The sequence below is a fragment of the Rathayibacter sp. AY1H2 genome (assembly GCF_002931985.1).
Classification (GTDB): Bacteria; Actinomycetota; Actinomycetes; order Actinomycetales; family Microbacteriaceae; genus Rathayibacter.
In genome coordinates this window covers 1-170,350 of record NZ_PSUV01000004.1, presented here as the reverse complement: position 1 = coordinate 170,350, position 170,350 = coordinate 1, and the positions used below count along the sequence as shown (strand labels likewise).

Below are 170,350 nucleotides of genomic sequence, written 5' to 3'. Positions count from 1 at the left end.
GCGTCGGCCTCGAGAAGCAGCAGTCGGCCCTCCTCGCCGAGAAGATCGACGAGATCCTCGACCAGCTGATGACCGCCCAGGGCAACCCGGTCAGCGTCCCCGCCGGCACTCCCCCGGAGCTCGTCGACAACGACCCGCTCGACCAGCCCGTGGACCCCGAGTTCCGCGTCGGCGGGCTCAGCCTCGGCTGGGACCCGTCCACCGCGCAGATCGTGATCGAGGCCTACCCGCTGACCGAGGCGGAGGACGACTCCGAGGAGGAGCCCGAGCCCACCGAGATGCTGCAGGTGAAGATCCCGGTCGGGACGGCGCGCGCCTTCGCGAAGCGCACCCTCGAGGTCGTCGGCGCCGGACGTCCGCTCTGCCCCCGCTGCGGCGAGCCGATGGATCCCGACGGGCACGACTGCCCGCTCGCATGAGCGACCCGGGCGGGCTCGACGGCGAGCTGGAGCTGGCCGGCCGGATCACGATCGCCTCGAACGCGACGTTCCTCGCGCAGCTCGGCGAGACGTCCGTCGTCTACAAGCCGATCTCGGGCGAGAAGCCGCTGTGGGACTTCCCGGACGGCGTGCTCGCGGGCCGCGAGGTCGCCGCTTACCTCGTCTCGGAGGCGCTCGGCTGGAACGTGGTGCCGCGCACGTGGCTCCGCGACGGTCCGCTCGGGCCGGGCATGGTCCAGCTCTGGCAGGACATCGATCCGGACCAGGACGCGGTCGACCTGGTGCCCGCCGACGCCGTGCCCGACGGATGGCGGCACGTCCTCGACGGCAGCGACGAGGAGGACCGCGACATCTCCCTCGTGCACGAGGACTCGACGGCGCTGCGCCGGATGGCCGTGTTCGACGTGGTCGCCAACAACGCGGACCGGAAGGGCGGGCACGTGCTCGCGCTGCCCGACGGCCACCGCTACGGGGTCGACCACGGCCTCACCTTCCACTCCGAGCACAAGCTGCGCACGGTCCTCTGGGGCTGGATCGGCGAACCGCTGCTCGAGGAGGAGCTGACGGCGCTGGCGCTCCTGCGCGCGCAGATCGACGGACCGCTCGGCGAGGCGCTCTCGGAGCTGCTCACCGAGGACGAGGTCGCCGCGTTCGCGAAGCGCTGCGAGCGGCTCGGCTCCTTCGGCCGCTTCCCGGGCCCGCGGGGCGGGATGCCCGCGGTGCCCTGGCCGCTGTTCTGAGCCGGGCGCGGTCGGAACTCAGGACGAACGCCTCCGGAGCGGCGGAGACGCGCTGATCCTCAGGCGCGGGAGCGGATCCCTCCTGCATCCTGAACGGCTCAGAAGCTCCAGCCGCGGCCGAACAGCTCCTCGCCGGGCGCTCCGCCGCCTCCCGGACCCGCGCCGCGAGCGCCGAGGTAGGAGGAGACGACGGCCGCTCCCAGGTCCTCCGCCTCCGGGTTCACCACCGAGCCGCCGACCCGGCGGGCGAGCGAGTCGATGAAGCGCGCGAGGCCCGGGTCGTCGCCCAGGCGGAAGAACGTGGTGTGCGCGCCGAGGCGGAGCGACGCGTCGAGCTCGCGGACCGAGACGGCGACCGTCAGCGGGTCCGGCGGGTAGTCGAAGAAGACGCCGCCGTCGGGCTCGAGGTGCGCGGTCGGCTCGCCGTCGGTGACGATGAGCAGCACGGGCTGCGCGTTCGGGTGCTTGCGGAAGTGCCGGTTGGCCAGCAGCAGCGCGTGGTGCAGGTTCGTGCCCTTGTCCCACTCCGCGTCCAGGCCCACCAGCTGCTCGACGTCCATCACCTCGGCGCGTCGGCCGAAGGCGACGAGCTGCAGCGCGTCTCCGCGGAACCGGCTGCTGATCAGGGTGTGCAGGGCGAGGGCGGTGCGCTTCATCGGCACCCAGCGGCCGTCCATCGCCATCGAGAACGACGTGTCGACGAGGAGCGCGACACAGGCCTGCGTGCGCGCCTCCGTCTCCTGCACCTCGACGTCGTCGATCAGGATGCGCACCCCCGAGCCGACCGGCCGGCCCTCGCCGGCGGTGCGGGTGAGGGCGTTGGTCACCGTGCGGGGGATGTCCCAGGCCTCGGTGTCGCCGAACTCCCACGAGCGCGTCGCTCCGGAGCGCTCGCCCGCCGCGCCCGCGCGCCGGACGTCGCGGGCGCCCTGACGGCCGGAGACGGTCTCGGCGATGTCGCGCAGGAGCGCTTTGCCGAGCTGGCGCATGGCCTTCGGGCTGAGGGCGAGGCGGCCGTCGGAGCCGCGGCGCAAAGTCCCGGAGTCGCGCAGGGCCCGCTCCAGGCGCTTCAGCGTCTGCGCGTCGACGGAGGCGTCCTCGCCGAGGCGCTTCGCCAGCAGGTCGAGGTCGAGGTCGTCGAGGGAGGAGCGGTCCGTCTGCGCGAGCTGGTCGGCGAGGGCGTCGAGGTCGGCCAGCTCCTGGAACACGCCCGTCCCGTCGCCGAGGCCGAGCCCCTGCTCGCCGTCCATCCGCTCGGAGCCGCCCCAGTCCTCGCCGGGACGGAGCCCCCGCAGGGTCTCGTCGAGGCGGCCGAGGGACTGCATGAGCTCCGGCGTGCCGAAGGCCTCCTGGGCGAGGGCGTCGAGCTCGGCGCGCTGCTCGGCGGTCATCGAGTTGCGCATCCGCTGAGCCGCCGCCGCGCGGGCGGCGAGCGCGTCGATCAGCTCGTCCACCGACTCCGGGCCCTCGGGGAAGTACTCGCCGTGCTGCTCCATGAAGGCGTCGAACTGCTCGGTGGTGTCCTCCCCGCGCGCGTGCGCCTCGAGCAGCTCGTTCAGGTCGCGGAGCATCGCGTCGATCGCGGCGCGGTCCTCGTCGCTCGCGTTCTCGAGGGCCTGCTTCATCCCCTCGAAGCGCTGATCGAGCATCTCGCGGCCCAGGAGCTCGCGGATCCGCTCGAAGTCGGCGCGCGCCTCGGGGCTCTGCCAGCGGTAGTCGCGGAGCTCCGAGACGGCCGCGGCCGGCGAGGGCGGGAGGCTGTCGAGCTGGATCTCTGCGAGCGCGCGGTCGCCGTCGTCCATCTGCGTGTCGCGGGCGAGCTGCTTGCGCTCGGCGAGGACGGCCTTGTCGAGGAGCTCGCGGATCTCGCGGAGCGTGCCGTCGAGGTTGTTCCTCTGCGTGAGCTCGCGACGCCGCTCGGCGACGCGGGCGGCCAGGTCGTCCAGGCCCTCGCGGTCGCGGGTGCCCCGGCGGAGGAACTCGCGCAGGGCGCGCTCGGGCGAGGTGCCGCCCATCACGTCCTCGCCGATCGCGTCGAGGGCCTCCTTCAGGTCGACCGGAGGAGCGAGCGGATCGGGTCCCCCGTTGTACTTCGCGTAGCGCGCGTCGCGCTTCAGCCGCCGGTTGCCGCGCGGAGCATCAGCCATAGACGGCCTCGCCCCCGCCCGTCTCCTTGCTCAGCTTGCGCGAGAGGTAGAGGCCCTCGAGGGCGAGCTCGACCGCTCCGGCGCGGCGCCCCTCCCCCACGGCGTCGAGGCGCTCGGCGACCTCGTCGTACACGCGGGCCTCGCCCAGCAACGGCAGGCCGGCCAGGAACTCGCGGGCGGTCACCTGCTCGCCGGTCGTGATCATCGCGCCGTTCTCGACCGCCTCGACGAGCGGCCCGAGGTCGACGCCGCGCAGGTGGGCGCGGACGGTCTCGGCGGTGGCCTGACGGAGCAGGTGGTCGAGGATCTCGTCCTCGCGGCCCTCCTCCCCCGACTCGAACTCGATCTTGCCGCCGAGCACGTCGACGGCGGTCTCGAGGTCGATGGGGCGGGCGACCGCCTCCTCCTCGCCGCGGCGGGTGGCGCGGTGCAGGGCGGCGGCGGCGATCGTCTCGGCGCCGGCGATGGCGAAGCGGGCGCTGACGCCGCTGCGCTGGTCGACGGAGCTCGACTCGCGCAGGGCCCGCGTGAAGCGGGCGAGGATCTCGATGAGCGCATCGGGCACGGTCGCGACGAGGTCCGCCTCCTGCCGGATGACGGCGACCTCGTCGACGAGAGCCGTCGGGTAGTGGGTGCGGATCTCGGCGCCGAAGCGGTCCTTCAGCGGCGTGATGATCCGGCCGCGGTTCGTGTAGTCCTCCGGGTTCGCGCTCGCGACGACGAGGACGTCGAGGGGGAGGCGGAGGACGTAGCCGCGGATCTGGATGTCGCGCTCCTCCATCACGTTGAGCATGGCGACCTGGATCCGCTCGGCCAGGTCCGGCAGCTCGTTGATCGCGACGATGCCGCGGTGGCTGCGCGGGATGAGGCCGAAGTGGATGGTCTCCGGGTCGCCCAGGCTGCGGCCCTCGGCCACCTTCATCGGGTCGACGTCGCCGATGAGGTCGGCGACGCTGGTGTCGGGGGTGGCCAGCTTCTCGACGTAGCGCTCCTCGCGGGGCTTCCACGCGACGGGCAGGTCCTCGCCCAGCTCCTCCGCGCGGCGGCGGCTCTCCGTGGTGATCGGCTCGTAGGGGTGCTCGCCGAGCTCGGACCCCTCGATGACGGGCGTCCACTCGTCGAGCAGGCCGACGAGGGTGCGCAGGAGGCGGGTCTTGCCCTGGCCGCGCTCGCCCAGCAGGACGATGTCGTGGCCGGCGATGACGGCGCGCTCGACCTGCGGGATGACCGTCTCGGCGAAGCCGTGCAGGCCCGGCCAGGGGTCGCGGCCCTCGCGCAGGGCGTCGAGCAGGTTGTCGCGGATCTCGGTGCGGAGGCTCTTCTGCACGTGCCCGGAGGCACGGAGCTGGCCGAGGGTCTGGGTCGTCGGGCGCATCACCTCGGCAACGCTACGCCGCAGGTCCGACACGTGGTGGAGGTGCGGCGGATTCGCGGCGCGGGCTTGCGCGGGGGGCGCGCCGCGGACGGCTCAGCGCTCGAGGCGCGGGGCGGCGGCGAGCAGGCGGCGCGTGTACTCCTCCTGCGGCGCGGCGAGGAGCGACGCGGCCGGCCCCGCCTCGACGATCCGACCCTCGCGCATCACGGCGATGCGATCGCTCATGTGGGCGATCACGCCGAGGTCGTGCGAGATGAGGAGGAGGGCGAGGCCGTGATGGCGCTGCAGGTCGTCGAGCAGGTCGAGGATCTGCGCCTGCACCGACACGTCGAGGGCCGAGACGGGCTCGTCGCAGATCAGCACGTCGGGGCGCGTCGCCAGCGCCCGGGCGATCGAGACGCGCTGGCGCTGACCGCCGGAGAGGGTCCGCGGCGAGCGCCGCTCCAGGGCGGGGTCGAGCCCCACGCTCTCGAGCAGCGCGGGCACGGAGGCGGCGCCGGCGTCGCGGAGGAGGCGGCCGACGTTCCAGCGCGGGTCGAACGAGGAGAGGCTGTCCTGGTAGACGGCGCCGATCCGCGGGCGGCGGGGACGGCGGGAGCGCTCGGTCGCTGCCGACCACGGCTCGCCGAACAGCTCGACGGCGCCCGCGTCCGGACGCCGCAGCGCCAGCACGAGCCGGGCCACCGTGCTCTTGCCCGACCCGGACTCGCCGACGAGCCCGACGGTCTCGCCGCGCCGCAGCCGGAGGTCGACGTCGTCGACCGCGACCCGCACTCCTCCGCCGGGCAGCGGGAAGCGGGCGGCGAGTCCGCGGGCCGCGACCACGACCTCGCCGGGGGTCTCGGGCGGGGTCGCCGGTGCGGTCGGGTCGGTGAGCCGGGAGCCGCGCGGGCGCCCGGCGGGGACAGCGGCCACGAGCGCGCGGGCCTCGGGGCTGCGGGGCGCGCGCAGCACCTCGGCCGCGGTCCCCTCCTCCACCACGCGGCCGTCGGCCAGCACGAGGATGCGGTCGGCGAGGCCCGCCACCACCGCGAGGTCGTGCGAGACCAGGACGAGCGCCCGGCCGCGCGCCTTCTGCTCGGCGAAGAGCTCGAGCACGCGGGCCTGGACGGTGACGTCGAGCGCGGTGGTCGGCTCGTCGGCGACGAGCAGCGGCGGATCGAGCGCCACGGCCGCCGCGAGGAGGGCGCGCTGGCGGAGCCCGCCGGAGAGGTCGCCGGAGCGCTCCCGCATCCGCTCGGCCGGCTCCGGCATGCCGACGCTCGCCAGGGCCTCGACCGTCCGCTGCGCGCGCTCGGCCGCGGGGAGGCGGCCGTGGAGTCGGAGCACGTCGCCGATCTCGCGGCCGATCGGGCGCAGCGGGTCGAGCGAGAGCAGCGCGTCCTGCGGGACGAAGCCGACGGATCCGCCGCGCAGCCGCCGCAGCTCCCGCTCGCCCGCTCCGACCACCTCGGTCCCGCCGACGCGGACGCTCCCGGTCACGGCGCCTCCGCTCAGCCCCAGCAGCGCTCGCGCGGTGACGCTCTTGCCCGACCCGGACTCGCCGACGATCGCGACGCACTCCCCCGGCTCCACGCGGAACGAGACCCCGTGCACCACCTCGATTCCGTCGAAGGCGACCCGGAGCCCCTCGACGACGACCGCGCTCACCGCGCACCCCTCAGACGACCGCCGAGGACCGTCGTCGCGATCGTGGTCAGCACGATCGCCAGTCCCGGGAACACGGTCAGCCACCACGCGCTCGCGAGGTAGGTGCGGCCCGCGGAGAGCATCGCGCCCCACTCCGGCGCGGGCGGCTCGGCGCCCAGGCCCAGGTAGCTGAGGGCCGAGGCCCAGACGATCGCCTGGCCGACGCCGAGGGTCGCCAGCACGGCGAGCGGCCCGAAGGTGTTGGGGAGGACGTGCCGGACGAGGATGCGGACGGGTCCGTGCCCCAGCACGCGCGCCGCCTCGACGTAGCCGGAGTCGCGGATGCCGAGCAGCTGCGTGCGCAGGATGCGGGCGTACCCCGGCGCGGTCGAGAGGCCGACCGCGATGGTGGCGGGGACGACTCCGGGACCCGTGACCACGATCACGAGCAGCGCGAGCAGGAGCGCGGGGAAGGCGAAGAGCACCTCGAGCACGCGGCCGATCACGCCGTCGACGACGCGGCCGCCGAACGCCGCGACCACCCCGAGCACCGCGCCGAGGACGAGGCCGATCGCGGTGGCGCTGGCGCCGATCAGGAGGGACGCGCCGGCCCCCGCGATGAGGCGGCTGAGGACGTCCCGACCGGACTCGTCGGTGCCGAGCAGGTGCGCGGCACCCGGTGGGGTGAAGGCGTCGCGCGGGGCGACGGCGAGCGGATCGGAGGGGGCGAGCAGCCCGGGCGCGACGGCGGCGAGCAGGAGCAGCACGACGAAGACCGCGGCCAGCACCTCGCCGGCGCGGAGGCGGGAGGGACCTCGGCGGAGCGGGCGGGCGGCGCGCAGCTCGAGCTCGCTCACGCGACCGCCTCCCGCCGAGCCGGCCGCGGGTCGATCACGCGCGTCAGCAGATCGGTGGCGAGGGTCACGACGATGTACGCCAGCGCCGTGACCAGCACGACACCCGTCACCACCGGCACGTCACGGACGGTCACCGCCGCGAGCAGAGTCCGGCCGAGCCCCGGCCTCGCGAAGATCGTCTCGACCACCACGGCCCCGCCGATCAGGTAGCCGAACGCCCAGCCCGAGAGCGAGACCCCTGGCAGCACCGCGTGGCGCAGGGCGTGGCGGGCGCGGACGCCGAACTCGCCCTCGCCGCGCGCCCGAGCGGCGAGCACGAACGGCGACTCCAGCGCGTCGAGGAGGGAGCGGCGCATCACCTGGCCGAGGAAGCCCGCCAGCGGGATCGCGAGGGTGAGCGTCGGCAGCACCAGCCCGGCGGGCGACCCGGTGCTGACCGGGGGCAGCCAGCGCAGCGCGGTCGCGAAGACGGCGATCAGCACGGTCGCCAGCCAGAAGTGCGGGAGCGCGGCCGCCGTGAGCTCGAGGCCGGACCCGACCGCGGCGGCGAGGCGGCCGCCCCGGGTCGACCAGAGGGCGGTCGCGAGCGCGAGGATCCATGCGGCGGTGAGCGCGAGCACGGCGAGCAGGAGGGTGCCGGGCAGCTGCTCGCCGAGGATCTGCGCGACGGGAGTGCGCAGGGAGTAGGAGGTGCCGAGGTCGCCGCGCGCGAGCCTGCCGAGCTGCACCAGGTACTGCACGAGGAGCGGCTGGTCGAGGCCGTACTGCTCCCGCACCGCGGCGAGCGCCTCGGGCGACGCCTGCGAGCCCGGACCGCCGAGGATCGCCTGCGCCGGATCGCCGGGGACGAGGCGGATGAGGACGAAGACGGCGGTCGCGACGGCCCACAGCACCACGAGGGCGCCGCCGAGGCGGAGGAGCACGCGGCGGATCATGCGGGCGGGCGTCCTCTCTGGTCGGGGCGATGGAGGGGCGGGGCTTCGTCGAGGTCCGCTCCCTCCGGAGCACGGGGTCTCGATGCGCGACCGTCGGCGGCTACTCGACCAGCATGGAGGACGGATCCCTGCTGATCGAGCAGCCCGCGGAGCGGGCGCATCGAGATCCGCCCGTCCCGATCGCGGGGTCTCGATGCGCCACCGCGGCGACTACTCGACCGGCACGCGTCCGCTCATCGATCGGTGCAGGCGGCTCGCCGGGGCCGGGTCAGACCCAGGCGTCGGCGAACCAGGGGGTCGACACGGTGTCGAGGGCGACGAGGCCCTGGACGGCCGCCCGGTGCAGGTAGTGGTTCTGCTGGTCGTAGAGCGGCAGGATCCAGTAGCCCTCGAGGACGATCCGCTGCGCCTGCTCGTACAGGTCGGCGCGGGCGTCCTCGTCGGTCGTGGCGCTCGCCTGCTCGAGCAGCGAGTCGAGCGCGGGGTCGGCGATCTGCGCGTGGTTGGCGAAGTAGCCGCTCGGCGCGGGGGTGATGCCCGAGGAGGAGTAGAGGATCCGCAGCACGTCGGGTCCGACCTTCGTGTACGGGGCGCTCACCAGCTCGTACTCGTTCGACGCGAGCGCGGTGTACCAGCTCGACAGGTCGAGCAGGCTGATCCGCACGTCGAAGCCGAGGGTCTTCGCCGAGGCCTGGATCTGCTCGAACAGCGACTGCTCAGCCGGGATCGACTGGTTGGTGCTGACGGGGAAGCGCAGCGTCAGCGGCGTGCCGTCCTTCTCGCGGATGCCGTCGCCGTCCGAGTCCACCCAGCCGGCCTTCTCGAGCAGGTCCTCGGCGGCGGCCGTCTCGGAGTCGGACCCGGCGTCCTCGAAGAGCGACGGGTCGGAGTACGCGGTCGCCTCGCGGCTGGACAGCGGGGAATAGGAGCGCTCGGCGGTGCCGAAGAAGAGGGAGTCGATCGCGTCGTTCACGCCGACGCCGCGGACGAACGCCTCGCGGACGGACTCGTCGTCGAACGGCGCCTGGCCGGAGTTGAGCTCGAGGCGGTTGACCGAGCCGGGCCGGGGCGCGTCGAGCTCGACGAGGTCGGTGGCTCCGGTCGCGGCCTTCAGTGTGTCGGGCTGGGCGTTGTCGAGCACGTCGACCTCGCCCGACTGCAGCGCCGCGTAGCGGGTGGCGGAGTCGGGGATGAAGCGCCAGGTGATGCTCGCCAGGTGCGCGGGGCCCTCGTGGCCGTCCCCGGTCGGGCCGGTCGACGCGTCGTAGGCCTCGTTGCGGGTGAGGGTCACGTGGTCCTGCTTGACCCACTCCGAGACGGTGAAGGGGCCGGTGCCGACGGGCGCCTCGCAGTTCGCCTCCTCGCCGCGGGCGATGCCGGCGGGCGACTCGATCGCGGTCCACGGCTGCGCGAGCGACTCGAGCAGCGCACTGTCCGGCGCGGTCAGGGTGAAGCGGGCGACGGTCGGCGAGACCGCGGTGACGGAGGCGACCTTCGCCACGGCGAGGTAGCCGGTGGAGGACTTGGTCGCCGGGTCCTGCAGGTGCGCGATGTTCGCGGCGACCGCCTCCGCGTCGAGGGCGGTGCCGTCGGTGAAGGTCGCGCCCTCGCGCAGGGTGAAGTCGTAGCTGAGCGCGTCGTCCGAGACGGTCCACGACTCGGCCAGCCACGGCGTGATGGTGCCGTCGGCGTCGCGCGAGACGAGCGACTCGAGCACCTGCGTCGCGAGGAGCGCCTGCGGGTAGTTGCCGCCGACGTGCGGGTCGAGGCAGGTGGGCTCGGCGTCGCCGGACGCGTAGGTCAGCGTCCCGCCGTCGACGGGGGTGCTGGAGGCGTCCGGCGTCTCGGCGGTGCAGCCGCTGAGCAGGAGCGCGGCGGCCGCGACGGCGGCGGGGAGGGCGAGGAGGCGGGAGCGCAGCGGCATGACGTCTTTCGTGGAGGGGTCGGGGGTGCACGCGTTTCTTGGACGCGACCCAGGAAACGCTAGCAGGGCGTGGAGGCGGCGGACGGGGATCGCTCGGATCCGTGGAGGAGCGCCCGGATCCCGCGCTGGGGAGGGACGAACCGCGCTGTCAGAGGCCCCTGATGCGCCGGGCGGTCGAGAAGGGCCTCCGCTCTCCTACTGTCGACGCATGACCTCCGCCGTGCTCGCCCTCCTGTTCGGCTCCGCCGTCGCCCTCGTGGGCCTCGTGCCCTGGGCCGCCCTGCAGTACCGGCGGCGCGGCGTCCTCGGGATCGGCAACGCGGTGCTGGCCTTCGCCGCCGTGGTCTACGCGCTCGCCCTCGTCACCTACACGCTCCTCCCCCTGCCCGACGAGGCGACGGTCGCCGCCGCCTGCCGCACCGGATCGGGTCCGCAGCTGCGCCTGTTCGCCTTCGTCGGGGACATCGCGAAGGAGGGCGGGATCGACGGGCCCCGCGCGCTGCTGACGAACCCCGCGTCCGCGCAGGTGCTCCTGAACGTGGTCTTCTTCGTCCCCCTCGGGATGCTCGTCCGCCACCTCGCTCTCCGCGGGCGCCTCGTCGCCGGGATGATCGGCGGCACCGCCGTCGGCTTCGCCGTCTCGCTCCTCATCGAGGTCACGCAGCTCACGGGCGACTGGTTCCTCTACCCGTGCGCCTACCGGCTCTTCGACGTCGACGACCTGCTGGCCAACACGGCCGGCGCCCTGCTCGGCACCCTCCTCTCCCCCGTCCTCCTCCTCTTCACCCGCCGGACCGAGGGCGCGGTGCCGGAGCTGGCCCGCCCGGTCACGATCCGCCGCCGCGCCTTCGGCATGTTCTGCGACGTGCTCGCGCTGAGCCTCATCACGGGCGCGCTCGTCTCGATCACCGGGGTCGGCCTCGTGCTCGCGGGGGTGGACACGCGCTCGAGCCCCGGGGACGTGGTTCTCGGAGCCCTGCCGTTCGTCGCTCCGCTGCTCCAGCTGGTGATCGTGCTGCGGTCCGGGCGGACCCTCGGCGAGACGGTGGTGCGCCTGCGTCCCGAGCCGCGACCGTTCCTCTGGCAGCGGCTCGTGCGCTGGGCGGCGGGATCGGGCGGCTGGTCGACCCTGCTCGCCGTCGAGGGCGGGTTCTGGTCGCTGCTCGCCTTCGTCCTCGCGGCGGCCGCGATGATCGGCCTGGTCGCGACGCGGGGCCGCCGGGGGACGGCGAACGCGCTGGCTCGCCTCGACGTCGTGGACGAGCGGGCGGAGGCGCCGTCCGCCGTCCGGAAGACGGACTGAGAGGAGCCTGCCGGACGCCCGGGCGAGCCTCCGATCAGACCGCCGCGCGGAGCCCCTCGACCAGGTCGTGCTGCGCCTCGCGGCCGGCCCGCGTGGGCACGAGCGGGTACACGTGGACCTGCCCGACGGCCTCGTGGAGCTCGAACGGGACCCCGGCGGCCGCCGCCCGCTCGGCCAGCACGTGGGCGTCCGGATTGAGGACGTCACGCGTGCCCGTGAAGACGGTGAGGGGGCCGAGGCCCGCCAGGTCGCCGAACAGCGGGCTGACCACGGGATCGAGCAGGTCGAGGGCGCCGCGCCAGCTCTCGGCGAGGACGCGACCGCCCGGGGTGCCGAGCCAGGGATCGGTCGGCTGCACCTCGGGGATCCGCGGGTTGCTCCAGGAGAGGTCGAGCGCGGGCGAGACGAGGGTCGTGCGCGGCAGGACCACCCCCTCGTCGCGCAGGGCGAGGGCCGTCGAGAGGGCGATCTGGCCGCCCGCAGAGTCGCCGGCGAGGCAGGTCGCCCCGTGCCGCTCAAGACTCCGCAGCACCAGGGCGCGGACACCGTCGCGCGCCTCGAGCGCCGTGCCGAAGGGCACGAGCGGGTAGATCGGGAGGGTCACCGCGACCAAGGCCTCGTCGGCGATGCGGGCGGCGAGCCACCAGTGCTGGGGCGCGATCTCGTTCACCCAGCCGCCGCCGTGGACGTAGACGACGCCGCCGCGGATCACCCGCGGGCGGATCGTGTAGACCGGCCAGGAGCCGACCTGCTCCACGTCGACGCGCACGCCGGGCCGGAGGCGGGGCGGCGGGCCGTAGGAGGCGGGACGGAGCGCGCGCTCCCGGATGCGGCGACGGGCTCCCTCCGCGCTGACGAAGGTGCGGTTCGCACGGGCGAGCCGGAGCGCGAGCGGGACGAGGGCATCGGGGACGACGAGCGGCATCGCCCGAGCATCGCGCACCCCGGTGCGCGGCGGCTGGGCGGCGACGGACTGCGCGGCTGCGGACTCTGCGGCGACGGCCTCGGCAGCCACCGACGCGACAGTCACGGACTCCGCCGCTGATCCGCGGAGGTCGGAGGACGCGGCGCGGGCTCCGCGGACGGAGCGTCGGCACCCGCGGACGCAGCGTCGGAGACCGCGGACGACGCCCGGGCACCCCGCGGACAGCACGACGGCCCGGCCCGTGGAGGGAGCCGGGCCGGGGCCGCCGGTCAGCGTGGTGCCTGCACGCCCGCGGAGCGCGGGTCGGCAGCCACCTCGCTGTCGCCGTGCGCTGCGGGTCAGCGGCGCGCGGCGGAGCGGCCGGCGAAGCGGGTGTAGACGAGCAGGACGATGATCGCTCCGATGATCGAGCCGATGATGCCGGCGGGCTGGAAGAAGCCGTCCATCGGGTCGTGCTGGAAGATCAGGAAGCCGAGGAAGCCGCCGACGAACGAGCCGACGATGCCGAGCACGATGGTCATGCCGATGCTGATGCTCTGCTTCCCGGGGACGATGAGGCGGGCCAGCGCTCCTGCGATGAGTCCGACGACGATGAGGCTGATGATGAGACCGAGCATGGCGGTCGTCCTTCCGTTGTGCGGGCGGGGGCCCGCTGATCGGTTCCGCGGTTGCGGGACCGGTGGCTACGCAACCACCCCGGAGGAGGCGGCGGTACACCCCTGGGGGTGTGCTCGCCCCGACGGGCCGTGCGGTAGCGTCCGACCATGACCCGCCGTGCGCCCCTCACCGTCGCGCTCGTCGACGACTACGACGTCGTCCTCACGGGCCTCGCGCACATGTTCGACCACTACCGCGACCGGGTGGTCGTCGCCGAGATCGACGCGAACGCCTCCCTCTCCGATCGGATCGACGTCGTCCTCTACGACTCGTTCGCCCAGCCGGAGTCGGACCACCACGAGATCGCGGAGCTGGTGCGCAACGAGCGGGCCGAGCACGTGGTCGTCTACACCTGGAACTTCGCGCCGACGCTCATCGCGGACGCCCTCGAGCAGGGCGTCCACGGCTACCTCTCCAAGACCCTGCCGGCGCGGGAGCTGGTGGCCGCGCTCGAGCGGGTGGCGGCGGGCGAGGTCGTCGTCAGCGATCCTCCGCGGCGGGCGGGCAGCGCACCGGGCCTCGACTGGCCGGGCCGCCACGAGGGCATCACCGACCGGGAGTCGGAGATCCTCGCGCTCATCACGCAGGGCAAGAGCAACGCCGACGTCGCCGCGCTCACCTACCTCAGCCCCAACACGGTGAAGTCCTACATCCGCAGCGTCTACGGCAAGATCGGCGCGACCAGCCGCACGCAGGCCGTCCTCTGGGGCGTCGACCACGGCTTCACCCCCGACCACCACCGCATCGACCACTGGCTCGGCGGCCCCTGACCCGCGCCCGCGGGACGCCGCACCGGTACGCGACCCGCCGACGAACGCGCACCCGGGAGGCGTCTCGCGGGAGGGGGGGGCGGGGGCGCACGCACCGCTACGGTGTGGCCATGCCCCTCGACCGCGCGCCGACCATCCGCGACGTCGCGGTGCGGGCCGGAGTGTCGTACCAGACGGTCTCGCGGGTGCTCAACGACAGCCCCCAGCTGCGGCCGCGCACCCGGGAGCGCGTGCTCGCCGCGATCGAGGACCTCGGCTTCCGCCCCAGCGCCGCCGCCCGCGCCCTGGCGACGAGCCGCTCCGGCCTGATCGGGATCCTCGCCGCCGAGAGCCACAGCTTCTACGGCACCGCCACCGCGATGGCCGCGATCGAGCAGGCGGCGCGCGACGCGGGCTACCGGGTCCCGGTCGTGAACGCGGCGCCGGACGCGGAGTCGCTGGCCGACGGTCTCGCCCACCTGCAGCGGGAGTCGGTGGAGGCGATCGTGGTCCTCGCCCCGCAGGAGCGCGCGCTGGAGGCGATCGAGAGCCTCGCGATCGGCGTCCCCTCGGTGACGCTCGGCGCGACGGACCGCGGCGCCGACTCCCTGCTCCTCGTCGACCAGGCGGCCGGAGCGCGACTGGCGACCGAGCACCTCGTCGGCCTCGGCCACACCCGCATCGCGCACCTCGCCGGTCCGCAGCACTGGGTGGAGGCGCAGGCGCGGCTCGAGGGCTTCGGCGCCGGGATGAGCGCGGCCGGCCTCGACCCCGTCGCCGTCGTGGAGGGCGACTGGAGCGCCGAGTCCGGCTACCGCGCCGGCCTCCGCCTCCTCGGAGCCGCGCTTCTGCCGACCGCGGTGTTCGTCGGCAACGACCAGATGGCCCTCGGACTCCTGCACGCCTGCACCGAGCGGGGACTGCGCGTGCCCGAGGACCTCAGCGTCGTCGGCTTCGACGACGTCCCCGAGGCGGCGCACTACCAGCCGCCGCTGACCACCATCCGCCAGGACTTCGCGGAAGTCGGCCGCCGCACGATCGGCGTCGTGCTCGCGGAGCTGCGCGGCGAGGAGCCCGCCGTCGGCCGCCCGGTGCCGCCGGTGCTGGTGGAGCGGGCGTCGACGACTCAGGCCTGAGCAGCACCGGCCCCCGCCTCACCCCGCGTGCGGCAGCAGCACCTCCACGCGCCCCTCGCGCACCCGAGTCTGGAACCGCGGCTGCGGCGAGGTGGCCGGCCCCCGCAGCACCTCGCCGGTCTCGAGCGAGAAGGCGCTGCCGTGCCACGGGCAGGCGACGCACGCCTCCCCCGAGCCGTCCGCCGAGACCTCGCCCTCGTCGAGCGGGCCCGAGAGGTGGCTGCAGACGTTCGAGAGCACGTCGATCCGCTCGCCCCGCCGGAAGGCGAGCAGGGGGAGGCCCGCGACCTCCCTCCTCACCGGCGTGCGCTCCGGCAGGTCCGCCAGGGCGCCGAGCTCCTGCCAGCCCGAGGGGAAGCGGTGCGGCACGTCCTCCGCGTGGTTCGCCCCCGCCGCCTGCCGGTAGCTGAGGTGGCCGCCCAGGTAGCCGCCTCCCGAGACGACGGCGAGCCCGAGCATCCCGAGCACCTTCCCGCTCGTGGTGCGCCCGCGGCGGCGCTGCACCCACGACGCGGCGTAGAGGCCCGTCGCGACCACGTTGGCCGCCGAGTGCACCAGCCCGACGCGGGTCTGCTGCTCGTGCAGCTCCGACCAGTCGGTGAAGCCGGAGGCGGCGGTCGGCAGGACGCTGATCACGCCGACGCCGACGAGGGTCCTCGCCGCCCGCTGGTTCCCCGGCAGCAGGTCGAGCACCGCCGCCGACACCCAGGCGCCGGTGGGAACGAGGACGAGCAGCGGATGGACGGGGTGGCCGACCGGGACGCCGTGCAGCACGTCCCGCACCGGCTGCGGCCGGACCACCGCGTTCACGGCCCGCTTCACCCGGCCGACGAGCGGATCGAGGGCGGCGGCGTTCTCGAGGCGGGTGACGAGTCTGACGAGTCTGATCTCACGCATGCCTCATGCGACCAAGCGGGCGGCCCCGGCGGAAGGGGCTTGCGGCGGAGGAGGAGCAGTCGGACCCCGTCGGGCGGCCCCTCGCTTGCCGACCCCGAGCCGTTTCGCCTACGCTGACCCGGGGCTTTGTGAACGGTCACATCGCCCGAGCGAGGAGCATGATGGACCAGCGCAGGCCCACCCCCGCCGACGTGATCACGAGCGGCGCCACCGCCCTCGGCATCGAGCTCGGCTCCACCCGGATCAAGGCGTGCCTGGTCGACGCGGCCGACCCGTCCGTGGTCCTCGCCGTCGGCAGCCACGAGTGGGAGAACCAGTTCGTCGACCGCCGCTGGACCTACTCCCTCGACGCCGTCCACGCGGGCCTCCAGGCCGCCTACGCGGACCTCGTCGCCGACGCCTCGTCGCGCCACGGCGTGCAGCTCTCCTCCGTCGGGGCGCTCGGCGTCTCGGCGATGATGCACGGCTACCTCCCCTTCGATGCGGACGGCGGGCTGCTCGTCCCCTTCCGCACCTGGCGCAACACCAGCACCGGCCCCGCGTCGGCCGAGCTCACCGAGCTGTTCGGCGCCAACATCCCGCTGCGCTGGTCGCTCGCGCACCTGCACCAGGCGGTCCTCGACTCCGAGCCGCACGTCGAGCGGATCGACTTCCTCACCACCCTCGCCGGCTACGTGCACTGGCGCCTCACCGGCGAGAAGGTCCTCGGAGTCGGCGACGCCTCCGGGATGGTCCCGACCGACCCGGCGACCCGCGACTACGACCAGCGCGTCGTCGACCTCTACGACGAGCGCGCGGCCGGCGCCGTGAAGCCGCTGCGCGAGCTGCTGCCCGCCGTGCTCCCCGCGGGCGCCGACGCCGGCTCGCTCACCGCCGAGGGCGCGCTCCTGCTCGACCCCACCGGCTCCCTCCGACCCGGCGCCCCCGCCTGCCCGCCCGAGGGCGACGCCGGCACCGGCATGGTGGCGACCAACTCCGTCGCCCCGCGCACCGGCAACGTCAGCGCCGGCACCAGCATCTTCGCCATGGTCGTCCTCGAGGGCCCACTGGAGAGCGTGCACCACGAGCTCGACCTCGTCGCGACCCCCGCCGGCGACCTCGTCGCGATGGTCCACTGCAACAACGGAGCCAGCGAGCTCGCCGGCTGGGTCGGCCTGTTCTCGCGGTTCGCCGCCGCGTCCGGCGGACCCTCCGACAGCGACGCCGTCTACGGCACCCTCTTCGCCGAGGCGCTCGAGGGCGAGGCGGACGCGGGCGGACTGCTCGCCTACAACCACCTCGCGGGCGAGCCGATCGCCGGCCTGGTCGAGGGCCGCCCGCTCGTCGTGCGCACCCCCGACTCGCGCCTCACGCTCGCCAACTTCATGCGCGCGCAGCTCTACGGCGTGTTCGGCACCCTGGCGCTGGGCATGCGCGTCCTCGCAGGCGAGGGCGTGCGGATCGACGAGATGTTCGCGCACGGAGGCATGTTCCGCACCGCCGGGGTCGCCCAGCGCTTCCTCGCCGGCGCGCTCGACGCCCCCGTCTCGGTCGCCGCGACCGCCTCCGAGGGCGGCCCGTGGGGCATGGCGGTGCTCGCCGCCTACCGCCTGCAGAGCGGAGTCGCGCTCGACGCGTACCTCACCGATCAGGTCTTCGGCGACTCCGGCTTCGAGACCGTCGCCCCCGACGCGGACGACGTCGCCGGCTTCTCCGCCTACCTCGAGCGCTACCGCGCCGGCCTCGCCGTCGAGCAGACCGCCGTCGAGACCCTCACCGACCCGCAGAACCAGGGAGCCACCGCATGACCACCCAGACCCCCGCCGTCGAGGAGGCGATCGCCCGCGTCCGCGAGGACGTCGCGCGGCTGCACTCCGAGCTCGTCCGCTACGGCCTCGTCATCTGGACCGGCGGCAACATCTCGGGCCGCGTGCCCGGCGCCGACCTCTTCGTGATCAAGCCCAGCGGCGTCTCCTACGACGACCTCGCGCCCGAGAACATGATCCTCTGCGACCTCGACGGGAACGTCGTCCCCGGCACCCCCGGCAGCGACCGCAGCCCCTCCAGCGACACCGCGGCCCACGCCTACGTGTACCGCGAGATGCCCGAGGTCGGCGGAGTCGTGCACACGCACTCCACCTACGCGACCGCGTGGGCGGCCCGCGCCGAGTCGATCCCCTGCGTCATCACCGCGATGGCCGACGAGTTCGGCGGGGAGATCCCCATCGGCCCGTTCGCGATCATCGGCGACGACTCCATCGGCCGCGGCATCGTCGCGACCCTCAGCGGCCACCGCTCGCGCGCGGTCCTGATGCAGAACCACGGCGTCTTCACCATCGGCAAGGACGCGAAGGACGCCGTCAAGGCGGCCGTCATGGCCGAGGACGTCGCCCGCACCGTGCACCTCGCGCGCCAGGGCGGCGAGCTCGTCCCCATCCCGCAGGAGTCGATCGACGCCCTGTTCGACCGCTACCAGAACGTCTACGGACAGAACCCCACCGGAGCCATCGCATGAGCGTGTACCAGAGCATCATCCCCGACCTCGCCACCCGCACCGTCTGGTTCCTGACCGGCAGCCAGGACCTCTACGGCGAGGACACCCTCCGCCAGGTCGCCGAGCAGTCGCAGGCCGTCGTCGCGCAGCTCAACGAGGCGAGCGCGATCCCCGTGACCGTCGAGTGGAAGCCGGTGCTGAAGAGCTCCGACGCCATCCGCCGCACCATGATCGAGGCGAACTCCGACGACTCCGTGGTGGGCGTCATCACCTGGATGCACACCTTCAGCCCCTCGAAGATGTGGATCCACGGCTTCGACGCGCTCGCCAAGCCGCTGCTGCACTTCCACACCCAGGCGAACGTCGCCCTGCCGTGGCAGGACATCGACTTCGACTTCATGAACCTCAACCAGGCCGCGCACGGCGACCGCGAGCACGGCTACATCCTCAGCCGGATGAGCGTGCCCCGGAAGACCGTCGTCGGCCACGCGAGCGACGCTCGCGTCACCGAGGCCATCGGCACCTGGTCGCGCGCGGCCGCAGGCTGGTCCGCCTCGCAGAGCATGAAGGTCGCCCGCTTCGGCGACAACATGCGCAACGTCGCCGTCACCGAGGGCGACAAGACCGAGGCCGAGATCCGCCTCGGCGTCAGCGTCAACACCTGGGGCGTGAACGAGCTCGTCGAGCGCGTCGACGCCGCCACCTCCGAGCAGATCGACGCCCTCGTCGCGGAGTACGTCGAGAGCTACGACGTGGTCCCCGAGCTGCTCCCCGGCGGCGAGCGCCACGAGTCGCTCCGCTACGGCGCCGCGGTCGAGATCGGCCTGCGCTCGTTCCTGGAGGAGGGCGGCTTCGAGGCGTTCACCGACAGCTTCGAGGACCTCGGCGGGCTCCGCCAGCTCCCCGGACTCGCCGTGCAGCGCCTCATGGCGGACGGCTACGGCTTCGGCGGCGAGGGCGACTGGAAGACGGCCGTCCTCATCCGAATCGCCGCCGTCATGGGCGCCGGCCTCCCCGGCGGCACCAGCCTGATGGAGGACTACACCTACGACATGACGCCCGGCGAGGAGCTCATCCTCGGCGCGCACATGCTCGAGGTGTCGCCGTCCCTGTCGTCGAAGCGCGCCTCGCTCGAGATCCACCCGCTGGGCATCGGCGGCCGCGAGGACCCGGTGCGCCTGGTCTTCACCGCCGACGCCGGACCCGCCGTGGTGGTCGCCCTGAGCGACGTCCGCGAGCGCTTCCGCCTGGTCGCGAACAAGGTCCAGAACGTCGAGCCGCCCCAGACGCTCCCGCACCTGCCCGTCGGCCGAGCCGTCTGGCAGCCCGCCCCGGACTTCGGCACCAGCGCCGCCGCCTGGATCACCGCCGGTGCCGCGCACCACACGGTCATGACGACGCAGATCGGCCTGGAGGCGTGGGAGGACTTCGCCCGCATCGCCGGCGTCGAGCTCCTGGTGATCGACGAGTCGACCACCCTCCGCGGCTTCGAGTCCGACATCCGCTCGAACGCGGCGTACTACCGCCTCTCCCAGGGCCTGTAGATCCTGCGAGGCCGGACGGCCGGCTCCCTGCGGGGGGCCGGCCGTCCGTCGTTCCCGGCGAGCCGCCGGGTCGGGGCGGGGGCCCGCCGCCGAGACCGGCCTGGATCGCGTCCGCGATCGAGGGCGGATCGCCCTCTCCGGCCCGTTCGGCGCCCGCTGCAGCGTCCCGGCCCCGGTTGCGGACGCGCTCGCAGCACGACGGAGGCAGGGAGGCCCGGACGGCCCTCGCGGGCAGTCGGTCCTTCCGGCCTCCGGGATGCAGGCGTACGGCGGGCGGTCAGTCGCGCGAGGTCGAGAACGCCGCGTCGAAGGCGTCGGCCGGCGGCGTGATCGCGTTGAGCTTCCGCACGAAGGCCAGGGCCTCGGGGGCGCCGTCGAGGCGGTCCATGCCGGCGTCCTCCCACTCGACGCTGGTCGGGCCGGTGTAGCCGATCGCGTTGAGCGCGCGGAACACCGGCTCCCACGGAACGGCGCCGTGCCCGGTCGAGACGAAGGTCCACCCGCGGCGCGGGTTCGCCCACGGCAGGTGCGAGCCGAGGACGCCGTTGCGGCCGTCGAGGTTGGTGACCGACTCCTTCACGTGCACGTGGAAGATGTGGTCGGCGAAGTCGAGCACGAACGCGACGCTGTCGAGCTGCTGCCAGACGAAGTGCGACGGGTCGAAGTTGAAGCCGAACGAGGCGCGGTGGCCGATCGCCTCGAGGGTGCGCTTGGCGGTCCAGTAGTCGTAGGCGATCTCGCTCGGGTGCACCTCGAGCGCGTAGCGGACGCCGACCTCCTCGAAGACGTCGAGGATCGGGTTCCAGCGGTCGGCGAAGTCCTGGTAGCCGGCGGCGATCCACTCGTCGGAGGCGGGCGGGAACATGGCCACGCCCTTCCAGATCGACGAGCCGGAGAAGCCGTTGACCTGCGTCACGCCGAGCGCGGCGGCGAAGCGGGCGGTGTCCTTGAGGTCCTGGGCGGCGCGCTGCCGGACGCCCTCGGGGTCGCCGTCGCCCCAGACGCGGTCGCTGAGGATGTCGCGGTGGCGCTCGTCGATCGGGTCGTCGCAGACCGCCTGGCCGGTGAGGTGGTTCGAGATGGCGAAGACCTGGAGGCCGTTGCGCTCGAGGATGTCCTTGCGGCTCTGCACGTACTCCGCGTCGTCCCAGCGCGCCACGTCGATGTGGTCGCCCCAGCAGGCGATCTCGAGGCCGTCGTAGCCCCACTCCCCCGCGAGGCGCGCCACCTCCTCGAACGGGAGGTCGGCCCACTGGCCGGTGAAGAGGGTGATCGGTCGCGTCATCGCGGATTCCTAACTCTCGACTCCCGCGCGCCGTCGCACCGGGAGAGGTAATTTGAGGGTTCACGCAACATATCAGGCACTCCCGCGAGCCCGAAAGGAACCGATCATCGCCCCGATCGCCGGCGCACTGTCGCGCACGCCCACCCTCGTCACCGCCACTGCGGCCCCGACCTGGGAGGAGGGCCTGATCGTCGGCAGCGGCCGCGTCGGCGCCGTGGTGCACGGCCCGGCCGACGCGCTCACCGTCTCGCTGGCGCACGAGCGCTACTTCCTCCCCGTCAACGCGCGGCCCGCCGCCCCGGACCTCGCCCCGGTGCGGGACGAGCTGCGGAGTGCCCTGCTGGCCGGGGACGCCGACGCGGCGAGCGACCTGCTCGAGCGCGGGGCGCGGGCGAGCGGCTACGACGGCGGCCTGATCTGGACCGATCCGCTCGGGCTGTGCGCGACGCTGTCGATCCGCACGGCCGGCGGGGTCGCGTCGAGCCGGCGCCTGCTCGACCCGCTGCTGGGCGAGGTCGCGGTCGAGTGGACCGACCTCGACGGCGGGCGGCACGCGGTGCGGCTGATCGCTCCGCACGGGGGCGAGAGCGTCCGGCTGCGGGTGGAGTCGGAGCGCGACGGCGAGAGCACGGTCGAGCTCGGGCTGGGCGCCGGGGACGCGACCTCCTTCGACACGGGCGTGCCGGACGCGTCGGCCGTGGTCGAGGCGACGGTCGAGGGCGGTGCGGTCGGGCGACTGCTGGCCGTCGCCGGGACCGGGAGCGCCGAGACCGGGGGCGAGCGGATCCGCGCGACGGTCACCGCGGCGACCGGGGCGCCGTGGGACGTGGAGGGCGTCGTGACCCGCTCGACGGTGCCGGTCGCGGCCGGGGCGGGCGCGCTCCTCCGCGTCGATCTGTCGATGGCGGGCGGCGAGCCGACGGGCCGGGAGCGTGCGGGCGGCGAGCCGACGAGCGGCGACGCCTCGTGGGCGGAGCTGCGCGAGGCCCAGCGCCACGGGCACGGCCGGCTGGTCGGCGCCTCCTCCCTCGATCTCGCCGGAGCCTCCTCCGCGGTGCTCACCGAGGACCTCTGGGAGGAGGCCCGCGCCGGCGACGAGGGCGCGCGCCGCCGCGTCGTCGAGCTCGCGTACCTCAGCGGCCGGGCCAACATCGTCGCGTCGACCGGCGAGCTGCCGCCGACGCTGCAGGGCGTCTGGCAGGGCACCTGGCGGCCGGCCTGGTCGGCCGACTACACGCTGAACGGCAACGTGCAGAACGGCGCGATGGCGGGGATGATCCCGACCGGCACGCCCGAGCTGGCGCTGTCGATCCTGGAGCTGGTGCTGCCGCACCTCGACGACTACCGCGAGAACGCGCGCCTCGTCTACGGGGCGGAGGGGATGCTCCTGCCGTCGCGGATGTCGACCCACGGCCGCGCCGACCACTTCGCGGCGAGCTACCCGCACCTCTTCTGGACGGGCTGCGGCGGCTGGGTGCTGCGCCTCGCCGCCGACGCCGTCGCGGCCACGGGAGACCGCGGCATCGTCGACGACCGGCTGTGGGAGCTGGCCGAGGGCGTGCTGCGCTTCGCCGAGACCGGGACGACCGTGGTCGACGGGGTGCGCCGAATCGTCCCCTCCTATTCCCCCGAGAACACACCGGGTGGTGCGCGCTCGCCGATCGCGGTCGACGCGACGACCGACGTCGCCGTGCTGCGGGACGCCGCGCGGGCGACGGCGCTGCTCGGCCGGGCCCGCGGCGACGACTCGCTCGACGAGCGCTGGGCGCGGGTGGTGGCGGAGCTGCCGGAGTACCGGGTCGCCGAGGACGGCACGCTGGCGGAGTGGATCGACCCGCGGTTCGCGGAGGAGATCGCGCACCGGCACGCGTCGCAGCTGTACCCGCTCTGGTACGCGGGCGACGCGGCCTTCGAGGGCCCCGGCGCCTCCGCGGTGCGGCTGCGGGCCGCCGCGGCGGCGACGGTGGCGGCGAAGATCGCGTGGCGGGCCGAGGCGCCGACCGCTCCTCCCGGGCGGATGGAGATGGCGTTCGGGCTGGTGCAGGTGGGCGTCGCGGCGGCGGCGCTGGGTGACGGGGAGGCGGCGCTGACCTGCGCGGAGTGGCTCGCGGTCGAGCACTGGTCACCGACGCTGACGACCCGGCACGACGCGGGGCGGATCTTCAACCTCGACGCCAGCGGCGGACTGCCGGGGCTCGTGGCGGCGATGCTGCTGGGATCGGATGACGAGACGCTGACGGTGCTGCCGGCACTGCCGTCCGCGTGGGCGCGGGGTGCCGTGACGGGGCTGCGCGCACGCGGCGGGGTGGTCGTGGACCGGCTGGAGTGGTCGCCGGGGCGGGCGTCGCTGTGGGTGCGGCGGGTGCCGGGCGCGGAGTGGCTGGCACCGGCGGGCGGGACGCGGGTGCGCACGCTGCGCGACGCGGTGCTGCGGGTCGACGGGCGCGAGGTGTCGAGCGGGCTGGAGCTCGGTGCGGAGGCGGTGCGCGTGGACGTGGAGTGGCGCGGCTGAGGGCACTGCGGAGGGTACGGCTGCAGCACGCGGAACGGGCTCCGGTACGCCGACGGAGGCGGAGCAGCGCACCGGGTGTCGTCCCGGCCGGCCGCCGGACCCGCCGTGCGGCTACGTCGACGTGAGGACGAGACGCGAGCCGGATGCGGTGGGTGGGGTCGGGTCAGCTCCGCGAGTGCCCGTAGCGGTCGTAGACGCGGTTGCGGGCCGCCCGCTCGGCGGCGGGCAGGCGCTGCGCGTCGCCGATCTCGTAGACGCCGAAGGTGTCGCGCAGGCGCGAGGCCGGGTCGACCTCGACGAAGGTGCACCAGGGCAGCCAGTGGTGGTGGCTGCGCAGGGTCTGGGTCGCGAAGTCGCCGCTCTCGTGGCCGAGGCCGGGCATCGCGTAGCCGATGCTGCCGTCGACGTCGGTCGACTGGCGGGTGTTGCGGTGCAGGAACTCGGCGAAATCGAGGTAGTGCTCGTCGCCCGTGATCAGGTGCAGTCGGTAGTAGCTGTACGAGCAGGCCGCCATGTAGACGTCGGCGCCGCCGCCGAGGGTGATGATGCTCTGTCCGCTGATCGAGTACCGGTTGAAGGGATGCGCCCAGGGCGCGCGGACCGGGAAGGACCACGCGTAGGTCCAGGTCTCCGTGTAGTCGGCGGCGCGGACGGCGCCCTCCAGCCAGCGCGGCTCCTCCGTCAGGTCGTACAGCGCGAGGAAGCCGAACAGCCCGTAGATGCCCGCCTCCTTGTCCTGGATGTCGGCGTTGTCGCAGGTGCCGCCGCGGTACTCCAGCGTGCGGTGGATGTTCGCGAACGACCACTCGCCGGCGCGCACGGCGGACGCGCGGTAGCGCCCCTCCCCCGTCACGAGGTGCAGCTGCACGAGGAAGCGGATCACGCTCGGGGTGTTCGAGCGCGAGTCCATCCGCACCGAGCCGTCGGCGTTGTAGGCGCGGTGGAAGCTGCCGTCGGCGTCCTGCACGACGAGCAGCCAGTCGGCGGTCCGCCGGCAGAACTCGAGCCAGAGCGGGCGCTCGTCGCCGAGGTCGCGCAGGTGCAGGTAGGCGTCGAGGATCGCCTCGACGCCGTCGGCGAGCATCCGCAGGTAGTGCGGGTACGGCTCGAAGCCGCCGAGCGAGGGGTTGAAGCACATCCGCGGCGGGCCCGACTCGGGCAGCGCGGTCCGCGCCCAGAAGTCGACGATGCCGACGCCCTGCTCGAACGCCTCCGGCACGCCCTCGCGGTCGCCGTAGCGCAGCAGCTGGTAGCCGATGCCGGGCTGCTGTCCGACGAAGCCGAACTGGAAGGAGACGCTCGAGACGTCGAGATCCGGCAGCTGGCAGGCGAACGGCAGGCCCCAGGAGTCGCCGTAGCGGCGGGTGAGGCGCTGGAGGATCGCCATGCCGTGGTGGAAGTGCCGCTCGTTGTCGACCTCGAACAGGTCGTCGCGCAGGCGCGCGTAGGCGCTGCGCCAGGTGGCGCGCATCATCGTCGCGAAGTCGTCGTGGCGGCCGAGGTCGACGGCCACGGCGTAGCGCTGGCGGAAGCCGACCTCGACCGGGTGGTTCACCCGCTGCAGGGCCTTCGGGGCGGCGTCGTAGTCGAGGCCGGAGTAGGGGTTGTCGATCGGGCGCTCGCCGTCGGCGCCCGGGTGGACGTAGTCGATCGACAGGCCCGCGGGCGGCACGTCGAGCGGGGTCCGCACGCCGAAGCCGTAGTAGAGGTAGTTCAGCGTCGTGCCCTGCGGGCGGCTCAGGCCGATCGAGCCGACGGTGCACTCCGGGTCGGTGAAGTTCTCCGAGCGGACCACGTCCAGGCGCGGCCGCGTCGCGTCGGCCGCCCAGCGCGAGAGCGCCACGGTCTCGCCGGTCGCGAGGCTCTGCGCGGCGAACAGCGGCAGCGCGTAGTGCGTCTCGGTACGCCAGAAGTACTCGCTGCCGGGGTCGCGGCCCATCGCGTCGGCGGGCCCGAAGGCGTTGTCGCGGTACCAGGCGCCGGGGGCGAAGCACTCGTAGTCGCGGAGGTCGTCGGACCCGGTCAGCCCGAGCGAGACGGCGGTGGAGAAGCCGAGGTCACCACCGGCCGCCAGCACCTCGACGTCGCGGTGCACGGAGAAGCCGTCGCCCGCGACGCGCCAGACGTCGGTGACGGCGAAGGACGACCCGGAGCGGACGGTGATCGTCCCGCTCGCGGTGATCGCCCCCTCCGACAGCGAGACGTCGTCGTAGGGCGCGCCGGAGTACTCGCTGATCGCGGCGACGGTCTTGACCGTGACGCGCAGCGGCCGGTCGTTCGCGTAGAGGACGCGCTCGCCCTTGAGCACCTCGAGGCCGCCCGCCTCGACGCGGAGGGTGTAGTCGCCGGAGCGCAGTTCCACGGTGATTCCTTCCCGGAGGGTCATCTCAGCTCTTCTCGTCGTGCGCGCGGGGGCCGGCCGATCGGGCGGCCCCGGCCGGCTCGTCCTCGAGCCGCTGCGCCCCGGGATCGAAGCGCCGCGAGCCCGGCCGGAACAGCAGCGCCACGCCGCCCTCGACCAGGCCCGCGAGCAGCAGCAGGATCGCGAACGGGATCAGCGAGATCTCGGCCCACGCGCCCATCACCGGCATCACCAGTCCGGCCGCCGTGAAGCTGACCGTGCCGAGGATCGCCGTGACGCTGCCCGCCTCGCTCGACGGGCCCTGCAGCGAGAGGTACTGCACCGGGGCGAAGCCGAGCGAGCGGCCGGCCAGCGCGAACGTCAGCGCGCCGACGACGACGAGCAGCGGCTGCGTGCCGGTGAGCGCGAGCACCGCGACCACGACGGCGCCGAGCGCCGTGACGATCGCCGAGGCGAACATCGCGAACCGGGGTCCGAACCGCGGCACGATCACCCGTCCCGTCGTCTGCCCGACCGCGATCGTCACGAGCGAGGTGACCAGGAACAGCAGCCCGTACAGGTCGGGACCGACCGCGTAGACGTTCGTGTAGAGGAAGGGAGCGGTCGCGAGATACGCGAAGCCGACCGACCAGCCCGCGGCCGAGGCGGCGGCGAGCGCCAGCACGCGCGGCCGGCGGAGCATCCCGAAGGAGTTGCGCAGCGACGGGCCGAGCCCGCCCTGGTGCCGCCGCTCGCGGGGCAGCGTCTCGGGCAGCACCAGGAGCGCGATCACGGTCGCGAGCGCTCCCCAGGCGGCGACCGCGAGGAAGGAGCCGCGCCAGTCGATCACCTTGGTCAGCTGCGCGCCGACGGAGGGCACCAGGATCGGGAAGACCGAGACGATCACGGCGAGGTTCGCGAGCATCGTGACGAGCCGCTTGCCGCTGTAGAGGTCGCGGACGATGGCGGTGACGACGACGCCCGCGGCGGTGCAGGCGGCGCCCTGGACGAAGCGGGCCGAGAGCAGCACGGCGGTGTCGGAGGTCATCGCCGCGACGAGGCTCGCCGCGATGTGCAGCGCCGCCGAGACGCCGAGCGGCCACTTGCGGCCGACCGCGTCGCTGAGCGGTCCGGAGATGAGCTGGCCGGCCGCGAAGCCGAAGGTGGCGCCGGTGACGACCAGCTGGGCGGTCGCCACCGAGACGCCGAGATCGTCCTGCAGCGTCGGCAGGAACGGCAGCACCAGGTCGATGGTGAGCGGCCCGAAGCCGACGAGCATCGCGAAGATCGGCAGCAGGAGGCGGCCGCGGGGCATCGCTTGGACGGCGGGGGAGGCGGTGGAGGCGGTCATGAGCGCGGAGCGCAGGTCACGGAGGAGATCCTGTCCATCAGCTCCCGGCCGAGACCGGGAAGTAGAGCGAGAAGGGTTCGTCGACGACCTCGTGCAGAGGCCGGAAGCGGACGGCGGCGGGCTGGCCGACGGCGCGGTAGCCGCGCAGCCACTGGGTCCACTGCCGCTCGTTGTCGGGGGCGAGCAGGGCGGGGGCGTCCTCGAGGCGCCCCCGCAGCGCGATCTCGCGGTCGACGAGGCCGGCCAGCACGATCGGGCCCTCGACGAAGGCGACCGTGCCCGGCTCGTCCGGGATCGGCACGGCACGGATCTCGGTGCCGAAGGCGAGGTCGACGCTCGTGCGGCCGCCGGGGTGCCCGATCAGGAGCGCGCCGTCGCCCGCCCGGACGCGCTCGGCGTCGCCCGCGACCCCCGGCTCGCCGACGGTCCACTCCGGCACCCGCAGCCGCACGTGCAGCGCGACCCCCTCCTCCGAGACGATCTCGACCCGGATCCGCGAGGCGGTGGGGCGGTGCACGTCGCCCGCGGCACCCGCGTTGGCGTCCGGGCCGACGTAGCCGGCGGTGTCGAGCACCTCGACCCGCACCGCCGCGTCGCCGGCGGCGGTCGGCAGGCGCAGGCTCGCGTCGACGTGCTGCGCGATCGTCAGCTCGGCGTCGCCGCCGCGGTAGAAGACGAGCCCGGAGTGGCGCGTGTGCGCCTGCACCAGCGTGCCGTGGCAGCACCAGAAGTCCTCGGTCGGGCTGCCCCAGTCCTTGCGGGCGCCGCCCTCGAGCGGCAGGAAGTAGGCGACCATCCCGGTCCGCGGGTTCTGCTGGGCGAGGAGGCCGTTCCAGAGGTTCCGCTCGATGTAGTCGGCGTAGGCGAGGTCGCCGGTCCAGCGCAGCAGCACGTCGGCCAGCCGGATCATGTTGTAGACGACGCAGTGCTCCTGCGTCTTCTCGCCGCGGCGAGCGGCGAACGCGAAGGGCGGCGTCCAGATCTCGCCGGAGGTCTGACCGCCCGTGCAGAAGGTGCCGCGGAGGGTGACCGCCTGCTCCCAGTAGGCCTCGACGATCCTCCGCCAGCGCTCGTCGCCGGTGACCTCGTAGGCGCGGGCGGCGCCGAGGACCTCGGGGATCGTGGTGTTGGCGTGCATGTTGGTCAGCACGTCGCGGCCCTCGAGCAGGCCCTCGAAGAGGGAGCGGCGGTCGTAGCGGCCGAGCAGCTCGGTGTAGACGGGGTCGCCGGTGATCGCGAGGAGGTCGGCCCAGACCTCGAGCATGCCGCCGGTCTCGACCTCGAGGATCTCCTGGAACGCGGCGTCGTCGAATCCGCGGACCCACTCCAGCAGCGGGACCGTGGCGGCCCGCGCCATCCGCAGCGCCCGCTCGTCGCCGAGGTCGAGGTGCAGGTCGACGAGGCCCATCAGCAGCTTGTGCATCGCGTACTGCGGCGCCCAGATGGGGCGGCCGGTCGCGAGGCGGTCGAGGTAGCCGCGCGGGATCGCCCAGATCCAGCCGCCGCCGTTCTCCTCCTGGCAGCGCTCGAGTCCGTCGAGCACGGAGTCGATCCGGACGCGCAGCAGCGGGTCGCCGGTGACCGCGACCTCGCGGGCCGCGGCGGAGAGCCAGTGGCCGAGGAAGTGCCCGCGCAGCTGCGAGCCCGGCGTCTCCCAGCCCCAGTGCCGGTCTAGGCCGCGGGCCTCGCGCGAGTCCTGCGAGGGGTGGAGGTGCCAGCCCTGGTCGCCGATCCCGGCCTCGATCAGGAAGTTCTGCAGCAGCCCCTCGTCGGTGAGCGAGAGGAGGTAGTCGCGGTTGAGCCGCCGCCGCGCGTCGAGCACCCCGCGCTCCAGGCGGGTCTCGTGCGGGGCCGGGTGGGTCAGCGGCATGGGTGCTCCTCGTCGAGGCGGTGGGTGGTGGGGATGAGCGGCGCGAGCGGTGGTCGATCGGCGCGGGTCGATCCGCGCGGTGGTCCATCCGACCGAGGGTCGAGATCGATCTCTCGCTGTACTCAGACCAGGATCGACGATAGGAATGGGGACATGCAATCCCCGAGAGTGATCCATCTCGTCGCCGATGACGTGTCCGCCCTCCTCACTCAGTCGGGAGGCGACCTGCCCGTGCTGCTGCACTGGGGTCCGCGACTCGACGCGAGCGACGACGATCTCGCAGCTTTCGCAAGAACTCCCGTGCGGACGGGGATCGAGGGCTCCTCCGACGTCCCCTACGAGCCCGGGATCCTGCCCGAGCACACCTTCGGCTGGGCCGGCCTGCCGGGTCTCCGGGTGCACCGGGAGGGCGCCGGCTGGTCGCCGAGGCTGACCGTGGACACCGTCTCGGTGGACGGGGAGGCCCTCGCGGAGGGCGCGGTCGCGCAGGCCGGCAGCGCCGCCGTGACCGTCGAGGCGCACGACGCGCAGGCCCGGATCGGGGTCGTCCTAGAGATCGTTCTCTCTCCTGCCGGACTGCTCAGGACCCGCGTCTCGGTCCGCAACGACGGCGCCGGGCACCTCGAGGTGATCGGCGTCGACCCCGCCCTCCGGATCCCGACCGAGGCCCGCGAGATCCTGGACTTCTCCGGCCGCTGGGGCACCGAGAAGATCCCCCAGCGCCACCCCGTCGTCACCGGCACCCACTCCCGCTCCTCGCGGCGCGGCCGCACCGGCCTGGACGCGACGACGGTCGTCGCGGTCGGCACCCCCGGCTTCGACTCCGCCGACGGCCGGGTCTGGCTCTGCCACGTCGGCATCGGCGGCAACCACGAGCACGCGGTGGAGCGCGGCGACGGCTGGCTCGCCTTCCGCGGCGGCGAGCTGCTCCTGCCCGGCGAGGTGCGCCTCGCGAGCGGCGAGAGCTACTCCTCCCCCTGGATCTCCGGCAGCTTCGGCCGCGGCCTCGACGCTGCGGCCGCCCGCTTCCACGCCCACCTCCGCGGGGTCTCCCGCTCCTCGCGCCGGCCGCGCCCGGTGACGCTCAACGTCTGGGAGGCGGTCTACTTCGACCAGGACCTCGCCGTCCTCGCCGAGCTGGCCGACCGAGCCGCCGCCCTCGGGGTCGAGCGCTACGTGCTCGACGACGGCTGGTTCCTCGGCCGCAGTGACGACCGCGCCGGCCTCGGCGACTGGACGCCCGACCCCGTCGCCTGGCCCGACGGCCTCCTCCCCCTCGCCGAGCACGTCCGCGGCCTGGGCATGGAGTTCGGCCTCTGGGTCGAGCCCGAGATGATCAACGAGGACTCCGACCTCGCCCGCGCGCACCCCGACTGGATCCTGCGGGCCCGCGAGGAGCTGCCGCCGCGGTTCCGCTTCCAGCAGGTGCTCGACCTGACGAACCCCGACGCGTTCGCGCACATCCTCGGCGTGCTCGACGGCCTGGTCGCCGACCTCGGCGTCGCGTACCTCAAGTGGGATCACAACCGCGACCTGATCGACGCGGGCCACCCCGCCACCGGGACGGCCGCGGTGCACGAGCAGACGCTCGCGCTGTACCGGCTGATCGACGAGCTGCGCGCCCGGCACCCGGAGCTCGAGATCGAGAGCTGCGCCTCCGGCGGCGGCCGGGTCGACCTGGGGATCCTCGAGCGCACCGACCGCGTGCACACCTCCGACAACCAGGACCCGCTGGACCGCTCGCGGATGCTGCGCTGGACCGGGCTGCTCGTGCCGCCGGAGATGCTCGGCTCGCACGTCGCCTCGCCGGTCAACTCCGTCACCGGTCGCACCAGCGACCTGCACACCCGCTGCGCGATCGCCTTCCTCGGCCACTTCGGGATCGAGTGGGACCTCCGCGAGCTGGACGCGGAGGAGGAGCCCGTGCTGGCGGGCTGGATCGCGGCGTACCGCGAGCACCGCGGCCTGATCGCGACCGGCCGGGTCGTCGGAGGCGACGACTCCGACCCCGACGCGCCGTCGCTGCGCGGCGTCGTCGCGCCGGACGGCTCGGAGGCGCTGTACACGCTGGTCACGCCTGCGCTGACCGCGGACTCGCGCCGCCGCGTCCGCCTCCCGGGCCTGGATCCGCGGGCGCGCTACCGGATCGAGACCGCGCGCCCCGGCTCGCTCGGCCCGCCCTGGCAGAGCCCGCACTGGCTGGAGTCGACGGTGCCGCTGGACTCCGACGCCCCGGCCCCCGCCTACTCGGGGAGCCTGCTGGGCGAGGCGGGCCTGGACCTGCCGACCTTCCACGCCGACCGCGCGATCGTCCTGCGGCTCGTCCGCAAGACCGCGTGAGCACCGCCGCCGACCCCGGCGTCCTCGACACCGCCGGCACCGCCGCCGACCCGTCCGCCACCATCCTGGAGCACCCCGTGAACAGCACCGTCACCGTCGACCTCGACCGCCCCGGCGCCACCATCAGCCGCCACCTCTACGGCCATTTCGCCGAACACCTCGGCCGGTGCATCTACGACGGCTTCTGGGTCGGCGAGGACTCGCCCGTCCCGAACGAGGGCGGGATCCGCCTGGACGTCGTCGAGGCCCTCCGCGCCCTCGACATCCCCAACCTCCGCTGGCCCGGCGGCTGCTTCGCCGACCGCTACCACTGGACCAACGGCATCGGCCCGCGCGAGGAGCGCCCCGGCCTGATCAACACCCAGTGGGGCGGAGTCGCGGAGGACAACTCCTTCGGCACCCACGAGTTCATGGCGCTCTGCGGGCTGCTCGGCGCCGACGCCTACATCTCGGGCAACATCGGCTCCGGCACCGTGCAGGAGATGGCGGACTGGGCCGAGTACCTCACCGGCGCGGGCAAGTCGCCGATGGCCGACCTGCGCCGCTCCCACGGCCGGGAGGAGCCGTGGACCGTCCGCTTCTGGGGGCTCGGCAACGAGACCTGGGGCTGCGGCGGCAACATGCGCGCCGGCGCCTACGCCGACCTGGCGCGGCAGTTCGGGACCTTCGTGCAGAGCGGCAACGACACTCCGCTCTACCGCGTGGCGGCCGGAGCCGACGGCGCCGACACCCACTGGACGCAGACGCTGATGGAGGTGATCCCCGAGATCGAGGGGCACCCCTTCTCCTCCGTGCCGTGGGAGTCGGTCTCGGTGCACTACTACACGATCGGCGGCAGCTGGCACGCGAAGGGCAGCGCGACCGACTTCGACGCCGACACCTACTGGAGCACGATCGTGGCCGCGCAGGGGATCGAGGAGCTGCTCCGCTCGCACGCCGCGGTGATGGACGTCCACGACCCCGAGAAGAAGTACGGGATGGTGCTCGACGAGTGGGGCACCTGGTGGGACGTGGAGCCGGGGACCCACCCGGGCTTCCTCTTCCAGCAGAACACGATCCGCGACGCGATGGTCGCGGCCTGGCACTTCGACGTCTTCCACGGCTTCGCCGACCGCCTGACGATGGCGAACATCGCGCAGACGGTGAACGTGCTGCAGGCGATGCTGCTGACCGACCCGGACGGCGGCGAGATGGTCCGCACGCCGACGTACCACGTGTTCGAGATGAACAAGGGGCACCACGACGCGACGGTTCTGCCGACCACGGTCGCCGGCCCGACGCACGCGGTCGACGGCCGCGAGATACCCGTCGCCTCCGCCTCCGCCTCCACGAAGGACGGCCGCGTCCTGGTCTCGCTGACCAACGTCGACCTGGAGGAGCCGCTCGAGGTCTCCCTCGACTTCCGCGGTGGGACCGTGACCGGCGCGACCGGCCGCCTCCTCACCGCCGACCGCCCCGACGCGCACAACCGGCCCGGCGCCGCCGACGAGGTGAGCCCCGTCGCCCTCGAGGGCATCGAGACCACGGCCACAGGCCTGCGGGTCACGCTGCCCCCGCACTCCTTCGCGACCGTGACGCTGGAGCTGTCGTGATCGCCGCGCGCACGGAGGCCGCCCGCCGCCCGCCGATGGGCTGGAACAGCTGGGACTGCTTCGGCGCCTCGGTGACGGAGGAGGAGGTGCTCGCGAACGCCGAGTACCTCGCCGAGCACCTCCTGCCGCACGGCTGGGACACGGTCGTCGTCGACATCCAGTGGTACGAGCCCGATCCCGGCACGAGCGGCTACCAGGAGGTGTCGGAGCCGGTGCTCGACGACTGGGGCCGCCCGCAGCCCGCCGTCGGACGCTTCCCCTCCGCGGCGACGGGCGGGTTCACGGCGCTGGCCGCGCGCGTGCACGCCCTCGGCCTCCGCTTCGGGGTGCACCTGATGCGCGGCGTCCCCCGCCGAGCGGCCGAGCTCGGCCTGCCGGTGCTCGGGGCGGAGGCGACCTGCGCCGACATCGCCGACCGCGGGAACGTCTGCCCGTGGAACCCGGACAACTACGGCGTCGACATGAGCGCGCCCGGCGCGCAGCAGTACTGCGACTCCGTGATGGCGCAGCTGGCCTCGTGGGGCGTCGACTTCGTGAAGCTCGACGACGTGCTCTACCCGCCGATCCAGGCGGAGGAGATCGCCGCACTCTCCCGCGCGATCGACGCGACCGGCCGTCCGATGGTGCTGAGCCTCTCCCCCGGCAAGCAGCTCTCGCTCGAGAACCTCGAGCTGCTGCGGTCGACCGCGCAGATGTGGCGGATCTCGGACGACTTCTGGGACGACTGGGCCCACCTGCACGAGCAGTTCCAGCGGGCGGCGCGCTGGGCTCCGCACCAGCGTCCCGGCGCCTGGGCCGACGCCGACATGCTGCCGCTGGGGCGGATCGGCGTGCGCGCGCACGTGGGCGAGGACCGGCTCTCGCGGTTCACGCCCGCGGAGCAGCGGACGCTCGTGACGCTGTGGTGCCTGCTCCGCTCGCCGCTGATGATGGGCGGGCACCTCCCGGACACGCCCGCCGACACTCTGGCGTTGCTGACGAACGACGACGTCCTCGCGCTGCTCGGCAGCGACGGCAGCCGCGAGATCGTCCGCGACGGCGACCTGGTGGTGTGGTCGGCGTGGCGCGGCGACGAGCAGTGGCGCGGAGTGTTCTGGCTGGGCTCATCGGCGCGGACCTACTCCGCGCACCTGGCCGACCTGGGCTGCTCCGGCGCGACCTCGGCCGTCGACGTGTGGAGCGGCGCCGAGCTGCCGATCGTCGGCGGCGCCGTCGAGCTCGAGCTCGAGCCGCACGGCTGCCGCCTGCTGCGCCTGGCCTGACGCCCGCCCGCCCCGGCTCGCCTCGGCGAGAAGCCAGGAGTCGTCGCACTCGAGACCGACCGCGACAACTCCTGCACACTCGCGGAACCGCGGTCCGGATGAGCCCGACGAGAAGCCAGGAGTTGTCGCACTCGAGACCGACCGCGACAACTCCTGCGCACTCGCGACCGGCCTCGGGACGCCGGACGCCCGTCGCTCCTGTGCCGAGCACCCCGAGACTCCAGGAGTTGTCGCACTCGAGACCGACTGCGACAACTCCTGCACACTCGCGGAACCGCGATCGGAGGAGTCCGGCGAGAAGCCAGGACTTGTCGCACTCGACGTCGAGTGCGACGACTCCTGCGCACTCGCGAGCGGAGGCGGCGGCCGATGCGCCGAGACGACGGAGGCCGCCGCGCTCGAGCTCGAGTGCGACGGCCTCCGGACCGTCAGGAGCGGGCGCCCGCGGATCAGGACTCCGTGTCGACGAGCGAGTCGAGGTGCGCGAGGTCCTCGGACGAGATCTCGAAGTCGACGTCGGCGTTCTCGACGATGCGCGAGGGCGTCGTCGACTTCGGCAGCGGCAGCACGTCCTTCTCGAGCAGGTAGCGGATGCAGAGCTGCGCCACCGACTTGTCGTACTTCGCGGCGATCTCGCCGATGTCGGAGTTGTCGAGCAGGCCGCCCGTCGCGAGCGGCGAGTACCCCTCGACGAGGATGCCGTGCTCCTTGCAGTACGCGGTCGTCTCGTCCTGGGTGTTGCCGACGAACCAGCGGATCTGGTTGGCGTGCGGCACCACGTCGGTCGCCGCGATCAGCGACTCCAGATCGGCGACCTGGAAGTTCGAGACGCCGATGGCGCGCGAGCGACCGGCCTCGAGGATCTCCTCCATCGCCTTCCACGCCGCGATGTTGCCCTCGCGGTGGTCGGAGCCCATGTCCTGCCAGGGCCACGGGGCGTGGATGAGGTACAAGTCGACGTGGTCGAGCTCGAGCGCCGCCATGGTGGTCTCGAAGCTCGCCTTCGCGCCCTCGTAGTCCTTCACCTCGGCCGGGAGCTTGGTGGTGATGAACACCTCGTCGCGCGGGACGCCGCTGTCGCGCAGGGCCCGGGCGACACTCGCCTCGTTGCCGTAGGCGCGGGCGGTGTCGATGTGGCGGTAGCCGGCCTCGAGCGCGGCGGTCGTCGCGTCGTAGGCCTCGGGGCCGTCGGGGATCTGCCAGGTGCCGAACCCGATCTTCGGGATGGCGACTCCGTTGGACAGCGTGAACGTGTCGGTCAGGGCGGGCATGACTCTCCTCTGCATCGGTCTTCTCCGCGGGCCGCCACCGGCGGCGCCGCTCCTTCCACGCTAGGCCGAGCCCCCGGCTCGCGCGGGCCCCTTGCGCTGTGCGCCTGCGGTGCTACGCGGCCGTCGCGCTCCGGGCCGACGACCCCGCAGAAGTCGCAGGACTCGCGCGCGAGTACCGCGACTTCCGCGGGGTCGCGAGCCGGCACCGCCGGCCCGCCCCCCGCGAGCGGCCGGCGCCTCCCCCCTGAGGCGCCGACCGCTCAGCCTCGCGCCACCGACCAGGGGGTCCGCAGCGCCCGCTCGGCGAGCAGCCGCCGCTCCCCCGTGATCGACACCTCCGCCGTCACCGCCGCGTCCGCCGCCGAGGCGCCGGCCGTCAGCCGCAGCGGCCCCGGGTCCACGGCGAGCCGGCCGTCCTCCCCCGTCACCGCGAGCCGGGCCGCGTCGACGTGGAAGTGCACCGTCATCGTCTCGCCCGCCGCGATCGGCACGCGCGCGAAGCCGATGAGCTGCGCGACCGGCCGCACCACCGCCGAGGTCGGGTAGCCCGCGTAGAGCTGCACCACCTCGACCGTGTCGGCGCCGTCGTTCCGGAGCGATACCGCCACGTCGAGCGATCCGCCGACCGGCAGCTCCGCCGCCGTCGCCAGCTCCGTGTACGTCACCGCGCCGCGGGTCAGCCCGTAGCCGAACGGGTAGAGCGGAGTCGCGTCCAGCGCCGTGATCCCGGGGTTCGAGAGCCCGAGCGACGGCTGCAGGTACGTGGTCGACGCGGACGGGAGCCGCGGGATCTGCACGGGCAGCCGCCCGGTCGGAGCCACGCGGCCCGAGAGCACGCCGGCGACCGCGGCCGCCCCGTCCGCTCCCGGGAAGAACGCCTGCACGAGTCCGCGCGCCGCTCCGAACGCCCCGAGCGCGTAGGGCCGGCCCGAGAGGACGACCACCACGGTGGGCACGCCGGTCTCGAGCACGGCCGTCACCAGCGGCTCCTGCGCTCCGGGGAGGCGGAGGTCGGCCGCGTCGCAGCCCTCGCCCGAGGTGCCGTCGCCGAAGAGCCCGGCGATGTCGCCGACCACGACGACCGCCGCATCGGAGCCGCGGACGAGGTCCACCGCCTCCTGCACGCCGTCGGTCGACGCGGAGGTGATCGAGCCGCCCTCCGCGAAGCGCACGCGCGACGCTCCGAACTCCTCCTGCAGCGCCGTCAGCACCGTCGGGATCGACAGGCCGAGGTCGTGCCCGGGGTGCTTGGAGAGCACGTGGTTGGGGAACGCGTAGCAGCCCACCAGGCTGCGGAACTGGTCCGCGGCCGGTCCCACGACGGCGAGCGAGCCGGAGGACAGCAGCCCCGCGACGTCCTCGTCGCGCAGCAGCACGACCGACTCCTCCGCGATCCGCGACGAGATCGCGCGGTTGCGAGCGCTGTCGAGGTCGACCTCCTCGGCCCCGTCGGGCACCAGCGGGCCGCCGTCGAGCAGGCCCGCCTCGAACTTGTGGCGGAGGTGCCTGGCGACGGAGCGGTCGAGGTCGGCCTCGTCGACGACGCCCTCGCGGATCAGACGCGGCAGCTCGCCGTACGCCGCCGTCTGCGGCAGCTCGACGTCGACCCCCGCGTGCAGCGCCAGGCGCCCCGCGTCGGCCGCGTCGACCGCCACGTGGTGCATGGCCTGGAGGAACGGCACCGCCCAGTAGTCGGCGACGACCGTGCCCTCGAAGCCCCAGCGGTCGCGGAGCAGCGTCGTCAGCAGGTGCCGGCTGGCGCTGCTGGGCACGCCGTCGATGTCGGTGTACGAGGTCATCACACTGCGGGCACCGCCGTGCCGCAGGGCGGCCTCGAACGGAGGCAGCACCGTGTCGGCGAGCTCGCGCGGCCCCATGCTCACCGGGCCGTGGTTGCGGGCGCCGCGGGAGGCGGCGTACCCGGCGAAGTGCTTCAGCGTCGCGACGACGCCGGTCCCCTCCAGCCCCGCGACGTAGGCGGCGCCGAGCTGCGAGACCAGGTACGGGTCCTCGCCGAGGGTCTCCTCGACGCGGCCCCAGCGGTAGTCCTTCACGACGTCGACGACCGGGGCGAGGCCCTGGTGGATGCCGAGGGCGCGCATGTCCGAGCCGATCGCCTCCGCCATCTCGCCCACGAGCTCCTCGTGGAAGGTGGCCGCCCAGGCGAGCGGAGTGGGGAACGCGGTCGCGCCGTACGCGGCCAGGCCGGTGAGGCACTCCTCGTGCGCGATGGCCGGGATGCCGAGGCGGCTGCCGGCGACCACGCGCTCCTGCAGCTCGCGGAGCCGGCGGACGCCCTCCGGGACGGTGACCGGCTCGGTGCCGAACACGCGGGTCAGCTGGCCGAGGCCGCCGGTGAAGAGGTCGTCGCCCGCGGCGGGCCCGTCGTCGAGCTTCGGGGCGAAGTCGTCGGCGGAGTCGGTGAGCCAGACGGAGCCGAGCTGCGCCGCCTTCTCCTCGAGGGTGAGTTCCTGGGTCAGGAGGCGGGCGCGCTCGGCCGGAGGCAGAGCGCGGTCCCGCCAGTCCCGCCCGGGAGGACGCGCGGCGTGCGTCCCGGGCAGTGCTGGGGAAGCGTCGTGCATCAGCCCTTGAACGCCCCGTCCATGATCCCGGACACCATCCGGCGGCCGACGAAGAAGAACGCGATCAGCAGCGGGAGGGTGGCCATGAACGATCCGCCCATCGCCAGGGCGACGTCGATCGAGCGGTTGGCCTGCAGCTGCTTCAGCGCGATCTGCACCGTGAACAGCTCCGGCGACTTGAGGACGATGAACGGCCACATGAAGTCGTTCCAGACCGCGGTGAACGTGATCAGTCCGAGGACGAACGCCGCGGGGCGGACCACCGGGAAGGCGATGCGCCAGAACAGCTGCCACGAGTTGGCGCCGTCGATGCGGGCCGCCTGGATCAGCTCGTCGCTGACCGTCGTGGACATGTGCTGCCGCATCCAGAAGATGCCGAAGGCGCTGGCCAGGCCCGGCACGATGATCGCCTGGAGGGTGTCGACCCAGTCGAGCGCCGAGACGATCAGGTACTGCGGGATGATGCTCAGCTGCGCCGGCACCGTCATCGTCAGCAGCACGATCAGGAACAGCACGTTGCGGCCCGGGAACTGCAGCTTCGCGAAGGCGAAGCCGGCCATCGCGCAGAGGATCGCCGAGATGACGGCGATGCTCAGCGACACGATGAGGCTGTTCAGCATCGAGGCGATGAACGGGACGGTGTCGAACACCTTCTCGGCGATCGCCATGAAGTTCGTGCCCGGGTACAGGCGCGGCGGGATCGACGTGACGGCGGTCGCTCCGACCGACGCGACCACGAACATGTAGTAGAGCGGGAAGATCGAGACGAGCACCGCGATCACGAGGAAGACGTAGGTCGGCCAGCCGACTCCGCCGCCCTTCCCGCGCCGCTTCGGCAGCTGTGCCTTCTGGACCGTGGGGGCCAGCGTCTGCGGGACGGCCTGGTCGATCACATCCGACATCAGACGGCCTCCTTCCGGGTGCGGGTGGAGAGGTAGAAGTTGAGGAGGGAGACGAGGACCACGATCACGAACAGCACGACGCCGATGGCGGATCCGTAGCCGAACTTGAACTGGCCGAAGCCCTGCTCGTAGAGGAAGAGCGCCAGCGTCTGGCACTGCCGGCCGGCGCCGCAGGTGAGGCCCGATTCGGGAGCCACCAGGAGCGCCTCCGTGAAGATCTGCAGACCGCCGATGGTCGACATGATCACGGTGAAGACGATGATCGGGCGCAGCGCCGGGATCGTCAGGTGGCGGAACTGCTGCCAGCTGGACGCGCCGTCGACGGAGGCCGCCTCGAACATCTCGCGGGGCAGCGACTGCAGGCCCGCCAGGTAGAGGAGCGTGTTGTAGCCGAACCAGCGCCAGAAGACCATCGTCGAGATGACGATCCAGGAGCCGTAGTTCGTGGCGAGGAAGTTGATCGACGGCAGTCCGAAGATGCCGAGGAACCAGTTGATCAGGCCGAAGTTCTTGTCGAAGATCTGCGCGAACACGATCGCGGTCGCCGCGACGGAGGTGATGTACGGCACCAGCAGCGCCATGCGGAAGAAGTTCGCCCAGCGGAGGCGGGCGTGGTTCAACAGGTGCGCGAGGAAGAGGGCGAACAGCAGCTGGGGCACCGTCGAGATGATGAAGATGCCGAAGGTGTTGACCAGCGCGTTCCAGAACCGGGAGTCGGCGAAGAGCTGCTGGAAGTTCGCGATGCCGACGAAGGTCTGCTCGCCGATCGGGTTCCAGTCGAAGAGCGAGACGTAGAACGTGAACAGGAGCGGGAAGAGCCCGAAGACGATGAAGATGATGAAGAAGGGCGCGACGTACGCGTAGGGGGCGATCCGCTCCGAGAGGGAGTTGCGGATCCGCGCGGCCTTCTGGACCGGCGCGCTGGGCTGCTTGCGCTGCTTGCGGGGTGGTGCTGCTGTCACCGTTGACACGGGAGTACCTCCGTCGAGAAAGGGGGGAGGGGCCCGGCGCGCGAGGCGCCGGGCCGCTCGGGTGGGTGGGGCGATCAGCCGCCGATGGCCTGCTTGGCCGTGTCGAGTGCGGTCGACCACGCCTTGTCGGAGGTCACGTTGCCGGCCTCCAGCTCGACGAGGGTGTTGAGGAGCGCCCCGTTGATCGGGGTGGTATCCGGTCCGTTGTAGAAGGACGGGAACTGCTCGACGGAGGTCGCCATGACCTCGCCGATCTTCGAGTCGCCGAAGAACGGGTCGGTGTACGACTGGACCTCGTCGCTGGCGACCGCCTCGGTGGCGGCGGGCAGCGTGCCCGAGGCCTTGAAGTGGTCGGTCTGGCCCTCGGCCGACATCATCGTCTTGATGTACTGCCAGGCGGCCTCGGGGTGCTCGGCGCGGGCGGGGATGGCGATGACGCTGCCGCCCCAGTTGCCGCCGATGCCGGGGACGCTGGTGACGCGCCAGTTGCCGGCGGTGTCGGGGGCGTCGGTCTTGATGCCGGCGAGGATCCACGAGGGGGCGATCGTCACGGCGAAGGCGCCGTTCGCGCGGCCCGGGGCCCAGCCCGAGGACCAGGCGGCGATGCCGGCGCTGATGCCGGCGTCCTTGGTGTCCACGGCGACCTGGAACGCGTCCTTCACCTGCGGGTTGGTGTCGTAGACCAGCTCGCCGTCGGGCGAGTAGTACTTCTCCGAGACCTGGTTGACGGTCGAGAAGAAGACGCTGGTCTCGATGTTGTCGACGAACGGCTTGCCGGTCGCCTCGGTGTACTTCTTGCCGGTCTCGATGAAGGACGGCCAGTCCTTCCAGAGCTCGGCGACCTGGTCGGGCTCGGTCGGCAGGCCGGCCTGCTCGAAGAGGTCGGCGCGGTAGGCGAAGCCCAGTCCGCCGACGTCGGTCGGGACGCCCACGACGGAGCCGTCGTCGGCGGTCGCGGCGGAGGCGGCCCACGGGAGGTAGGTGGAGGCGACGTCGTCGCCGCCGAGGGTGCGCAGGTCGAGGAAGTTCGAGCTGTTGGCGACGAACTGGGGCAGGTCGTCGTTCTGGATCATGACCAGGTCGGGCACCTTGCCGCCGGCGAGGGCCGCGGTGAGGGCGGTGGCGGTCTCGGTCGTGCTGCCGACCTCGGAGAGCTTGATCTTCGCGTCGGGCATCTTCGCGAGGTACTCGTCGACGCTGTCCTTGGCGTTGATGCCGGTGAAGGACCAGAAGGTGGCTTCGGCGTTCGGGTCGTCCGAGGCGCCTCCTCCCCCTCCGGACGAGCACCCGGTCAGGGTGAGCGCGACTACTGCTGCTGCGGCGGCTACGGCCGTCAGGCTTCTTTTCACGACAATTCCTCTTCGTTGGGGATTCGCAGGGTTTCGGTGAGGGCGGGCCTCAGAGAACGATCTCTTGGCGGCCAACCTAACCCGCCCTCGAGCACGATGCAAGCGAGAACCGGTCTCCGCGAGATAACGATCTCCGCCTAGTATCAAAGGGAAGTTTCGCAAATCGAGCAGTTCCGGACGGCCGCCCGCCGCCCCGTGCGAGTCTTCACTCCGACGTTCTCCCCACCGTGCTCCGCGGGGAGGCACGGAAGCCGGACCCTCCCCTCGCAGAAGGAAGCAGCATGACTCGACCCACGCTGGTGGACGTCGCCCAGGCCGCGGGCGTCTCGCGCGCCACCGCCGCCCGGGTGCTCGCAGGCGGCACCAATGTCGACGTCCGGATGACCGCCGCGGTCGAGCGCGCCGCGAAGTCCCTCGGCTACGAGGCGAACAGCGCCGCCCGGATGCTCCGCGGCGGGCGGGCCGGGGCCATCGCCCTGATCGTCGCCTTCAACGAGCTCGACAGCCTCACCGGGACGTTCTTCACCTCGGTGCTGAAGGGCGCCGCGAAGGGCCTCTACGCCGGCGAGGTGCAGCCCGTGCTGCTGCCCGCCGACCACGACGACAGCGACCGCATCCCCCGCTTCCTCCGCTCGCGGGCCGTCGACGGCGCGATCGTGATCCTCCAGCACGAGATCACCCACCTCGCGCAGGCGCTGGCCGACTCCCCCGTGCCGATCGCCTGGGTCGGCCGCCCGCGCGTCGCCCTGCCCGAGGGCGCGATCGTCATCGACTCCGACAACTACGGAGGCGGCCGCCTCGCCGCCCGCGCGCTCGCCGACTCCGGCCGCCGGCGCCTGGGCATCATCGCCGGCCCGCACGACATGGAGCCCGCCCGCGACCGCATCCGCGGCTGGCGCGACGAGCTCACCGAGCTCGGTCTCGACTCCAGCCCGATCGTGCACGGCGCCTTCACCCTCGAGAGCGGTTCCGCCGCGATGGCGCGCCTCCTGCAGCGCCACCCCGACCTCGACGGCGTCTTCGCCTCCTCCGACCTGATGGCCAACGGCGCGATCCGCGTGCTCCAGGCGTCCGGCCGCCGCGTCCCCGCCGACGTCTCCGTGATCGGCTTCGACGACGTCGTCATCGCGACCACCTCGGATCCGACCCTCACGACCATCCGGCAGCCCCTGGAGGACATGGGCCGCGTCGCCGCCGAGACCGTCGTCGCCGTCGTGCAGGGCCGCCCGGTCGACCGGCAGCCGATCCTCGCGACGACCCTCGTGCAGCGCGAGTCCGCATGACCCCGCCTCCCCCGCACCGCCTGATCGTCAGCACCGACGCCGCGAACGAGGCCGACGACCAGTTCGCGATCGTCCAGGCGCTGCTGACCGACACCCTCGACGTCCGCGGTCTGGTGGCGGCGCACTTCGGCCGGCCGGGGAGCATGCCGGAGTCGCGCGCCGAGATCGACCGCATCGTGGAGTTGGCGGGATCGACGGTGACCGTCGTCGACGGCGCCGAGTCGGCCCTGCCCGCCGAGGCGTCGGACGGCGCCCGCCTGATCGTGGCCGAGGCGCTGCGCGACGAGGGCCGCCTGTGGATCGCCGTGCTCGGGCCGCTGACCGACGTCGCCGCCGCCCTGCTGCTCGAGCCGTCGATCGCCTCCCGCGACATCGTGGTCGTCTGGGTCGGCGGCCCGCCCTACGACGAGATCCCCGCCTACAGCCCCGAGTTCAACCTGATCAACGACGTCGACGCCGCGAACCGCGTCCTCGAGTCGGGCATCGCCCTCTGGCAGATCCCGATGCCCGTCTACTCCGGAGTCGGAGTCGGGCACGCCGAGCTGCGGACGCGCCTGCGCGGAACCAGCCCCCTCGGCGACTACCTGGTGGACCAGCTGATCGCGTTCAACGACACCATCCCGTACGGGCCGCTCGACTTCCGGTCGCTGGGCGACAGCCCGGCCATCGGCGCCGTGATGAACCCCGCCGGCGGACGCTGGCGGGAGCGCCGCGCACCGCGGTTCTCCGCGGACGGCGAGCTCCTGCCCGACGCAGGACCGCACACGATCCGGGTCTGCGAGGCGTTCGACACCCGCTGGCTGATCGAGGACCTGTTCGCGAAGCTCGTGGAGTTCGGGGAGCGGTCGGGCGGCGAGCGCTGATGGTCCCTCGTGGCGAGGCATCCGATGCGTGCGCTCGCTGAACAAACGAAGGCCTTCTGCGATGCGAGCGGACACCGCGGGTTGCTCGCACGATCCCGAGATCAGGTGTAAAGACGCAGCTCGGCTTCGAGAAGCGACTCAGCCCTGAGTTCCTTTATGAGTTCTTGAAGAGCTTCCACCGCGACGGTCTCGGCGCTCTCCGAGTCGGTCGCCTTGTGCGCAGCTCTCAGTACCGCTTGATGTCTATCGTAGATCGGATGCTCTGCATAAACAGCCTCGAGCACATCCGCGAAATCGACGAAATACCGGTAGAGAGTGCCGATGCCGACGCTGGCGCGAGCCGCCACCTTGGCGGTTGTCGCCCGATCTCTACCCACCTCGATGACGACTTCGCGTGCCGCCGCGACGATCGCGGCTCGCGTTCGATGAGCTCGATCTTGGAGTGGTTTCACTGGTGTGCTGCGATTTTTCGCTCCTGTCATACCTTTCATCCTCTCACCACACGCCTGGAACGTGACACATACTCATATGGTCGATCGGAGTGTGCTGCCAACGAGAGTCGCATTGCGGGCGGCCCCCGAAGTGATCTCACCAGCGCGCTGGCCGCCACCCTTCCGGCCACGCCAACCGAGGGCGCTGAAGCAAGCGAAAGCGGAGGAGAGAAAGAAGTAGAGCCGAATTCACGAAGATCCGAGTAAGACTCCTCGCTCACGAACGCGCCACTTATCCCGCCACTTGAAGCTCCGCTCTTGACCGTTCCTGACTTCGCTGCAAGCCTTCTTCAAACGCGGAGATCAATCCGCATCTGAAAAAACGCTACAGATGAAAGGCCGTTCGATATGCCATTGAGGGAATTCAGAAGTGCCAATGAGAGTAGAGACAAGAAGCTAAAGGTGGATCGCATGAAGCGTTTCCGTTCCTTCGCTGCAAGCCTGCTTATTGCGGGCATCGCAGCCACCGGAATCGGACTGGTCTCTACGGGACCGGTGATGGCAGCACAACCGCCCGCCGGCTACCCCAGTACAGACACCTTCGCGACGGTGTCGAGCAGTACGCATGGGAGTTTCCCGATCCGGCGCGGCTTCTACGATGCAGACATCGAGCGCGGGTGGGGCCTCGACAAGGTTTTCCACAAGCACAACATCTGGAGCACCAACGCAATGAAGAAGGTGATGGCTTCCACGAACAGCACGCTGCAGGGGAACGGCAATTACAATCTCAAGGCCTACGCGGGCAACTACGACTGCGTCGACGGCAGGTGCGTGCTCCGCGAGCAGGTCGAGTTGCTGGGCATCTACAATCCCCGGTCGTACGACCTGTACTACGGATGGCCCGTCGGCGGAAAGATGGGCATGCAGACCCTCTACTGCAAGCAGGGCGGCGAAGCTCGCTGCGCCGACTGGGTGACGTACTCGATTGACTACCCAGGTGTCGACAACCCGTTTAGCCGGTCGAGCACGCCTGCGGAGGAAGGGCTCACGGCGGACCAACAAGCGAAGCAGGCCGAGATCCTCGCGTCGCCGGAGATCGAGGAGCTGAAGGCAGAGATCGCAAGCGACGTGACCGAGGTCGCGTTCGACTACGCGCCCCTGCCGGAGATCATGTTCACGGAGTAAGTTCGGTCAGTAGCAGAGGAGAAGAAATCTACTCTTCTCCTCTGCTACTGTCGATTAGGAGGAGTTGGGCAATGACACAGGCGGAACATACAGCCGACGCCTTCCTGCGAGGAGTGCGTGTCTTCCTAAAGCAAGATCGTGCTGGTGATATCGAACTTATTCACTGCTGGGCACAGGAACCTAATGACGCCTTCATCCTCTATAGATATCGAAGAGGACCCTCCAACGTTTTCGGGTGGCATGAACAGCTTCTCACGTCCGAAGGAGTGGAAGCCGCACTACTTCATGGTATGGATACAGCCCAAGAGCTTTCGGAACCCGTTGGAACCGCGTCTATCAAGGCTGATGAGAATGGCATCAAATGGGTCGGGCAAGCAATTCATACCAGCCAGCCGAAACTTACCTTCGAGGCAGTGACTTTATTGCGTTCCGCTATGGAACGCTAGAAGAGGTAACGCGGGGCTTCGCAGGCCCGGCGGCGTGGCCCTGTGGCCGGGAAGGGTGGCCGACGGGCATGGGGCTGGGCGTTTACATACCCGCGAGCCCCTGTGGTACCTCCTAGTTGGGTGTGACGGCGGAGGGAGGAGGGAGCGAGCCTTTGCTCGAGCGGTGCGTGTGAGCGCATCGCGTCACTCAGCTCCGAGCACCGTGCTGTCAAGGGGTCGGTTCAGGGTCCTGCGCATGGTGTCCGACCTGATCGGCACCTACGACCGGGAGACGACCTCCGCGAGCATGAACAAGGGTGTGCGCTCGACCACGAGCGCGTTGAAGCGCGAACTGATCCTCGACGTCGCGGAGCTGGCGAACCTCCCCACACCGCGGAAGGGCCGCAAGATCGGGCGCGCGGTGATGATGCCCTCCGGTAACCGTGCCGCGATCCTGCGCACCGTCCCGTGGCTCGACGGACCCAAGGCGCTGGTGGAGTCGATCAACGCCTCCATCGCGAACCACAAAGCGGGCAAGCCCGCACCGACCACGCCGCCCCTCGTCACTACCGCCGCTATGGAGAAAGCATGACCGCAGACGACTTCGACCCGTTCGGCGGTGAGGACTCCGCACCCGCCTCGGAGCACGCTCCGGCGCAAGACGAGGAGGCAGTGACGACGCACTACGGGTCCGCGGATGAGTTCGTGCGCAAGCAGCTCATCAGCACCTACCGGCGCCGGGTGATCGCCTACGGCTCCGGGGGCGGCATGCGCTGGAAAGCGGCCTGGTGGGAGAGCAAGGAGGCAGTGCAGCGCATCGAAGCCCTGTGGCGGGCGTGGGAGGCCGCACGACGAGACGAGACGGACGGGCCGAGCACCTGGTGGGTCAACCACTGCGACCCGCACATGAACGTGCTCCTGTCGATGGATGGGCCGTTCGCGGACTCTCGCGACGAGAACGACGGCGGTGATCCGCTGCCCTACACGCCGCCACCGGTCGGCATGTTCGAGGACGACAACCAGCCTCCGCTCTACACCGAAGTGGTGGCAGCGCGAGACGGCGCCGTACGCTGACCCCAACCACCAGAAACAAGCGCCCTTTTCATCAAAATTGACCTTATGTCAGTTCTCGGCCCATGCCGTCTCGTGATGCATGTCGTGGCGGAATTGGACGCTCAGCGTCCCGCCGATCGATCCCCATTCGGGATGGCACTCAGCCCGGAAAGGCCCTGTGTCATGGGTCGGTGAGAAGCTGGCGCGGTGAGCACGCATTCGGGCCCCGTGCCGCGCAAAGCGCGGCTTAGCGGCAGAGATCGAACGGGATCTCCTCACGGGCGACCGGTCGAGGACGTCCTGCGCAGGCTGCCTGTGGATAACTTCCTCAGCAAGCATTCAGCTTTGACTTTCAGCCGTGTAATTCGTGACCGAAGCGTGACCCAGCTCGAAAAGCAGTCCGTTTCGGCCCCTGACGGCCCCCTGGCGGCTCAAGATCCTGTGGATAAACCAGGAGGTGTTTACCACATTTCCGCTGCGACAGAGGCGCAGAGCGGACCACTGAGTTACAGTTGTGAATGTAAACAGCCCCGATCTGCTCCTGAGCAGATTCGGTGCTCATAGGCAGATCGGGGCCGAGGGTGTCTGTGGAAGGACTCCTTGACCTTAGAGGTTCCATGGCCTCTGCGTGAAGCGGGCTCCGGCCCGTTGACGCGACGCTGCCTCCCTCATATAGAGAAGTGGAGCACGTGATGTCGAAGTCGTCACGGTCGGCCAAGCCCTCGAAGGCTGCCCTGTCGAAGGCGGGAAGGACCCTCGCGTCCGACTCGTCCGGCAAGGCCGCCAAGTCGAAGGCCGGCTCGACCCTCGGAAAGGGCTAGCCCCTAAGGTCCGTGGCTCCTCCCGGAGCCACGGACCCTCGTCGACGTCTCGATGCACGGCACGCTTCCCCAACGCCCGTTCGGGCAGGGAGCTCACACATCACCATGTCATTCACGTTCAACGAAGCAGCGCTTCGCCGCGAATTGCAGCAGCAGGTCCAGTCGACCCTCGACGATGTCGCCCGCAAGCGGAGCCGCGCGCTCGCGGCTCTGCACGGCCGCTATGCCGGTCGACCGGTCAGCGAGATCAAGCCCGCGCTTCAGCGCATCTTCCGCCAGGACGGCGGTGACCTCACCGATCCGGAGCTGAGCCAGTACGCGGAGGCGATCAGCTCCGGGACCAGGATCACCTTCACGGCCGAGAAGGTGCGGTGGTAGTGATGGTGCGCAGAGTCACTCCCTCCCAGCTTCGCAGCATGGTTCGCCAGGCCGAGCAGAAGCAGCGGCAGGCCATCAGTAACTACAACCGGGAAGTCCGCAACTACAACAACAAGGTGCGCCAAGCGGTCAGCACGTACAACCGCGAGGCGTCCGCCCACAACTCGCGTGTCCGCGCCAACCGCCAGCGGCTCGAGCGGGAACTCAGCAAGCTGCGGTCCCAGACGCACTCGTCGACGCGCTATGTCACCTACACCCGATCGGTGTCGACGTTGCAGCGATCCTTCGCCGACGTGGAGTCGGCAGCCACCGAAGGCGCCTGGTCAGACTCGCGCAACTTCCTCGACCTGGCAGAGGGCGAAGCCGCCAACAGCGTCGCAACCCTCAATGCACTGTTGGCTCCGTCAACCGATGACGAGGATCAAGAACCGGAGCTTCGGGTGACGTCGCTCACCAACGAACTCGCGAGCATCGACCCGGAGTTGCAGGACCGGTGGAACGGCGCACTGTTCGCCTTGAGCCCGCAGAACCCGGACGCAGCCCGGCACTTCTGCACGAGCGCCCGCGAGATCCTCGCGAGCATTCTCGATCGAGAAGCGCCCGACTCTGCTGTGAAGCAGGCAAACCCTGAGTACGTACGAACCCCGAACGGAGGCGTGTCCCGCCGCGCGAAGATCCAGTTCTTCCTCGCTCGCACCGGAAACTACGTCGCCGCGCTCGCTCAGTTCGTGGAAGACGACATCGACAGTGTCATCTCGCTCTTCACCGACTTCAACGCCGCAACGCACGGGGGAGCGGGACGATTCGATCTGCCGCAGCTTCAGGTGATCAAGACGCGCGTCGAGCACGCCATTCAGTTCCTGCACCGCTTGGTCCGGTGACACCCGCGGCTCGGGCCACGGGCTGAGACGTCCAATGGTCCGCGCTTGAACTCAGCGAGGCCCAGCACGACTCCCGCGTGCTGGGCCTCGCTGCGTTCACTCTGCAGTGAGGAGAACGGGGGCGAGATCGTCGCGGCGGATTCCCGAGAGCGTACGGAGGTGCCCGGTGACCCTTTCCGCGAACTGCGGGCACTCGGCCCCGCGGAGAGCGTCAGCGAGGGGTCTGCCATCCCTGTCTCGCCAGTAAATCCGCTGCTTGTCCGTCACACGCTGCACGTGTGAGGGCGCTCCGTCATCGATGAGGATGAAGAAGTCATCCGCGCGGTAGACCTCGTAGAGCTCGTCCTCGCTGTCCGAGAATCCGCCGTCGTTGGTCAGCAAGATATCCGCGCCGGCCGCGAGCGCAGCAGCGTGGACGTGGCGATCGTGAGGATCGGTGCCGTTGTACGGAACGGTGGCGTCGAAGTCACCAAGGACCTCATCGACACATTCGACGATCTTCGCCCGCTTTTGAACGATCAGCCGGCCGGGCGCCTCGGGGTGCAGGCGTCGCAACGAGTACTCAACCTCCGCCAGGACGTCCTCACTCGTCACGATCGAGAACATCCGACCGGTCTCCGCGCGAAGCATGAACAACCAGTCCATCAGCGTGCGCGACATGAGAATGTTCGCGTCAACGAAGATGCGCTGGGTCATGGCGCGAGCTTACTGGGCGGCGTGAAGCTCCAGCTCGTCGTCGATCTGACGCAGCTCCTTAAACGCTGCTGCTCTCGCTTCGCTTCGCGCGCGAAGGAACTCTTCGATGTCCGCCGACTTGAAACGAGTGTGAGTGCCAACTCTGATCGACGGGACGAGTCCCTCCCGCGCCATCTTCATGAGCGTGGGGCGAGATACTCCGACGAGATCGGCAGCGACCGTCGATGTGAGCTCCTCGGGCCGTGACGCGATCGAGAACGATGCGCCTTCCGCGGCCTGCTCGAGTATGAACCGGAGGAAGCTCGACACGTTCTCCTGGAGAGGAATCGTGCGGTCGCCGACCTGCACGGAGAAAGTTGTGATCTGCTCATCGCACGCGTCGCGAACGACCGCAGCGGCTTCATTTCGCACGGCCCGGGTGTTTGCTGGTGCCGTGATCGCAAGCGTTCTAGACATGTCCTTCATCCTCCATCACGCGTCTCAACTGATCTGCGCAGGTCCACGTTACGGCGTTTCAGTTGTAACTGCAAAATTTTTCCGCGGTGATCAGAAGTCGCACAACACACGATCGTGCGTCGGTCCATCCCATCAACGACAACTAGTCGACGGCCCTTCGCCCCGAGCAGCAACCTGCGCTGACCTGCGCGGGCGCCAAATCACCCGTGGGCACAAAACGAGGCTGCGGTCGAAGCGACCGGCGTGCAGTTGGAGCAACCGGTTTCGCTAGAGCAAACCGCTCCGCCGCGCGACCTCCGATAATCGACGTTATGTCAGTTTGTTCGCACACACCCCGCTCGACGGGCTCCGAGGTGTGGTTGCACACGAGCTTCGGAACCCGTCGGAGTCCCGCCGGCTAGGCGCCGGGTGCGAGGCCGAGCTGCGTGAGGATGCCGAGCTCGTCGCTGCTTCCCCAGCGCTCGGCGAGTTTGCCGTCGACGAAGGTGCTGATCTGCATGCCGCGGATCTTCACGGACTTGCCCGTCGGCGCGTGGCCCTGGAACACACCGGTCTGCGTGCCGGTCAGCGTGTAGGCGAACGCGACGCTGTCGTCGTCCGCGACGAGCTTCTCGACCTCGAGTGCCATGTCGGGGAACGCGGTCCGCAGGTCGCCGAAGAACGCGGCGTATCCCTCTGGACCGGGTGCCTGGCCGGGCGCCGGGTCGTGATCGACCGAGTCGGGCGCGACGAGTGCGTCGAACGCGGCGAAGTCGCCGGCGTTGACCGCCTCACCGAAGGCCTGCTGGGAGGCGATGTTCTGCTCGCGAGTCATGTGCTGTCACCTGTTCTGCACCGGTCCGGTGCCTCGAGGAGTGGTGCGGGTCGTCAGCGACGGTACGCAAGCCCGTCGAAGGCGGTATAGGGCTTGCGCGCTCCCCCGGGCGCTTCCCACTGCCGCTTCTCATAAGCGAGATTATGTCAGCTTGCTGAGGTTCAGCTAGTCATAGCCGGCCCTCCAACCGGCCGCCCGAAGAGGGAGGCGCGGCAATGGCAGCACCGGCACCTCTACGCCACACATGATCAAACCTCGCAGCCACCACTGCACGCGCACCAGCCGCTGCTCATTCGGACAGGCTCTCGCCCAAACCACCCCTTCACATCACATACATCGGTTTGTGGATACTCACGTCTAAGTGAAGTACATCCCACCTCACAGGTCGCACCCTAATTGGCGAACTGGCTAGCGACTAAAGCGCGGGCTGGTCCTCCGAGATCAGCCGCGCAATAGGCGCTTGCCGGGCTTTGACCTCTCTTATTGTTTTTGTGTCTCCTCGCGACGGTCGCGACGGCGCGAATCTCCCCAAGCAACAAGACTGGCCGCAAAACCTCCCGCAAGACCGAGCAGCACACCGAACATCAGCGTGCGAGTGTTCTGATTTGCGCGCTCCGGCATTGAATCTTCGTACTCAATCACGTACGGAACAAAGTCCGAGGAATGGCCGGACGGTGAGGGGTTGCGTGTTTCACACTCTTGACCTGCGAACTCTGTCGCTTCGGCCTCGGAACGCAGCTGCTGGTCGAGCTCGTCGAGCGCCTCGGCTCGGGTGCGCAGCATTGCCTTCTGATCCACCGTTCCAGTGTCCCGATAGCCGCCCCGTCACCGGGCATTTCATCGGGCGGGTCTTACGGGACACTGCCGCCCGCGCCGACGCGCGGCACATGTCAGTTCTCGAGGTCCTCTGCACAGATCTTCAAGGTCGTCTGCACAACCATCGGAGCCGTCTTTCGGAGCCTACGCCGGCGTCGGAGAGCTGCGTATCTAGGTGCTCTTGCGTCCGAGGACGCGGAGGCCGTCTGGTCGCACCTCACCCGTGGGCGAGACGTGTCGGTAGAGCGTCTGGCGGGAGATGCCGAGTTCTTTGCAGAGGGCACCGATGTTCGTTTCCGGCTTGCCCATCGACGCCATAGCGAGTCGCACCTTGGCGGGCGTCATGGTGAACGGGCGCCCGCCGACCCGACCGCGTGCTCGAGCGGACGCGAGGCCCGCCATCGTGCGTTCGGAGATGAGCTCGCGCTCGAACTCGGCGAGGGCAGCGAAGATCCCGAAGACCAGCTTGCCGGCAGCGGTGGTCGTGTCGATCGCCGCCCCCTGACCCGTCAGCACCTTCAACCCGATGCCGCGCGCGGTGAGGTCATGGACCGTGTTCACCAGGTGGTGCAGGTCGCGCCCGAGCCGGTCCAGCTTCCACACCACGAGCGTGTCCCCCTCGCGCAGTGCCTTCAGGCATGACAGCAGACCCGGCCGATCATCCTTCCGGCCGGACGCGAGGTCGGAGTACAGTTGCGCGTCCTCGACGCCGGCCGCGAGCAGCGCATCGCGCTGCGGATCGGTGGTCTGCGTTCCATCGGTCTTCGAGACGCGCATGTACCCAACGAGCATCACGGACCCCTGTCACTTATACGGCCGAATACGTGACACGGTGCTGATGGGATGGCGCGCCGAGCGAAGGCGTCACGTAACTTGTCACTCATTCTAGGTGTCGTGAACGGCCGAAATCAGGTTCCGTGACGGCGGGTAGTCGCGTACGCGGCCTGGGCGCACCGGCCAGAGCGTCGTACGTTGGGCGCATGCACGCGCGACCCGACTCTGGCCGTGAAAGGCGACTCCTCTGGCGGGGTCTGCTCGCTCTTGCAGCCGCCGTGATCCCGCTCTCCGGTTGTGCCGCTGACATTCCTGGGCCGTCACCAACCTCGCCCATTGTCGCTGCAGCACGGCAGGACACGCGTCCGCTGTTTGACGAGGCGATGGCGGTGGACGCCGTGCCTGGCGTGCGAGAGGTGGCACGGGCGACGGAGGACTGGTGCTTCGGAGAGGGAGGATCCGATCAGATCGGCGAGTCAGGGTCAGTTATCACGACGGTCTGCCGACTCGACGGAGGAATCGTCTACGCGGTGGACGGCGCCGATCAGCTCGTAGCGGCCGAAGCCGTCGACAGATTCCTCGCGACCAACGGAATCCACGGCACAGGAGTGAGAGTCGTTGATTCTCTGGTCGGCGTCGACCTACTGCAAAGCGGCGACATCTCCGGTGGTGGTGGTCGTGGGCTTCCCGGTGGAGGTGCCAACGGGACGGCTACCGTCCGGTGGACTCTCGTCGCCGCCTCCCGATTGCAGGTCGATGGCCTCCCGCTCCCTCAGGGCTTCAACCGTCAGTCCTACGAAGGGTCGATCACCGAGTCGACTCCAGCGGATGTGCGCGCAACGGATGCCTCTTTCGCCCTGACTGTCGATTTCGGTTGGCGATATTTCGCGGGTACCGGTGACGGGTCCCTTTCCTCGCCCTGACGGCTAAGCGATTCCCATGCGAGACGGACCGCAGAAGGTCGGTCTTGCGCGATGCTTCGATGGCCTAGAGGCTGGATCCGCGACCGTTCGACCAGCGTCGCCTTGGCTCGACAGCAAAGGAGATCGCTCTGACTGAGGACGCGGTGATCCTGGTTCCCACCTACTACGACGTCGCATGGATCGTCTTCTCGATCCTCAGCGTCGCTCTTCCCATCGTCTCGATCGTGACTCTCATCACGACGAAGACCCTCACCAACGCTGCGCGCGTCGGGTGGACCGTCGTGGTCGTGCTCCTGCCGATCTTGGGCTCGGTGGCGTGGCTCATCACCCTGTGGGCGAGCCGTCGGTTCCGTGTTGCTGATCAACAGGTACTCGATCACCTGTAACAGCAGCTCGGCTGGCGACATGTCCCAGGTATGAGCCCACCACAGTCCGACCGCGAGGCGAGCTTCTCCGAGCTGTACGAGCGCGAGTACGTCAGCGTCGTCCGGTTCCTGAGGCGTCGCACTGACCCCGAGCGCGCCGCAGACCTCGCGCACGAGGCATTCCTGATCGCCTGGCGCCGACACGACACCGCGCCATCGGAAGACGAGCCCACGCGTGCGTGGCTGTTCACCATCGCCCGCAACTGCCTCCTCAACGACCTCCGCAGTCAGCACCGCACCGCCGCCCTCGCGATCCGGGTCGCCGCTCACACCGACGCGGCCGCGCGGTCGCCGGAGGACGCGATCGCGACCCGGCTCGACCTCTACCAGTCCTGGCAGCAGCTCACACCGCAGCACCAGGAAGCGATCGCGCTGACGGCCTGGGAAGGGCTCGACTCTCCCTCCGCGGCCGGAGTGCTCGGCATCACCGCTGTCGCCTTCCGACTCCGACTTCACCGAGCACGCACCGCGCTGCGGGCGTTACTCGATCCCCCCTCACGCCAGCACCACGCCGACTCGCCCGCCTTGGAGGCATCATGACCACGCCCGAACTCCTCGCCACGAAAGACCTCGACCCGGCCGCTCAGTACGAGCTCGACGGCCCGGCTCGCGAGGCCGCCGCTGCGCGGCTCCAGATGATCCTCCACAGCGACCCGGTGACCGCTCGAGAGCCCGCCGCTCGGCGCCCTCGGGGATGGCAATTCGTCCTTCCCGCCGGGGTCGGGGCGGCAGCGCTAGGAGTCGCTCTCGCCGTCCTGCCGTCCGGTGTCGACTCCCGCGCGTACGCCTCCTGGACCTCCACATCGGACATTGCCAGCGCCTCCGACCTGGCCACCGCCGGCGAGGCCTGTGCGTCAGGTGACGCGGAGCAGCTCGGTCAGCCGGCGATCGGGGAGCGGCGCGGCAACTGGGTGATGGTCTCCTACACGACGCCCAGTCAGCGAGCGTGCCTCATCGAGATTCCGGTAGGGACGAGCACTGCGGGAAGGGCACTCGTCAGTTCCACTGGAAGCGAGGGCGGCTTCGCGCCGCTCGCTGAGGAATACACGCAGGGAGGCATCAGTCAGTTCGCGGGCGAGAACCTCCCGCCCGCCGTCTTCACCCGCGGCGACGTCGGCTCGGACGTGACCGGGCTCACCATCCGCACCGGCGACGGCACGAGCGTCATCGCCACGATTGCAGACGGCCACTGGGCAGCGTGGTGGCCGGGAACCGGCCTCACCGAGGGAGGCGAGACTGGCCGCGGCGGACCGGAGCCCACCTTCACAGTCACGCTCACCCTCCGCGACGGAAGCACCATCACCGACGCCAGAGAATCCTTCAACCAGCCCTAGTCGGCTCGTGAATCTTCGCGGCCGACGTTAAGAACGAGCCTCGGCCGGACACGTCGACAGTGACGAGCAATCACCGAGGGGGAACCGGCATGGACGATCTGGTGCGACGAGCTGCGCCGCTGGCGCTGGGCGAGGATCCGGCGGCCGCCGAAGCCGCGCGTGGCATTGCCCGGGCAGTGGCCGAGAGCCGTCCGCCGCGACGCGCGTGGTTCCGCTCCGGAGTCGGAGTGACGGTTCTGGCGATCGGGTTGGTCGGAGTCGGGACCACGGCCGCCGTCGCGGGGCCGTCGCTGCTGCAGTGGGTGGGATGGACTCCTGACGTCGCTGTGCAGCGCACGTTCGAGCTCGCTGAGGGTGCCGACATCGGAACGTGCGCGGTCGTCGCCCGGATCCAACCGGAGTACGGCGGCGGGCTCTCTATTGAGGAGACCGACGAGCTGACCGAGAGGGCCCGCGAGTTCCTCGCGCAGCACGACTGGGATCCGGTGATCGCCCGTGTCACTCCGGAGGACATCGAGGCGGCCCTGGCATCGAATCAGGCGGGGATCGATGAAGCGAACGTCGCGGCGGAAGCCGCCGGCCGGCCGGCAGACATCCCCGACGCGACCCCCGGGGTGATCGCCAGCTCCCTCATGGGCGACGAGATCCGGGAGGTGCTCGAGGAGGCCGGTTACTTCACGACCAGCACCTCCATCGAGATGGCGGGCCAGTGCGACAGCGAGTCCCTCGGAACCGACGAGTGATCGCGCGACGACGCCGGTCCGACCAGGATGCAGCACTCGAAAGCCTTCACGCCGCGAACGCAGCTGACCTACTCAGCTACTTCGGCCGACGAGTCGCCGTTCCCGCTGATGCCGCTGACCTTCTCAGTGAGACCTTCATCGTCGCGTGGCGACGCATCGAGCAATTGCCCGCCGACCCCGAGCGGGCACGCATGTGGCTCTTCGGCGTCGCCCGCCGAGTCCACTCGAACGCCGCACGAGGAGCCATCCGACACGACGATCTCACACAGAAACTCCGCCAGCACTTCGACAACCACCCAACCGATCCCGTCAACGCAGACACCCTCGACATCCGCGCAGCCCTGAACTCCCTTCCGGAAAACCAGTCCGAACTGATCCGGCTTATCCTCTGGGACGGCTTCACCCTCCCCGAAGCCGCAACAATCCTCGGAGTGAGCGAATCGACCGCACGCGGCCGACACCAACGAGCCAAACTCCGACTTCAAACTCTCCTCCGACTAGGCGAACCCCATCGAGGTTCCACCAACAAGGACCTCCGATCATGACCAGCGCTCCCGCTTCGGCAACTCCGACGACCTCGACCGCCGCACCCGAAGCCTCACTGGACACCTTCATCACCTGCTCCGGAGTCGGATTCACCACCGCGATCGCAGCCCTCGTTCTCATGCTCAGCAGCTTCATGGTCGCCACGGGCGTGACCGATTCGGACCCCTCTGAAGGAGTTTTCGGTATCGCGTTCGGTGCGGTCGGCGTCGGAACGTGGATCGCCCTCGCCGGCGTCGCCGCTCACATTGCGGTGCGGAGACATCCGCGTCAGCGCGTCCCGGTCGCCTCAACTCCTGCCGTAGTGAGCCTCGCCTGGTGTGGACTGGCCATCTCCCTGTTCTCCTTCTTGATAACGGACGTCCTCGGCCCTCTGTCGATGACCTGGTTGTCCTCCATCGACTACCTCCTACTCGCGCTCCACGCCGTCCTTCTGACCGCAGGCACCATTCCGGCAGGGCTCGGGTTCCTGGCGACCGGCATCGTTCTCCGAAGGATCCGTTCCCGCCGCAAGCGGGCTGCGCTCGAGCTCGAGCCATCCCGGTGAACGACCCCCTACCGGACGCCAGCTAGACCATCGCTGACCGGGCGTCGTTAGGACGGATTCTGCTTCGGTGACGGGAGCGGGAGCTACAAGTCAGTCGCACCGAGCGGCGTGTCCGTCAGCCGGCGTGTGAGCGCGTCCCGCGCGGCCGTGAGCGAGGCGATCGTGGGACGGTCCAGGCGAGGGCCCGTGATGTCGCTGAACGGACTCTCGGTGTCGGTGCGCGCGGAGACGAGAGCCGCGTACTTGGTCGCAGCGCTCTTGACGACGGCGGCGGCGCTCTCGATGCGGCCGCGTCGGCTCTTCTTCCCGGAGGCGAGCTCGGCGTGCTTCTTCAGCGCGTCAACGAGCTTGCGGTGGGCGGATTCGATCTTCTTCGACATGGCCCCATGCTCGCGCGGCGATACCGGCCGCTCAACGAGCAGGGGTCCGTTAGGAGATCCTCGTACGGGGCAGTCCCGAGTCGGCTCGTTCATGGCCTCGCGTCGGAGACGCAGTAGCCCGAAAGTCCTGATGGCGAGCGTCAGTCGGGAAGGCTTTGCCAGACGATCGACTCGACGGGTTCGCCACCCGGAGCACACTCGTCTGGCACACCGTCCAGCGCGAGGTAGCCGCCTCCGCCTTCGACGAGCTCACCCGAACTCACCGAGCCGAAACCAGGGACGTCGATCATCTGGCCGTCGTCGCTGAGACGCGAACCAGCCGGGAACTTCAACGGGAACGTCGTCTCTCCCACACTCACCGCCAGGCAGCCCTGATCGGTCGTCGTGAGCGTCCCAGTGAAACTCGCCTCCATCACGGCACTCGGGGTCGCGGCAGAGACCATCGCCGTGACGCCCTGTGCCCTCTGCACCGAGATCCCAGAGCTGGAGCAGGCCGCAAGAGTCGCGGCCGAGACTGCGCACACCAGCACCGTGACGATCCTTCTCACGGCAGAAGCCTCCCACTCGGGCGCTCTCCGTGCTACCTCGCTGCTCACTAGCCGTACTGGCCAGACTGTGCCGGTGGCCGGTCCCCATACGGAACGGCGAAGCGGCGCCCCGGTCGTGTGTGCAGGGGACCTTGAACATCTGAATACCCACGGTCGTCTGCACGAGCGCCGCGTTGACGCGAAGAACCGTGCAGACGAGCGCGAGAATCGACACACGTCGAGACGCCATCTTCGGCGGCCGGACGACGACCCCCTAACGGACAGCACCGGAGTAAGGCAGCGTGAATGAGCGACGACTCCTTGGCACGATCACGGACACTGGCTTGGATGAGCACATGCAGACGCTCATCCCCCTGTCAGGCCGCGAGCTGTGGACCACGACTCATGGCGCCGGCACCGATGAAGACACGACGATCGCGATCGATCGCGGACTGCACGTCGCGCGCTGCTCGGTCCGCACCATGGTGCGCCCCGGGACTCGCGTCGGACCCCGCGGTCACGTACACGGGATGGTGACCGACCCCGTGACGATCGCCTCCCTCGCCGCCGACTGTCTCCTCCTCGGCACGCTCCCCACAGACTCCCGAAAGCGCGATGGGGTCGCCGTGATCGAGGAAGTCGAAGCTCGTTCGCTCGCTCTCGCCCAAGACCGAGACGGATGGACCGTCTCGGTACTCCCTGTCGAGGGGATCGACTACGCCCTCTTCTCGCGCACCATCCCGGAGGGCACGATCGCACATGCCGACCTCGGATGGGCCGTCATCGCCATGTGGAGCACCGGCAGCGTCTACGACGGACCTCTACGACGAGCGGACATCAATCCGGAGGATCACCTGCCCGACCGGTAACCCATCCCCTTACGGGACACCGCAGGTGGCATCCACGCAGGACTTCAGTCCTCGGAGATGTAGCCGGTTTCGGGATCGATCTGCGAGAGGAAGCTGTCGATCATCGGGCGGATTTGCGCATCTGTCGGCGGAGAGTCCCCTGACCAGCTGGATCCGAAACCGTACCCAGGGTTGGGGCCACTAGCCCATGAGAAGTGGATCCCATCAGGCCTGGCCGTGACCTCGAACGTCTCGCCATCCACGACAACAACACGCGAGCTGGTCGACATGCGGCCATGGTTGCACGAGACCGAAGCACTGAGCGATCCTCTTTCGGACACCACCCGACGCCCGAACTTGCGACAGATGGAACGCTCGTCTAGGTCGATCAGCGGGCGGGGTGCCGCTGGCTAGGGTGGGCGCATGCGTACGTGGGATTTTTACCTCTCGGGTCAGGAGGTGGTATCGAACGCTTGGGGCTCGGAGGTGACTCAGCAGTCCGCGCTCGACGTGAATCTCCTCGAGGGGCTCCTGCGCGGACCGAACCCGGAGCACGGCGATGTGGAGATCGCGGTGCCTCTCGCCCGGGTCGTGCACGAAGAGTACGAGGCCCACGGCACCCATGGCTCACCGCTCAGCAATGACGACTCACGCTTACTCGTCCGCGCGTTGAAGGCGGTCCTCGCGCGCCTTGGCATCGACACCTTCGATCCACCGTTCCGTGACTTCGAGACGTTCCGCAAGTATTGGCAGGCGAACGATGGGTACGGCAGCTGGCAGGCCAGGCGCAGCATGCTCAATGAGCAGTTCGATGCACTCCACGAGATGCTCGACGAGCGTGAGACCGACTCGCTCGCCGGCGCACTGGCCGATCCCATTTCGCCGCGAAAGGCCACCGGATGGCAGCGCGTCGATGGGGAGCTGAACGAGATGCGGCGACACTTCCGGGCAGCTCGGACGGAGCAGGACTACTCGAACGTCGGGAACGACGCGGTGGCCGCCCTCGAAGCGCTTTCCGCGGCCTCCTACGAGCACGCACGGCACGGTGAGCCTGGCGTCGATGAGCCGCCGATCCCCAGCACGAAGGCCCGCCTTGGTCGAGTGGTTGAGGTCGAACTACCTGGGTCCGAGAACGCCGAGCTGCGCAAAGTCGTTCGTGCGGCCATCGAGCTCGCGCAGGCCATGAAGCACCGCCGGAACGGCGATCGGCGCTCGGCAGGCATGGCCGCAGACGCGGTGTTACTCGTCGTGAATCTGGTCCGACGACTTCGGTGACCTGCGACCCGGCCCTCGTCGCGATGACGGATTCCCGTACGGAACGCGCTAAGCCCACCGCCGATCGGCCCAGGGAGCAGGCTTCACGCCTGCCGGCACGGCGAGGCTGAGACCTCGCAGGGTGAGGAAATGACTGCACAATTTAGAATTAGCTTTTTTACTATTCCGAGTTGAGGAGAGATTATTGATAGGGCACAAATAATGAAAGATGATAAGTTATTTTCGAGAAGAATTCCGAAGTCGGGCAATGGGGCTCGAGTGATTGCATGGATCGTTAACCCGGTTATATGCGCCGCTTTTCTCGGAATAGTCGGGCCGAATTGGAACTGGTCGCTTACAGATGTAATTGTTCTGTGCGCACTTCTAGTCACTATTGTTTTAGCGGTGCGGGCAAGACTGTTCGGAGTCTATGTGAGTCAAAACTCTGTCGTAATACGCTCCTGGTTTCGCTCTCATACTCTGGCCCGAGAATCAATTCTCTTCTTTAGCGAATCGCCCTACGCGGGCTTCATATCTGGCGGGTCAAACTTCCTTCCCGGGGATACTTCACCTCTGCGGATGTTGTTCTGTTCATTCTTCACAAACAGCACGCCAAGACTTGTGCAATATCCGGTAACGCTCTCGACAAGAAGAGGGGCGGACCGCTTAGGAAGCGATATTTTCGATGCAACCCGGATCGATTACATCAGCGACCGCGAGCACTTCAGCGACAAACCGGACCACTAACACTTCCGATTGAAGCTCCTCCGGGGGACCCAGTGCGCCGCCGGCGATCTGGATCCGGCCACGCTCTTCCCCGCGCCGGCGTTCCGCTGAGCGATCCCCCAACGGAACGGGTGCCCTCGCGCTCTCCGCTGCGGCGATGAGGGCCGGTGCTCTGGAGTTCAGGCGAAGTAGGGTGGGCGAAACGCAACGGGGGACGCCATGGGCCACGAACGACCGACCTACAGATTCAAGATCGGTGCGGTCGCGGTCGCACTCATGGCCCTTCCTCTTCTCGCTGGGTGTGCGCAGCAGGACACCAGCATCTACGACGACCCGACCGTGTACTCGGACTACGACAGGGCGCAGCAGGAGCAAGACGCACTTCCCTCGCTCGAGAACCTCGGCGACAAGCTCGATCCCGACTCGATCCGGTTCGCCGGCTCGGTCGAGGGCCTCGACTTCTACTTGGCCCTACCTCGCGAGGGAGCCGGACACTGCGTCATCGTCAACGAGGGCGACGAGCCGGTGAGTGGCTGCGGCGAGAAGCTGTCGAAGCAGAACGACTGGACGGTACAGATCCACCCTGACGACGCCGTACCGGGCGACGCCACCGGCGATGGCTGGACCCAGCTCGGCAAGAACCTGTCGGTCCGCGCAAGCTGACAGCGGGAGCACGCTCTCCCTTGATCCGCGGCACGCGGCGGAGAGCAGCGGCCCGACCGCATAGCGACCCGCTGAACGATCCCCATACGGGACGCAGGATTAGCTGAACTCGGCGCTGCTCAAGATCTGCGGACGAGCGTCGGAAGAACGCTGTGGTCGACGGTCTCGACGACAGCTGCGGTGACGACGGGCCCGACGGTGAAGCGGCGGGGTGGCGGATAGTTTCGCCGAGAAGGCGCCCGCGCAGCTCCACGAGGAGCGCGACGATCCGGGTTCGCTTCTCAGGTCGCCGCCCCTACTCCTCGGGGGGCCTGAAGACGCGGCCAGCCGGGGTCGTGAGACGCATGACGACGGCGGCTCGTGCCCCACATCTCCCGCATTACGGGTCCATGTAGCCTCTGCGCGCATCGAGGCCCTTTTGTATACCACCGCCAGCGAACGTTTCGAGGTGTATGCCCTTCTGCGCGGTCACTACAGCTCAGAGGGAGGTTGTAGCATCGTGGAAACCTGCCCGAAACGGTATTTGGGATACAAAAGAGGAGTCCTCGCGGTGACCATCACTCTGGAGCCGCTTTCCCCCTCGCCCTGCTGGGAGCTACACATGTCTGCTGTATCCCGCACCACCGCTCCGCCCGCTTCAGGCCACACGGTCGCCTCCGTCCTCGACTCCATCGGCTTCACCCGCGCGCAGTTCTGGATCTTCCTACTGATCCTCGCCGGGGAGTTCTTCAACACCCTCGAGCAGAACTCGGTGGGTGCCATGGGCAGCCACATCAAGGAGACGCTGCAGATCGGCGACGTCCAGCTCACGACGATCAACACCGCCACGGTCATCGGCGGACTGATCGGCCGCGTGCTGGCCGGCTACCTCGCCGACCGCTACGGCCGCCGCTTCTCGCTCAGCCTCAACCTGCTGATCTACACGCTCGGCGGCCTGCTCAGCGCCGTCGCGATGAACTACGAGATGCTGCTCGTCAGCCGCCTGATCGTCGGCATCGGCATCGGCGGCGAGTTCATGATCGGCCTGGTCATGCTCTCCGAGATGGTCTCCACCCGCTTCCGCGGCACCGCGATCGGCGCCGTCAACGTCGGCGCCGGGGGCCTGGGCAACTTCCTCTCCTACGGCCTGTTCCTGCTGCTGCTCGGCCCGCTGGAGACCCCGCTCGGCGGCCCCGACTCCGTGTGGCGCTGGTCGTTCGTGATCCTCGCCGTCCCCGCGCTGCTGGTCGTCTTCTACCGCCGCAAGCTGCCGGAGACGCCGCGCTGGCTGCTCTCGCAGGGCCGCACGGAGGAGGCGAACCGCTCGCTCGCGATCCTCGCCTCGAACTCGCTCACCCCCACCGCCGCCCGTCCGCCCGTCGAGCTCTCGCCGGACGACCTGCCGCCCGTGAAGATGTCGGCCTCGCCCGCCGCGGTGTTCAGCCGCCCGGTGATCCGCCGCACCGCCGCCCTTGGCGTCGCGTCCTGGATGGCCTTCGGCTCGCAGGTCACGCTGAACTTCCTGATGCCGACCCTGCTGGTCGAGCGCGGCTACTCCGTCTCGGAGAGCCTGCTCTACACGATGATCATGAACATCGGCTCGCTCCTCGGAGCGACCACCGCAGCCCTGATCGCCGGTCGCGTCGGCCGTCGCACCGCCGTCGGCGCCGCCGGAGTCCTCGGCTGCCTCACCGCGCTCGCCTTCGCCGGCTTCGGGAACGGCACCGCTGCGATCCTCGTGCTCGGCGCCCTCTTCCAGTTCTTCACGATGGTCACCAACACGACCCTCGCCACCTGGACCGCCGAGATCTTCCCGACCGCGATCCGCGCCTCCGGAGCCTCGATCGTCAACGGCATCGGCAACATCGCCGGAGCGGTCATGCCGTTCCTCGCGGTCGCGCTCTACGGCTCGTTCGCCTTCGCCGGCGTCTTCGGCCTCGCCGCCGTGATGTACGCGGTGCTCGTCGTCGCCTCCCGCTTCGCCCCGGAGACCCGGGGTCGCTCGCTCGAGGACGTCAACGAGAACGCGATCGCCGCCGCCCACTGACCCACCCCGCCCCCTGGCGCTCCGGCACCGTTGGGCGCAACCATCCACCGGACAGCACCACAAGGAGCACCATGGACACCCTCACCGTCTCGGCCACCGCCAACGGACTGAACTACCTCCCCGAGTACGTCGCCGACGTCGGCGGCCTGTTCGCCGAGCGCGGCCTCGCCGTCACCGCCACCGCCTGCGACCCCTGGACCGGCGTCCTCGACGACCTCGACTCCGGCGCCGCCGACCTCGCCCTCGGCGGGCTCTGGGTGCCCGGGATGTACGCCGGAACGAGCCGCGAGCTGATCGTCGTCGGCCAGCTCAACCACCGCTTCCCGATGACGATCGTGGCCCGCGACGGCTCCGGACCGGTCGGGCTGGACTGGCTGGCCGGCAAGGTCGTGCTCGCCCCGGGCGCCGGCGGCAGCGCGCCGTTCGAGTTCACCGCGGGCCTGATCCGCGAGGCCGGGCTCGACGTCTCCGCCACCCGCTGGGCGCGCGACCTGTCCACGGCGATGATGCTGGAGCTCTACCGCGACGGCCTCGGCGACGCGATCGTGCTCGACCTGCTCTCGGCGAAGGAGCTCGTCGCGGCCGGCGGCGGGCAGATCGTCTTCCGCCACCTCGACGCGGGCGTGATGCCCAACAGCGTCTACTACACCCGCACCGAGCGGGTCGAGGAGCTCGCCGACCGCACCGAGCGCTTCGTCGACGCGATCGAGACGGCGATGCAGAGGATCACCGCGGGTGAGGCCGGCGCCGAGATCGACGCGGTGCTCGCCGCGCGCTGGCCCGACCGCGACTCGGCGCTCCTGCACGAGGCCGCCGACGAGATGGCCGCCGGCGGGGTCTGGGACACGACCGTGATCGACGAGGCCGCCTCCGACCGCTGGATGCGGATCCTCGCCGAGGCCGGCCTCGTCACCCGCGCCCCCTCGCTCGCCGAGCTGACCGGCCGCGCGACGGTCGGCGCGCGCTGATGACGCTCGTCCTCGTCTCCGAGCAGATCGCCGGGCTGCTCCCCGACGTCGACGTGCTCGGCGCGGTCGAGCAGGTGTTCGCGGACCTCGGCTCCGGGGCGCTGCACCAGGGCGCGCCGACGGCCCTCGCGGGCGAGGACGACGGGCTGATCCTCCCGATGGCGGTCCGCTCCGATGCCCTGGGCCTGGCCGCCGTGAAGCTGATGGCGGACCTACCCGGAAACGCAGCGCGCGGGCTGCCGACGCAGCGCTCGACCATCCTGGTCACCTCGCTGCTCACCGGGGAGTGCGTGGCCGTCCTGGACGGCGCGCTGATCACCCGGGCGCGCACCGCCGCCGCCTCCGCGGTCGCCACCCGGCACCTCGCCCGGGCGGACAGCCGGGTGCTCGGGCTGATCGGCGCCGGCAACCTCGCCGTCGCGCACGTCCGCGCGCTGCAGGCGGTGCGCGACCTGGACGAGATCGTGGTCTGGTCGCGGTCGGACGCGACGCTCGACCGGTTCGAGGAGGCGGTCGGGCACCCCGTGACCCGCGCCGCGGATCCGCGGGCCGTCGCCGAGTGCTCCGACGTGCTCTGCACGCTGACGCCGTCGGTCGAGCCGATCGTGCACGGGGCCTGGCTGCACGCCGGCCAGCACGTGAACGCCGTGGGCGCCCGTCCGCGGCCGGAGCACCGCGAGCTCGACTCCGCGGCGATGGCGCTCGGCACGCTCGTCGTCGACAGCGCGGCCACCGCGCGGGCGAAGTCCGGAGACCTCGTCCTCGCGATCGCGGAGGGCGCCCTCGACGCGGCGGCCGGGCTGCTCGAGCTCGGCGACGTCGTGGCCGGCACCGCTCCCGGCCGCACCCGGGACGACGAGATCACCGTGTTCGACTCCGTCGGCCTCGCCGCGCAGGACCTCGCGGTCGCCGCCGCGCTGATCGATCTGGCGCGGCTGCGGGACGCGGGCAGCGAGATCCGCCTGTCCGGCGTCCCCGCGGCGGCGGGCCGCTGATGCGCATCGCCGTCGTCAACTGCAACACGACCGAGTCGATGACCGAGACGGCCGCCGCCCGCGCCCGGCTCGCCGTCGGGCCGGGCACCGAGATCGTCGCGATCACGCCGAGCTGGGGCGTCGCCTCGGCCGAGGGCTGGTACGACAGCTTCCTCAGCGCCGCGGCCGTCCTGCACACCCTGGAGCGGCTGCCGGCCGGCATCGACGGCGTCGTGATGGCCGGCTTCGGCGAGCACGGCCGCGAGGGCGCGCGCGAGCTGCTCGACGTGCCCGTCGTCGACATCACGGAGGCGTCCGCGCACCTCGCGATGCTGCTCGGCCGCCGCTACGGAGTGGTCACCACGGTCCGCCGCGCGGTCGGCCAGATCGAGGACAGCCTCACCACCGCCGGCCTGATCGCGCACTGCGCCGCGATCGAGGACACCGGCCTCGGCGTGCTCGAGCTGGAGGAGGATCCGCAGGCGACCCTCGACGCCTTCGTCGCGGCGGGCGAGCGCGCGATCGCCCGCGGCGCCGAGGTGATCTGCCTCGGCTGCGCGGGGATGGCGGGGCTCGAGGAGCACTTCGGCGCGCGGCTGCCCGTGCCGGTGGTCGACGGGGTCGCGGCGGCGGCCGCGCTCGTCGAGACGCTCGTCCGGCAGAAGCTCGGCACCAGCCGGATCGACAGCTACGCCCGCCCGCTGCCGAAGGAGCGCAGCTGGCCCGGCGGCTGAGCGCGGGGCCGAGCGCGGTGGCCGGCGGACCGCACAGGCGGGGCCGAGCGTGTTGAATGGTCGCACCGGCGTCGCGAGGAGGACCGTCATGACACTCGCCAGCACCGAGGAGTCGCTCGCCAGCCAGACCTACCGGACGCTGCGCCGGCAGATCATCCTCGGCCAGCACTCGCAGGGATCGCGACTGGTCGAGGCCTCACTGGCCGCCGAGCTGCACGTCTCACGACTGCCGGTGCGCGAGGCCGTGCCGCAGCTGGCCAACGAGGGCTTCGTGCGGATGCTCCCACGCCGCTCCACCCGCGTCGCCCAGTGGAGCATCGAGGACGTCGTCGAACTCTTCGACGTCCGACTCAGCCTCGAGACCCTCGCCGCGCGGCTGGCCGCACAGGCCGTCGCCGCCGGTGCGTCACTGCAACCGCTGCTCGACGCGATCGACGCGGAGCACCGTGCCCTCGACAGCGAGGACTGGCTCGAGGTCGCCGAGACCTCGACCGTCGTGCACGAGGCAATCGTCGAAGTCGCCGGCAGCGCCCTGCTCTCCTCGCTGATGCGCGCCGTCACTGGGCGGATGACGTGGCTGTTCTACCTCACCAGCGCACGCGACCAGCGCCAGCAGTCCGACGAGCACCACGGCCTCCTCGACGCGATCCGCGCCGGCAACGACCGCCTCGCCGAGTCGATCGCCTTCACCCACATCGAGAAGGGCCGGGCGCCCTCCCTCGCGATGATCGCCGGACAGTAGCCGCCAATGTGAGGCGGTGCCCCTGCGACCGGTAAACCATCCCTTTGCGGAACACCTGCTCGTGTAGTCGTGCCGTGTGCTGCTCAATCGACGATCACGGCGGTACGCAAAGCCGGAACCCAGCTGGTGACGGCGCCGACGGCACCCGAGCCGAGCATCAGCCACTGCCATCGAGCGCGAGAGGGCGTGCCGAGACGCATCGCTACGACCAGGAGAACGAGGGTTGCGAGGGCGACAGAGAACAGCGCCGGCCACGCGACACGGAACGCCGTGCACTGAGGCGGAAGGGACACCGGCGAGATCGGTCACAGTAGCGATCAGATCGAGCAGCGCCGCCTCGTCGTTGGCGACGCGGGCGGAGTGGAGCTTGGCGCCGGCTGCGTCGATGACGACGCAGTGATGGTGCCCCTTCCCCGCATCGATTCCGGCCCAAATCTGCGGCATGGCCGCTCCCTTCACTTCCCTCGTGGCGGTGATGGTCACGCCGACGTTTCCTTACGCAGCGATCTGTTCGCTTCTCTCAATTAGCGGTCGAACCATCGGGTGGACGGCGGGCGGCCATTCTTCACAAGCCGTCGCAGCGGCGATAACAGGGAAGCCATACCTGCCGTCCTCGGACGATCGACACACTACGACTGTGCCGAAACCGCCCGAGCAACAAGGTAAGGAAAACGGGTAATCCGCCCGCGTAGCGGCTCCCGCCGGCGGTGCTCCGTCGCCGCTGCGCGTGCGGAGCTCGCGCCCCGCCGGAGAAACGACGTCGGTAGGCTTCGGGCAGGTGACGCTTGATCACCCCGAACGGGAGAACGACATGAACGCCGTGATCTACCGCATTCGCTCCATCGCCGCATCGCTCCGCGCGAAGTTCACCACAGCGCCGACGGCGCTGCCGAAGGATCCGTTCGGGGAGCCGCCCCGCGAGGCTCACGACCCGCACTCGTATCAGGAAGAGTCGTGGAAGGCACCTGCGCCCTCCACGATCAACTTCCACTAAAGCCATGCTCCCCGGGGACCCTTCTATGGCTTCGAGTCAAGACCCAACACGCGATGAAGCGGTCGGTCGTCGTCTCGGCCTGAGACCCCACGGCGCCGGTCAGGGAGTCGACGGGGTCCCGGTGGATACTGGACGCCGCAGCGAGCCCGACGGGCCGCGTGTTCTGAAGCGAGGTCGTAGGACATGCCACAAGACAAGAACCTTCCCCCGTTCCTGAAGTACGCCAACAGGGTGATCGTGTTCCTCAACAACATCGGTATCACCACCGGTCCTCCGCATGTTCTGACCGTGGTCGGCCGAGTCTCCGGCGAGCCGCGCTCCACACCCGTCTCGATCGTTGTCGTGGACGGGGCTCGGTACGTGGTCGCCGGACAGAAGATGTCCTGGGTCAAGAACGTGAGGGCTGCCGGCCGTGGCGAGATCCAGCGCGGCCGACGACGAGAGGCAGTGAATTTCACCGAGATGACCCTTGAACAGCGCGGCCCGATCCTCAGCGCGTACTGGCATCAGCACAGCCAGGGCCGAAAAGTCGCCGCTCAGATCTTCGAAGTCGGCCCGGAGGCGAGCGCTGCCGATTTCGCAGCGGCCGCGCCGCGCTGCGCAGTGTTCCGCTTAGACGATCAGGACGCCACCACCCTCGCGTAAGACTCGTCACCTCTGACGCTCGTCGACGGCCGAACAGACGCCCTCGCATCGTGCTCGGCGCCCATTCATACGGCTAGGTGCACAACGCCATGCGGACCTGTAGCGCCTTGACTAGTTCACGTGCGATGTATCGCTTGACGCTGCGCCTGATCTCGCGGACAGTTCGGCCCTCTGACGTTCGTCGATCGACGTACGCGCGCGTGCGCGCCTCGGACACCATCCGTACGCGAGCGATCACGTCGAGCGCGCGATTGAGCTGACGGTCACCGCCACGGTTGAGCCGGTGACGTGTCGTGTTCCCCGATGACGCCGGAATCGGGTTCACTCCGGCGAGAGCTGCGAAAGCAGCCTCGCTCCGCACCCTGCCCGGGTGGGAGTATGCCGCGACTGCCACTACGGCGGTGACCGGGCCGACGCCGTAGATCTGCTGCAGCCCGGGCGCGAGAAGCTCGACCAGCTCAGCTAACGCTTCGCGGTTGTGTCGCATCTGCCGTCCAAGATCGATCACGGTCGAGGCCAGCCGGACAGCTTCAGCGCGGATGATGCGCTCAGCCACGTCGGAACGATTAGCGTCCAGATTGGCGAGCTGCTGCACACCACGATCGGTGAGTGCCCGCCTCGTGTCGAGCCCGAAGTCCGCGGTACGAATCAACGCGTTGAGCTGGTTCCGGGCGCTCGTGCGACGAACTTCCATATCTCGGCGGGCGTCAAGCGTCACTCGGAGTGCATTGCGCAGCCCGTCGGCCTTCGGCCGAGTCAGCGCCTCGAGCTCGATCCCCATAGCCGAGGTCGCGGCAGCGATCGCGTCGATTTCATCAGTCTTGCCGCGGACGCGGCTCGACTTCTTCGGCGGCCGGACCTCGCAGAACACAATCTCGTCACGCAGCAGCGCTCGACCCAACGACGCACCGTAGGAGCCAGTGCCCTCCATCGCGAACAGAACCGACCCGCCCGCGATGCCTCGCACCCAGGCGATCGCTCTGTCGATCGCCGCCGCCGTGACCGGGAAAGCTTTCGTTCCAAGGATCTCGCCCGTCTTGGTGGCGACGATCGCGTAAGTGTGGGTGCGGGCGTGGGTGTCGACTCCGACGACGTAGTCGTAGTGGTGGGCGACGATCATGCGGCCTCTTCTCCTCAGGGGTCATCCAGGTGGGATGCGCCGCGGAGGCATCTCTCTAACGAGTCACGCGGCCGAAGTCGCGGACAACCTTCTATCAAGCCATCGCAGCGTCACGCCGGTACTGGCTCGCTCGGCCGGACAGGTCCCCAGCAAGACACAGCGGTCAAGAGTGTGATGAGTCACGCCCGAGCGAGCCAGAACCAGCCTGACAGCCGGCACCAGGCCAGCCGAGATCATTAGAGAGTGTGAGGGGATCGCCCCTCGCGGGCCGGCTGGAAGGCCGGCCCTCCCCCACCTGCGACCCCTGCATGTGAGACCGAGATCCGACTGCTGGACGCGGCGGATCTGGGGCACACCGAGATCTGATCGTCGCTGAAGGCCGGGGTCCCGCTCCCGGCCTTCGTCATTTCTGGTCCCCACCCGGAAAGGGGCCGCCGCGGAGGGACATCTGCCCGTTCCTGCACGGATGTTCACGGTAACGTCAGCCGACTCCTCAGCGGCGAGGAGGTCGGCGGGAGCTCGTGCCCCCGCCTGCTGCCGCTCGGGGCACTCAGCGAGGACCGACCCAGAGGACGACCATGCGACGACGACACGCCCTGCTCCCTGGAGCGCTCACCGGACTGCTGCTGGCCTCCGGGCTCGTCGCCGGAGGGCCCGCCGCGGCTCCAGCGGCGGCCGCTCCGGTGGCCCCCGCTCCCGCCGCTCCCGCTCCCGCTCCCGCTCCGGACCGCCCCGTCGCGGCTCCGGACGCCGAGCCCACCGTGATCGAGCCGGAGGCGGACGCGACGACGCAGCAGGCCGCCCTCGCCCTCGACGCCGACTTCGTCGACGTCGAGATCCCGGCGCGCGCCCAGGTGCAGACGCACCGCGTGACGATCGCGCTCGTCGCTCCGCAGGGCACCGTCCCGGGCGGGTACACGACCGCCGACGCCGTCCGCGCCCTCGACCTCGTCGACCGGTTCTACTCCCGCGAGACCAGCGGGGCGATCCGCTTCGAGCTCGACCAGGTCGTCGACTGGCAGGTCGTCGACCAGCCGATCGGCTGCACGAACACGGGCGAACTGCAGGACTGGATCGCGCAGAGGACCGGCTGGCAGCGCGGACCGGGCAAGCACCTGGTCGCCATGGTGCCTGAGGGTGACCCGTGCCCGAACTGGGCCAACGGCGAGCAGTCCGGCGATCCCGATGACGGCGGACGCGCGTTCCAGCCCGGACCGGACGCGTACTTCCTCGCGCACGAGCTCGGCCACAACCTCTCGCTGCCGCACGCCTACAGCGTGAACTGCGCCACGACCCGCGACTACGCCTCCACCCCGCTGCCCGCGGACTGCCGCCGCGAGGAGTACGGCAACCGGACCGACGTGATGGGCGGCGCCTGGTCGTTCCTGCCGCTGTCGTCCCCGTCGCTGGCGCGCCTGGGCACGCTGCCGAACACCCGCCAGCCGGTCTGCGGCGCACCCCGCACCACGACGCTCGACACCCTCGGAGCCGGACCCGCCGGCCGGCGTGCGCTCACCTGGAACGACCCGCAGGACACGGGCATCCGCTACTGGGCGCAGTACAACGACCGCGCCGACACGACGTCCGACGGCGGCGCGTACACGAGTCCCTTCCAGGTGCGCCGCGACGTCTCGGGCGTGCAGATCCTGCGCTCGAACCCGGGCCAGCCGTACGCCGGCGACCTGCTCGAGCGTCCGGGCGACGCGAGCGAGGCGAACGAGTTCGTGCTCGCCGGAGAGAGCGCAGTGCTCAACTCCGGCATGTCCGTGCGGGTCGACCGGATCGACGAGCTCACCCGGACCGCGACGGTCACCGTGACCGTGCCGTGCACCGACTACGTCGGCGACATCGCTCCGCTCGCCTCGTCGACGAGCGCTTCGTACACCTCGCCGTGGACCTCGGTCGGAGCGGTCGCCGACGGCGCCGCCTCGACGATCTGGGGCTCCTGGCCCCGGGTCGGAGAGCAGCACGTCGAGCTGCGCTGGCCGAGCGCCGTGACCGTCGACAGCGCCTCGGTGCTGTTCGCGAGCGACGCGGCCGACGCCGACGGACGCGGGCTGATCCCCGCGCGGTCGTGGCGGGTCGAGCACCTGGTCGGCGACGTCTGGACTCCCGTGAGCGGAGCGGCTCCCGGCCGCGAGCGCGACGTGCTGAACCGCGCGACGTTCGCTCCGGTGACCACGACGGCGCTGCGGCTCGTGTTCACGGCGTGGGGAGCCGGCGAGTACGGCGGGTCCACGGGCGTGGCCGAGATCGAGGTGAACGGCATCGCCCTCGCGGCCTCGGCGGAGGCGCGCGGGACGCTGCAGAGCGTGCCGACCGCGACGACGCGCGACCTCGCGCAGTCCGTGCTGGTGCGCGACTCCTCCGGTCGCGCCCTCGCGGGCCGCTCGGTGGGCTTCGCGACCACCGGGCCGGCGGCCTTCGAGAGCGGAGCGACGACCGCCGCGGTGCTGTCGGGCGCCGACGGCGTCGCCGCGCTCCCCCGGATCCGCACCGGCTCCACCGCCGGCACCGTCTCGATCACCGCGCGCGTCGACGGCGTGACGACGGCGCTGGCCGGAGCGAGCGTTGCGCCCGGCGCCTCCGTCACCGCGAAGGCGACCTCGCGGCTGATCCTCGGGAAGGTCGTCGTCACGGTGACGGCGACGAACACCGGCCGCGCGGCCGCCGATCTGACCGTCGTGACGCCCTACGGCACGGCGTCCTCGGCCGCGGTCGCCCCGGGCGCCACGGTGACCAAGGTGTTCCGCACGGGCAAGAGCTCGATCGCCGCCGGCACCGGCACGGTCACGGCCGTCTCGGGCGCCTCGCGCGCGAGCGTCTCGGTGGTCATCCCGCGCGCGTGACCGGGACGGGGGCTGCCCGCCCGCCAGGACGACTCCGTCCGGGCGGGCGGCTGCTGTTGGCGTCGAGGTGACGCGCCCGGCGACGTGCCGCGGCGGAGTGATCGGGGGACACGATGAGGCGGACGACCGCAGGGATCGCACTGGCAGGAGCACTGCTGCTCGCCCTGACGGGATGCGCGGGCGGAGGCGGGACGGTGGGCGAGGTCCGACTTGTAAGCATGACAACAAGTCAGCGCGGCCCGCTCGTCAGAACAGAGGAGGGAGCTGCCCTGAGGTGAGGATCAGCCGCAGCCCGACCGCGAGAAGAGCGCCCGTCGCGATGACGACTCCGACGATGAGCCGCCGCTCAGCGGCGCTGTCCGCCGCGGCGATCCGGTTCGCTCGGATCGCCTCCTCCTGCTCGATCAGGCGGCGGCTCGTCTTCCGACTCAGCCCCGTCAGCCGCTCGCCGTGCAGGCGCACACGGTCGGCCTCCTGCTGGAGTCGGCCGCTGGACAGGCGCGAGAGCTGATGAGCCGCGCGCGCGGCCCCGGGCCGCTCATCGACACGGCTGCGCTCGATCACGTAGTCACCGCCGGGATGAGGAACGCGATCAGCGCGGCGGCGTGGTCGGTGCCGTCCTCCCGGACGGGGAACCCTCCGAGCACCCACACCCCGGGGAGGGTGAGCGTGTTGCGGACGCCCGCGAGCAGCCGTTCGGTGCTGTAACTCTCGTGCTCCTCGTAGTAGTTGCGCTCGAACGCGACGATGAGGCCGATCTGCTCGGGCGTCGCGCATCCGGTGTCGGCGTCGATGACCGGTGCGGTGCGGGCGGGGTCCGGGGTGAGGAACGCAATCAGTGCGGCGGCGAGGGCGGAGCTGTCGTCCTCGACGGGCTCGGCGCCCGGCAGGGCGTGGGCGTTGCGGACGGCGGCGAGCATCACGTCGTCGCTGTCGTCGGCGTTCTGGTCCTGGTGAGCGCGCTGGTCGGTGATGATGAGGGCGACCTGATCGGGGGTCGCGAGGCCGGTGTCGGTGTCGGTGCGGTACATGGTCTGTTCCTCTCAGCGGGTTGCGGCCAGCGCGGTGTTGATGTCGACGGTGATCCCGCGCTCCGCGAGGCGGTCGAGGGTGGCGGGCTCCTTCGCGATCTGCTGCCAGCCCTCGGGCGAGATGACGACCGCGGGATCCCCGTCCGCGTCGTTGAAGACGACACAGGTGCGCGAGTCGAGAACGGCCCCGGTGCGCGGGCAGAGGATGTTCTTGCTGACGAGGTAGGTGACCATCTGGTCACGGAGGATCGCTTCGAGGGTGTCCATGTGTGTTGCTCCTGCTCCTGGCTGATCGTTTTTCTTTGCCTCTCCGGCGGGGAAAACCGTTTGAGTGGAGCCGGCGGAGTGACACCGATCACGGGCGAAATAAGCCCGTAGGGCGCGTCCGGGATCGGTGGCACGCAGCCGGTGGAGCGAAATGGGTTGGAACCGCGGAGAGGTGAAGATTCTCAATCAGGTTTGTCAAGCCAGCGGGGGTGGTCTGGCTCGGTCGTTCTTCGTTCTCTCCCAGCGTTTTTTTGCCTGGAAGGCACGTAGTGCCGAGCAGGGTCGGAGGTGGGAGCGCAACCCGGAGGGCGGAGGAGGAGAGGTTGTCGGCGCGATGTGAGGGAGCGCAGCGACCGCGTGCCGAGAACGTCGGAGGAGCCGGCCGCGCAGCGGCTTGCGTGGACGCCGCAGGCCCGTACGTTGCCGAAGGCTTCCAGGCAAAAATGCGCACAGCGCACAGCACCGCGTCGACCGGAGGTCGGCGTCCATGTCGGTGCCCGCGTCCGAGATCGTCTGCGCACCAGGGGCGTGCTGCTCCATCGGGCCGCACGTGCTGCCTTTGTATGCAGTGCGTACCGCTGAGAAGCCGCATATCTCCGCGGAGTAGGCCGGTTCCGCCGCGCCACCGGTGCGAGCATGACCGTAGGAGGCCTGGATGCGTGACGCGGTGATGGTCGTCGAAGACGACGTCGAGATGGGCGAGCTCATCAAGCGGGGCCTCACCGGCGACGGCTACGACGTCGACCTGTTCTCGAACGGGGTCGACGCGCTCAATTCGGCGCGCGAAGCGGACTACTCCGCGGCGATCCTCGACGTGATGCTCCCGGGGATGAGTGGCTTCGAGATCTGCCGGCACCTGCGCGCGAGCGGTGCCACGCTCCCGGTGATCATGCTCACCGCCCGCGACGCCCTGCAGGACCGCGTGTTCGGCCTCGACGCGGGCGCCGACGACTACCTCGCGAAACCGTTCCACTTCGAGGAGCTCTCCGCCCGCCTCCGAGCGATGATCCGCAGAGAGCACCTCACGAACCGGGCACCGGTCGTGCTGGGAAATCTGCGCGTCGACCCCTACGCGCACGCCGCGACGGTCGACGGCGCCGTCCTGCCTCTGAGCCCCAAGGAGTTCGGCGTCCTCCGCGCGCTCGCGGCGCGCGCCGGGGACTTCGTGCCGCGGGAGGAGATCCTGCTCGAGGTGTGGGGGTCGGCGGAGTTCGTGGACCACAACATCGCGGAGCAGTACATCAGCTACCTCCGCCGCAAGCTGGCCGCGGGCGGGGCGTCGGTCGAGATCCTCACCCGACGGGGTGCGGGCTATCGCCTCGGGGTGACGCCGTGAGCTGGCGGTCCCTGTCGATCCGGGTGCGGATCACGGTGTCGAGCCTGCTGGTCGCGATGCTGTTCTTCGGGATCGTCGCGGTCGTCGTGCGCGAGCAGCTCGATCACATCCTCGATGCCTCCACGATCGAGCTGGTCCGCTCGGGAGCGTCGCAGGCGCTGATCGAGGAGAGCCGCGACACCGCCGAGGCCGTCGTCGGCGGCGTCAGCACGACGCTCCTGATCGCCCTCGCGATCCTGTTCGTCGCGTTCGCTGTGACGTCCTGGGTCCTGGTCGGCCTCGCGCTGCGCCCCGTCGGCAGGATGCGCGCGATCGCCGACCGGCTGCGCCAGGGACGCTCCACCGAGCTGCTCCCGGTCGGGCCCGCCCGCGACGAGCTTTCCGACCTCGCCTCGACCCTGAACGCGCTGATCGCGGACCTGCGGGAGTCGGCGGACCGGGAGCGGCGGCTCGTCGCCGACGCGAGCCACGAGCTGCGCACCCCGCTCGCCGCGCTGCGCATCCGGCTCGAGCTCGCTGAGCGGGTCCGCGACGATCCGGCGGCTCTCTACGCCGATGTCGTCGACGCGCGCCGCTCGATCGACCGCCTGCAGTCCCTGACGGACGGGCTGCTGATCCTGTCGAGGATCGACGCGGGCATCGCTACCGGCGACGCCTCCTCGGCGGCTCTGCGGGAGGAGGTAGCCGACAGCGTCGACCGCGCCCGGATGCTCGCCCGCGAGCGGGACCTCGCGATCGACTTCGTCGCCCCCGCCTCGATCGTCGCCGCCCGGTACCCGATCTCCCCGACCGATTTCGGCCGGATCCTGGACAACCTGCTCGCGAACGCCGTCACTGCGACGCCCGACGGCGGCAGCGTCAGCGCGACCCTCGTCGAGCGCGCCGAAGAGATCGTCCTCTCCGTCGACGACGACGGCCCGGGCGTTCCTGACGCGTTCCTCGCGGTCGCGACTGACCGTTTCACCCGCCCGGATGCCGCCCGCTCCCGCGACGGCGGCGCCGGCCTCGGGCTCGCGATCGTCGCCGGTCTCAGCCGCGCCGCCGGCGGCGAGCTCCGACTCCGCAACCTCGCCCCCCACGGCCTCGGTGTCGACGTCCGCATCCCCGCGACGCAGCCCCACCCGACCTCTCGCAAGGAGAACCGATGATCGACCCCCAATCCCTCCTCGACGGCGCCGGCCCCTGGGCGATCGCCCTGGTCTGCCTGATCGCCTTCGTCGAGACGGGCCTGCTGATCGGGTTCTTCCTCCCCGGTGACACCCTCCTCTTCTTCACCGGTGTCTTCGTCGCGACCGGCGTGATCTCCCTGCCGGTGCCGCTGGTGATCCTGATGGTCGCCGCCGCCGCGTTCCTGGGCGACCAGCTCGGGTTCGTCATCGGCCGCGCGAGCGGGCCGCGGATCTTCGAGCGCAAGGACAGCGGGCTCTTCAGCCGCTCGAGCGTCGCCCGCACCCAGTCGTTCTTCGACCGGTTCGGCGGCTGGGCGGTCACCATCGCCCGCTTCGTGCCGGTCGTGCGCACCTTCGCCCCCGTCGCCGCGGGCGTCGGGAAGATGCACTACGGCCACTTCGTCGGCTTCAACGCACTCGGCGCCGCCGTCTGGTCCACCGGCGTGATCCTCCTCGGCTTCTTCCTCGGGCAGATCCCCGGCGTCGCGGACTTCGTGGGGAAGTACATCGACATCGTCCTCGTCGGCATCGTCGTTCTCAGCCTCGCCGGCATCGCCCTCACCTACTGGCGGCAGAAGAACCGCGCCGGACGCGACGCCTGAGCCCAGCGCTCAGGGGGTCGCCGTGACGGCCGCGCGCGGTCGGCGGAGCGCGATCACCGCGACCAGCAGCAGGAACACCGCGAGGGCCGCGAGCGTGACCGGGCCGGTGCCCAGGCCCAGGCCCTTCTGGGCGACGGGATCCGCGAGCCAGTCGCAGACCGAGGCGCCGAGCGGTCGCGTGACGACGTAGGCGGCCCAGAACGCGAGGACCGCGTTCCGCCCCGTGAACCGGTGTGCGAGAGCGGGGATCGCGATGATCGCCGCGAACAGGACGGCGGAGGGCAGGTAGCCGAAGCCGAGGGTCGACGCGGTCAGGTCGCCCGCTGCGGTGCCGAGTGCGAACGTCCCCGAGACGGCGAGCCAGTAGAACGCGGCCCGGCGCGGCGTCGTGATCGAGTGGATCGACAGCGTCCGCTCCGCCCGCCACCACAGGGCGAAGACCGCGGCGAGCGCCACCGCGAACCCGAGAGTCGAGACGAGGTACGGGACTCCGGCGACCACGTGCAGCACGTCGGCGGCCATCGTGCCGAAGACGCTCACCATCAGCACCGCCGTCCAGTACACCCACGGGATGTACCGGCGGGCCGCGAACTGCAGCGCGAGGGCCGCGAGGAACGCGAGCCCTGTCGCGCCGACCACGATCACCGGGTCGAACGCGGTCGCGAGGAAGTCCGACGCCGTCTCGCCCATCCCCGTCGTCAGCACCTTGAGGACCCAGAACAGCGCCGTCGCCTCGGGCACCGTCGAGGCGGCGTAGCGGCCGGCGAGGAGGCGGGAGCGGATCCGAGGGAGCGGAGGGCGGCGCTGATCGGTGAGATGCGTCATGCCGCCATGGTCGGGCAGTCTGCGGCACCCGGGGCTGGGGGCTTCGCCGGGTCCGTTGAACAAGCGCACAGCGACCCGCTCACCGGCAGCGCTGCCCGCTGCCTTCCGCCGTCATCTGGTCGGACGGTGCCCGGAGAAGCGCCGCCAACGGAACGACGGTGATGCAGCACGTTCGGTGTGCAGCCTGACCGCGAGCGGCGCCCAGACGATCAACGCCACCCCGGCGCCCAGGAGCAGCCCGCCGACGGTGTCGGAGATCCAGTGCGCACCGAGGTAGGTGCGGCTGAGCATCATCGCCACCGTGTAAAGGGCTCCGGCGATGCGGACCCACCACAGCGGGAAGACGATCGCGAGGACCATCGCGGTCGTGGCGGCGTTCGCGCTGTGGCCGGAGGGGAACGAGCCGAAGTCGGCGTTCACGAGGATCTCCAGCGGCCGCGGACGACCGACAGCGTTCTTGAGGATCTGCACCAGCAGCCCGCTCAGCGGCGCGGCGATCGCGAAGTACGTCGCCGCCCACCGACCCCGCCAGACCAGCAGCCCCACGAACACGACGAGCGGAATCACGATCGTGCCGACGATCCCGCCGCCGAGGCTGTTCATCACCAGCGACGGCACCAACCAGAACGTCGACCGGTGCTCGATGATCTCGTTCATCCACGCGGTGTCGAACCCGAACGGCGTGTCGTGCTCCCGGTAGAAGATCAGCGCGGCCAGAAGTCCCGTGAGCAGCACCGCGAGGCCCGCCGAGATCAGCGGCCAGCGTCGCGCCGCCCGATAGGCGATCGCACCATCGGCCGGGGGTCCGCTGTTCGGCATCAGTGCCGTCCTCCTCGCTCGGCGCGCAGCACGCCGGAGGAGTCCACGCTACGAATGCGCGGGCTCCGGGTGCAGAGGATTCCCCCGCATCCGTTGTGAAAGCACAGAACCTGAGCCCATCGGCTCGGTACCGACCTGGTCGAACCGCGGAGCTTCGGGTCGTTGTGAGCAAACACAACGCAGCACGGCGCATCCCGAGCCGCCGCCCACGTCCCGGCTGGGACTCTGCGGGCATGGACATCTCAACGACGGCAGCACCGTCCCGCGGCCGGCGGCTGCTCAGCAAGGTCCCCGAGGTCACGATCTGGTTCTGGATAATCAAGATCCTCTGCACCACGGTCGGTGAGAGCTTCGCCGACTGGATCAACATGGTCCTCGGCGTCGGCCTCATCGCGACGGCTGTGATCTTCATCATCGTCACCGCGGTCGTGCTCGCCGTGCAGATGCGGCTGCGACGCTACGTGCCCGCCGCGTACTGGCTGACTGTCGTGGTGATGAGCGTCACCGGCACCCTGCTCACCGACATCCTCACCGACCAGCTCGGAGTGCCTCTCTGGGCCAGCTCCCTCGTCTTCTCGCTGCTGCTCGTGATCGTGTTCGGCGTCTGGTATTCGAAGGAGCGCACCCTCTCGATCCACAGCATCGACACCACCCCGCGGGAGGCGTTCTATTGGGTCACCGTCCTGGTCACCTTCGCGCTCGGCACCGCCCTCGGCGACTGGACTCTCGAGCTCACCGGCTGGGGCCCTGGCGTCTCGATCCTCCTGCCCCTCACGCTGCTCGCGATCGTCACCGGCCTCTGGCGCTACGGCGCGAACCCGGTCCTCGCGTTCTGGATCGCCTACATCCTCACCCGCCCCCTCGGCGCCAATATCGGCGACTGGCTCGGCCTGTCCCCCGACGAGCAGGGCCTCGGGCTCGGCACCTTCGTCACCAGCATCATCTTCCTGCTCGCGATCCTCGCCACCGTCGTCTACCTCTCCCTCAGCAAGGCCGATGTCGACAAGGGCGCATCCGAGCACTACACCACGCCAGTCGCCCGCGAACGCCGTTCACTCGTCGCCTTCGCGGTCCTCGCCGTCGCCGTCGTCGGGCTGCTCGCCTTCACCAACAGCCAGCCGCACACCAGTCCGGCACCGGAAGGCGCAGCCCCGGCCTGCGATGCGTCGGGAACGCTGTCCGCAGCTGACGCGAAGGCATCCGTTCAGACCGACTTCCCCTCCGCCGACGTGCAGAACTTCCAGACGATCACCGCCGACACCCTCGCCCTCGTCACCAGCGGCGATCAGGCCGGCGCGAAAGCCCGCGCCACCGACCTTGAGACCGCCTGGGACGACGCGGAGCCCGCACTGAGCGCCGCGAACTGCCAGACGTGGACCTACGTCGACCAGCAGATCGACCCCGTTCTCTCCTCCGTCCGCGCCGGCAGCCCCGACCCGGTTGTCGAGAAGACGAGCATCCAGGACCTGCTGACCACTCTCGCCGGACGCTGACATGAGGCGTCACGGTCTTCTTTTGCGACCCGAATCCGGCCTCCTCCGACCAATTGATCACTGCGGCCCTGCCCTGCCGCCGCCGCAGCGGCATCAGCGCGACTCAACACATCGATCGGAACCGGTCGGTGACAAATCGGTCCGCTACTGAACCCATGCTCGAGCTCGTAGACGCACTCCGAGCACACGGGGCTGCCGACCAGGCCGGCGTCCGCGAGGTGCTCCACCCAGGGGTGCGAGCACTCACCACAGACCTCAGCGAGCAGAACCCGGAACCGGGCGCGGCGCGAACGGCGAGCGTCAGCTCGCCGGCGCCACTGCGAGAGGCCGACCATCACGTGAGCGTAGCGAGCGCGCCACCAAGCAATCGCGCGCTTCGCCTCATCCGCATCGCCTCTGGCGTCCCGTTTGGGGATTCCCATACGGACGGTAACTAAGGATCTATCCGGCGGTGATCAGCTCGCCGGGCGCACCGAGAGAAGCGAGGTCGACATCGCCCTGTGACGTCAGGAGCTCTCCGCTGATCCCGTCGTAGACAGCGGTGAAGACGTCCACCCGATGGAGGTCGAAGCCATAGGGCACGTCTGTTCTCTCCGCGGGCGCGTGCACGGTCAGCGCCCAGACCGGCTCGTCCTGCGCGACCCAGTAGTGGTCCGCGAGAGCGGGGTCATACGCGGCGAGCTCCTCGTACGTGGTTCCGACCGCGTAGATCGGGTACTGCTTCTTCTCCTCCGCACTGAGCGTCGAGAGGAGTCTTCCGGTGCCGTTGGCCAGGTCGAGCGCCGGATTTGTCAGCTGCTGGACGTCGATGATCGGCCCCTCAGAGGCGGCGGCGGCGATGGGGGTGCCCGGCGGGCCCTCTAACGGGACGGTGCGTGTCAGGGCCTCCGTCGTCTCTGTTGGTTGGGCAGGCGTCTCGGTGGAGATGGGGGTCGTGCTGGCGGTGGCGTCGATGGTGACGGGGCCGGAGCGGATGCGCATCGTCGTGGAGGTCTGGGTGAGGCTGACGTCCTCGGCGCCCAGGACGTCCATCAGCCACTGCTCTCGTTCGCCAGCGGCGGCGAGGCAGCCGACGTAGGTCGTCGCGGGGCCCCCGCTGACGACCCACACGGACGTCTGCAGACCCGCGGACTGGAGGTCGTAGGTCAGCGTGTTGCACGGCCCGTCGACGCTGAGCTTCGACCGGCCGTCGATGCCGATGATGCGAAGGCTGACGGGGTGATCGAGCAGCCATCCGCCTGATCCTTGATCGCCGATGACAGCGGTGGTCTCGTAGACGGGCTTGGTCGCGTCTTCGGCGCTGAGCAGTTCACCCGGCAGCTGCGCCGTCGACGGCGACCCGGGGCTGCTGGCGCTCGTCGCGCATCCACTAACGAGGAGCGCCGCGGAGAGGCAGAGGATGGTGAGGGCGAGTGTTTTCGTGCGTCGGAAGGTCACTGGTCGACTCCGGTCCGCGTCGCGGGCGGGTTGGTGCAGTCGACCGCGGTGGTCAGTCCCGTGAATATCTCGATCCGGCCGCCCTTTTGGCACACCTGCGTTCCTGCGAGGGAGAACAAGGCGGCGTCCGTCCCGTCTGCGTCGGTCCCAGCGAGCGCAGCACACGCCGCTGCGAGCGACGCAGTGGACTGCTTCGCGGGCGTCTGAATCTCGCCCGACAGGGCGACGCCCTGCCCGTCCTGTTCCCAGCAGGTGACGGGCGCTGCGACCGGAGTGCCGCGCTCCGTCGTCACCGCCGTGAGGACAGCGACGCTGAGAATCGCGCCCGCGATGCCGGCGAGGGTCACCGCCGCGGCCTGGCCGAGACGTCGGCGGCGGCGGATGCGGTGCGCGAGGCGTGCGCTGATGCGCTCGAGCTGCTCGTCGCTCAGGTCAGGATCGTCCATGGTCTTCTGTCCGTTCCGTCAGGGTTCTCGCCAGTGATGTCCGCACCCGCGAGAGGCGGTTGCGGACAGTCCCGTGGGACAGGCCGAGGGAGCGAGCGGCATCGCTGTAGCTGAGGTCGTCCTCGATGCACGCCGTCCAGATCGCCCGGTCCGTCGCGCTCATCTGCTCGACCAGACGCCGCACGTCGAGCAGCCGGTCGCTCGTCTCCGCGTCGACGCCGCGAGAGGCGGTGTCGTCGGAGAGGGGCAGGTGGCGTCGGCGCTGCTCGCGGCGGTTGGTCGAGAAGCTGAGGTTGCGTACCGTGACCAGCAGCCAGGGCAGCACCGACTCCCCCACGATGCGCACGCCCGAGCGGCGCTGCCAGAGCAGGAAGAAGCTCTCCTGCACGACGTCCTCGGCATGACCGGCGTCCGCGAGGAAGCTTCCCGCGGCCCGGTAGACCGCGCGGCCGTGCATCCGGAAGAGAGCATCCAGCGCCGAAGGGTCACCGCCGCGAAGACGATTTACCAGCGTCACCTCAGCAGCACCGACCATCCGACATCACCCCCTCAGTAGTGAATGCCCTCAGAGCACGGTTTCGTCTCAAACTTCACGAACGAACATCGCCGGTCCCGCAATGCGTCTGTGAACGATCGCCTTTCGGACGCTCTCGGTCGCGAGCCGGTTGCTCCTCGTGGTGAGAGCCGCATCACGCCTACTCTTCTCCCGTGGGCGGACTCGAGCTGGGCAGCGGTCGAGGCCGTTTCTCGCCCATTTAGGGGGGAGACGCCGTGGTTGAAGGTCTGGACAGTTGGGATCCGAGCGGGCTCTCGCCGGACCGGCAGACGCCACCCCGCCAACGACGGTCGGTGAGACTGTCGATCGCGCTGGGCGCTCTAGCCGTAGTGGCGGCCGCGGTTCTGTGGGTAGGTGATCTGCTGTTCGGAGTGCATGGCCCTTCCCACTACGTCAGCATCACCAACGACACCGGAGCCTCACTCACCTGGTCCTGCTCCTGGTCCGATCTTCACCTCGCCGCCGGGGAGACGGGTCAGCTGCGCATCCTCGACCAGCCCGACCAGGACTACGGCTGCGTCCCACAAGCAGCGACCCCCTTCGTAGCGGCGGCGCACAACAACGACATCTGCCCGTCACTGAACTCCATGACCGAGGGAAGGCAGTTCACGGCAACCGACTTCGCGAAGACATACCGCTGCCCGTAGCTGATGCGCGCTTGCGGCGTCGTTCCGAGCTGGCTCGACAGCTGTCCGGGATCATCGCGTCGGGCGGGCGCACCGAGAGCAGCTGTCGGCACGTCCCCCCTCGGTCCGGAGGACGGCTAGACCGGCGTCGTGTACGGGAGCGCAGAGAACGGCTGCAGCCGCGATCGTCGCTCCCGCGACGACGAAAGGGCGTCCGCGCTCTCTGGGCTCATCCACGAGCCCGGCCACGAGCAATGCGCTGTGGCCCCTGAGGGAACTGCGGCCACTCCATCCGGTCGCCCCAACCTCACGAGAAAGGGAGGAGCGGGGATGACGGCGGATGACCTGCTCTCCCTCAACCCGTTCCGCTTCCCTTCGGACGAGATTCTGCGTGTCGGTGAAGTGCTGAAGTCCTCTGTCGCTGCGCGATGACCTCCCTGCGGGGCGCTCGCAGCCGCCTCTGTTGTTCCGGTTCTTGATCGATCCCGTGGAGTGCAGTGCATGATGTCCCGATGACCGTTGGAGAGCCCCCGCGACCGAGTGCAGCGACGCCCGTCGTTCTCGCCTTGGTCTTCGGCGGTCTCGCAGCCGTCATGGGAGCGGTTGCCTCCATCTACATGTGGGACCCGAGCGAGACGTGCCGGACCCGCGGCGGAGGCAGCCTGACCGGAGAGGGGTTCCTCTGGAACCCGCTGTGCTCGGACGGTTCGACCGTTCAGCCGACATGGATGACGTTGACGACTGCTGCGGCGTTGATCGTGGCTGTGACCTGCGTCGTCCTCGCGGCCATCCGACGAGCTGAACGCGACGGACAGGAAACGGCGTCGTCCGACGTTCTGCACGACTTCTCGCGCCAGACCCTGCCGGAGGACAACCGGCTCCGCAAGCTGGGCGACGAATGGTGAGAGACGACGGCTCCCAGGGGTTCTATCGTCCCGCCGTCGCGATGCGGCGTGCGTCGGTCCACGAATCGGCGTTTAGGTGATCGCTCGACGATCCCCATACGGGACGCGCACAAGGCGCTCGGGTTCGCGAGACTGAACTGATGTCGGGGTTGCCGGTCATCGATCTCGTGTCGCGCGTGATCAGAGCCCGCTGCGGCCGAGCCGCGGCGCACGAGAGGTGACGCGCCCGACGTCGGGAATCAGCACGCCTCATGATTCACGGCGACGGAGAACAGGACATCAACCGGCCGATCTGCGGCGTCGGCTCAGTGCCCAGACGAGCGCGCGCGCGAGGAGCACCGCGCAGGTCAGCCCGGCGACGTGCAGGACGAGCGACGGCATTCCGTTCTCGGGGAGCAGGAAGCCGTACGGCACCCACCCGTCGGTCGCTCCGCGGACGAGCACGACGACGACCCAGACGATCGGGTAGGGCAGGACCACCCACAGCCGGCGCCAGGAGAGCGGTCCGCGGTCGGCGACGACGATCCAGTCGAGGAGGACGAGCGCGGGGAGCACCACGTGCAGGACGGCGCTGACCCAGAGCGGGGCCGTCCCGGTACCGGGAACGAGGGTGTTGTAGATCACGGCGACGACGATCGAATAGGACGTCGCCGCGCCGCGGACGTACCTCAGCCACACCGGAGTCGGACGGCGGGCGAGCGCGACCGATCCGACGACGATCAGCACCGCGCTCGCGAGGAGGCTGGTCTGGTTCGTGAAGTAGCCGAAGTAGTCGAACGGATTCGACTCGCCGGCCACGATGCTCAGCGCGTAGGTGTGGAGGATCACCGCGACCGCGGCTGCACCGACGGCGATGCGCGCTACACCCACGAATGGGCGGGTCGGTGCCGGGGAACTCATCGGGTCAGCCTAGGAGCCGTTGGGCTTCCTGCTGGCCCGCGACAGACGCTCCCCCTTCGGAACGGTGCTGAGCATTTCAGGCCGAGACGCGACCACGAGGAAAGCGGTGACGTCGCTTGGCCTGAGCCGGTGGGGACGTTCTCGAAAGTGCGCAGCACGGTCGCGGTCGCGGCATGCCTGGCGGTCGTGACGGGATGCACGGCGCAGCCTGCACCACCGACTCCGCCACCGGCGACGAACACGGACGACGGCTTCACCTCCCCGCTGACCGGCGATCTAGGCGTGGCGACGTTCACCGGGAGCGACGGGACCACCGGCGCCGTCCAGTTGAGCGCGGCGGACGGCCGGCTGGCCCTGACATCCGACGAGCTCGTCATCCCCGCCGCGTCCTCCGGTCCCGACGATTCGGCATGACGGCCGACGACCTGTTCTACCTCAACCCGTTCCGGTTCCCCTCGGACGAGATCCTCCGCGTCGGTGAGGACCTGAATCTCACCGTTGCCGCCCGATGACCGCGAGCCACTCGGTCGCCCTCGACGGAGGAGCGTGATGGTCGCCGTATCGGCCGCGGCGCTCTTCCTGCCCCAGCTGCGGATGCTGCCGCGGCCCGTCATCGACCAGGAGCACCTGTGTTTCTAGTGTTCCTCGCTGGCGCCCCGGCCGTCATCGGAATCCTGTGGCTCGTCAACCTCTCAGGCGATGGGTCCCAAGAGAAGGTGCGGCGGGACATCTGCATCGGCGCTCTCGTCGTCAGCCTGCTGTTCATCGTCGGAGCCGTCGTCTACTGGTTCGTGCCGGTGGAGACGAGCAACGATGCTCAGGGATCGTTCGGCGGTTCCGCCTTCGCCGTCGCTGCGCTGGTCGTCAGCGGCATCCTCGGCCTCCTCCTCACCTTCATCCTCTGGCTCACGATGCCAAGAGGGACAGGGGTGGAGCGCGACTGACGCCCGGTCGTTGCTCGAACGACGATCCGATCGGGAGGCGTTCACACCACTGGCCCCGCAGAGACCCTTCGACAGGGCGATGAGAATCGCGCCCTGCGTAGGCTGAGCGACAGTTCGGCGGACGGAGCAGCACACACCATGACAGACACGAACGCGATCAGCCGGCTATCCGTCATGGCCGCTGCGACCGCGCTCGTTCTCGCCCTGGCCGGGTGCACGGCACCCCTCGATGGAACCGCCGTCACCAGCCCCTGGACCACCTCCACCGCTCCCAGCCTTCCTACGAACAGCCCCACGGATGACTCTGATGCAACGGACGCTCCCGCCGCCCAGTCGCTTCTGGAGCAGCTGCCCATCCGCACGTCACTCGAGAGCGTGTCCAACGATGCGAGCGGCGATCTCCTGATCGAGGAGCGAGAGGACGGGACGGTGTGGCTGTCCTTCAGCGGGCTGAGCCTGACCGGAGCAGTGGAACCGCGAGTCCTTCTCACGAGCGCACCACTCGAGGACAACGACGGCGAGTTGAGGTTCCCTGCGGACGTCGGAAGCGAGGTCGGCTCGCTGACAGCGGATGCTGATCAGGAATTGCAGATCATCGATCCCGACACGATCGGCAGCATCGAGAGCGTCCTCATCCTGGGTGTCGGTGATCCCGGCACCCGTCAGCTCGCAGCCGCTCGAGTGCCGCCCTCCACCACGGAACAGTGACGCCGCTGCGCCGCGAACGGGCATCGCCAGGCATCGCTGCCAGCACCCGCGTCGCCCCAGGAGCATCACGAGCGCCCCGACTCGTCGTGGAACGCGCACGAGCTCTCATGGTGTTCTTCGCGTGAATCACCGGTCATCGATTCGGAAGGAACGCGATCCGCGCACTCCGGTTGCGATGCTCGCTGTGGCCGCCGTCGGCGTGCATCTAGTTCCCGGCTTCCTACTCGTCCACGCGTTCCACATCGGGCTCTTCGGAATCGACATCGGAGCAGGAGCCGCCTACCCGAGCAGTCACGACGTTCCCCGCGCCCGCGTCGAAGCAGACCTGGACCACGTTCTTCGCTGGCCGAGTGAACGCACGCGAAGCGTGGGCCGGCTCGTCGGCGCACTCCGGCAGCCTTTTCGAGAGGAACGCCTGACACGCTGAACGTCCGCACCCGGTAGACCATCCCCTACTGGGACGGCGACTCGCCGCGCGTTGGCGTCCCGACGTCATCGCGGCCGGCGCCGAAGTGGGGACAGTCAGCGGGTGGGAGGCGAGTTCGATGGCTTGCTCGCGGGTGAGGTGCTGCGGGAAGTTCACATGAGCGAACCGGCCCGTGGGATCGTCCGAAGAGGACGGCATCGAGACACTGCTTCCCTGGAGGAACGTCACGATCGCGTCCTTTGTGGGGTCGGTGGTGGCTCGGCCCAGCCCTGTCGCGGAGTTCGAGGAGCACCTTCTGGCCCGGCGCCGACACCTCGAGGACGACCTGTTTCGACCGACCGGTCTCGATCCTCCGTGCCGTGGTGAACGACGCGAACGGCGTGACCCGTGAGCGCACGCGCACCGTCTCGGCTGACAGGTCGGCGTACGGTGCAGGTTGGCGAATGGCGTGCACGACGAGCGGCAGAACGTTCAACACCACGAGCGCACCGACGAGTACCGCCAGGCGAGCAGCAAGGGGAACGGCGTCCGGATCCAGTGCGTCGAAGATGACGTTGCCGCCGATGATCGCGACGACAGTGACTCCGATGAGAACACGCTCCGTCGGCGCTCCTGCGCGACTGAACCAGTTCCATTGAGTGAGTCGCACCTCGTACGCCGAGCGTCCACCTCTGAACCCTGCCGCCATCGCTCACCCCCTTCCGTTTCGTTCAGCCTGTCCTACGGCCTGCGGTACTGGCCACTGGACGCTCAACCCCGACCGACGATCCTCAATCGAGACGGCGTTCTCTTGCCATGAAGCTCGAAGGGCCTCGTGACTCGCACCGACGAGCAGGTGCGAGAAGATCACTCATGAGCACTGACGAGGAGCGGTGGAACCACGCGGGGCTGATTCGAGTGTTCACCATCACCGCGTGCGCCTCTCTCGCCGCCGCCATCGCGTTCATGATCCTCGAGCTCACGCGCACTGCTCCGTATGAGGATCCTTCAGCGGAACGATCAGGCGTTCGGTGCGGGTGCGAGTGTTGCGCTTCCGGAGACGACCATCCAGCGCCCGGCGATTCGTTGCCATGCGCGGACGTACTGAAGCCGAGCCTCAACCCGTTTGCTGTGGTCGATCACAACGACGTCTACGACGGACGTGGTCTGGGCGCCGCCGGCAGAGGCCAGCGTGCTGCGACTGATTTCATCGATCGACTCGAACTTCGTTGTGCCCGACGAATGTGCTCCGAGATCTTCGTCCCGGCTGATGATCGAGCCTTCGGGTGTCGTGAAGATCAGCTCGGGTGCGAGCAGTCGACCAAGCGCATCGACGTCACTTGCGCGCATCGCGTCCAGCAATCGATCCTCGGCAGCATCGACGGTTTCGTGGAGCATGGATGGGAACGACATCCGGAAAGAGTATCTCTGCTCGTTGCGCGGCCTGCGTCCGTAGGGGGATCGGGTGCCGGGACCCTCTTCTCTCAGGCAGGCGTGCCGGAGCTCGATACTGAGGTCATGGCATCACCGCTCGTCTCCGACGTCGCTCACTCCGGTCTCACCGTGGCCGACCTCGACGACGCGCTGGTGCTGTGGTGCTCCGGTCTCGGGTTCGTGCTCGAGCGCACCTTCACGCTCGACGTCGACGTCACGGCGGCGACCACGGGCGTCCGTGGAGCCGTGATCCGCGCAGCGACGGTGACCCTCGGCCCCCACCGGGTGGAGCTGCTGCAGTACGACCCGCCCCGACAGCTCGAGTCCGCCGGCTCGCCCGCACAGGTCGGCACGGTGCACATCGCGCTCACGGTCTCGGACCTCGATCGTGTCCTCGAGCTCTGCGCTGGACACGGTTGGAGACCGGTCGGGACACCTCACCGGATGACCGCTGGCGCCCGAGCCGGCACGCGCATCATCTACCTCGAAGGTGCCCTCGGCGGATTCCTCGAACTGATCGCGCCCCCGCAGCTCCCGTAGGCCGCGTCGGCCGATCGCGTCGAGGGCCCGACCTCCCAGCCCGCCAGCCTCGCCATCCACTCCTCCACCGCGTCGGGCGTGCGCGGCATCGCCGCCGAGAGCAGGATCGACGACGTCTCCGTGACCACGAGGTCGTCCTCGATCCGGATGCCCAGGCCCCGCAGCTCAGCGGGGACCGTCAGGTCGCCGGGCTGGAAGTAGAGTCCCGGTTCCACGGTGAGCGTGTGGCCGGCCGCGAGCACTCCGCCGAGGTACGTCTCGTGCGGAGCGTGGTTGCAGTCGTGCACGTCCATCCCGAGCATGTGCCCGGCGCGGGAGATGCTCCACCGGCGGTGGTACGACGCGGACGGGGCCATGGCCTCGTCGACCGAGCAGCGGATCAGGCCGAGGTCGATCAGCCCCTCGGTGAGGGATCGCCCGCACGCGTCCTGGTAGTCCTGGAAGCGCACTCCCGCGCGCAGGGAGTCGATGCCGGCCTGCTGCGCGCGCAGCACGATCGAGTACACGTCCCGCTGCAGCGGGGTGAACTCCCCGCTGACCGGGAAGGTGCGGGTGATGTCGGCGGCGTAGAGCGAGGGCAGCTCGACCCCCATGTCCATCAGGACGAGATCGCCGTCGGCGAGGGGCCCGGTGTTCCGCGTGTAGTGCAGGGTCGTGGCGTGCGCTCCCGAGGCGACGACCGATCCGTAGGCCAGCCCCTGTCCCTCGACCAGGGCGCGGCGGGCGAAGGTGCCCTCGAGGTAGCGCTCGCCGCGGGGCATCGCGCGGGCGACCTGCCACGCCTCGAGGCAGTCGTCGAAGCCCCGCACCGTGCCGTCGACGGCGAGCTGCAGCCGTCCGATCTCCCAGTCGTTCTTGATCAGGCGCAGCTCGTCGAGCGTCGCCTTGAGCACGAGGTGCGGTCCGAGCTCCGGCCCGCAGATGCTCCGCACCAGCTCGTCGACGCTCTCGTCGAGGGTGGGCAGGACCCGGATGCGCCGGGCCCGCCGCGCGGCCCGCTCCACGTCGCGGGTGAAGTCGGCCAGCGGCCGGGTCTCGATGCCCAGTGCTGCCTGCGTCTCGGCGAGCGACGGCCGCGGCCCGACCCAGAGGTCGCCGAGCGCGTCGTTCTGCCAGAACTCGTCGCCGTCGCGGCCGGAGGGAGCACGCAGGTACAGGATCGAGCCGGCCTCCCCTCCCGTCGTGTCGACGACGAGCACGCTCTCGGCGACTCCGTTGCCCGTCAGCCACACGTGGTCGGTGCCCGGGCGGAAGCGGTGGTCGCTGTCGTTCGAGCGCACCCGCGGCAGGCCGGCAGGGATGATCAGCAGCTCGGCGGGCAGCGCCTGCGCCAGTCGCGACCGGCGCTCCGCGGTGTAGGCGAGCACCGGGTCGTCGGGGTCGATCACCGGCTCCGGATCGGCCCAGCCGGCGGTCATGAACGCGCCGTCCCCGGGGAGCGGGCTGCGGTTCACGGCCCTCGGCATGCTCCAGAGTGCGGACTCCTCGGCCCGGGCCTCCTCCACCGCGCTCACGCGCCCGTCCGCTCCAGCGCCTCGGGCAGCTCCTCGAGCCAGGCCGCCCGGTCGGCGTCGAGCGGGGCCAGCGGCAGCCGCCCCAGCCCGTCTGGCAGCGGGATCGCCGCGAGCAGCGCCCGCGTGTACGGGTGCAGCGGGCTCTGCCACACCGTCTCGGTGTCCCCCGACTCCACGACGCGGCCGCGGTACATCACGAGCACCCGGTCGGCGATGCGCCGGACCACCGAGAGGTCGTGCGAGATGAACAGCATGCCCGCGCCGGCCTCGACGCTGAGCGAGCGCATCAGCGCGGCGACGCTCGTCTGGGTCGAGGCGTCGAGGGCCGAGATCGGCTCGTCGGCCACGAGCATCCGCGGCCGCGCCGCGAGGGCCCGCGCGATGGCGATGCGCTGCTTCTGGCCGCCGGAGAACTCGTGCGGGAACCGGCTCGCCATCGCCGGGTCGAGCCCGACGCGGCGCAGCCAGTCGGCCGGGTCCGAGCCCTCGGCGCCCCGGGCGAGCGCCGCCCGGACGCCGTCGCCGATCTGCTCGCCGATGCGGCGACGGGGGTTGAGCGAGGAGTTCGGGTCCTGGAAGACCATCTGCACGCCGGTCATCGCCGGACTGCGCCGACGGAGTCCGAGCGCGGGCACGTCGACGCCGTTCAGGCGCACGTCGCCACCGCGGCGCTTCTCGATGCCGACCACGGCGCGCGCGAGGCTCGACTTGCCGCAGCCGCTCTCTCCGACGAGCGCCACGACCTCGCCGGCCGCCACCCGGAAGCCGACCCCGTCGACGGCACGCAGCGGCGGTCGCCGCCCGTACTCGACCACGATGCCATCGGCCTCGAGAACCACTCCCGCGCTCATCGCGCACCCCTCTCGACGTCGCCTTCCGCGGCCGCGCCCGGATCGTCCGCGGCGGCGGCCCTCTCGTGCCCCTCGACGAGCTCGGCGACCAGCTCCTCCGGGCTCTCCTCGAAGCTCGAGCCGGGCAGAGCCGCGAGCAGCGCCCGCGTGTACTCGTCCTCGGGCGCGGTGAACAGCCGCTCGCGCGGAGCCGACTCCACGACGAGCCCCTGGCGCATCACCGTCACCTCGTCGGCCACGGCGCTCATCACGCCGAGATCGTGGGTGACGAGCAGGATGCTCAGCCCGCCGTCGTCGACCAGCTCCCGCAGCAGCTGCAGCACTCCGGCCTGCACGGTCACGTCGAGCGCGGTCGTCGGCTCGTCTGCGAGCAGCACCGAGGGCTCGCACGCGAGAGCCACCGCGATCGCGATGCGCTGCCGCTGACCCCCGGAGAACTGGTGGGGATAGCGCCCGAGGGAGGCCCGGGCGTCCGGCACCCGCACCCGCTCGAGCAGGGCCTCGGCCCTGGACCGCGCGGCCTCCTTGCCGAGACCGAGGTGGTGGCGCAGGTGGTCGGTGAGCTGGCGGCCCACGGTGAGCTGCGGGTGCAGGCTCGTCGACGGGTCCTGGAAGACCATGGCGACCCGGCGTCCGCGCACCGCGCCGAGCACCTGCCGGGACGCGCCGACGAGCTCCGTCGTGCCGTCGCCGGTGTCGTCGGCGAGGCGGATGCTCCCGCTGGCCGTCATCGATCCGGGCAGCAGTCCGAGCACCGCCAGGGCGGTCATCGTCTTGCCCGAGCCCGACTCGCCGGCGAGGCCGTGGATGCCGCCGCGGCGCAACGCCAGATCGATGCCGTCCACGACGGCGTGGCTGCGGGTGCGGATGCGCAGCCCGCTGATCGTCAGTGCGTCGCTCACAGCGTGGCGCCTCCTCCGCGGACCGTCTGCGACCGCGGGTCCAGGGCGTCGCGCAGGGCGTCGCCGACGAAGTTGAACGCGATGACGACGGTGAGGATGGCCAGGCCCGGGAAGACCCCGATCCACCACGCGTCGAAGTTCTGGATGGCGTCCGACACCATCGAGCCCCACTCGGCGGTCGGCGGCTTCGCGCCGAGCCCGAGGAACGACAGGCCCGACAGCAGGAGGATGGCCGTGCCGATGTCGAGGCTCGCCAGGACGAGCACCGGGCCGACGATGTTGGGCGCGATGTCGCGGACGAGCGAGCGCAGCGGCGAGAAGCCGAGCAGCTGGCCGGACACGACGTAGTTCGACGAGCGGAGGCCGAGCACGAGGCCTCGGGTCAGCCGGGCGTAGGACGGCCACGACACGATCAGCGCCGCGAGCACCGCGTTCAGGAGCGACGCTCCGAGCGCGGCCGCGATCACCATCGCCAGGATGACCGTGGGGAACGCCATCACGAGATCGGTGATGCGCATCGCGACCTCGTCGACCGCACGGCCGAGGAATCCGGCGACGGATCCGACGATCGCGCCGATCAGCACCGACATCACGACGAGCAGCAGGGCGAGCGGGATCGTGACCCGGGCACCCCAGATCACCCGCGAGAACACGTCCCGGCCGAGCGCGTCGGTCCCCATCAGCGTGCCCTCGCCGGGCGCCTGGAGGAGGGGCAGGTCCTGCGCGAGCGGATCGTGCGGGGCGATGACGGGGGCGAGCACGGCGATGAGGATCCAGAGCACGCCGACGGCGGCGCCGAGGAGTCCGAGCGGCGCCGACCAGCGACCCAGGCGCAGGCGGGGGCGGCGCAGGCGGAGGCCGGGGGCGGCGACCGGGTCGAGCACTCCGGCACCGACGCCGTCGCGCGGACCGGCCGGAGCGCCGTCGCGCGGGTCGGACCGGGTGGTTCGCGGATCCGTCACGAGGCCAGCCTCACTCTCGGGTCGAGCACGCCGTACAGCAGGTCGACGATCAGGTTCACGAGCAGGTACATCACGCCGATGAGCAGGCCGACGCCCATGATGCCGCGCAGGTCGAGGTGCGACGCGGCCTGGTAGGCGTAGGAGCCGATCCCGGGCCAGCCGAAGACCGCCTCGACGAGCACGGTGCCGCTGAGCAGGCTGCCGAAGGCGAGGCCCACGACGGTGAGGATCGGGATGCTCGCCCCGCGCAGCACGTAGGAGAAGGTGACCGCGCGGTTCGGCAGCCCCTTCGCGCGTGCGGCCCGCACGTAGTCCTGGTCGAGGATCTCGAGCACTGCGGTGCGCACGAACCGGGTCAGCAGGCCCACCGTGTAGAGGGTCAGGACGAGCACGGGGAGGAAGAGGTGCGACGCCGCGTCGAGGAAGGTGTCGAGCTGGCCGGCGAGCAGGGCGTCGACCGTGTAGAGGCCCGTCACCGTCGGCGGCGTGGTGAAGTCGCTGCTCAGCCGGCCGGAACCCGGCGCGATCCGCAGCTGGAAGTAGAGGACGTAGTAGAGGACCAGCGCGAGCCAGAAGGTCGGCACGCTGAGGCCGGCCAGCGACACGACGCGCAGAACGTGGTCGGAGGCCCTGCCGCGCCGGTAGGCGGCGACGGTGCCGAACAGCACGCCGACGATCACGCTGAGCACGATGGCGCCGAAGGCGATCTCGAGGGTGGCCGGCAGCGCCTTCGCCAGGTCGGCGACCACCGGGTTGTGCGTGGTGGTGGAGACGCCGAGGTCGCCGTGCAGCAGGTTGCCGAGATAGGTGAAGTACTGCACGACGAGCGGCTGGTCGAGACCGTACTGGGCGCGGAACTGCGCGACGATCTCCGGATCCTCCGCAGCGCGCTGTCCGAGGGCGGCCGCCACGGGGTCGCCCGGCACGAGGTTGGTCAGGATGAAGGTGACGAGGGTCACGCCCACCACCAGCAGCAGCGAGGTGAGCACGCGGCGGAGCGCGTAGCGGAGGAACGGGTGGGCCGCCCGGCCCCCGCGCTGACGCGGGGTCCGGACGGCCGTCGTGGTGGTGGACACGGGCTACTGCGCGGTGAGGGCCGCGATGTCGATGGTCCACACCGCGTTGTAGACGACACCCGAGACGTCCTTCGCCGCGGCCATGTTGTTGCCGGGCTGGAGCAGCGGGATGAAGGGGCCGTCGGCGTTCAGCGCGGTCTGCAGCTCCTCGAAGCGCGACTGGCGCTCGTCGTCGCTGCCGCCGGTGGCCGCGGCGTCGGCCAGCGCCGAGATCGCGGGGGCCGCACCGTCGGTCCAGCCGGAGCGGAGGCCCACGACGTCGCCCGGGGTGAAGACGAGGTAGTCGCTCGGATCCGGGTAGTCCGGGCCCCAGTACCAGAGGCCCATGGTCTCGGTGCCGTTGCGGTAGGCGTCGAGCTCGGTGGCGACGGGGGCCGGGGCGAGCTCGACGGTGATGCCGGCGTCCTTCAGCTGCGACTGGATGCGCTGCGCGATGGTCGGGAAGTCGATGCCGTTCAGGCTGATGTCGCTCGGGAAGTTGAGCGTCACGGACTCGCCGGCGTAGCCGCTCTTCGCGAGGTCAGCCTTCGCGGCGTCGAGGTCCTGGGTGAGCGCGCCGCTCTCGGGCAGGGCGCCGAGCAGCATGCTCGGGATGACGCCGGACGCCTGGGCGGTGCCGTTGCCGGCGATCGAGACGAGGTCGTCGTAGTCGACGGCCTCCTTCACGGCCTTCACGAAGTCGGGGTTCGACGTGATCGCCGAGACGCTCGGGTTCTGGTTGAGCAGCAGGAAGATCACGTTCGCCGACGGGTCGCTGGTGACCGCGACCGAGTCGCCGAGCGCCTCCGCCTGGGTGCCCGAGAGGTCCAGCGCCACATCGGCGCTGCCGCCCTCGACGTTGATCTTCTGGGTCGCGCCCTCGACGTTCTGGATGACGACGCGTCCGTAGCCCGGGGCATCGCCGTCGTAGTTCTCGTTCGCGGTCAGCACGACCTGCGAGGCGAGGTCGAGCGTGTCGAGCACGTACGGGCCGGAGCCGGCGGAGGTGGTGTTGAGGAACGTCTCGGCGGTGTCGGTCTCGTCGGTGGTGCCGCCGTTCTCCTTCACGACCTTCGAGTTCAGGATGCCGAGCGCCGGGTTCGCCAGGATCGCCGGCAGGGCGGGCGTGGGGTTCTCGGTGGTCAGCACCACCGTCGTGTCGTCCTTCTTCGTGACGGTGACGCCGTCGAGGAGGAACGAGGGGTTGCCCTTGAGGCCGATCACGCGCTGCAGCGAGAACACCACGTCGTCGGCGGTCATCGCGGTGCCGTCCGAGAAGGTGTGCTCGCCGTTCAGGGTGAGGGTGAAGGTCTTCGCGTCGTCGGACTGCTCGAGGCTCGCGAGGCCGTCGACGACCTGCGAGACGTCGCCGCCCTCGAAGGTGAGGAGGGTCTCGTAGAGCGCCTTGTCGACCATCTGGCCGGTCGGCTCGTACATGCGGCCCGGGTCGGCGGTCTTCAGGTCGAACGCCTTGTTGATGGTGAGCGTCGCGCTGCTGCCGTCGGCGGTGTCGACGCGGCCCGAGGAGCAGCCCGCCACCAGAAGGGCGAGGGAGACCGCCGCAGCGGCGATCACCACTCGCGTCGGGGCGGAGCGCGGGGTGCGGGTGGAGCGGACAACCATGGAGGCCTCCTGGCGAGGGTTCGGCTGGACGTGTTGCGAAACGATGGCACATCGCGACGCACTCCGTTTCCAGAGGGCCGCTATCGTGGACGAACTGCCGCCCGCAGCGACGAAGGAGTGGATTATGTCGATCACCGATCCGGCCGCCGGTGCGGTCGCTGGACAAAGCGCGGGCCGGCTCGACGACCTCAATCTGCGCATCCTCGCCGTCCTGCGCGAGAACGGGCGCATCTCGATGTCAGCCTTGGCCGAGCGGGTGAACGTCTCGCGGGCGAGCGTCTACAACCGGGTCGAGCAGCTGACCGCATCCGGCGTCATCACCGGGTTCTCGGCCCTGGTCGATCCGGGGAAGGTGGGGCTCGACGTCTGCGCCCTGGTGTTCGTGACTGTGCACCCGCAGTCGTGGCACCGGTTCCGCGAGGGCATCCTCCAGATGCCCGACGTCGAGTATTGCTGCATCACGACCGGCGAGCACGACGCGATGCTCCTGGTCCGCTCGCTCGACATCGGCGGCGTGCACGACTTCGTCACCGGCGTGGTCGCGGCCCGGCCCGAGGTGAAGTCGGTGGTCTCGGTCGTCGTGCTCGACGAGGTGGTGCGGAAGGCCTATCTGCTGCCCTCCGACATCCCCGACCGCTCCGGATCGACGAACCGGCTCGGCATGACGCGGTTCACCACCGCGGGGAACGGCCGCGACGCGGCGCGCTGAGCGTCAGACCTCGACGCAGATGCTGACGTGGTCGTCGCCGTCGATCTCGAACTCCTCGACGAGCCGCAGCAGGCCCTCGCCGTCGAGCTCGACGCGGCTGCCGCCGGTGCCGCTGACCACGGTCCCGCCGTCGATCAGCTGGTGCACGAACGAGACCTGCAGGGCGTCACCCGTGCGCGTGCCCACGAACCGGCCGAAGGTCACGGTGTCGCCGACGTAGTCGCCCCAGACCACTCCGTCGCGCTCGGAGTAGTGGAACCGCGACGGCGACTCCGGGTCGACCGCGCTGTTGGTCGAGGAGGTCATCACGAACTCGCGGCCGTCGAGACTGGGGGCGGTGGTGGCGTCGTTCACGTCATGGAGTATGACGGAGAGGTCGAGGTGTCCTGGCCGCACGCCGGTTTCGTCTCGTTCTTCGGGTCCGCGACCCCCGGGGCTGGACGAAAGCGCCGTCACGGCGTCCCTCCACGGTTCATTCGTCTGCGGTCGCGGACCGACCGACGTCGCTCGGATCGCGCCGAAGGCCCTCCGGCGTGGAGCGGGCGACTCCACGGACAGGACGTCGTCCGGTGTCTGCGAGGCGTCCGGACCTCCCCGGCCGCCTCGATGCTCCAGCGATTCGTCCGCGATCGGATTCTTTCCCGTACTCTCAAAACCCGTACGGGGAATGAATCGGGGCTCATTCGCATCCGATTCGAATTCAGCATCTTGGGGGCGCAATGGATCCGCAGCAATCGGTGAACAGTGATCGCGCCGTGTGCGCCAACGCGAGGAGCGACGGATGACGGGATCGAGCACGGCAGGGGCCGTCGTGAAGCGCCCCGAGTCGCGAGAGTGGATCGACTTCGCCAAGGGCGTCGCGATCAGTCTCGTCGTGCTCTACCACTCGTCGTTGTTCCTGGGATTCTTCGGCCTCGAGGGGTACGTCCCGAAGCTCCGCACTGTGCTGCTCTACTTCCCCATGCCCGTGTTCTTCTTCATCGCGGGCCTCACGGCCGCCCGGATGCTGACGTGGACGTTCGCCGAGCTGTGGCGCCGCCGGGTCCTCGCGCTGGTGTACCTCTATCTGCTGTGGTCGTTCATCCGGGTCGTCTTCTACCTCATCGTCCCGTTCTCACGGTCGGAGGCCACCTCACCGACGGACCCGCTCAACGTGCTGGTGCTCCCCATCCTGCCGTCGAGCAGCTACTGGTTCATCTGGGCTCTCGCGATCTTCAGCATCCTCGCCTGGGCGATCCGCAAGGTGCCCCGGTGGATCCAGCTCTCTGTGGCCGGGCTGCTGTCCGTCGCGTCCACGACCACGGGCCTGCTGGACACCGACAACATCGGCTGGGACCGGGTGCTCCAGAACTTCATCTTCTTCCTCGTGGCGATGTTCATCCCCCGCACGTTCTACCGCTTCGCCGCCCGCGTGAAGGTCTGGCAGGCGCTCGCGCTCGCAGTGTCCTACATCGGCATCATCGCGGTGATCGTCGCCTTCGACGCCAACCGCATTCCGGGCGTCATCCTGATCGCCAGTTCGGTCGCGATCGTCCTGGGCATCGCCGGCTCCCAGTACCTCGTCAAGGTCCGCGCACTGAAGATCTTCGTCACCATGGGGCAGCAGAGCTTCCAGATCTATCTCCTGCACCTCTTCGTGATCGCTGTCGTCGTCGCGTTCGTCCCCCTGCTCGGCGAGACGAATGTCCCGACCGGCCCGGCGACGGTCTTCCCGTTCGCCCTGACGGTGTTCTCCCTCTGGGCGTCGCTGTTCCTCTTCCAGTCGCTGCGGCGCTTCTCCTGGTTGTGGGTGAGCCCGTTCAGCACCGGCAAGTCCCAGAAGAAGCGCCTCGCCGCCAAGGAGGCGAGATCGGCCGCGGTCCAGCCCACCGCGGTCGAGTCCGCAGCTCCTGTCGCCCCGGCCGATGAGCCCGCTGACGCGGGGACTGCGGGCAGACCGGAGAAGGACTGACCGGCGAGCACCTCCCGGGCGACTCCCCGGGCGACCCTTCTGCAGGCCCGAGTCGTCTCGGGCGCTGGTGAGTCCGCCTCAGACCGGGCCGGCCCGCGCTGCTCGGTCTCGGGTGAGCCGAGGGAGCAGTCGGACGAGGACGACCATGCCGACGAGTTCCACGAGGGTCTGCGTGACGACGACGACGGGCGCGAGCGACAGCGGTGCCGGGAGCGCGAGTGCGAGGGGCAGCACGACGAGCGAGTTGCGGGTCGCGCCGCTGAACACGAGGGCGCGCGTCGCGGGCACGTCGAGTCGGAAGACGCGTCCAGCACCCAGCCCCAGAGCGGTCATGACCACGAGGAATCCCGCGTAGAGCGGGACGAGAACGAGAAGCCGGCCGGCCGAGGCGCCCACGGCGCCGGACTGGGAGGCGACGACGGTGAAGAGCGTGGCCGTCATGAGCGGCACCATGAGCCCGAGCATCGTGGACTCGACGATCCGGCCGGACACGTGTCGGCGCGCCAGGGCCTGCACCAGCCCGGCCGCGGACAGCGGCACCACGATCAGCAGCAGGAACGCCCGCGCGAACGGACCGGCGTCGACCACCGCCACCCCCGCAGGACCGATGAAGAGCACCAGATACACGGAGAGGAGGAGGATCTGCGCGAGCATCAGCAGCGGTGCGGCGGCGAGCAGCCGGTCGGACGCCCCTCCGGCGAGCCCGGCGAACACGATCACGTAGTCGATGCACGGCGTCAGGAGCACCAGGAGGACCCCGAACAGCAGCACCGGAGTGTCGGCGACGAATCGGGACAGCCCGTAGGCGACGAGCGGCACGACGACGAAGTTCAGCACCCCGACCGCGGCGAGGAAGCGGCCGTCGCGCAGAGACCGTCCGATCGCGGCGAACGGGACCCCGAGGAACGTGGCGAACAGCAGCAGCGCGAGCACCGGTTCGATCGCGACCTCGAGGTGGTGCGCGGCGGGCAGCAGCAGTCCGAGAGCGGCGCCGGCGGCGATCGCGGCGAGGTAGAGCGGGATCTGGCGGCGCTCGAGCCAGGCGACGAGCGCTCTCACGACAGCAGGTCGGCGAGAAGGAGGGGCACGGGTGCAACGGTAGAGGTCCGAACCGCTTGAGGGTCGCTGCTCTGCCGCTCGTCGCGGCGGAGGGGCTTCTCCCTCGACCCCGCCCCGGTGAACGGTCCGGGCCGAGACCTTGGACGATGCGGCCCAGCCAGGATCCGCTCCCGCACGGTCCTCCCCGTGAGACGCGCCCAGGACGAGACGCCGTCGACAGCTCTTTCCTGCATCACTCGACGGTCCTCATAAGCTTTCGCAACTTCTGGTGTCGGAAAGATACGAACGCATCATGTCCATCAGGCGCGAAAGGCTCGAAGAACTCAGAGGTATTGAGGCCTCGGCCAGTTAATGCTTTAATCCACATCGAACCGGTTCGATGATCTATGCAGCACTGTGCGGATAGGTTCGACCAATCGCTCGATCAATGGAGATACAGCAGATGAACAGATCCATCGCTCTACGTGAGACGCCTCCCACGGATGCCGACCGGCGACAGCGCCGTCGGATCCGCGGGCGTCGTGTCCTCGCAGCAGTCGTCTCAGCCGCGGTCGTCGCAGCGGGGAGCGTCCTCGCCGTGGGCGCTCCCGCGGAAGCGGCACCCGGAGCCGCAGCCACGCTCGTCGTGGAGGCCGACCAGCCCTTCCGTCCCGTCACTCACATGGCCAGCGGGTCCCTGTACGGACTGGCGAGCGCCGGCGTCCCGTCCCTCGACAAGATCCTCCCCATCAAGCCGCACACCTTCGTGCAGAAGCCCGAGGGGGGCACACAGCAGCCGACCGGTGACGCCCTGTCGGTCGCCGACACCGCGAAGTCGGCCGGTGCGGGCGTCGTCGTCCGCCTGGTGGACTACCTGCCCGGCTGGCCCTATCGATACGACAAGGCCTCCTGGCTCCCGGCCGTCGAGAAGATGGTCCAGGACACCCAGGCGTCCGGCAAGACGAACATCGTCGCCTATGCCATCTGGAACGAGCCCGATATCACCTGGCAGGCGTCGAACGGCTCCTTCTTCGATCTCTGGACCGAGACCTACCGTCTGATCCGCACCCTCGACCCCGAGATGCCGATCCAGGGCCCCGCCTACTCCGACAACATCACGAACATGCGCGCGTTCTACGAGCACGCGAAGGCGACCGACACCCTCCCGGACGTCCTCGAGTGGCACGAGCTGATCCGCTCCTCGAAGATCAAGGGCGACGTCGAGAAGGTCCGGGCCATCCTCGACGACCTCGACCTCCCCGAGCCGCCCATCGACATCACCGAGTACGCGGCACCCGCCGAGGTCGGCCTGTCCGGCCCGCTGGTCGGGTACATCGCGAAGCTCGAGCGCTACGGGATCACCCGCGCCGAGCTCCCGTTCTGGAACCAGTCGGGCGCCCTGGGCGACCTCCTCACCGGACGGAACGGCGACCCCAACGGCGCGTACTGGCTCTACACCTGGTACGCCCAGATGACCGGCCAGATGGTGACCACCACGCCGCCGTCGAACGAGAGCCCGCTCGACGGCGCCGCCTCCGTCAGCGACGAGGGCGACGAAGTGCGCGTCATCGCCGGCGGCAACACCGGAGCCACGTCCATCAAGGTCAACGGGCTCGACGAGCTGTCGCTCGGCTCGAAGGTCGACGTCCAGGTGGACTTCACCGCCTCCTACGGCCGCACGGTGAAGACCGACGGCCCGGTCACCATCTCGAACACGACCTACGAGGTCGCCGCCGACGGATCGATCACGGTGCCCATCGTGATGAACCCGACCTACGGCTACCAGGTGATCGTCACCCCGGAGAAGAGCCCGACCAGCCTGGCGGGCGACTACACCGTGGGCAACGCGAACTCCGGTCTGCAGCTCGCCACGCAGGGCGGCGCGACCGCGAACGGGACGCCGGTCGTCCAGGCCGACTCCGCGACCGCGACCGGACAGGCGTGGAGGATCACGGCAGCGGGCCAGGGCCTCTACCGCGTCGTCCACACCCCCAGCGGGCGCGCCCTGACCATCGCCGGCGCCGCAGCGTCCAACGGAGCAGCCGCGGTGATCGCCGACGCGAACGGCGGAGACGAGCAGCTGTGGCAGCTCATCCCCGACGGGAAGGGGAAGGTCCGCCTCGCGAACTACGCGACGGGCAAGACGCTCGGGGTCCTCAACCTGAGCAAGGACGCGGGCGCTGCGGTCATCCAGTGGTCCGACGGCGCACCGACCTCCAACTGCCAGGTCAGCGGAGCCCGCCAGCCGGGCAGGTTCGGCACGGCACTGGACTTCTGCAAGACGGCGTCGTACGGGTCGCTCCCCAGCGGAATCGTCAGCGGACTCACCGGCGACTGGTCCGTCTCCACCTGGATCAAGCCGGCGTCGCTGACGAACTACTCCCGCGTCTTCGACTTCGGCACGGGCCAGAACGTCAACATGTTCCTCACTCTCAACGCCGGGGGTGCCGGACCGCGGTTCGCCATCACGAACACCGGCGCCGGAGGCGAGCAGCGACTGACCTACGGCGGTCAGAACTTCCCGCTCAACCAGTGGTCGAACGTGGTCGTCACCGTCTCGGGCACGCAGGGCACGATGTACCTCAACGGCACGGTCGTCGCCACGAACCCGAACATGACGGTGAAGCCGTCGGCTCTCGGGAACACCAACCGGAACTACCTGGGCAAGTCGCAGTACGGGGACCCGGCCTACGACGGCGCGATCGACGACTTCGCCGTCTACGACCGGGCGCTGTCCGCGGCCGACGTGGCCGCTCTGGCCGGCGGCCGGGCGGCGGCGGGCACCGTCGCGCAGTACGCGTTCGACGAGGCGTCCGGAGCCGCGCTCCAGGACTCCTCGGGGAACAACCGGAACGGGACCATCGTGCTCGGAACCGACGGGGCCACCACCAGCACCGCGACCGACGCCCAGACCGCCGACCGGTTCTGGACGCTCACGCCGGTCGCCGTCGCCGACACGACCAAGCCGGCGGTCACGCTGGTGTCACCCACCACGGCCGGACCCTTCTCCGCACTGGCCGTTCAGGTCGATGCGACGGACGACCGCGGACTGAAGCGCATCGTGGCCAACATCTACAAGGACGGCAAGCTCGTCAAAAGCACGCAGTCCCCGGTCGCCGGTGGAGCGAGGACCGGATCGCACTCGGCCACGGTGCAGCTGCCCGACGGGAACTACACCGTCAAGTACAACGCGGAGGATCTCGCGGGCAACATCGCTCCCACGAAGACCTTCGCGGTGACGCTGGACAGCACGGCGCCGACGGCCACGGTCAAGACCGAGCCCTCCTTCACCACCGGTGAGAAGGGCGTCTACGACCAGGTGAGCTTCAAGCTGTACGACGCGGGCAGGATCGACAGGGCGGTCATCAACGGTCGCGTGAAGGATCTCACCGACAACGCGTGGTCCGACGTGAACTTCATCAAGCCGGGCGTCTTCGGCGCGGTCAAGGGTGCCAACACCATGGTCGTCCACGACGTCGCCGGGAACACCACCACCGTCCAGTTCACCCTGAACTGACCCGGACCTCGAGGCGCCCCGTATCCGTACGGGGCGCCTCGAGCGTGTGCGGGGCATGCCACGGCAGGGTGGGCACAGGGAAGGCGTCCCCCGCTCGGACCGGCAGCGGCCCCTGGATGCAGGAGCATGAGGTGCGACCGCCGCGTGCTCTCCTGCACCTGAGCGGAGAGCCGGCAGCAGTCCGACCGGTCCTCGCCGTCCGACAGCCTCCGAGGAGAACGACAGTGGCCACCATCGCAGACGTCGCCCGCGAAGCGGGCGTCTCCCGCAGCACCGCGTCCTACGCGTTCTCGGGCAACCGCCCGATCTCGGCCGAGGTGCGCCGGCGAGTGCTCGCTGCGGCTCGTCGCCTGGAGTTCACGCCCAACGCGGGCGCGCGATCGCTGGCGACCTCGCAGACCCGGGTCATCGGCCTGCTGGCGCAGTTCCTCGAGGACGAGTTCGCCCCCGCGATGCTGCAGTACACCCTCGGCGTCTCGAACATGGCCCGCGAGCTCGGATACGACATCCTGCTGGTCACCGACGCGGACGGCACGAGCGCACTGCGACGCATCAGCGACTCCCGCATGGTCGACGGGATCGTCCTGCTCAATGTCGCCGTGGACGATCCGCGGCTGGACATCCTGCGCAACGCCCGGCAGCCCGGCGCCCTCGTCGGCCTGCCGAGGGACTGCTCCGGCGTCGACGTCTTCGACCTCGACTTCGAGGAGACCGGTCGCGCGATGATCGACCACTTCCACGCCCTCGGGCATCGGGAGCTCGTGCTCGTGTCCCCGCCCCAGCACGTCGTCGATCGCGGCGGCGCCTACGTCTGGCGCCTGCAGGACGCCGCTCTCCAGGCCGCCGATGCCCACGGCATCCGACTGCACACGTCGTTCGCGCCCTCCACCCAGCCGGACGTCGGCCGGGCGCTCGGAGATCTGCTCGACGCGCACCCGCGGGCGACGGGCCTGCTCGTCAACAACGAGGCGGCCGCAGCGGCACTTCCGAGCGTTCTGGGAGCGCGGAGCACGAGGAGCCCGGAGGACGTCTCGGTGCTCGGCCGGTTCTCGGAGGAGTTCGCGCGCACCTTCTCGCTCCCCTACTCCTTCGTGGAGAGCGCACCCGACCGGCTCGGGAGCATGGCGGTGCGTCAGCTCGTCCGCCGGATCGAAGGCGCGACGGACACCGAGGAGGCGTACGTCGTGCGCCTCCTCGGCCCTGAGATCGTCGAACGTGGCAGCACGGCGCCTCCGCGTCCGGCTCCCGCGGCCTGAGCGGACGACCTCGCCCGGGGGCCCTCCGTCCACCCGGGACCACGACCACGAGGCGTCGGCAGCGGACCGCAGGAGGGCGTCGGGACCCCGGAGTCCGGCAGCAGTCGCGACCAGCGAGAGCATCAGCCGCGGATTCAGAGGTCGTCGAGAACCTCCCGAAGGATGCGGGTCAGCGCTGTCGTCCTCTCGTGGTTGGTGGCCGATCCGAACGTGTAGTGGGGCATCCTCCTCACGAACGACCGGGCGTCGGGTCCGAGGGCCTTCTCCAGTGCTTCGGCGATCCGGGTGTCCGGTCCTGTGCCCGACAGCCATTCGAACGCGGCGTCGCCCATGCCGACCACCACCGGCGTCCGGCCGTCGGCTCCTTCGCGACAGGTGGTCAGCTCCCAGGTCAGCAGCTCGGCGCAGCGTTCGACGTGGTCCCTGCCCGCCTGCTGCTCGTCGCGCAGAGTCGTCCGAAGAGCCCCCGCGTCACGGGTCGGAACCAGTTTGAAGACGTCCGACATGTAGGCGACAGGCGCACTCGAGTCGAGGACCTCGTCGTAGGCGGCGCGCACACTGTTCCGGAGTGCGCCGTCGCCCCGATGACCGGGCGAATGGAAGGTCTGCCAGAACGTCGGGTCGGAGGGAGGGTTCTTCCCGCCCCAGTTGATCGCGAACAGCACGACGGATGTCGTCATGGGCTGCAGCTCGACGAACTCCTCGGGACTGCTCGCCGTGACGGGGCCGGCCAGGTCACCGCGCTCGCCCCACCTCGCCCAGGACGTCGCGTGCCCGAGCTTCCAGCCCCCTCCCTCGACATCGGGATGGCTGATGTCCTCGTCACGCAGGGCCTGGTACGTGGCGTAATCGACAGGCGGGAAGCTCATAGCGGTCCTCTCGGGGCTGCAGGGCCCTGCCTCGGTGGCAGGAGGAGGGCGTGAGACCGGGCGTCTCGATCCAGAGGCTATCGAGACAGTGGTCTTATCCGTCCCTCGTTCTCGAGTCCCTCCGGAGCGTCGTGCCGACCTCCGATCGGCGGAACGGTCGACGGCCTTCCGGCACCACGAGCACGGGCCGGGCGGACGACAGGTCTCGCTTGACGCAGCGGCTCGCGCCCCGCCGTCGCGATCGCCACCGCCCGCTGGACCAGTACCCTGTCGCCTCGCACCGCGTGGACCATCACCACCGCGACCGCCGCCGCGGGAACTCTGGGCCTGGCGCTCGCCGCCGACACTCCGTCCGCCCTCGCGGCCTGCCTGCTCTTCGGATGGGGATACACCGCCGCCACCGGGTCGCTCATCGCCTGGACCGCCGCTCTCGACTCGGACCGCGCGGCGACCGGCACGGCCCTGCTCTTCGTAGTGCTGATCGCCGGACAGGCCGTGGGCGCAGTGGGGCTCGGAGCGCTGCTCGACGGGCCGGGCACGATGGTCGCCTTCGCCGCCGCTGCTGTCGTGACGGCAGCCGCCGGAATCACCCGCCGCCAGAAGTCGCCGAATGATCGGCTGTCGGCACGGTCGTCCGGTTCGTAGTGTCGGACGTATGGATCCGCGACCGCTTCCCGCCGTCGGCGCCCCGGCCACCCGTGCGCTCGAGGACGCGGGCGTGCACGATGTGGACGACGTGAGGCGGGTGGGCCTCGACCGTCTCGCAACCCTCCACGGAGTCGGGCCGAAGGCGCTCCGGCTCCTCCAGCAGGCCCTCGACGCAGACGATCCCGCTCCGTAGCGATCCCTTCCCCGCACGGTCGCCTCGACCCAGAATGGTCGGAGACTCGGCGCGCCGGTTCCCGGGGGCGATCCGACCGCGGAGGCGGCCGCCGAGGGAACGGTGGTCGGATGAACCAGGAGGCGCGATGAAGGTCATGCTCGTGATGCGGTCCGACGGCAGCTACGCCGGGGGCGATACCCCCGAGGACTACGCGGCCTGGGCGGACTACGACGCGTCGCTGAAGGCGGACGGCGTCCTCGTCGACTCCGGACGCTTCGCCGACGCCTCCGGGGACGTCTCCGTCGAGACGGATCTGACCGCGGCGCGAAGAGAAGGCGGCACTCCGGCCCCGTCCCGAGCGGAGGAGCGGTCCGCCCTCGTCGGCTACTACCTGCTCGACTGCCCGACCCGGGACGACGCCGTGCGGTACGCCCGACGCGCCCCCCTCTACGGCTCGGTCGAGGTGCACGAGCAGGCGCAGTACTGAGCCGCGGTCGCCGGTCGGGCGGCTGTCCCCGTCACCGCCGAGCGGGACCGACCGCTTCACCCGAGGGATGCGAATCGGGCGTCCGGGATCGGGACGGCGGGAGGGAAGTGGTGTACCGTCATCGCCTGACCGATTCTCATCGGAGTGGTCGACCCGTCTCACCGGCGGTGTCGATCCGGGGCTGAAAACCTCCGGCGTCCTCGAAGCCCGGAGGTCCTCCCATGTCAGTGTCCCCACGAAGCACCACCGTCGACGGTGACGCGTCCCCCTTCGTCGTCGTGGTCAGCGCAGAAGCGCACCCGAGCGGCGCGGGGTCGGAACGTTCCGATCCGGCCGCCTCGCCGGCAGCGCTCGCACGTCCGAGGACGGGGTACGGCGGAGCGATCCGGCTGGCGCAGGGCCGCGTGCTCGGCCCGCCCTCCTCCCCCGGCACCGAGCTCCTCTTAGGGCTGCTCTTCTGGCGCAGCCGCCGCGAGGCCGAGGATTTCGCGGCGGAACTGAGCCGCACTGAATCGTCGTGGGTCGTGGACGAGGGGATCTACCGGTTCACCACCTCGGCGACGGCGAGCCCGGACGACGCGACTCCCGTCGATCCGGTGCGCGCTGCCCCGACGGCGGCCCACGAGATCATCCGACTGGCGCCCGTCGCGGGCAAGCAGGCATGGATGGCCGAGTACAACGAGAGCGAGACGCGCGGTCACATCAGAACGCTCGAGGGCTTCGTCTCGACGAGCTTCTTCCGCGACCTCCGGAGCGATCGGATCATCGAGTACGTGCAGTGGCGCTCGGCCGACGACCTGACAGCGGCGTTCGGGGACGAGCGCTTCGCCGAGCACTTGAGCGTGAACAGCCATTACTCCGACGGCGAGGCCTTCCTCTTCGGAGAACGGTCGACCGATGCGGCACCCGCCGATGAACCGCCCGACGGCTCGTCCACCCCCTCCGGGACCGACGGTCCTGCCGCCGCTCAGAGCCCCGAGGCCCGACCGTGACTCGACTCGAGACCGTTCACGAGATCCTCGGGCCCTGGTCGTTGGCCACCACCCAGCGGTTCTGGGAGGGCTTCACCCCGAACCGGCTCGCGTCGCAGCCGCAGGCCGCGGGCATCCGCTCCGCCCTCCTCTGCGATGCCGACTGGCAGCGAGTGGACGTCGCGGTCACCCAGGACGGGCCGTCCGCCCGCATCGTGGTCGAGGGCCCGGGCGACCTGGACGCCGCGACCGAGCAGGTCCGTCGGCTGCTGTCCATCGACATCGACGGGCGCAGCTGGCCCGACGTCGCGGCGCGCGACGAGGTCATCGCGGACGCGCAGGCTCGGCTCCCCGGGTTCCGGCCGTGCGGCTTCTTCTCGCCCTACGAGGCGGCGGTCTGGACGGTCCTGTCGCGTCGGCTGCAGATCCGGCAGGCGGCGGCGGTCAGGACGCGTCTCGCGCAGCAGCTCGGTGATGACGGAGCCTTCCCGTCCCCGGCCGTCCTGCGTGCGGCGTCCCTCGACCTGCCCGACCGCAAGGCGGAGTACCTGCAGGCGATCGCCGAGGCCGCCCTCGACGGACAGCTCTCCGGCTCCCACCTGCGCTCGCTCCAGCCGGCCGAGGCCTTCGTCCAGGTGCAGAGCATCCTGGGGATGGGGCCGTTCTCGGCCGAGCTCGTCGTGATCCGCGGCGCGAACTTCCCCGACGTCCTGCCGCGCAACGAGGGCAGGCTGAGCGACGAAGTCGCGAAGCGCTACGGCGACGACCGGTCGATCGACGAGATCTCCGAGACGTGGACGCCGTTCCGCTCCTGGGCGGCGGTGCACCTGCGCGCGCTCGCGGAGTAGACGGGCGACTCCCAGGGGCGGCCCACCATCAGGACGGCTCCTCCCGCAGGCGCCCCGCGGCGGCCGCTGCCGCGGAGATCTCTCCGCAGTGAGTCCGGCGACGGACGCCACCCCGAAGGCCCGGGCGGATGATGGTCGGGTGAACCGCACCGATCGTCTCTACGGGCTCGTCGAGGAGCTGCGGGCGGTCTCGCCCCGGCCGCGGAGCGCGCGCCGTCTCGCCGAGCGGTTCGAGGTGTCGGTGCGGACCATCGAGCGGGACCTGTCCGCGCTGCAGCAGGCGGGTCTGCCGATCTGGGCGGAGCCCGGCCGCACGGGCGGCTACGTCATCGACGCGTCGGCGACCCTCGGTCCGGCCGGGTTCACGCTGGAGGAGGCCGTCGCCGTGCTGATCGGCCTCAGCGCGCTGCGGCGCAGTCCGTTCCGGCAGGCGGCCCGGACCGCCGCCCGGAAGACGCTCGCGGTCCTGCCCGACGACGTGGCCGCCCGCGCCGGCGCGGTCGCCTCCCGGGTGCACTTCCTCGAGAGCGAGGAGGAGGCGCCCGTCCCGGCGGAGTTCGCGACGGCCCTCCGAGCGGATCGTGTCGTCCGGCTCCGCTACCGCGACAGCAGCGGTGCGGAGGCGGTCCGCGACGTCGAACCGCTGGGCTCGATCGGGAAGGAGGAGCACTGGTACCTGATCGCGTGGTGCCGGCTGCGCGAGGGGGTCCGGGCGTTCCGCGGCGACCGGATGCTGTCGGTCGAGGTGACCGACGAGCGGCCTCCGCAGCGCACCCTCCGAGCCGAGGACCTCGCGCTCCAGTACGGACGACTGCGGTCCGTCGTCGACGACTGACCTTCTCCGGGACGTCGACGGCCGCCGCGGACCTCGCGGAGACGAGGACGATCTGCGGAAACACCGACAGGACGGTGTCGCGACGACAGGCGAGCCTGGTGCCTCCACCTCGTCCCCGCCCCTGAAGGAGCCCCATGTCGTTCACCTCCCTCCGCCTCGTCACCGACGACCTCGACGGCCTCGTCGCCTTCTACGAGCAGGTCATCGGCCGTGCGGCCGAGCGCCCGGCGCCGGTCTTCGCGCAGTTCACCGGAGCGGGCGCGACCCTCGCGATCGCCTACACCACGACCGTCGGGATGCTCGATGGCGCCGTCGTCCCCGCGTCGAACCGCTCCATGCTGCTCGAGTTCGAGGTGCCCGACGTCGACCGCGCCTTCGCCGAGCTCGCACCCCGGAGCGAGGACGTGGTGCTCCCGCCGAGCACCATGCCGTGGGGCAACCGCTCCGCCCTCGTCCGCGACCCGGACGGGAACGTCGTCAACCTGTTCAGCAGGCCCGCGGGCTGACCGGTCGCGTTCCGTCGGCCGCGCCCGCTGGGCCCTGCCCGAGTGGCGGCCCGACGACCGGAGTGGGTCGCGACGCGTTTCAGAGAGCCGTTCCCCGCCGGGACGGCGTCATGACGCGCTGCCGGGCGCTGCGAGCTCGCCCGTGAGGTACTGCGCTCGACCGAAGCCGAAGGACCAGTCCGCCGCGGTGTTCTCGACGAAGCCGACGACGAGGTCGGCGCCGTCGACGCCGATCTCCTCCAGCGCGGCGGCGAGTGCGGCGAAGAACGTCTGCTTCTCGTCCGTGGTGCGTCCGGTCTGAGTGAAGATCTGGATGACCACGACCTGCTCGGACCTCTCGATGCCGAGACCGACGTCGAGGGCGGTGAGCCGGCCGGGCTTGTGCTCGGTGACGATCTGGAAGCGGTCGCGCTCCGGGAGGCCGTAGACCTCGACGAGGGTGCGCATCAGCGCGTCGCCGAGTGCGGTGATCTGCTGGTCGGAGCGGCCCTCGATCAGGTCGATGCGGATGAGCGGCATGGTGATTCCTTCGGGTCCGGGGAGGTCGTCGCACCGTAACGTGCGGCCTGCGCCGACCTCTGCCCCTCCCCTGCGTCTCCTCTCAGCCGGGCGGCGTCGGAAGGATCGGGCAGCCTCTCCTTGCTGGCGCGTCAGCGGGGCTGGTGCTTGCATGGCCCTCATGTCGACCCCGTCCGCGCCTCCGCCCTCCTCGCCCCGCGCGGAACCTCACGACGGTGCGATCTCGGGGCGGCTGAACTGGTTGCGGGCGGGCGTGCTCGGCGCGAACGACGGAATCGTCTCGGTCGCCGCTCTCGTCGTGGGCGTCGCCGGCGCCACGACCGCCACGGCACCGATCCTGACGGCGGGCGTCGCAGGGGTCGTCGGCGGTGCGATCTCGATGGCGCTGGGCGAGTACGTGTCGGTGAGCAGCCAGAGCGACAGTCAGCGTGCACTGATCGAGAAGGAGCGCGTCGAGCTGGCAGAGGATCCCGCCGGGGAGCTCGAGGAGCTCGCCTCTCTCTACCAGGCGCGGGGCCTGACCCCGGAGACCGCGCATCGGGTCGCCCGCGAGCTGAGCGAGAACGACGCTCTGACCGCGCATCTGGAAGTGGAACTGGGCCTGAGCGAGGAGGCGGTCGCCAGTCCGCTCGCCGCCGCCGGCGCCTCGGCACTGTCGTTCCTCCTCGGCGCCGCGCTGCCGCTGCTGGCGATCCTGCTCCCTTCGCCGGAACAGAGGGTTCCGGTGACCTTCGCTGTGGTGCTGATCGCCCTCGTCGCGACGGGGTTCATCAGCGCCCGGGTCGGCGGCAGCCGGGCTCTGCGGCCGATGATCCGCATCGTCGTCGGCGGCGCTCTGGCGCTCGCTGCCACGTTCCTGATCGGGTCGCTGCTCGGCACGTCCGGCGCGATCTGATGCCCCGGATCCTCGTCGTCGAGGACGACCCGCAGATGGGTGCCCTCGTCGAGCGGGGGCTGCAGGAGGACGGCTACGACGTGCATCTGGTCGACAACGGTGTCGATGCGCTGATCGCCTTCACGGCGGGAGACGTCGACGTCGCCGTCGTCGACGTCATGCTGCCGGGGATGACCGGGTTCGAGGTCTGCCGTCGGCTGCGCGAATCGGGGAGCACCGTCCCGGTGGTGCTGATCACGGCGCGGGACGCCGTCGAGGACCGGATCTTCGGGCTGGACTCGGGCGCCGACGACTACGTCACGAAGCCGTTCCACTTCGGCGAATTGAGCGCGCGGATCCGCGCGCAGATCCGCCGCCGGACCAGCGGCCCACAGCCTGTGGTGCAGATCGGAGCGCTGCGCCTGGACGCCCTGGCGGTGCGGGCGACCGTCCGCGACCGCCCTTTCGCGCTGAGCGTGAAGGAGTTCACCCTGCTGCGCTTCTTCGCCCTGCGGCCGGACGAGGTGCTGACCCGGACGGGGATCCTCACCGAGGTGTGGGGGTCGTCGGAGACGTTCGAGCCGACTCTCGTGGACCAGTACGTCAGCTACCTCCGCAAGAAGCTCGCGCTCGCCGATACGGGCCTTCGGATCACGACGGTCCGCGGCGCGGGGTACCGGCTGGAGCGCGCCGAGTGAGGCTGCTGCGCTCCCTCTCGATCCGCTCCCGGATCACTCTCGGCAGCCTCCTCGTCGCGCTGATCGGGGTCGGTGCGACCACCCTCGTACTGCACGCGCAGTTCCGCAGCATCGTGGTCGCCTCCGAGGTGACCCTCGCCGAGGGCGACCTCGCCCCGTACCTCGCCGATCTGCGTTCGGAGCCGACCGAGACCCCTGACCCGCCGGCCGAGGGGATCCTGATCTTCGCGCGCGCTCCCGGCGGTGCGGTCCCCGTCGACACGATGCCGCACGACGTCCACGAGGTCCTGGACCGCAGCAGCGGCAACGACGGCGCCTCGACGGTCGTCACCGACGAGGACGTGCGGTTCACCGTCGTCTCGCGGACCCTCGACACCGGCGCGGGCACGTGGGAGCTCTGGGCGGCGCGCAGCGGCGCCGGCAGCGACCTCACCGTCGCGGCCCTCGACCGGACGCTGCTCGTCAGCGCCGCAGCCCTCGTGATCCTGTCCGCTCTCGCCGCATGGCTGCTCACCGGCGTCGCCCTGCGTCCGGTCGAGCGGATGCGCCGCACCGCCGCCTCGCTCGGCGATCGTGACGGAGGCGAGCTCCCCGTCGGCTCGGCGACTGATGAGCTGTCGGACCTAGCGGAGACGCTGAACGCCTTCCTCGCCCGGACGCGGGACACGGCGGATCGGGAACGGCAGATGGTGTCCGCGGCCAGCCACGAGATCCGCACGCCACTGGCCGTCGTCATCACCCAGCTCGAACTCGCGCACCGGCACTTCGGCGACGCGGACGCCCTCGAGACGGAGATCCGCGCCGCCGAGGGGTCCCTCGCTCGCCTGTCCCGGCTGGCGACGAACCTCCTGGAGCTCTCCCGCCTGGACGCCGCCCCGCCGGTCGCGGCGCGCGCGACGGCGCGCGAGCTGGAGACCGAGCTGATGGACTCCGTCGACCGGCTGAGGACGATCGCCGGAGGCGCCGGCCCCGAGATCGAGCTCGACACCGCGATCGAGCGGGCCGATGCGCCCTACCCGCTCTCGGCGAGCGCGTTCTCGCGGATCCTCGACAATCTCGGCGCGAACGCGATCGCTGCGACGCCGCCGGGAGGACTCATCACCCTCCGTCTGCGCCAGCACGACTCCGGCCTCGAGCTGCACGTCGAGGACACCGGGCACGGCGTGCCGGAGGAGTTCGTGCCGCACGCCTTCGAGCGCTTCTCCCGGCCCGACGAGGCGCGCACCAGCCGCGACGGCGGCAGCGGGCTCGGGCTCGCCCTCGTGGCGGCGCTCGTCGACATCGCGGACGGCTCGGTCGCCCTCGAGAACCGCAGCTCCGGCGGAGTCGCGGTGACGATGGTGCTGCCCGAGCGGTGACAGCCGGGCCCTCGACGACCGATCGCAGGAGGCCACCGGCTCCGACGACTGATCGCTCCGGCGAGCGAGCGCACGCACTGACTCCGCCCGGTCGGCGCCTCGCAGCTCGGCGGTGAAGCGGGGAGTGGGCTCCGAGGACGGGCGAGCGATCGTTCGAGGGCTCACACGAACGCGTCGATCCGGCGGAGCGCGCGGGACAGGCGCGTAGCGTCACGAGGACAGCACCCCTCGACCGAAGGCGCCCCCGATGAACGACTGGCAGATCAACGGCCTCCCTCTCCACCCGCTCCTCGTGCACGCCGTCGTGGTCCTGCTCCCCCTCGCCGCACTGATGCTCGTCCTCGGCAGCGTCTGGCCCGCCGCCCGCCGCAGGTTCGGGATCTTCACCCCGATCATCGCCCTGGCCGCGCTGATCGCCGTCCCGCTCACCACGCAGGCCGGCGAAGCCCTCGAACGCCGGACGGAGCCGTCCGCGATCCTCGAGCTGCACACGGAGCTCGGCGATCACCTGCTCCCCTGGGCCGCCGGCTTGTTCGTCATCGCCCTGGTGCAGTGGCTCTGGTTCCGCCGCACGCGACGGAGCGATGACCACGCCACCACCCGCCGCCCTGTCGTCGGGATCGTGCTTGCCGTCGCAGCGATCGCCGTCTCCGTCGGAGCCACCATCGACGTCGTCCGCATCGGCGACTCCGGGGCGCAGGCCGTCTGGTCCGACTCCACCACCGGCACCGACCAGGCACCCGCGCCCAGCGGCGACAGCGACGACTGAGTCCCCGACGGATCAGCGCTCATGCCCCTGCGACGGAGGACGCGCCTCCTCCAGCCCGCCCCGCCCGCTGGATGCGCGCCCGCACCAGCCGCTGCAGCAGCGCGGGGTAGAGCTGAACGGCGATCGTCGACCCGAGCAGCCAGGCCGCGCCGCCCGTCGCACCCGTGACTGTCGCGGCGAGGGCGAGCGCGACTCCGACGGCCGTGCACGCGACGTGCACCGCCTCGGAGCGGCGGGTGTGCTGATCGAGAGCGGCCAGCCCCGCGCGCGTGCCGTCGAAGCCGCGCTCGCGGGTGACGAGGCGGTTCCACCCGACGACGTCGAGCAGCCGACCGAAGACGCCGACCCCGAGCGCCCGCAGCACCGTCGGCTCGCGGCGGCCCACGTCGAACCAGGACTGCTCGAGCGGACGGGTGCGCGCACCGAAGGTCAGTGCCGCCCAGCCGGTGAGGACCATCTGCGCGACCGCGGCGAAGACCGGGCGCGAGGGTCCGATCGCGTGCCAGGCGGCGGCGAGGAGTGCGGCCGCGACGGCGGTGAGGACGAGGGTCCGGACCACTCCCGCTCCCTCCTGCCCGTGCTGCGGTGTCGGACCCGACCACCGGCGCACGCCTCCCATGATGACCGCTGCCGGGCAGTCGCCGTCAGGCCGGTACCGAGAGGGTCGCCGTGAAGACCGGCCCCCGGCGGGCCGGGTGAACGACGTCGAGACGGTGACGGTCCCGCCTGCCCGGGCGAGGATCGCCCGGGTGATCGCGAGGCCCAGACCGGCACCGCCGTCGTCAGGGGCTCACGCCGGGCTGGGTCGACCCGCGCCTCACCAGGTCCGTAGGCAGGGTGATGGCAGCCGGGCGCTCCCCCTCGATCGCCTGCAGGAGGAGGCGGACCATCTCCGCGCTGATCCGCTCGAAGGGCTGCCGCATGGTCGTCAGCGGCGGGTCCGTCGTGAGGGCGACGGCCGAATCGTCGAATCCGCCGACGGCGACGTCCTCCGGCACACGCTTGCCGAGCCGGGCGAGTGCGTCGATAGCGCCTGCTGCCATGCGGTCGTTGGCGGCGAAGACGGCGTCGATGTCGGGATGCGCGGCGAGAAGCGCCTCCATCGCAGTGGCCCCACCGGCCCGTCCGTAGTCGCCGAACTCCACCGCCTCCGCACCGCCCACCTCCGCGCGGTAGCCCGCGAGCCGCGCGATCCCTCCCGTAGTGTCGGGCGGTCCGGCGATCGTGGCGATGCGCGAGCGTCCGAGGCTCCGCAGATGAGCGACCATCTCCCGCGCTCCCTCCTCGTCGTCGGCGGCGACGTAGCCCATGCGCTTCTCGTAGCCGACCGGCACGCCGCAGGCGATGGCCGGCACTGAGGATCTCTGGATGTCCGTGAGCAGCCGTGCGCCGACGTGGGCGGAGATGAGCAGGACCCCGTCGACGTGGCCCGCGTCGATGTAGGCGAGGGCTCGCCTCTGCTCGTGCTCCGTCCCCGCGAGGATGAGGACGAGGGCGACGTCGTGCTCCGCGAGTGCGGCTGAGGCGCCTCGGAGCAGAGTGGCGAAGTTCGGATCCTCGAAGAGCGAGCGCGCGTCCTCCGTGAGGAGGAAGGCCACCGTGTCGGTGCGGCTGCGGGACAGGCTCCGGGCGTGGGGATTGGCGCGGTAGCCGGTCCTCGTGATCGCCGCCTCCACTCGCGCGTGCGCTTCGGGGCTGACCCATCTTCCGCCGTTCAGCACGCGCGAGACCGTCCCGCGCGAGACACCGGCCTCGACAGCGACGTCCTGAATCGTGGGGCGTGAGGGCGTCCCGCCTCTTCCGCGCGAAGGCATCCGCGTCACTTCACCGCCCCGGCCGCCAGGTCGACCCGCCAGAACCGCTGCAGGACGAGGAACATCGCGATCAGCGGCAGGATCGAGAGGAGTGCCCCGGTGATGACCAGCGTGTAGAGCGCCGGCGCGGAGGCGCCCTGGTTGAGCAGCCCGTTCAGGCCGACCGTGAGCGGGAAGAGCGAGTCGTCGCCGAGCATGATGTACGGCAGCATGAAGTTGTTCCAGATCGCGACGAACTGGAAGAGGAAGATCGTCACCAGCCCCGGCAGGAGCATCGGAACGGCGATCCGGGTGAAGATCCCCATCTCCCGGGCGCCGTCGGTCCGGGCGGCCTCGATGACCTCCGTCGGCACGGCGGCCGCGGCGTAGATCCGCGCGAGGTAGATGCCGTAGGGGCTGATGATCTGCGGCAGCAGCACTCCCCAGAACGAGTTGGTCAGCCCCACCTCGGCCAGCAGGAAGTACTGAGGGATCGCGAGGATCACGCCGGGGACGAGGACGCCCATCAGCAGGACGGCAAAGACGCCCTTCCTGCCGGGGAAGTCGAACTTCGCGAGCACGTATCCCGACAGTGCCGATACCCAGGTAGAGGCCACTGCACCGACGCCCGCGTAGAGCGCGGTGTTCAGCATCCAGCGCCAGAACAGACCTCCCCGGTACTGCGCGAGAGCGACCACGTTGTCGATCAGATGCGAGCCGGGCGCGAGCGTGAAGGTGGAGAAGAGCTCGCCGCCGCTCTTCGTGGACGCCGTCACCACCCACAGCACGGGGAAGAGGCAGTAGACGGCGCCGATCAGCAGGATCGTCGTCGCGATCCAGCCCGGACGTCCGCGATCGGGGTCGCGGCGTGCGGTCCTGGACCGTGTCCGCCCGACGGTGCGGGCGGGGGGCCGCTGAAGGATGACGGGCACGGATCAGTCCTCCTGTCCGAAGGCTCGCTTCTGCACGACCCGGAGGAAGAGGAAGGAGACGGCGAAACTGGCGAGCGCGATCACGACGGAGGTCGCGGCGGCGGAGTGGATGTCGTCGCGGGTGAACGCGTCCCGGTAGACGAGCATCAGCGGGGACCAGGAGGTCGAGAGGCTGTTGGTCAGCGGTCGCAGCGTCGTCGGCTCGGCGAACACCTGCAGAGTTGCGACCATCGAGAAGAGCGCCGTCATCACCAGAGCGGGGGTGACGATCGGGATCTTGATGCGCAGCGCGATCTGCAGATCGCTCGCCCCGTCGATCCGTGCCGCCTCGTAGACGTCGGAGGGAATGGCCTGGAGGGCGGTGTGGATGACGATCATGTTGAATCCGACGCCGCCCCAGAGCGCGATGTTCGCGATCCCGAAGACGACGGCGCCGGAGGACAGGATGTCGGGGGCTTCCCCGCCCAGCCGCTCAATCACGTACGCGAAAGGCGAGACGGCCGGCAGGTAGAGGAATCCCCAGAGCAGCGAGGAGATGACGGCCGGTACGGCGTAAGGCAGGAAGATCGAGACCCTCGAGAACGAGACCGCACGGGCCCGCCTCGCGTCGAGGAGGAGAGCGAAGAGGAGCGCGAGACCGAGCATGCACGGGATGAGGACGAGCCCGTAGAGGAGCACCCGTCCGACGCTGGCCCCGAACTCCGGATCGCTGAGCGACCCGAGGTAGTTCTCGATGCCGGCGAAGACCTGCTTCCGGCCGCCGGAACCCAGGCCGAGCCCAACGGCCTGCTTCTTCTGGAAGCTGAGCATGACGGTGTAGAGGATCGGCGCGGCCATGAAGGCGGCGAAGAGCACGATCGCCGGTGCGAGCATCGCATAGGGAGCGAGTACTCGGGCGCGGAAGCCGGTGCCGAGTCGACCTCTCCTCGGCGGCGCGGTCGGGAGAGTCAGGGGTGGGGGAGCCATGCCGAGTCCTTCGGAACGAGAGCGGTCGGGAAGCGGCGCCGGATCCTCGCCGCCGGGAGGCGCGCGGCCCGATGGTGGACGCGGGCCGCGCACCGGTCACTCCACGGAGAAGCCGCTCTTCACGAGGTCGTCGGAGGTGATCCGTTGCATCTCGGCCACGGCGTCGACGAAGGCGGACCGCGTCCTCGCGGCGGCGGCCTTCGCGAACTCGTCGTTGTACGCGCTGAAGGCGACGTTCACGTTCGGCCCGTAGGTGAACGGAGCGACCGACTCGGAGGCGGCGGCGGCGATGTCGGAGAAGTCCCCCTGGGTGCTGAAGAAGTCGGGCGGGCTGCTGAGCGCTGCTCTCGCCGCCTCGGTCGCCGCCGGGTAGACGCCCGCGACCTCGGCGAGTGCCGCGACCGCCACCGGATCCGTGTTCAGCCAGGTCGCGAACTCGGCAGCGGCCGCGGTCTTCTTCGTCTGACTGGTGACTGCCGTGGTGCTTCCTCCCCAGTTCCCGCTGGAGGGGTTCGCGGCGTCCCACTGCGGCAGAGCTGCGGCGATCCACGCGCCTTTCGTGTCGGGGGCGTTGCCGCTGAGCACGCCGGGTGCCCAGACGGCGCTGATCCAGCCGACCTGCGAACCGTCGTTCAACCCTGCGTTCCACTCCGGCGTGTACATCGGCGTGTTGCCGATCGCCCCGGATTCGACGAGCTCTCCCCAGTAGGCCGCGACCTTCTCGGTCGGTCCGGCGTCGATGTCGACGCCCCAGCTCCGGTCGTCCGTCGACCACCAGGAGGCTCCGGCCTGCTGCGCGAGGCCGGCGAACCAGCCCGCGTCGTTGGAGGAGAAGGTGCCCAGGTGTCGGGCCGGGTCGGAGGCGTGGACGGCCTCCGCGGCCGCGGCGTACTCCTCCCACGTCGTCGGGACGCCGAGGCCGAGGCTCTCGAGGATGTCCGCGCGATAGTAGGCCATCATCGGCCCCGAGTCCTGGGGGATCGCGTAGACGGCATCACCTCCGAGCGTGACGGCCGACCAGGTGCCGTCGGAGAAGCTGCCCTCCAGATCGCCGGCGCCTTCGTCGGAGATGTCGGCCAGAGCATCCGCCGCGACGAGGGTGGGGATCTTCTGGTACTCGGCCTGAACCAGATCGGGGGCTCCGCTGCCCGCCTTGACGGCGGTGAGCAGCTTGGTGATGGCGGGGTCGCCGCCGTCCTGCTTGCTGACGGTGACCTGGATCTCCGGGTGGTCCTCGTTCCAGATGTCGACGACCTGATCGAGGTTCGGCGCCCAGGCCCAATACGTCAGCTCGACAGGGCCCGAGGCTCCGTCGTCGAAGCCGGTGGAGCAACCGGTGAGCAGGAGCGCTCCGGTGACAGCGGCGGCGGCGCCGAGGGAGCGGATCCTGCGGAACGGGATGTGCATTCGTCCTCCTTGAAGAAGCTGGTTCGTCGATCCCCGGCGCCTCCGCTCGGGAGGAGGACGGCGGCGTGCCCTGTGAGCGGTTACAGTTAGCCATACGTGTATGGTCCTGTCAACAGTGGCGCAGCCACCCGCACCAGGGCACGACACTGGGACCGCGCACAGCCGAAGGAGACAGCTCGCATGACCACCGCTACCGGCGACACCCCCTCCGCCTTCCGCTACCGGCTCCCCGGAGCCGACGGGCGTCCGCTCCCCCGGGCTCCGTGGATCCCGGGGCGGCCGGGGCTGCGTTACGGAGGCGACTACAACCCCGAGCAGTGGCCGCGGGAGGTCTGGGCGGAGGACGTCGCCCTGATGCGCGAGGCGGGCGTCGACCTCGTCAGCGTCGGGATCTTCTCCTGGGCACTGCTCGAGCCGCAGGAGGGCCGGTACGACTTCGGGTTCCTCGACGAGCTGCTCGATCTGCTGCACGGCGCCGGGATCGATGTCGACCTCGCGACCCCGACGACCGTCCCGCCCGCCTGGTTCTGGAAGGCGTACCCGGACTCCCACCCTGTCACCCGGGAGGGCGTCACCCTGGGCCGGGGCTCGCGCGGCATGGTCAGCCCGAGCTCGCCCGAGTACCGGGCGGCGGCCGTCGCCGTCACGGAGCAGCTCGCGCAGCGCTACGCCGCGCATCCCGCGGTGGTCCTCTGGCACGTGCACAACGAGTACGGCGCTCCGGTCAGCGAGGACTACTCCGACTACTCTGTCGCGGCCTTCCGCGCCTGGCTGCAGGCGAAGTACGCGACGCTCGGCGCTCTGAACGCGGCGTGGGGCACGCTCTTCTGGGGCCAGGTGTACGGGGAGTGGGACGAGATCGACGCGCCACGGGTCGCGGCCACCGTCGTGAACCAGACGCAGCGGCTCGATTTCGCCCGCTTCACCTCGGACGCGCTCCTCGCCTGCTTCACGGCGGAGCGCGACGCGATCAAGCGCTACTCGGACAAGCCGGTCACCACGAACTTCATGGCCACCAACTGCCCCTCGATCGACTACTGGAGATGGAGCAGCGAGGTCGACCTGGTCTCGAACGACCACTACCTGGCCGCAGAGCGCCACGACAACCACGTGCTGCTGGCGATGGACGCCGACCTCACGCGATCTTTCGCCGGAGGGCGTCCGTGGATCCTCATGGAGCACTCGACGTCGGCGGTGAACTGGCAGCCGCGCAACATCGCGAAACGCCCCGGTGAGCTCGCACGCAACGCCGCGAGCCATCTCGCGCGCGGGGCCGACGCGGTCCTCTTCTTCCAGTTCCGGGCCTCCCGGTACGGAGCCGAGAAGTTCCACTCCGCGATGCTCCCCCACGCCGGGGCGCGGACGCGGGTCTGGAAGGAGGTCGTCGAGTTCGGCGCCGACCTCGACCGCCTCTCAGCGGTCCTCGGCTCCGTCGTCCGGACTCGCGTCGCGATCCTGTGGGACATCGAGTCCTTCTGGGCGCACGATCTGGAGTGGCGGCCCTCGGTCGAGCTCGATCACCGCGAGCGGATCGAGGCCTTCTACTCCGCGCTCTGGAAGCGCGGTGTCACGGTCGACTTCGCCCACCCCCACTCCGATCTCAGCGGCTACGGCCTCGTCCTCGCCCCCTCGCTCTACCTGATGGACCGGACGTCGTCCTCGAACGTGACCGAGTACGTCCGCGCCGGCGGCACGTTCGCCGCCTCCTACTTCTCAGGGATCGTCGACGAGAACGACGCCGTGCACGAGGGCGGCTTCCCCGGCGCCCTCCGCGAGGTCCTCGGCCTCTCGATCCCCGAGTTCCTGCCGCTCCGCGACGGCGAGGTCGTCGAGCTCGACTCCGGAGCGCGAGGAAGCGGCTGGACCGACGACATCGCCCTCGAGGGCGCGGTCGAGAGAGCGCGGTACGCCACCGGACCAGCTGCCGGAGGACCGGCGATCACCCGCAACGTGCTCGGCGACGGATCGGCCTGGTACCTCTCCACGCGGCTCCGGGGCGACGACCTCGCGGACTTCGTCGACACCCTGCTCACGGACGCCGGCATCACTCCACCCGCCGAGACAGTGGAAGGGCTCGAAGTCGTCGTCCGCCACGGTGACGTCGCGGACTTCACCTTCCTCATCAACCATGCCGATACGGACGCGGCGGTCGCGAGCCCCGGCACGCTCGAGCTCATCACCGGCAGCACCGTGGACGGGACCGTGGTCGTTCCGGGGAAGGGCGTCCGGGTCGTGCGGCGGGACCACTGAGGATCGACCACCTGCTTCACTCCGAGGTCGAGACCTCGCGGGAACCGCGGGTGCCGCGAAGGTACTCGAAGGTGCGCAGGGATTCAAGGGGACGGCCGTCCGCAGCGAACAGGGCCTGGTTGTCCCAGGCCGATCCGCCGTGACTCCCGCCGACGTGGACCGGGTCGTAGCCCGCGGCGCGGCTCGTCGCCCATCCCGCGCCGAAGCGCTCCCAGAGCGACCGGTTCGCGGCGAGAGCCGATGGAGGACCGACGGGCAGCCAGGCCGGCTCCCAGTAGAAGACGCCGATGCCCGTCGATCCGACATCGCGCACTGCTGCGACGACATCCCGGAGAGCCGTCGCCTGGCCCTGCACACTGATCGGGTACCGGCTCGAAGAGGGAGCAGTGGCGATGACGTTCGGATGCCCGTCGCCGTCCGTCAGGGTGTACGGCCACGAGGTCTCGGCGACCATCACCTTCTTGCCGTAGGTCCGTGAGACCTGGGCCAGCACCTCGGTGAGGTTCGCGGTCGAGCCGTGCCAGTACGGATAGTAGGAGCTCGCGAAGACGTCGTAGTCGACTCCGAAGCGGTGGAGCCCCGCGGCGATCGCCGAGTACCGCCCGACGGATTCCGGGTTCGTGAAGTGCAGAGCGACAAGAGCATGCGGCAGCACTTCCCGCACGGCGGAAGCACCCGCTGCGAAGAGCGCTGCGAGGGAGGCGTCCATCGATGTGGCGTCGCGGGAGTAGCCGGCCATCCCGGTGTTCGTCTCGTTTCCGACCTGAACGACGCGCACGTCGACGCCGGCGTCCTCGAACCTCCGCAGCGCGCTGACCGTGAAGCCTCGCACGGCTGCTGCCGTCGCCTCCGGCGTCGAGCCGGCCCACGACTTCGGAGCCAGCTGACGACCGGGGTCCGCCCAGAAGTCGGAGTAGTGGAAGTCGACCAGCACTCCCAGTCCAGCAGCCGTGGCGCGTCTGCCGACCTCGACGGCTCGCCCGACGTCGACGTTCCCGCCGCCGTAGCCTCGGCCGCGGTCATCGAACGGATCGTTCCACACCCTGACCCGGACCGCCGTGACGCCCGCATCAGCGAGGACGGCGAAGAGATCCGCCGGAGAGCCGCTCCTCTCGCGGAAGACGACCCCGCTCTCCTCGAGGGAGAGGACGGAGGAGACGTCGACACCGCTGAGGAATCCCGTGGACATGCCGTCGACGCGGCTCACGACGACCGGGACACTCGTCGAGGCGGCAGGAGCGACTGGGGCCGGTGCGACCGTCCCGACGGTCAGGCAGGCGATCACAGCGGTGATCGAGAGGTGGAACGTTCTGCTTCGTCGCATGGTCAACCCTTCCGAGCGGTCCGTCACGGAGGAGGAGCCCCGCCGCCGCGGTCACGATCGCCGACCATAGGTTCGAGCGGCCGAGGGAACAACAGCCTTCTCCGTACAGGCGCGGCTTCCACCAGAACTGACGCGGACGCGGAGCCGTGACGACCCTTCCCAAAGGGCTTCACGACGATGAGCCGCTCCCCGCTCGCGCGCCGCAGTCTCACCCGGGCGCCCCGCACCGGGCATCCGCCGCCTTCTCGACGGCGCTTCCTTGACACCGCCGCCGGCCGGTCATCATCATGCAGTCACGACCGGCGGCGGCGCGCCACCGGCGTCCCGACAGGAACGGTGCACCGATGCCCACCATGCTCTTCGTCAACCTGGCCGTCGCCGATCTCGCCCGGGCGAGGGCCTTCTATGAGTCGCTCGGCTACTCGATCAACGAGGGCTTCAGCGACGAGAACGCCGTCAGCGTGGTGATCAGCGACACGATCACCACGATGCTGCTCACGAGGGAGTTCTTCGCCGAGTTCACCAGCAAGCCGATCATCGACGCCACCACCTCGACCGAGGTGCAGCTCGCCCTCAGCGCCGACAGCAGGGAGGAGGTCGACACCCTCCACGGGAAGGCCCTCGCCGCGGGCGCGACCCCGGCCGGCGAGCAGGACCACGGGTTCATGTACTCGAAGAGCTTCGACGACCTCGACGGCCACCACTGGGACTTCGTCTGGATGGACCCGGCGGCCGCGGCAGGCGGTGCGCCGGAGCTGTCCGTCGAGGAGATCCGGGCGAACACGACGCACAGCTGAGTCACGACCCGCGGACTCCGAGCGGTCGACGTCCACGACCCGCGACGGCGCCCTGGCAGTCACACTCCGTCACGATCCGGCGCGCACTCCCCTCGGCCTGACAGGCTCCCGGCATCCGCCTTCCGGGCGTCTGGACAGGAGCACACCGTGACGATCACTGCACCGGCGACCACCGCGACCACTGCTGCGGCGACCACCGCGACCATGACCTCCGCGCCCGCACCCCGTGCCTCCGCGGCGGCCGGCTTCTCCACGCGCCAGGTGCACGCCGGTGCCGCGCCCGACGGCGCCCACGGGGCGCGCGTCACTCCCGTGCACCTCAGCGCCGGCTTCGTGTTCGACAGCTTCGAGCACGCCCGCGAGCGGTTCGCCGGCGAGGACGAGGGCTATCTCTACACCCGCAACGGGAACCCGACCACCGAGGAGGTCGAGCGCCGGCTCGCCGATCTCGAGGGCGGCGCCGAGGCGATCCTGGTGGCGAGCGGCCAGGCGGCGACCGCCTCCGCTCTCCTGGGGATCCTGCAGGCCGGCGACCGGGTGCTCTCGTCGCGCCGCCTCTACGAGGGCAACCGCGGGCTGCTGGTGCAGAACTTCGGGCGGCTCGGGATCGGCGTGGACTTCGTCGACGACGCGTCGGACCTCGGCGAGTGGGAACGGCGGATCGGGCCCGACACCCGGGTCCTCTTCGGCGAGCCGATCCCCAACCCGAAGAACGATCTGCTGGACCTCCCGGCGCTGGCCGCGATCGCGCACCGGCACGGGCTCCCGTTCGTGGTCGACAACACGCTCGCGACCCCGTACCTCCTCCGCCCGATCGAGCACGGGGCCGACGTGGTCGTGCACTCGACCAGCAAGTTCCTCGCCGGGCACGGCTCCGCCCTCGGCGGCGTGATCGTCGACGCCGGCACGTTCGACTGGTCGGCGCGCCCCGCGCTCTTCCCGCACCTCAACCAGGAGGAGCGGTCGTTCGGCGGCCGCAGCTGGACCGAGCAGCACGGCCGGCGCGCCTTCGTCTCGTACACGCGGGACATCGTGGTCTCCCGCCTCGGACCGACGCCGTCACCGCTGAACTCCTTCCTGCTGCGGCAGGGCGTCGAGACGCTGTCGCTGCGGGTCGAGCGGCACTCCGCGAACGCCCTCGCCGTCGCCCGCTTCCTCGAGGGGCGGCCCGAGGTCGTGGCGGTCGACTACTCCGGCCTGGAGTCGAGCCCGTCGTTCGCCCTCGCGCAGCGGCTGCTCCCCCGCGGGCAGGGCTCCGTCTTCTCCTTCACCGTAGCCGGAGGCGAGGCGGGCGCGGCCGCCTTCATCGACGCCGTCGAGCTGTTCAGCCACATGACCCACCTCGGCGACGTGCGCTCGCTGGTGCTGCACCCCGCGTCGACCACCCACGCCGGACGCACCCCCGCCGAGCGCGCTGCCGCCGGGATCCACCCCGGGCTCCTCCGGCTGTCGATCGGGATCGAGGACGTCGACGACCTCCTCCGCGACCTCGAGCGCGGGCTCGCCGCGGTGCGCGCACACGCCCTCCCCGCGCTCGCGGAGGTGTGAGCGTGGCGCGCCGTCAGCACTTCGGCTGGTTCTTCTCCCGGGGCTTCGGCCCGCAGGGGTGGGGGCACCCCTACCGGGAGTGGAACCACGACTGGACGAAGCCCGGCCTCTACCAGCAGTCGGCCCGCGAGCTGGAGCAGGCCGGCTTCGAGCTGATCGTGATGGAGGACGCCGTCTCGCTCGGCTCCCCGGAGACGCTCGACCTGCGGGTGCGGGGAGCGTACGGCGGGCCGAAGCACGATCCGCTCCTCCTGGCGCCGTACCTGTTCGCGGCGACCGAGCGGATCGGGCTGGCGCCGACGATCAACGCCGGCATCACGCCCCCGTACCTCGCCGCCCGGCAGGCGGCGACGCTGCAGCACCTCAGCTCCGACCGCTTCGGGATCAACCTGGTCACCGACGTCGGCAGCGCCCGCCACGTGGGCCTGGAGCCGCTGTCGCACGACGCGGCCTACGACCGGGCCGACGAGTGGATGGCGGTCGTCCGCCGGCTCTGGCACAGCTGGGGCGAGGGCGCGCTGGTCGCCGACCCCGGGTCGGGCCGCTACGCCGACGGCACCCGGATCGACGCGTTCCGGCACCGCGGGGAGCACTTCCGCGTGGACGGCCCCCTCAACGCCGTCCCCTTCGAGAACGGCGACCCGATCGTGGTCTCCCCCGGCGGCTCGCCCCGCGGGCTGGCTTTCGCCGGCACGCAGTCGGACGTGCAGCTCGCTCTCGCACCGCTGGAGGCCCGGGCGGTGCGCGACTACCGGGCGCGCGTGCTCGCCGCGGCCGAGCAGCACGGGCGGACGGCGGACGACCTGCGCGTGCTCTTCGTCGTGAAGCCCGAGATCGTGTCGAGCCCGGAGGAGGCGGCGCGCGTCGTCGAGGCGTCGCGCCGCCCCGACGAGAACGCGCTGCGGCGGATCGCGCTCGGCTGGTCGAGCGACCTGGAGACCGACCTCACCGGGCTGGACCTGGACCTCCCCGTCCCGCGGTCGGTGTTCGGCGAGCACGTCTCGCACGGCACCATCGCCGGCCTGTACGGCGGCACGGAGGACGCTCCGCTGCGGGAGCTGCTCACCAGGAAGGCGCGCAAGGGCCGCGTCGCCGAGCGCGCCGGCTTCGTCGGCACCGCGGAGGAGTTCGCCGACTTCGTCGAGGAGCTCGGCGACGACGGCGGCAGCGACGGGCTCCTCCTCTCCGGGGACCTGCACCCGGTCACCCTGCACCGGATGCTCGACGACCTCGTCCCCGTCCTGCGCCGCCGCGGGATCCTCCGCGACGAGCTCGCTCCCGGCGGGACCCGCGCCAACCTCTTCGGGACGTAGGGGGGGTCCGCCCCGTCTCACTCCGGATCCTGCGACCGGCCGGGCACCGGGCGGAAGGATCCGTGCTCGATCTCGTGGGCGAGCTGCACAGCCTCGACACGCGAGGCCGCCCGGTCCACCGCCGGCGGCCCGGCCTCATCGGGGGTGCAGAGGGAGCGGAGGCGCTGAAGGACGGCTCCTCGCCACTGTCGTGCGATGCCGCCCGCCTCGGTGCTCCGCCGTCCCACCTCGTCGAGTCCCCGCGAAGGCGCTCCGCCGTTCACACAGCGGCCCGCACGGCTTCGAGCGCCTCGAGGAGGAGGGGACGCGGCATGGCGAAGACGAGACGCACGTGGTCGGCGTAGCCGGCGCCGCACAGGCGTCCGGAGGTGAGCGTCACTCCCGCCTCGCGCTGCAGGTGCTGCGCGGGATCGGCGAGGCCGAGAGCACCCAGGTCGAACCAGGCGAGATACGTCGCCTCCGGGGTGCGGTGCCCGATCCGGGGCAGCTCGGAGGCGAGGAAGTCGGCGATGAGGCGCCGGTTGCCGTCGAGGTAGTCGACGACCTCGTCGAGCCACGCTCCGCCCTCCCGGTAGGCGGCCGTCGAGGCGATCACGCCGAGATTCGAAGCGCCGTGCTGCACCGCGAACCCGAAGCGCGAGTAGACGTCCTCGTCTGCGTCGTTCGTGGTGATCAGCTGCGCGGCCTTCAGGCCGGGGATGTTCCACGCCTTCGAGGCGCTCGTTCCGGTGACGGAATGCCGGGCGGCCTCCTCCGAGACCGAGGCGTAAGGGATGTGGGGGACGCCGTCGAACCGCAGCGGCGCGTGGATCTCGTCGGCGAAGACCCGCCCGCCGTGGCGCTCGACGACAGCGGCGAGACCTTCGAGCTCGGACCGCGGCAGGACCGAGCCCGTCGGGTTGTGCGGATTGCAGAGCACCAGGGTGCCCGCTCCCTGCGCGAAGGCCGCATCGATCCCGTCGAGGTCGTGCTCCCAGCGGCCGTCGACGATCGTTCCCGGGACCTCGATCACCTCGCGTCCGATGGCCGACAGGTAGGTGAGGAACGGCATGTAAGCGGGGGTAGGCACGATCACCGGTGAGCCGGGGCGGGAGAACTCGGTGACGGCCACTCCGAGCGCGGCCATGACATCCGAGACGGAGTGCACGCGGGCGGGGTCGACCGTCCACGCGTACTGCTCAGCGAGGTACTCCGCGGCGGCCTCGCCCAGCTCGCCCGCAGTCGAGGGGGACAGATAGCCCAGCACGTCGCCGGCCACGGCGTCGTGGAGTGCCCTCCGAACGGCCGGCGCCGTACCGAAGTCCATCTCGGCGACCCAGGCTCCGATGGTGCCGGGGCGGAGGCTCCACTTGCGGCTCGTCGGGCGGTCGAGTCGTTCGCGCGTGAGCGAGTCGAACAGGTGCATGGGAGTCCTCGGGGAAGCGGGCGGAGGGCGCCCCGCTGGTCGATCGGGGCGCCCGAGGCGGGGGCGGCTCAGCTGTTGTCGAGCGGGAGCCCGGGCGGGTTCACCAGGGCCTCGTCCACGGCCTCGTCCTGCAGGCCGTAGGCCGACAGCCAGTCCTGGTACTGACCGTTCCCGATGAGGTAGCCGAGGGCCTGGGCGATCGGCTCGGCGAGTCCGGAGTCCTTCTTCACAGTCGCCGCGATCAGCCCGTCGAGCGATTCGCCCGCTCCGGAGAACGTGCCGGCGTTGCGGGTCGGGTCGGCGCCGTCCTCCGAGATCCGGTTCTGGTAGACCGTCGTCGGGTTGGGCCCGAAGTAGGCGTCGATCCGGCCGGAGCCGAGAGCGAGAGTGACGGAGTTGGCATCGGGCAGTCGCGTGATCTCCAGGGACCTGCCCTCGGACTGCAGACGGGCCTGCCACTCGAGCAGGATCTTCTCCTGGTTGGTGCCGCTGCTGACCGCGACGGTGAGTCCGTCGAGGTTCTCGTAGTCGCCGTCGAACTCCCAGTCGTTCGAGGCGAGGACCTGGAACGCGAGGGTGTCGGCGCGGTAGGAGGCGAAGTCGTACTTCTCCTTGCGCTTCTCCGTGACGGTGATGTTCGAGAAGCCGACGTCGCTGCCTCCGGTGTCGATGCCCACGAAGAGGTTGTCCCAGGTGGAGTTCTCCACCTCGGGCTGCAGCCCGAGGACGGCGGCGACGAGGCGGCCGAGATCGGGCTCCGAGCCGGTGAGGGTCTCGGTGTCGGTCCCGGTGAACGCGAGCGGAGGGAAGCCTGCGGGGAGAGCGCCGACGCCGATCGTCAGGGTCCCGCGGTCGAGGATCTCCTGCGGCAGCGTGCCGCGGATCTCGTCGACGACCGGCACGTCGATGTCCGTCTCGGTCGCCGCTCCGTTGGAGAGGGCACCCACGGTGACGGTGGTGGTGCCGGAGGCGGCTCCCGGGGAGGCCGGGTCGGAGGCGGCGGCACCGGAGCAGGCCGCGAGGCCCGTCGTCAGCGCGGCGGCAGCGAGAAGCGCCCCGACTCTGGTCCAACGAGTGATGTGCGGTCTGGTCATGATTCGATTCCTGTGTCTGTCGTGCGGATGGAGAGAAGGAGGAGTGCGGGGGCTCAGCCGAGGACTCGGCCGAGGAAGTCGCGGGTCCGCGGATTCTGCGGGCGGTCGAGGACCTCGCTCGGGCTGCCCTGCTCGACGACGAGGCCGTCGTCGACGAACACCACCCGGTCGGCGACCTCGCGGGCGAAGCCGATCTCGTGGGTCACGACGATGAGGGTGCGGCCGCTCTCGGCCAGCGACCGGATGACCTGCAGCACCTCCCCGACGAGCTCGGGATCGAGAGCCGAGGTCGGCTCGTCGAAGAGGATCACCTCGGGGTCGAGCGCGAGCGCACGCGCGATGGCCACGCGCTGCTGCTGGCCGCCGGAGAGCTGCCTCGGATAGGCCGCCGCCTTGTCGGCGAGACGGACGTGCTCGAGCAGGGCGCGTGCCCGCTCGCGGGCCTCCGCGGGCGGCTGCCCCTGCGAGATCGGCGCCTCGGTGACGTTCTCGAGGATCGTCAGGTGCGGGAAGAGGTTGAAGCTCTGGAAGACGAAGCCGATCCTCGCCCTCTGGCGCAGGATCTCCTTCTCGCGCAGCTCCTTGAGCCGACCGCCGCGCAGCCGCACCCCGATCAGCTCGCCGTTCACGGAGACGAACCCCTCGTCGAGCTTCTCGAGATGGTTGATCGCCCGCAGCAGGGTCGACTTGCCCGAGCCGCTCGGACCGAGGATAACCGTGACGGTGCCCGCCTCGACGCGCAGGTCGACTCCCCGGAGCACGGTCCGGTCGCCGTAGGACTTGGTCGCGTTGTGGATCTCGATGGCGGCGGTCATCGCGCACTCCTCAGGCCGGCGAGCGAGCGCCGCACCCGCTGGAGGGGCGTGGGCGCGAGCTCCCGGTGCGCGCCGCGGGCGTAGAAGCGCTCGATGTAGAACTGCACGACCGAGATCGCCGAGGTCAGCACCAGGTACCAGATCGTCGCGACGACGAGCAGGGGGATGATGTCCGTCGGGTACGTGCTGCCGAGGTTCTGAGCGACCCCGAACAGGTCGAGCAGCGAGACGTAGAACAGCAGCGAGCTCGCCTTCAGCAGGCCGATGATCTGGTTCACGTAGGCGGGCACGATCGAGCGGAGCGCCTGCGGGAGGACGATGCGGGTGAACTGGCGGCGCTGCGGGATCCCGAGCGCCTTCGCCGCTTCGTGCTGCCCCTGATCGACCGCGAGCACCCCGGAACGGACGACCTCGGCGCTGTAGGCGATCTCGGACAGGCTCAGGCCGATCACGCCGAGGGCGAGCGGAGGCAGCAGCGACACCGTCGGCACCGACCACTGCGGACCGAAAGGGATGCCGATGCCGACGGTCGGATACAGGTTGCCGAGATTGAACAGGAAGATGAGGACGAGGATCAGCGGCACCGAGCGGAACAGCCAGATGTAGACCCAGCTGAGCGTCGACAGCACCGGATTGCCCGAGAGCCGGGCTACTGCGACGACGATGCCTCCGACGAAGCTGATCACGGCGCTGATGGCGGTGGCGAGGAGCGTCAGCTGCAGCCCCTTCAGGATCGCCGGACTGAAGAGCCAGGTCCCGACCTTCGGCCACTCCCACGACGGGTTCGTGAAGAGGGTCTGTCCGGCGTTCAGCAGGAGCACGAGGACCAGTGCGGCGACCACCCAGCGCACCGGGTGGCGCAGCGGCAGCACCGGCCGCTCGCCGAGTCGGGCGAGGTCGATGCCTCCGGGAAGGGGGCCGGACGTGTCCCGCGGTCGAGGCGGCGCGATCGTGCCGCTCATGAGGCACGCCCCGTGACGCGACCGCGCAGGCGTGCTCCGCCGTCGGGCAGGGACGCGGTGAGCTGCGCGAGGGAGTCGTCGTGCGCGGTCCGGATCCTCGCGACGTCGAGCGGCCGATCGGTGAGCGTCCGCGCATAGCCGTGCAGGACGACCACCTCCGGAGGCTGGGTCACGTCGTAGAGCGGTGTGTAGCCCGCGGTGAGGTAGAGCCGCTGCGCCTCCGGCTGGAGCGGCCCGGTCGTGAGGTAGACGGTCGAGTAGCCGAGCCGGCGGGCCTCCGCCTCGAGCTCTGCGACCACGCGCAGGGCGAGTCCCTGCCGACGGTGCGCCGAGGATGTCCAGATGCGCTTGAGCTCGGCGGTCGTGTCGTCGAATCTCTTCAGCGCGCCTCCGGCGATCGCGGTGCCGTCGCGCAGAAGCAAAACGAAGGATCCCTCCGGCGGGGCGAACACCTCGCTCGGGTAGCGCGCGAGCTCGGCCGATGCCGGCTCGCCCCAGGCGGTGCCGTAGCGGGTGTCGTACTCGCGCTCGAGCTCGTCGAGCAGGGGCCGGGCCCGCGGGTCATCGGCCCGCACATGGACGAACTCGTCGGCCGCGACGGTGTCAGACGAGGACACGAGCGGCCTCCTCGGCGGCCTGGGCGGCCGCGGCGTCGCGTCGAGCGACCTCCTCGCGCACCAGCGGTATCACGTGGCGACCGAAGTCGAGGGTGTCGTCGACGTAGTCGTAGCCGCGCGCCGAGATGATGTCGACCCCGAGATCGACGTAGTCGAGCAGCGCGGCGGCCACCGTCTCCGGTGTCCCGACGAGGGCGTTCGAGTTGCCGCGCGCTCCCGCGGCGACTCCCGCCCTGGTCCAGAGCGCGCGATCGAAACGGTCGCCTGCGGCGGCGATCGCGAGGAGGCGCTGCGAGCCGGTGTTCTCCGGCGCGGCGAGGCCTCCGGGGGCGGTCTCGCGGGTGCGCGCCTCGATGCGGCGGAGGATCCCCTCCGCCTTCTCCCAGGCCTGCTCCTCGGTGGCCCCGAGGATGGGTCGGAAGGCGACCTGGATGCGCGGCGCGACGTCGCGGCCGGCCGCCGCCGCCGCCTCCCGGATGCTGCGGATCTGCTCGGCGGTGTCCCGCAGCGGCTCGCCCCAGAGCGCGTAGACGTCGCTCTCGGCGGCACCGACGGACAGAGCGGCGGGAGAGGAGCCTCCGAACGAGATCTGCGGCCGAGGCTGCTGCACCGGCCAGACGTCGCTGACGAACCGGGAGAAGCGGTAGTGCTCCCCGACGTGATCGAACGGCTCACGGGTCGTCCAGACCTGCTTGACGATCCTGATGTACTCGGCGGTGCGCGCGTAGCGCTCGTCCTTGCTCAGGTAGTCGCCCTCCGCGGCCTGGTCCGCGTCCGACCCGCCCGTGATCACGTGGACGCTCAGGCGGCCTCCACTCAGCTGATCGAGGGTCGCGAAGGCTTTCGCCGCGACCGTGGGGTAGGAGACGTTGGGCCGGTGCGCCAGCAGCAGCTGGATGCGCTCGAGCCGCGACGCGACGAAAGCGGCGGCGACGGCGGGGTCGGGGGCTCCGGAGTGGTAGGCGAACAGGATGCGGTCCCACCCGCTGTCCTCATGAGCCGCGGCCAGACGCACCGTGTACTCCGGGTCGAAGCTCGCGCCGCTGCGTGCTCGTGTCTCGCTGCCGTCGTTGAGCGCGGCGATGCCGAGGAATTCGATGGGCACTCGAGGCTCCTGCCTGTCGGGGCGCACCGTTCTGCACGCCGTGGGGGCCGACGCTAGGGTCCGCGGCCACCCGGCTCCAACCCGCCGCTACACACTTCTTCACATCGTCACGAGTCGTCATAGAGCGGCGTCCTCACGGGGGAAGAGTCATCGTGGACGCATGTCAGCGCCATCGGACGGGACCCGCTCCCTCGTGATCGTCGGGGGAGGTCCCCGCGCGGTCGGGGTCCTCGAGCGCCTCGCCGCGAACGCCGCCGAGGACGCCCTCGGGCCGGCCGCGCTCGTCGTCCACGTCGTCGACCCGTACCCCGTCGGCCCCGGCCGGATCTGGCGCTACGAGCAGTCGCCGCTGCTGAAGCTCAACTCGCTCGCAGCCGACGTGACGATGTTCACCGACGCGAGCGCGACGATCGAGGGGCCGGTGCGCCCCGGACCCTCGCTGATCGAGTGGGCGGAGGCGGTGCGGGCCGGCCGGATCGCGCTCGCAGAGGGCGACGAAGCCGTGCGCCGCGAGCTCGACGGGCTCCGCGCCGACAGCTTCCCCACCCGCCGGCTGCAGAGCCTCTATCTGCGCTGGTTCCACCGGGAGGCGCTCGCCGCTCTCCGCCCTGACGTCGAGGTCCGCGAGCACGCGGCGCGTGTCGTCGAGGTGCTCGGCCGCGACGACGGTGCGCAGCGGGTCGTCCTCGACTCCGGCGACGTGATCGAGGCGGACCTGGTCCTGTTCTCGCTCGGGCACAGCGGCGCTCTGCCGACGGTCGACGAGACCCGGCTGGCCGGGTTCGCCGAGCGCCACGGCCTCGCCTACCTGCCGCCGTCGTTCACGGCCGACGCCGACCTCGGATCCCTCCGCGCCGGACGCGACGTGATCGTGCGCGGCTTCGGCCTCGTCGCGGTCGATCTCCTGGTGCTGCTCACCGAGGGCCGGGGCGGCCGCTTCGAACGGGACGACGCCGGCGGACTGCGCTACCACCCGTCGGGACGTGAGCCGCGCATCCTGATCGGCAGCCGCCGCGGGGTCCCCTACCACTCGAAGATCGGCTCGACGCTCCAGGGAGCCGCGCCCGAGCCCCGCTGGTTCTCGGCGTCCGTCGTGGAGGAGCTGCGCTCGCGACACCGCCCGCTCGACTTCAGCGAGGACGTCTGGCCCCTGATCGCCCAGGAGATGCTCTGGGGCTACTACCGTGAGCTCTTCACCGGGCACCCCGACCGGGTGAGCACCGACTGGACGCACTTCTCGGAGGTGTTCTCGCGGCTCGACCCGCGCGCCTCGGTCCTCGCCGGCTCCCGCGGCCCGCGACCCGAAGCGGGACAGGGGTACGCTCTCCCCGCACTCGGGGCCGACGCCGAGCGGGTCCTCGGAGATGCGCGGACCCTGACCGCGCTCGTCGCGGACACTGTGCCGGACAGCCTCGACAGGCTGCTCCTCCCCGATCTCGACCGCCCGTTCGCCGATGTGCGGTTCGCCGACGGCTCGGCGCTGCAGGAGGCGGTGCGCGCCTACATCCGGGACGACCTGGCTCTGCGCAGCCGGCAGGAGCACAGCGCCACGATGGCGCTCTTCCTCGCGCTTCTGCGCAGCCACTTCCTCGTCGCCGATCTCACCGCGTCCGCGAGGTGGACGCCCCGCTCGCGGATCGAGGATCTGCACGGATGGTGGCTCGGCTGGTTCAGCTTCCTCGCGAGCGGGCCGCCCGCGCACCGTCTCGAGGAGCTGCTCGCACTCTCGGACGCGGGCGTCGTCGACTTCCTCGGCCCGGGCATCCGTGTGGAGACCTCCGAAGAGGAGGGCCGCTTCGTCGCGAGCGGCGGGGCGACCGATCAGGTCGTCCTCGCTGACGCTCTCGTCGACGCGCGCCTCCCCCGGACGTCCGTTGCGAGGAGCGACGACGCGCTGATGCGAGCGCTCGTCGCGTCAGGGTCGGCGGTCGAGGACCTCGTCGACGTCGGCGACACTCTCCTGTCGACCGGGAGGCTGCGCGTGCACCAGGACGACACCCTGCTGCGCTCGACGGCGGGAGGCCGCGTCGGCCGCCGGTACGCGATCGGCCCGTACACCGACTCGCCGTTCGTCGGCGCCTTCTCCCGGCCGGGCACGAACGCGGTGTCGTTCCGCGAGAACGACAAGGTCGCGCGCGCGCTGCTGCGCCGCCTCCGCGCACTCGACGACGAGGAGCTCGTCCGAGCCGGCACCCTGATCCGAGGAGCACGATGACCGCCGCCCCACCCCTCAGCCTCGCCGTCGCCCTCGAGGGCGCCGGCTGGCACCCCGCGTCCTGGCGCGAGCCTGGCGCCCGTCCCGACGCGCTCTTCACCGGCGCGTACTGGGCGGACATCGTGCAGCGGGCGGAGCGCGGCGGGATCGACTTCGTGACGATCGAGGACTCCTTCGCCCTGCAATCGGCGGACCCCTTCCTGGCCGACGACCGCACCGACGAGGTCCGCGGCCGGCTCGACGCGCTGCTGATCGCCTCCTACGTCGCCCCCCTCACGAGCCGCATCGGTCTCGTGCCCACGGTCACCGTGACGCACACGGAGCCCTTCCACGTGTCGAAGGCCGTCGCGACGCTCGACCACCTGAGCCGGGGGCGGGGCGGTTGGCAGGTCAGGGTGTCGTCACGCGTCGACGAAGCCTCGCACGTCGGACGACGAATCGCGGCGATCGTGCCGCCGGAGCCGGGCACGCCCCTTCTCGAGGACCCCGCGATCCGCGCCGTCGTCGACGAGCTCTTCGAGGAGGCGGCCGACGCCGTCGAGGTCGCACGGAGACTCTGGGACAGCTGGGAGGACGACGCCGAGATCCGCGACGTCGCCACCGATCGCTTCCTCGACGCCGACAAGGTGCACCGCGTCGACTTCGCAGGACGCTGGTTCTCGGTGCGCGGCCCCGCGATCACTCCCCGGCCGCCGCAGGGGCAGCCCGTCGTCGCCGCGCTCGCACACGCCGACATCCCGTACCGTTTCGCCGCGCGCTCGGCCGACGTCGTGTTCGCGACGCCTCAGAACGCAGCGGACGCCGAGAGGATCCTCCAGGAGATCGCCGAGGCGGAGCGCGGGGCGGGGCGCACGGGCGAGCGCCTGCGGGTCCTCGCCGACCTCGTCGTCGTCCTCGACACCCCGGCGGAGTCCGCCGCGGCCAGACTCTCGCGCCTCGACGCTCTCGGCCGACCGCTCACCGGCGACGCCGCCGTCGCCGCCGGGTCGGCCGCGTCCGTCGCCGACCGCATCGCCGAGCTCTCACGGCTCGGCTACGACGGCGTCCGCCTCCGACCCGCGGTTCTCGCCACCGATCTGCCGCTGATCGCCGACGACCTCGTGCCCGAGCTGCGCCGACGCGGTCTGCTCGTCGGGACGGAGGAGGGCCGCACCCTCCGCTCAGCCCTGGGCCTGCCCACGTCGATCCCGAACCGCTACGCCTCCGAGGAGCAGTCATGACGCGGCGACCGAAGCAGATCGTCCTCGCCGCCTACGTGGGCGGGGTGAACGAGCACACCCTGTGGGAGCACCCCGACGCCGGCAGCCAGGTCGACTTCTCGACGTTCCGCCGCGTCGCAGAGACCGCGGAGCGCGGGCGGTTCGACTACTTCTTCCTCGCCGAGGGTCTGGCACTGCGGGAGCGCGCGGGGCGCCCGTTCGACCATGACATCGCCGGACGACCGGACGCTCTGCCGCTCCTCGCCGCGCTGGCCGCGGTCACGGAGCACATCGGCCTGGTCGGCACGCTCAACGCGACGTTCAACGAGCCCTTCGAGCTCGCCCGTCAGATCGCGACCCTCGACCACCTCTCAGGCGGACGAGCGGGGTGGAACGTGGTCACGTCCTTCGACGCCTTCACGGGCGCGAACTTCCGCCGCGGCGGCTTCCTCGACCGCGCCGACCGCTACGCCCGTGCCGAGGAGGCCGTCCGCGCGGTGACGACGCTCTGGGACACCTGGACCTCCGACGCCGTGCGAGCCGATGCCCCCTCCGGCGAGTTCCTCGCCGACTCGTCGACGGGGTCGTTCGCCGTCTCGAGCAGCCAGTTCGACGTCTCCGGCCGTTTCACCGTGCCGCGCAGCCCGCAGGGCCGCCCGGTGATCGTGCAGGCGGGCGTCTCTCCGCAGGGTCGCGACTTCGCGGCGTCGAGCGCCGACGTGATCTTCTCCCCCTACCACCGGGGACCTGAGGCGCACGAGTTCGCGCGCGACATCGCGGCCCGGGTCGCGGCGGCGGGTCGCCCGGCCGGCTCCGTGCGGATCCTCCCGTCAGCCGCCGTCGTCCTCGGCGGCACCGCTGCGGAGGCGGAGGAGAGAGCGCGGTGGATCCGCGATCAGCAACTCACACCGCGCACGATCCAGGTGCTCTTCGAGCAGGTCTGGAACCGGGACCTGTCGGGCTTCGACGTCGACGGGCCGGTACCCGATCTCGAGCCCGACCTCGAGGCGCCGCCGCTGATCGAGGGCCGCGCACTGATCCACGGTGATCGCGCGGGGACCGTGCGCGCCTGGCGTGCGCTCGCTCAGGAGCGCGACCTCACCCTCCGCGGTCTCGCCGAGACCGTCTTCGACCGCACGGAGTACGTGGGCACGGCTGAGCAGGTCGCCGACCGTCTCGACGAGTTCGTGCAGAGCGGAGGCGGCGACGGGGTCGTCCTCGGATCGCACCTGCACCCGGGTGGTCTGGACGAGTTCGTCGACCGCGTCGTGCCGCTGCTGCAGGAGCGCGGTTCGCTGCGCACCGAGTACGAGGGCACGACCCTGCGGGAGAACCTCGGCCTGGAGATCCCCGCCCGGCCGTGACCTCATCCCCTCCGCCCCCTCTCCGACCTCCGAAGGAAGACCATGACCGACGCCTACTACGACCGCGCAGCCGACCGCCGCTACACCGCCGCCTACAAGAAGGAGACCCCCGACGTCCTTGCGGCGTTCACCGCCTTCGACACCGCCGTCTTCGCTCCGCAGGGTCGCGAGATCCCGCTCAAGTACCGCGAGCTCATCGCCTACGCCGTGGGCATCAGCAAGCAGTGCGTCTACTGCATCGACGGCCACGGCCAGAACGCCGTGCGCGCCGGTGCGACCGAGACCGAGCTCGCCGAATCAGCCTGGGTCGCGGCCGCCATCGGAGCCGGAGCCGCCTTCGCGCACGGCCGACTCGGCTTCAAGCTGACCGAGGACCACCCGCACTGATCGTGCCCCCGCCCCAGTCCCTCCTACCGATCGGCCGATCATGACGAACGAACCCGCCTTCAGCATCACCCTCACCCCCTTCGACGAGGACTACTCGCCGGCCCAGAGCTCCCGGATCACCACCAACTTCGCGAATCTGGCCCGCGGCGAGCGCCGCCGGGAGAACCTCCGGACCGCGCTGCGGATGATCGACGACCGGTTGAACGATCTCGTGCCGGGCGACGATCCGAGCCGCGGCCGCTACACGGTCGGGCTCGACATCGTCTCCGTCGGGCTGCGGCTCACCACGGACGGCGAGGACCGGGAGTTCCCCCTGCTGGAGGTCCTGCGCACCCGGATCCTCGACCGCCGCACCGGCCGATGTCAGCCGGGGACACTGGGGAACAACTTCTCCTCCTACCTCCGCGACCACGACTTCAGCGTGCGGCTGCCGGCGGTCAACGCCGCGCAGGCCGGCTTCACCGTCCCCGACGACTTCGGCGTCCTGCACGGCGCGCTCTTCCAGCACTTCCGGTACTCCGCGCAGTACGCGGAGCTCTCGTCGACGCCGCCCGTCATCTGCATCAGCGTCTCGACGAGCAGGACGTACCGGCGCACCGGGACCCTCCATCCGATCCTCGGCGTCGAGTACCGGCAGGACGAGCTCTCGCTGACCGACCGGTACTTCGCGGAGATGGGCCTCGGGGTCCGCTTCTTCATGCCGCCCGGCAGCACGGCGCCGCTCGCGTTCTACTGCGGCGGCGACCTGCTGGAGGACTACTCGGACCTCCAGCTCATCGCCACGATCAGCACGATGGAGACGTTCCAGAGGATCTACCGGCCCGAGATCTACGGCGCGCGCTCGGCCGCCGCCGACGTCTACCGGCCGGACCTGGAGCAGCAGGACTACGTGCGGCCCGCGGTCTCCTACGACCGCGAGGAGCGCGGCCGGCTCGCGGTCGAGCAGGGGCGGTTCGCAGAGGAGCACCTCATGAAGCCGCACGGGGAGCGGCTGCGGCAGTGGGCCGCCGGGTACGCGGGAGCGGTCCGATGAGCGCCCGCGGATCCTCGACGTCCCTCCCGCTCCTGCCCACCTCGATCGCCGGCAGCCTGCCGAAGCCGTCGTGGCTCGCGCAGCCGGAGACCCTGTGGTCCCCGTGGCGCCTGACCGGCGACGCCCTGGCCGAGGGCAAGCAGGACGCCCTGCGCGCCGCTGTCCACGAGCAGCACCACCGGGGCCTGGACATCGTCAGTGACGGGGAGCAGACCCGGCAGCACTTCGTCACGACGTTCATCGAGCACCTCACGGGCGTCGACTTCGAGCGGCGCGAGACGGTGCGCATCCGCGACCGGTACGACGCGAGCGTGCCGACCGTCGTCGGCGCCGTAGGGCTCGAGAGGCCCGTGTTCGCCGACGACGCCCGGTTCCTGCGCGAGCAGACCGATCAGCCGATCAAGTGGGCGCTGCCCGGCCCGATGACGATGATCGACACCCTCTCCGACCGGCACTACGGGAGCCGCGAGAAGCTGGCGTGGGAGTTCGCGACCATCCTCAACGAGGAGGCGCGAGCCCTCCAGGACGCCGGAGTCGACATCGTCCAGTTCGACGAGCCCGCCTTCACCGTCTTCTTCGACGAGGTGCACGACTGGGGTGTGGCCGCGCTGGAGAGGGCGGCGGAGGGACTCCGCATCGAGACCGCGGTGCACATCTGCTACGGCTACGGGATCAAGGCGAACACCGACTGGAAGGCGACCCTCGGGTCGGAGTGGCGGCAGTACGAGGAGTCGTTGCCGCTCCTCCAGCAGTCCTCGCTCGACATCGTCTCGCTGGAGAGCCACCACTCCCACGTGCCGATGGAGCTGATCGAGCTCGTCCGCGGCAAGAAGGTCATGCTCGGAGCGATCGACGTCGCGAGCGGGACCGTCGAGACGCCCGAGGAGGTCGCCGACACCCTGCGCCGCGCCCTCCGGTTCGTCGACGCGGACCTGCTCCTCCCCAGCACGAACTGCGGCATGGCACCGCTGCCCCGCGACCTCGCCTGGGGGAAGCTCAGCGCGCTGAGCGCGGGAGCGGCGATCGTCCGCGAGGAGCTCGCGCCCTGACGGGCCTCCGGGGAGACGTGTCGCGGCCGGCCCGTCTCCCCGGAGGTCCCGCCCGCCTCACCCCTCCGCTCGCGCCTCCTGCGCCGCGATGTCCTTCATCGCCAGGTCCGCCCGGCGGAACTGGTCCGTCTCCGGAAGCGCGAGGTGCAGTCCGGCGACGGTAGTGAGCGAGACCGTCACCTCGGCCACGGTCACGTCGAGGACGTGCCCGCCCTTCTCGCGGGCGTCGTCGACGTAGTGCAGGTGGTACCCGGGGACCGACACGGCCTGCTCGAACTGCGGAGTGCGGAAGCCCGCGATCGTGCCGCGGGTGTCGGCGATGCCGGTGACGCTCTGGTGGGCGGTCGCCTCGATCAGGGGCGGGTACGGCTCGGTCTGCGCGCCCACGGTCCGGGTTCGGACCTCGGTGAACCGGCCGTCGATCCGCAGGGCGACGGGGATGTTCCCGCCGTCGACCGCGTCGTCGATCAGCCGGGTGAGGCCGGCGAGACCGGTCGGCTCCTCCACCGTGAACGTCGTGGTCGCGTGGAAGGGCAGCACGGCGGCGAAGGGCGTCCGGTCGTCGCCGTCCGCGACCTGGACGGAGCCGTCGCTGCGCAGGTGGTAGCAGACGCCGTCGACGATCACCATCTCGCCGTCCAGGTGGTTGAAGGTGCCCAGCCCGAGGTCGCCGTGGGTGAGCAGCTCGCGGATCGTCAGGTCCCCGTCGTAGACCCCGGCCAGCAGCGCGGCCATGGTCGAGCTCTGGTAGATCGCGTAGTCGTCGGTCGAGTCGACCGTGTGCGTGCTCATTCGAAGGCGTCCTCGACCAGGTGGGCGGCGATGTCGACGTTGCGGCTGTAGTCCACCGCGACGTCGATGATCGAGACGCCCGGCTCGGCGAGAGAGGCGCGGAACGCCTCCTCGAACTCGGCGAGGCCGCTCACCCGCCTGCCCGTGGCGCCGAACGCCGCCGCGAACTTCTCGATGTCGTAGTCGCCGAGCTGGACCCCGGATTTGCGGCCGTACTTCAGCAGCTGCTGGAAGCCGACCATGTCGTAGGTGTCGTCCCGCATGATCACGTGCGTGAACGAGAGGCCGAGCCGCGTCGCCGTCTCGATCTCCGTCGCGGAGAACAGGAAACCTCCGTCGCCCGAGACGGAGACCACCGGGGTCCCGGGGCGCAGGAGGCTCGCCGCCATGCCCCACGGGAAGGAGACGCCGAGGGTCTGCTGCCCGTTCGAGAAGAGCAGGTGCTTGGGCTCGTACACGCGGAAGTGCCGGGCCATGAAGATGTAGTTCGAGCCGATGTCGCAGGCCACGGTGGCGTCGTCCGAGAGCAGGTCGCGCATCAGGAGCACGAGGCGGGCGGGATCGACGGTCCCGGGAGCCGCCTCGGCCGTCCGCGCCGCGTCGTCGATCCGCTCCAGCTCGCTCCGGTGCCGGGCGACCCGGTCGGCCGCGTCCTCGTCGAGCTGCAGGCCGGAGACGAGGGGCGTGAGGGCCGCGACCGTCTGCGCGAGATCGCCCTTCAGCTCCAGCGCCGGCAGGTAGTGGTTGTCCAGCGGGGCGTCGACGGAGTCGATGTGGACGATCCGGCGGTCGACGTCGCTGTTCCAGATCACCGGGTCGTACTCGACGGCGTCGTAGCCGATCGCGACGACGAGATCGGACTCGGCGAGGGCGAGGTCGGCGGGCTGGTTCTTGAAGAGGCCGACGCGGCCCAGGTAGTGGTCCTCGAGCTCGCGGGAGACGAGGCCGGCCGCCTGGAACGTCTCGATCACCGGCAGCTCCGTCTCGCTGATCAGGGCCCGCAGGGCCGCGACGGTCTCCGGCTCCGACGCGCGGAGTCCCACGAGGAGGACGGGCCGCTCCGCCGTGTTGATCAGGTCGGCGGCGTGGGCGAGGTCCTCGGCGCGCGCCGGACCGCTCGTCGGCCCCGTGGCCGCCCGGGTGATGACCTGCGAGGTCGGCGCGGCCATCACGCTGGCCGACAGGACGACCGCCGCGGCGCCGCGGGGCTCGGTGACCGCGGCGCGGAAGGCGTTGCTGACCGCCTCCGAGACGTCGTCCGGATCCGTCGACTCGACCGTGTACTTCGTCACGGTGGTGAGGAAGGCGGCCGCGTCCATCGACTGATGCGTGCGCTTGAGACGGTCGGAGAGCTGCACGGCCCCGGCGAGCGCGACGACCGGGTCCTGCTCCGTGTTGGCCGTGAGCAGGCCGGTGGCGAGGTTGGTCGTGCCGGGGCCGGAGGTCACGAGGACGACACCCGGGCAGCCCGTGAGCCGTCCCACCGCGGCGGCCATGAAGGCGGCGTTCTGCTCGTGCCGGCAGACGATCAGCTCCGGCCCCTCGTCGGCGAGGACGTCGAAGACCGCATCGATCTTCGCTCCCGGGATCCCGAAGACGTACTTCACGCCGTTGGCGGTCAGGGTCTCGATCACCCGCCGTGCACTGCGCGTCTCGACGTTCGGCTGCTCCATGGTCCGCTCCGCTCTCTCCTCGGTTGTACCGACGAGCGTAGGAACGGGGGCACCCGGAGCGACCCGGTCAGATGACTCGTTCCCACCGGTGCATCTCCGGCGGCGTACCGATCGCAGTGACGGTGCGCTCGGGCGGGACACGCTCGGCTCCCCCGCCGACGGTCTGCTCGGAGAGTCGTCCGACGCTCGCCGCGACGTCCCCGGTCGTGATGGACTTGCCCGCATGATGATCTCTCCGCGCGAGTCCGCGCACGACACGAAGGCAGGCGTCTGATGGCCGAGGAGCGCGCGATCCTCGCGGGCGGATGCTTCTGGGGGCTCCAGGAGCTCATCCGCGACATGCCGGGCGTCTTCAGCACCCGCGCCGGGTACGCCGGCGGCAGCACGCCGAACGCGACCTACCGCCACCACGGCGACCACGCGGAGGCGGTCGAGATCGAGTTCGATCCCGAGCAGCTCTCCTACCGCGACCTGCTCGAGTTCTTCTTCCAGGTGCACGACCCGACGACGAAGAACCGTCAGGGCAACGACATCGGCACGGCCTACCGCTCCGTGATCCTCTTCCTCTCGCCTGAGCAGGAGAGGGTCGCGCGCCAGACGATCACCGAGATCGACGCGTCGGGCCGCTGGCCCGGACCGGTCGTCACCGAGGTCGAGCCCGCCGGCGAGTTCTGGGACGCCGAGGAGGAGCACCAGGACTACCTGCGCAAGCACCCCGGCGGCTACACCTGCCACTGGGTCCGGCCGAAGTGGGCGCTCGACGCCTGATCCCGGTCACGCGGGACGCGGGGCCCCGGGCTCCGCCCCCGCGGGCACGGCTCGCGCGCCGTGCGCGAAGAGCAGCACGACGGCGAGCGCCGAGAGCACGAGGGCCGGCGTCGGAGCCCAGGCCGGGGCGAGCGTCACGGTCGCCGCTCCGACGACGGCCCCGACCGCGAGGCTCGCGACGATGAGCGCCTGGAGGGTCCTCGACCCGGACGAGCGCTCGGCGAGCTCCTGCATCAGGCTCGTGAGCGTGCCCGTGACGAACGTGGTCGTCAGGCCTGCGGCGCCGGAGATCCGCTTCGCGAGCACGGTCTGCAGCCCCAGCGCCGCCGCGCTGGTCGCGATGAACGCGCAGTCCACGAGCAGCGACGTGCCGCCCTGCACCGTCGGCCAGGCGACCGCGACGGCGAGCTGCAGGACGACCCCCACGAGCGCGATCGCGCGGAGCGGACGTCTCCCGTCGCCGGTCGACGGCGTGCGCGCCCGGGTCGTGCGGAACCCGGCGTAGACCGCTCCGGCGAAGAAGACGATCGCTGTGACCGCTCCGGCCGCGGTCGTCAGCCAGGCGGAGCGGGGGTACAGCCCCAGCAGCACCAGGTTGCCCGTCATGTTCGCGGTGAAGATGCCGCCGAGCAGGAGGAACGCGAACGCGTCGGTCGCGCCCGAGGCGATGGCCAGCAGCACCAGGGCGAGCCTGAGGCGCGCGGGGCCGGTCACCGCCGTCACGCGCGGCCCTCACCCATGGAGCTGCCGCCAGGTGACGATCTGCTCTCCGCGGAGCTCGTAGCTCCCGAAGCAGCGGAGCCAGTGGCCCTCCCCCGTGTCCGAGCGGAGGTGCAGGGCGTGCTCGGTGAGGACGACGCTGCCGGCGACGGCGATCGTGACGAGGGCGATCCGGATCTCGGTGAACGCCCGGTGGACCTCGTCGCACATCTCGAGGACCCGCGCCCGCCCCGCGATCTCCTGCGAGCTCGACGCGCTGTAGACGACCTCCGGATGCAGGAACGGGACGAGCTGGCGGCTGTCGCGAGCGCTCCACACCTCGAGGAAGTCGCGCACGACCAGCTCGTTCTCGATCATCGCGACGCCCCGCACCGATGCGTCCTGCCAGCTCTCGGCCATGGGTCCTCCCGCCGTCCCCGCACCGACACTCGTCGATGGCGACGAGCCTGCCCGAGAGCGCCCCGGGCGCCTACGCGTCGGATGACCCGATCTCCCCGCCGGCGGGCTCACCGCGCGTGGGCCGTCGCCAGCTCGCCCCAGTGCGTCGTCGCCCGGAGCGAGAGGGCGTCGCGCTTCATCGTCCACACCGGACCCGTGCGGATGCCCGCCAGCCCGAGGCCGACCGCGGACCGGCCGTGGCGCTTCGTCACGGCGTCGATGGTGGCGCCGAGGCCCTTCGTGTCGAAGGCGGTGTGGAAGATCTCGAGCAGCGCGTGGGAGTGCCGCGGCGACAGGTTCGTGAGGATGACGCCGGCCCGCACGTAGCGCGCGCCCTCCCGCAGCCGCGGGCGCAGGGTGCCGATCGCGGCCCTCACCATCGCCACCGGGTCGTCCGTGGGGACGGGGAAGCCGGCCAGGCCGCCGGCGGACTCGTACGGCGCGTCCGCGAACGGCGACGTCGACGCGAACACGCTCATCGTCCTGGTGACCGACTCCTGAGCGCGGAGGCGGTGGGCGGCGCGCTGCGCGTAGACGGAGAGCACCTGCTCCATGTCGGAGATCGTCGTCACGGGAGTGGCGAACGACCGGGAGAAGATCAGCTGGTCACGGACGGTGCGAGCGGCCTCGAGGGGGATGCAGTCGACGCCGCGCAGCTCGTAGACGGAGCGCTGCAGGACGACCGAGAACTTCTTGCGGATCAGCGCGGGGTCCGCGTCGCGGAGATCGCGGACGGTGTGGATGGACAGCTCCGCGAGGCGCTTCCCTGTGCGGCCGGCGACTCCCCACAGCTCGGTGACGTGCTGCGAGGCCATGAGCGCGTCGAGCTGCTCGGGCGTGTACCAGTCCGTGTCGCAGACGCCCCCCAGGCGCGGGTGCTTCTTCGCTCCGCCCTTGTTGACGAACTTCGCGAGAGTCTTGCTCGGTCCGAAGCCGACGCAGACGGGCAGCCCGACGTTCTTCGCGACGGCCGCCCGCATCTCCCGGCCGATCTTCGCCCGCTCCGCCACGTCGCCGTCGACGCCGAGGAAGGACTCGTCGATCGAGTACACCTCCTGCCAGGCGGAGTAGCGGCCCAGCAGCTCCATGACGCGCGCGGACAGCTCGCCGTACAGCTCGTAGTTGCTCGATCGGGCGATCACCTCCGGGAGGCGACCGGAGCGGATGAGCGGCTCGATCTGGAACCAGGGCGTGCCGTTCTCGATCCCGAGCCTCTTCACCTCGTCGGAGCGCGCGACCACGCAGCCGTCGTTGTTCGAGAGGACGACGACCGGCCGGCCCGCGAGCCTCGGATCGAACAACCGCTCGCAGGAGACGTAGAACGAGTTCACGTCGACCAGGGCGATGCGCCGCTCAGAGCGCACGGTGCAGCCGGTGGAGGCAGACGGTGACGACGCCCCACACCTGGAGGTCGCTCAGCTCGGCGACGTGGATCGGCGGGTACTCCGGGTTCTCGGCCCGCAGCACCACTCCCCCGGGGTGCAGCTCGAGGCGCTTCACGGTCAGCTCGCCGTCGAGGATCGCGATGACCACGCTCCCGTGCGTCGGCGTGATCGACCGGTCGACCACGAGCTCGTCGCCGTCGCTGATGCCCGCGCCGACCATGCTCTCGCCCGAGACTCGGACGATGAACGTCGACGTCCTGTCGCGGATCAGGTGGTCGTTGAGGTCGAGGGACCCGTCGAAGTAGTCCTGCGCCGGCGACGGGAACCCCGCCGCCACCGCCTCGCTGGTGACGAGGAAGGTGACGGCGACGGCGTCCGAGGCCGGAGTCGCGATGCGTTCCACGACGGTCGCGCTCATGGTCGACTCCCTCCTCGTGGTATCGAACGTGTGTTCGAACGCGTCCGAGTGTAGGTCGGGGGCACCGACATTCGGGGGGCGCTCGGCGCCGTCCTCGACCGCCGGCGAGGAGGATCACCGGCGACGCCGCTGGGAGCCCGGAGGAGTGGCGCGTCGGCCGACGCGAGTCCAGCCTCCCTGGAGCCTTCGCCGGCACGATCCGACCTCATCCCCCCGGAAGGAGCTCCTCTCATGCGCGCATCCCGTCCCCTTCCCGGCGACCCCTGGCCGTCGGAGATGGTCATCACGGTCGAGGACAACCCCGCGGCGCTGCTCGAGCTCCTCTGGATCCGCGAAGCGTGGGGCTTCACTCCGGCGGGCGACGGGCCGCCGCCGCTCGAGCGGTCCCCGGAACGGGTCGGGTCGGCGGAGCCCGGCGCCGACGAGCAGCGCGCCTGGCCTCAGCTGTGGCAGGACTGCGTCGAGCATCTGGCGGTCGAGACCGGCCCGCTCCTCCGGCGGCTCTCCAGCACCGCCGACGGATCGCTCGAGCGCGCACGCCTCCTCGACCTCGCTCGCGGCCCCGGCTGGCGCGAGCGCTTCGGCGACGACTCCCTCGGAGCCCCATTCCGCGCCTGGCACGACGAGCTGCGGTCCGCCCGGATGGACGCGCGGGACGTCCCGCTGGACGCCGCCCCGGAGCGGCGCTGCCTCGGCTCCCTCGTCCCCGCCTGGGAGGCCGGACTGACGACGGTGGTCACCCTCCCCTGCCGCGGCGAGTACACGCGCGCCGTCTCCGGCTCGGTGCTGCTCCTGACCGACAGCGACCACCGGGACCCGGACCGCTACTCGGCCGCGCTCCGCCGGTTCGCCGACGGCTCTCTGGAGTGACGGGGCACGGATCTCCGGATCGGATGAACGCTCGCGCGCTCCGGACGGTATCCCCCTCCGAGCCGCCGATCTCCGGCGACCGCAAGTCTCGAGGAGTGCACGATGACCAGGAACATCAGAGTCGGTATCGCAGCTGTCGCCGTCGCGGGCGTGATGGCGGTGGCACCCGTGCTCGCCGGTGCGAGCAGCGTCGCTCCCGCCGCGGCGACCAGCGACTCCAGCAGCGCGTCGGACAGGAACCTGATCAACGCGGTCCGCTCCGTGGCGGCGAAGCTGCGGGTCGTCGGACTCTCCGACGGCGGCACGAAGCTCGTGCAGTTCAACCCGACCAAGCCCGGCAAGGTCACGAACCGCGTCGCCGTCAGCGGCCTGACCGGCGGCGACACCGCGCTCATCGGCATCGACTACCGCGTCCAGGACGGCGCCCTCTACGGCGTCGGCGACAACGCGGCGAGCGCCGGCGTCTACTCCATCAACCCGTCCACCGGCGCGGCCACCCAGGTGACCCGTCTCACCGTGGCGCTGAGCGGCACCTCCTTCGGCGTCGACTTCAACCCCGCCGCCAACGCGCTCCGCGTGGTCAGCGACACGGGCCAGAACCTCCGTCAGCCGTTCGCCACCGCGGGCGCCGCGACGGTCGCCGACGGCACGCTCAGCTACGCCGCGCCCGCCGTGGCCACCGGTGTCGCCGGGGCCGCGTACACGAACAACGACCTCGACGCGAACAGCGCGACCACCCTGTTCGTCCTCGACACGGCCCTCGACCAGATCGCCATCCAGTCCCCGGCCAACGCCGGCACCCTGGCGCCGACCGGGAAGCTCGGCCTCGACGCAGCGGGTGCGACCGGCTTCGACATCTACTCCGTCCTCCGCAACGGCAGCTCCATCGGCTCGGTCGGCCTCGCCGCCGTCAACGGGTCGCTCTACGAGATCGGACTGCTGAACGGCACGGCGACTCCGCTCGGCGCCATCGGCGCGGACGTCACGGACATCGCCGTCCCGCTCGTCCAGCGCTGACCCGAAAGGCTCCCGGCGACCGCGCCCCTGCCGACCGCCGCTCCCGGTGAGCGCCGGTCGGCAGGACGCCGGTCGGCAGGACGCTCCGGCGGGCCGCCGGGGCCGAGAGCCCTCGTCGGAAAGTTCACTCAGCTATGCATCACCGTTCACCCACCGATGCGGCGATGAGGAGTGAGATGAGCGTGCCCCTTTCCGGGGTCTCACCTCTCAAGGAGTCCACGACGTGACACGACTGTTCCGCTCCGCGAACCGCGGACGCTCCGCTCTGGCCCTCTCGGCCGCTGCTCTGGTCTGCGCCGCCGCCCTGGCCGCACCCGGCGCCGCCACTGCCGTCGGTGCCGCCGACCTCTCCGCCACCGGCGGAGCCGCCCGCATCTCCCCGGTCGACGCCGACCTCTCCGACTCGCTGCGCGCAGCGGTGAAGGAGCAGGACGCGAAGAACGTCATCCTCCTCATCGGGGACGGCATGGGCGATTCGGAGATCACCGTCGCCCGCAACTACCAGTACGGAGCGGCCGGCCGCTTCCCCGGGATCGACGCCCTGCCGATCACCGGCCAGTACACGACCTACTCGCTCTACCGCGCGGACGACCCGGCGACGGGCGCCGTCAAGGGCGCCCCGGACTACGTGCCCGACTCCGCCGCCACCGGCAGCGCCTGGGCCACCGGCACCAAGACCTACGACAACGCCATCTCGGTCGACATCGACCAGCAGCGCAAGGACACCCTCCTCGAGATCGCGAAGGCGAACGGCCTGAAGACCGGCAACGTCACCACCGCCGAGATCCAGGACGCCACCCCGGCCGTGCAGGCCGCCCACGTCGACGCCCGCAGCTGCTACGGACCCGACAGCGCGAGCTGCGGCGACGACGCGCTGGAGAACGGCGGACTCGGCTCGATCAGCGAGCAGATCCTCGACACCCGCGCCGACCTGACCCTCGGCGGAGGCTCGGCCAGCTTCGCGCAGGTCGCCCGCGCCGGCGACTGGAGCGGCGAGCCGCTGTTCCAGCAGGCCGCGGAGCGCGGCTTCCAGGTGCTCGGGGACGCCACGACTGCCGCCACCGCCGCGCAGCTCGACGCGCTGACCGTCGCCGACCAGGACGCGCCCGTGCTCGGACTGTTCAACTCCGGCAACCTGCCCGTCCGCTACGCGCCCACCCCGGCGACGGTCGGCGGAGCGGACGCCGCCCCGCAGACCTGCGTCGCGAACCCCGACCGTCCGGCCGAGCAGCCGACGCTCCGCTCCATGACCGAGAAGGCGATCGACCTCCTCGACACCGGCGACCAGGGCTTCTTCCTCCAGGTCGAGGGCGCGAGCATCGACAAGCAGGACCACGCCGCGAACGCGTGCGGCCAGATCGGCGAGACCGTCGACCTCGACGAGGCCGTCCAGGCCGCGCTCGCGTTCGCCGAGGCGGACGGGAACACCCTCGTCATCGTCACCGCCGACCACGCCCACTCCAGCCAGATCGTCGACTCCACCCCGCCGACCTCGCTCAGCACCGCGCTGAAGACCGCCGACGGCAGCACCATGAAGGTGTCGTACGGCACCGCCGCCGAGGGCGGATCGCAGCAGCACACCGGAACGCAGCTGCGCATCGCCGCCTACGGGCCGGGCGCGGCGAACGTCGCCGGGCTCACCGACCAGACCGACACGTTCTTCACCATCACGAACGCGCTCGGAGTGGACCGCGACATCCGCTCGATGAGCTTCGGAGCCACCGCCGAGCTCTCCGGCTCGTCGTTCGCCCCCGGAGCCGACGTCACCCTCACCGCGAAGGGCTTCAACGGGGACACGCAGCTGATCGGCTCCGCGCCCCTGTTCACGGACCGCACCGCGACCCGCGACCTCGCCGGCGGCGGCCTCACCGTCACGGCGAAGGCGCCCACCACGCCCGGCGACTACAGCGTCACGGTGACCGGCGACCAGACCGGCAAGGCGATCACCCTGCCGTTCACCGTCACCGAGCGGCCGAAGTCGAGCACCCCCATCACCGACAAGGTCAAGGACCTCGGCGGGAAGCTGATCGACAAGATCCGCCAGCACTGAGCACTCGTCGGCCCGGCTCCTCTGGAGGAGCGAGGGCCGACGGAGTCGCAGGAAGGGCCGTCCCTCGGGGCGGCCCTTCCTCGCGTCCGGGGGGATGTCGGCACGACCGGACCGGTGAGCCCGCCTCCGATCAGGACGCGCCGACTCCCGGCGACCGGTCGCGATGCGGCACGGCCCCCGCGCGCTGCACGATCGAGCGGATCGGCGCTTCGAGCAGCAGCGCCGCCCGGCTCGCTGTCAGCGGAGTGGGCCGCCGATCCGACGAACCACTGCGACTCCCCTCGGAGGAACAGCCCGCTGCTCGAAAAGGTCCGGCTCATCGGAGGGAAGCGCGACTCGGCGGTCGGTGCGGTTGATGTAGAAATCGAACCCGCTGCCGTCGATCGTCCGCCGCGAGTGGAAGACGGCGCCGACCATCTCCGACGGGAGCTCGGAGGCCACTCCGGCGGCCTCGAGAAGTTCGGCGACGACATCGAGGAGGTCACCCCCTCGGAGACGGGTCGAGACGTAGGAGGCGCTGCCCGCTCCGGCCGCGCGCCGCGTCACCGCCGGCTCGCCCGCGTGCGGTCCTGTCGCGTAGCGGCGGACCACCCGCGTCTCAGGACTGCGGAGCTGGATCCCCTCGGTCCACAGGGATCCGCGCAGGTCACCCTCCAGCAGGACGTGCTCCTCCTCGAGGAGCGGGTGGAACTCCTCCACTCGGATGCCGAGGAGGTCGCGCAGAGCACCCGGGTAGCCGCTGGCGACGACGTGGTCGTTCTCGTCGGCGATCCCCGAGAAGTACGTGGTGATCAGGTTCCCGCCGCCCTCGACGTAGCCGGTCAGCTCGCGACCTGTCCGCCCGGAGACGAGGTAGAGCATCGGAGCGACGACGACGTCGTACTGGGTCAGGTCGGTGCCCGGGGTGATCACGTCCGCGCGGACGCCCGCGTCGGCGAGCGCGCGCCACCAGTCCAGCGCCTCGCGTCGGTAGCGCAGCAGCGTGCTGGGGTGCGATTCCAGCTCGCTCGCCCACCAGGAGTCCCAGTCGAACAGGACGGCGACCGGGGCCGCCTCGCGCCGGCTCCCCGCCACATCGTCCAGCCGGCGCAGCCGCTCCCCCAGCTGGACGACGTCGCGGAACAGCTGGCTGTCCTCGCCGGCGTGGGGCAGCATCGCGGAGTGGAACTTCTCCGCTCCGGCGACGGACTGCCGCCACTGGAAGTAGCAGACGGCGTCGGCGCCGTAGGCGACGTGGGTGAGGGCGTCGCGCGCCATCTCCCCCGGCTGCTTGGGCTGGTTGACCGGCTGCCAGTTCACCGCGCTGGTCGAGTGCTCCATCAGGAACCAGGGCGATCCCTGCGCGACGCCTGAGGTCAGCGCCGCTGAGAAGGCCAGCTCGTCGAAGGACTGCTCCCCGGCGAAGCGGTAGTGGTCGTTGGAGACGAAGTCGACCTCCCGCGCCCAGTCGTCGTAGGCGGCGTGGTTCTTGCCCTCCATGATCATGAAGTTGGTCGTGACCGGGATGTCGGGGGTGATCCGCCGCAGCACCTCGCGCTCGGCGACGAGGTACTCCTTCAGGGCGTCGGAGGAGAAACGGAGGAAGTCCAGGCGCTGGGTCGGGTTCGGCAGGGCCGCCACCAGACGCGGAGTGAGCACCTCCTCGAACGAGCTGTAGCGCTGCGACCAGAACGCTGTCCCCCACGCCGCGTTGAGGCCGTCGATGCCGGTGTAGCGGTGCTCGAGCCAGGTGCGGAACGCCCGCGTGGCGTCCTCGGAGTGGTCCCAGGCGTTGTGGCAGCCGAGCTCGTTGCTGACATGCCAGGCGACGATCGCGGGGTGGTCCCGGTAGCGCTCGGCGATGCGCTCGACGAGCTCGAGGGCGTGCGCTCGGAAGACCGCCGAGGTGGGACGCCAGTGCTGCCGGCCCCCGGGCGAGAGGATCCTGCCGTCGGCGGTGACGGGGAGGATCTCCGGGTGGGCCAGCGTGAGCCAGGGCGGCGGGGAGGCGGTCGCCGTCGCCAGATCGACTCCGATGCCTCCGGCGTGCAGCAGGTCGAGGACCTCGTCGAGCCAGGCGAAGTCCCACTGGTCGGGGGCGGGCTGGATCTTCGCCCAGGAGAAGATGGCGACGGAGACGACGTCGACCCCGGCCTCCTGCATCAGCCGGACGTCCTCGGCCCAGACCTCGCGCGGCCACTGATCCGGGTTGTAGTCGGCGCCGAAGGAGATGCGCGGGGTGCGCTCCTCGCCGGTGCGGAGCCATCGGTGGTTCATGGGAGCCTCTCGTCGGTGTCCGGGCGCCGTGAAGACGGCGACCGCGGGTCGTGTGGGGTCGGGTCGGGTCGAGCGCGGGTCGAGCGCGATCAGGCGGAGCGCTGGGAGAGCGGGGAGATGACGAGCTCGTCGATCCGCACGTGGCGGGGTGCGTCGACCACGAACATCGCCGAGCGGGCGATATCGGCGGGCGCGAGCATCACCGATCGGGCCGCCGCGCCGGGGACCTCGGGCCGCTGGCGCAGGAAGTCGCTGTCGATGTCCCCGGGGCAGAGGAGTGTCGCGCGGACGCCCGAGTCCGCCTCCTGGTCGTTGAGGGTGCGGACGACCGGCGCGAGCGCCGTCTTCCCGGCGCTGTAGGCGACTCCGGCGCCGGGCGAGGGGCGCCAGCCCGCGATCGAGGAGACCACGACGATCACGCCGGATGCGGCGCGCAGTCCCGGAAGTGCGGCGTCGGCACTGCGGACGACGCCGAGGAGGTTGGTCTGCACGACGCTCGCGAACTCCGCCATCGACTGGTCCGCCCACGCCCGCCGCGGGGTGTTGGCACCGGCGGAGAGAATGACGGCGTCCAGGCGGTCGGTGCCGGTCGCGGCGGCGATCGCCTCGACGCGCTCACGGGCGTCGTCCGCGGCGACGTCGAACGGCAGCTCGAGGGCGGTGCCGCCTGCGGCGCGGACGAGTCCCGCCGTCTCGGACAGCTCGGGCGCCCTGCGCCCCGAGAGGGCGACGGTCCACCCCCGCTCCCCCAGGGCCGTCGCGCAGGCGCGCCCCACTCCGCTTCCGGCTCCTGTCACCCAGGCGACTCGCATCTCCGCGTCCATGAGATCTATAATAAGCAGACTTTTCAGAACGACGGGGGTAGGACATGCTGATGGATCTCACGGATCGGGTCGTCCTGGTGACGGGTGGCGGCCGGGGCATCGGGCGGGCGCTCGCTGAGCGGTTCGCCCTCGAGGGTGCGAAGGTGGCGGCGTTCGACGTCGCCTTCCCTGAGGGCGCGCCCGAGGGCGTCCTCCAGATCGAGGGCGACGTGACCGAGCCCGACTCCGTGGCGAGCGGCGTCGCTCGCGTCGCCGAGGAGTTCGGCGGTATCGATGTCCTGGTCAACAACGCGGGCATCAACGTCGAGGGCCGGGTGGAGGATCTCGATCTGGCCGCCTGGCGCCGCTGCTTCGACGTGAACGTCGGCGGCGTGTTCCTGATGTCGCAGGCGGTGCTTCCGCATGTGAAGGCCTCCGGTCATGGACGCATCCTCAACGCGGCCTCGTTCGCGGCGATCGTCCCCTCGGTGGGCGCGGCCGCCTACGGCGCATCGAAGGCGGCCGTCGTGCAGTTCAGCCGGGTGCTCGCCGGCGAGCTGGGGCCGTGGGGCGTCACGGTCAACGCCTACGCTCCCGGTATGATCCCGAGCGCCATGAACGGTTTCGAGACGATGCCCCAGGCGGCTCAGGACCGGCTGCTCGACACGCTGACCCTCCGCCGCTGGGGCACCGCCGACAGCATCGCCGATCTGCTCGTGTTCCTCGCGAGCGACGCCGCCGACTACATCACGGGCACGCTCATCGACGTGAGCGGCGGAAAGCTCGCCACGCAGCTCCCGCAGCGCGCCTACGAGGGAGTGGTCCCACCCGTCTCATGACTCATCAACGCTCCCTCGTCGACACCATCGGCACCGCCATCGTCGGTGGAGATCCGCCGACGGGCACGGTGCTGAACATCGAGACGCTCACCCGCGAGCACGGCGTCTCGCGGTCGGTGATCCGAGAGGCTCTGCGCATCCTCGAGACGCTCGGGATGATAGTCGCCCGCCAGCGGGTGGGGATCACCGTCCTCGGCCGCGAGCACTGGCAGCTCCTGGATCCGCGGGTCATCGCCTGGCGGTCGCACACGGACGACGCGCAGATCCAGCTCCGCGAGCTCATGCAGCTGCGCACCATCATCGAGCCGGCGGCGGCGGAGCTCGCCGCGGTCCAAGGCACGGAGGAGCAGCTGACCGCGATCGTCCGGGCCGCCGAGGAGATGACCGCGACCTACCGCGACCGGCGCGTCGCCGCGTTCACGCGGGCCGACCTCGACTTCCACTCGGCGATCGTCGTCGCGGCCTCGAGCTCCGTCCTCGCGCAGCTCTCCGACACCGTCCTCGCCGCCCTCCGGCTGCGCTACTCCGGCAGCGTGCCGGTGTTCGACGAGGAGGGCGAGCGGGCCCTGGCCATCCACGTCCGGCTCGCCGACGCGCTCACCGCACGCGACGCCGGAGCAGCGGTCGGCCTCACCCGTGCGCTCGTCGATCAGACCCGGGGCCGCCTGGAGGAGCCCGTGGAGCACCCGGACGACGCGGTCGCGGCGACGCCGGGAGGCGGCGCATGAGCTCCGCCGTCCTCGCCTACTGGGAGGCCGCGGTGTGCATCCCGCCCGTGTCGCATCACGCCGAGGGCCCGCTCTGGGACCCGCGCGGCGACACGCTGATATGGGTCGACCAGTACGCGGGACTCGTCCGCTCCGCGACCCCGGAGGGTACGAGCTTCCTGCTCCGCCCCCCGATCGCCTTCGACGGTCCCGTGGGCGCCGTCGTCGGAGACGTGCGCGGCGGCTGGCTCGTCGCGGCTGCGGACGGCCTGTGGTCCCTCTCCCCAGAGGGCACCGTCTCCCCCGTCGTCGACGTCCTTCCGCGCGACGGCGTGCACCGGCGCATGAACGACGGGAAGGTCGATCCGGCCGGCCGGTTCTGGTTCGGCACGATGGCGATGGACAAGCGCTCGGGCGCCGGCTCCCTCTACGCCCTCGACCAGGGCGTCGTCACGGAGGCGGTCCCCGAGGTCACGATCTCCAACGGTCTGGCCTGGTCCCCAGACGGCGGCACGATGCATTACATCGACACCCCGACCCACCGCATCGACCGGTATCTCACGGAGGGGTCCGCCCTCCGTCGTGACGGATCGCTCGATCTGTCGTCGCGGCCAGGGAGCCCGGACGGCATGACGATCGACGACGAGGGGGCGCTGTGGGTAGCGATGTGGGGTGCTTCGGCAGTGCATCGCTACGACCCCTCCGGCGAGCTGATCGGTGTCGTCCACGTCGACGCCCCGCAGGTCTCCAGCGTGACCTTCGGCGGACCCGATCTGGACACCCTGTTCATCACGACGTCCCGCGAGGACTACTCTCCCGCCGATGCCGCCGCGCACCCTCTCGCCGGAGCGCTGTTCCAGGTGCGGCCGGGAGTCCGCGGCACAGCGGCAGTCCTGTACCGGCCCTGATCGCTCCGCGCCGATCCTCTCCGGTCCCGCGGAGCGCGGCGGCTGTCGCGGGACAGTCGATCGCGCCCTCGACCGCGCAGGAGAGCGCGGCGCGGGGAGGCCCCGCGCCGCGCTCTCGTATCGCTCAGCGACTCCGTATCACTTGTTGACGGAGAAGCCCTGCTGGTCGCCGTGCTCGACGAGCTGGTCCTGCCAGTCCATCAGTCCGCTGCCGATGTCCTCGTGGTTGACGAAGGACTGACCGACGGTGTCCGGGAAGACGCTGTTGGCGTAGACCTGGAAGGGCAGGTACTGCCAGCCCGTGCTGACGGTGCGGGACGCTTCGACGAGGATCTCGTTGATCGCCTGCCCGCCGAAGTACTCGGGGGTCTGCGCCAGGAACTCGTCCGACTCGAGGTCGGCGACGGTCGCGGGGAAGCCGCCGGACTGGAGGAAGATGTCGATGCTCTCGTCGTCCGAGTTCAGCCATCGCACGAACGCAGCGGCCAGAGCCTTGTTCTCGCTCTGCTCGAGCACGACCTGTCCGCCGCCGCCGTTCTCCGAGTTGCCGCCCGTGCTGCCGCCGTCGGCGGTGGGCAGGGCTGCGGCGCGCCAGTCACCCGCGGCCTCGGGCACGGAGGACTCCAGCACGCCGGGCATCCAGGCCCCGCTGAGGAGCGTGGCGATGGTGCCGTCGCCGAGTGCGCGGTACCACTCGTCGCTCCAGCTCGGGATGTCCGGCAAGAGCTCGCCCTCGGTCAGGCGGGACCAGTTCGCGGCGAAGGCCCGAGAGCCCTCGTCCTCGAGGTCGACGGAGATCGTCGTGCCGTCGTCCGCGACCTCGAACGGGCGGCCGCCGGCCTGCCAGATCATGCTCGTCGCGAAGCCGGGGTCGCTGGTGTCGCCGGCGATGTAGGCGTCGGGGTTCGCTGTGTGCAGCTTCTGTGCGGCGGCGTAGTACTCGTCCCAGGTAGTGGGGACCTCGATGCCGTACTGGTCGAAGACGGCCTGGTTGTAGAACATGGCCATGGGGCCGGAGTCCTGCGGCAGGCCGTACAGGCCGCCGCCGATGCTGACCGAGCTCCAGGGACCGGTACTGTACAGATCCTCGAGGTCGGCGAGGCCGTACGGAGTCAGGTCGACGAAGGAGTCGGCCAGCGCGAACTGCGGGATGGCGAAGTACTCGACCTGGGCGACGTCGGGCGCGCCGGAGCCGGCGGTGATCGCGTTCTGCAGCTGCGTGTACTCGGTCGTGCCGGTGCCGACGTTCACGACGTTCACATCGACGTTCGGGTAGGCCTTCTCGAACGCGGCGACCTGCGCCTCGGCGGACGGAGTCCATGTCCAGTAGGTCAGGGCGCCGCCCTCTTCGAGGGCCGCGTCCAGGTCGGCCGCATCGGCGTCCGAGTTCGTCGCGCCGCCGGCGGCGGAGCAGCCGGAGAGCACCAGGCCGAGGGTGAGCGCGGCGCCCGCCAGGGTGCCGAAGCGGCCGAGACGCCGCCTGCTGGTGGAGTGAGTCATGGGAGTTCCTTTCGAGTGACTTCGTTGTACGGGAAGGGAGGGGAGGAAGGAGGTGCGGAGGTTCACTGCTTGACGCTTCCGGCGGTCAGACCCGACTGCCAGTAGCGCTGCAGGAACAGGAACGCGATGACGATCGGGACGATCGTGAGCAGCGAGCCGGTGATCACGAGGTTGTAGATCGGCTGGGCTCCGACGCCGGTCGCCTGCGCGCTCCACTGGCTGAGGCCGACCGTGAGCGGATACCAGGTCGGCTCGCTGAGCATGATGAGCGGCAGGAAGTAGTTGTTCCAGGTGGCGACGACGGTGAGGAGGACGACCGTGACGATGCCCGGGGAGAGCAGTCGCAGCGAGATGGTGAAGAAAGTGCGGAACTCGCTCGACCCGTCCATGCGTGCCGCCTCGAGCAGCTCGGTCGGGACGGCCTCGGTGGCGAAGCTCCAGATGAGGTAGAGCGCGAAGGGGCTCACGAGCGAGGGCAGGATGACCGCCCAGGGCGTGTTCGTCAGTCCCACCTGGCTGAACATCAGGAAGGTCGGCACGGCCAGGGCGGTCCCGGGCACCGCCACCGCCCCGAGGATCAGGGCGAAGACGCCCCGCTTCCCGGGGAAGTCGAACTTGGCGAGTCCGTAGCCGGCGACCGTGGCGAGGAGTGTCGCTCCGCCCGCTCCGACGACGACGTAGAGCAGGGTGTTGGCGAACCACTGCAGGAACACGCCGTCGCGGTAGGTGAGTGTCTCGTAGATGTTCTGGAAGAGCGCGAACTCGCCGCCGAAGCCGAGGCCGAAGGTGGAGAGCAGATCGCTCTGGCTCTTGGTCGCGTTGATGAGGAGCCAGACCAGCGGGACCACTGAGTACACGACGAAGACGACCATCATGACGGCGAGCAGGATCGAGCGGCGCGGGCGTCGAGCGCGGGGGCTGGTGCGTGCGTAGGAGACGGTCATCTCAGCGCACCTCGGAGCGCTGTCCGCGCAGCTGCACGATGTAGGCGATAACGGCGGTCAGGAGCCCCATGACGATCGCCACAGTGGCCGAGTAGTTGTACTGCTGGCCTGCGAAGGAGAGGTTGTAGGCGTACATGTTCGGGGTGAAGTAGGTGGAGATCACGTTGGGGGCCAGCACTTTCAGGAGGTTCGGTTCGTTGAAGAGCTGGAAGCTGCCGATGATCGAGAAGATGGTGGCGATCACGACCGCGCTGCGGATGGCCGGCAGCTTGATGCTCCACACCACTCGCAGGCCGCCCGCTCCGTCGAGGTCCGCCGCCTCGTAGATGTCGGCGGGGATGACCTTCAGTGCCGCGTAGAAGATGAGCATGTTGTAGCCCAGGAACTCCCAGGTGACGATGTTGCCGATCGAGCCCAGCACCCACTCCGAGCTGAACGGCTGCAGGATCTCCGCGCCGAGCAGATCGTTCACGCTGCCCGTGAGGCCGAACTGGTTGCCGTAGAGGAAGCCCCAGATCAGTGCTGCCACGACGCCGGGAACCGCGTAGGGCAGGAACAGCAGGATCCGGAATGCGCCTCGGCCGACGAGGTGGGCGCTGTCGATGGCGAGAGCGGCGACGAGGGAGAGCACCAGCATCACCGGGACCTGCACGACGAGGAACAGCGTGACGCGGCCCAGCGACTCCCAGAAGCGCGGGTCCTGCAGGAGGAGGACGTAGTTCTCCACTCCCACGAACGCGTTGCCGCCGACCAGCTGCTGGCGGAACAGGCTGAGGTAGATCGCGTAGACCACCGGCGCGACCAGGACCGCCAGGAACACGAGCATGAACGGGCCGATGAACCCCCAGCCCCGCCAGTCGCGGCGGGCGCGGCGGGCGCTCACCGGTCGGGCTGTCGTCAGAGACACCATCGTCGCTCCTCAGTCGTTGAGATTTTTGGTCACGTGACCATCTGGGTCCGGACTCTAGCATGGAGCCATGAGCAACGAGAAGGATCCCCGTGCGACGCCTCCTCCCGCGGCCCCGGTGCGCGCGGACGACCAGGATGTCTGAGGCGCACCGTCCCGGTGCGACGAGGCACAAGGGACCGTCTCAGAGCGACGTCGCCGAGCGGGCGGGGGTGTCGAAGCAGACGGTCTCGCGCGTCGCGAACGGGGCGCCCGAGGTCGACTCCTTCACCCGGGAGAAGGTCCTCCTGAGCATGACCGAGCTCGGCTACCGGCCCAATCGCGCGGCCCGCGCGCTCCGATCGGGCCGGTACCGGAACATCGGCGTGGTGCTCTCGACCCTCTCCTCGTTCGGCAACCGCCGAACCCTCGAGGCGATCTCCGCAGAGGCCAACCGGGCCGGGTACTCTCTCACGCTCATCACCGTGGACGTCTCCAGCCGGGACGAGACGAGCAACGCCTTCTCGGTGCTCGCCGACCAGGCCCTGGACGGCATCATCATCGTGCTCGAGCAGTTCCACTACCGAGACAACCCGGACGTGCACCTCCCGCCGGGCGTTCCCGTCGTCTCCCTGGACGCCAGCCGGGAGACCAGCCATCCCGTGGTCGACTCCGACCAGAGGCACGGCGCACTGCTCGCCACCCAGCATCTACTCGACCTCGGGCACGACACGGTCTGGCACGTCAGCGGACCGAGCGACAGCTTCGCGGCTCTGCGACGGGAGGCCGCCTGGCGGGAGGCGCTGCGTGAGCGCGGCATCGAACCGCCGGCCACCCTCGCCGGCGACTGGTCGACCGGATCGGGGTACCGCGCCGGAGTCACGCTGAGAGAGCGGGATGACGTCACCGCAGTGTTCGCCGCCAACGACCAGATGGCGCTAGGAGTCCTCCTCGCCTACCACGAGGCGGACATCCCCGTGCCCGGCCGGGTCAGCGTCGTGGGGTTCGATGACATCGAGGAGGCCGAGGCCTTCTGGCCCCCTCTGACGACGGTCCGCCAGAAATTGATGGAGGTCGGCCGTGTGAGCGTTCGGACACTCGTCGCGGTCATCGAGGGCCGCGAGGCCGTGGATGCTCGAACGACGGTCTCAACCGAACTGATCGTGCGGCGAAGCACGTCGTCCCCTCCTCCGCGAAATGGCAACGCGACCGATCATCGGGGTGGATGAAGCCGTCGGAGCGGCGATTCGAGGTCGACGGCAGGCGGCCGATCGGCGAGTGACGCGAGATGAGCACACGGCTCATCCGAAGATCCGCGGTGCGGCTGGGTGTGGACCGAGCCGAAGCGCTGGCTTGCGTGGACTCGCTGACCAGCGCGCGCCGTCCGGCTCGGCGGCGATCACGAGGGTGCAGTGGTTGGTCGAGGGGATGTGCACGAGCGCGAACCGACGCCCGTGCGAGAAGCTGCCGGTGAGCGGGGGGGGTCCTGGTGGTCTCCTGCCCGGACGCGGACAGCGACAGTGCGGATCGGCTCAGCATGCTCTCCGCCTGGGACGGCAGCGCGTCCGGATCCGCGGTGGGCGAACGCGGGTGAAGACGCTGAGGGGGGACGACCTGCGCGCCGTCGCCCGATCCCTCTGCTGCGCCGCCTGCGTCGGCGATCAGTCCGCGGCTGCTGCGCCGAGCGCCGCCTGCACCGCGCGGATGCTCGATCCGAGCACACCCGAGGTCAGGAGTCCCGGACCGAGCGGGCCGGACGGGTCCTCACCGAGGAGCGGCAGGGTCCGCAGCGCCGCCCGCACCTGCCCGCTCATGTGCCCCAGCTGCCACCGGATCTCGGCCTCGCCGCCCTACCGCGTCGAGGCCAGCCCGACCGCCTTCACTGCGTAGGCGGCGGCGCCGAGCGCGTGAGCTCCCATGTGGGCGACGCCGGACGCCTGTCCCGCCGACCGCGCCGCAGCCTTCGCCGCCGGAGAGATCGCCGACTGCGCCGCACGACCCGCGACGAAGCGGAGCCGGATCTCCCCCGCCGCGTCCGACTCGCCCCGCGAGAAGGCTCGGGCGCGGGCGATGCCGTCCCGTGCCCGGACGTCGTCGGGGGCCTCGGCCTCGAAGAGGGGGAGCACCCTCTCCGCGCAGTCGGCGGCCCACGCGGCGACGAGGCGACGATCGGCTTCGGACAACGACTGCGGGGACATGCCAGCACTCTCGCAGACGGCTCGAGCGTCCGTCCGTCCGGAGCCGCCCGTGGCCGCGGTCGTCGGGGCGGATGTGCCGGGAATTCCCGCTCACCGGCGCCCGACCCGCGGAGGGGGCGGCTAGAGCACGTCCGCGATCGCGGCGAACGTCCCGTCCGGGTCCTCGAGCTGCATGTCGTGGTGCACGCCCGGGAGCCGGCGCACCTGCCAGCCCCGCTGCTCGAACCGCGCGGCCAGGGCGTCCGGCAGCACCGCCGGCGACTGGTCGGAGAGCACGACCGTCGACGGGACCGCCGGCGCCTCGACCGGGACCGGGTGGAAGGCGACGTCCCGGAACACGCCGACGGCCATCCGCGCGTCGAACCTCTTCTTCGCGTCGTCGAGCAGCGCGCGGATCTCCGGGCTGTAGGCGGCGCGGACCGCGGCGCTCGCCCGCGCCTGCCCGAGCTGGGCGACGCCGAGCGACAGCAGCGGTGCCGCCCAGAACAGCCGTCCGCGCAGGCCGCTCGTGGGGAGCGACAGGGCGAACCCGGGATCGAGGTAGACGGCCCGGCCGGGCGCGAGTCCGGCGACGGCACGCTGCAGCACCGCGCCGCCGAGCGAGTGGCCGACCACGCTGTGGAGCCCTGCCGGCAGCGTCTCGACCAGGTCGGCGGCCATGTCGTCGATCCGGTACGACTCGGCCCGCGGGCTCTCGCCGTGCCCGCGCAGATCGACGGCGGTGACGGTGTGACGGCCGGTCGCGACGAGCCGCTCGACGAGCGGCCCCCAGGTCGCCGCCGACCCGCCGAGACCGTGCACCAGCCCGACGTGTCGCGGTCCGGATCCGGTGATGAGGGTCTGCAGGCGCATCCCCTGATCCTGCCCGAGACGGCGCCTGAGGCGGAGGCGCCGGGCGGATGCGGAGCCTGCTGCTGCACCCTCTGCGTCGACGATCGCGCCACATCTCCTGCCATCGAGGTGTGCGCTCTTGACTCCGCCGATGAGCGCTGGGAGGTTCTCCGGATGCGATGGCACTCCGCCGTCCGCCCGAGCAGCCGGCCGAAGAGAGGACCTCCATGACAGCGACGAGCAGAGCCACGGGAACGGTCGGCCGGACCGCCGTCGTCTTCGGGGCTGCGGGTCTCGTCGTCGGGGCCGTCGTCGGCGGAGCCGCCGTCTTCGGAGCGGGGCTCCTCCTCGACGACTCGAGATCGAGGATCACGATCCGGGACGTCACCCGCGCGGAGCTGGACGGACTCGAGCGCGCTGCCGCTCCGAGCAGGGGGGCCTGCGGAGATCGTCGTGGGTGCGTGGAGGGCGTCGACGGGCCCGGGGCGTCGATCCACCGCTACCACTCCCTCGATCTCGCGCGCCAGGCGACGGTGTACAACACGAGGGACGTCTACCGGTCGGACCGGCTCGTCGTCGAGTTCGAACCGGATCTGGGCCCCGATGAGCGGCACGACCTGATCCAGGTGATCGAAGGGACCTGGACCGGGAGCAGCGACTGACGGGCGTGAAGCGAGCCGCCCGGACGGCGTCGACGAGCGACCGGAGGGCGGGGCCCTCGACTACTCGCTCAGCGCCGATCCTCCTCCGGAATGCCCACCGGACAGGGGCCTCCGCAGGGGGTCCGCTCGGGTGCGGTCCGGGCCTACGCTCGCCCCATGCACATCCGCACTGTCGCGATGAGGCCTGGCGCCGCCGCTCTCGGGCCGGTCGGCGCGCCCCCACGGACCGCGCTGGACGACGTGCTCGCCCACCTGGTCGCGGCGCTCGCGATCGGATCCGGCCTGCTGCTGGTGCCGGCGGGCGTCGGCGGAGTGCCGCTGCTCGCCACGGGATCGACCGGAGCGAGCGCCTTCGAGGCCTGGACGCTGATCCGCACCACCGTGGCGCTGCAGGTCGGCATCGCCGTGCTCGCGATCGGTCTCGGCGCCGTGGCGCGGACGCGCGGTCCCGCGGGGACCCGAGCGGAGCGCTGGTGCGTGGTCGCCGCGATGAGCGCCGCGATCGGCGTGGTGCTGCTGGTCGTGCCGCCGGTCTGAGGACCCCCCGGGGAGCGTCGCCCACCGGCTTGTCCGGGTCGCAGTGCGCGCCCGTGACCGGACCGTCACCTCGCGCCGCGCGGCGTGATCGGATCGTTGCAGAATCCGGCACCGGCTGAGGTTCCGCATAGGACACACTCAGCGACAGGGGGCGAGCGTCCCCCGCTCATGGGGAAGCCGACCGCGATCAGCGGCTCGGAGGAAGCAGGAATCGTGCGCTCTGCGCGACGACGCCACGGCGTCACCGTCATCACCACTGCGGCACTGCTGGGGGCGCTCGCGTTCCCGTCCGTCGCTCTGGCCACCGAGGTCGTCCCTGACGCCGCCTCGAGCCCCGCACCGGCCGAGCCGGCTCCCACCGCGGAGCCGACCGCGACTCCGGAGCCCACGGCGACGCCGCAGCCGGCCTCGACCCCGGCCTCGACTCCGGCTCCGACCATCGCGCCCGTCGAGAGCGCGCAGTCGCCCCTGGCGATCGCCCTCGACCGCACCACCTACGAAGCGGGCTCGGCGTTCTCCGCGATCCCCTCGGCGGAGGGCTGGGCCGGCGGCCTGGACGTGTCCGGGACCGGTTTCCAGCCCGGCACCGTCGCCGTCGTCGTGCTCCGCGACGGCGCCTCGGAGGAGGCCGTCACCACCAGCGTGATCACCGCCTCCGGCGAGCTCCGCCTCCAGGACTGGCTCCCCACCGACGCGGACGGCGTCGCGGTGGACCCCCACCTCCCGCTCCCCGGCGAGACGATCTCCGTCGTCGCGGAGGGACTCGACGCCTCGGGCGCCCGTGTCGCCTCCGATGCCGTCGAGCTGACCGTGACGCAGCCCGACACGAGCGTCGCCTTCCAGAACCGGGAGGACGGCGGGGTGCTCCCGGCCGGTGCGGACATCCAGGTCGGTGAGTTCCGGATCTACGGCGTCGTCGCCTCGTTCCGCGGATTCGACCGCGGCGAGGACGTGTCCGTCACGCTCACCGCGCCCGACGGCAGCACCTCCGCCCTCGTGCCCCCCGCGCCGACCCCGCTCTCGGGCGAGGCCTTCGTCCTGCTCGACGCCGACACCATGGCGGACCAGCTGGGCACCTTCTCCGTGACCGCCGCGGGAGAGACCAGCGGACGCTCCGTGACGTCGTCGCTCGAGCAGGTTCCCTCGCGCACCGCGATCCGGATCTGGCCCCAGGGGGCTTCGCCCGAGCCCGCCCCGGCGGACGGACAGCCCACCAGCGGTGGCGCTCTCCTCGGCTTCGGCGCGGACGAGACCGTCTCGATCGGCGTCTTCTCGACCTCGGGTGCGCGCCAGACGCTCACGGGCGGCGGCTCGAGCCTCGAGGTCGGCGTCGACGCGCTCGGCTGGAGCCTGATCTCCCTCGGCCAGTACCCGCTGCAGGACCCGGCGAGCGAGATCTACTGCGTCATCGCCCGCGGCACGTCGAGCGGTCTCGTGGCGAGCACCTCCTACGACTACACCCTGACGGAGGAGGACCCGATCGCCGGAGAGGCCGACTGCTCCGCCGCGGTCGCCGCGGTCACGGCGCACCCTGTCGGCGCCGCGCCTGCAGGGCACCCGGCCGGCTCCGGACCCGCTGCGCAGACGGGCGGCCACCGCCCCGTCCTCGCCTCGACCGGCGTCTCGACGACCGCGCCGCTCGCCCTGGCCGCCTTCGGCATCCTCGGCGGTCTCGCCCTGACGGTGCGCCGCCGCCGCGCGTAGACGGCCGCGCACCACGCACGACGAAGGCGCCCGGGCACACCGCCCGGGCGCCTTCGCCGTCGCGAGACCCGTCGGGTCAGTCGGACGGCACCGCGCAGGTCTCCTCCGCCGCGGTCTGGCCCGGAGCGTCGACGGCGACGGGAGCGGGATCCGTCGGAGCCGCGCCGCCGTCCGCGGGCGCCTCCGCCGCGGGCGCCTCCTCCGCCGGAGCGTCGGATGCGAGGGTCACCGGCTGGTCGTTGAGGACGCGGTTCATGAGCTCGGCCCCGACCTCGGCGTTGGGCACGACCTTGCCCGGGTAGTCCGGGTCGTCGAGCGCCGGGTACTGCACGAACACCATCTTCGAGAGGTCGACGTCCTTCAGCGCGAGGGCGAGCGAGATCATCGTCGCCGGGCTCGTGAGCGACGTCGACAGGTGCACGTTCGACGAGGTCGCCTGCGCGAGTCCGTAGAGGGCGGGGATGTTCGAGAGGGTGTCGGCCGAGCGGACGGTGCGCATCAGCGAGGCCAGGTACTGCTGCTGCGACGAGATGCGGCTGAGGTCGCTCTGGTCGCCGACGCCGTGGCGGCTGCGGAGGAACGAGAGGGCCATGGACCCGGAGACGGTGGAGGTGCCGGCGGGCAGGTCGAGTCCCGAGTCGGTGTCGAGGATCGGACCCGTGAGGCAGATCGGGACGCCGCCGACGGCGTTGCTCATCTCGATGACGCCGTTGAAGGACACCCAGCCGGCGTAGGGCACCGTCAGGCCGGTGAACTGCTGCAGGGTGTCGTTGACGCAGGCGAGCCCGCCGTACTGGAACGCGGAGTTGAGCGGGACGCCGGCGGCCGCCTCGGTGACGACGCCCGTCTCGGGGTCCGTGCAGGCGGGACGGTCCAGGATCAGGTCGCGCGGGAAGCTGATCACCGTCGCGCTGCGATGGTCGGCCGAGACGTGGAGCAGGATGTTGACGTCGTTGAGCGTGTCGTCGCGGACGCCGAACGTGTCGCCCTGCGTGGCGTCGTTGTCGGTGCCGACCACCAGGACGTCGAAACCGCCCTCGACCGCGCCCATCTGCACGTTCCCGGCGGTGGGAGGAGCGACGCCGAGGTCGACCGCGTTGTCGGCGACGTTCCGGCTGATGCTCACCGTCGCGATCGCCACGAGCGAGGTGGCGCTGACAGCGAGGACGCCGACCACCGCCGCGATCCCGACCACCACTGTCCGCACCCCGGACCGCCGCCGGAGCCGCCCGTGCCGCACCGCGCGCTCGTGAACCCTCATGCGCTCCCACCCCTCGCCCCGCCCGCCCGTTCGCGGACGCAGTCGCTCGCCAGTGTAGGCAGGCCCCCTCCGATGCGGCGCGGAACGGCCCTGCTACCGTCGTGCGCGCATCGAGGAGCGGAGGAGGAGCCGTGGAACGCCGAGTCGTCGATCCCGTCACGCAGATCGAGTGGATCGTCCCGCCGTTCGCGACCGAGGAGGACACCCTCGCCCGCGCGCGGGCCGATCGGGAGGGGCGGCTCGCCGACCTCCGCCTGTACCCGGACCACTGCGCGGAGTATCCGCTCTGGGCGGTCGACGGCCCGATCGACGATCCGGGTGCGATCGGCGTCCCGGAGGCCCTGCACGGACCGCTGCTCCGCTGGCAGGAGCTCTGGGCGTCCGGATGCGACGTGTTCGAGGGCTGGAGGAGCGCCGAGGCGGAGGAGCGCTGGCTCGCCCTCGGCCGGGAGCTGCACACCGAGCTCGAGGCCGCCCTCTGGCTGACGACCCGGGTGCTCGCCTGCTTCTGAGGACTGCTGCTCGGACATCCGCGGGAAAGCCGGCGCAACCCGTCCCCGGACCGGCCCCCGCGTGCCTACCCTGGACGGTGCGCTCTCCTCGTCTTCTGCAGCAGGTCGTCGGCAAGCTCGGCGGGCAGCGGCCCGCGGCCCCGGTGAGCCGTCGAGCGCAGCGCGCGCTCCTCGCCGAGCAGACGGTCCGCGGAGTGCTCGAGCTGGCCGTGCGGCTGGGCGAGACGCTGCTCTCGCTGGGGTCCGCGGCCGCCGAGGTGACCGAGACGATCCAGCGGGTGTGCCGCGCGTACGGCATCGAGTGCCAGGTCGACCTCACCTTCACGTCGATCCTGGTCGTGCACGACGGAGGCGACGACTCCCCCAGCGTGAGCGTGCTGCGCGTCGTCCCCTCCCGCAGCGCCGACTACGAGCGGCTCGCCCGCGTGACGGCGCTCGTCACCGCCATCACCGAGGGCTCGCCGGAGGTGCGGGTCGCCGACGCCGTCGATTCCGCCGAGGCCCGCGAGGAGGCCCGGCACCAGTTCGAGGCCGCGCACGACCGGCTCGACGCGATCCTCGTCCAGCCGCACCGCTACCGCCGCGGAGTCGTCACCCTCACGCTCGCGCTGATGGCCGCGGGCGTCGCGCTCCTGCTCGGGGGCGGACCCCTCGTCGTGCTCCTCGCCGCCGCGACGGCCGCCGCGATCGACCTGGTCAACCAGCTGCTCGCCCGCTGGGGCCTGCCCGCCTTCTTCCAGCAGATCGCCGGTGCCGCGGTGGCGACCGGAGTGGCGGTGGTGCTGCTCGCGGTCGTGCCGCGGCTGCCCGTGGAGCTGGCGGTACTGCCGCCCGCGCTCGTCGTCGCGTCGGGGGTGGTCGTGCTCCTCGCCGGGCTCTCGTTCGTGGGAGCGGCGGACGACGCGATCAACGGGTTCCCGATCACGGCGGGCGGCCGGCTGCTCGAGGTCGGGCTGCTGACGCTGGGCATCGTCGTCGGGATCGCCGTGGTGCTCGACGGCGCGCGCTCGCTCGGGGTCGAGCTGGTGCTGGTCGACTCCTACGCCCGCCCCTGGCCTGCCGCTGTGCAGGTGCTCGGTGCCGGGGTCGCGGCCGGCGCCTGGGCGCTCTCGTCGCACACCCCGCCGCGGCCCACGCTCATCGCCGCCCTCACCGGAGCCGGCGCGTTCCTCGTCTCCGACTCCTTGACCACCTCGGGCTTCGCGCCGCTCATGGCCAACGCCCTCCCGGCGCTGGCGATCGGCCTGCTCGGCGAGATGCTGGCCGAGCGGATGCGGGTGCCCGCCGTGGTGACGACCGCGTGCGCGATCGTCCCCCTCCTGCCCGGCCTCACCCTCTACCGCGGCGTCCTCGGCCTCACCTCGAACGCCGGCCCGAGCGCCGGGATCGAGCTCCTGCTCCAGGCGGGCATGATCGCGCTGGGCCTCGCCGGCGGAGTCACGCTCGGCCGGATCGCCTACCGCCGCCTGCGCACCCCGATCGTGCGGGCGGTGGCGCCGGTCCGCGCCCGGACCCGCCGGGACCGCGGGATCGAGCAGGCCCTCGCCGCCGACGTCCTCTACCCCGACGGCGCCGAGGCCGGGCAGGCGGACACCGCGCAGGTCGTCACGGCGCCGGGCAGCGGATCCGGCCTCACGGCGTCCGACCCGTCGGCGCCGGCCGCGGTCGACCCCGCACCGCTGCCCGACGAGCCGGCGCCGGCCGCCGAGGAGCCGTTCACCCGCACCGGGATCGTCCCGATCGTCAGCACGATCGGCGTGACGGAGCCGGTGCCGATCGTCACCGAGGAGGATCCGGCCGACCGGGGCTGACGACAGGGCCTGCTCCCGCGGTCGGCTCCTCGCCGCAGAGGGAGGCGCCGCGCCGGTCAGTCCGCGTGGCCCCGCACGACCGCGGTCCGGCGGGTGTCGATCACGATCACCGAGCCGAGCACGATCAGGGCGAGCGACACCGAGGCGAGCGTGTCGGTCAGCCAGTGGTAGCCGAGGTAGAGCCGGGCGACGATCTGGCCGGCGATCATCCCGAGCGAGAGCGCGAAGCCCCCGATCATCCAGCTCCGGGAGGAGCGGCGGGAGGCGAGGAGGAACGTGGTGATCAGGAAGAAGTCGCTCACGCCGGTGACGTGGCCGGAGGGGAACGAGAAGGTCCCGTCGGGCCCGAGCAGCATGTACTCGACCGGCGGGCGCATCCGCATCACGAGGTGAGCGGCCAGCTGCACGCTGAGCATCCCGACGAGCATGCCGCCGGCCAGGAGGATCGGCCGCCAGAGGTGCCGCGCGAGGACGAACCAGAGCACGAGCACCGCCAGGATGATGACCGGCAGGTAGACCGGCCCGAAGACGGTGGCGAGCGCGTCCATCACGACCGTGCCCTCGGCGGAGCGCTTCTCGCGGAACCACTCGGCGACGACCGGATCGAGGACGGTGAGGCCGGTGCCGCTCGCGACCTGCGCGGTGAAGGCCGCGAAGAGGACGACGCCGACGCCGATGAGGCCGAAGCCGGCCCGGTCGAGGCCGCGGCGCGCCTCCGGGGCCATCACGCGCTCCTCCACGAGGAACCGCTGGTGGAAGCGGGCGCGGCGAGAGAGGGCGGGGGTGCTCATCCGCTCACCCTAGGGCTGCGGAGGCGCCGCCGACCGGGCCGTTCGCTCAGCGTCCTGCCGTGTAGTGCGTCTGGATCTGCTCCGGCGTGAGGACCGTCGAGTACACCGCGGCGTAGCGCAGGCTCCCGCCGAAGTACGAGGAGCCGACGTTCGGCCACTGGCCGCCCAGGCTGTCGTATCCGATCTTCCAGTTGCCCGTCGTGTTCTCGGCCGTGCGGTACGTGCTGTTCGAGGCGACCTTCACGCCGTCGACCCAGAGCGCGATGCCCGCCGTCGGCGAGAGCGTGGAGACGACGTGGTGCCAGAGCCCGTCGTTGACGGCTCGGGTGCTCGTGATGGTCTGCGCGGCGCCGTTGTAGACGCCGAAGACGAGCTTGCCGTCGGCACCGATGTAGGTGTGGCGGTCGTACTGGCCGCCGGGAGCGGTGGCGCCCGCGCTGAAGCTGAAGAGCTTGCCGCCGGCGTTCGTGGTCTTGAACCAGATCTCGGTGCTGAAGGTGCCGGGGTTCCTGATCTCCAGCGGCGTGCTCAGGTACTGGTTGGTGCCGTTCGGCGTCCACGAGCCGCCCGCGTCGCGCGGGCAGGCCTTGGGCGTCGCGGCGGAGCTGACCATCGCGGTCGGGAAGAGGCTGGTGGAGCGGTAGGTGCCCGGGTACTGGCCGGAGTCCGTGTCGGGCGCGGTCGTCGATCCGCTCGGCTGCGCGAGCGTGTAGGAGAAGAGCGCGGCCCCGCGGTCGGCGGCGAGGGCGCCGTCGCAGGTGAAGAACGCGGCGGCGCTGCCGACCGTGTTGGTCGAGTTCAGGATCGAGGCGGTGTACGCGCCGGAGGTGGCAGGGGCGGTGAGCAGCACGGCGGCCAGGGCGGCGGCGGCGAGGGCGGCGACGACAGACCTCGGGCGGGCGAGGAGGGTGCGCAGCCGCGCGGCCGGCGAGGCGGAGGAGAGGCGGTGCCGGCTCATGCCGTCTCCTCCTCGCGGGCGGCGCGGCGGCCGCGCTCGGCGGTCCGCTCCGGCTCCCCGGGGAGGCCGACGAAGACCGTGTAGAGCACCGGGATCGCGCAGAGCAGGACGAAGAGGACCCAGCCCCAGAACGGCAGGTGCAGAGCGGAGGAGAGGGCGTAGGCGTCTCCGTCGTGCGCCGGGATCTGCAGGCGGCCGACCTGTCCGGAGACCAGGTCCACGGGGTCGGCGCCCTCGGCGCTCACGCGGATGGGGAGGACGCCTGTCGAGACGAGCGTGGCGTTCGTCGTGCCGCTGTCGACGGTGGCCTCGAGGACGACGATGCCGACCAGCGGGCGGAGCACGAAGACGGTGACGGACGCGACGAGCGAGAGGCCGAGGATCCGCATCGACGCCCGCTGGGTGGGCGAGGCGATGAAGCGGGTGAGCAGCTGCACGAGGACGGCGCCGATGATCAGCAGCGGCAGGCCGCGCACGAGCCAGCCGAGCACCGGCAGCGCCGTGGTGACGACTCCGATGAGCTGGTCCTGGCCGGTGGCCCACGGATCGACGGCTCCGTTGATGTCGCCCTGGGTGCGGAGCGTGCCGTCGTCCGCGATCTCGACGACCCGGTGGGTGTAGGTCTCGTCGGGCGTGGTGGTGGGGTGGAAGCTGACCGCGTCGCCGACCCGGACGTCCTCGAGGGCCGTCGGCTCGGTGAGGACGAGGGTGCCGACCGGAGCGGCCGTGCCCATGGAGGGCGTCTGCACGATGAACCAGCGTCCGCCGGACGCGTGGAACAGGAGCGCCGCCGCGACCAGGACGGCCAGCAGAGCGGTCGTCGTCCCGATCAGGGCGGTGCGGAGGAGGGACCGGCGGGGGCGGTCGGCAACCTCGGACCCAGCGACCCCACGGCCCTCGCGGACGCACGAACAGGCACAGCAGTCACCGAACAAAACAACACAACCACCGAGGAGA

164 protein-coding genes and 1 pseudogene are annotated in these 170,350 nt (G+C 70.9%); 86 read left to right on the top strand and 79 right to left on the bottom strand.

Going from position 1 to position 170,350, the window contains the following annotated elements:
• The coding region (locus C5C29_RS05485) for a DUF3090 domain-containing protein (protein WP_104308067.1) at positions 1-419 on the top strand (419 nt) is incomplete at its 5' end.
• Complete coding sequence (locus C5C29_RS05480) at positions 416-1,180, top strand: SCO1664 family protein (RefSeq protein WP_104226043.1); 765 nt, start codon at positions 416-418, stop codon at positions 1,178-1,180. The genes C5C29_RS05485 and C5C29_RS05480, both read left to right, overlap by 4 nt.
• Positions 1,181-1,278: 98 nt before the next feature.
• Here the strand turns inward: C5C29_RS05480 and C5C29_RS05475 are convergent, their stop codons facing one another.
• The 6 genes from C5C29_RS05475 to C5C29_RS05450 all read right to left on the bottom strand — a co-directional run bounded on the left by C5C29_RS05475 (position 1,279) and on the right by C5C29_RS05450 (position 10,047).
• Positions 1,279-3,327, bottom strand: a complete 2,049-nt coding sequence (locus C5C29_RS05475) for a VWA domain-containing protein (RefSeq protein ID WP_104308066.1) — start codon at positions 3,325-3,327, stop codon at positions 1,279-1,281.
• Positions 3,320-4,702, bottom strand: a complete 1,383-nt coding sequence (locus C5C29_RS05470; RefSeq protein WP_104262318.1) for a magnesium chelatase — start codon at positions 4,700-4,702, stop codon at positions 3,320-3,322. The genes C5C29_RS05475 and C5C29_RS05470 overlap by 8 nt, the downstream gene beginning before the upstream one ends.
• 93 nt (positions 4,703-4,795) lie before the next feature.
• Positions 4,796-6,352, bottom strand: a complete 1,557-nt coding sequence (locus C5C29_RS05465; protein ID WP_104308065.1) for an ABC transporter ATP-binding protein — start codon at positions 6,350-6,352, stop codon at positions 4,796-4,798.
• Positions 6,349-7,188 carry an ABC transporter permease gene (locus tag C5C29_RS05460; protein ID WP_104225046.1) on the bottom strand — a complete coding sequence of 280 codons (840 nt, stop codon included), beginning with the start codon at positions 7,186-7,188 and terminating at the stop codon, positions 6,349-6,351. Before C5C29_RS05460 ends, C5C29_RS05465 begins: the two co-directional genes overlap by 4 nt.
• Positions 7,185-8,123, bottom strand: a complete 939-nt coding sequence (locus tag C5C29_RS05455) for an ABC transporter permease (protein ID WP_104308064.1) — start codon at positions 8,121-8,123, stop codon at positions 7,185-7,187. The genes C5C29_RS05460 and C5C29_RS05455 overlap by 4 nt, the downstream gene beginning before the upstream one ends.
• Positions 8,124-8,391: 268 nt before the next feature.
• The gene (locus C5C29_RS05450) at positions 8,392-10,047 is read right to left on the bottom strand and encodes an ABC transporter substrate-binding protein (RefSeq protein WP_104308063.1); all 1,656 of its coding nucleotides are present in this window, start codon (positions 10,045-10,047) and stop codon (positions 8,392-8,394) included.
• Between the two features lie 208 nt (positions 10,048-10,255).
• Between C5C29_RS05450 and C5C29_RS05445 the strand changes: the two genes are divergently transcribed.
• Positions 10,256-11,350 carry a VanZ family protein gene (locus tag C5C29_RS05445; RefSeq protein ID WP_181065435.1) on the top strand — a complete coding sequence of 365 codons (1,095 nt, stop codon included), beginning with the start codon at positions 10,256-10,258 and terminating at the stop codon, positions 11,348-11,350.
• 34 nt (positions 11,351-11,384) lie between these two features.
• On the opposite strand, the gene C5C29_RS05440 is transcribed toward C5C29_RS05445, so the two are convergent.
• Together C5C29_RS05440 and C5C29_RS05435 are read right to left on the bottom strand one after the other, a co-directional pair.
• A complete protein-coding gene (locus tag C5C29_RS05440; RefSeq protein ID WP_258069462.1) occupies positions 11,385-12,380 on the bottom strand; it encodes an alpha/beta hydrolase in 996 nt (331 codons plus the stop codon).
• 233 nt (positions 12,381-12,613) lie between these two features.
• Complete coding sequence (locus C5C29_RS05435) at positions 12,614-12,892, bottom strand: GlsB/YeaQ/YmgE family stress response membrane protein (protein ID WP_104225042.1); 279 nt, start codon at positions 12,890-12,892, stop codon at positions 12,614-12,616.
• A 147-nt stretch (positions 12,893-13,039) separates the two neighbouring features.
• Between C5C29_RS05435 and C5C29_RS05430 the strand changes: the two genes are divergently transcribed.
• Together C5C29_RS05430 and C5C29_RS05425 are read left to right on the top strand one after the other, a co-directional pair.
• Positions 13,040-13,702, top strand: coding sequence for a response regulator transcription factor (locus C5C29_RS05430; RefSeq protein ID WP_104225041.1), 663 nt, complete (start codon positions 13,040-13,042; stop codon positions 13,700-13,702).
• A gap of 110 nt (positions 13,703-13,812) precedes the next feature.
• The gene (locus tag C5C29_RS05425; RefSeq protein ID WP_104308079.1) at positions 13,813-14,817 is read left to right on the top strand and encodes a LacI family DNA-binding transcriptional regulator; all 1,005 of its coding nucleotides are present in this window, start codon (positions 13,813-13,815) and stop codon (positions 14,815-14,817) included.
• 18 nt (positions 14,818-14,835) lie between these two features.
• Here the strand turns inward: C5C29_RS05425 and C5C29_RS05420 are convergent, their stop codons facing one another.
• A complete protein-coding gene (locus tag C5C29_RS05420) occupies positions 14,836-15,714 on the bottom strand; it encodes a Rieske 2Fe-2S domain-containing protein (protein ID WP_104308061.1) in 879 nt (292 codons plus the stop codon).
• Between the two features lie 161 nt (positions 15,715-15,875).
• Between C5C29_RS05420 and C5C29_RS05415 the strand changes: the two genes are divergently transcribed.
• Genes C5C29_RS05415 through araA form a run of 3 tightly spaced genes read left to right on the top strand, consistent with a single transcriptional unit; the run spans position 15,876 to position 19,731 of the window.
• Entirely contained in the window at positions 15,876-17,501 is a 1,626-nt protein-coding gene (locus tag C5C29_RS05415) for a xylulokinase (RefSeq protein WP_104248018.1), read from the top strand.
• Positions 17,498-18,208: an L-ribulose-5-phosphate 4-epimerase gene (locus tag C5C29_RS05410; protein WP_104224687.1), complete on the top strand. Its 711-nt coding sequence runs from the start codon at positions 17,498-17,500 to the stop codon at positions 18,206-18,208. The genes C5C29_RS05415 and C5C29_RS05410 overlap by 4 nt, the downstream gene beginning before the upstream one ends.
• Positions 18,205-19,731: an L-arabinose isomerase gene (gene araA, locus C5C29_RS05405; protein ID WP_104233641.1), complete on the top strand. Its 1,527-nt coding sequence runs from the start codon at positions 18,205-18,207 to the stop codon at positions 19,729-19,731. The genes C5C29_RS05410 and araA overlap by 4 nt, the downstream gene beginning before the upstream one ends.
• A 277-nt stretch (positions 19,732-20,008) precedes the next feature.
• Here the strand turns inward: araA and C5C29_RS05400 are convergent, their stop codons facing one another.
• Positions 20,009-21,016 carry a sugar phosphate isomerase/epimerase gene (locus tag C5C29_RS05400; RefSeq protein WP_104226056.1) on the bottom strand — a complete coding sequence of 336 codons (1,008 nt, stop codon included), beginning with the start codon at positions 21,014-21,016 and terminating at the stop codon, positions 20,009-20,011.
• 52 nt (positions 21,017-21,068) lie between these two features.
• On the opposite strand from C5C29_RS05400, the gene C5C29_RS05395 reads away from it, so the two are divergent.
• Positions 21,069-23,528: a glycoside hydrolase family 95-like protein gene (locus tag C5C29_RS05395; RefSeq protein ID WP_104308060.1), complete on the top strand. Its 2,460-nt coding sequence runs from the start codon at positions 21,069-21,071 to the stop codon at positions 23,526-23,528.
• A gap of 163 nt (positions 23,529-23,691) precedes the next feature.
• Here C5C29_RS05395 and C5C29_RS05390 read toward each other — a convergent pair whose 3' ends face one another.
• From C5C29_RS05390 to C5C29_RS05380, 3 genes are read right to left on the bottom strand one after another with little or no spacing between them, the layout of a single operon-like run.
• Positions 23,692-25,890 (bottom strand): hypothetical protein, encoded by a 2,199-nt coding sequence (locus C5C29_RS05390; protein WP_104308078.1) that lies wholly within the window; start codon positions 25,888-25,890, stop codon positions 23,692-23,694.
• 25 nt (positions 25,891-25,915) lie between these two features.
• Positions 25,916-27,220, bottom strand: a complete 1,305-nt coding sequence (locus C5C29_RS05385; RefSeq protein ID WP_104308059.1) for a multidrug effflux MFS transporter — start codon at positions 27,218-27,220, stop codon at positions 25,916-25,918.
• 37 nt (positions 27,221-27,257) lie between these two features.
• Positions 27,258-29,090: a beta-L-arabinofuranosidase domain-containing protein gene (locus tag C5C29_RS05380; protein WP_181128755.1), complete on the bottom strand. Its 1,833-nt coding sequence runs from the start codon at positions 29,088-29,090 to the stop codon at positions 27,258-27,260.
• A 153-nt stretch (positions 29,091-29,243) separates the two neighbouring features.
• On the opposite strand from C5C29_RS05380, the gene C5C29_RS05375 reads away from it, so the two are divergent.
• The 3 genes from C5C29_RS05375 to C5C29_RS05365 are packed head-to-tail and all read left to right on the top strand — an operon-like array spanning position 29,244 to position 34,284.
• Entirely contained in the window at positions 29,244-31,430 is a 2,187-nt protein-coding gene (locus tag C5C29_RS05375) for an alpha-galactosidase (protein ID WP_104308057.1), read from the top strand.
• Positions 31,427-33,022 carry an alpha-L-arabinofuranosidase C-terminal domain-containing protein gene (locus C5C29_RS05370; protein ID WP_308470863.1) on the top strand — a complete coding sequence of 532 codons (1,596 nt, stop codon included), beginning with the start codon at positions 31,427-31,429 and terminating at the stop codon, positions 33,020-33,022. Before C5C29_RS05375 ends, C5C29_RS05370 begins: the two co-directional genes overlap by 4 nt.
• A complete protein-coding gene (locus tag C5C29_RS05365; protein WP_258069461.1) occupies positions 33,019-34,284 on the top strand; it encodes a glycoside hydrolase family 27 protein in 1,266 nt (421 codons plus the stop codon). The genes C5C29_RS05370 and C5C29_RS05365 overlap by 4 nt, the downstream gene beginning before the upstream one ends.
• Before the next feature lie 449 nt (positions 34,285-34,733).
• Here C5C29_RS05365 and C5C29_RS05360 read toward each other — a convergent pair whose 3' ends face one another.
• The 5 genes from C5C29_RS05360 to C5C29_RS05340 all read right to left on the bottom strand — a co-directional run bounded on the left by C5C29_RS05360 (position 34,734) and on the right by C5C29_RS05340 (position 41,359).
• A complete protein-coding gene (locus tag C5C29_RS05360; protein WP_104226493.1) occupies positions 34,734-35,555 on the bottom strand; it encodes an aldo/keto reductase in 822 nt (273 codons plus the stop codon).
• Between the two features lie 260 nt (positions 35,556-35,815).
• Positions 35,816-38,137, bottom strand: a complete 2,322-nt coding sequence (locus C5C29_RS05355; protein WP_104308056.1) for a glycoside hydrolase family 3 N-terminal domain-containing protein — start codon at positions 38,135-38,137, stop codon at positions 35,816-35,818.
• Positions 38,137-39,039 (bottom strand): carbohydrate ABC transporter permease, encoded by a 903-nt coding sequence (locus tag C5C29_RS05350; RefSeq protein WP_104224678.1) that lies wholly within the window; start codon positions 39,037-39,039, stop codon positions 38,137-38,139. Before C5C29_RS05350 ends, C5C29_RS05355 begins: the two co-directional genes overlap by 1 nt.
• Positions 39,039-40,001 (bottom strand): carbohydrate ABC transporter permease, encoded by a 963-nt coding sequence (locus tag C5C29_RS05345; RefSeq protein WP_104224677.1) that lies wholly within the window; start codon positions 39,999-40,001, stop codon positions 39,039-39,041. Before C5C29_RS05345 ends, C5C29_RS05350 begins: the two co-directional genes overlap by 1 nt.
• A gap of 83 nt (positions 40,002-40,084) precedes the next feature.
• A complete protein-coding gene (locus C5C29_RS05340; RefSeq protein WP_104224676.1) occupies positions 40,085-41,359 on the bottom strand; it encodes an extracellular solute-binding protein in 1,275 nt (424 codons plus the stop codon).
• A gap of 281 nt (positions 41,360-41,640) precedes the next feature.
• Between C5C29_RS05340 and C5C29_RS05335 the strand changes: the two genes are divergently transcribed.
• Positions 41,641-42,642 carry a LacI family DNA-binding transcriptional regulator gene (locus tag C5C29_RS05335; protein WP_104308055.1) on the top strand — a complete coding sequence of 334 codons (1,002 nt, stop codon included), beginning with the start codon at positions 41,641-41,643 and terminating at the stop codon, positions 42,640-42,642.
• On the top strand, positions 42,639-43,505 hold the full coding sequence (locus tag C5C29_RS05330; protein WP_104308054.1) for a nucleoside hydrolase: 867 nt from the start codon (positions 42,639-42,641) through the stop codon (positions 43,503-43,505). Before C5C29_RS05335 ends, C5C29_RS05330 begins: the two co-directional genes overlap by 4 nt.
• A gap of 101 nt (positions 43,506-43,606) precedes the next feature.
• Here the strand turns inward: C5C29_RS05330 and C5C29_RS05325 are convergent, their stop codons facing one another.
• Positions 43,607-43,987, bottom strand: a complete 381-nt coding sequence (locus C5C29_RS05325; RefSeq protein WP_181128752.1) for a TetR/AcrR family transcriptional regulator — start codon at positions 43,985-43,987, stop codon at positions 43,607-43,609.
• A gap of 411 nt (positions 43,988-44,398) precedes the next feature.
• Between C5C29_RS05325 and C5C29_RS05320 the strand changes: the two genes are divergently transcribed.
• The 7 genes from C5C29_RS05320 (at position 44,399) to C5C29_RS05300 (ending at position 48,679) form a co-directional block, all read left to right on the top strand.
• Positions 44,399-45,121, top strand: a complete 723-nt coding sequence (locus C5C29_RS05320; protein ID WP_104262297.1) for a hypothetical protein — start codon at positions 44,399-44,401, stop codon at positions 45,119-45,121.
• Positions 45,122-45,192: 71 nt separating this feature from the next.
• A complete protein-coding gene (locus C5C29_RS16805) occupies positions 45,193-45,567 on the top strand; it encodes a hypothetical protein (protein ID WP_146076867.1) in 375 nt (124 codons plus the stop codon).
• Between the two features lie 235 nt (positions 45,568-45,802).
• Entirely contained in the window at positions 45,803-46,138 is a 336-nt protein-coding gene (locus C5C29_RS05315; protein ID WP_104308052.1) for a hypothetical protein, read from the top strand.
• Positions 46,135-46,620 (top strand): DUF4913 domain-containing protein, encoded by a 486-nt coding sequence (locus tag C5C29_RS05310; protein WP_104308051.1) that lies wholly within the window; start codon positions 46,135-46,137, stop codon positions 46,618-46,620. The genes C5C29_RS05315 and C5C29_RS05310 overlap by 4 nt, the downstream gene beginning before the upstream one ends.
• A 671-nt stretch (positions 46,621-47,291) precedes the next feature.
• Positions 47,292-47,420 (top strand): hypothetical protein, encoded by a 129-nt coding sequence (locus C5C29_RS17405; RefSeq protein WP_258063410.1) that lies wholly within the window; start codon positions 47,292-47,294, stop codon positions 47,418-47,420.
• 105 nt (positions 47,421-47,525) lie between these two features.
• Positions 47,526-47,798: a hypothetical protein gene (locus C5C29_RS05305; RefSeq protein WP_104262294.1), complete on the top strand. Its 273-nt coding sequence runs from the start codon at positions 47,526-47,528 to the stop codon at positions 47,796-47,798.
• Positions 47,799-47,836: 38 nt separating this feature from the next.
• Positions 47,837-48,679 (top strand): hypothetical protein, encoded by an 843-nt coding sequence (locus C5C29_RS05300; RefSeq protein ID WP_219813770.1) that lies wholly within the window; start codon positions 47,837-47,839, stop codon positions 48,677-48,679.
• Between the two features lie 96 nt (positions 48,680-48,775).
• On the opposite strand, the gene C5C29_RS05295 is transcribed toward C5C29_RS05300, so the two are convergent.
• The 5 genes from C5C29_RS05295 to C5C29_RS05280 all read right to left on the bottom strand — a co-directional run bounded on the left by C5C29_RS05295 (position 48,776) and on the right by C5C29_RS05280 (position 52,253).
• The gene (locus C5C29_RS05295; RefSeq protein WP_104262293.1) at positions 48,776-49,375 is read right to left on the bottom strand and encodes a PIN domain-containing protein; all 600 of its coding nucleotides are present in this window, start codon (positions 49,373-49,375) and stop codon (positions 48,776-48,778) included.
• 9 nt (positions 49,376-49,384) lie between these two features.
• Positions 49,385-49,831: a helix-turn-helix domain-containing protein gene (locus C5C29_RS05290; protein ID WP_181065432.1), complete on the bottom strand. Its 447-nt coding sequence runs from the start codon at positions 49,829-49,831 to the stop codon at positions 49,385-49,387.
• A gap of 397 nt (positions 49,832-50,228) precedes the next feature.
• Entirely contained in the window at positions 50,229-50,645 is a 417-nt protein-coding gene (locus C5C29_RS05285) for an ester cyclase (RefSeq protein ID WP_056045707.1), read from the bottom strand.
• 480 nt (positions 50,646-51,125) lie between these two features.
• A complete protein-coding gene (locus C5C29_RS16800; protein WP_146076865.1) occupies positions 51,126-51,443 on the bottom strand; it encodes a hypothetical protein in 318 nt (105 codons plus the stop codon).
• A 189-nt stretch (positions 51,444-51,632) separates the two neighbouring features.
• The gene (locus C5C29_RS05280) at positions 51,633-52,253 is read right to left on the bottom strand and encodes a recombinase family protein (protein ID WP_104262291.1); all 621 of its coding nucleotides are present in this window, start codon (positions 52,251-52,253) and stop codon (positions 51,633-51,635) included.
• Positions 52,254-52,624: 371 nt separating this feature from the next.
• Here C5C29_RS05280 and C5C29_RS16795 point away from each other — a divergent pair, with 371 nt between their 5' ends.
• From C5C29_RS16795 to C5C29_RS05250, 7 genes are all read left to right on the top strand, one after another.
• Entirely contained in the window at positions 52,625-53,158 is a 534-nt protein-coding gene (locus C5C29_RS16795) for a hypothetical protein (RefSeq protein WP_146076864.1), read from the top strand.
• 143 nt (positions 53,159-53,301) lie between these two features.
• Positions 53,302-53,544 (top strand): PLDc N-terminal domain-containing protein, encoded by a 243-nt coding sequence (locus C5C29_RS05275; protein WP_181065431.1) that lies wholly within the window; start codon positions 53,302-53,304, stop codon positions 53,542-53,544.
• 30 nt (positions 53,545-53,574) lie between these two features.
• The gene (locus C5C29_RS05270; protein ID WP_104262290.1) at positions 53,575-54,123 is read left to right on the top strand and encodes an RNA polymerase sigma factor; all 549 of its coding nucleotides are present in this window, start codon (positions 53,575-53,577) and stop codon (positions 54,121-54,123) included.
• The gene (locus tag C5C29_RS05265; protein ID WP_104262289.1) at positions 54,120-54,917 is read left to right on the top strand and encodes a hypothetical protein; all 798 of its coding nucleotides are present in this window, start codon (positions 54,120-54,122) and stop codon (positions 54,915-54,917) included. Before C5C29_RS05270 ends, C5C29_RS05265 begins: the two co-directional genes overlap by 4 nt.
• Positions 54,918-55,006: 89 nt before the next feature.
• The gene (locus C5C29_RS05260) at positions 55,007-55,660 is read left to right on the top strand and encodes a hypothetical protein (RefSeq protein ID WP_146076863.1); all 654 of its coding nucleotides are present in this window, start codon (positions 55,007-55,009) and stop codon (positions 55,658-55,660) included.
• On the top strand, positions 55,657-56,205 hold the full coding sequence (locus C5C29_RS05255; RefSeq protein ID WP_181065430.1) for an RNA polymerase sigma factor: 549 nt from the start codon (positions 55,657-55,659) through the stop codon (positions 56,203-56,205). The genes C5C29_RS05260 and C5C29_RS05255 overlap by 4 nt, the downstream gene beginning before the upstream one ends.
• Positions 56,202-56,750, top strand: a complete 549-nt coding sequence (locus C5C29_RS05250; protein WP_104262286.1) for a hypothetical protein — start codon at positions 56,202-56,204, stop codon at positions 56,748-56,750. Before C5C29_RS05255 ends, C5C29_RS05250 begins: the two co-directional genes overlap by 4 nt.
• Before the next feature lie 83 nt (positions 56,751-56,833).
• Here C5C29_RS05250 and C5C29_RS05245 read toward each other — a convergent pair whose 3' ends face one another.
• Both C5C29_RS05245 and C5C29_RS05240 read right to left on the bottom strand, forming a co-directional pair.
• Positions 56,834-57,130, bottom strand: coding sequence for a hypothetical protein (locus C5C29_RS05245; RefSeq protein ID WP_104262285.1), 297 nt, complete (start codon positions 57,128-57,130; stop codon positions 56,834-56,836).
• Positions 57,131-57,270: 140 nt separating this feature from the next.
• Complete coding sequence (locus tag C5C29_RS05240; RefSeq protein WP_104267732.1) at positions 57,271-57,678, bottom strand: hypothetical protein; 408 nt, start codon at positions 57,676-57,678, stop codon at positions 57,271-57,273.
• 335 nt (positions 57,679-58,013) lie between these two features.
• On the opposite strand from C5C29_RS05240, the gene C5C29_RS05235 reads away from it, so the two are divergent.
• Positions 58,014-58,526 (top strand): hypothetical protein, encoded by a 513-nt coding sequence (locus tag C5C29_RS05235; protein ID WP_104262283.1) that lies wholly within the window; start codon positions 58,014-58,016, stop codon positions 58,524-58,526.
• 44 nt (positions 58,527-58,570) lie between these two features.
• On the opposite strand, the gene C5C29_RS16790 is transcribed toward C5C29_RS05235, so the two are convergent.
• Positions 58,571-58,795 (bottom strand): hypothetical protein, encoded by a 225-nt coding sequence (locus C5C29_RS16790; RefSeq protein ID WP_104262282.1) that lies wholly within the window; start codon positions 58,793-58,795, stop codon positions 58,571-58,573.
• A gap of 133 nt (positions 58,796-58,928) precedes the next feature.
• Between C5C29_RS16790 and C5C29_RS05230 the strand changes: the two genes are divergently transcribed.
• From C5C29_RS05230 to C5C29_RS05200, 7 genes are all read left to right on the top strand, one after another.
• Positions 58,929-59,780 (top strand): hypothetical protein, encoded by an 852-nt coding sequence (locus tag C5C29_RS05230; protein ID WP_104262281.1) that lies wholly within the window; start codon positions 58,929-58,931, stop codon positions 59,778-59,780.
• A 924-nt stretch (positions 59,781-60,704) separates the two neighbouring features.
• Entirely contained in the window at positions 60,705-61,148 is a 444-nt protein-coding gene (locus C5C29_RS05225) for a hypothetical protein (RefSeq protein ID WP_104262280.1), read from the top strand.
• Positions 61,149-61,749: 601 nt separating this feature from the next.
• A complete protein-coding gene (locus C5C29_RS05220; protein WP_104262279.1) occupies positions 61,750-63,174 on the top strand; it encodes an MFS transporter in 1,425 nt (474 codons plus the stop codon).
• Between the two features lie 71 nt (positions 63,175-63,245).
• Positions 63,246-64,142 (top strand): ABC transporter substrate-binding protein, encoded by an 897-nt coding sequence (locus C5C29_RS05215; RefSeq protein ID WP_104262278.1) that lies wholly within the window; start codon positions 63,246-63,248, stop codon positions 64,140-64,142.
• Positions 64,142-65,137 carry an ornithine cyclodeaminase family protein gene (locus tag C5C29_RS05210; RefSeq protein ID WP_104308050.1) on the top strand — a complete coding sequence of 332 codons (996 nt, stop codon included), beginning with the start codon at positions 64,142-64,144 and terminating at the stop codon, positions 65,135-65,137. The genes C5C29_RS05215 and C5C29_RS05210 overlap by 1 nt, the downstream gene beginning before the upstream one ends.
• Positions 65,137-65,850 (top strand): aspartate/glutamate racemase family protein, encoded by a 714-nt coding sequence (locus C5C29_RS05205; protein WP_104308049.1) that lies wholly within the window; start codon positions 65,137-65,139, stop codon positions 65,848-65,850. Before C5C29_RS05210 ends, C5C29_RS05205 begins: the two co-directional genes overlap by 1 nt.
• Positions 65,851-65,938: 88 nt before the next feature.
• Complete coding sequence (locus tag C5C29_RS05200; protein WP_104224667.1) at positions 65,939-66,592, top strand: GntR family transcriptional regulator; 654 nt, start codon at positions 65,939-65,941, stop codon at positions 66,590-66,592.
• 294 nt (positions 66,593-66,886) lie between these two features.
• Here C5C29_RS05200 and C5C29_RS05190 read toward each other — a convergent pair.
• Positions 66,887-67,036 (bottom strand): annotated as a pseudogene (locus C5C29_RS05190) (transposase); the annotation flags it as partial.
• A gap of 334 nt (positions 67,037-67,370) precedes the next feature.
• Here C5C29_RS05190 and C5C29_RS05185 point away from each other — a divergent pair.
• A complete protein-coding gene (locus tag C5C29_RS05185; protein WP_146076862.1) occupies positions 67,371-67,586 on the top strand; it encodes a hypothetical protein in 216 nt (71 codons plus the stop codon).
• A 183-nt stretch (positions 67,587-67,769) separates the two neighbouring features.
• Entirely contained in the window at positions 67,770-68,231 is a 462-nt protein-coding gene (locus C5C29_RS05180) for a nitroreductase family deazaflavin-dependent oxidoreductase (RefSeq protein ID WP_104226502.1), read from the top strand.
• A gap of 73 nt (positions 68,232-68,304) precedes the next feature.
• On the opposite strand, the gene C5C29_RS05175 is transcribed toward C5C29_RS05180, so the two are convergent.
• The gene (locus tag C5C29_RS05175) at positions 68,305-69,351 is read right to left on the bottom strand and encodes an IS110 family transposase (protein ID WP_104308047.1); all 1,047 of its coding nucleotides are present in this window, start codon (positions 69,349-69,351) and stop codon (positions 68,305-68,307) included.
• Positions 69,352-69,929: 578 nt separating this feature from the next.
• Here C5C29_RS05175 and C5C29_RS17055 point away from each other — a divergent pair.
• Entirely contained in the window at positions 69,930-72,200 is a 2,271-nt protein-coding gene (locus C5C29_RS17055; protein WP_181128750.1) for an Ig-like domain-containing protein, read from the top strand.
• Between the two features lie 246 nt (positions 72,201-72,446).
• On the opposite strand, the gene C5C29_RS05165 is transcribed toward C5C29_RS17055, so the two are convergent.
• The 3 genes from C5C29_RS05165 to C5C29_RS05155 are packed head-to-tail and all read right to left on the bottom strand — an operon-like array spanning position 72,447 to position 73,498.
• Positions 72,447-72,764, bottom strand: a complete 318-nt coding sequence (locus tag C5C29_RS05165) for a hypothetical protein (RefSeq protein ID WP_104260266.1) — start codon at positions 72,762-72,764, stop codon at positions 72,447-72,449.
• A complete protein-coding gene (locus C5C29_RS05160) occupies positions 72,761-73,231 on the bottom strand; it encodes a hypothetical protein (protein WP_104308046.1) in 471 nt (156 codons plus the stop codon). Before C5C29_RS05160 ends, C5C29_RS05165 begins: the two co-directional genes overlap by 4 nt.
• A gap of 12 nt (positions 73,232-73,243) precedes the next feature.
• Positions 73,244-73,498 (bottom strand): hypothetical protein, encoded by a 255-nt coding sequence (locus C5C29_RS05155; protein WP_104308045.1) that lies wholly within the window; start codon positions 73,496-73,498, stop codon positions 73,244-73,246.
• Between the two features lie 655 nt (positions 73,499-74,153).
• On the opposite strand from C5C29_RS05155, the gene C5C29_RS05150 reads away from it, so the two are divergent.
• The 3 genes from C5C29_RS05150 to C5C29_RS05140 are packed head-to-tail and all read left to right on the top strand — an operon-like array spanning position 74,154 to position 76,605.
• Positions 74,154-74,834 carry a response regulator transcription factor gene (locus C5C29_RS05150; RefSeq protein ID WP_104223238.1) on the top strand — a complete coding sequence of 227 codons (681 nt, stop codon included), beginning with the start codon at positions 74,154-74,156 and terminating at the stop codon, positions 74,832-74,834.
• Complete coding sequence (locus tag C5C29_RS05145; protein ID WP_258069460.1) at positions 74,831-75,982, top strand: HAMP domain-containing sensor histidine kinase; 1,152 nt, start codon at positions 74,831-74,833, stop codon at positions 75,980-75,982. Before C5C29_RS05150 ends, C5C29_RS05145 begins: the two co-directional genes overlap by 4 nt.
• Positions 75,979-76,605 carry a DedA family protein gene (locus C5C29_RS05140; RefSeq protein ID WP_104226507.1) on the top strand — a complete coding sequence of 209 codons (627 nt, stop codon included), beginning with the start codon at positions 75,979-75,981 and terminating at the stop codon, positions 76,603-76,605. The genes C5C29_RS05145 and C5C29_RS05140 overlap by 4 nt, the downstream gene beginning before the upstream one ends.
• 9 nt (positions 76,606-76,614) lie before the next feature.
• Here C5C29_RS05140 and C5C29_RS05135 read toward each other — a convergent pair whose 3' ends face one another.
• Both C5C29_RS05135 and C5C29_RS05130 read right to left on the bottom strand, forming a co-directional pair.
• Positions 76,615-77,430, bottom strand: a complete 816-nt coding sequence (locus C5C29_RS05135) for a hypothetical protein (protein WP_104308044.1) — start codon at positions 77,428-77,430, stop codon at positions 76,615-76,617.
• Positions 77,431-77,541: 111 nt separating this feature from the next.
• Positions 77,542-78,249 (bottom strand): phosphatase PAP2 family protein, encoded by a 708-nt coding sequence (locus tag C5C29_RS05130; RefSeq protein WP_181065428.1) that lies wholly within the window; start codon positions 78,247-78,249, stop codon positions 77,542-77,544.
• 233 nt (positions 78,250-78,482) lie between these two features.
• Between C5C29_RS05130 and C5C29_RS05125 the strand changes: the two genes are divergently transcribed.
• Complete coding sequence (locus C5C29_RS05125; RefSeq protein WP_104226509.1) at positions 78,483-79,742, top strand: hypothetical protein; 1,260 nt, start codon at positions 78,483-78,485, stop codon at positions 79,740-79,742.
• A gap of 441 nt (positions 79,743-80,183) precedes the next feature.
• Here C5C29_RS05125 and C5C29_RS05120 read toward each other — a convergent pair whose 3' ends face one another.
• From C5C29_RS05120 to C5C29_RS05110, 3 genes are read right to left on the bottom strand one after another with little or no spacing between them, the layout of a single operon-like run.
• Positions 80,184-81,179, bottom strand: coding sequence for a hypothetical protein (locus C5C29_RS05120; RefSeq protein ID WP_104308043.1), 996 nt, complete (start codon positions 81,177-81,179; stop codon positions 80,184-80,186).
• Positions 81,176-81,625, bottom strand: a complete 450-nt coding sequence (locus tag C5C29_RS05115) for a hypothetical protein (RefSeq protein ID WP_104308042.1) — start codon at positions 81,623-81,625, stop codon at positions 81,176-81,178. The genes C5C29_RS05120 and C5C29_RS05115 overlap by 4 nt, the downstream gene beginning before the upstream one ends.
• Positions 81,612-82,160 (bottom strand): RNA polymerase sigma factor, encoded by a 549-nt coding sequence (locus tag C5C29_RS05110; protein ID WP_104308041.1) that lies wholly within the window; start codon positions 82,158-82,160, stop codon positions 81,612-81,614. The genes C5C29_RS05115 and C5C29_RS05110 overlap by 14 nt, the downstream gene beginning before the upstream one ends.
• 392 nt (positions 82,161-82,552) lie before the next feature.
• On the opposite strand from C5C29_RS05110, the gene C5C29_RS05105 reads away from it, so the two are divergent.
• Both C5C29_RS05105 and C5C29_RS05100 read left to right on the top strand, forming a co-directional pair.
• Positions 82,553-82,828: a hypothetical protein gene (locus C5C29_RS05105; protein ID WP_146076568.1), complete on the top strand. Its 276-nt coding sequence runs from the start codon at positions 82,553-82,555 to the stop codon at positions 82,826-82,828.
• Positions 82,829-83,319: 491 nt separating this feature from the next.
• Positions 83,320-83,712: a hypothetical protein gene (locus C5C29_RS05100; RefSeq protein WP_104250836.1), complete on the top strand. Its 393-nt coding sequence runs from the start codon at positions 83,320-83,322 to the stop codon at positions 83,710-83,712.
• 279 nt (positions 83,713-83,991) lie between these two features.
• Here C5C29_RS05100 and C5C29_RS05095 read toward each other — a convergent pair whose 3' ends face one another.
• The gene (locus tag C5C29_RS05095; protein ID WP_104308040.1) at positions 83,992-84,612 is read right to left on the bottom strand and encodes a Pr6Pr family membrane protein; all 621 of its coding nucleotides are present in this window, start codon (positions 84,610-84,612) and stop codon (positions 83,992-83,994) included.
• 129 nt (positions 84,613-84,741) lie between these two features.
• Here C5C29_RS05095 and C5C29_RS05090 point away from each other — a divergent pair, with 129 nt between their 5' ends.
• The 3 genes from C5C29_RS05090 to C5C29_RS05080 all read left to right on the top strand — a co-directional run bounded on the left by C5C29_RS05090 (position 84,742) and on the right by C5C29_RS05080 (position 86,264).
• Positions 84,742-85,026, top strand: a complete 285-nt coding sequence (locus C5C29_RS05090; RefSeq protein ID WP_104308039.1) for a hypothetical protein — start codon at positions 84,742-84,744, stop codon at positions 85,024-85,026.
• A gap of 302 nt (positions 85,027-85,328) precedes the next feature.
• The gene (locus C5C29_RS05085; RefSeq protein WP_146083461.1) at positions 85,329-85,556 is read left to right on the top strand and encodes a hypothetical protein; all 228 of its coding nucleotides are present in this window, start codon (positions 85,329-85,331) and stop codon (positions 85,554-85,556) included.
• A gap of 138 nt (positions 85,557-85,694) precedes the next feature.
• Complete coding sequence (locus C5C29_RS05080; RefSeq protein ID WP_104308037.1) at positions 85,695-86,264, top strand: hypothetical protein; 570 nt, start codon at positions 85,695-85,697, stop codon at positions 86,262-86,264.
• 1,426 nt (positions 86,265-87,690) lie between these two features.
• On the opposite strand, the gene C5C29_RS05075 is transcribed toward C5C29_RS05080, so the two are convergent.
• Positions 87,691-88,083 carry a nuclear transport factor 2 family protein gene (locus C5C29_RS05075; protein WP_104308036.1) on the bottom strand — a complete coding sequence of 131 codons (393 nt, stop codon included), beginning with the start codon at positions 88,081-88,083 and terminating at the stop codon, positions 87,691-87,693.
• A gap of 105 nt (positions 88,084-88,188) precedes the next feature.
• On the opposite strand from C5C29_RS05075, the gene C5C29_RS05070 reads away from it, so the two are divergent.
• Complete coding sequence (locus C5C29_RS05070; RefSeq protein ID WP_104308035.1) at positions 88,189-88,644, top strand: VOC family protein; 456 nt, start codon at positions 88,189-88,191, stop codon at positions 88,642-88,644.
• Here C5C29_RS05070 and C5C29_RS05065 read toward each other — a convergent pair.
• The 6 genes from C5C29_RS05065 to C5C29_RS05040 are packed head-to-tail and all read right to left on the bottom strand — an operon-like array spanning position 88,584 to position 95,551.
• Positions 88,584-90,158: an aminopeptidase P family protein gene (locus C5C29_RS05065; RefSeq protein WP_219813769.1), complete on the bottom strand. Its 1,575-nt coding sequence runs from the start codon at positions 90,156-90,158 to the stop codon at positions 88,584-88,586. The genes C5C29_RS05070 and C5C29_RS05065 overlap by 61 nt on opposite strands.
• The gene (locus tag C5C29_RS05060; RefSeq protein WP_104308034.1) at positions 90,155-91,009 is read right to left on the bottom strand and encodes an ATP-binding cassette domain-containing protein; all 855 of its coding nucleotides are present in this window, start codon (positions 91,007-91,009) and stop codon (positions 90,155-90,157) included. Before C5C29_RS05060 ends, C5C29_RS05065 begins: the two co-directional genes overlap by 4 nt.
• The gene (locus C5C29_RS05055; protein ID WP_104308033.1) at positions 91,006-91,911 is read right to left on the bottom strand and encodes an ABC transporter ATP-binding protein; all 906 of its coding nucleotides are present in this window, start codon (positions 91,909-91,911) and stop codon (positions 91,006-91,008) included. The genes C5C29_RS05060 and C5C29_RS05055 overlap by 4 nt, the downstream gene beginning before the upstream one ends.
• Positions 91,908-92,873, bottom strand: a complete 966-nt coding sequence (locus C5C29_RS05050; protein WP_258069459.1) for an ABC transporter permease — start codon at positions 92,871-92,873, stop codon at positions 91,908-91,910. The genes C5C29_RS05055 and C5C29_RS05050 overlap by 4 nt, the downstream gene beginning before the upstream one ends.
• On the bottom strand, positions 92,870-93,949 hold the full coding sequence (locus C5C29_RS05045; RefSeq protein WP_104226525.1) for an ABC transporter permease: 1,080 nt from the start codon (positions 93,947-93,949) through the stop codon (positions 92,870-92,872). Before C5C29_RS05045 ends, C5C29_RS05050 begins: the two co-directional genes overlap by 4 nt.
• Positions 93,950-93,952: 3 nt before the next feature.
• On the bottom strand, positions 93,953-95,551 hold the full coding sequence (locus C5C29_RS05040; protein WP_104308032.1) for an ABC transporter substrate-binding protein: 1,599 nt from the start codon (positions 95,549-95,551) through the stop codon (positions 93,953-93,955).
• A gap of 124 nt (positions 95,552-95,675) precedes the next feature.
• Between C5C29_RS05040 and C5C29_RS05035 the strand changes: the two genes are divergently transcribed.
• Positions 95,676-96,260, top strand: a complete 585-nt coding sequence (locus C5C29_RS05035) for an Lrp/AsnC family transcriptional regulator (RefSeq protein ID WP_104308031.1) — start codon at positions 95,676-95,678, stop codon at positions 96,258-96,260.
• Between the two features lie 3 nt (positions 96,261-96,263).
• Here C5C29_RS05035 and C5C29_RS05030 read toward each other — a convergent pair whose 3' ends face one another.
• Positions 96,264-96,614: a hypothetical protein gene (locus C5C29_RS05030; protein ID WP_258060307.1), complete on the bottom strand. Its 351-nt coding sequence runs from the start codon at positions 96,612-96,614 to the stop codon at positions 96,264-96,266.
• A 427-nt stretch (positions 96,615-97,041) separates the two neighbouring features.
• On the opposite strand from C5C29_RS05030, the gene C5C29_RS05025 reads away from it, so the two are divergent.
• Positions 97,042-98,211 carry an acyltransferase family protein gene (locus tag C5C29_RS05025; RefSeq protein WP_104267688.1) on the top strand — a complete coding sequence of 390 codons (1,170 nt, stop codon included), beginning with the start codon at positions 97,042-97,044 and terminating at the stop codon, positions 98,209-98,211.
• 78 nt (positions 98,212-98,289) lie between these two features.
• On the opposite strand, the gene C5C29_RS05020 is transcribed toward C5C29_RS05025, so the two are convergent.
• On the bottom strand, positions 98,290-99,270 hold the full coding sequence (locus tag C5C29_RS05020) for an arsenic resistance protein (RefSeq protein ID WP_104308030.1): 981 nt from the start codon (positions 99,268-99,270) through the stop codon (positions 98,290-98,292).
• 661 nt (positions 99,271-99,931) lie between these two features.
• Here C5C29_RS05020 and C5C29_RS05015 point away from each other — a divergent pair.
• Both C5C29_RS05015 and C5C29_RS05010 read left to right on the top strand, forming a co-directional pair.
• Complete coding sequence (locus tag C5C29_RS05015; protein WP_219812915.1) at positions 99,932-102,766, top strand: LamG-like jellyroll fold domain-containing protein; 2,835 nt, start codon at positions 99,932-99,934, stop codon at positions 102,764-102,766.
• Between the two features lie 224 nt (positions 102,767-102,990).
• Complete coding sequence (locus C5C29_RS05010) at positions 102,991-104,022, top strand: LacI family DNA-binding transcriptional regulator (RefSeq protein ID WP_104223262.1); 1,032 nt, start codon at positions 102,991-102,993, stop codon at positions 104,020-104,022.
• Between the two features lie 134 nt (positions 104,023-104,156).
• Here C5C29_RS05010 and C5C29_RS05005 read toward each other — a convergent pair whose 3' ends face one another.
• Entirely contained in the window at positions 104,157-104,891 is a 735-nt protein-coding gene (locus tag C5C29_RS05005; protein WP_104223263.1) for a hypothetical protein, read from the bottom strand.
• A 655-nt stretch (positions 104,892-105,546) separates the two neighbouring features.
• Here C5C29_RS05005 and C5C29_RS05000 point away from each other — a divergent pair.
• The 6 genes from C5C29_RS05000 (at position 105,547) to C5C29_RS04970 (ending at position 109,361) form a co-directional block, all read left to right on the top strand.
• Positions 105,547-105,732, top strand: a complete 186-nt coding sequence (locus C5C29_RS05000) for a DNA-binding protein (RefSeq protein WP_104223264.1) — start codon at positions 105,547-105,549, stop codon at positions 105,730-105,732.
• Between the two features lie 127 nt (positions 105,733-105,859).
• Positions 105,860-106,201, top strand: coding sequence for a YciI family protein (locus C5C29_RS04995; RefSeq protein WP_160033412.1), 342 nt, complete (start codon positions 105,860-105,862; stop codon positions 106,199-106,201).
• Positions 106,202-106,428: 227 nt separating this feature from the next.
• Complete coding sequence (locus C5C29_RS17050; RefSeq protein WP_181128748.1) at positions 106,429-107,193, top strand: hypothetical protein; 765 nt, start codon at positions 106,429-106,431, stop codon at positions 107,191-107,193.
• Positions 107,190-108,020 carry a DNA-3-methyladenine glycosylase gene (locus tag C5C29_RS04980; RefSeq protein WP_104223268.1) on the top strand — a complete coding sequence of 277 codons (831 nt, stop codon included), beginning with the start codon at positions 107,190-107,192 and terminating at the stop codon, positions 108,018-108,020. The genes C5C29_RS17050 and C5C29_RS04980 overlap by 4 nt, the downstream gene beginning before the upstream one ends.
• Positions 108,021-108,159: 139 nt before the next feature.
• Positions 108,160-108,855, top strand: coding sequence for a YafY family protein (locus C5C29_RS04975; protein WP_104223269.1), 696 nt, complete (start codon positions 108,160-108,162; stop codon positions 108,853-108,855).
• A gap of 134 nt (positions 108,856-108,989) precedes the next feature.
• Positions 108,990-109,361, top strand: coding sequence for a VOC family protein (locus tag C5C29_RS04970; protein ID WP_104223270.1), 372 nt, complete (start codon positions 108,990-108,992; stop codon positions 109,359-109,361).
• A gap of 108 nt (positions 109,362-109,469) precedes the next feature.
• On the opposite strand, the gene C5C29_RS04965 is transcribed toward C5C29_RS04970, so the two are convergent.
• On the bottom strand, positions 109,470-109,880 hold the full coding sequence (locus C5C29_RS04965) for a tautomerase family protein (protein ID WP_104223271.1): 411 nt from the start codon (positions 109,878-109,880) through the stop codon (positions 109,470-109,472).
• A gap of 160 nt (positions 109,881-110,040) precedes the next feature.
• On the opposite strand from C5C29_RS04965, the gene C5C29_RS04960 reads away from it, so the two are divergent.
• The 4 genes from C5C29_RS04960 to C5C29_RS04945 all read left to right on the top strand — a co-directional run bounded on the left by C5C29_RS04960 (position 110,041) and on the right by C5C29_RS04945 (position 113,579).
• Positions 110,041-110,775, top strand: a complete 735-nt coding sequence (locus C5C29_RS04960; RefSeq protein WP_104223272.1) for a VIT1/CCC1 transporter family protein — start codon at positions 110,041-110,043, stop codon at positions 110,773-110,775.
• Positions 110,775-111,452 (top strand): response regulator transcription factor, encoded by a 678-nt coding sequence (locus C5C29_RS04955; protein ID WP_104223273.1) that lies wholly within the window; start codon positions 110,775-110,777, stop codon positions 111,450-111,452. The genes C5C29_RS04960 and C5C29_RS04955 overlap by 1 nt, the downstream gene beginning before the upstream one ends.
• Positions 111,449-112,810: a cell wall metabolism sensor histidine kinase WalK gene (locus C5C29_RS04950; protein WP_104223274.1), complete on the top strand. Its 1,362-nt coding sequence runs from the start codon at positions 111,449-111,451 to the stop codon at positions 112,808-112,810. The genes C5C29_RS04955 and C5C29_RS04950 overlap by 4 nt, the downstream gene beginning before the upstream one ends.
• 247 nt (positions 112,811-113,057) lie before the next feature.
• The gene (locus C5C29_RS04945) at positions 113,058-113,579 is read left to right on the top strand and encodes a DUF2231 domain-containing protein (RefSeq protein ID WP_104223275.1); all 522 of its coding nucleotides are present in this window, start codon (positions 113,058-113,060) and stop codon (positions 113,577-113,579) included.
• A gap of 19 nt (positions 113,580-113,598) precedes the next feature.
• Here C5C29_RS04945 and C5C29_RS04940 read toward each other — a convergent pair whose 3' ends face one another.
• The 5 genes from C5C29_RS04940 to C5C29_RS04920 all read right to left on the bottom strand — a co-directional run bounded on the left by C5C29_RS04940 (position 113,599) and on the right by C5C29_RS04920 (position 118,677).
• Positions 113,599-114,138: a hypothetical protein gene (locus tag C5C29_RS04940; protein ID WP_104223276.1), complete on the bottom strand. Its 540-nt coding sequence runs from the start codon at positions 114,136-114,138 to the stop codon at positions 113,599-113,601.
• A gap of 223 nt (positions 114,139-114,361) precedes the next feature.
• The gene (locus C5C29_RS04935) at positions 114,362-115,393 is read right to left on the bottom strand and encodes a LacI family DNA-binding transcriptional regulator (protein ID WP_104223277.1); all 1,032 of its coding nucleotides are present in this window, start codon (positions 115,391-115,393) and stop codon (positions 114,362-114,364) included.
• Between the two features lie 5 nt (positions 115,394-115,398).
• Positions 115,399-116,208, bottom strand: a complete 810-nt coding sequence (locus tag C5C29_RS04930; RefSeq protein ID WP_258062243.1) for a carbohydrate ABC transporter permease — start codon at positions 116,206-116,208, stop codon at positions 115,399-115,401.
• 99 nt (positions 116,209-116,307) lie between these two features.
• Complete coding sequence (locus C5C29_RS04925; RefSeq protein ID WP_104223278.1) at positions 116,308-117,270, bottom strand: carbohydrate ABC transporter permease; 963 nt, start codon at positions 117,268-117,270, stop codon at positions 116,308-116,310.
• A gap of 96 nt (positions 117,271-117,366) precedes the next feature.
• Positions 117,367-118,677, bottom strand: a complete 1,311-nt coding sequence (locus tag C5C29_RS04920; protein WP_104223279.1) for an ABC transporter substrate-binding protein — start codon at positions 118,675-118,677, stop codon at positions 117,367-117,369.
• A 180-nt stretch (positions 118,678-118,857) separates the two neighbouring features.
• Here C5C29_RS04920 and C5C29_RS04915 point away from each other — a divergent pair, with 180 nt between their 5' ends.
• Positions 118,858-120,927 (top strand): beta-galactosidase, encoded by a 2,070-nt coding sequence (locus tag C5C29_RS04915; protein ID WP_104223280.1) that lies wholly within the window; start codon positions 118,858-118,860, stop codon positions 120,925-120,927.
• Between the two features lie 16 nt (positions 120,928-120,943).
• Here C5C29_RS04915 and C5C29_RS04910 read toward each other — a convergent pair whose 3' ends face one another.
• Positions 120,944-122,251 carry a glycosyl hydrolase 53 family protein gene (locus C5C29_RS04910; protein ID WP_104223281.1) on the bottom strand — a complete coding sequence of 436 codons (1,308 nt, stop codon included), beginning with the start codon at positions 122,249-122,251 and terminating at the stop codon, positions 120,944-120,946.
• 344 nt (positions 122,252-122,595) lie between these two features.
• On the opposite strand from C5C29_RS04910, the gene C5C29_RS04905 reads away from it, so the two are divergent.
• From C5C29_RS04905 to C5C29_RS04895, 3 genes are all read left to right on the top strand, one after another.
• A complete protein-coding gene (locus C5C29_RS04905; RefSeq protein WP_104267696.1) occupies positions 122,596-123,048 on the top strand; it encodes a VOC family protein in 453 nt (150 codons plus the stop codon).
• 204 nt (positions 123,049-123,252) lie between these two features.
• Complete coding sequence (locus C5C29_RS04900) at positions 123,253-124,596, top strand: O-acetylhomoserine aminocarboxypropyltransferase/cysteine synthase family protein (RefSeq protein WP_104308071.1); 1,344 nt, start codon at positions 123,253-123,255, stop codon at positions 124,594-124,596.
• Positions 124,597-124,598: 2 nt separating this feature from the next.
• Positions 124,599-125,909 (top strand): LLM class flavin-dependent oxidoreductase, encoded by a 1,311-nt coding sequence (locus C5C29_RS04895; RefSeq protein WP_104308028.1) that lies wholly within the window; start codon positions 124,599-124,601, stop codon positions 125,907-125,909.
• Between the two features lie 259 nt (positions 125,910-126,168).
• On the opposite strand, the gene C5C29_RS04890 is transcribed toward C5C29_RS04895, so the two are convergent.
• From C5C29_RS04890 to C5C29_RS04865, 6 genes are all read right to left on the bottom strand, one after another.
• The gene (locus C5C29_RS04890) at positions 126,169-127,314 is read right to left on the bottom strand and encodes a MalY/PatB family protein (protein WP_104233981.1); all 1,146 of its coding nucleotides are present in this window, start codon (positions 127,312-127,314) and stop codon (positions 126,169-126,171) included.
• Positions 127,315-127,382: 68 nt separating this feature from the next.
• On the bottom strand, positions 127,383-128,408 hold the full coding sequence (locus C5C29_RS04885; protein WP_104223286.1) for a transporter substrate-binding domain-containing protein: 1,026 nt from the start codon (positions 128,406-128,408) through the stop codon (positions 127,383-127,385).
• Positions 128,409-128,461: 53 nt separating this feature from the next.
• Positions 128,462-129,223, bottom strand: a complete 762-nt coding sequence (locus C5C29_RS04880) for an amino acid ABC transporter ATP-binding protein (RefSeq protein WP_104223287.1) — start codon at positions 129,221-129,223, stop codon at positions 128,462-128,464.
• Entirely contained in the window at positions 129,220-130,185 is a 966-nt protein-coding gene (locus C5C29_RS04875; protein WP_104233982.1) for an amino acid ABC transporter permease, read from the bottom strand. Before C5C29_RS04875 ends, C5C29_RS04880 begins: the two co-directional genes overlap by 4 nt.
• Positions 130,182-130,802 (bottom strand): GNAT family N-acetyltransferase, encoded by a 621-nt coding sequence (locus C5C29_RS04870; RefSeq protein WP_219813768.1) that lies wholly within the window; start codon positions 130,800-130,802, stop codon positions 130,182-130,184. Before C5C29_RS04870 ends, C5C29_RS04875 begins: the two co-directional genes overlap by 4 nt.
• Complete coding sequence (locus C5C29_RS04865) at positions 130,789-131,907, bottom strand: LLM class flavin-dependent oxidoreductase (RefSeq protein WP_104308027.1); 1,119 nt, start codon at positions 131,905-131,907, stop codon at positions 130,789-130,791. Before C5C29_RS04865 ends, C5C29_RS04870 begins: the two co-directional genes overlap by 14 nt.
• Before the next feature lie 160 nt (positions 131,908-132,067).
• On the opposite strand from C5C29_RS04865, the gene C5C29_RS04860 reads away from it, so the two are divergent.
• From C5C29_RS04860 to C5C29_RS04835, 6 genes are read left to right on the top strand one after another with little or no spacing between them, the layout of a single operon-like run.
• Positions 132,068-134,122, top strand: coding sequence for an FAD/NAD(P)-binding domain-containing protein (locus tag C5C29_RS04860; protein WP_104257615.1), 2,055 nt, complete (start codon positions 132,068-132,070; stop codon positions 134,120-134,122).
• On the top strand, positions 134,119-135,342 hold the full coding sequence (locus C5C29_RS04855; protein ID WP_104226542.1) for an LLM class flavin-dependent oxidoreductase: 1,224 nt from the start codon (positions 134,119-134,121) through the stop codon (positions 135,340-135,342). Before C5C29_RS04860 ends, C5C29_RS04855 begins: the two co-directional genes overlap by 4 nt.
• Entirely contained in the window at positions 135,339-136,685 is a 1,347-nt protein-coding gene (locus C5C29_RS04850) for an NtaA/DmoA family FMN-dependent monooxygenase (RefSeq protein ID WP_104308026.1), read from the top strand. The genes C5C29_RS04855 and C5C29_RS04850 overlap by 4 nt, the downstream gene beginning before the upstream one ends.
• Before the next feature lie 42 nt (positions 136,686-136,727).
• On the top strand, positions 136,728-137,072 hold the full coding sequence (locus C5C29_RS04845; RefSeq protein WP_104223293.1) for a carboxymuconolactone decarboxylase family protein: 345 nt from the start codon (positions 136,728-136,730) through the stop codon (positions 137,070-137,072).
• Between the two features lie 40 nt (positions 137,073-137,112).
• Entirely contained in the window at positions 137,113-138,105 is a 993-nt protein-coding gene (locus C5C29_RS04840; protein ID WP_104308025.1) for a putative oxygenase MesX, read from the top strand.
• Positions 138,102-139,154: a methionine synthase gene (locus tag C5C29_RS04835; protein WP_104226544.1), complete on the top strand. Its 1,053-nt coding sequence runs from the start codon at positions 138,102-138,104 to the stop codon at positions 139,152-139,154. Before C5C29_RS04840 ends, C5C29_RS04835 begins: the two co-directional genes overlap by 4 nt.
• Before the next feature lie 57 nt (positions 139,155-139,211).
• On the opposite strand, the gene budA is transcribed toward C5C29_RS04835, so the two are convergent.
• On the bottom strand, positions 139,212-139,946 hold the full coding sequence (gene budA, locus C5C29_RS04830; RefSeq protein WP_104223295.1) for an acetolactate decarboxylase: 735 nt from the start codon (positions 139,944-139,946) through the stop codon (positions 139,212-139,214).
• Positions 139,943-141,619: an acetolactate synthase AlsS gene (alsS, locus tag C5C29_RS04825; RefSeq protein ID WP_104308024.1), complete on the bottom strand. Its 1,677-nt coding sequence runs from the start codon at positions 141,617-141,619 to the stop codon at positions 139,943-139,945. Before alsS ends, budA begins: the two co-directional genes overlap by 4 nt.
• A 273-nt stretch (positions 141,620-141,892) precedes the next feature.
• Here alsS and msrA point away from each other — a divergent pair, with 273 nt between their 5' ends.
• On the top strand, positions 141,893-142,387 hold the full coding sequence (gene msrA / locus C5C29_RS04820; RefSeq protein ID WP_104226547.1) for a peptide-methionine (S)-S-oxide reductase MsrA: 495 nt from the start codon (positions 141,893-141,895) through the stop codon (positions 142,385-142,387).
• Positions 142,388-142,393: 6 nt separating this feature from the next.
• On the opposite strand, the gene C5C29_RS04815 is transcribed toward msrA, so the two are convergent.
• From C5C29_RS04815 to C5C29_RS04800, 4 genes are all read right to left on the bottom strand, one after another.
• On the bottom strand, positions 142,394-143,110 hold the full coding sequence (locus C5C29_RS04815; protein ID WP_104308023.1) for a YoaK family protein: 717 nt from the start codon (positions 143,108-143,110) through the stop codon (positions 142,394-142,396).
• A 9-nt stretch (positions 143,111-143,119) separates the two neighbouring features.
• Entirely contained in the window at positions 143,120-143,506 is a 387-nt protein-coding gene (locus C5C29_RS04810) for a nuclear transport factor 2 family protein (RefSeq protein ID WP_104262240.1), read from the bottom strand.
• A 107-nt stretch (positions 143,507-143,613) separates the two neighbouring features.
• Positions 143,614-144,909, bottom strand: coding sequence for a Y-family DNA polymerase (locus tag C5C29_RS04805; protein ID WP_104308022.1), 1,296 nt, complete (start codon positions 144,907-144,909; stop codon positions 143,614-143,616).
• Positions 144,899-145,348, bottom strand: a complete 450-nt coding sequence (locus tag C5C29_RS04800; RefSeq protein WP_104308021.1) for a LexA family transcriptional regulator — start codon at positions 145,346-145,348, stop codon at positions 144,899-144,901. The genes C5C29_RS04805 and C5C29_RS04800 overlap by 11 nt, the downstream gene beginning before the upstream one ends.
• Positions 145,349-145,579: 231 nt before the next feature.
• Here C5C29_RS04800 and C5C29_RS04795 point away from each other — a divergent pair, with 231 nt between their 5' ends.
• From C5C29_RS04795 to phoA, 3 genes are all read left to right on the top strand, one after another.
• Positions 145,580-146,218: a hypothetical protein gene (locus C5C29_RS04795; protein WP_104308020.1), complete on the top strand. Its 639-nt coding sequence runs from the start codon at positions 145,580-145,582 to the stop codon at positions 146,216-146,218.
• 102 nt (positions 146,219-146,320) lie between these two features.
• Entirely contained in the window at positions 146,321-147,235 is a 915-nt protein-coding gene (locus C5C29_RS04790; protein WP_219813767.1) for a DUF4394 domain-containing protein, read from the top strand.
• A 223-nt stretch (positions 147,236-147,458) separates the two neighbouring features.
• On the top strand, positions 147,459-149,285 hold the full coding sequence (gene phoA / locus C5C29_RS04785) for an alkaline phosphatase (protein ID WP_308470861.1): 1,827 nt from the start codon (positions 147,459-147,461) through the stop codon (positions 149,283-149,285).
• 237 nt (positions 149,286-149,522) lie between these two features.
• Here phoA and C5C29_RS04780 read toward each other — a convergent pair whose 3' ends face one another.
• The gene (locus tag C5C29_RS04780) at positions 149,523-151,541 is read right to left on the bottom strand and encodes a beta-galactosidase (RefSeq protein ID WP_104308019.1); all 2,019 of its coding nucleotides are present in this window, start codon (positions 151,539-151,541) and stop codon (positions 149,523-149,525) included.
• A gap of 89 nt (positions 151,542-151,630) precedes the next feature.
• Positions 151,631-152,365 (bottom strand): SDR family oxidoreductase, encoded by a 735-nt coding sequence (locus tag C5C29_RS04775; RefSeq protein ID WP_104223304.1) that lies wholly within the window; start codon positions 152,363-152,365, stop codon positions 151,631-151,633.
• Between the two features lie 50 nt (positions 152,366-152,415).
• Here C5C29_RS04775 and C5C29_RS04770 point away from each other — a divergent pair, with 50 nt between their 5' ends.
• Genes C5C29_RS04770 through C5C29_RS04760 form a run of 3 tightly spaced genes read left to right on the top strand, consistent with a single transcriptional unit; the run spans position 152,416 to position 154,798 of the window.
• Positions 152,416-153,183, top strand: coding sequence for an SDR family NAD(P)-dependent oxidoreductase (locus tag C5C29_RS04770; protein WP_308470860.1), 768 nt, complete (start codon positions 152,416-152,418; stop codon positions 153,181-153,183).
• Positions 153,180-153,911 (top strand): FadR/GntR family transcriptional regulator, encoded by a 732-nt coding sequence (locus tag C5C29_RS04765; protein WP_104223306.1) that lies wholly within the window; start codon positions 153,180-153,182, stop codon positions 153,909-153,911. Before C5C29_RS04770 ends, C5C29_RS04765 begins: the two co-directional genes overlap by 4 nt.
• A complete protein-coding gene (locus C5C29_RS04760; protein WP_104308018.1) occupies positions 153,908-154,798 on the top strand; it encodes an SMP-30/gluconolactonase/LRE family protein in 891 nt (296 codons plus the stop codon). The genes C5C29_RS04765 and C5C29_RS04760 overlap by 4 nt, the downstream gene beginning before the upstream one ends.
• Positions 154,799-154,936: 138 nt before the next feature.
• On the opposite strand, the gene C5C29_RS04755 is transcribed toward C5C29_RS04760, so the two are convergent.
• The 3 genes from C5C29_RS04755 to C5C29_RS04745 form a co-directional block, all read right to left on the bottom strand.
• Positions 154,937-156,298, bottom strand: a complete 1,362-nt coding sequence (locus tag C5C29_RS04755; RefSeq protein ID WP_104308017.1) for an ABC transporter substrate-binding protein — start codon at positions 156,296-156,298, stop codon at positions 154,937-154,939.
• Between the two features lie 62 nt (positions 156,299-156,360).
• On the bottom strand, positions 156,361-157,242 hold the full coding sequence (locus C5C29_RS04750; protein ID WP_104223309.1) for a carbohydrate ABC transporter permease: 882 nt from the start codon (positions 157,240-157,242) through the stop codon (positions 156,361-156,363).
• Position 157,243: 1 nt separating this feature from the next.
• Positions 157,244-158,152, bottom strand: a complete 909-nt coding sequence (locus C5C29_RS04745) for a carbohydrate ABC transporter permease (RefSeq protein ID WP_104223310.1) — start codon at positions 158,150-158,152, stop codon at positions 157,244-157,246.
• 134 nt (positions 158,153-158,286) lie between these two features.
• Here C5C29_RS04745 and C5C29_RS04740 point away from each other — a divergent pair, with 134 nt between their 5' ends.
• Complete coding sequence (locus tag C5C29_RS04740) at positions 158,287-159,357, top strand: LacI family DNA-binding transcriptional regulator (protein WP_104223311.1); 1,071 nt, start codon at positions 158,287-158,289, stop codon at positions 159,355-159,357.
• Between the two features lie 432 nt (positions 159,358-159,789).
• Here the strand turns inward: C5C29_RS04740 and C5C29_RS17585 are convergent, their stop codons facing one another.
• The 3 genes from C5C29_RS17585 to C5C29_RS04730 form a co-directional block, all read right to left on the bottom strand.
• Positions 159,790-159,942 (bottom strand): hypothetical protein, encoded by a 153-nt coding sequence (locus tag C5C29_RS17585; protein ID WP_308470859.1) that lies wholly within the window; start codon positions 159,940-159,942, stop codon positions 159,790-159,792.
• A gap of 36 nt (positions 159,943-159,978) precedes the next feature.
• Positions 159,979-160,326 carry a putative immunity protein gene (locus C5C29_RS17580; RefSeq protein WP_308470858.1) on the bottom strand — a complete coding sequence of 116 codons (348 nt, stop codon included), beginning with the start codon at positions 160,324-160,326 and terminating at the stop codon, positions 159,979-159,981.
• Positions 160,327-160,446: 120 nt separating this feature from the next.
• The gene (locus tag C5C29_RS04730; RefSeq protein ID WP_104223312.1) at positions 160,447-161,178 is read right to left on the bottom strand and encodes an alpha/beta fold hydrolase; all 732 of its coding nucleotides are present in this window, start codon (positions 161,176-161,178) and stop codon (positions 160,447-160,449) included.
• Between the two features lie 206 nt (positions 161,179-161,384).
• Between C5C29_RS04730 and C5C29_RS04725 the strand changes: the two genes are divergently transcribed.
• From C5C29_RS04725 to C5C29_RS04715, 3 genes are all read left to right on the top strand, one after another.
• Entirely contained in the window at positions 161,385-161,819 is a 435-nt protein-coding gene (locus C5C29_RS04725) for a hypothetical protein (protein WP_104223313.1), read from the top strand.
• A gap of 156 nt (positions 161,820-161,975) precedes the next feature.
• Positions 161,976-162,356 (top strand): hypothetical protein, encoded by a 381-nt coding sequence (locus C5C29_RS04720; RefSeq protein WP_146076856.1) that lies wholly within the window; start codon positions 161,976-161,978, stop codon positions 162,354-162,356.
• Between the two features lie 168 nt (positions 162,357-162,524).
• Positions 162,525-164,060 carry a hypothetical protein gene (locus tag C5C29_RS04715; RefSeq protein ID WP_104223315.1) on the top strand — a complete coding sequence of 512 codons (1,536 nt, stop codon included), beginning with the start codon at positions 162,525-162,527 and terminating at the stop codon, positions 164,058-164,060.
• 76 nt (positions 164,061-164,136) lie between these two features.
• Here C5C29_RS04715 and C5C29_RS04710 read toward each other — a convergent pair whose 3' ends face one another.
• Positions 164,137-165,321 carry an LCP family protein gene (locus tag C5C29_RS04710; protein WP_146076854.1) on the bottom strand — a complete coding sequence of 395 codons (1,185 nt, stop codon included), beginning with the start codon at positions 165,319-165,321 and terminating at the stop codon, positions 164,137-164,139.
• Positions 165,322-165,452: 131 nt separating this feature from the next.
• Between C5C29_RS04710 and C5C29_RS17045 the strand changes: the two genes are divergently transcribed.
• A complete protein-coding gene (locus C5C29_RS17045; RefSeq protein WP_104324363.1) occupies positions 165,453-165,833 on the top strand; it encodes a hypothetical protein in 381 nt (126 codons plus the stop codon).
• 77 nt (positions 165,834-165,910) lie between these two features.
• Positions 165,911-167,644: a threonine/serine exporter ThrE family protein gene (locus C5C29_RS04705; protein WP_181065422.1), complete on the top strand. Its 1,734-nt coding sequence runs from the start codon at positions 165,911-165,913 to the stop codon at positions 167,642-167,644.
• Positions 167,645-167,700: 56 nt separating this feature from the next.
• Here the strand turns inward: C5C29_RS04705 and C5C29_RS04700 are convergent, their stop codons facing one another.
• The 3 genes from C5C29_RS04700 to C5C29_RS04690 form a co-directional block, all read right to left on the bottom strand.
• Positions 167,701-168,435: a phosphatase PAP2 family protein gene (locus tag C5C29_RS04700; RefSeq protein ID WP_104223319.1), complete on the bottom strand. Its 735-nt coding sequence runs from the start codon at positions 168,433-168,435 to the stop codon at positions 167,701-167,703.
• 46 nt (positions 168,436-168,481) lie between these two features.
• Positions 168,482-169,393: a LamG domain-containing protein gene (locus C5C29_RS04695; RefSeq protein WP_104308016.1), complete on the bottom strand. Its 912-nt coding sequence runs from the start codon at positions 169,391-169,393 to the stop codon at positions 168,482-168,484.
• Positions 169,390-170,350 (bottom strand): S26 family signal peptidase (locus C5C29_RS04690; protein ID WP_219813766.1); only part of this gene is annotated, 961 nt, incomplete at its 5' end. The genes C5C29_RS04695 and C5C29_RS04690, both read right to left, overlap by 4 nt.

What these genes read in the sequence shown, in the direction of transcription:
- C5C29_RS04840 (WP_104308025.1), top strand. Translation starts at nt 137,113, where the DNA reads ATGACGAACGAACCCGCCTTCAGCATCACCCTCACCCCCTTCGACGAG.
- C5C29_RS05410 (WP_104224687.1), top strand. Translation starts at nt 17,498, where the DNA reads ATGACCACCCAGACCCCCGCCGTCGAGGAGGCGATCGCCCGCGTCCGC.
- C5C29_RS05335 (WP_104308055.1), top strand. Translation starts at nt 41,641, where the DNA reads ATGACTCGACCCACGCTGGTGGACGTCGCCCAGGCCGCGGGCGTCTCG.
- C5C29_RS04910 (WP_104223281.1), bottom strand. Translation starts at nt 122,251, where the DNA reads ATGCGACGAAGCAGAACGTTCCACCTCTCGATCACCGCTGTGATCGCC.
- C5C29_RS05375 (WP_104308057.1), top strand. Translation starts at nt 29,244, where the DNA reads ATGCAATCCCCGAGAGTGATCCATCTCGTCGCCGATGACGTGTCCGCC.
- C5C29_RS04730 (WP_104223312.1), bottom strand. Translation starts at nt 161,178, where the DNA reads ATGCGCCTGCAGACCCTCATCACCGGATCCGGACCGCGACACGTCGGG.
- C5C29_RS05470 (WP_104262318.1), bottom strand. Translation starts at nt 4,702, where the DNA reads ATGCGCCCGACGACCCAGACCCTCGGCCAGCTCCGTGCCTCCGGGCAC.
- C5C29_RS04740 (WP_104223311.1), top strand. Translation starts at nt 158,287, where the DNA reads ATGTCTGAGGCGCACCGTCCCGGTGCGACGAGGCACAAGGGACCGTCT.
- C5C29_RS04810 (WP_104262240.1), bottom strand. Translation starts at nt 143,506, where the DNA reads ATGGCCGAGAGCTGGCAGGACGCATCGGTGCGGGGCGTCGCGATGATC.
- C5C29_RS04755 (WP_104308017.1), bottom strand. Translation starts at nt 156,298, where the DNA reads ATGACTCACTCCACCAGCAGGCGGCGTCTCGGCCGCTTCGGCACCCTG.
- C5C29_RS05300 (WP_219813770.1), top strand. Translation starts at nt 47,837, where the DNA reads ATGGTTCGCCAGGCCGAGCAGAAGCAGCGGCAGGCCATCAGTAACTAC.
- C5C29_RS04850 (WP_104308026.1), top strand. Translation starts at nt 135,339, where the DNA reads ATGACGCGGCGACCGAAGCAGATCGTCCTCGCCGCCTACGTGGGCGGG.
- C5C29_RS05325 (WP_181128752.1), bottom strand. Translation starts at nt 43,987, where the DNA reads ATGACAGGAGCGAAAAATCGCAGCACACCAGTGAAACCACTCCAAGAT.
- C5C29_RS04855 (WP_104226542.1), top strand. Translation starts at nt 134,119, where the DNA reads ATGACCGCCGCCCCACCCCTCAGCCTCGCCGTCGCCCTCGAGGGCGCC.
- C5C29_RS05015 (WP_219812915.1), top strand. Translation starts at nt 99,932, where the DNA reads ATGGCCAGCGGGTCCCTGTACGGACTGGCGAGCGCCGGCGTCCCGTCC.
- C5C29_RS16790 (WP_104262282.1), bottom strand. Translation starts at nt 58,795, where the DNA reads ATGTCGACCAGCTCGCGTGTTGTTGTCGTGGATGGCGAGACGTTCGAG.
- C5C29_RS05450 (WP_104308063.1), bottom strand. Translation starts at nt 10,047, where the DNA reads ATGCCGCTGCGCTCCCGCCTCCTCGCCCTCCCCGCCGCCGTCGCGGCC.
- C5C29_RS05125 (WP_104226509.1), top strand. Translation starts at nt 78,483, where the DNA reads ATGGACATCTCAACGACGGCAGCACCGTCCCGCGGCCGGCGGCTGCTC.
- C5C29_RS05430 (WP_104225041.1), top strand. Translation starts at nt 13,040, where the DNA reads ATGACCCGCCGTGCGCCCCTCACCGTCGCGCTCGTCGACGACTACGAC.
- C5C29_RS05415 (WP_104248018.1), top strand. Translation starts at nt 15,876, where the DNA reads ATGGACCAGCGCAGGCCCACCCCCGCCGACGTGATCACGAGCGGCGCC.
- C5C29_RS05360 (WP_104226493.1), bottom strand. Translation starts at nt 35,555, where the DNA reads ATGCCCGCCCTGACCGACACGTTCACGCTGTCCAACGGAGTCGCCATC.
- msrA (WP_104226547.1), top strand. Translation starts at nt 141,893, where the DNA reads ATGGCCGAGGAGCGCGCGATCCTCGCGGGCGGATGCTTCTGGGGGCTC.
- C5C29_RS17055 (WP_181128750.1), top strand. Translation starts at nt 69,930, where the DNA reads ATGCGACGACGACACGCCCTGCTCCCTGGAGCGCTCACCGGACTGCTG.
- C5C29_RS05005 (WP_104223263.1), bottom strand. Translation starts at nt 104,891, where the DNA reads ATGAGCTTCCCGCCTGTCGATTACGCCACGTACCAGGCCCTGCGTGAC.
- C5C29_RS04880 (WP_104223287.1), bottom strand. Translation starts at nt 129,223, where the DNA reads ATGACCGCCGCCATCGAGATCCACAACGCGACCAAGTCCTACGGCGAC.
- C5C29_RS05155 (WP_104308045.1), bottom strand. Translation starts at nt 73,498, where the DNA reads ATGGACACCCTCGAAGCGATCCTCCGTGACCAGATGGTCACCTACCTC.
- C5C29_RS16805 (WP_146076867.1), top strand. Translation starts at nt 45,193, where the DNA reads ATGACACAGGCGGAACATACAGCCGACGCCTTCCTGCGAGGAGTGCGT.
- C5C29_RS04795 (WP_104308020.1), top strand. Translation starts at nt 145,580, where the DNA reads ATGCGCGCATCCCGTCCCCTTCCCGGCGACCCCTGGCCGTCGGAGATG.
- C5C29_RS05070 (WP_104308035.1), top strand. Translation starts at nt 88,189, where the DNA reads ATGGCATCACCGCTCGTCTCCGACGTCGCTCACTCCGGTCTCACCGTG.
- C5C29_RS04890 (WP_104233981.1), bottom strand. Translation starts at nt 127,314, where the DNA reads ATGCACCTGTTCGACTCGCTCACGCGCGAACGACTCGACCGCCCGACG.
- C5C29_RS05310 (WP_104308051.1), top strand. Translation starts at nt 46,135, where the DNA reads ATGACCGCAGACGACTTCGACCCGTTCGGCGGTGAGGACTCCGCACCC.
- C5C29_RS05130 (WP_181065428.1), bottom strand. Translation starts at nt 78,249, where the DNA reads ATGCCGAACAGCGGACCCCCGGCCGATGGTGCGATCGCCTATCGGGCG.
- C5C29_RS05420 (WP_104308061.1), bottom strand. Translation starts at nt 15,714, where the DNA reads ATGCGTGAGATCAGACTCGTCAGACTCGTCACCCGCCTCGAGAACGCC.
- C5C29_RS04720 (WP_146076856.1), top strand. Translation starts at nt 161,976, where the DNA reads ATGCACATCCGCACTGTCGCGATGAGGCCTGGCGCCGCCGCTCTCGGG.
- C5C29_RS04750 (WP_104223309.1), bottom strand. Translation starts at nt 157,242, where the DNA reads ATGACCGTCTCCTACGCACGCACCAGCCCCCGCGCTCGACGCCCGCGC.
- C5C29_RS05480 (WP_104226043.1), top strand. Translation starts at nt 416, where the DNA reads ATGAGCGACCCGGGCGGGCTCGACGGCGAGCTGGAGCTGGCCGGCCGG.
- C5C29_RS05140 (WP_104226507.1), top strand. Translation starts at nt 75,979, where the DNA reads ATGATCGACCCCCAATCCCTCCTCGACGGCGCCGGCCCCTGGGCGATC.
- C5C29_RS04915 (WP_104223280.1), top strand. Translation starts at nt 118,858, where the DNA reads ATGACCACCGCTACCGGCGACACCCCCTCCGCCTTCCGCTACCGGCTC.
- araA (WP_104233641.1), top strand. Translation starts at nt 18,205, where the DNA reads ATGAGCGTGTACCAGAGCATCATCCCCGACCTCGCCACCCGCACCGTC.
- C5C29_RS05220 (WP_104262279.1), top strand. Translation starts at nt 61,750, where the DNA reads ATGTCTGCTGTATCCCGCACCACCGCTCCGCCCGCTTCAGGCCACACG.
- C5C29_RS05230 (WP_104262281.1), top strand. Translation starts at nt 58,929, where the DNA reads ATGCGTACGTGGGATTTTTACCTCTCGGGTCAGGAGGTGGTATCGAAC.
- C5C29_RS05040 (WP_104308032.1), bottom strand. Translation starts at nt 95,551, where the DNA reads ATGGTTGTCCGCTCCACCCGCACCCCGCGCTCCGCCCCGACGCGAGTG.
- C5C29_RS05280 (WP_104262291.1), bottom strand. Translation starts at nt 52,253, where the DNA reads ATGCTCGTTGGGTACATGCGCGTCTCGAAGACCGATGGAACGCAGACC.
- C5C29_RS04775 (WP_104223304.1), bottom strand. Translation starts at nt 152,365, where the DNA reads ATGGACGCGGAGATGCGAGTCGCCTGGGTGACAGGAGCCGGAAGCGGA.
- C5C29_RS04960 (WP_104223272.1), top strand. Translation starts at nt 110,041, where the DNA reads ATGTCGACCCCGTCCGCGCCTCCGCCCTCCTCGCCCCGCGCGGAACCT.
- C5C29_RS05250 (WP_104262286.1), top strand. Translation starts at nt 56,202, where the DNA reads ATGACCAGCGCTCCCGCTTCGGCAACTCCGACGACCTCGACCGCCGCA.
- C5C29_RS05215 (WP_104262278.1), top strand. Translation starts at nt 63,246, where the DNA reads ATGGACACCCTCACCGTCTCGGCCACCGCCAACGGACTGAACTACCTC.
- C5C29_RS05455 (WP_104308064.1), bottom strand. Translation starts at nt 8,123, where the DNA reads ATGATCCGCCGCGTGCTCCTCCGCCTCGGCGGCGCCCTCGTGGTGCTG.
- C5C29_RS04925 (WP_104223278.1), bottom strand. Translation starts at nt 117,270, where the DNA reads ATGGCTCCCCCACCCCTGACTCTCCCGACCGCGCCGCCGAGGAGAGGT.
- C5C29_RS05445 (WP_181065435.1), top strand. Translation starts at nt 10,256, where the DNA reads ATGACCTCCGCCGTGCTCGCCCTCCTGTTCGGCTCCGCCGTCGCCCTC.
- C5C29_RS04885 (WP_104223286.1), bottom strand. Translation starts at nt 128,408, where the DNA reads ATGACCAGACCGCACATCACTCGTTGGACCAGAGTCGGGGCGCTTCTC.
- C5C29_RS05110 (WP_104308041.1), bottom strand. Translation starts at nt 82,160, where the DNA reads ATGGTCGGTGCTGCTGAGGTGACGCTGGTAAATCGTCTTCGCGGCGGT.
- C5C29_RS04725 (WP_104223313.1), top strand. Translation starts at nt 161,385, where the DNA reads ATGACAGCGACGAGCAGAGCCACGGGAACGGTCGGCCGGACCGCCGTC.
- C5C29_RS05400 (WP_104226056.1), bottom strand. Translation starts at nt 21,016, where the DNA reads ATGACGCGACCGATCACCCTCTTCACCGGCCAGTGGGCCGACCTCCCG.
- C5C29_RS04995 (WP_160033412.1), top strand. Translation starts at nt 105,860, where the DNA reads ATGAAGGTCATGCTCGTGATGCGGTCCGACGGCAGCTACGCCGGGGGC.
- C5C29_RS05095 (WP_104308040.1), bottom strand. Translation starts at nt 84,612, where the DNA reads ATGAGTTCCCCGGCACCGACCCGCCCATTCGTGGGTGTAGCGCGCATC.
- C5C29_RS04965 (WP_104223271.1), bottom strand. Translation starts at nt 109,880, where the DNA reads ATGCCGCTCATCCGCATCGACCTGATCGAGGGCCGCTCCGACCAGCAG.
- C5C29_RS05265 (WP_104262289.1), top strand. Translation starts at nt 54,120, where the DNA reads ATGACCACGCCCGAACTCCTCGCCACGAAAGACCTCGACCCGGCCGCT.
- C5C29_RS05435 (WP_104225042.1), bottom strand. Translation starts at nt 12,892, where the DNA reads ATGCTCGGTCTCATCATCAGCCTCATCGTCGTCGGACTCATCGCAGGA.
- C5C29_RS05295 (WP_104262293.1), bottom strand. Translation starts at nt 49,375, where the DNA reads ATGACCCAGCGCATCTTCGTTGACGCGAACATTCTCATGTCGCGCACG.
- C5C29_RS05000 (WP_104223264.1), top strand. Translation starts at nt 105,547, where the DNA reads ATGGATCCGCGACCGCTTCCCGCCGTCGGCGCCCCGGCCACCCGTGCG.
- C5C29_RS04920 (WP_104223279.1), bottom strand. Translation starts at nt 118,677, where the DNA reads ATGCACATCCCGTTCCGCAGGATCCGCTCCCTCGGCGCCGCCGCCGCT.
- C5C29_RS05380 (WP_181128755.1), bottom strand. Translation starts at nt 29,090, where the DNA reads ATGCCGCTGACCCACCCGGCCCCGCACGAGACCCGCCTGGAGCGCGGG.
- C5C29_RS05235 (WP_104262283.1), top strand. Translation starts at nt 58,014, where the DNA reads ATGCAGACGCTCATCCCCCTGTCAGGCCGCGAGCTGTGGACCACGACT.
- C5C29_RS05385 (WP_104308059.1), bottom strand. Translation starts at nt 27,220, where the DNA reads ATGACCGCCTCCACCGCCTCCCCCGCCGTCCAAGCGATGCCCCGCGGC.
- C5C29_RS05080 (WP_104308037.1), top strand. Translation starts at nt 85,695, where the DNA reads ATGACAGACACGAACGCGATCAGCCGGCTATCCGTCATGGCCGCTGCG.
- C5C29_RS04935 (WP_104223277.1), bottom strand. Translation starts at nt 115,393, where the DNA reads ATGCCTTCGCGCGGAAGAGGCGGGACGCCCTCACGCCCCACGATTCAG.
- C5C29_RS05245 (WP_104262285.1), bottom strand. Translation starts at nt 57,130, where the DNA reads ATGTCGAAGAAGATCGAATCCGCCCACCGCAAGCTCGTTGACGCGCTG.
- C5C29_RS05330 (WP_104308054.1), top strand. Translation starts at nt 42,639, where the DNA reads ATGACCCCGCCTCCCCCGCACCGCCTGATCGTCAGCACCGACGCCGCG.
- C5C29_RS04970 (WP_104223270.1), top strand. Translation starts at nt 108,990, where the DNA reads ATGTCGTTCACCTCCCTCCGCCTCGTCACCGACGACCTCGACGGCCTC.
- C5C29_RS05210 (WP_104308050.1), top strand. Translation starts at nt 64,142, where the DNA reads ATGACGCTCGTCCTCGTCTCCGAGCAGATCGCCGGGCTGCTCCCCGAC.
- C5C29_RS05035 (WP_104308031.1), top strand. Translation starts at nt 95,676, where the DNA reads ATGTCGATCACCGATCCGGCCGCCGGTGCGGTCGCTGGACAAAGCGCG.
- C5C29_RS05115 (WP_104308042.1), bottom strand. Translation starts at nt 81,625, where the DNA reads ATGGACGATCCTGACCTGAGCGACGAGCAGCTCGAGCGCATCAGCGCA.
- C5C29_RS05270 (WP_104262290.1), top strand. Translation starts at nt 53,575, where the DNA reads ATGAGCCCACCACAGTCCGACCGCGAGGCGAGCTTCTCCGAGCTGTAC.
- C5C29_RS04800 (WP_104308021.1), bottom strand. Translation starts at nt 145,348, where the DNA reads ATGAGCGCGACCGTCGTGGAACGCATCGCGACTCCGGCCTCGGACGCC.
- C5C29_RS04770 (WP_308470860.1), top strand. Translation starts at nt 152,416, where the DNA reads ATGGATCTCACGGATCGGGTCGTCCTGGTGACGGGTGGCGGCCGGGGC.
- C5C29_RS05205 (WP_104308049.1), top strand. Translation starts at nt 65,137, where the DNA reads ATGCGCATCGCCGTCGTCAACTGCAACACGACCGAGTCGATGACCGAG.
- C5C29_RS05225 (WP_104262280.1), top strand. Translation starts at nt 60,705, where the DNA reads ATGGGCCACGAACGACCGACCTACAGATTCAAGATCGGTGCGGTCGCG.
- C5C29_RS05075 (WP_104308036.1), bottom strand. Translation starts at nt 88,083, where the DNA reads ATGTCGTTCCCATCCATGCTCCACGAAACCGTCGATGCTGCCGAGGAT.
- C5C29_RS04945 (WP_104223275.1), top strand. Translation starts at nt 113,058, where the DNA reads ATGAACGACTGGCAGATCAACGGCCTCCCTCTCCACCCGCTCCTCGTG.
- C5C29_RS05290 (WP_181065432.1), bottom strand. Translation starts at nt 49,831, where the DNA reads ATGTCTAGAACGCTTGCGATCACGGCACCAGCAAACACCCGGGCCGTG.
- C5C29_RS05260 (WP_146076863.1), top strand. Translation starts at nt 55,007, where the DNA reads ATGGACGATCTGGTGCGACGAGCTGCGCCGCTGGCGCTGGGCGAGGAT.
- C5C29_RS05425 (WP_104308079.1), top strand. Translation starts at nt 13,813, where the DNA reads ATGCCCCTCGACCGCGCGCCGACCATCCGCGACGTCGCGGTGCGGGCC.
- C5C29_RS05160 (WP_104308046.1), bottom strand. Translation starts at nt 73,231, where the DNA reads ATGTACCGCACCGACACCGACACCGGCCTCGCGACCCCCGATCAGGTC.
- C5C29_RS05285 (WP_056045707.1), bottom strand. Translation starts at nt 50,645, where the DNA reads ATGACTCGCGAGCAGAACATCGCCTCCCAGCAGGCCTTCGGTGAGGCG.
- C5C29_RS04905 (WP_104267696.1), top strand. Translation starts at nt 122,596, where the DNA reads ATGCCCACCATGCTCTTCGTCAACCTGGCCGTCGCCGATCTCGCCCGG.
- C5C29_RS04845 (WP_104223293.1), top strand. Translation starts at nt 136,728, where the DNA reads ATGACCGACGCCTACTACGACCGCGCAGCCGACCGCCGCTACACCGCC.
- C5C29_RS05200 (WP_104224667.1), top strand. Translation starts at nt 65,939, where the DNA reads ATGACACTCGCCAGCACCGAGGAGTCGCTCGCCAGCCAGACCTACCGG.
- C5C29_RS04700 (WP_104223319.1), bottom strand. Translation starts at nt 168,435, where the DNA reads ATGAGCACCCCCGCCCTCTCTCGCCGCGCCCGCTTCCACCAGCGGTTC.
- C5C29_RS04955 (WP_104223273.1), top strand. Translation starts at nt 110,775, where the DNA reads ATGCCCCGGATCCTCGTCGTCGAGGACGACCCGCAGATGGGTGCCCTC.
- budA (WP_104223295.1), bottom strand. Translation starts at nt 139,946, where the DNA reads ATGAGCACGCACACGGTCGACTCGACCGACGACTACGCGATCTACCAG.
- C5C29_RS05350 (WP_104224678.1), bottom strand. Translation starts at nt 39,039, where the DNA reads ATGTCGGATGTGATCGACCAGGCCGTCCCGCAGACGCTGGCCCCCACG.
- C5C29_RS04900 (WP_104308071.1), top strand. Translation starts at nt 123,253, where the DNA reads ATGACCTCCGCGCCCGCACCCCGTGCCTCCGCGGCGGCCGGCTTCTCC.
- C5C29_RS04715 (WP_104223315.1), top strand. Translation starts at nt 162,525, where the DNA reads ATGGGGAAGCCGACCGCGATCAGCGGCTCGGAGGAAGCAGGAATCGTG.
- C5C29_RS04695 (WP_104308016.1), bottom strand. Translation starts at nt 169,393, where the DNA reads ATGAGCCGGCACCGCCTCTCCTCCGCCTCGCCGGCCGCGCGGCTGCGC.
- C5C29_RS04790 (WP_219813767.1), top strand. Translation starts at nt 146,321, where the DNA reads ATGACCAGGAACATCAGAGTCGGTATCGCAGCTGTCGCCGTCGCGGGC.
- C5C29_RS04780 (WP_104308019.1), bottom strand. Translation starts at nt 151,541, where the DNA reads ATGAACCACCGATGGCTCCGCACCGGCGAGGAGCGCACCCCGCGCATC.
- C5C29_RS17580 (WP_308470858.1), bottom strand. Translation starts at nt 160,326, where the DNA reads ATGTCCCCGCAGTCGTTGTCCGAAGCCGATCGTCGCCTCGTCGCCGCG.
- C5C29_RS17585 (WP_308470859.1), bottom strand. Translation starts at nt 159,942, where the DNA reads ATGAGCGGGCAGGTGCGGGCGGCGCTGCGGACCCTGCCGCTCCTCGGT.
- C5C29_RS17405 (WP_258063410.1), top strand. Translation starts at nt 47,292, where the DNA reads ATGTCGAAGTCGTCACGGTCGGCCAAGCCCTCGAAGGCTGCCCTGTCG.
- C5C29_RS05135 (WP_104308044.1), bottom strand. Translation starts at nt 77,430, where the DNA reads ATGACGCATCTCACCGATCAGCGCCGCCCTCCGCTCCCTCGGATCCGC.
- C5C29_RS04710 (WP_146076854.1), bottom strand. Translation starts at nt 165,321, where the DNA reads ATGAGGGTTCACGAGCGCGCGGTGCGGCACGGGCGGCTCCGGCGGCGG.
- C5C29_RS05175 (WP_104308047.1), bottom strand. Translation starts at nt 69,351, where the DNA reads ATGATCGTCGCCCACCACTACGACTACGTCGTCGGAGTCGACACCCAC.
- C5C29_RS05355 (WP_104308056.1), bottom strand. Translation starts at nt 38,137, where the DNA reads ATGCACGACGCTTCCCCAGCACTGCCCGGGACGCACGCCGCGCGTCCT.
- C5C29_RS04875 (WP_104233982.1), bottom strand. Translation starts at nt 130,185, where the DNA reads ATGAGCGGCACGATCGCGCCGCCTCGACCGCGGGACACGTCCGGCCCC.
- C5C29_RS04835 (WP_104226544.1), top strand. Translation starts at nt 138,102, where the DNA reads ATGAGCGCCCGCGGATCCTCGACGTCCCTCCCGCTCCTGCCCACCTCG.
- C5C29_RS04765 (WP_104223306.1), top strand. Translation starts at nt 153,180, where the DNA reads ATGACTCATCAACGCTCCCTCGTCGACACCATCGGCACCGCCATCGTC.
- alsS (WP_104308024.1), bottom strand. Translation starts at nt 141,619, where the DNA reads ATGGAGCAGCCGAACGTCGAGACGCGCAGTGCACGGCGGGTGATCGAG.
- C5C29_RS05060 (WP_104308034.1), bottom strand. Translation starts at nt 91,009, where the DNA reads ATGAGCGCGGGAGTGGTTCTCGAGGCCGATGGCATCGTGGTCGAGTAC.
- C5C29_RS04760 (WP_104308018.1), top strand. Translation starts at nt 153,908, where the DNA reads ATGAGCTCCGCCGTCCTCGCCTACTGGGAGGCCGCGGTGTGCATCCCG.
- C5C29_RS05100 (WP_104250836.1), top strand. Translation starts at nt 83,320, where the DNA reads ATGACCGTTGGAGAGCCCCCGCGACCGAGTGCAGCGACGCCCGTCGTT.
- C5C29_RS05305 (WP_104262294.1), top strand. Translation starts at nt 47,526, where the DNA reads ATGTCATTCACGTTCAACGAAGCAGCGCTTCGCCGCGAATTGCAGCAG.
- C5C29_RS05315 (WP_104308052.1), top strand. Translation starts at nt 45,803, where the DNA reads ATGGTGTCCGACCTGATCGGCACCTACGACCGGGAGACGACCTCCGCG.
- C5C29_RS05180 (WP_104226502.1), top strand. Translation starts at nt 67,770, where the DNA reads ATGCCACAAGACAAGAACCTTCCCCCGTTCCTGAAGTACGCCAACAGG.
- C5C29_RS04860 (WP_104257615.1), top strand. Translation starts at nt 132,068, where the DNA reads ATGTCAGCGCCATCGGACGGGACCCGCTCCCTCGTGATCGTCGGGGGA.
- C5C29_RS04745 (WP_104223310.1), bottom strand. Translation starts at nt 158,152, where the DNA reads ATGGTGTCTCTGACGACAGCCCGACCGGTGAGCGCCCGCCGCGCCCGC.
- C5C29_RS05475 (WP_104308066.1), bottom strand. Translation starts at nt 3,327, where the DNA reads ATGGCTGATGCTCCGCGCGGCAACCGGCGGCTGAAGCGCGACGCGCGC.
- C5C29_RS05025 (WP_104267688.1), top strand. Translation starts at nt 97,042, where the DNA reads ATGACGGGATCGAGCACGGCAGGGGCCGTCGTGAAGCGCCCCGAGTCG.
- C5C29_RS05150 (WP_104223238.1), top strand. Translation starts at nt 74,154, where the DNA reads ATGCGTGACGCGGTGATGGTCGTCGAAGACGACGTCGAGATGGGCGAG.